Raw genomic sequence first — 221,465 nt, 5'->3', positions numbered from 1 at the left:
TGCGGCTTGTTGGAGAGCACCGCCAGGGGAATGTCGTCGCCCATGCAGTAGGTGGGCTCCTTGCCGGCACCAGCCATGTCTTCGATCACCAGATCGAAGTCTTCGGCGGTGAAGCCAAAGGCGGTCTGCTGCTGCAACAGATCCAGATCGCCAAGCTGGCGCTCCTGGGCCCAGGGCTGAACCCCCAGGTTGCGGCGGTGATCGGCCAGCCACTGGCCGTAGGGATGGCGCAAAGCAATCTCCTGCTTCACCTCCCAGTTGTGCAGCAGGCGACCGTTCTCCAGATCGACCGCCAGCATCTGGCCGGGGCCGAGGCGACCCTTCTCGATGATGCGGCTCTCTTCAAGCTCCACCACACCGGTTTCCGAGCCCATCACCACGAAGCCGTCGTTGGTGATGCAGTAGCGAGCCGGGCGCAGGCCGTTGCGATCGAGGGTGGCGCCGACGCTGCGCCCATCGGCGAACACCAACAGGGCGGGGCCGTCCCAGGGCTCCTGGGTGCAGGCGGAATATTCGTAGAAGGCCTGAATTTCTGGCTTATCGGCCAGCTCGGGCTGGTCGCGGAAAGCCTCGGGCACCAGCGTGAGCAGGCTCTCGGTGATCGGCCGGCCGCTGCGCACCAGCAGCTCCAGGGTGGCGTCGAGGTTGGCGGAATCACTGAAGGCCGGGTTCACCACCGGCTTGAGGTCTGCAGCGGCCTCACCCCACACCGCATCGAGATCGGCCTCGGAGGCGCGGGCCCAGTTGAGGTTGCCCAGCAGGGTGTTGATCTCGCCGTTGTGGCCGAGCAGCCGCATCGGCTGGGCCAGGGGCCAGCGGGGCAGGGTGTTGGTGCTGAAGCGGCGGTGATACACCGCAAAGCTCACGGCAAAACGCTCATCGCGCAGGTCGCCATAGAAGGCCGAGAGCACTTCGGAGCGCACCATGCCCTTGTACACAACGGTGCGGCTGCTGAGCGACGCGAAATAGAGATCGCTGGGGCCGGCGCCCCAAGCCGCCCGAGCCCGATCACCGCAGCGGCGGCGCAGGCGGAACAGCAGCGATTCGAGGGCATCGCCGACCTCAGAAGCGCCGAGCAGCCACTGCTCGATCACCGGCGCAGTCCCGCGAGCCAGGGGACCGAGCACCGAGGCATCCACCGGCACCGCGCGCCAGCCGAGGCTGGTGAGGCCGAGCTTGGCGGCTTCTTCATCACAGAAGGCCTTGGCCTGATCGCGGCGAGCCGCATCGGCCGGCAGGAACACCATGCCCAGGCCGCGGTTGCTGCCGCTACTGGCAGCGGCCTCCGGCCACACCGCATTGAGATAGCTCCACGGAATGCCGCAGAGCACGCCGGCACCATCGCCGGAATCGCCATCGCCGCCGCAGCCGCCGCGGTGCTCCATGCAATCAAGGCCGCGCAAGGCCTGACGCAGCACCCAATGGCTGGCTTCACCTTTCAGGCTGGCCAGAAAACCCACACCGCAGGCATCCTTCTCGCCGGCTACCGCCGCCGGGGCGGGGCTGTCGCGATGGGGCCATTCGGGGCGAGAAAACAGCGACATAACCCGGCGACAACCTGTTGCGAATTGAGCCAGCGCGAGAGCGAACCAGCCACCGCGCAAGCGCTGCCTTGGCCTTGGCTCGCCCGGCCTGGGGCCGCGCTGCGAACTGCCGATCCTAGGAGCTGGTATCCCCTAGGCGCAGCTAAACGAGCTCGCTAGCGTGGCCAGGCCTGCTGCCGCTGTTGGATGCCCCCCCTGCCGGCGCTGGCGGCTCTGCTCCCCGGCATCCCGCTCACACCGCCGCCGCCCTTGCCGGCCCCAGCTCCGCAGGCACCCTTGCAGCGCCAGGCTAATCCCGCTGGCGGGAAGCGGGTTCAGGGAACAAGCATCAGCATCAACGGCCTGCGCCAACAAGCCCTCTGGCTGCAGGACGCCGGTGAGCTCTGGCTGCCGCTCGAGGTCCTGGAGGGCCAGCTGGGGGTGAGCCGCAGCGCCGGCACCGGCGGCAGTTTGGTGCTCGAGTGGTTCGGCCAGAAACTGGAGCTGGGGGCCGACCGCCAACGCAGCCTCGATGACGAGGTGGCCGTCCCCGTGGGCAACCTACTGGAGGCCGTGGGGATCAAGATCAGCACGCAAGGGCGTGAACTGCAGCTCGAGCTGCCGAGCCGGCCTTTGCAAGCGATTCGCGCGAGCAAGCCGAGCATCAGCGGTCAGCGGGTGGTGCTGGATCTCAGCGCGCCCGCACTGGTGCGCAGCGGCGACGGCCAACTGTTGATCGGCACGGAAGCGACGGCGCCGCAACTGGAGCAGTTGAAGCAGCTGGGGCTCAAGCCGAGCCAGAGCCAAGGATGGTTGCGCGTGCAGGTGCCCCGCGAGGGTGAACGCCTCAGCCTGGGCGCCCCCTGGCGGCTGGTGTTCGATCTCCCCCAAGCGGCCGACCAGGGCATGGCCACCACCCCGAGGCCAGCGCCCGAGCGGGATCCACGCCTGGTGGCACTGCAGAGCCAGGGGCTTCAGCTGGAGCGCCGCATCGGCCGCATCGGCTCACGCCAGGTGCTGATCAACGCTGTGCGTCTTGATCCCCGCCAGGTGCCCTTGGAGCTGCGGCCGCTCAACCGCAGCGATGGCATGCAGGGCCTGAGCAGCCTCAGCCAGCTGGCCCGCCAGGAGCAGGCCCTGATCGCCATCAACGGTGGCTATTTCAATCGCGTGAACCGCCTGCCGCTCGGAGCGATGCGGGAACAGGGGCGCTGGCTGTCGGGCCCGATCCTCAACCGCGGGGCCGCTGGCTGGAAGGCAGGCGAGCTACCCCGCTTCGATCGGCTGATGCTGGTGGAAACGATCGAAGACAGCAACCGCCAACGCTGGACCGTGACCAGCGTGAACAGCGGTTACGTGCAGAAGGGCCTGGCCCGCTACACCGCGGACTGGGGCAGCCGCTACCAACCGATCACCGGCACCGAGATGGGCGTGCTGGTGCGCCAAGGGGTGGTGCAGCAGCGCTTTGAACTGGGCGAACTGAGCCCCGCAGTGCCGCTGCGCGATGGCGATCTCTTGCTGGTGGCGCGCGGCGGCGTGAGCGTGCCATGGCAGAAAGGAGAGCAACTCACGCTGAAAAGCCGCGCCAGCAATGCGGTGGGCGATCAGCCGAATGTGCTGGGAGGCGGGCCACTGCTGCTGCAAAACGGCCGGGTGGTGCTCAACGGCAGCGCGGAGGGCTTCAGCTCCGGTTTCATGAGCCAGGCCGCCCCGCGCACCGTGGTGGGCAGCGATGGTCGCCAGCTCTGGCTGATCACCCTGCAAGGGGTGAACAATCCCGGCCCAACGCTGATGGAAACAGCACTGCTGATGCGGCAGGAGGGATTGAAAGATGCCCTCAACCTCGATGGCGGAAGCTCCACGGGGCTGGTGCTGGCGGATGTGCACACCGTGAAAGGCCGCGGTGTGGCAGCAGCTGTGCACAACGGGCTGGGCTTGGTGCCCAAGCTGGAGCAGGCGCGCACGCCGGAGCGCCCTTGACCCAGGAGCCCTGACACACTGGGACGACTGCCCCAACCTCCACCCATGCCCAAGGGCCACAGCCTGCGCCTCACTCCTGCCGCAGCCGCTGAACTGGGGCGTCAGGCGGCGGTGGCTGGCACCCCCGGGATGATGCATCTCAATCTGGTGGATGGCAGCTGTGAGCGCTGGGTGATTCGGATCCGCCCCGGCCATCTGGCGGGGGTCGCCGTCGCCCGGGCCGATGGCATCACCCTCTTTGCTCCGGGCGATCAGTGCGAGCGCCTGGGCAGCCTCGAACTCGACTATCGCGGCGATCTCAGCGGCGGCGGATTCCTGGTGCGGGCTGGGCGAGAGCTGCGGATCTGCGCCTGTGGCGCGGCCTTCAGCCCCGCTGATGAGCCTGCGGGGGTGGGGGTGCAGGCGACAAAGTAAGGTGGCGGATTGTCGCCACGGTCGGTCTTTCCGACCTCCTGTAACCGGCCCTCGATGCCCACGATTCAGCAGCTGATCCGCAGTGAGCGGCAGCGCCTTACCCGCAAGACCAAGTCGCCTGCCCTGCGCGCCTGCCCTGAGCGCCGTGGTGTGTGCACCCGCGTGTACACCTCCACCCCGAAGAAGCCCAACTCGGCGCTGCGCAAAGTTGCCCGTGTGCGTCTGACCTCCGGTTTCGAGGTCACGGCCTACATCCCCGGTATCGGCCACAACCTTCAGGAGCACTCCGTGGTGATGATCCGCGGCGGTCGTGTGAAGGATCTGCCCGGTGTCCGCTACCACATCATTCGCGGCACGCTCGATACCGCTGGCGTGAAGGATCGTCGTCAGTCGCGCTCCAAGTACGGCGCCAAGACTCCGAAGGACTGATCTCCATCCAGCCGTAGCCGTTTCCTGATTCCCCTTTTCCAGGTCTATGTCACGCCGCAACGCCGCCGAGAAGCGTCCGATCCTGCCGGATCCGCAGTTCAACAGCCGTCTCGCCACCATGATCGTGGCCCGTCTGATGAAGCACGGCAAGAAGTCCACCGCCCAGCGGATTCTTTCCGATGCCTTCACGCTGATCGGCGAGCGCACCGGCGCTGACCCCCTGGAAGTGTTCGAGACCGCCGTCAAGAACGCCACTCCCCTTGTGGAAGTGCGTGCCCGCCGCGTGGGTGGCGCCACCTACCAGGTGCCGATGGAAGTGCGTCAGGAGCGCGGCACCGCCATGGCTCTGCGTTGGCTGGTGAACTTCTCCCGTGCCCGCAACGGCCGCAGCATGGCTCAAAAACTGGCTGGCGAACTGATGGATGCCGCCAACGAGGCCGGCAGCGCTGTTCGCAAGCGCGAAGAGACCCACAAGATGGCCGAAGCCAACAAGGCCTTCGCCCACTACCGCTACTGATCGCCGCCCGCACAGGTCGGCCGGAGGCCGACTTGTAGAGTGGCGCCCGCTTTTTTGTCGATTCCCCTTCCGGAGACCTAAACCGTGGCTCGCGCCTATCCCCTAGAACGCGTACGAAATATTGGTATTGCGGCACACATTGATGCCGGTAAGACCACCACAACCGAACGGATCCTGTTCTATTCGGGTGTGGTCCACAAGATCGGTGAGGTGCACGACGGCGCCGCCGTGACCGACTGGATGGCGCAAGAGCGCGAGCGCGGGATCACGATCACCGCGGCCGCCATCTCCACCAGCTGGCGTGATCACCGGATCAACATCATTGATACGCCCGGCCACGTGGACTTCACCATTGAGGTGGAGCGCTCCATGCGTGTGCTCGACGGTGTGATCGCCGTGTTCTGCGCCGTAGGTGGCGTGCAGCCCCAGTCGGAAACCGTCTGGCGCCAAGCGGATCGCTACAGCGTTCCCCGCATGGTGTTCGTCAACAAGATGGACCGCACCGGCGCCGACTTCCTGAAGGTGCACGGTCAGATCAAAGATCGCCTCAAGGCCAAGGCTGCTCCCATCCAGCTGCCGATCGGTGCCGAAGGCGAACTGAGCGGCATCGTCGACCTGGTGAAGAACCGCGCCTTCATCTACAAGGATGAGCTCGGCAAAGACATCGAAGAGACCGAAATCCCGGCCTCGATGGCGGATGAGGCCGCTGAATGGCGCGCCTACCTGATGGAAGCCGTCGCCGAAACCGATGAGGCACTCATCGAGAAGTTCCTCGAAGAAGGCGAACTCAGCGAAGAGGAACTGCGCAAAGGCATCCGCGAGGGCGTGCTGAAGCATGGCCTGGTGCCGATGCTGTGCGGTTCTGCCTTCAAGAACAAGGGCGTCCAGCTGCTGCTCGACGCTGTGGTCGACTACCTGCCCGCACCTGTCGACGTGCCCCCGATTCAGGGTGTGCTTCCCAACGGCGAAGAGGCCGTGCGTCCTGCTGAAGACAGCGCCCCCTTCAGCGCCCTGGCCTTCAAGGTGATGGCCGATCCCTTCGGCAAGCTCACCTTTGTGCGCATCTATTCGGGTGTGCTCCAGAAGGGCAGCTACGTGCTCAACTCCACCAAGGACAAGAAAGAGCGCATCTCCCGCCTGATCGTGCTCAAGGCCGACGACCGCGAGGAAGTGGATGAGCTGCGCGCCGGCGACCTCGGCGCCGTTCTCGGCCTGAAGGACACCACCACCGGCGACACCCTGTGCGTGGATTCCGATCCGATCGTTCTGGAATCCCTCTACATCCCCGAGCCCGTGATCTCGGTGGCCGTGGAGCCCAAGACCAAGGGCGACATGGAGAAACTCTCCAAGGCCCTGCAATCCCTCTCCGAGGAAGACCCCACCTTCCGGGTTCGCACGGATCCGGAAACCAACCAAACCGTGATCGCCGGCATGGGCGAACTCCACCTGGAAATCCTCGTGGACCGCATGCTGCGCGAATTCAAGGTGGAGGCCAACATCGGTGCGCCTCAGGTGTCCTATCGCGAAACCATTCGCGCCAGCGCCAAGGGTGAGGGCAAGTTCGCCCGTCAGACCGGTGGTAAGGGCCAGTACGGCCACGTGGTGATCGAAATGGAGCCCGGCGAGCCGGGTTCAGGCTTCGAATTCGTCAACAAGATTGTTGGCGGTGTCGTGCCCAAGGAGTACATCGGACCGGCAGAAGCCGGCATGAAGGAGACCTGTCAGTCCGGCGTGATTGCAGGCTTCCCGATGATCGATGTGAAGGTCACCATGATCGACGGGTCTTACCATGATGTGGACTCGTCGGAGATGGCGTTCAAGATCGCCGGCTCCATGGCCTTCAAGGACGGCGTCAAGAAGTGCAGCCCTGTACTGCTTGAGCCGATGATGAAGGTTGAGGTGGAGGTGCCTGAGGATTTCCTCGGGTCCGTCATCGGCGATCTCTCCTCCCGTCGCGGCCAGGTTGAAGGGCAGTCCATCGATGATGGTCAGTCCAAGGTCCAGGCCAAGGTGCCTCTGGCCGAGATGTTCGGCTACGCCACCCAGCTCCGATCCATGACCCAGGGTCGGGGTATCTTCTCGATGGAATTCAGCCACTACGAGGAAGTTCCTCGCAATGTGGCAGAAGCCATCATCTCCAAGAATCAGGGCAATTCCTGATCTTTCCCATACCCATTTACCCCCCGATTCTTTTTCATCATGGCTCGCGAGAAGTTCGAAAGGAATAAGCCCCACGTCAACATCGGCACCATCGGCCACGTTGACCACGGCAAGACCACCCTCACCGCCGCCATCACCAACGTGCTGGCCAAGAAGGGTCAGGCCAAGGCTCAGGCTTACGACCAGATCGACGGTGCTCCGGAAGAGCGTGAGCGCGGTATCACCATCAACACCGCTCACGTTGAGTACGAGACCGACGGTCGTCACTACGCCCACGTGGACTGCCCCGGCCACGCGGACTACGTGAAGAACATGATCACCGGTGCCGCTCAGATGGACGGCGCCATCCTCGTGGTGGCCGCCACCGACGGCCCCATGGCCCAGACCAAGGAGCACATCCTGCTGGCTAAGCAGGTGGGCGTGCCCGCTCTGGTGGTAGCACTGAACAAGTGCGACATGGTGGACGACGAGGAGATCCTCGAGCTGGTGGAACTGGAAGTGCGCGAGCTGCTGAGCAGCTACGACTTCCCCGGCGATGACATCCCCGTGGTGAAGGTGTCCGGCCTGAAGGCCCTCGAGGGTGACGCCGAGTGGGAAGGCAAGATCACCGAACTGATGGAAGCCGTTGACAGCGGCATCCCCGAGCCTGAGCGCGAAGTCGACAAGCCCTTCCTGATGGCTGTTGAAGACGTGTTCTCCATCACCGGTCGCGGCACCGTGGCCACCGGCCGTATCGAGCGCGGTGTGGTGAAGGTTGGTGAAACCGTGCAGATCGTGGGTATCAAGGACACCCGCGAGACCACCGTCACCGGCGTGGAAATGTTCCGCAAGCTGCTCGACGAGGGCATGGCCGGCGACAACGTGGGTCTGCTGCTCCGCGGCATCCAGAAGGAAGACATCGAGCGCGGCATGGTGCTCGTGAAGCCCAACTCCATCAAGCCCCACACCAAGTTCGAGGGTGAGGTGTACGTGCTGAAGAAGGAAGAAGGCGGCCGCCACACCCCCTTCTTTGCTGGCTATCGCCCGCAGTTCTACATCCGTACGACCGACGTGACCGGTCAGATCACCGCTTTCACCGCCGACGACGGCTCCAACGTGGAAATGGTGATGCCCGGTGACCGCATCAAGATGACCGGCGAGCTGATCTGCCCCGTGGCCATCGAGCAGGGCATGCGCTTCGCTATCCGCGAAGGCGGCCGCACCATCGGTGCCGGCGTGGTGTCCAAGATCATCGAGTGATCCTGATCTGGCTTCGGCCGTGATCTAGGTTTCGGGATGGAGAGCCGGCCCATCGGGCTTCCGCTCTCCATCCCCTTCCGCACCTCGACAATCCAGCTTCAACTTCCCAGTTGCCTCGTGCCCATCGAGCGCTGGTCCTTGCTGACCTCTCCCGCCTGATCCATGTCCACCGCTATCGCCCAGCAGAAGATCCGCATCCGCCTGAAGGCGTTTGATCGCCGCATGCTGGATCTCTCCTGCGAAAAAATCATCGAAACGGCCGATCACACCGCTGCAACTGCGATCGGTCCGATCCCCCTGCCCACCAAGCGCAAGATCTACTGCGTGCTGCGCTCGCCCCACGTGGACAAGGACTCCCGCGAGCACTTCGAGACCCGCACCCACCGCCGCATCATCGACATCTACAGCCCTTCGGCCAAGACCATCGATGCCCTGATGAAGCTCGACCTGCCCAGCGGCGTGGACATCGAGGTGAAGCTCTGACCTGCTGACTCCGAGAGGATCAGACCCCGGCCCGCCGCAAGGCGGGCTTTTTTGTTGGCCTCCCCAACAGCACCAGAGCGGTGGATCGAACACAAAGGCGCCGCGCGCCGCTCAGCAACGCTCTCTAGGATTCGATCCACCCTGATCTCCCTGCCACGTGACGCAACTGGCCGTGCGCGAGCTGCCACTGTTCCCGTTGCCCGATGTGGTGCTGTTCCCTCAGGAAGTGCTGCCGCTGCACATCTTTGAGCCGCGCTACCGGATGATGCTGCGCACGGTGCTCGACACCGACCGGCGCTTCGGAGTGGTGCGCTGGGATCCCCAGGAAGGTCGGATGGCGGATGTGGGCTGCTGCGCCGAGATCCTGCAGTGCCAGACCCAATCCGACGACCGCAGCAACATCGTGACCCTCGGCCAGCAGCGCTTTCGTGTGCTCGAGGTGGTGCGCGAGGCCCCGTTCAAGGTGGGGCTGGTGAGCTGGATTGAAGATGACCACCCGGAGAACCACGACCGCCTGAGTGATCTCTCCAGCAACGTGGAGCAAGCCCTCAAAGATGTGGTGGAACTCACCGGCAAGCTGATGGGCAAACCCACCAGCTTGCCCACGGATCTGCCGGATCTACCGCGGGAGCTCTCCTTCTGGATCGGATCCCATCTCGGCGGACCCGTCGCCGATCAACAGCAAACCCTGCTGGAAATCACCGACACCGAAGAGCGACTGCGGCAGGAATTTGAACTCCTGGATGAAACCCGCCGCCAACTGGCAGCCCGCACCGTGCTGCAAGACACTTTCCGGGATTTGAAGGAGCCCGGCGACGACACGGATCGCTGAACCACTGATGCAGGTCCTTGCTGTGCTCACCCCCCTGGCGGGGGGGCTGATGCTGATGGTCGCCGTTCTGGCGGGTCTGCTGCTGATCGGGCTGTTGGTGTGGAGCTGGCGTGATCGCGCTTTCACCAGCACCGCCAGCGTGGCTGACGCCTACGACCGCTGGACCGACGATCAATTGCTCGAGCGGCTCTGGGGCGAGCATGTGCACCTCGGCCACTACGGCAGCCCCCCGCGGCGCCGTGATTTCCGCCGGGCCAAGGAAGAGTTCGTCCATGAGCTGGTGCGCTGGAGCGGCCTGGATCAGCTCCCCACCGGCAGCACGGTGCTGGATGTGGGCTGCGGCATCGGTGGCAGCGCCCGCATCCTGGCCCGCGATTACGGCCTCAACGTGTTGGGCATCAGCATCAGCCCAGGACAGATCAAGCGGGCCGAAGCCCTCACCCCCGACGGCCTGAGCTGCCGTTTTGCGGTGATGGATGCCCTGGCCCTGGATCTCCCTGATCAAAGCTTTGATGCGGTGTGGAGCGTGGAAGCAGGCCCCCACATGCCGGATAAACAGCGCTACGCCGATGAATTACTGCGGGTGCTCAAGCCCGGGGGGCTCCTGGCGGTGGCCGACTGGAACCGCCGCGACCCCTCGGTGAAACCCCTCAACCGCCTCGAGCGCTGGGTGATGCACCAATTGCTCGTGCAATGGGCTCATCCGGAATTCGCCAGCATCCCCGGCTTCCGCCAAAACCTCGAGCAGAGCCGCTGGTCCTCAGGCTCAACGCACGAACGTCTTCAGGTGGAGACAGGCGATTGGAGCCGCGAAACCCTGCCCTCCTGGATTGATTCCATCCTCGAAGGCGCACGGCGCCCAGCCGCGGTGCTGGGCCTTGGGCCTCGGGCTGTGCTGATGGGGCTGCGCGAAACCCCCACGCTGCTGCTGATGCACTGGGGCTTCGACACCGGAATGATGCAGTTCGGGGTATTCCGGGGCCGCAAGCCGGCTTAGGCCGATGCGCCCGCTTCGAGCTGCGTCATGGGGTATCCCCCGAAAAGCGCCAGGTGTTCGCAAAGGGGTTTCAGCTCAGCGAGTGCCTGATGCAACGGCTCCTCGCCCTTAGGCAGCTCCAGATCCACAAAGAAGATGTATTCGCCCATCTCGCGTTTGGAGGGGCGTGATTCGATCCGCGTCATGTTGAGGTCGCGGCGGGCAAAACAGGCCAAGGCCTCGAGCAGGGCCCCTGGGCGATTGGCATGCAGGGAGAAGGCGAGGCTGGCCATCGGGCCCGCCAGGGTGCGTTCGCCTTGACGCAGCAGCAAAAAGCGCGTGCAGTTGCCGGCCACGTCGTTGATCGGGTAGGCCAACACCTCAAGCCCGTGTTCCTGGGCGGCCTGGAGGGATGCAATCGCGGCTCTAAAGCGGCTGCCCGCCACCATCCGGGCAGCATCAGCGGTGGAACTGGTGGGGAGTTGCAACGCGGCAGGCAACTGATCACCCAACCACTGGCTGCACTGGGCCAGGGCCTGGGGGTGGGAGAGCACCTCGCTCACCCCGTCCAGGGGGCCGCTGCCCAAGAGCGCATGGCGGATCGGCAACACCAGCGCCCTGGCCACCCGCAGCTCGGGATGCTCCCAAAGGGCGTCCATGCAGGCGGTGACCCCACCCTCCACGGAGTTCTCCACCGGCACCACAGCGGCATCGCAGCGCCCCTCCGCCACCGCCTTCACCACGGCGCGGATTCCCACCTGTGGCATGAACTCGGGAGCCTCGATCCCCTCCAGCTCACACAGCCGGATTGCAGCCTGCTCGCCATAGGTGCCGACAGGACCAAGAAATGCAATGCGCATGCGGGTTGTGCCGGCCGTGCTGGATAGGATCATGACGCGCCGGCCAACGAGCCATGCCTTTGGCCTTCAGCGCCAGCCAAGCCTTGCAGCTGTCGGTTCCTCACCAGGCCCACCTGCTGCCCGACTACCTCAACGACGAGGAACGGGTGATCGGTGCCCTGCTGGATCCCGAGCAGCTGGAGAACCTCGGCAACAGCCACTACCGCTACACCGTGACCCGGTTGCAGGTGTTCCAGCTGCAGATCCAACCAGTGGTGGAGCTGGTGGCCCGCCGCAGCGCCGAGCGCATCGAACTCGAAGCCATCGATTGCCAACTGGAAGGGCTTGGCATCGTCGACGACTTTCAGCTGACGCTGGAATCGTGGCTGGAGGCGAGTGCAGAAGGCCTCCACGGCGAGGCTTGCCTGGCCGTGAGCGTGAGCCAGCCGAGCCTGTTGCGCCTGATTCCGGTGAAAGTGCTCGAGGCCACCGGCCGCTCGCTGCTGGCGGGCATTCTGCTCGGGATGAAAACCCGCGTGCAGCAGCAGCTGCTGGATGACTTCAACGCCTGGTGCCTGGCCCCCGCAGCGCGCTAAGCCGCCAGCACCTTGCCCAAAAACGAGCGCCGGTGCAGTGGGGTCGGCCCGGCCTCCAGCACGGCAGCGCGATGCAGCGCAGTGCCGTAGCCCGCATGGCGCTCCAGGCCATAGGCGGGATAGCGCGCAGCCAGGCGGGTGATCAGGGCATCGCGGGCTTGCTTGGCGAGAACACTGGCGGCGGCAATTTCCAGGTGTTCACTGTCGCCGCGCACGACGGTCTGCTGGGGCCCCTCCCAGAGCCGCAAGGGCAACACCCCATCCACCAGCACCAGCCCTGGCGGCGGTGCGCTCAGGCGCTGAAGTGCGCGCAGCATCGCCCGTTCAGTGGCCGCACGAATGCCCACTTGATCGATCTCGCGGGCCGAGGCCTGCCCCAGGGCCCAGCTCTCGGCATGCTGCTGGATCAGCGGCACGAGCTGAGCGCGCCGGCGGGCGGTGAGCTTCTTGCTGTCGGTGAGTCCGGCGGCTGCCAGAGCGGATCGCGCCGAAGCCGGGAGAATCACGGCCCCGGCAAACACGGGGCCGAACCAGCAGCCGCGGCCTACTTCATCAACGCCCGCGATCCGCTGGAGCAGGGGATCGCTGCGCCCCCTCATTCGGCCGCTGAGGAGCGGCGGCGACGGCGACGAGGTTCGGAGGCGTCGTCGGGTTCCGGTGGCGCTGCATCGCTGGCGGCGCCGGTTTCCACCACCGGCAGAACGGCAACGGCCGCCGCCGCATGTGCGGGTGACCCGGCAGAGGCATCGCTGCGGCGCCGACTCCGCACCCGCCGTCCGTTGGCTGCCTCCGGCTCTGCCGCAGCAGCCACAAGCTCCAGGCCGCTGTCGGGCAACACCGCAACGCTGGGATAGCTGGGGAAGGTTTCGACGGGCAGCGGTGTGATCTCCACCGTGACCGGCAGGGTCTGCGTGGAGGCTGAGGCCTCAGGGGATGCCTCATGCACAGACGGTGCTGCGGATCCAGCCCCCTGACCATTGGCACCACCGCGGCCGCGTCGGCGGCGACGGGGACCCGCAGCAGCCAACTGCTGACGAGCCTCCTCAAGCACCGCTTCAGCGTCCTCTCCAGGACGCACCACCCGCACCACCAGGTTGTCGGCCGCCGGAACGGGATCCAGCAGCAGGGCTGGATTCAGTCCCAGCCAGCCGTACACCAGTTCCTGCTCGGGATCCATCGGCACGGCCACCAGCTCAGGCTCCGGGCGCCGCGACGAAGGCTCTGCCGCGGCAGCGGTGGCGGCGTCGTTGGAGACGCCCGCCGGCGTGGTGTCGTCGTAGCTGCTGAGCTCGGCGGCATCGCTACCGCCACGGCCACCGCGGCCACCACGGCGGCGGCGGCCACTGCCGGATTCAGCGCCGGCGGGGCTGAACACTTCAGCGCGAGCCGATGCGGCAGAGCGCACCAAGCCCGGTGCGGCTGCCAGGGGCTGGAGGCTGTCTTTTCCAGGCAGCACGGCCACATGGCCCAGACCACCGCAGCTGGGACAGGCCCGGCCAAACAGCTCATAAATGTTCTGACCCTGGCGCTTGCGGGTCAGCTCCACCAGCCCCAGTTCGCTGATCTGGGCGATCTGGGGGCGGGCCGAATCCGGGCGCATGGCGGCCGTGAAGTGCTCGAGCACCTGCAGCTGGTCGCGCCGCGACTCCATGTCGATGAAGTCGATGATCACCACACCACCGATGTTGCGCAGCTTCAGCTGACGCGCAATCTCCGTGGCGGCCTCGTAGTTGGTCCAGAGCACGGTTTCCCGTGCATTGGCCGAGCGAGTGAAGGAGCCCGAGTTCACATCGATCACCGTGAGGGCCTCGGTGGGCTCGATGATCACGTAGCCGCCTGAGGGAAGATCCACCCGGGGCTTGAGGGCATCGCGGATGGCGGCGTTCACCTTGAACGCCTCGAGGATCTCGCTGGAATCGAGATGCTGCTCCACCTGCACCTGGCTCTGATCAGGCCCCAGGAAGGCATTCACCCGGCTCACGCCATCGGCGCTATCGAGCACGATCCGCGCCACATCGGGGCTGTAGTGATCGCGCAGGATGCGGTGGATGAAATCTTCGTCGCGGTTGAGCAACACCGGCGGCGTGGCGCTTTCCGCAGCGGTCTGAATCGCCTCCCACTGACGCAACAGCGCTTCGAGGTCGTCGATGAGCAGCTCTTCGCTCACCCCTTCGGCCTCGGTGCGGATCAGCAGGCCAGCGCCGGGTGGCTTGATCAGCACACCCAAGGCGCGCAGGCGGTTGCGCTCACTTTCCGCATTGATCCGCCGGGAGATGTTCACTCCCTGGCCATGGGGCTGCAGGATCAGAAAACGGCCCGGCAGGGTGAGGTTGCCCGTGAGGCGAGGGCCCTTGGTGCCGGTGGGCTCCTTCATCACCTGCACCAGCACCTTCTGGCGCGGCTCCAGCAGTTCGGTGATGCCGAGGGTGCCTTTCTTGAGCCGCAGTGGCCCCAGATCGGTCACATGAATGAAACCGTTCTTTTCGCCTTCGCCGATGTTCACGAACGCGGCGTCGATCCCCGGCAGCACGTTTTCAACGGTGCCGAGATAGACGTCGCCAATTTGATAGCGGCCCTGGGCCACCACCAGTTCATCCACCCGGTCATCGGTGAGCACTGCGGCGATCCGCAGCTGCTCGGCGATGACGATCTGCTGAGGCATGGAAGGTCAGGAGAGGACCTGCATGACGCAGGCCGGAATCAGAGGCAGAGAGTGGCGCTCAGCGCCAGAGCAACCATCCACGGGCTCCGACTTGCATCGCCGATGCAAGGGAAGAAACGAGGAGTGGTGCTTGAAAAATTCAGTGAGAACGCCGGTCAATCAACGGCGGCAGGCCTTTGGCCTTCGTGGAGGTGGGCCGAAGCCCGTTGCTTGCGAGATCCAGATCTGAATGGAACCCGTCTGCCGGCGCCGCATCGGGCAGCTTTCAGGAAGAGAGGTTCGTGAAAACTGATGCGGAACCCGAAGCGATAGCAGAGCTGATTGGCTAAGCCTGCTTCTGGTTGAACCGGTGAACGCACGCTAGCACGGGTGTTTTCAGGGGTTTCAGCTCTGCCGAAGCTGCAGGGATTCACGGCGCAGGCTCACCATCTCCAGCTCGGTATCAAGCTGTTGGGCAAACCAGTGCTGCAGCTGCTCCGGCCGCAAACTGCGGCCGGCCGGATCCACCACAGCGCCGTAGCGAACCTGCACGGTGTCGGCCGCCGCGGTCACATCCAGGCTTTTCAAGAAGGGGCGGCAGTCGCGCTGCCGCGGCCGACCTTTTTTGTCGGTGTCGTGCCAGATCCAGCTCTCGCTGGCGAGCAGCGCTGCAGCCGCCGCCTGCCAGAGCGCCGCTTCGCAGCGATCCACTGCAGGGCGCAACTCCAGCTGCCAATGGGCACCCACCAGCTCCTGCGACAAGCTCTCGCCAGAGACCGCCACAGGCTCCACCTGCAACAGCGCAAAGCCCTCGGGCAACTGGGGCTGAAGCTGCTGCAGGGCCTCCGCCGGATCCAACCCTCGGGTGAATTCGATGTCCATCCATTCGCCGTCGGCCTCCGCCCCCAGCGGCAAGGCCAAGGCGAACTGCACCCTCGGCAGCGGATGGAAGCCACCGGTGAAGCTCACCGGCAGACCGCTACGGCGCAGGGCCCGCTCCATCAGCCGCACCAGATCGAGGTGGCTGAGCAGGGCCATGGAGCCGGTTTTGCTGAAGCGGAAGCGCAGCCGCGCCACCCGATCACTGGCCGGCGCCCGCTGGGGCCGCTGCTCCGGAATCGGCGGCGGCGGCACCACCACGTTGTGGCCCAACTCGGGGCCGCACACCCCGCAGCTGCTGCAGCCCTCAAACGAGCAATCCGGCACCACGGCCGCGGCCAGGGCCTGGCGCAGATCCTCTGCCAGCCAGGTTTTCTCCACACCGGAATCGATGTGATCCCAAGGCAGAGGCTGGCTGCAGAAGGCGGCCAGATCGTCGGGATCCATCCCTTCGGCGGCACTCCACTCGCCCATCTCCAGGTCGCGGTAGCGCCCCCCGAGGCCCGCAGCCTCAATGGCGGAGGTCCAGGCCTCATAGGTGCGATCGGCCGCCTCAAACCAGGCATCGAGGCCGGCGCCGGCGCGCCAGGCGGCTTCGATCACCGGCGCCAAGCGGCGATCACCGCGGCCGACGAAGTCCTCCATCGCGGAGAGGCGGATGTCGGTGTAGTTGGTTTTGATGCCACGCATCCGCCGCAGCTCATCGCGCAGCAGCTGCTGACGGCGCTGGAATTCCGCCGTGCTCACGCTGTGCCACTGGAAGGGCGTGTGGGGCTTGGGGGTGAAATTGCTGATGGTGAGGTTCAGCTCCAGGCGCCCCAGATCACGGCACTGCTGCTGGAGCGAGCGGCAGGTGTCGGCGATGCCAATCACATCGGCATCGGTTTCCCCTGGCAGACCGATCATGAAATAGAGCTTCACCTTGCGGTAGCCGTTCTCCATGGCGGTGCGGATCCCGCGCAGCAGCTCCTCGTCGGTGAGGCCCTTGTTCACGATGTCGCGCAGGCGCTGAGTGCCGGCTTCCGGTGCAAACGTGAGGCCCGCCTTGCGGGTGCCCCCGAGGATGTGGGCGATGTTCTCGTCGAAGCGGTCCACCCGCTGACTGGGCAGCGTGAGGCTCACATTTTTATCGGCGAGGCGGTTGCGCAGCTCCACCCCCACGGCCGGTAGGGCGAGGTAATCGGAGCAGCTCAGCGACAGCAGCGAGAAATCGGAATAGCCGGTGCGCTCCATGCCGGTTTCGATCGCCTCGATCACCGCTTCGGGTTCCACATCGCGGGCGGGGCGCGTGAGCATGCCGGGCTGGCAGAAGCGGCAGCCGCGGGTGCAGCCGCGGCGAATCTCCACCGTGAGCCGGTCGTGCACCGTTTCGATGTGGGGCACCAACCCCATGGCGTAGTGGGGCATCGGCGTGGCGGTGCGCCGCAGCACCCGCTCTGGCACTCCTGCCAGCAGCGGCACTTGGGTCACGCCATCGGCAGCTGGGCCGTAGAGGGCCGGCACATACACACCCGGCACCTGCGCCAGATCGATCAACAGCTCGCGCCGGCTCAGGCCAGCGGCCTTGGCTTCGGCCACCACCAGCCCGATCTCCGGCAGCACCTCTTCGCCATCCCCCAGCACCACGAAGTCGAAGAAGGCCGCGAATGGCTCGGGGTTACTGGTGGCCGTGGGGCCGCCGGCAAAGATCAGCGGCGGAGCCGCCGGATCCGATAGGGGGAGATCACCGCGATCAGCGGCCCGGAGCGGCACCTGGGCCAGCTCCAGCATCGAGAGGATGTTGGTGGCGCCCAGCTCGTAGCTGAGCGAGAACCCGAGAATGTCGAACGCGGGGAGGGGCCTGCGGCTTTCCACCGCAAAGAGGGCCTCACCGCGGGCACGCAACCGCTCCGCCAGATCCGGGCCAGGCAGATAGCTGCGATCACACAGCTGACCCGGAACGCTGTTCAGAATCGAATAGAGAATGATGTGACCGGTGTTGCTCGACCCCACCTCGTAGATCTCGGGGTAGGTGAGCGCCCAGCGCACGCCAGCGGCCGGCCAGGCCTGATCCCAGTCGCGCGGCTGCACGCCGAGCTCATTGCCGAGGTAGCGGCCCGGCTTGGCGATGGTGCGATCCACCAAGGCCTCGAAATCCACCGGCTGAGCGGGAGCAACAGTCACGGTGGCGGCGGCAGCGCTGCATCGATCGTATGCAGCGGTGCACCCCGGAAGGCCACCACCGCATAGGACAATCGCGCCCAGTACCCAAGGGGCCCGCGTGGCCCAGTCGCGACATGGCCCAGGTCAACGGCAATTACCTCAAGCTCAAGGCTGGTTATCTCTTCCCCGAGATCGCTCGGCGGGTGAAGGCCTTCAGCGAAGCCAACCCCAACGCCCCGATCATCCGCCTGGGCATCGGCGATGTGACCGAACCGCTGCCCGAGGCCTGCCGCAACGCCATGAAGGCCGCGGTGGATGAAATGGGAACCCGCGAAGGCTTCCACGGCTATGGCCCCGAGCAGGGCTACCTCTGGCTGCGTGAGGCCATCGCCCAGCACGATTTCCAGGCCCGCGGCTGCCAGATCAGCGCCGAGGAGATCTTCGTCTCCGACGGCTCCAAGTGCGACAGCGCCAACATCCTCGACATCCTGGGCGAAGGCAACCGCATCGCCGTCACCGACCCGGTGTATCCGGTGTATGTGGACAGCAACGTGATGGCGGGCCGCACCGGCGATGCCGATGACGCCGGCCAGTACGGCGGGCTCACCTACCTGCCGATCAACGCCGCCAACAACTTCACCGCCCAGATCCCGAGCGAGAAGGTGGATCTGATCTACCTCTGCTTCCCCAACAACCCCACGGGTGCGGTGGCCACCAAGGAACAGCTCAAGGCCTGGGTGGACTACGCCCGTGCCAACGGCGCCCTGATCCTGTTCGATGCGGCCTATGAGGCGTTCATTCAGGACCCCGCGCTGCCCCACTCGATCTATGAGATCGAAGGCGCCCGCGAGTGCGCGATCGAATTCCGCTCCTTCTCCAAAAACGCTGGCTTCACCGGCACCCGCTGCGCCCTCACCGTGGTGCCCCGCGGCCTGATGGGCACCGCCGCCAATGGGGAAGCGGTGGAGCTGTGGGCCCTGTGGAACCGCCGCCAGTGCACCAAGTTCAACGGCGTGAGCTACATCGTGCAGCGCGGCGCCGAAGCGGTGTATTCCCCTGAAGGCCAGGCCCAGGTGAAGGCCCTGATCAGCTTCTACATGGAGAACGCTGCGATTATTCGCCGCGAGCTGAGCGCCGCCGGCCTGCAGGTGTACGGCGGAGAGCAAGCCCCCTATGTGTGGATCAAAACCCCTGAGGGCGTGGATTCCTGGGGCTTCTTCGATCTGCTGCTCAACCAGGCCAACGTGGTGGGCACCCCCGGCAGCGGCTTCGGCGCCGCCGGCGAGGGTTACTTCCGCCTCTCGGCCTTCAACAGCCGCGAGAACGTGCTGGAAGCGATGCGTCGCATCCAGGCCGCCCTGGCTCCAGCAGCCGCTGCGGCCTGAGTTGCTGCCTAAAGTCCGCTGTCGTGATGCCGGAGTTGGACTGGATGCCTCGATCCACCCCCTGCACAGCCGCTTTCACCGCCACCCAAACGCCCGGCCGTGAAAGCGGCGGCGGCGCCGTGATGGAGAAAGCCCCGGAGCGGGTGCGCAAGCCCTCGCCCCGCTACAAGGTGCTGCTGCACAACGACCCGGTGAACACCATGGAATACGTGGTGGGCACCCTGAGGCAGGTGGTGCCCTCGCTCAGCGAGCAAGACGCCATCGCCGTGATGCTGGAGGCCCACAACACTGGCGTGGGCCTGGTGATCGTGTGCGATATCGAGCCGGCGGAGTTTTACAGCGAAACGCTCAAAGCCAAAGGGCTCACCAGCACGATCGAACCGGAAAGCTGATGCACCACGCCACCGGTCCGCAGCTGCACTGGTGGAGCACCGTGCTCTACCCAGCTGCACTGGTGGCTGTGTTTCTGGGATTTCAGCTGCTGCTGCAAGCGCTGGGTGTGCCCAGTGCGCTGCAGGCCAGCTTGGCGGCGCTGGCGGCCGTAGGAGCCCTGCTGGTCACGCTGCCCAGGCGCGTGCGTCGCTGCTGGGATGACCCCGAACCCTGGCGACGCCTGGGGGTGAGGGGCAACCCCGCTGCGGTGCTCAAGGCACTGCTGCGAGGTGTGTTCAAGGCCGCCGCCCTGTTGGCCCTGGTACTGGTGGCATTGGCATTAACGGGGCAGCTGAGCTGGATGCCCCGCCTCAATGCGGGTCTGTTGCTGAACGCCGCCGCCCTCGGGCTGGGGGTGGCCTTCGCGGAAGAACTGCTGTTTCGCGGTTGGCTTCTCGGAGAACTCAGCCTGTTGCTTGGGCGCCAGCGTGCACTTTGGCTGCAAGCAGGCCTGTTCAGCCTGGTGCACACGCGCTTCAACCTGCCTCCTGTGCTGCTGATCGGCCTGCTGATCGGCCTGTTGCTGCTCGGCTTGGCCCTGGGCTTGCAACGCCGGGCCGATGGAGGGCTGATCTGGGGGGCCATTGGCCTGCATGGCGGCCTGGTGGGCGGCTGGTTTGTGCTGCATCAAGGACTGGTGCTGATCCCACCTGGAACCCCGGCCTGGCTGATGGGTCCCGATAACCCGATCGGGGGTTGGATCGGCATGCTCGGCCTCAGCCTGTTGCTCTTGGCCCGCCGGCCTTGGTGGAATACAACCAGCAGCTCCAGCGCACCATGACGGCAACCACCGCCCAACGGCTTGCGACCTCGAACCACCCCGATGCCCGGGTGTGGGTGGTGGACGACGATCGCGACCTCCTCTCTCTGCTGGAGGAGCGCTTCAACAGCTGCGGCTGGCAGACCCGCAGCTTTGAAGACGGCGATGGCCTTGATCAGGCGCTGCACGACGAGATGCCCCACGTGCTGGTGCTGGATCGACTGCTGCCCGGCCAGAGCGGCACCCACCTGCTGGAGCGTTTGCGCGAGCAGGGCCATCGCTTCCCGGTGCTGATGCTCTCGGCACTGGGGGCCGCTGATGAACGCATCGAAGGCCTGGAAACCGGTGCCGACGACTACATGGCCAAACCGTTCCTGTGGCGTGAGCTGCAGCTGCGGCTGGAGCGCCTGCTCGACTACCGCCGCGAACTCACGCCCCAACGGCCACCCGAGCAGATCTTCCGGATCAATACCTTGGTGTTTGATCCAGCTCGGCTGGAACTGCAGGGCCCTACGGGCGTGGTGAACAGCCTCAGCCGAGGTGATGCCTCGCTGCTCAGCTTCTTCTGCCTCTCACCCGGCATTGCCTTTGAGCGCGAACAGCTTTGCCAGGCCACCGGCAGCCTGGTGGATGCCACCAACAGCCGCAGCATCGATGTGCGCATCTCCAAGCTGCGGAAATTGCTGAACAGCTGCAAGCGCGGCAGCGGCCGCATGATCGAAGCGGTGCGCGGCCGGGGTTATCGCCTGAACGCCGACGTGCAGATCGACCCCCAGGCCTGAACGGATGGGGGCGGGGGCCAACCGATTTCGAGGCTTCACGGGAAGCGACAGCCTGCGCTTGCTCCTCTGCGTGGCCAGTGCCTGGGCGGGCAGCTTCGCTCTGCTCAGCCTGGGGATGCCCAAGCTGCTGCAAACCACCACCACCCAGGCGATCAGCCTGAGCCTGACGCGCCAGGCCAAGCAATTACAAGGACAGCCCGCCAGCCGCGGGCAACAACGCCCCCTGCGCATCTGGGCCGCCGTACAACCGCCGCCGGAGAGCCTTCCTGCCGCAGGGCAAGAAGCCGACGCCCTACGCAGCAGCCTCAAGGATGAGGGGCTAGCCGGGCCCCTGCGCCGCGATCCTCCAAGCCAACGCAGCTGGCTCGGGGGCTATTGGTTGGCGGTGCAGCGCTCCACCGCAGCAGAGCCACTGCTATGGGTCTATGCCAGCCCCGGCACCGCCCTGCCCTGGCTCTGGCCAGCGATCCGGATCGGGAGCCTGCTGCTGGGGGGCAGCAGCGGAATGGCGCTATTTCTGCAGTGGCAGCTGCAACGTCCGATCCAACAACTGCTCAGACAACTGCCGGCCATGCCCTCCGGCGAGCTGGAGCTGGTACCGGAAGGGGGCATGGGCGCGATGCGCGAACTGAGCATTCGCATCAACCGCGTGCTCGAGCAGCTCAATCAACAGTACGAATCACGGCGCCGTTTTCTGCAGGGCCTGGCCCATGACCTGGGCAGCCCGCTCACCCGTTTGTCGATGCGGGTGGAGCGCTTGGAGGACCAACCGAGCGAAGCCACCGCCTGGAGCGAGGCCCTACCGCAGCTGCGGGTGGAGATCGATCGACTGATCAGCCTCACCCACCTGCTGCAGGAGGCCGCCGGCGAGCAAACCGAACCCTTCCGGCCGCGGCTGAGCGCCCTCGATGAACTGTGTGAACGGGTGGCAGCCAGCTATCCCCAGCAGCCGATTGATCTGGCCGTGCCACGGCTGCTGGTGCGTCTGGATCAAGCCCTGATCGAGCGAGCCCTGCAAAACCTGATCGACAACGCGATTCGCTACGGCGCCCCTCCGATCCGGCTGGCCGCCGAGCAGCAGCGCCACTACGTGGTGCTGCTGGTGGAAGACAGCGGTCGCGGTCTAAGCAGCGCCAATCTGCTCGGTATGCCCCGCATCGCCCCCGCCGACGACCGGCAGCAACGCAACCGCTCGGGCGTGGGGCTCACCATCGTGGAACGCTGCTGCCAGTTGCACGGTGGGCGGCTTGCCCTGAATAGCTCCGAGCTTGGGGGATTGCAGGCCGAACTGCACCTGCCGCAGAGCTAATCAGCGGGTGGCGGTCGCCAAGGCGCGCCGGCCCTCCACCGGAGCATGCAACGCCTCCTCCAGGGGGGCGATGCCGTAATCGCGCTCGAGCAGATCCATCACCGTGCGCCCGAAATCGGCGGGGTTGCGCTCAAACGCCTCCAGGCAGATGCGACCGAAGGTGCTGCCCATGGGCTCGGGATTCCAGAGCAGCTGGCGGGCGGTCCAGGGGAGCATGCTCATCGGGTTGTAGCCCGGCTTGATCAGACCCTGATCGAAGCCGTACTGCTCCAGGTGGGTATGGGGCTGGAGGCCAATGAAAAAGATCGCCGGCTCCACCTTGTCGGCTCCGAAAATGCGCTCCAGCTCGCGGTGGTACGCCACCGTCTGGCGAATCGTCTCCGGACGCTCGTCGATCACGTTGAACGAGTAGTTGACCGACACGTGCTCTCGGAAACCAGCCCGGGCCAACAGGCGGCAGTTCTCCAGCACGGTGCGCAGGTTGTAGCCCATGCGCATCTTGCGCACGAGCTCCTGGGAGCCGGAGGTGATGCCGATCTCGAAGTAATCCATCCCCGTGGCCACCATCAGCTCCGCCAACTCGGCGTCGAGGTTGTCGGCACGGATGTAGGCAGCCCAGCGGATGTCGCTCCAGCCCTGGGCCTGGATCGCCCGCAGCAGCTCCTTGGCGTCTTCGATGTAGCGGCGAGCCGGGATGAACTGCGCGTCGGTGAACCAGAAGCCCCGCACCCCCTTGGCGTAGAGCTGACGCATCTCGGCGATCACCTCCTCCACGGGGTTCACGCGCACCGCCTTGCCTTCCACCACGGTGTACACGCAGTAACAACAGTTATGAGGACAGCCGCGCTTGGTCTGCACGCCCACGTAGAAGTCGCCGCCGTCGAGATACCAGTCGAGCTGGGGCCAAATTGAGGCGATATAGCTGTAATCGCAGGCAGTTTTCTCCATGCCGGCCGGCTGCTCGTGGATCAGCCCGGGCCTGGGCTCCGCGCCAGCGATGAAGCAGCGCTCACCCTCCAAGGATTCGCCGCGAATCAGCTTCTCCAGCAGCGGCTCCCCTTCCCCCACCGACACCACGGTGCCGCGGGGTAATTGGCGACCCAGCTGCTCGTAAAACACACTCACGGCGCCACCGCCGAGCACGGCACGGGCCTCAGGCTGGAAGCGGCGTGCGGCCCGCAGGCCTCGGCGCACCAAGCGCAGATTGCGCCACAGTTCGCCGTAGAAGGAGCCCATCAGGCGCAGTCCACCGATGGCACCGCGCAAACGCTTCAGCGGATTGCGGGCATAGAACACCTCAAAGGAGTTCTGGAGCGGATTGCCGCCGCGCCCATCCACCGGGGCATAAATCTGGATATCGCGCCAGGAGAACACCAGCAGCGAAGGCTCAAACCGTTCGATCTGCTCGCGCAGCACAGCGTCCACATCCAGAAGCGGAACCGCCGCCAGATCGAGCAGGCGCTGCTCAACCTGGGGAAATTGTTTGTGGATGTGATCGGCCAGGTAAACGGGGCCGATCGGAAAGATGGGGTTACAAGGCAGGCGCACCAGCAGCACCCGCTGTTCCTCCAGGGAGGCGTGTCGCACTGGCAGTCAGGTGTGGGGCGCGTGGGCCTGGGCCGGATCGGACGCTAACAAGCGCGCACACTGCTCCACGTGCCGTTTCAGGGCGGAAGGCAGCAGGGGCCACCAATGGTGATGCACGCAGGTGCGGGGCTCGAGCCGCCAACCCAAGGGAGCGAGCAGCTGCCGCAACACCTCGGGGGTGGGCTGCGGATAGGCCGGATTGATCACATCCACGCAGTCGATCCCGCCGAGATCGTTGATGCCTGCTTCGAGTGCCGCAGGCAACTGGGCGAGGGGCCAGAGATTGGGAGGGGTCTGCAGATGAACCTCGGGCGGCAAGAGCTCCCGCGCCATGGCAATCACCTCCAGGAGATCGCGCTGCTCCAGGGCACTGAGGGGTCTGGCAGCCTCGCCATCCGGCCGCCAGGGCTGAAGGATCACCTCTTGGAGATGCCCCCAGCGCCGCTGCAAAACCGCCAGCAACTCCAACGCGCGGGAACGGTCCGCCATCGTTTCGCCGACACCAAGCAACAAGCCAGTGGTGAAGGGCACCCCCAACCGGCCGGCCTGCTCCAACTGCCCCAGCCGCATCGCCAGGGTTTTGCTGGGAGCGCGGCGGTGCAAGGCGTCGTAGGCGGGGCCTACCCCTTCGAGCATCAACCCCATCGAAGGATTGAGACGGGCCAGGGCTGCCATTTCGTGGCGCGAGAGGGGCCCGGCGTTGGTGTGCGGCAAGCGCCCACGGGCGAGGGCCAAACGGCTGAGCTGGCGCAAGCGCGCGAACCAGGCCTTCCGCGTGGGGGAATCGGGAGGGACCTCACCGCTGAGGAGCAACACCTCAGCTGCCGACGGGCGCGCCATCAACTGTTCCTTGGCCTCCGGCAGCCCCAGGGGCACGGCCTGATCGAGGGGAACCCGGAAGCTGCAGTAGTCGCAGGCGTTGAAGCAGCCATGGGTGGGCACCAGGGTGACGCTGGGACTCCAAGTCACCAAATCGCCTGCCGTCACTGGGGTCACAAGCACAGCTGATCCTTGAGATAAGCACCACTGCTGGCCGAACCCGCCAGCTCGAGCCTTAAGCGGGCGTCACACGGCGCAAACATCCGTTACATTCATCTGTGGCAGGGCGGGTTTCCGGCCTGTCCTTCCTTCCCGCTCAACAACGAGTCCATTCGGGCTTGGCTGCTGAGCACTACGTATCCCGTACTCATGACCACCACCATCCAGCAGCGCCAAGGCGCTTCTGCGTGGAACCAGTTCTGCGAGTGGGTCACCAGCACCGACAACCGCCTCTACGTGGGTTGGTTCGGCGTTCTGATGATTCCCTGCCTGCTGGCCGCCACCATCTGCTTCATCGTTGCCTTTATCGCCGCTCCCCCGGTTGATATCGACGGCATCCGTGAGCCCGTTGCCGGCTCCCTGCTGTACGGCAACAACATCATCTCTGGCGCTGTGATCCCCAGCAGCAACGCCATTGGTCTGCACTTCTATCCCATCTGGGAAGCCGCCAGCCTCGACGAGTGGCTGTACAACGGCGGTCCTTTCCAGCTGGTGGTTTTCCACTTCCTCATCGGCATCTACGCCTACATGGGACGTGAGTGGGAACTCTCCTACCGCCTGGGCATGCGCCCCTGGATCTGCGTTGCTTACAGCGCACCCGTGGCCGCAGCCTCTGCTGTGTTCCTTGTGTATCCCTTCGGTCAGGGCTCCTTCTCGGACGCCATGCCCCTGGGTATCAGCGGCACCTTCAACTACATGCTGGTGTTCCAGGCTGAGCACAACATCCTGATGCACCCCTTCCACATGCTTGGTGTGGCTGGTGTGTTCGGCGGCAGCCTGTTCTCCGCCATGCACGGCTCCCTGGTGACCTCCTCCCTGGTGCGTGAAACCACCGAGAGCGAGTCCCAGAACTACGGCTACAAGTTCGGCCAAGAGGAAGAGACCTACAACATCGTGGCTGCCCACGGTTACTTCGGTCGCCTGATCTTCCAATACGCCAGCTTCAACAACAGCCGCAGCTTGCACTTCTTCCTGGCTGCCTGGCCTGTGGTCGGCATCTGGTTCACCGCCCTGGGCGTGAGCACCATGGCGTTCAACCTGAACGGCTTCAACTTCAACCAGTCGATCCTGGATTCCCAGGGTCGTGTGCTGAACACCTGGGCCGACGTGCTGAACCGCGCCAACCTGGGTATGGAAGTGATGCACGAGCGCAACGCTCACAACTTCCCCCTCGACCTGGCTGCTGCAGAAGCCACCCCCGTGGCTCTGACTGCCCCCGCCATCGGCTGAGGTTGATCCTCAAAACGGTTCAATCACGGTTGAACCAGAAGCCCCCGCGCAAGCGGGGGCTTTTTGTTGTCTTGGTGCCGGGCTCGGGAGGAGGCGCAGCTCAACGAGTCAGGCTTTGATCCAAGCCACCGGCTTGCGGCGCTTGGGATACAACTCACGGCATAGCGGACACACCGTTCCATCACAGCCGCGTGCGGTGCAGAACTCGCGGCCATAAAAAATGATCTGCAGATGCAACTTGTTCCAGGCGTGCTTGGGAAACAAGCGCTTGAGATCGGTTTCTGTGCGGGTCACACTCACACCACTGCTGAGCCCCCAACGCTGCGCCAGGCGATGGATATGGGTGTCGACCGGAAAGGCAGGAACGCCGAAGGCCTGCGCCATCACCACCGATGCCGTTTTATGGCCGACACCCGGCAACGCTTCCAAGGCTTGAAAGCTGGCCGGCACGTCGCCGCCGTGGCGCTCCAACAACAACTCAGCCAACCGCTTCACATTGCGGGCCTTGGTCTTGGCCAGACCCAGTTGGCGGATATGGCCGAGGATCGTGGCTTCCGGCAAAGCCGCCATGGCCTGGGGCGTAGGGCCTGCCGCAAACAAGGCAGGCGTGACCTCATTCACCTTCTTGTCGGTGCATTGGGCGCTGAGCAGCACCGCAATCAACAAGGTGAAGGCATCGCTGTGATCCAGCGGCACCGGTGTGGTGGGGTAATGCTCCTCCAGGCGCTGCAAGATCAGGGCTGCCCGCTCCTCTTTCCTCACCGGCGCGTCAGGCTTCAATCAGAGCCCAGTTTGTAGGCTCGCTGCAGCGCATTCAGCCCATGGGCAGCAGCTTCGGCGATCTCTTCCGCATCAGCACCTTCGGTGAATCCCACGGCGGCGGGGTGGGTGTGATCGTGGATGGCTGCCCTCCAAGGCTTGAGCTCGATCTCGAGGCGATTCAGGCGGAACTGGACCGGCGCAAACCCGGACAGAGCAAGATCACCACCCCTCGCAAAGAAGACGACCGCGTTGAGATCCTCAGCGGGCTGCTCGACGGCGTGACCCTCGGCACCCCAATCGCCATGGTGGTGCGCAACAAGGATCAACGGCCCCAGGACTACAAGGAGATGGAGGTGGCCTTCCGCCCCTCCCACGCTGACGCGACCTATCAGGCCAAATACGGCATCCAGGCGCGCAGTGGCGGTGGCCGCGCCTCCGCCCGGGAAACGATCGGCCGTGTTGCCGCCGGTGCGATTGCCAAACAGCTACTGGCAAAGGCCAATGGCACCGAGGTGATCGCCTGGGTGAAGCGCATTCACACCCTGGAAGCCACGATCGATCCAAGCTCGGTGCAACTCGACGATGTGGAGGCCAACATCGTGCGCTGCCCGGATGCCGCGATGGCGGAGCAAATGATCGAGCGGATCGAGGCGATCGGCCGCGATGGCGATTCCTGCGGCGGCGTGATCGAGTGCGTGGTGCGTCAGGCCCCCGTGGGGCTCGGCATGCCCGTATTCGACAAGCTGGAAGCCGATCTGGCCAAGGCGGTGATGTCGCTGCCGGCCACCAAGGGCTTTGAGATCGGCTCCGGCTTTGAGGGCACGCTGCAGAAAGGCAGCGAGCACAACGACGCCTTCCTGCCCACCGGCGATGGCTCCCTGCACACCGCCACCAACAATTCAGGCGGCATTCAGGGCGGCATCAGCAACGGCGAGCCGATCGTGATCCGGGTGGCGTTCAAGCCAACCGCCACGATCCGCAAGGCTCAGCAAACGATCAACGACCGCGGCGAAGCCACCACCCTGGAAGCCAAAGGCCGCCACGACCCCTGCGTGCTGCCGCGGGCCGTGCCGATGGTGGAGGCGATGGTGGCGTTGGTGCTGGCGGATCACCTGCTGCGCCAACAGGGTCAGTGCAGCCTGTGGTGATCCACCACTGAGCTTGTTGGAGCTCAGCTCACCGGTGTGAGCTGAGCGACTCCATTGCTGCTGGGCGCTGCAGGCGATGCAGCACTCAAACGACTCACCGCCTTCGCCATGCGGCGTGCCACCGAGGAGCCGCCGGCCACGGCCTTGGCTTTGGGCACCGCTTTGACAGCGGCCTTCTTCACCGGGTTACGGGCAGCCTTGGCGGGCTTGGGCTTGGCCTTCGCCGCTGGTTTGGCAGCGGGCTTCGCGGCTGCTTTGCGGGCAGGCGCAGCCTTGGCGGTCGCTGGCGTAGCCGCGGCGGTGCGGCGGCTGGCTTTGGCAGCTGGTTTTGCGGCCGCCTTGGGGCTACCGGAGCGGGCGCGGTGGCTGAGCACCATGGCCCATTCCGCATCGCTGAGATTGGCGGGCTTGCTGCCGTGGGCATTGGCGAGCTTGGCCGCCTTTTCGATGTCGCTGATCAGGTTCTTCCAGGAGGTGGCGAAGCGCTTATCGGATTGCGATTTGGCGCCGCTCTCCACCAAGGTCTCCACCACGCCGGAGGCCGACACCTTCTTACGGCGGCGATTGAAGATCTCCTTCTGAAGCTGAGCGATCAGGGCATCGGCCTTGTCGCTGAGCTTGATCGTGAGCTGAGACATACAGACAACATCGTCTATCTCAGGAGTAGCACTTTGATCTCAGGTTGACAACAAGCTGGCTCAGGGCTGGATCGAGCTGGGCGCCATCAAACAGGCAGCTCCCCAGCGCCAGGGCATCCACACCGGCGGCATACCAAGCGCTGGCATCACCAGGCGCGAGGCCTCCGGCTGCAATACAAAAGGGCAATGGCCGCAACGGCCCCGCCAGGGAGCGCCAATAGCCAGGTCCAAGGCTCACAGCCGGATAGAGCTTCACCGCCGGTGCGCCCCAACGCACTGCCGCGGCGATTTCGGTGGGACTGAAAACACCGGGCACCAGGGTGATCGCCGCCGCCGCCGCTTGGTCCAGCAGGGCACGATCGAGGATCGGCGACACCACGTAGCCAAGGCCGGCCTGCAGAGCCGCCTCCAGGCCAGCCGAGCAGCGCACGGATGCTGCTCCCAAGCGCAGCTCGGGGAAGTTGCTCACCAACTCGCGCGCCATCGCCACCCACGCCGGCGTGGGATCCACCGCCAACTCCGCATGGCAAAGGCCCGCCTGGTGCAGCTGCTGGAGCTGCAGGCGAGCCTGTTGGAGGGATTGAGGCCTAAGCACCGCCAGCAACGGCTGGCGGCGGAGGCCACTGATCAAGCCGGAGGGATCAGACGTACTCAGCCACCCGCACGTCGCTGCGAATCAGCAGCTCCTGCAGGTCCTCCGCGTCCACGGTTTCCCGCTCCACGAGCATCTCGGCGAGCTCATCCAGCACCACACGGTTGCCGTTGAGCACCGCCGTGGCGCGCTTGTAGGCCTCAGCCACCAGTTGGCTCACCTCTTCGTCGATCGCTGCGGCGGTGTCTTCAGAGAAGTCACGCTCAGCGGCAATGTCGCGGCCGAGGAACATGCCGCCCTGGCTGCGGCCGAGGGCCACAGGACCGAGGCGATCGCTCATGCCGAAGCGGGTCACCATCTGGCGAGCCACACGGGCCACCTGCTGCAGGTCGTTGGAGGCACCGGTGGTCACCTCGTCTTCGCCGTAGACGATCTCCTCAGCAACGCGGCCGCCGAGGGCAACCGCCATCTGGTTCTGGAGATAGGCGCGTGAGTAAAGGCCCGATTCCATCCGCTCTTCACTGGGGGTGAAGAAGGTGAGGCCGCCGGCGTTGCCGCGGGGAATGATCGAGATCTTCTGCACCGGGTCGTAGTCGGGCATCAGCGCGCCCACCAGGGCGTGGCCTGCCTCGTGGTAGGCCACCAAGCGCTTGCGCTTCTCGCTCATCACGCGGTCCTTCTTCTCAGGACCAGCCATCACGCGCTCAATCGCGTCGTTCACCTCATCCATGGAGATTTCGGTGAGCTCGCGGCGCGCGGCGAGAATCGCGGCCTCGTTGAGCAGGTTGGCGAGGTCAGCGCCGGTGTAACCGGGGGTACGGCGAGCGATCTTGTCGAGGTCGACGTCCTTGGCGAGGGTTTTGCCGCGGGCGTGCACGCCGAGGATTTGGAGGCGACCGGCGTAGTCGGGGCGATCCACCACCACCTGGCGATCGAAACGACCGGGACGCATCAGCGCCGCATCGAGCACGTCGGGGCGGTTGGTGGCCGCCACGATGATGATGCCGGTGTTGCCCTCAAAGCCGTCCATCTCCGTGAGGAGCTGGTTAAGGGTCTGCTCGCGCTCGTCGTTGCCGCCGCCGAGGCCGGCTCCGCGCTGACGACCCACCGCATCGATCTCGTCGATGAAGACGATGCAGGGCGCATTCTTTTTGGCCTGCTCGAACAGGTCGCGCACGCGGCTGGCACCCACGCCCACGAACATCTCTACGAACTCCGAGCCAGAGATCGAGAAGAAGGGAACGCCAGCCTCACCAGCCACGGCCTTGGCGAGCAGGGTTTTACCGGTACCCGGAGGGCCCACGAGCAGCACACCCTTGGGGATCTTGGCGCCGACGGCGGTGAAGCGATCGGGGTTCTTGAGGAAGTCGACGACTTCCGTGAGCTCGAGCTTGGCGCCCTCGATGCCGGCTACATCACCAAAGGTGACCTGGGTTTGGGGCTCCATTTGCACCCGCGCCTTGCTCTTGCCGAAGTTCATGGCGGGGTTGCCGCCGCCGCCCTGGGCGCGGCGCAGCAGGAAGAACAGGCCGCCCAGCAGCAGCAAGGGGAAGATCAGCGAACCGATCGCCTGCTGCCAAGGCTGCGCCTGACGGGAGGGCTCAACGGCAATGTCGACCTTGTGGTCTTCCAGCAGCTTGAGCAGGTCTTTGTCGGGGGCGAGATTCACCACGGCGCGCTGGCCGTTGTTCTCCACCACCTGGGCGGTGCCGCGATCGGGTGCGATCAGCACCCGCGACACCTCATTGCCCTCAACGGCCTCCACGAAGTCGCTGTAGCGGAGGGTGCGCGGCGCGTTCGCCGGATCAGGACGGTCGAGGAAGGCCGTACCCACGGCGATCACCACCACGGCCAGGAGCACGTAGAGGCCTGCATTACGCCAGCGCTTCTTCACTTGGATCTCCGCTGTGATTAAGGAATGTTAACCGCCCTCAGGCAGCCGACCGCAGAACCTCGACCACGCTACGGAAGGCGAACCACTCAGGGATCTCCTCGCCGCTGCGCAGCATCTTGCGGAACTGGGTGCCGCTCAGCTTCTTCACATGCAAGCCGCGGGCATCGGCGTGCTCGGCGGTCACGTAGCCCTCCTCCTCGGTGTACACGAGATTGAGCGAGGGCACGGTCTCCATGCCGAGCTCGGGGGCGTTGTCACGGGCGAAGTCTTGGGCCTGGTAGGGGCCGTAGAAGTCGTCGCCACTGATCGACGACTTACAGCCCGCCATGTCGCGGCCAATGATGAAGTGGGTACAGCCGTAGTTCTTGCGGATGATCATGTGCTGCAGGGCCTCACGGGGGCCAGCCATGTGCATCGAGTAGGGCAGGTAGGCCCAGCGGATGCGGGGATTGTTCACCTCAGCGGCCAGGCGCTCATAGGTCTGGAAGCGCACTTCGCCGGAGATGTCGTCGTCCTGGGTGGGGCCGCAGGTGGGATGCACCAGCACCACGCCCTGATCGCTCACGTTGCTGGCATCGAGCGCACGGGTGAACAGCTCGTAGTGGGCGCGGTGGATGGGGTTGCGGCACTGGAACGCCACCACGTCCTGGCCCTCGGGCAGGTTGGCGCGCACTTCAGCCGGCGTTTTGCAGGGGAAGACGCGCTTCGGAAGCTCCAGGCCCTGGATGGCACCGCCGAGGTAATAACGACCGCGCTCGGTGGCGATCATCTTCACGGCGGGATGCTCGAGTGAGGAGGTGCCGTAGCAACCCACGGCCTCGCGCGCTTTATCGGGCTCCCACTTGCTCTCCACGGTCATCACCGCCAGCTCCTGGCCGCGGTAGGTGAGCAGCAGCTTGTGGCCCACCGAGATGTCGTCGCGTTGGGTGTCCATCACGATCGGCAGGCCGAACAGCAGCCCGCTGGTGGTGCGGTTGGTCTCCACCACCGACTGGTAATCCTCCTGGTGCATGAAGCCGCGCAGGGGCGAGAAGCCGCCCACCATCAGCAGCTCCACGTCGCAGGCGTTGCGGTCGGAGCACTCCACCACGTGATCCACACCAGCCTTGGCCGCGTCGCGCTGCTCGGCCGGAACCCGCAGATCCACCAGGCTGCCGCCGTGGGGTGCAATTAGGCCCTTGGAGGAGGCGACGGTGCTCGTCATGACGGCAGGGGGTTCATCGTTGCGGACGATTCTCCCAGAGCAAGGCCTCGCCGCTCACATCCCCCACGCTCCAGGCCGTCAAGGCATGAAAAAAGGGGCCCCGGAAGGCCCCTCGTGATGTCAGAGAGCGATGCGAGATCACGCTGAGCGTGGGGATCAGGCCTTCTCCAGACGGCCGTAGAGCTGACCGGTGATCTTCACATCGAGGGGATCGTGGCTACCCATGTCGGTATCGGAGGGCTGCACGGCGGTGAACACGCCGGCGAATTCACCGGTGGAAGCATCCACCTTGGTGATGGAGAGATTCATCTCGCCAGTGCCGTCGATGTAGCGCTTGCTGTTCTCGCGGGCGAGCTCGTCGTCTTGACCATTGAGAGCCACCAGACCTTGGGCGTACTGCACGCCGGTGGTAAGGGCACGGCCCTTGGGATCCAGGAAGTTGGAGGTGCGGTAGCTGGGAACGCGGTAGCTGCCGTTCAGATCGGTGCTGGTGGTGATCGCCGCGCCGTCAGCGGTGGCGTCGAGCTCCTTGCTGGAGAAGGTGAAGGGCACCTCCTCACCGCCGGGCAGCAGCACGGTCACGATCTGGAAGTCGATACCGCCCTGCTCTTTGAAGTTGATGCCATTGCCGACCACTGCCAGGTCGCCATACACCTGGTCGAGGCTGGTGGTGAAGCGAGTCAGGATCTTGGTGGGCTGGAACTCAGCTTCCACGCGCTTGTTGGCGGGTTCACCCTTCACATAAACCTCAGAGGGGTGCATGCAGATCTCACGCAGCTGATACTTCGCACCCGCATCCAGGCTGATCGAACCGCGAGCCGAATCCGGCAGGGTCGGGCAGTCGTTGGCCAGACCGGTGTTGTGGATGTCGTCGTAGGTGAGGTTGGCCCGATCAACAGCCTTGGCGCCGCCACTGCAGGCGGTCACAAGGGTGAGGCAGAGCGCCAGCACAAGGGCCAGCAGAGGACGGAAACGCATGGGGAGAAGCCGGTCTGACAGGGGAAAACCTCTGGATGGGGTGCGCCCGCTGCGGATACTACCGGTGCAAAAAGCCCATTCCGCGTACCATGTCGCGGCTCTCAACAACCTGTATGCGAGAGCCGCAGATCCCGACCGAATGAACGAAGGCAGTACCACCGATTCCACCCGCAGCCTGGCGGCCGGCGACTGGGAGGCCCGCCTCAGCGCCGAGCTTCTGAGCCTGCAGGCCCTGGCGGATGAAGTGGATGGCGAGCCCGAAGCCCTGCTGTTGCTGCTGCGCCGCCTGGAGGAGTTGCACCGCTCGATTCAAGACGGCCCCTTCCGGGCCAGCCTTCCGGCTGATCGCGGTGCCCTGTTCAACCTTTTGCAGGGCATGGAGAAGAGCGGTGGCTGGCCCTACATCCCCAGGCTGCAGCTGCGCACCTTCATGGACCTCCTGCAGAACGGCGACTCCGGCCCCGCCCTGGCGGCTTAAAGCGCAGCCCCCAAAGCGGTGATCAACCGGTGGGCCAGGGCCAATTTGCCCATCGGCTCCAGCCGCTCCACGGCATCACCAGGCCCCAATAGCCAGCCCTGGTTGGTGGAGCTGCCAAACCCGGCATCGGGCTGATCGATCGGATTGGCAAACAACAGATCGCAACCTTTGCGGGCGAACTTCGCCTGGGCCTGCGGCAGCACATCCCCGCTGTGGGCGGCGAAGCCCAGAATCCGCTGGCCCGTTGGCCGCCGGCTCACCAGCTCCACCAGAAGGTCCGGAACAGGCTCCCAAGGCCCACACATCGCCGCGTCCAGCTCGGCTTTTGTGGGCTTGTAGCTGAGCGTGCGCGCCGGCCGATGGTCGGCCACCGCCGCCGCCATGGCAATGGCATCGGCCTGGGGCTGGAGCTGTTCAAGCGCCCGCTGCAACTGAGCACCGGTATCGATCGGATGGAGGTTGAGGCCCTCCAACCAGGAGGGGTCCAGCTGGAGCGCGCCATGCACCAGATCCACCTCAGCACCACGAAGCCGCGCCGCCTGGGCCAGCAGCACTCCCATCCGGCCTGTACTGGGATTGCTGATGCAGCGGGCTGGGTCAAACCATTCCCGCGTGGGGCCGGCGCTCACCAGCAAGCGGCGCCCCTGCCAATCGCGCTGCCAGCCCCAGCTGGCCAGGCTTTCCAGGGCCAACACCAAGAGCTCAGGGTCTGCCATCCGCCCCGAGCCCTGGCGATCACAGGCCAGCAGCCCCTCTGCAGGCCCCAGGGGCAGCACACGCTCATAGCGCTGCAGCTGTTGCCAGTTGGCGGCCACGGCGGGTGCCCCCCACATGGCGGTGTTCATCGCCGCGGCGGCCAGCACCGGCGCCTCCGTGGCCAACAAGGTGGAGGCGAGCAAGGTGTCGCCGAGCCCATGCACCCAGCGCCCCAACGTGGTGGCACTGAGCGGCGCCAACAGCACCAGCTCAGCCCATTCCGCCAGCTCCACGTGCAGCGGGCGCGGCGCCGTGTGACACCATTGATCGGCATCGAGGTAACAGCGCTCGCGGCTGAGACTGGCCAGGGCCACAGGGCTCACCAACTGGGCCGCACTGGGAGTGACGACGCAGCGCACCTGAGCACCCCGTTTGGCCAGGGCACTCACCACCAACGGCAGCTTCACCGCAGCGATGCTGCCGCTGATGCCGACCAGAATGCGCCGGCCCGCCAGCGGATCCAGAGCGGCGCCCTCCGGCTGCTCAATCCTCATCGAAGGGTTCCTGGTCCACCAGGTGCACGTAGGGCCGCGCCAGCTCAGGCCGATGGATGGCGACGGCGCGCAGCAGGTGCCAATCCTGCAAACCACCAAACGGATTGGGGTAGTCGTCGTCTTCCAGACGGCGAGCCAGCGCCGCCACCGACTCCTCATCCAGCGAGGCGATCAACTCAGGCGTGATGGCGGCGGACTGGGGCATGGGAGGAGAGACACCGGGCGACAACGCCACCAGCAAAGACTGATAAGTTCTCGCCGGTGCCCAACCAGGGGCCCATCCGGGGAATTAGCTCAGCTGGTAGAGCGCTGCGATCGCACCGCAGAGGTCAGGGGTTCGAGTCCCCTATTCTCCATCCACCTGATTGGGCCCTGCTGCGGCAGCCATGAACTGGAACCCTGAAGCCGAAGCCAAGCTCAAGGAGATTCCGTTTTTTGTCCGCCCGGCCGTGCGCAAGCGCATCGAATCCCTGGCGAGAGAGGCCGGCCGCGACGCGATCGACTTAGCCTTTTATGAAGAGGCGAAAGCCCAATTCGGCCAAAAGTGAGCCCTGGCGGCCCCTTGCCTGAGGGCTGTGGGATTCGTGAGGCTGACCATGGCCCAGTCTCTGCTAGAGGGCGATGCGGTAAAAGGGACAGATCAGTCCGTCCCCGGTCGAACGCATGTCGCAGTCGAAGCGCGAGCAGGTGGTGAGCCACCTGCGTTACATCCGCCAGGAGCTGCGTGAGATGCACCAGGGCGTGATGGACGACGGCCTGCTGCCCGAGGCCGGCGAAGTGCGCGGTGTGATGGCCCAGATGGAAGCGCTGCTGGAGTTGCTGGAAGGCAAGGGATCCCGTAAGAAAGACGCCGACAGCTGAGCGCTGATTGAGCAGCTCCCGCCCACTGCAGCGCACCCGGCTTCAACAGAGCCTCGGTGGTGCCTGGCCACGGCTGGAGCAGTGGGCCCGTAATCCCTGGCGGCGGCTTTCCGTGCTGTTGATCGTGCTGCTTAGCACGTTTTTCCTCGGCAATGCCGTGAGCACCATCATTGGTGCACGCGCTTTCCTGGATCCCCCAGCCGCGCTGATCTGCGTGGTGCTGCTGGAACTGGCCATCCGAGCCCGCAAGCCCCTGCTCCGCCGCGGCGGCGACCGCCTGGGGCTGGAACTGCTCGACATGAGCCGAATCGGCTTTTGCTACGGGCTACTGCTGGAGGGATTCAAGCTGCTCTAAGCGCGATCAGCTCGCCGCCATCAGATAGAGCAGCGCCATCCGCACAGCGATGCCATTGGTGACCTGTTGGTCCACGAGTGAGCGTTGGAGATCGTCGAGCAGGGCACCGCTCATCTCCACCCCCCGGTTCACAGGGCCGGGATGCAGCACCGGAGTGGTAGCGCCGCAGGCCTCCAGGCGTGCGTGCGTGAGGCCATAGGCGCGGTGATAGCTCTCGAGGCTGGTGAGCAGGTTCTGGTTCATGCGCTCCTGCTGGAGACGCAAGGTCATGACCGCGTCGGCACCTTGCAGCGCTCGATCGAAATCCCGCTCCACCCGAATGGCTGATCGCCGGGCCACTGGATCGCTGGCCTGCCCCGGTGGCGGCGCTGCCACGAACTGACCAAAGGCATCGGGCAGCAGTGTGGGCGGGCCGCACAGCACCACCTCCGCACCGCAAGCCGTGAGCGCCCAGAGGTTGGAGCGCGCCACGCGGGAATGGAGGATGTCGCCCACGATCACGATGCGGCGGCCGCGCAGGGCTTCCGGGGTTGGGGCCTCCGGGTTGAACTGACGCGCCAGGGTGAACAAATCGAGCAGACCCTGGCTGGGATGGCTGTGCAGGCCATCGCCGCCATTGAGTACCGCCACCCGCTCACCGCTGGCATCCAGATCGCGGGCCAGGCAGGCCGGCACAGCGGTGCAGCGGTGCCGCACCACCAGCAGATCGGCACCCATAGCCACATAGGTGCGCACCGTATCGAGCAGGCTTTCGCCCTTGCTCAACGAGCTCGACGAGGGCGAGAAGCTCTGCACATCAGCAGAGAGCCGCTTGGCCGCCAGCTCAAAGCTGCTGCGGGTGCGGGTGCTGGGCTCAAAAAACAGGGTGGTGACCAGCCGGCCCTGCAACGCCGGCAGCTTGCGCGCACCGGAGCTCGGCATCACGCGAAAGCGCTGCGCCAACTCCAACACCGTGGCGTAATCATCGAGCGAGAAGGCCGCCAGATCCAACACATGGCGGTGAGTCCAGTCGCTCAAGGTGGGCCGCAGGAGTCTTCTTCAGGCTAGAAGCCCATCGGCAGCGCGGCCACGCGCAGAGCGTCAGCCGGCGCCGGTGAGCGATCGCCCCGGGCCCGTTTGCTCACGCTGCGGCTTGACCGCAGATACCAACGCCACGGCAGGTCTTGCCCCTGCGTGATGCCGATGCGGGTGGTCTGCACCAGGCTGTCAGGCCCCCAGGCGGCGAGAGCTGCAGGTTTCGGCGCCAGCCACAGCCCTTCGGCCGGATCCACAGGGCGCCTGTCGTGGCTGCGATCGATGGCAAATCGCCGCGCCAACAAAGCCGGTCCGGCAGCCACCCGCTCGGGCTCATCCGGCAGCGCCACGGCACGCAGCAACACACCATTGGCCCACTCGGCCCGGTGCGTCACCACATTCACGCAGTGGTGAATGCCGTAGCTCACATACACATAGAAACGCCCAGGCTCACCAAAGAGCGTTTCGTTGCTTGGTGAGCGGCGGCGGTAGCCGTGGCAAGCAGGCTCCTCCTGCGAATACGCCTCTGTTTCCACAATCACGCCCCACAGCAACGCGCCATCGGGTTGGCGTTTCACCAGAAGGCAGCCAATGAGGTCAGGGGCAACCTGCTCGGCGGGGCGGCAGAAGAAGCTGCGGGGGAGAGCTGGGAAGACTTCTATGGCTATGGGAGTGGCTTGGGCGAGGTTGGGCGGAGGCTATTGAGAAAGAGCGGTTTTATGCGGTATTGGCATAGGGAAACGGACCAGGGCAGCAATCCAACAAGAAATCGTTAGGCAGGCCGCAACCGCTGGAGAGACCATGGCCCGAGACACGATTGAGAGCTACAAAGCATGAAGACGAGCAATCGCACTTGGACCTCCAATCGGCAATTAAAGCCATAGACACCCACATCAAAGAGGCAAATCACCAGGAAGCGCTCTCCGCGATAACGAGGACAGCAAACGAGTGCCACAGCAAGGCCATCGAGGGCGCAACATTCAAAGAATGCAGATACAGCAATAAGAAGTATCTGCTAATAGACAACCGAGGCGAAACGAGCAGGCCTATCAATATTGAGATTTGGGACCCAAGGCACCAATCACCAGCCGCATGGCCACAAAATAAATCTGGGCTGGAGAGCGCTGAGTCAGCAAACGCGTCAATCTACTCGCTCGCAACCTCCGCCGCAATCTTTATTGATATATACTCGCCATCAAGCAGGAAGACACCTGGCACATTCTTCGAGAGAGTCATAAGAGTATTCATCGGCGAAAAGCTGGGCCCAGAATTTGCATACGGGTCATTCGTCCCAACGAGCGCTGGCATCAAAGTCTCGACCGATATCTCAATCACCAACCAGGCGAGGACAACTGGACTAGTGCTAGCAGCAAAAATAACGACAAGAGAAAGAATATCGCAAGTATTTACCCAACAAAGAATTCTCGATGTGCTCGAGCCGCAAAAATACACAAGCTGCCTAGTAGCACTAAGCGAAATGCAGCGCTCTGGCCAAGACAATGCCCGCGAAGTATGCACACCAGACCAGTGGATTCTCTATCAAATGTGCCTATCTCAAAATGTTACACATGCATTTTACGGAGACATACCATCTGGGCTAGGAAGGGTCACAAAAGGGGGGATATCATTATTGAGTCTCGACGGGCTAGAGGAGCACCTACAACGGTTTAAGCAGCAAGCGGAAGCTGCTCAAAATCAGGCATAACAGGTTGCGATTTGCCGTTTAGACAATCTGCGATTTGCTTCCCGACAGCCTCGGCGAGAGGCGGGGGGACAACATTGCCAATTTGATGCCTTACCTGATGACGATTCCCAGTAAGAATGAAGTTGTCTGGAAATCCCTGCAGTCGAGCGGCCTCCCTTGGGGTAAGCGCACGATTCTGCTCAGGATGACCATAACGCCCTCTAGTAAAACTATCAAATCCACCAGTAATGGTTGGGCACTGTCCGTCCCAAGATAAGCGGCCATAAACATCTGGCCAACCTCCACTTTTAATGTCAGCCGTCTTGTGACAATCCAGCCTTAAATCCCAAGGTATGTCTTGCCATCCTCCGCCCTGGGGGACATACGAAAATCTTTCGATATTGCGTTTAGTTATCTTAGTTTGGGCATGATTGAAGAAGTCAGGATGCTCGGAGCAGTCCGAAGGCGGGGGCGGCATGTCGCCAATAACATCCCTGACCGTTGCCCATTTCTGGACGGTGGGAGGCGGGGACAAAAATCGAAAGCCTATATCTCGCCTAATGCCAACAAGCATAAATCTGTGCCTTGTTTGCGCTAAACCAAAGTCTGCAGAGTTAAAGAAGTTTGGATACAGTCTGTATGCAGAAAGAGCCTCCTTCATTGCAGCCAGAAAGGCCAGACCCCTCTTTTGGCCAAATATAGCAACATTCTCAAAAAGAAAGGACTTTGGTTTTAACTCTTGGACCAGGCGCAGATATTCGAGCACAAGAAGATTTCGGTCATCTCCTAGATGAGCTCCTCGCCTCTGCTTTGAAAAACCCTGGCAAGGTGGCCCCCCGCTGAATAAATCTAAATCACCAACAGATAAGCCACATTGAGCCAGCAATTCAACAGAATCAACCTGGCGAGCATCTAGCTGAAAGCATTTACCATTGAGATTCAGATTATGAGTGACAACAGAAGGTGCATCATTATCAAAAGCATAAAGAAGCTGAAATCCTGCCCTCTCAAGGCCAAGTGACATGCCGCCAGGCCCTGAGAAGGATTCGATGCAAGTTAAATGTGCCATTTGCCCATCTTACTCACCAAGGCAAACTGCCGAAACCTCATGGAAGAGAATTAGCCCAATGAAACACCGCCAGGAGATTGAGTTGTAATTCAGCATATGCAGTATTCATGGCTACACTCACTAATCCAAAGGATTCAAGGTCTGCGGCTCTTTGACCTGCCCCCAGGACCTGCACATGCGGCAAGGCCTCCAAGGGGCACCAGATGGCCTCTCCCGACCTACTGAAGGACCCACGACGAATCTCCACATGCACCTCTGGACAGAAAAGAGTCATCTAGCTACCCAACAACGAGGTCATCGGGGAGAAGAATCAGGAAGAGAAAACGAAACGGAAAATCAGAAAGCCTGACTCATGGCCTTATCTTCGCGACAAGAAATAGAGTAGTCAGACAAAAAAGAGCTTGCCTCCTTGCCATTGATATTTCTTATGCGCTTACTACTAGAATACTCTGCGATTTTCAAAGCAGCCGAAGCATCGCTATATGCAGCTATCTGGACCAAAGGCTGGCACAAATAATCCTCGACATGACTCAAATAGAGCTCATAGCCGCCACAATTGCCATCACATCGCTCAAGACTAATGAAAATCGCCACTTTCAAGTCGCCCGACTTCTTATCAAGAAATCCCAGTCCTTTTTGCAACTCATCTCCATCATCCCATTGGAAACCAACGACACCCGAGCATTCAGATGATTGCGAAGGCGCGACAAAACGAAGTGGATACCCAATGCTACCCTCATAATATTCGCCTCCATACTCACACTCGTCGTCATTAAAAGGCCTGGCCAGAGAATGAAGAAGCCTAGAGAGTCTTTGGCCAACAAGGAGGCTTGACTCTTCTACAAGAGATAAAAATCTGTCGGGGGCGGAATCGCCCAAGCTCTCCCGAATATTCTCCAATTCAGGGTCGCCAGAATTCAAAAGCGTCGCAACAACAAGAAGCAGGATGCAATCACCTTCATTTGCTCCATAAGAATGCTCATCCAAATAAGAGTCATCAATTACATATTGGTCCATATCGCAAGATTCAAGAGTCAATATCTTACCAGATTATCAATGGTTTGACAAGCTATCAAGAAGCTGTAAGAAATAGATGATGTGACGAGGCTTATTACTGCCTTTAGCCCAACTTCAACCACTGCTCATGCAACGCCTCCAAGAAAAATGACTGCACATCACGCTGCCTGAGGCGCTTGAGGACCTGCTCCAGTTTCTTCTGCTCTTCTGCAGTCAGTTGAATGCGGTAGGTCTTCATGGGGCGACTGAGGGCGAGAAGAGTTGAGAGTGCTTTTCTCTGAGAAGATGCTTATAGAGTCCGCTCATATCCATTCCGTAGTATTCCATCAACTTTTTCTGCTGTGACATCAATACTGGATACTCTCTCCACTTAAAACTAATTTGCTGGACCTTGCTTCTGCAATACATATTTCCTGGTGATTTCTTGATTTGATTTTTAACTATTTATCATGAGTTTTCTGGGTGAATTCTGGCCTCTGATTCAATGCGGTCTTAAATGAATCGCGGATTGATATTTCTTTGGGTATTCTTTTGAAATTTGATGGATAAAGACCAGAAGTTTTTAGGGATAAATACTTGAGGACTCAAGCCAGCATCTATCGAGTTTCTTTTTGAATCTCTATTGAATATCAGCAGGGCATCAACCAGAAGAATCAACAGATACTTGATTGAAGCACCAACAAGGTTATTATATATGTTTTTAGGGTTTCTGTCAAGTCCCAACAGAAACCAGTGGCCACTACTTTCGTCAACCTTATACAAGGTTATTTATGCATTTGAGGATTTACACATTGGAGAATTCATGCTATAATCCTCAAAGAAAGAAAGCAGATATCGCCATGACATCAAGCCTGAGCATTTCAAGCATAGAAGAAAAGTATTTAAATCAAGTCAGTGGGTTGCTGCCGCACTTCAGCAGGCAACTCAATGCCTACCGTTTCCAGTGCCCTTATTGCCAGTTGAGCAGCAAAAACCATAGAGGTCGCACGGTGACTCCAAGTGGATGCAAGGGATTCTTCTACAGCAACGGTAATGCCCTAAACTTCAAGTGTCACCGCTGCGGGACTGGCAAGCAGTTTCACAACTTTTTAGAAGACCATTTCCCATCAGTCTTCCTGGAGTATGTGGCAGAGCGTGATGGGTTAGGACTGACAGGGAAGGGCACCAATGCACCCACCCTCTCCAATGCCGCTCAGAGGGTCTCTGGAAGGGTCACAGCAGCATTTGCTGGCGAGTTGGTGGAGTCGGGTAGTGGAATTGAGAAAACTGATTGCAAGGCTGCTGGAGATAGTGCTGCAACCAGCCAGAATCAAGTGATTTCAGGACCAATTCAACCAGCCATCACAAAACTCCCTCGCCTGACCCCACAGCAGCAGGCAGGGTGCTCTGCTCGACTGGCGCACAAGGTCAAGCAGCATCAGAAACTCAGACAGAGGGACCCTGCTGCTCCATATCTGCAGGACTGAGACCCTGGCCAGTGATGTGATGATGAGGCATTGAGATAGGATGCACCCACTTTTATAGATTAGAAGTAAGCATTCTTTTTCACGTTTCCATTTCAGGCCAAGTCGGCAACTTCACGCGGCCTGTTGGTTTGGCATAGGTCTTCAGCAGCATCTCAGTGGAGTGACCAGCAATCTGCGCCAGGTCTGCTGGTGAATTCCCCATCGCCAAAGCGTGACTGAGGAAGGAGTGACGTTGGGCATACAGCCGCCGTGGTTTCAGGCCGCACCGCTTCAAGGACCGATGCCACACACGACCCAGCAGGTGGTCGTAGACGTTGGTGTAGGTGTCAGGTGACAAGAAGACCAGACCCTCTCGCTGATACAAGCCCTGCTCCTGCATCTGGCATTGGTGGTCCAGCAGCGTCTCCATCACGGCATCACTCAGGGGCACGACACGCTCCTTGCCTGTCTTGGTCGTTGCCCAGACCACCTTGCCGCTGGAATACCCATCCCGTCTCAGGGACTTACAGACCAGCAGCTCCTTGTCGCTCCAGCGGATGCAATCCCACGTCAGGCCGCGAATCTCGGCATTCCGTAGCCCCGTGCTCATCCACAGCAGGAAGAGTGGGTAAAACCAGCTCTCGTGCTCCTTCATGTCCCTGAGCACCAGGCCAATCTCTTCAATGCTCAGCACGTCGCTTTGCACGGACCTCTGCTTGAGGGGCAGGCGGTAGGTGAATAGTTGGCGGTTGCTGGGGTTGGCGTTGCGGCACACCTGCAGAATCCCAGCAATGGTGCGGTTGGCCAGCGGCTTGGCCTGCATCCACCGCACAAAGTCCTCAACATCACTGCCGTTTCTGAGCGGCTTGCCGTATCCCTTGACCACCCTCAGGGCATGGATGCAGCGGGCGTTATGGGTGCTGTCGGCCAGTGCCTGCATCGCCTCCAGCAGTCCCACCTGCTGACCCTTCACCAGCGGGGTGTATCGCAGCAGGGAGCGGTCCAGCGTCCCCTCCTGGTAGTCGCTCCATATCTGGGCGCTAATCGCCTGTGCTCTCGCCACTGCCACAGGGTCATCCCAGCGCCCCAGACGGTTGATAAAGACATCACGGCCATCAAGGCGCACACGGACCTGCAGCGCCCCGTTGTTGCTCCTTAGCGATGGTGCTTTCCTCATGGGTCTGGTGCTCCGCTCAGACCTCTGGCTTATGGCCGACCCATTGCCGCGGCCAAGCCCCTTAACCCGTTTCGTAGCCCTATGTAGCCCTGGGCGTCACCTGGGAGAAAAAATCTGGGAAATTCTTGGGAAGCGGCTTGAGCATTGGCTTTTGACCCCGCCGAGTCGCTCAGAAATCAGGCCGCGGCAGATGTCCCTTGGAGTCAGGCCGCCTTCACGCAGTGGTGAATGCCATAGCTCACATAGACATAAAAACGCCCTGGCTCACCAAAGAGCGTTTCGTTGCTGGGGGTGCGGCGGCGATAGCCGTGGCAGGCGGGCTCCTCCTGCGAATACGCCTCCGTTTCCACAATCACGCCCCAGAGCAGCTCGCCTGAGGGCTGGCGCTTGACCAACAGGCAGCCGATGAGGTCAGGGGCAACCTGCTCGGCGGGGCGGCAGAAGAAGCTGCGGGGGAGAGCTGGGAAGTCTTGGGTGGTCGTGGTGGCTATGGGAGTGGCTTGGGCGGGGGTGGGTGGAGATTATTGGGAGGGAGCGGGATTATGCAGAAATAACATAATCAGACAGGGTGCTAGGCTCTAGATTTACAAAAAGGATAAGGATATGAGCAAAAAGAAAAGAGGTGGCGCCAAGAGACCTACCAAGAACAATGGCAGCAAGGTAGCCAGTGGGGCACTCTATTCACAGGAAGGGAATATTCTCTTCCATGATGCGGATGGATACGACTTCCCAAAGGCATTTCAATGGATCAATAAGACTGATACGGTCTATGGAATAACTGGATCTGACCCATACAATCCTGGGAATCGAACCATTGCCGACATATACGGCGCTGAGACGGGGAATCTTCCACAGAATCTGTCAATGCCATACTCCTTGCAGTGGGAGTATGAATTCTCGCCTTCAACAATAGTTCTCACACTTGGCGGAAATGATTCTGACAACATATCTGAGCAACCCCTTATCAGGGATGTGATCACTGGGTCTTTTACCTACAAAAACGGCACTGTCGCTGGTCAGATCAGCAAAGTTGCTTCAGCACAATACGAGAATCAATACAATACTGTGATCAGCGGCGGATCGAGCCAAACATCTCTAGTTCCAGTTGAAGAAATTTCGATTTGGAGCGCCAGTTCGCCTGTGTCATTCTCAGGATTACGCTCTCTTGGTCAAGTTCTGGGAAGGAGATTCCAGAGCTCCCTCAACCCCGTCTCCGCACTTGCGAAAGTTGCAGACTATTCCAGTTCAGATGGCGGCGATCGTTCCGTTGTGGATCAGAATGGGTTTGGTGCATTAATAGCGAGTGGATGGAATAACAATCCATTTGCAACCAACCTCACATAGAGTGAGGTGCAAAACAATGGTCATCTTTGAGTTCCCACAATATTGATTACAGGATATCGATGACCATCAATATTGAATGGCAAGACCAGTTCGGTCGTTGGCATCACTACCAGACCAAGCAGAACCAAGCGGATGCCTATCGGGTTGCTCAGCGTCGCGCGGAATCCACTGGGAAGCGCCATCGCCTGGTGGATAGCGATGGGCGCTTAATGGATCTGATCGGTTAAGCAGTTGAACTGCTGAGGATTTCTGTGTAGATAAAACGCTTTAACGCCGTCTTGGCACGATACTTCCACCGATAGTCGCTGGGAGTGGTTCCCATAGCGAATGAGAGTTCACTAGACGGATACTTGCCTTTGATCTTGAGGTGACCGCGATTGTTAATCGTGATCACCTCTTCATCAATGGTGCAAGGGAGAAGAGTATTTACTACTTCCGAGAGAAATTCTTTGACTTCTTTGTTAATGTCTAGGCGTCGACTTTGCTAAAATCGGTAAAATCGATGATGTCTACCTGGTTATCATAACCAGACTTGCCGAGAAACTCGCAGGGATTCTCAATGCTGGCAGGAAGAGTAATCACGCAGTGGTCGCTCTGCTCAGCCCACTCGATGTTTCCATTATCATCAAGGGAGATTGGAACGTGATAGGTAAGTTGGTATTCCCACTTAATAAGATTGTCAGATGTAGTCATAGTGCCTCCAGGGCGTAAGTGTGTATGCGCTCTAAACCTGAGCCGGTAAAGGGTTATTTCGACGGTTTTTCGTCTAACAAGACAACGGATTCTCCCTGTGCTTGGTTGCCGGAGTCGTTGTCGCTTGTGAGGTAAGTATACGATGGTCGCCCTCCTCTGTCAACCCCCTGCGGGTAAATCTGTTGAGACACAAGGCGCTGCGGTGGATCTGAATAATGCCACTCGATCACTACAGGGATCTGCCCGTCTCGTTCTGGTCTCGCGCAAGACCTCAGTAGCAACAGTGCCTCTGTCGACTTGTTCTTTATAGCAAACTTATGCCAAGATTCTGATGCCCCCATCAGTGCGAATATATCTACTCCTTCGGGCGCTCACGATGAGTGAGCGACCACACTCGCCTCAGTCAATATCGTGATAGTTGCCCTGAGAGTCTGTATATCCCCTGAATCTTCGCCCTTTTGATGGGTTGTAGCGTCTGGCGTAATCAATCCTGTTTGTCTCCCCGCGAGCATTGGTGAAGGTCTTGCCATCACGACTGACCCCGAACTGCTTCTTGGGTGCTGTTGCCGTTGATCCACCAGATGAACCAGCGGCACCCGACTGCTTCCCACGCTCTGCTTTGAACTTCACCTCATCCCACTTCAACCCGTGGGATTTCCTCAGTTCGTTTGCTCTGATCTTCGCCGCCTCAAACCCCTGAATGCCCCTGGCGAGCACAGCATTGGTGTCAGTGCGGAAGATGTAGAAGGAGTGTTCTTCCTCGATCGCCAGAGGGGCATCAGCGATCTGGAGGGCACTGGGCAGGGTCTCGCGCTTCCGCGCCTTCTTGATTGCCACCAGCACCCGCTTTGCCGCTGCCTGCTTCTTGAGGAACTCCTCCACCATCAGTTCACGGTGAGTCATGACGCCCCCTTGTTGCGACCAGCAGGCGTTTTGGCGTATTCCTCACGAATCAGACCCAGCAGGAGGGTCTCCAGATCACGGAAGCGCCTGTTGCCCTTCTGAACCTCCTTGAGCATCTCTGCCTCGACAGGATGCAGATGAATCCTGATGGTGGTCATCTGATGCACCTGCTGGATGGAGACCCGAAGACCTCTTGATGCTTTTCTCGCAGCAGGGTCTTGTAGAGACCACTGATATCCATTTTGTATAGATCCATCAGATCCTCCATTTGCTGGAGGAGAAATGGATGCTCTTTTTCTTTGAAACTGATTTGCTTTACTCTTGGAATAGACTTCATCTATACATTTAGAATAGAACCTGAATCTATTTATTCATGATTCATCCTTGGCGAGGATCATCTATTTTCTTGTGGTCATCATTTAAGATGAACTTCTGGATGTTATTTAATAATAGATTTAAATCTTGACTCATGACTCCACCAGGATTTCTCTTGAATGAATCAAGGATAAATACTTGAGGATTAAATCAAGAGATCTTATTGATTGCTGATGAATCTTGAATCAAGTTTCAGTTGAGTTTCTTTTGCGTGTGTCTTGAATCAAGTTGCGAATAGAATCTGTTTGATTTTGTCTTGAGTCTTTTGGGGTTCTTTCGAGTGGTCATTGGGAATCATCAATGAATCAACTCAAGATCATTTGATGAAACCACTACAAAGTTCATTATACAGGCTTCTTTATAGTTTGTCAAGCATCCTGTGTTTATCTGGATTTTATCGAGTCACCATCTTGATCAAACCTCTACAAGGTTATTTATGCTTTTCAAGATTTACACATGAGAAAATCTGTGATATAATATCGACATCTAGACAAGCAATATGACAAATGACCAAAGCCATCGAAGAGACCTTTATTGACTACATCTCAACTGCATTACCTCTTTTTGAACGCAAAGCGAATGCTCTTCGCTTCCAGTGCCCTTATTGTCAATACAGCGGCAAGAACAGCAAAGGGAAGACTCTCGCGCCATCTGACGCCAAGGGTTACCTGTATCCCGTTGGCAACGCTTGGAACTTCAAGTGCCACAAGTGTGGTGAGCATCAATCGTTTGAGAAGTTTCTGGAAGCACAGTTCCCGCTGGTGCACTTTGAATACGTGCGCCTGCGAGAGAAGCATGGAACCACTGGTTTCCAGACCAACTGCCCATCACTGGAGACCCTGCTGAAGAAGCGAGGGGTTCTGGGCAATCCACCTGAGTTTCGACCTGAGCGATTTCACCAACAAGTTCAGCGCCCTGTAATGCCTTCAGCACCGCCCTCAACGCCTCATGCCCCCAGGGTCACCAAGTTGCCGCCGATGCGCTCACCGCAGCAGCAGGCAGGTCACCAGTCGCGCCTGAACCATCTGATGAAGCAGCGTGAGCAGCAACGTCGTTACCGCACTGGTGAGTTGTGGTGATTACCAAGTCGGCATCTTCAATCTGCCTGTTGGTTTGGCATAGGTATCCAGGAGCATCTTGGTGGAGTGACCTGCCGCCGCTGCCAAATCAGCTGGCGAATTGCCCATCGCAAGAGCATGAGACAGAAAACTATGACGCTGGGCATACAGCCTCCTCGGCTTCAATCCACACCGCTGCAGGCTGCGATGCCAAACACGACCCAACAAGTGGTCATAGACGTTGCTGTGGCTGGTGGGCGTGACGAATACCAGCCCATACGGGTCGTAGATGCTCAGCTGATCCATCTGCTGCTGGTGCTCTTTCAAGGTCTCCAGCACCTGGGGCATCAGCGGCACCACTCGCTCCTTGCCCGTCTTGGTGGGTGCCCACTCAACCCTCCCACTGGAATACCCATCACGCCGCAGGCTCTTCATCACCAGCACCTCTCCCTGCTCCAAGCGGATGCAATCCCAGGTCAGCCCCCTGATTTCGGCATTTCGCAGCCCAGTGCCCCCTCTGCCAGCAAAGTTGACGCCTCTCCATCCCGACCATTTTTCAAGCAGGGGGCTTGATGGAGCAGATCTATGCGTCGCTACAGCGAGGCCGTCAAAGCTGACGCGAGAAAGCGGATGAGTCCGCCCATGCGGCAGAGCGTGGCCCAGATCTCAGCAGAGCTGGGCATTCACGTGGTCACCCTCTACAACTGGAGGAAGGCCTGGCGGTTGCAGGGAGAGGTGGTGCCGGCATCCGAGAAGGATCCTGAGGGCTGGAGTGCCACAGACAAATTCACGGTGGTGCTCGAGACTGCTGGGCTCAACGCCACCGAGCTCAGTGCCTACTGCCGAGAGCGGGGTCTCTATCCGGAGCAGGTGGAGCGGTGGCGTCAGGCATCCCAGGATGCCAACGAGAAACCAGTGCTCACCTTGAAAGAGCAGAAGGAGCTGGAACGGCTCCGCGCGCAGGATCAAAAGGAGATCAAGCGGCTCAAACAGGAGCTGCGCCGCAAGGAGAAAGCTCTGGCGGAGGCGGCTGCGCTGCTGATCGCCTCAAAAAAGATTCAGGCCTTCTGGGGAGAGGACGGGGACGATTGACGTCGCCTGACGATCGCCGGAAGGCCCTGGAGATCCTCGACGAGGGCATCATCAACGGTGCCCGAGCTCGTGAGCTGGCTCTGCTTCTGGGCGTGGGCCTGTCGACGTTGCAGCGCTGGCGCCGTCAGTTTGCTGGAGACGGTGATGGTGTCGATCGTCGCAAGGGCAGCTTCCGGCATGTGACTCACCGCCTCAGTGAGGAGGAACGCCAACGGATCCTGCTCACGTGCAATGAGCCGGAATTTGCGGCGCTGCCGCCTGGGCAGATCGTGCCGGTGCTGGCGGATCGCGGGTTGTATATCGGCTCAGAGCGCAGCTTTTACCGAGTTCTCCATGCTCACGGTCAGGTTCACCGGCGGGGCCGAGCTCGGCCACCACAGGAACCGCGCCCAGTGCCACGGCTCAGGGCTGCTGGTCCAAACGAGGTTTGGAGCTGGGACATCACCTACCTGCCCACCACCGTGCGAGGTGTGTGGCTGTACCTCTATCTGGTGATCGACGTCTGGAGCCGCAAGGTCGTGGCGTGGGATGTCGCTGAGCGAGAAGACCCAGTCATTGCAGCCGATCTGGTGATCAGGGCGTGCCTGCGCGAGCGAATCAGTCGGGGACGCAAGCAGCCGTTGATCCTCCACGCCGACAACGGCAATGCCATGCGTGCAGCCACGCTGGAAAGCAGGCTGGAGGAGCTGGGCGTGCTCAGGTCGTTCTCGCGTCCGCGCGTCAGCAACGACAACCCCTACTCCGAATCGCTGTTCCGCACTGCGAAGTACCGGCCTGATTACCCGAGACGGCCATTTGCCAGCAAGGACGAGGCCTGCCAGTGGGTGGCGTCGTTTGTGGACTGGTACAACCATCGGCACCGCCACAGCGGCATCAAGTTCGTGACGCCTCAGCAACGTCACGGCGGACAGGCCGTGGAGATCTGTCGGCATCGCGCTGTCGTGTACGAAAAAGCCCGCCAGCTCAATCCACGGCGCTGGTCACGAGCAATCCGATGTTGGCGTCAGCCAGAAGTGGTTTGGATCAACCCACCATCTACAGAAATTGAATCCACACCGGCTACGTTGACGATGACTGCTTGAACAGCAGCAGAGGCGTCATCTTTCCTGGCAGTCACCGGTGCTGAGCCAGAGCAAAAACAGGGGGTAATACCAAGGCTCGTTGGTCTCCAGGTCACTCAGCACCACCTGGATTTCTTCCACGCTCAGCACATCGCTCTGCACTGACCGCCGCTGCCACTTCAGCTTGTGGGAAAACAGGTGGCGGTTGCCGCCTGAGCACTGGCGATAGTGGGTCATCAAACCAGCGATGGTGCAGTCGCTCAGCCCCTCTTCCCGTAACCACGCCAGAAACGCCTCTGCGTCACTCCTGTTGCGGATGGGCTTCCCATAGCGCTTCAGCACCCTGTAGGCGTGGATAGCGGCAGCCTGGCGCTTCTCCTCTGCCCGTGCCTTCACGGCTTCCAGCAGCCCCACCTCCTTGCCGTTGATGAGGGGCTGATACGCCATCAGGGAGCGGTCAAAGGTGCCCTGCTGGTAGTCGCTCCATATCTGGGCACTGATGGCTTGTGCTCGTGCCACCGCTACAGGGTCACTCCAGCGACCCAGGCGATTGATGAAGGCATCCTTTCCATCAATCCGCACCCGCACCTGCAGGCTGCCGTTGTTGTTGCGAAGCGAGGGCGGCTTGAGCAAGGTGCTGTGCAGGTGCTGACACCAGGGCTACGGCTGCACCACTGACCAAGCCAAGCCAGTCAACTCGGCTTGTAGCCCTTCGTAGCCGTGGGGGTCTCTGAGAGAAAAAATCTGGGAGTTTTTTGGGGCGGTGGCTTGGGAGTTGGCTGGGAGACCTGGGGCAGCCGCTGAAATCTCAAGCCCAGCCTGGGGTCTTTGAGAGACGGGCTCGCTTCACGCAGTGGTGGATGCCATAGCTCACATAGACGTAAAAGCGCCCTGGCTCACCAAAGAGCGTTTCGTTGCTGGGGGTGCGGCGGCGATAACCGTGGCAAGCAGGCTCCTCCTGGGAATACGCCTCCGTTTCCACAATCACGCCCCACAGCAAGTCGCCATGTGCTTTGCGCTTCACCAGCAGGCAGCCAATCAGTTCAGGCGCCACCAGCTCAGCGAGGCGGCAGAAGAAGCTGCGGGGGAGAGCTCGCGGATGTGGTTGAGTCGCCGCGGGGGTGGATGGAGGCACATCACAGTTAGCTCACTGACTCCTGTCACAGCCCTCCGGCTCAGACAGACTCAGCGCAAGATCATCTGAGTGCAATGGATTCCAGCGGCTTCACCCTTGCCACCGTGCTGATTGGCGGTAGCGGCCTGTTTGTACTGGCCACCCTCTTCTTTGGCACCAAAGGCGGCTACTACGACACCGACCAGTACGACGGCAACGGAACGGCCCACTAAAACCCTTCGGGAATGCCTTAACCCTGACTGGGCAGCTGCTCCGATTCAGGGCAGTCGCCCGTCACCTCAATGTCGTCGGGCTGAGCTGAACGGCTGAAGTAGGCCAGGCGGGTGCTCACCGCGCCGATGGAATCGAGGCGCACGCACTCCTCCCAGCTGTGGAGCTCATCGTCGTCTTCGGCGTCGTAGCGGAGGGTGACCAGATCACCTTCCAGCTCCACCACCAGGGCTTCTTCGATCCAGCGTTGCTGGTCGCGCAGAAACACCCAGATCGGCCGTTGCTCACATTGGAAGCGGTAAAGCTTGCGCTGCAGCATGGGGTGCCCTCAGGAACCACCTGAACTCGATCCTAGGGATACTGAGCCGATCTGAGTTGCTCCGCCGTCGTGGTTGCCACCCCAACTGAAGAGATCCGGCTGCAGCTACGCAGCTGGCCGGAGGTGGAGACCTATTTGCAGCGCTGCAAGGGCGTGATCGTGCCGCTCGGCTCCACCGAACAGCACGGTCCCACCGGCGCCATTGGCACCGACGCCCTCACCGCCGAAGCCGTGGCCCTGGAAGTGGGCCGCCGCAGCGGTGTGCTCGTCACACCCGCCCAGGCCTTCGGCATGGCCGAACACCACCTGGGATTCGCAGGCACCATGAGCCTGCAGCCATCCACGCTGCTGGCGGTGATGCACGACCTGGTGCTCTCCCTGGCCCGCCACGGCTTCGAGCGCATCTACGTGATCAATGGGCATGGCGGCAACATCGCCACCACCAAAGCGGCCTTTGCCCAGGCCTACGGCACCGCCGTGAGCCGGGGGCTGCCCAACGCCGCTGCCTTGCGCTGCAAGCTGGCCAACTGGTTCATGGCACCCGAGGCGATGGGGCTGGCCCGCGAGCTCTATGGCGACAAGGAAGGCCACCACGCCACGCCCAGTGAGATCGCCATCACCCTCGCCCTGGAGCCGAGCCTGCAAAGCAAGCAACGCCCGCTGCCAGAGGCCGCACCCGCGGGCCCAATCCACGGGCCGGACGACTTCCGCCGCCGGCACCCCGATGGGCGCATGGGCTCCGATCCATCGCTGGCCACGGCCGAACACGGATCGCGCTTCCTGGATGTGGCGGCTACGGCCCTCACCGCCGATCTGCAACGCTTCCTGGAGGAGCCCTCCAGCTAGGTTCTGACCATGAGCAACATCAGCGCCGACGACGTCCGCAAGGTGGCCAAGCTGGCCCGCCTCGACCTGCCCGAGGAGAAGGTCGCCACTTACACCACCCAGCTGGAGCGGATCCTCGACTACGTCGATCACCTGCAGGCGGTGGACACCGAGGGGGTTCCTCCCACCACCCGCGCCGTGGAAGTGGTGAACGTGACCCGCGACGACGTGGTGGTGCCCACCGAAGTGCGCGAGCAACTGCTCGAAGAAGCCCCCCAACGGGAGGGCGACTTCTTCCGCGTGCCGAAGATCCTGGCGGACTGATCAGCGCTTCGGCGAGACAGCCGTGCGATGCAGAAGCGCCACCACATGGCGGCGCGCCTTGAAGCTCGGCAGCAAGCCGGCGATCGGCCGCAACTTGCTGCGCCGGCGCTTGTGGCTGCGCACGCCCAGCAGGATGTCGTAGATGAAATTGGTGAAATCACCCTTACTTTCAAACAAACCAAGGCGTTGGGGCGAGCCCTTGGCATCGAGAATCGGCTTGGTGGCTTCGTAGGCCGGTTTGTATTCAAACCAGGGAATCGAAGGCCAGAGGTGATGCACCAAGTGATAGTTCTGGCCCATGATCAGCCAGTTCATCAGCCTGCCGGGATAGATGCGGGCGTTGTGCCAGCGGTTCCGCGATAGGAATGGGCGGTGGGGCAGGTAATCAAAGAACAGACCAAGGGTCACACCCACCATCAAGGCCGGCGCGAACCAACAATTGAAGATGAAATCAATGAAGCCATACTTGATGCCGGCAAGCACGATGGCGAAAAACACACCGCGGCCCAGACCCCACTCCAGCAGCTCATAACGGCGCCAGAGGCGGCGCTGAAAGAAGAAATATTCGTGATAGAAGAAGCGCGGTGCAATCAACCACAACGGGCCGAAGGTGCTCACGATGTGATCTGGATCGTTCTTCGGATCGTTCACATGCGCATGGTGCTGCAGATGCACACGCGTGAACACCGGGAAGCTGAAGCCCAGCAACAGTGCGGCCCCATGCCCCATGAAGGCATTCCAGAAGCGATTCGGATGGGCCGCGTTATGGCACGCGTCGTGAATCACTGTGCCCTCGAGGTGCAGGGCCAGAAAACCGGTCGCCAGCAGCGGCAGCAGCGGCCACTCCCACACAAACCAGCCGGCGATCGTGATGGCGGCCAGCACGTAACCGCCCAGGAACAGCCCCACCGTGGGATTCCAGGCCGCCGGTGGATCGAGGTACTCCCGCGGCACGGCACTCACCGATGCCCGCAGCTCCCGCGAGGCGCCGTCCATCTCCGGTGACTGAACCAGAGCTTGCGTCATTCCCTGGCTGCACCGGCCAACGTTCAGGCCACCTTAGGAAGTTGGGGCCTTGCCCCCGATGCCCACCGGGGGACTTGAACCCCCACAGCCGAAGCCACTGGAACCTAAACCCAGCGCGTCTACCAATTCCGCCAGGTGGGCATGGCGCGACTGTACGGATGCACCGAGAATGCGGTCAATCTCGTCGCAGTCATGGTTGCCAGCCTTAGCGGAACGCTTGCCCTGGTGGTGGGCCTGGCCGTGCTGTTGCTGCCGCTGCTGGCCACTGAAATGTCACGACCCCGTGACGCCATGTGGGGTGCGGTGGTGCTGCTGCTGGGGCTGACGTTGGTCACCAGCGCCGATCGCCTCACCGGCTCCCCGATGCTCGCGGTGCTTTGCGGTGGGCTGTTGATCGGCCGGTTGGGCGTTGAGGTGCTGCAGCTGCGCTGGCGTGCGCTCACCCCCGAAGAACAGCAACGTCTGCTCTCTGTTGAACGCTGGCAAACCAGCCTGAGCGAACTCGTGGTGAGCGTGGCCAAGGGCATCGCCGCCGTGAGCGCCGCGTCGGGCACCGTGCTCGCCGCGCTCAAGCGCGGCGGCGGCAGCAAGGGCAGCAGTGGCAAGCGCTGGGTGCGCGCTGAAGACGCCTCAACCTCCGCTGCTGCTGCACAGCCCGCCCAGCCCGAACCCGCGCCCGTGGTGAGCTCCTTCGCCGAAATCGATCAGCTGCTCCAAGCCGCCGTCAGCCAAGCGGGATAATCGGCCCTTGCTGCTCCAGGCGCCGTGACCGCCAGCTCTGCGCCCGCGACTTCCTACAAAGACACCCTCAACCTGCTGCAGACGCCCTTCTCGATGCGGGCGAACGCGAAGGTGCGGGAACCGGAGATCCAGGCGTTCTGGGCGGAACTGCAGCTTTATGAGCGCCTGAGCCAGCAGAACCCCGGCGAGAGCTTCACCCTGCACGACGGCCCCCCCTATGCCAACGGGGCCCTGCATGTGGGGCACGCCCTCAACAAGATCCTCAAGGACATCATCAATAAAACGGCCCTGCTGCAGGGCAAGCGGGCCCGCTTCATCCCTGGCTGGGACTGCCACGGCCTGCCGATCGAGCTGAAGGTGCTCCAAGGCCTCAAGAGCAGCGAGCGGGCCGAGCTCACCCCGGTGAGCCTGCGCCAGAAGGCCCACGCCTATGCCCTGGAGCAGGTGGAAGGGCAGAAGGCCGGCTTCCGCCGCTGGGGCATCTGGGCCGACTGGGATCAGCCCTACCTCACCCTCCAGAAGAGCTACGAAGCCGCCCAGATCGGCGTGTTCGGGGCGATGGTGCTGGCCGGGCACATCTACCGGGGCCTCAAGCCCGTGCATTGGAGCCCCAGCTCCCGCACCGCCCTGGCCGAAGCCGAACTCGAATACCCCGACGGCCACACCTCCCCGAGCGTGTATGCCGCCTTCCCGGCTGTGGAGCTGCCGGCGGCCCTGGCCGAGCAACTGAACGCCGCTGGCCTCAGCGCCGATGCCGCCACCGCCACCGGCGGCCTGGCCGTGGCCATTTGGACCACCACCCCCTGGACCCTGCCCGCCAACCTGGCGGTGTCGGTGAATGAACGCCTCGACTACGCCATCTGCGCCGTGGCACCCCAGGGCGACAACGCCGCTCCTGCCGTGAGCCATCTGGTGGTGGCCGCTGAGCTGCGCGAAAGCCTGGAAACCAGCCTGGGCCTCGCGCTCACGCCGCTGCTGAGCGTGAAGGGCGCGGCGCTCGAGGGGATCGTCTACCGCCATCCACTGCTGGAGCGCACGAGCCAGGTGGTGATCGGCGGGGACTACATCACCACCGAAGCCGGCACCGGCCTGGTGCACACCGCCCCCGGCCACGGCGTGGACGACTTCAACACCGGCAAGAAATACGGCCTGCCCGTGCTCTGCCCGGTGGATGAGGCCGGCAACCTCACCGCCGAAGCCGGCCCCTTCGCCGGCACCAACGTGCTGAAGGACGCCAACCCCACCATCCTCGAAGCCCTAGAGGGCACGGGCCTACTGCTCAAGCAGGAGCGCTACGAGCACCGCTACCCCTACGACTGGCGCACCAAGAAACCCACCATCTTCCGCGCCACTGAACAGTGGTTTGCCTCCGTGGAGGGCTTCCGCGCCGCGGCCCTGGAGGCCATCGCCCAGGTGGACTGGCTCCCCGCCAGCGGCCGCAACCGCATCGAGGCGATGGTGAGCGAGCGGGGCGACTGGTGCATCAGCCGCCAGCGCACCTGGGGTGTGCCGATCCCGGTCTTCTATCACCGTGAAACCGGTGAGGTGCTGCTCAACCAGGCCACCCTCGATCACATCCAAGCCCTGATCGCCGAGCACGGCGCCGACGTGTGGTGGGAGCGCGATGAAGCCGGCCTGCTGCCCGAGCCCTATGCCGCCGACGCGGCGCAATGGCGCAAGGGCACCGACACCATGGACGTGTGGTTTGACTCCGGCTCCTCCTGGGCCGGCGTGTTGGGCGGCATCGCGGGCGGTGAGAGCCGTGCGCCCGAGCTCCACTACCCAGCCGATCTGTATCTCGAGGGCAGCGATCAGCACCGCGGCTGGTTCCAGAGCAGCCTGCTCACCTCCGTGGCCGTGAACGGCCATGCCCCCTACAAGCGGGTGCTCACCCACGGCTTCACCCTCGATGAGAAGGGCCGCAAGATGAGCAAATCCCTCGGCAACGTGGTGGATCCCGCGGTGTTGGTAGAGGGCGGCAAGAACGAAAAACAGGAGCCGGCCTACGGCGCCGATGTGCTGCGCCTGTGGGTGAGCTCCGTCGACTACTCCGCCGATGTGCCCCTGGGCCCCGGCATCGTGAAGCAGCTGGCGGACGTCTACCGCAAGGTGCGCAACACGGCGCGCTACCTGCTGGGCAACCTGCACGATTTCAACCCGGCCACCGATGCCGTGCCCTACGCGGAGCTGCCACTGCTGGATCAATGGATGCTGCAGCGCACCGCCGCCCTGATCGACAGCGTGTCGGGAGACTTCGAGCGCTTCGAGTTCTACCGCTTCTTCCAGGCACTGCAGAACTTCTGCGTGGTGGATCTCTCGAACGTCTACCTCGACATCGCCAAGGATCGTTTGTATGTGAGCGGTGCGGCTGACTTCCGCCGCCGCAGCTGCCAGACGGTGCTGGCCCTTGTGGTGGAACGCCTCGCCGGCCTGATCGCCCCGGTGCTCTGCCACATGGCGGAAGACATCTGGCAGAACCTGCCCTACTCCGTAGCCGAGCGCTCGGTGTTTGAGCGGGGCTGGCCCACGGCACCTGCTGAGTGGCGACGCTCTGAGCTGGAAGCACCGATGGGGCGAATCCTGGAGCTGCGCGCCCTGGTGAATCGCCAGCTGGAAAGCTGCCGCAGCGGCGGCCAGCTCGGCGCCTCCCTGGAAGCCCAGGTGCAACTGGAACTGGGCGAAGGTGCCGAGGCCACAGCCCAGGCCCTGCAATGGTTGAAGAGCTCCGCCCACCCCACGGTCGACAACCTGGCCGACTGGCTGCTGGTGTCGGCACTGCAGCAAGGCGGATCAGCCCCAGCAGAGGTGCTGGCCGAAGCCAGCGAAGGCGGCCTGCAGGTGCGCATCGCCAAGGCCGCCGGTGAGAAGTGCGAGCGCTGCTGGCACTACGAAACCGATATCGGCCAACACAGCGCCCACCCCAGCCTCTGCGGCCGATGCGTGACCGTGCTGAGCTGATCGATCAGCTGGGGCTCGCACCCCAACCCCATCCCGAGGGGGGCCACTACCGCGAGACCTACCGGGCCAGCCTGCTCGTGGACACCCCATGGGGGCCCAGGCCTGCCAGCACAGCGATCCTGTTTCTGCTCAGGGCCGGGGAATGCTCCCACTGGCATCGGATCCGCTCCGATGAGCTCTGGCATACCCATGGCGGCGGCGCGCTGCTGGTGCACGACATCAGCCCCAGTGGCCGAGCCCGCACCACACGCCTCGGGCTCGATCTGTCCCGCGGCGAGATCCCGCAACATGTGTTGCCCGCCGGCCACTGGTTTGCGGCTGAACCGGCCAATGGCAGCGACTGGAGCCTGGTGAGCTGCACCGTCGCCCCCGGCTTCGACTTTGCCGATTTCGAGCTGGCGGCAGCGGAGCAACTGAGCCCCTACGGCGCCGCTCTCACAGCACTCCTGGGCAACTGGCGGCGCTTGTGCGTGCAGCGCTGAGGATCAGCCCCAGCGCGCGGGATCCAGCAACAACTGAGGCTCCATCGGGCCCGCCAGTCGCTGCTCTGCAGCGGGATTGAGCGGCCCCTGCAACAGCTCGGCGGCCTCGAGCCGTGCCGATTCGGGCAAAGCCGGTTGATCGGGATCGAAGCCGGTGGGATGGCTGACGCTGCTCGAGAAGCCCCGGAAGATCAGCAGCTCAAAGGGCTCCATCCCGCTGTCGCCCGGGAGGTCACCGGTGAGGCGCAGCACCCGATCAGGCCGGCTGCGGCTGATCTCCTCCAGGCGGTCGAGCAGCTCAGAAACCACCGGCCACCCGCCCCTGCTTCGGCAGCCGCACCAGCAACCACTGCAACGCACCCACCGCGTAGGCCACCAAAGCCACGTAGCCCACAAAGGCCGCGATGGTGCCGGTCCAGCTGCCGCCGAACACGAAATTGAAGAAGCTGGCAGCGCCGCCGTGCAGATCATCAGGCGCCTCCAGCCACACCCGACACACCGGGCGGGTGACGCCGCCGCGCACGCAGTCCAGGGCGCGTGCACTGAGCAGAGCCCCCAGCACCCCAAACACGCTTAGGCCCCAGCGCCAGGCACGCACCGCAAAGGGCAACGGCCGCCAGGGGGGCAGATCCGCCAGCTCTTCATTGAGATCCACCCAGAACCACACGCTCAGCACCACCAGGCCCTGGGCCAGGAACGCCAGGAGATAACCAAGGGGCTTGTTGTCGGTGAGCAGCAGCACCGTGATCAACAGCAGGCTGGCCACCTTCCAATAGATGCCCATCAAACGCACCAGGGCCTGCTCCCGCTTCCAGGCAGCCCACAGGAGCAGCACCAGCGGCAGCCCCACGGCAAACACCGCAGCCAGGCGATAGTCCAGCCAGACAAGAGTGCGATAGAGCAGCAGGTCTGGCACGCAGAGGGGGGCGGCAAGCCGTCATTATCCCGGGCCTGACGCTGCAGCCAGCAGCAGTAGGGTCCAGCCATGGCTCGGACGTTTCGCCTCCCCCATTCGCTGCAGTCCAGGATCGGCCCGCTGTTGCGGCGCCGCACACGCCGGCAGGCCCGCTGCTGCACCGCCCTCAGCAATCAGCCTGCCTTGGAAGCGGCGGTGGCCGACCTGAGCCAACAACTCCGGGCCGCAGGTCAACGCGGCGAGGCGGATCTGGCGCTGGTGTTCTGCTCCACCGCCTACGCCACCGATTTGCAGCGGCTGTTGCCACTGCTGCGCACCGCCATCCCCAGCCGCCATTGGATCGGCTGCGCCGGCGGTGGCGTGGTGGGCACTGATGCCCAGGGCCAGCCCCACGAGCTGGAGCATCAACCCGGCATCAGCGTGAGCCTGTTTGAACTACCGGGGGCGGAGCTGCAGCTGTTCCACCTGGAAGCCGGTGGCCTGCCGGATCTTGATGGTCCCAGCCAGCAATGGGTTGATTGGGTGGGCGCCCAGCCCGATGCCGCCCATTCGATGCTGCTCTTCATCGACCCCGGCTGCCCGGCGATCAACGATCTGATCAGTGGCCTGGACTACGCCTATCCCCAGGCGGCCAAGGTGGGCGGCATCGCCGGCCAGCACAGCGCCAGCCACGGCTCTCTGCTGCTGAACGACCAGGTGGTGGAGGGCGCCGTGGGCTGTCTGATCGGTGGTGCCTGGCGGCTCGAACCCGTGGTGGCCCAGGGCTGCCGGCCGATTGGTCCGGTGTTTGAGGTGGAGAAAGCCGAGCGCAATGTGGTGCAACGGCTCAGTGATGGCGACCACCGGGGCACTCCCGTGGCCTGCCTGCAGGCGATCCTCGAAGACCTCAATCCAGAGGAACGCGAACTGGTGCGCCACTCGCTGTTTCTGGGGGTGGCGAAGAGCAGCTTTCAGCTCAGCAGCAGCGATACCCCAGACGATGCGGCCTTTCTGGTGCGCAACCTGATCGGCGTGGATCCCCGCACCGGCTCGGTGGCCGTGGGCGAACGCTTGCGCGTGGGGCAGCGGGTGCAATTCCAGCTGCGCGATGCCAACGCCTCCCGCCAGGAACAACGGCAACTGCTCAGCAGCCAGCGCCGGCGGCAGCCCGAACCACTGGCGGCCTTGCTGTTTGCCTGCCTGGGGCGGGGCGAGGGGCTGTATGGCCAGCCCGATGGCGATGTGAGCGCCTGCCGCGAACAATTTGAACGAGTTCCGGTGGCCGGCGCCTTCTGCAATGGCGAAATCGGGCCGGTGGCGGGCGCTACCCACCTGCACGGCTACACCGCGAGCTGGGGCTTCCTCGTGCCCAACCAACAACCCGCCGATCGCCCTGCCTCCTGAGCCGCATGGTGCGCCAGCACGTCAATCCCCTCAGCCGTTTCTTCCAGCTGCCGCTGGAACTGCCCGCGCCGGCAGCGCTGTTCAGCGATCCCAGCCAGCCGATCCACCTGGATATCGGCTGTGCCCGCGGCCGCTTCCTGCTCGCCCTGGCCCAACAGCAACCCGCGCTGAATCACCTCGGCGTGGAGATCCGCCGGCCGCTGGTGCAGGCCGCCGAAGCCGACCGCCAGGCCCTGGCTCTGGGCAACCTGCACTACTTGTTCTGCAACGCCAATGTGAGCCTGCAGGCGTGGCTGGCGGTGCTGCCAGCCGGCCAGCTTGATCTGGTGTCGATCCAGTTTCCGGATCCTTGGTTCAAGAAAAAGCACCACAAACGGCGGGTGCTGCAGCCAGCGCTGCTGCTGGCGATCGCCGCGGCCCTGGCCCCGGGCAAACGCTTCTTCATCCAGAGCGATGTGCCCGCCGTGATCGATCCGATGGTGGCGCTCACCGAAGCCTGCGGGTGCTTCAGCCGCCCCGCGATCGACGCCAAACCCTGGCGCGCGAGCAACCCCCTGCCGGTGCCCACTGAGCGGGAAACCTATGTGCTCAACCAAGGGCTGCCGGTGTATCGCGTGCTCTATGAACGCAACGAAGCACCGCTGCCGGAGCTGGCAGTGCTGGAGCAATGGCTAGAAGCCACCGATAATCCGCTCGACTCCGCAGTCCCCACGGCATGAGCCTGGCCCCGGTGCCGTCCACCCCCTGGCTGCTGCGCTGGCAAGGCCTGCTGGCCAGTTCGGCCTCAGGTCCGATCAGCTCACGCTTCAGCCTGCTGGCCGGGCTCGTGCTCTGTGCACTGATGGCCGGGCTGCCGCTCGTCACCCGTGGCGGGCTGAGCCTGTTGATCCTTTCGGCCGGACTGCTCTGGCTGCTCTGGGCGCTGTGTACTCCAGCCGGACGAATCGGCGGCATCAGCGGCTGGCTGCTGGTGATGCTGGGGGTGGCGGTGCTGGCCACCGGCTTCTCACCGGTGCCAATGGCGGCCTTCAAAGGGCTGCTGAAGCTCACCAGCTATCTGGGGGTGTATGCCCTGATGCGTGAGCTGCTGGCCTGTGCTCCGCAGTGGTGGAACCGCATCGTGGCCGCCCTGCTGGCGGGGGAATTGGTGAGCGCGGTGCTGGCGATCCGCCAGCTCTATGGCGACACCACTGAACTAGCCCGCTGGGCCGATCCGAATTCAGTGGCCGACGGCACGATCCGCGTGTACGGACCACTCGAAAATCCCAACCTGCTGGCGGGCTATCTGATCCCGATCCTGCCCATCGCCCTGGTGGCGCTGCTGCGCTGGCGCACGTGGCCGCAGCGGCTATTTGCCGCAGCTTCACTGCTGGTTGGCGCGGCTGCACTGTTCCTGAGCTACAGCCGCGGCGGCTGGCTGGGCATGCTCGGCGCCTTGGGTGCAGTGATGCTGCTGCTGGTGTTGCGGCAGACCCGCCACTGGCCCACCCTCTGGCGCCGCCTGTTTCCGCTGCTGCTCGTGGCAGCGGCCGCTGCCGCACTGGTGGTGGCCGTCACCCAGATCGAACCGTTGCGGATCCGCGTGATGAGCCTGGTGGCAGGCCGCCAGGACAGCTCCAACAACTTCCGCATCAACGTGTGGCTGGCCGCCATCGAGATGATTCAGGAGCGGCCCTGGCTCGGTATCGGGCCGGGCAACAGCGCCTTCAACCTGATCTATCCGCTCTACCAACAGCCCAAGTTCAACGCCCTCAGCGCCTACTCCGTGCCGCTGGAGCTGCTGGTGGAGGGCGGCATCCCCAACCTGCTGGCGGGGCTGGGCCTCCTAGCCGCCAGCATTCGCGCTGGCTGGGCCCAGCTCAAGGGCGAATCCAGCTGGGCCCTACCGGCCCTGGCCGCCTTGGCCGCGATTGCAGGCCTGTGCGTGCAAGGCATCACCGACACGATCTTTTTCCGCCCTGAGGTGCAGCTCACCGGCTGGTTCTGCCTGGCCACCCTGAGCGTGAGCCGCAGCGCCGCAGCCCGCGCTGATGCCTGAGGCTCCGCCCCGGCTGATCGCCGGCTTCGATGCCGGCCAAACGCACACCACCTGCCGGCTGGCGCGGCTGGAGACCAGCGGGGCCTGGCGTGTGCTCAGCGAAGGCCAGGGGGGTGGGGTTTCCCACCTGGCCGCAACAGGCGGCGATAGCCGGTTTGCAGCGGCGCTGCAGGGCAGTCTCACGGCCGCCCTGGCCGCAGCGCAACTGGAAGCGAACACACCCCTGGCAGCTGCGGGGATCGGCGCCAGCGGCATCGAAGCGGGCAGCGCCGTGCAACACCAAGGCACCGCGCTGGCGGCCCAGTGCTTGCAGCTCTCTCCTGAACTGGCCGTGGTGGTGGGCGACGAGCGCACAGCCCTGGCCGGCGCCTTCAGCGGAGGGGCCGGCATCCTGGTGATCAGCGGCACGGGCTGCATTGCCGCGGGCAGCGATGGCCAGGGGCAGATCAGGCGCTGCGGGGGCTGGGGCTGGCTGCTGGATGGGGCCGGCTCCGCCATGGATATCGGCCGCGATGGCCTGGCCTTGAGTGTGCAGATGGCGGATGGACGTGTCTCAGACACACCACTGCGGGCGGCGCTGTGGGAAGCCCTTGGCGCTGACTCAGCCCAGGCGGTGAAAGCGGCTGTGGTCGCCCCAGACTTTGGTGCGGCAGGCTTCGCCCGCCTGGCGCCGGTGCTGAATGAGCTGGCCCTGGCCGGCGAGCGCCATGCCCAGGCGGTGATCACACGCTCTGCCGAGGCCCTGGCGGCGATGGTGCAGAGCGTGGCCGAGCAGCTGGATCTGCCCGCACCTGCTGTCTGCGGTGTGGGCGGAGCCTTGCTGCATCTGCAGCAGCTCCAGCTCGCCTTTCAGACAGCCCTGCGGCAGCGGCTGCCTGAGGCCACACTGCAGGCTCCGGCCGGCGATGCCTGCAGTGGTGCCCTCAGCCTCGCGGCGGCGGCGATCAAGCAGCGTTGAGGTACTGATCGGCCAGAGCCGCCAGATGCTGGCTCCAATGATCCACATCGGCCTGCTCGGCCGCTTCCACCATCACCCGCAACAGCGGTTCGGTGCCGCTCGCCCGCACCAGCACGCGGCCTGAACCATGCATCGCGGCCTCGGCCTGCTGCACCGCTTCGCTGAGTGGCGCGCAGCTCTGCCAACCGGTGCGGCGAGCCTTATCAGGCACGGTCACATTCACCAGCTTCTGGGGATAGGGCTGGAAGCTGCTGTCCATCCAGTCGGCGAGGGAACCGCCCCGCGCCTGAATCAAGCTGGCCACCTGCAGCGCGGTGAGCAGGCCATCGCCGCTCATGCCATGGCGCGCCGAGAGGATATGGCCCGATTGCTCCCCGCCGAGGGCCGCCCCCAGCTCCTCCATGGCGGCGTGCACGTATTGATCGCCCACGGCCGTGCGCTCCAGCAACCCGCCTGAGGCCTGCCACGCCCGTTCAAAGCCCAGGTTGCTCATCACCGTGGCCACGATCCGGTTCGCGGGCAAAACGCCATCAGCCATCAGGGCCTGGCCCCAGAGATAGAGGATCTGATCGCCGTCCACCACCCTGCCGCGGCCATCCACGGCGAGCATGCGATCGGCATCACCATCGAATGCGAACCCCATCGCCGCACCCTTCTCCAGCACCACCGTGCGCAGGGGCTCGAGATGGGTGCTGCCGCAGCCCTGATTGATGCGGCTGCCATCGGGCTGGCCATGAATCACGGTGAGATCAGCGCCGAGGGCGCGGAACAGTGCTTCACCGCAGCTGGTGGCCGAACCCCAGCAGAGATCCAGCACGATGCGGCAGCCCTCCAGGCGCGCACCCTCCACGCTCGCCAGCAACCGCTGCTGGTAGGCCTCGAGGAGGTCGGGGCGCTGGTGCAGTCGACCGGTGGCGCGAAAGCCACTGCTCACCTCGCTGCCGCCGTGCAGGCCCGCTTCGATCGCCGCCTGTTGCTCCTTGCCCAGCTTGGCGCCGCAGGCGCCGAACACCTTGATGCCGTTGTCGTGCGGGGGGTTATGGCTGGCACTCACCATCAACCCGCCGCTGCCGCCCAGCTGACGGATCGCCCCGGGCACCGCCGGAGTGGGGCAGAGACCCAGATCGAGCACATCGCGGCCTGCAGCGGTGAGTCCGGCCGCGAGCGCTGCCACCAGCATGGGGCCACTGCTGCGCGAATCACTGCCCAGAAGGATCGGCCCTCCCGGCGGCAGCACCTGCCCGCACCAATAGCCGAGCTGCAAGGCCAGGGCAGGGGTGATCTGCGTGCCCACCCGGCCGCGGATGCCATCGGTGCCGAAGGCGGCTGTGCCCTGGGGTAGAGGCGTTCCCAGAGGGAACGCAGCCAGGGAGAACGCAGCCGATTCGGCCATCACACCACCACACCTGAAGCGGCCTGCAGGCTAGGCGGAGGCCTCAGCGCCAACGCCGCGGCCACCAGGCCCAGAGCAGCAACTCCACCACCGCCCAAAGCAGCACGCCGCCCACAAACCAGCCGGGCAACAGCTGCAGCGGCCAGAGGGGGCGCAGCAGCATCAGCAGACCCGCCAGGGCCCACACCTGCAGCACCCGCCGCCGTTGCCGCCACCCCGGCAGCACCGTGAGGCTCGGCGGAAGCGATGGCAGACGCAGCCGGCCCATGGCCTGGGGATGAGATCTCCCCAAGAATGCCAACACTTGTTGCTCCGCGTTGCCCCAGCTGCGCCCCTCCGCCGCCCTGCTGATCGGCGCCACCTGCCTCGGCAGTGGCATCGCCCTGGCCGCAGCTCGGCAGGCCCTGGTGCGGCTGGCTCCTCCCCTCAACCCCAACAGCAGCACGGCTTCGCTGCAGGCCGCACGTTTCCGCAGCGTTGATCCCCTGCGCCGCCGTGATGCCGCCTTGCTGCTCAGTGCCCAGCCCAAACGCACACCCGCCGAGCGCCAGCAGCTGCTGCAGGGGCAAGGCTGGGGGAACGGCCCGCTGGCGGCGGTCGCGCTGAAACAAGGCGCGCAGAACGCAGAAGCCCAGGGCAAACCGCAGCAGGCCCAGGCGCTCTGGCACAGCCTGCTGCGCCGCTTTCCCCAGGAACCCGCCAGCGCTGATGCGCTGTATGCCCTGGGCCAACGCACCGTGCTGCTTCGCCGCTTTCCCGCCCACCCCGCGGCCCTGGCAGCAGCACTGGAAGATGGCGACAGCCTGCATCTGGCCCGCTGGGGTGCCCGCTGGCCGGGGGCTGAAGACCTACTTCTGCGGGCCTGCGAGAACCCAAAGCAAGGCCTCAACAGCGAGCAGCGCCAGCTGCTGAGCAGCGGCTTGCTGCAGGTGGGCCAACTGGAGGCCGCCGAGCGCTGCCTGGGGCAACAGCAACCCTCACCCGAGCTATCCCTGAGCCTGGGCCGCAGCCTGCTGCGGGGGAGCGGCGCCGAGCAGGAGCGGGGTCAGGCTCTGCTGCTGCAACTCGCCCAGCAGCAACCCAACAGCCCCCTGGCTCGAGACGCGGCAGCGCTGCTGGCCGAAGAACCCGGCGCTGCTGCGCTCGCGCGCCTAGAGCATCTGCCCAGCAGCCTGAGGCAGGGGCCGGCCGTGCAGGCGCGGCTAGCCCTGGAGCAACGCATCCCCTGGCAGCCGGTGCTGCAGCGCTGGCCCCAGGAACCGACCAGCTGGGAGCTGCAGTGGCAGCTGGCCCGTAAGGCCCTGCTGCAGCGGCAGTGGACGGAGGCCACCCAGATCCTGGAGGCGATCCCCAGCCGGAAGCTGCCGGCGGTGCTGGCCGCGCGGCAGCTGTTCTGGCAGGGCTATCTCGCCCAGCGAGCGGGCCAGAGCGAACAGGCCAAACAGCTCTGGCAGACGCTGCTGCGCACCCAACCGGTTGGGTACTACAGCTGGCGGGCCAGGGTGCGGCTCCAGCAACCGCTGCCCGGCGCCGCACCCATGCCACCCGGCCCCAGCGCCGAGCTGAGCTGGCACCCCCTCGCCAGCGGCAACCATCGGCTCGATGAGCTGTGGCGCACCGGCCAAGCCCTCGAGGCCTGGGAGAGCTGGCGCCATCAACAAGGGGGCCGCCGGCCCCAGGGCCCAATGCAACTGCTGCTGGAAGGGCGCCTGCGCACCGCCATCGGCGACGACTGGACCGGCCTGGGCCAACTGGACTTCGCCAACCTGCGGCTGCCGCAGCCGGGCTGCCGCGCGCAATGGCAACGGGCGTTGCAACAGCACCCGCGGCGGTTCCAGGCGGAGCTGGGCCAGGCCGCCCAGCAAGAAGGAGTGGACCTGGAGCTGCTCTGGGGCGTGGCGCGGCAGGAATCCAGGTTCAGCCCAGGGGTGAGCTCACCGGTGGGGGCGGTCGGGCTGCTGCAACTGATGCCCGAAACGGCCGCCGAACTGGCGGGCCGGCCGGTGAGTGCCGCCGAATTGCCGACGCCAGGGCTGAACGCCCAGCTCGGAGCCCGCTACCTGCGTCGTTTGCTGGAGCAATGGGAGCAACAGCCGTTCCTCGCGGTGGCCAGCTACAACGCCGGGCCCGGTGCTGTGGCCAGCTGGCTCAACCCTGCCCTGCCAGACCCCGAGCAGGAACCGGAGCTCTGGAGCGAAGCGATCCCCTATCCCGAAACCCGCCTCTACGTGAAAAAAGTGCTGGGCAACCGCTGGAGCTATCAGGTGCTGCAGAGCGATCCCACCGCGATCTGCATGGAGCCCTAAACGAGCGCAGGCACAAGCCGCTCATGCACCAGCGCCCCGAGGCTGATGCCCAGCAGCACCCACACGCTCAAGCCGATGGCCCCCATCCAGGGGGCCGGCGCAACGCGCAGCCGGCTCAGATCCAGGCGCGCCAGCAACACCGATGAGGCCAACACCAGCACCTCCGCCAACACGGCCAGGTGCAGCAGGTACAGGCCACCGGTGATCACGATCAGCAACGTCACCACCAAGGTGAGGGCCTTGCTGGCGGCCATCAGCTGCGACAACTCCCGCAGCAGCAGATCAGGCATCGCGCAGAACAGCACCACCACCAGGGCCTGCAGACATTGCAGGGGCCAGAACAGCGGCCCCGCCAATTCCAGCTGGAGGGGGGTCTCGGCGCGGTTGAGCATCAGCGGCGCCACCTCCGCCCAATGCAACCCCATGTAGCCACTCACCAACAGCAGCACCAACAACATCGGTGCCCGCACAGGCAGCAACAGCAGACCAAACACAGCTTTCACGGGGATGGCTCCAGCACCAGGGCAATCGCCTCAAACGGGCAGGTGGGAATGCATTGTTCGCACACCAGGCAGCGTTGCGCGTCGAACTGGAGCTGCCAAGTGGGGGCGTGGCTACTCAGGGCACCGCTGGGGCAAACGCTGGTGCAAATGCCGCAATCCACGCAGCGCGCAGGATCCACCTGGATCTGACCGGAGGCGCGGTTAAGGCCAAGCCCCTGGCTTTCCAGCCAGTGCTCAGCCGCAGCGAGATCATCGATATCGCCGGAGAGCTCCACCACCATGGTGCCGCTCTGATTCGGGGCGATCTGAGCCCGCAGGATCTTCGCGGCAATGTCGAACTCGACCGCCAACCGATAGGCAATCGGCTGGTGCACCGCTTCGCGGGGGAAATGCAGGGTGATGCGGCGCTTCACTCAGGCTCACCCGCTGGCGCTCAGGCTAACCAGCTTCAGAAAGCTGGCAGATTGTGGCAACCCGATCAGGCTCCCCCCGTGAGCGCACCGACGCCCGACTCCACAGCCCAACCGTTGCTCGGACGCCGAGCCCGCATGCTGCTGGCCGCCCTGGGCGCCGTTTTGGCTCTGGCCCTGTTCGCCCTGCGGGGCGGCCTCCAACCCGCCGCACCGTTGGAGAAGCTGGCGCGCCAATCCCTCGATCTTTCGGTAGCGCTGGGGGACGGACGCCCCACCCTGGTGGAGTTCTATGCCGACTGGTGTGAGGCCTGCCAAGCCATGGCACCCGCGATGGAGACGATCGAGCAGCAACACCATGGCGAACTCGACGTGGTGCTCCTCAATGTCGACAACCCGCGCTGGCAGCCGGAGGTAGATCGTTATGAGGTGAACGGCATCCCCCAGCTGGAACTGTTCAATGCCTCCGGCGAACCGATCGGCCGAGCCCTCGGGGCCCGCAGCAAACCGGAGCTCGAAGCACTCACCACAGCCCTGATCGCGGCGACACCGCTGCCGCAGCTGGCGGGCCTTGCCAGCCAGAGCAGCCTGCAACCCACCCTGGCGGCAACCCCGATGGCTGGTCCGCGCAGCCACGGCTGATCCAGCCAACCCCGCCTACCCTGCAGCCACCGCAGTCCGGCGGGCGCCGGCACCTTCCCCATGAACCGCTTCCGGGTTGAGCTGATCGCCGCCACCCCCAACCCGCAGCAGTGCATCTACGCCGCGATGCACCAGGACTACAGCGAGGGCTTCGTGGCCGCCGATCGCGCCGAATGGCCCGATGAAAGCAAAGCCGGCGAGATCTGCGTGAAGCGCCTGCTGTCCGGTGAACGGGGCCATTACGGACCGCTCGAGCACGCTCAGATCGTGCTCAATGTGGGCTGGTTCCCCCATTCGGTGATGCAACAGGCCCGAACCCACCGGGTCGGGGTGAGCTTCGATGTGCAATCGATGCGTTACACGGGAGATCGCATCTGCAGAGCCGCCAACGGCGAGCTCGAGCTGGAGGAGGTGTTCTATCTGCGCCCCGAGGGCCACTACAGCGATCGCCAGGGCAAGAAATACGCCTACACCGCTGAAGAGCGCAGCAAGGATCTCGAGCTCTGCCGGCTGGCTGCCGAGCGCTACCGCGACATGCTTGCGGCCGGCTTCGCCGAGGAGCACGCCCGCGGCATCCTCCCCTTCGACTACCGCCAACACTTCGTGGTGAGCTTCTCGCTGCGGGCGTTCCTGCACTTCATGGATCTGCGGGCAAAGCTCGATGCCCAGGAGGAGATCCGGGTGCTCTGCGATCTGATGTGGCCGCACATGCAGGCGTGGGCGCCGGAGATCGCCGCCTGGTACGAGAAGAGCCGTTTGCATAAGGCTCGGCTCGCACCGTGAGCCTTAAACCTTGGCGAGGGTGACCCGCTCGGGCTGGTGCTGGTATTTACCGGCGCGGTCCTGGTAGGTGGTTTCGCAGGGATCGCCTTCGAAGAAGAGCAGCTGGCAGATGCCTTCGTTGGCATAGATGCGGCAATCAGCTCCCGAAGAGTTGCTGAACTCGAGGGTGAGGTGCCCTTCCCAGCTGGCTTCCGCTGGCGTGGTGTTCACGATGATTCCCAGCCGGGCATAGGTGCTCTTGCCGAGACAGATCACTGTGATGTTGGCTGGCACCTTCATCTTCTCCAGCGCCACGCCGAGCCCATAGGAATGGGCCGGGAGGATGAAGTAGTCGCCGTCGTTGTCGCGGTGCAAAGGCGCCGGCTCGAGGTTGGCCGGATTGAACCGCTTGGGGTTCATCACCGTGCCCGGCACATGCTTGAAGATCAGAAATTCCTGGGGCGAGAGGCGCAGGTCGTAGCCATAGGAGGAGCAGCCAAAACTCAGCACCGGCTGGGCGCCGTTATCCGGATCCAGGTGGCGCACCAGCTTGGGCTGGAAGGGCTCGAGCATGCCGGCCGCAGCCTGCTCGTTGATCCAGCGGTCGTTCTTGAGCATCAGAAACCTCGGCGCAGCTGCGTGACCTGATCCGCCATCGCCAGTAGAGCGCTGGGCATGGAAGGCCCCGTCAGGATCACATCCAGGTGGGAGGGGCGCTGCTCGAGGGCGGCCAGCACCTCAGCGTCCTCCAGAAAGCCGAGCTCGACAGCCAGGCCCAGCTCATCGAGCACCAGCTGATCCAGCTGTCCCGCCAGCATCTGCTCGCGGGTGAAGGTCCATACGTCGCGCACAGCCTCGCGATCCGCAGCACCGGCCTGATCGGCTGCGGCCGGCTCCGCCAGGCAGCTGACCACGGCCGGTCTCAGCCACTGCAGCCGTCCGCACAGCCAGACGCTGCGCTCCAGCCCTTGATCAACACCCCCTTTGAGGAACTGGCTGATCAACACGCGGCTGCCGAGGCCGGCACTGCGCAGGGCCTGACTGAACACTCCGCTGAAACTGCCGCGGAAGGGAGCGGTGTGCACCTGCAGCAAGCCTTCCTGCTGTGCCACCAGCCGCAGGCTGCGTCCAGCTACAGACGATGCCGAGCTGACGGCACGCCCACCGCCGGCAGCCCGGTGGCCAGGCCGAAAGGGGCCGCTGGAGCCACTGCCGGGAAGGGCTGCAATGCTCGCCGTCATCTCCGCTGTGCCGCCGCGCTGAATCCTGAATGTAGCGGTGGCGAACCGATGGGCAAGCATCAGCCACTACCTGTAGTGCAAACACCCGTACCATCGAGCCAACGCAGATCCAGGCCCAACCCATGCCCGCAGCCCCGTCCCGCAGCGATGGCCGCAGCCCGAGCGACCTGCGGCCGACCCGCTTCGACTGGGATCCGATGGGCTTTGCCCTGAGCTCCGTCACCGTGCACACCGGTCGCACCGCGGTGATCTGCAGCGTTTGCCTCGAGGAGGACGTGCCGAAATGGCGCCAAGGATCCGGCAAGGGCTGGCTCAGCGCCGACTACCGCCTGCTCCCCGCCAGCACCCCCAGCCGGCAGCCGCGGGAGTTGATGAAGCTCTCAGGCCGCACCCAGGAAATTCAGCGGTTGATCGCCCGCAGCCTGCGGGCCTGCCTTGATCTCGAAGCCCTGGGCGAGCGCAGCCTCCACATCGACTGCGATGTACTGCAGGCCGATGCCGGCACCCGCAGCGCATCGATCACCGGGGCCTGGGCGGCCCTAGCCCTGGGGCTGCGGCGCCTTGAGGCCCGCGGCGTTCTCAACGGCACCCCCATGCTGGAGCAAGTGGCCGCGGTGTCGGTGGGGCTGGTGGGAAGCCAGGCCTTGCTCGACCTCGACTACAGCGAGGACAGCCGCGCCGAGGTGGACCTCAACGTGGTGATGAACAGCCAGGGGCAACTGCTGGAGGTGCAGGGCACCGCCGAAGGAGCTCCCTTCTCACGGCAGCAACTCAACCAGCTGCTCGATTTGGCCGACGAAGGCCTGCAGCTACTTCGGCATAGTCAGCTGCAGGCGCTGGAGCAAGCCCCGAAATAGTGTCAATCACTACAAGAGCCCGCAGGGGTGATCCGTAGGGTCCGCCTCAAATTGCCCCGCCGTTATGGTCGGCGCCCAACCAGGCTTCAGCCGCTACTCCCAAAGCCCGACCACCGGCGCCGCAGGGCTCACCCCGGTGGCGGGATCTCCCGTTGCCTCCAACGCCACGCTGTTGGATGTGATCCGCGGCCTGAATGGCAGCACCACCGAAACGGTGGAGCGCGGCAAAACCATCTTCTTCCCGGGCGATCCCGCCGAGAAGGTGTACCTGCTGCGGCGCGGCGCCGTTCGCCTCTCGCGCGTTTACGAGTCGGGCGAGGAGATCACCGTGGCCCTGCTGCGGGAAAACAGCCTGTTCGGGGTGCTCTCGCTGCTCACCGGCCAGCGCTCGGATCGCTTCTATCACGCTGTGGCGTTCACCCGCGTGGAGATGGTCACGGCCCCGGCCGCCTCGGTGCGCAAGGCAATCGAGCTTGACGCCAGCGTGGGGCTGCTGATGCTGCAGGGCCTCTCCTCACGCATCCTGCAGACCGAAACCATGATCGAAACCCTCACCCACCGCGACATGTCGTCGCGACTGGTGAGCTTTCTGCTGGTGCTTTGCCGTGATTTCGGGGTGCCCACCAGCGAAGGGATCACGATTGATCTGCGCCTCTCCCACCAGGCGATCGCCGAAGCGATCGGATCCACCCGGGTGACGATCACCCGCCTGCTTGGGGATCTACGCAACGCGGGCCTCGTGCAGATCGACCGCAAAAAGATCACGGTGTTTGATCCGCTTGCCCTGGCTAAGCGATTCAGCTGAGCGCTGTCCACCGATACTGAGCGTCGTCGCGCAAGGTTGTGTCGGGCTGGCTGTTGATCCTGGCGCTGCTGTTGCTGGGTGGAGTGCTCTCCACCCTCGGCGATCGGCTTGGTTCCAAGGTGGGCAAGGCGCGCCTCAGCCTGCTCGGGATGCGGCCGCGTCGTACGGCCGTGGTGATCACGGTGCTCACCGGCAGCCTGATCAGCGCCATCTCGCTTGGCCTGATGCTGCTGGTGAGCGATCGGCTGCGCACCGGACTGTTTGAGCTCGACCAATTGGAGCGGCGCCTCCGCGAAGGCCGTGAGGCCCTTGAGCGCAGCCAGAGCGAGCTGAATGCCGCCGAGCAGGGCCGCCAGGAAGCCCGCAGCCAGCTCGGCATGGTCGAAGCCCAGGCCGCTTCCCTGCGCAAGGAGCTGGCCCCCCTGCTGCAACAACGCCGGCAACTGGAGCAGGAACGCGATCAGCTCAGCCGCGAAATCGGCACCAAAGATGCCGATATCCGCCGCAACCGCGAGGAGCTGGCACGGCTGAACACGCGGATCAGCGCCTCGGCCAAAGAGCTACAGCAGCTGGAAACCAACCTGATCGCCCTGCGGCGCGGTGATGTGGTGATCAGCAGCGGCCAACCGCTGGAGATCGCCAAGGTGCGGATCCAAAGCCCTGATCAGGCCAAGGTGGTGATCGAAGCGCTGCTACGCCAAACCAACATCAACGTGTTCCAGCGGGTGCTGCCCGGGCAGCCCCCCAACCGGCAGATGCTGTTGGTCCCCCGCAGTGACATCACCAAGCTCGAGGGCATCCTCAGCAAACGAGGCGATTGGGTCGTGAGCCTGATCTCCGCCGCCAATGTGCTCAAGGGCGAACGCCAGGTGGTGGCCTTCCCCGATGTGCGCCGCAACAAGCAGGTGGTGAAAGCGGGGGAACAGTTGGCCACCACCGTGCTGGAAGGCGATGAACGCAGCCCAGAGCAGGTGCGTAGCCGCCTCAATCTGCTGCTCGCCGCGGCCTACAACACCGTGCAGCGGGCCGGCAGCTTGGCCAGCGGCCTTCAGTTCGATGCAGCCAGCGTGAATCAACTCACGGCTTCGCTCACCAACCGACCCGCCGGCCAGGTGGTGCAACTGCAGGCGATCTCGCTGCGCAACAGCGATCTGGTGGATCCGGTGGCCGTTGAACTGCGGGCGGTCGCGCGGTGAACCATCTCGCCGCCATCGATCCAGGCCTGAGCAAATGCGGCCTGGTGCTGGCCGACACGGAAACGCTGCAGGTGAAAGCCGCCGGCGTTCTACCGCCCGAGCGCTGCCAAGCACTGCTGTTGGAGTGGGCGCAAAGCCCTGGCTGCACAACCGTGCTGCTGGGAGATGGCACCGGCAGCCGGCCCTGGCAGCAGTGGCTCCGCACCCATCAGCTGCGGGTGCAGTTGATCCCTGAGGCGGGCACCACCCTCGCTGCTCGGGAGCGCTACTGGCAGCTGGAGCCAGCCCGCGGCTGGCGGCGATGGCTCCCCCCCGGCCTGCGCCTGCCCCCCCGGGATGTGGACGATGTGGTGGCCCAACTGCTGATTGAGCGCCAGCTTGGCCGGGCGCTGAGCCGCAGCCGAGACCTTGAGCTGCTCAACCGTTGAATCGCGCTCTAAAACTTGGCCCGCACGGTGAAGGCGTAGTCCCCACCCGGCTCAAGCTGGTAGTCGGCCTTGAGCAGAAAGCGCAACAGCGCATCGTGGATCAGGGCGCGGCCCAGAGATGGCTCCACCAGCAACTCGCCGCGATCAAAAAACCAACTGAACGTCCACTGGAAGCCGCCCGCACTCACCTCTCCTTCCAGCAGACGCTGGCTGAAGCTCTGCTGCAGGACCCGCAGCTGAGCCGTGGTGGTGGGTAAGCGACTCACAACGGCGCTCCTCAGCCCAGCGGTGCTTCCGCCAGCTTGGCGGCAGCCGGCGCCACAAACCCGTTCAATCGGTTACCGGCCCGCTCAAATCCCAACCGCTGAATCAGATCGACACCGGCCAGCACCTCCGCGAGCACCTGATCGAGCACCGGCTGCTCAGCGGCGTCAAAACGGCCCAGCACATGCCCCACCGTGCGCTGCTTGCGCTCGACGGGATTGAGGGCCGGCGCACCGATGCCGATGCGCAGCCGAGGGAACTCCTGCCCGCCGAGATGGGCAATGGTGCTGCGCAGGCCGTTATGACCGCCGGCGCCGCCGCTGGTGCGCAAGCGCAGGCGGCCCAACGGCAGATCCATGTCGTCGACCAACACCAAAATCTGCACCGGATCCAGGCCAAACCAATCGAGAGCGGCACGGATCGAGCGACCGCTGTCGTTCATGAAGGTCTGGGGCATCAACAGGCGCAGGCGCTGTGCGCCAACGCCGACCTCGGCCAGCAAGCCATGCAGCTTGTTCTGCTGCTTAAAACTGCCGCCCGCCTCGGCGGCGAGGCGCTCGAGCGCCATGAACCCCACGTTGTGGCGAGTGCCGGCGTATTTGTCGCCGGGATTGCCGAGCCCTACCAGCAACTGCAGTGGGGCGGTGCTGCTCGAACCAGCCATGAACGCTCAGAGGCTCAGCTCACGCCTCTGAAGAGGGCTCAGGAGCAGCTTCAGCAGCCTCTGGCTTCTTAGCGGGCAAGGAACTGGTGACGCTGACTTCGGCATCCACCGTATCGACCGCTTTGCGGAATTCCTTCTCAAATTCGCTGGACGCACTCTGAAAGCCCTTCAGGGTGCGTCCAAGGGTTTTGCCCAACTCGGGCAAGCGCTTCGGGCCGAACACCAGTAAACCGATGGCCGCGATGACCGCCAACTCCGGCAGTCCGACTCCGAAGACGTTCATCCGATCAGCCGACGCCGTTCCAGTTGACGGTGATGCCGTCGAGCAGCAGTGACTTGTTGTACAGCTGAAGGATCACCAGCAGAAACACCAGGAACAGGGCCATGAACACACCCATCACCGGGGTGGTGCCCCAACCGGGAACAACCTTGCCGTACTCGGAGTTGAGGGGACGCAGCAGATCTCCCAGGCGGGTGCGTTGAGCCATGACGGGCTTTGCTCTCTGGCAAGGGTCAGTCTCGTTACTGTAAGGGCCGCGGCAGCCGCCGCGGCTGTGCCTGTCGAGAGTTGTGATGGAAACGTCGTCCCCAGCCATGTCCGTGGCACTGGCCGTGTTGGCCGTGCTGCTGGGCCTGACCGGCTTCGGGATTTACCAAGCCTTTGGCCCGCCGTCCAAAGGTCTCACCGATCCCTTCGACGATCACGACGACTGAGGGTCGCCTCCCGCACACCAGATCTGCCAGTGGCCGAGCTGCCAGGGCAACAGTTGATCCCCCGCTTGGAGATCAACGGACGCCTCCCCTGATTCGCGGCGAGCGATCCACCCTTGAGGCCAGCGCAGCTGTTGGCGCTGCGGGCTGAGGTTTTGCACGGTGAGCCGGGCTGTGCCGGGCTGAGCGTGCGGCTGCAGCTGTACCAGCTGCAGCGCCGTTGAACCCAGATCCAGGGCCGGCCAACCCTCGGGAGCACCAGCACCAGCTGCGGGGCGAATCCAGAGCGGCTCGCGGAACCGTTGCGCCGCCAGGGGCACCGCTTGCTGGCGCCAGCCCTGGGCACAGGGCATCAGGGCCAAACGCAACCGTTGCCGCCCCTGATCGGCGGAGGGATCCGGCCACGTGGGCGCCCGCAGCAACGACACCCCAAGGCGATCCGTATCCGCCGACACCCCCTGGGGCCCATCCAGCAGCACCGCCAAACCGCCACCTGCCGCGCGCTGGGAGGCCAGCCAACTGATGGCAGGCACCTCCCAGCGCGCCTGCTCACGGCCATTCACCGGCGCAGCCGGGCGCTCGATCACGCCGCCCGAGGTATCGGCGGCGTAGCGGCAGGCGGCTTGCGCCAGGGGCAACTCCAGCCGCAGCAGCTCATGGCGCTGGCACCAATCCACCTGCAGCGTGAGCTCCAACCATGGCGATGCCGCCCGCAGTTGCACGTCCAGCCGCAGGCGGCTGCTGCCGCAGCGGCCACGCCACACCAGCCGTGTACAGAGCGGCCCCTGCTCCGCCACATCAGGGCCGCTCTGCCACTGCAGCGGCAAGGGGTGCTGGCGGTAGTCGACCGCAAGATCCCAGGCATCCCAGAACTCTCCGTGATCACGCCAGCGGCACCAAGCCGCTGGCTCCGCCAACTGGGCCACGCCGTCCGCCCCCCACAGCTGCTCGAGCCCGGTCGGGCCGAACGCCGCCCGCACAAGGCCATTGCTGAGCTGCAGGGTTTGATCCACGGCCTGCAACACAACCGGATGCTGGAGCGCAACCACCTCGGAGTGCGCCTCCAGCGCAGCGCGTTGCAGCGGCACCGCCGCCACACCGGCGGGCAGGTTGATCTGCACCCAAGTGCCACCACCGGGTGCTGACTGCTGGGGGAGCGCTGCCTGGCTAGGGAGCTGTCGCCAGGAGCCCGCCGGCAGCCGCAGGGTGCATGGCCCCGCGCTTTGCAACTGCCCTTGCACCAACCACCAGCCGTTGCGGTGCGGCGGCAACAGGGCCTGCCAGGCCGCATCACGACAGCGGCGGGCCTGGCGGCGCGCAGCACGCCACTGGGGTTCGGCCTGCTCAAACACCTCCGGGATCGAGGTGCCCGGGAGGATGTCGTGAAACTGCTGGAACAGCAACGGCTTCCAGTCAGCCGGGGCTGGCGGGGGTGCGCCCGGAGCCAATACGTGTTGAAGGGCCTGGGCCAGATCCGCCTCCCGCAACAGCCGCTCCAGGCTGCGGTTATGGCGCTTCTGATCGGGCCGGCTCGTGGCACAACCGCGGTGCAACTCGAGATAGAGCTCATCGCGCCACACCGGCAGCTGCGCCGCCAACGGCTCGAGCCCAGCCAGGTACTGGCGCAGGCTGCCATGGGTCTGCGGGCAGGCCAACGGTTGGTTCTGCCACAGCTGCAACTGCTCGAGCATCTCTGCAGTGGGACCGCCGCCGTGATCGCCCACACCCGGGAGCCAGAGGGCCTGATCCACGCCCGTGGCGCCTTGCCAAGCGCGGCTGTAGGCCTCAATCGCTAGGGGGTCACCGTCGGTGCCGATCGGAGCCGTAGCCAGGGCCAGCAGTTCACTGCCGCAGCGGCTGCGCCAGCGGAACAGGCGGTGGGGGAACGGTTGGCCGCTGTTCCAGGCGAGCTTGTGGGTGCAGAACCACTCCACTCCGGTACTGCGGGCCACGGCGGGCAGTCCTGCACTGAAGCCAAAGCTGTCGGGCAGCCAACAGAGGTTGTGTGTCAACTCGGGGAAACGGGAGCGGCTGTAGGCCTGGCCAAGGGCAAACTGCTGCTGCAGGGAAGCGGTGCCGATCAGCACGCAATCGCTCTCCACCCAGGGGCCATTGATCGGCTCGAAGCGCCCGGCTTGCATCGCCGCCCGCAGCCGCGCAAACAGAGCCGGGCGGTGCTGCTCAATCCAGGCGTAGAGCGCCGGGGTGGAGTGGGCGAAGTGGAGCTCCGGGAAGCACTCCATCAAGGAGAGCGCTGATTCAAAGGTGCGCACAGCGGCCTGCCAGGTGTCGGCCACCGGCCACAGCCAGGCCAGATCCAGATGGGCGTGGCCCAACACCTGCACAGGGCCAGGCGGCTGCAACTGCTCCTGCTGCCTCAGCCAAGGCTCCAGCACCGCTGCGCTGGTGGGATCAGCTGGATCAAGCGCATCCAGCTGTTTCAGCAAAGCCGGCTGGGCCTCAGCCGGCAGACGCTGCGCCGCCAGGGCCAGCCGCGGCCCTGCCAGCACCCCACTGGGATCGGCTGAATCCAAGGGCTCCTGCTCCACGGCACTGGTGATCAGCGCACCGTCGTCGTGGAGGGGGGAGCGCAGGCGCAGCTGTAGCTGCAGGGGCTCGCCGTTCCACCAGGCAGCGGGGAGGGGCCAGCGGCAGGCGGTATCGAAGAGATCCCCCTGATGCACCCTCTCCCCGTTCACCCGCAGGTCCACCGCATCGGCCCACCAACGCAGCACCAGACGCGCCAGGCGATCCCCCTGCTGCCGTTGCTGCCAGGCCACGGGACACACCAGCTCCAGCTGCAGCTCCAGCCACCGGCCACCGCGGGGCCAGATCAGCAGGCCGCGGGCATGCCAATCGGGGCGATGACGCGCTCCCCAGGGATCCAGCAAGGCCAGATCGCCAGCGCCAGCAGGGGTGCAGCGGCGCCAGAGGGGCCTGAGATCCAGCCGCGATTGCCCCTGAAACGTTTCAATCCAGGAGCGAACAGCGCGCTCTGGCCCCTCCGGCATCGGTCTACGCGATCACGACCCATAGGATGATGCCGCTGCCGCAGGGTCATTCAGGGCCCACCTGGCGCCCGTCACTCCCTGTCACCGCCGGACAGAACCAATGCTCGCCCTCAAGATCTCGGTTTACTCCGTCGTCTTCTTTTTCATCGGGATCTTCGTGTTCGGCTTCCTGGCCAGCGATCCCAGCCGCACCCCCAGCCGCAAAGACCTGGAGGAGTGATCCTCTGCCCGAAGCCTGATCGGCGTTCCCGCCCCAGGCGTGTCAGGATCACGCCCTCTTAATTCCCTTCGGTGCCTGTCCCGCAACGCGTCCGCCGTTTGATTGCGGTGCTGGGATCGGCATCGATCGCGATGGGCGGTCACGCTGTTGCAGCGGAACAGCCCACGACTGCACCCAGCCCTGCTGCTCCGGCCTCGGAGGGGGGCCCATCTGGACTGATTGAGGCCACACCGGCTCAGCGGCCACCGATCGAGATCGAGCTGAGCGCCGACGATCAGGGGTTTGACCTGCTGGCCAACCGATTTGTGGCCACGGGCAATGTGAAAGTGATCCTGGCGGGAGGCCGCCTGCTGGCGGATCGCCTGGAATACGAAAGCGCCACCCGCACCATTTTCGCCAGCGGCCGGGTTCGCTTTCAACGCGGCAACCAATATCTCCAGGCCAGCAAGCTCCGCTACAGCCTGATCGAGAACAGCGGCGAGATCGATGAGGTGTACGGCGTCCTCGATCTCGATAGCGCCGCCCTCGACCTCAACCCCAGCCAGCCGCCTAGCGCCCCGCTCCTGCCGCTCAGCTATTGGGCGACACCCGTGGCGCCCTTCAACGGTGATGTGAGCTTCGGGGTCGCCGAGCTCCCGGACGCCGACGCCACGGTGGGTGAGGCCCTGGAGACCTCACCTCTGAGCGGCGGTAGCGAAGCGATCGGCGTCCCCGCCGGAACCCCGGAGCGCCTACCGGCCGACGACTGGGAGATGCCACCGGTGGCCCTCTCGCCTCAGGCGCAGACGATGGCCTGCCCGCCGCCGCTGCCGCCCGTGCCCAACTGGCGCCCTTACCCCTGGGCGGCGACCGTGTGGGGCGGCCAGATGATCGACGCCAACTTCGGCGACACCTTTCTGTTCAATGGCCGGATGCGGCCGGAATACCTCTGGGGGGTGGGCCTGAACAAGCGGCTGCTGCGCGCCGGCCCCCTGGCCTTGGAATTCGATTCCAACGCTCTGCTGCACCACGCCTATGAGCAGCAGGGCGGTGAATTCAACCAAGACGTTCCCTACGCCAACACCCCCGCCCAAACCTTCGGCGAATTCACCTGGAGCTTCGGTGTGCGCGCCTGGCTGCAGCCGTGGCTGAGCCTGGCCTTCTTTGAAGGCGTCAGCCTCAACACCAACGTCAGCAACTACGAGAAGACGTTCCGCGAGAACTACACCACCTTCCTCAACTACCTCGGCTTCGAGGTGGAAGCGCTGATCAAGCCGGAATGGTCGATTGTGGGCCGCATCCACCACCGCTCCGGCGCCTACGGCACCTACAGCGGCGTGAGTGAAGGCAGCAATGCCTACCTGGTGGGCATGCGCTACCGCTTCGGCAGCAGCCCACCGCCGCGGTTCAGCGTGGCGATGGAGCCACCGGATGGCTGCCCGGGCGGCGGGCAACCGCAACCCAAACCACTCAGCGAGCAGCTCAATCAGGTGGCACTCGGTTCAGCCGAACAAGCCACAGGAACACCTGCTGAGGTACCCGATGCTGCGAGCAACTCCAACGCGCTCAGCCCTGGTCAGCAGGAGGCACTGCGTCGCAAAGCCATTGCAGCCGCGGTGGATCAACGGGTGAGCAACCTGCAGTTCCAGCAGAGCCTCACGGTGCGGCGGCAAGCGGGCAACGCTGGCGACGACGTCAACATCAGCGGCCGCGAGGTGACGTACGGAAGCGTGCGGCCCTGGCAGCTCAATCCCCTCACCACCAAGGAAAACCGCAAATTCGTGAGCGGCATGATCAGCCGCTGGCGCATCCAGGCCAACCGGCTCACCGTGACGCCGAACGGCTGGCAAGCCGATCGAGCCGCCTTCACCAACGACCCCTACACACCGGCCCAGTCGTGGGTGGATGCCAGCGGTGTGGTGGCACGCCAGGAGCCCAATGGCGATTTAGTGCTTCAGGCCAAGAGCAATCAACTGATCCTGGAAGATCGCCTACCCATTCCGCTGCAACGCAACCAGCGCTTCGAGAAAGACCGCGAGGTGGAAAACCGCTGGGTGATGGCGGTGGATTCAGAAGACCGCGATGGCTTCTACCTCGGCTACAACCTCAAGCCGCTGGAGGTAGGCAAGCGCGGCACCCTCAACCTGCAACCGCAGTTCATGGTGCGCCGCGCCCTCGATGGCACCACCAGCAGCTATGTGTTGCCGGGCAAGCCGATCGGCAGCTCACCGAAGAGTCAGCCCACTCGCATTGGGGATCTCTTCGGCCTGCTAGCGCGTTTCGACACGCGCGTGCTCGGGCTCAACATCGACGTGGTGGGTGATTTCTCCACGTTTGATCCGAGCAACTTCGCCAATGGCACCCGCAGCTGGGGGGATATCAGCCGCTCCTTCCGATTGCCATGGATCGGACGCACCACCGCCCGTGGCTTTGCCGCCTATCGCTATCGGGTCTGGAACGGCTCCCTTGGCGAGCAAGACGTTTACTCGGCCCTAGGGGCTTCACTGGAGCAAACGCGCGATCTGCCCAACCTGGGCAAGATCACCAACAAGCTGTTCTGGCGCGCTGGCTTCGGCAACTTCCAGGGCACTGAGTTCAAGACCGTGAATCTGGCGGAGCTGTGGCGGGCCAACGTTTACGGCTCCATCAACAGCCGCCTGCCCCTCTGGAGCGGCAAACCACGCAATCCCGGTACGGAGCTGGCCACCCGCTTCAGCCCCACGCCGATCGTGCCTGGCCTGGCCATCAACACCAACCTGAACATGAACCTCGCCTACTACGGCGATGGCACCAGTCAGCAGGCCTTCAGCATCAGCGGCGGACCCACCCTCACCCTGGGCCACCTGCAAAAGAACTTCTTCGACTACACCCAGGTCACCGTGACCGGCGGCGGCACCCTGCGTCAGGGCGTCAGCCCCTTCAGCTTCGACCGCATCGTGGACCTGAGCACCATCGGCCTCGGGCTGACCCAGCAATTAGTCGGGCCCCTGATCCTGAGTGGTGGCATCGGGGTGAACAGCGATCCCAATTCCGAATTCTTCGGTGATGTGGTGGATTCCTATGTGGAGCTGCGCTGGCAGCGGCGTGCCTACGAATTGGCCGTGTACTACAGCCCCTATCAAGGCATCGGCGGGGTGCGGGTGAAGCTCAACGACTTCAACTTCCGCGGCACCGGTGTGCCCTTTGTGCCCTACACCCCACCGGGCCTAGCCCAAGACCAGGCGATTCAACGCCGAGGTTTCTAGGCCTAACGCCCCGGCAACGGCGGCAAGGAATCTGGCCCCGCCTCATCGCCGCCAATCATCAGATCACTGCCGGTGAAGTCGGCCCCGATCAACACCGCACCCTCCAGTTGCAGCCCCGGGGTGAGGGCCTGAATCAACACGGCATCGCGCAGATTCGCCTGGCGCAGATCCACGTCACTGAGATCGGCGTTGCTCAGCCAACTGTCCTGAAGCATTGCGCCACGCAGATCGGCGCCACTGAGATCGGCTCCCTCCAGATTGCTGCCGCGCAGATCCGCACCACGCAGATCGGCATCGCGCAGGTCGATCCCGTTGAGCAGCAGCCCACTCAGATCGGCTCCGCGCAGATCACAACCGCGGCACTGCGGCCAAGGCGGCGAGACCTTTGCCGCTGGAGCCCGATAGGGCTCAACCACGAGTGGCTGGGCCGCAGCTACGGCAGCTGGCGCCAGCAACAAGGCCGCAATCACCGGCTGGAGTGAAGCAAGGAGTCGCATCGGCCACAGACTGCTCTCTCCTTGATAGACACTTACGCGACTGGCCGCCACGCGGGCGGCCAGGGCCAAGCTCAGGCGGCGCTGAATCCGCTCAGGTAAGGCAGGCGCGCAACCGTCGCATCGAGCGCTTCGGCGTTGGCCAGCAGCTGACCGGTGGCATCCCACTGGCCGGTTGCCAACATCTGGCGCGGGCCGGCGGCCAACTCCAGTTGCCAGCTTTGGCTGCCGCGGCTCAGCCGCGCATCGGCCACATCCACCTCGAAAGCGGCAGCGGGATCGGCTTCAGCAGCGGCCTGAATCGCCAGCATTGTGTCGTGATCGGCTGCCAGGCAAGGAATACCCAAGGCCAGGCAGTTGCCGTAGAAGATCTCGGCGAAGCTCTCGCCCACCACGGCGCGAATGCCCCAACGCATCAGCGCCTGGGGGGCGTGCTCCCGGCTCGAGCCGCAGCCGAAGTTGCGGTTCACCAGCAGGATCGAAGCGCCCTGAAGCTCCGGGCGATCGAAGGGGTGCGGGCCCGCGGCGCCACCAGCCAACTCAGCACGATCGTCGGCGAAGGCGGCGGGGCCAAGGGCGTCAAAGGTGACGCACTTGAGGAAGCGCGCCGGAATGATCCGATCGGTGTCGATGTCATCGCCGCGCACCACCACGGTGGTGCCGCTGACGCTGCTGATCGGGCCGGCGGGGAATGGCGTGGAGCTGGTCATCGGATCAGGCGTTGAGGAGGGTGCGAACGTCGCTCACGCGGCCGTTGATGGCGGCGGCGGCCACCATGGCCGGGCTCATCAGCAGGGTGCGGCCGCTGGCGGAGCCCTGACGGCCCTTGAAGTTGCGGTTGCTGGAGCTGGCGCTGATCTGCCGGCCCTCGAGCCGATCGGGGTTCATCGCCAGGCACATCGAGCAGCCGGGCTCGCGCCACTCAAAGCCGGCCTCAAGGAACACCTTGTCGAGCCCCTCGGCTTCCGCCGCGGCAGCCACCTGCTCACTGCCAGGCACCACAAAGGCCTTGATTCCGGGTGCCACCTTGCGGCCCTTGGCCACCGCCGCCGCCGCCTGCAAATCGCTGAGGCGGCCGTTGGTGCAGCTGCCGATGAAGCACACATCAACCGGTGTACCGGCGATGGGGGTACCGGGCTGCAGATCCATGTAGCGGTAAGCCTCCTCAGCGAGAGGACGCTCGTCAGGCTCGGTTTGCTCGAGGGTGGGCACAGCTTCATCCACGCCGATGCCCTGCCCGGGGGTGATGCCCCAGGTGATGGTGGGGGCAATCGAGGCGGCGTCAAAGCGCACCTCATCGTCGAAGACGGCATCGGGGCCGCTGGCGAGGCTGCTCCACCAGGCCACGGCCTGATCCCAGGCCGCACCGCTTGGGGCAAAGGGCCGGCCCTTCAGGTAATCGAAAGTCACCTGGTCGGGGTTCACGTAACCGCAGCGGGCGCCGCCCTCGATCGCCATGTTGCAGAGGGTCATGCGCTCCTCCATCGAGAGCGCATCGATCGCCGGGCCAGCGAATTCGTAGGCATAGCCCACACCGCCCTTCACGCCGAGGCTGCGGATCACATGCAGCACCAGATCCTTGGCATAGACACCCTGCTGCAGCTGCCCATCCACCCAGATGCGGCGCACCTTGAGCTTGCCCATGGCCAGGCTCTGGCTGGCGAGCACGTCGCGCACCTGGCTGGTGCCGATGCCGAATGCGATCGCACCAAAGGCACCGTGGGTGGAGGTGTGGGAGTCGCCGCAGGCGACGGTCATGCCCGGCTGGGTGAGGCCCAACTCAGGGGCGATCACGTGCACGATGCCCTGACGGCCACTGCCGAGGCCATGCAGGGTGATGCCGTGCTCAGCGCAGTTGGCCTCAAGCGTGGCGAGCATCTCCTCGGCCAGCGGGTCGGCGAAGGGCCGTGCCTGGGAGGTGGTGGGCACGATGTGATCCACCGTGGCCACCGTGCGCTCGGGGTGACGCACGCTCAGGCCCAGGTCCTTCAAGCCAGCAAAGGCCTGCGGGCTTGTCACCTCATGGATCAGGTGCAGGCCGATGAACAGCTGAGTGGAACCACCGGGCAGCTGGGCCACCTGATGCAGATCCCAGACCTTGTCGTAAAGGGTGCCGGAGCTCACGGCGCATCCACCAACGCAGCCCGCGAGCCTAGGGCGGAGAGCGATACCGCTCCGCTCAGCCCTCGAGCATCCGCAGCCGCAGCCGGTTGAGGGCTTCCCCAGCCGCCAGCGTTTGGATCCACGCCCTCCCCCGGCTCGCGCCAAAGCGCAAACCCTCACTGCTACAACCATCCGGGCCAGCCACGGCCAGGTGCACCAAGCCGACGGGTTTTGCATCGCTGCCGCCACCGGGCCCGGCCACGCCCGTGATCGCCAACGCCCAATCGGCCCCGGTGGCGCGACGCGCTCCTTCCGCCATGGCCTGGGCCACCGGATCGCTCACGGCACCGTGAGCTTGCAGCAGCTCAGCCGGCACCCCCAAGAGCCCTTGCTTCACGCTGTTGGCGTAGGCGATCACACCACCGACCCACACATCGGAAGCGCCCGGCACCGCAGCCAGGGCAGCCCCCAGGCCACCTCCTGTACAACTCTCGGCCACCGCCAGGGTCTGGCCGCGCTGGCGCAGCAGCTCCAACACCACCGAAGCAAGGCTGTCGTGATCGGCCCCGAAGCAGGCGTTGCCAGCGCGGGCGCGGATCTCCGCCGCCACCGGCGCCAGCAAGGCCTCAGCCTCAGCCGTGGAATGAGCCCGCGCCGTGATCCGCAGCTTCACCTCACCGGCACCGGCGTAAGGGGCAACGGTGGGATTGGAGCCCTCCAAAAGGTCTGCCATCTGTTCGGCCAGGTTCGACTCGCCCACACCCCAGAAGCGCAGCATGCGGCTGGCAAACACCCCCTCCGCCAGGCCCGCCGCCTGGAGCCAGGGAGCGGCCGTGGCCTGCCACATCGCCCGCATCTCGCTGGGCACCCCGGGGAAGGTGAGGATCGTGAAGCCGGGCCGCGGGCTCCAGATCATCCCTGGCGCAGTGCCGGTGGGGTTGGGGAGCAGTTCAGCCCCCTCGGGCAGATAGGCCTGACGGCGATTGCTGGCGGCGCAAGGGCGGCCGCGGGCCGCGAGGCGGGCCTGGATCTCGGCCCACACCTGGGGATGCTCCACCAAGGGCGCCCCGAAGGCAGCAGCGATCGCCTCGGTGGTGAGGTCGTCGGGCGTGGGGCCCAGGCCACCGGTGGTGATCAGCACGCGGCAACGCCCAGCCGCGGCCTGCAACTCGCTGATCAGGCGCTCGCGGTTATCGCCCACCACCAGCTGGCGGTGGTGGGGAATGCCCAGCGCGGCGAGCTGCTCAGCGATCCAGCGGGCGTTGCCGTTGGTGATGTTGCCCAGCAGCAGCTCGGTGCCGATACAGAGAATCTCAGCCGTCATCGCCGGCGAGTTGTTCGCGGTTGAGGCTGCGGCGAGCCGCGGTCACCACCACGATCAGCACCGCCGTGGCCAGGCCCAGCCAAAGAAAGCGCAGCTCCGCGTTGGCCAGCACCAAGGCCAACGCCGCCAGCCACTGGGTGAAGGCATAGATCAGCACCACGGTGCGGCGATGGCTGAAGCCGGCCCGCAGCAACCGGTGGTGCAGGTGGCGACGATCGGGATAGAAGGGGGAATGGCCCTGGCTGAGGCGCCCCATGATCACGGCCGACATATCCGCCAGCGGCAGCGACAAGATCAACAGCGGCAGCAGCAAGCTCACCGTGGTGAGCCCCTTAGCCGGGCCCACGATGCTGATCGCCGCCAGGGCAAAGCCCAGGAAGTAGGAGCCGCCATCGCCCATGAAGATGCGGGCGGGGTTGAAGTTGTGGCGCAGAAAACCGAGGCAGCTACCGGCCAGGGCTGCCGCCAGAAGCCCCGGGGCAGGCTGATTCAGGCTGTAGCTCACCGAGAGCAAACCCACTGCGGCGATGCCGCTCACGCCAGCGGCCAGGCCATCGAGGCCATCCAGCCAGTTGATCGCATTGGTGATGCCCACCAGCCAGATCACCGTCGCCAGCAGGCTCAAGCCATCAGGCAGGGGGATGGCACCGGGCGGCCCGCCGAACAGGTGAAGCGGCAGATCGATGGCACCGATCTGCACTCCTTGGCTCCACACCACCATTGCCACCACCACCTGCCCGCCGAGCCGGGGCAATGGCGGCAACGCAAAGAGGTCATCGGCCAGGCCGATCACAAAAAAGCAGAGGGCCCCGGCGAGGGTGGTCCATATCTGGCTGTCGCGCTGAGCCGGCAGCTCCACAAAGCCACCCATCCACCAGATCAGGGCCAGGGCGATCACAAAGCCGCCGACGATGCCCACGCCCCCCAGGCGCACCATTGGCGTGGTGTGCTGCTTGCGGGAATCGGGCTGATCAATCAGGCCCCAGCGCAATCCGGCGCGGCGCACGATGGGCACCAGCAGGGCGGTGCACACCGCCGCCATGCCGAACGCCAGAACAGCGGCGAGATCCGGCCGGCTGGAGATCATCGAGGGCGGTGCGCGGTCGGATGTGGGGCCTGAACAGGGCCTTCCGAGCGGAGCTTAAGCGCCGTTCAGGCGGGCTGCAGCTCGCGTGCTTCGGCATAGAGCGGGAAACGCTCACACAGGGCCGCCACGCGCTCGCGGCAACGCTGCTCAATGGCGGCGTCTTCGGGATTCAGCAGGCGATCGGCGATCACATCGGCCACCTCGCGGAAGGCCGCTTCATCGAAGCCGCGGGTGGTGCAGGCGGCGGTGCCCAAACGCAGACCGCTGGTGACGAAGGGTGACTGGGGATCGAAGGGAACCGTGTTCTTGTTAGCGGTGATGTGCACATCGCTCACCAGCAGATCGGCCACCTTGCCGGTCATGCCGATGCCGCGCAGATCGAGCAGCACGATGTGGTTGTCGGTGCCGCCACTCACCACAGCGATGCCACGTTCCTGGATGCGGGCGGCCAGGGCCTGGGCATTGGCCACCAACTGTTGGGCGTAGGCCTTGAAGCTGGGCTGCAGGGCTTCGCCGAAAGCCACGGCCTTGGCGGCGATCACATGCTCCAGGGGGCCGCCCTGGCTGCCAGGGAACACCGCCTTGTCGAACTGCTTGGCGAATTCAGCATCGCGGCAGAGGATCAGACCACCGCGGGGGCCGCGCAGGGTTTTGTGAGTGGTGGTGGTCACCACATCGCAGACGGGCACCGGGTTGGGGTGCACGCCAGCAGCCACCAGACCGGCGATGTGGGCCATATCGGCCAGCAGGTAGGCACCCACCTGATCGGCGATGGCGCGGAAGGCCTCGAAGTTGATGGTGCGGGGATAGGCGGAGTAGCCGCACACGATCAGCTTCGGCTTGTGCTCCAGCGCCAGCTGGCGGATGGTGTCGAAGTTGAGCTGCTGCGTCTCGGGGTCGACGCCGTACTGCACAACCTTGAACCACTTGCCACTCACGTTCACGGGCGAACCGTGGGTGAGGTGACCGCCATGGCTGAGGTCCATGCCCATGATCGTGTCGCCGGGCTGCAGCAGCGCCAGGAACACGGCGAAGTTGGCCTGGGCACCGCTGTGGGGCTGCACGTTGGCCCAGGCGGCACCGAACAGCTCCTTGGCGCGCTCGATCGCCAGCTCCTCGATGGCATCCACGTGCTCGCAGCCGCCGTAGTAGCGCTTGGAGGGCAGGCCTTCGGCGTACTTGTTGGTGAGCACCGAGCCCTGAGCCTCCATCACGGCCCGGGAGGCGAAGTTCTCGGAGGCAATCAGCTCGAGGTGGGTCTGCTGTCGGTTCAGCTCCTGACCGATCAGCGCTGCGATCGCGGGATCACCGGCCGTCAGCGACTGGTTGACGGCTGCTCCGGTGGACTCCGCCATGGCAGATCAGGGGGTTTGAGTGGCTTCGATCGTAAGAAACCGCAGCACTCAGCGCCCAAAGCCGCCCGCGCAAGGCGCGTCGCTGAATCGGCAATAAAAAACCGCCCCCAAAGGAGCGGTGTGGTGATGAAAGGCGCGCCTGGAGAGATTCGAACTCCCGACCCTCTGATCCGTAGTCAGATGCTCTAATCCGCTGAGCTACAAGCGCCTTCGCCTGCCCTGACATTGTGCCCATACCGAGGGCCCACCCGTCAACAGACCCCCTCCCCGAACCCTGATGCCGATCCGCTGGTACGGACCCGCCAACCCCGAAGACCCCACCTACCGGCACTTCAACCGGATCGTGAATCTGGTGCTGCACGCGATGGTGTTTGCGGCGCTCAACAGCGGCCTCTGGTTCGTGCAGAACATGCGCCACCCGTTCAACCATCTGGCCTGGCTCACGGAAGCCTGGGCGCTGCTGCTGGTGGTGCAGTTGATCAGCGTGGTCGCCAGGCGGCCGCAGACGCCATCCTGAGGGCACCCCGCACCAGGCCGCGATGACCCTTTCCGCCAGCGAGATCCGCGATCTGCAATTGGAAATCGCCGATCGGCTCTACATCCAGATCGGCGGATGGCACCTCTACCTGGGTGATGCCGGCGTGGCTGAAGCCCTGGCCATCGAATGTGCGGCACGCCTGGATCAAGGCGCCGGCGTGTGTGCACGGCAGGCCCTCGAGGCGGTGCAGGTGCCCATCGGTGGCGGCAGCAGCAAGCTGCCGCTGGCGCGGCTTGTCCCGGCCGGCCAGCTGCAGGATCTCGAGGATCTACTCGCGAATCACGGTTAGGGTTGCGCATCCCGCTGCGGCCCTGTGCTGGTCATCGAGGTCACCAACGCCCGAGAGGTTGTTCGCCAGCGCATCGGCCCGCTGGGCAGCCGCCTGATCGGCAAGGTGGTGGACGCCGAGGCGCAGGTGGAGAAGGCGCTGATGCAGGAGATGGAAACCGCCTTCCGAGACTTCGGCATCGAAGCCCGCATCTACTCCGTGCATGGCCCGGCGATGGTGGGCCGCAGCCACCTGGAAGTGCCGATCCACGTGCGCGAAGAGCGCGTGGTGGAGCTCTGAAGCGCTGCGACCGCTGATCCAGCGCTCCACTCAATCCTTCAACGCTTCAATGGCAGTCGGCGCGTGAGTTGACCTGCCAGCTGACGGCTGATCTGCGTCGCCTCCGGCACACCGGCCCAGCTGGCAATCAGCCCGTAGAGCAACAACCCGGCCGCCGCGCAGAGACCGCACTGCAAGACCAAGCCGATCAGGTCGGTGGGCCAGGCGATCACCACCGACAAGCCAAAGCTCAGACCGCCAGCCAGCAACGCCGCCAGCAGCAGCAGCAGGCTGTCGCGCGCCCAGGCCGCAAGGGGCAAGCCACCCAAGCGGCGTTGCAACGCCAGCAACAACCCCAGGCAGGTGATCAGATTCACGCCCACGGTGGCCAATACCAGCCCGGGAGCGCCGAAATTCAGCGCCGGCAGTTGCAACCCCCAGGGGGTGGGGCCACCCACCAGCACCCAGTCGAAGAGGGCATTGAGACCGATGCCCGCCATCGAAAAGCGGAAGGGGGTGGTGCCATCGCCAAGGGCATAGAAGACCCGCACCAGCACATCGCGGCCCAGGTAGGCCGGCATCCCCACGCCGTAGGCCATCAGCAACCCACCCACCAGCGCGGCGGCGCTGGCGTTGAAGGCACCGCGCTCATAGACCAGCGCCACGATCGGGCCCGCCAGGGCCACCATCAACGCCCCCAGCGGCAGCATCGAGGCATTGGAGAGCATCAAGCCCTGGCGGATGCGGCTGATCAGCTCAGGGCGATCCCCTGGCGCCGTGAGCCGCGCAAACACCGGCAACAGCGGCACGAGCAGGGCATTGGAGAGCAGGCCCAGGGGCGTCTGCACCAGCAGGTTGGCGTAGCCCAGGCCCGCAGCCGCCCCCACGATGCCGGAGGCGAAAAACAGATCAGTGAACACATTGATCTGCAACATGCCCGAGGAGAGGGTGGCGGGCCCCATCACCCGCAGCACCTCCTGCACGCCGGGGTGCTTCCAATCCCACACCAGCTGGAATTTGTGCAGCCCCTGGCGGGCCAGGGCCGGCAGCTGAATCAGCCACTGGAACACCGCCCCCAGCAGCGTGGTGCCCGCCAGCACGGCGCCCCCCAAGAAGGCGTATTCCGGCAAGGCGATGGAAGAGCCCAGGTGCAACCAGAGGATCCCCAGGCCGGCGATCACCGCCACACTCGAGAGCAGCGGGCTCACCGAGGGCAGCCAGAACTCATCCGCCGCATTGAGGGCGCCGAAACCCAGGCCGATCAGGCCGGCGAAGAGCGCCATCGGCGCCATCCAGCGCAGCTCCAGCACCGCGATGGCATGGCGCTCGGCATCGAGGCCCGGGCCCACCAGATCGATCAGCGGGTCGGCGGCCACGAACAACAGCAGCGTCACCCCGATCAGAGCAGCCCCCACCAGCGTGTTGATCGCGGCGAGCACATGGGCCCCTTCCTCCCGCGGCCGGCGCGAGAGGGCGCTCACCATGGCGCTGTGGAAGGGGCCGTTGATCCCGCCCAGCAGGATCAGCAGAAAGCCCGGCAGCACATAGGCGTAGTTGTAGGCGTCGTAGGCGGCACCCACCCCGAAGGCCGCCGCAATCGCCTGTTGCCGCACCAGACCCGCCAGCTTGCTTAGGGCGGTGGCCACCGCCACGATCAGGGCAATCCGCCGCAGGGAGCGGGCTGCTGGTGGGGCTGGGCTGGGCGATGGGCTCGGCGATTCGCTCATCCGGTGCGGCTTTGGGCCCAACTCGGGCGATTCTTGCCTGCAGAAGAAGCCTTGTCGTGATGGCGATTGCAGCAGCCCCTGAAGCCCAGCCCGTGTTGACGCTGGAACCTCTGCAGGAGGGCGTGCTGCTGAAGCGCTACAAGCGCTTCCTCGCCGATGTGGAGCTTGATAACGGCGAGGTGGTGACCGCCCACTGCGCCAACACAGGGCCGATGACCGGGGTGCTGCACGTGGGCGGGCGCGTGCGGCTGCGCCATGCCCCCTCACCCACCCGCAAGCTGGCCTGGACCTGGGAGCAAGCCCAGGTGCCGGGCGCCGATGGCGAAGCGGTATGGGTGGGCATCAACACGGCGCTGCCCAACCGCTTGGTGCGCGCCACGATCGAAGCCGGCTGCCTGGAGCCCTGGCTGGGGCCGATCGCAGGCATCCGCGCCGAAGTGGCCTATGGCGCCAACCGCCGCAGCCGCATTGATTTGCTGCTCACCCCGGCGGAGGGTGCGGCCGATCCACGCCCGATCTATGTGGAGGTGAAAAACACCACCTGGACCGATGGCGATCTGGCCCTCTTCCCTGACACCGTGACCGAACGGGGCCAGAAGCACCTCGAAGAACTGATGGGCGCGCTGCCTGAGGCCCGCGCCGTGCTGGTGCCCTGCCTGAGCCGCGCCGATGTTAGCCGCTTCGCCCCGGGCGACAGCGCTGACCCGCGCTACGGCGAGCTCTTCCGCCAGGCCCTCGATGCCGGCGTGGAGGTGCTGCCCTGCCGCTACGGCTTCGATCGCGAAGCCGTGCGCTGGCTGGGGGTGGTGCCGGTGCAGCGCCAGAGCTGAGGCCAGGCCCCATAGAGTTGGTTACCCCCGTGCCCGCTGCCGTGGATACCCGCGCGTTCAAGCGATCCCTGCACCATTCGGATCGCTACAACCGCCGCGGCTTCGGCCTGGGCGAGGAAGTGGCGGGCAGCCTGGAGCAGGCCTACCAGAGCAATCTGATCGCGAGCCTGCGGGAGAACGGCTACCAGCTGCAGCACGGCCGCCTCAGCGTGAAGCTGGCCGAAGCCTTTGGCTTTTGCTGGGGTGTGGAGCGCGCGGTGGCGATGGCCTACGAAACCCGCCGCCACTACCCCACCGAGCGGATCTGGATCACCAACGAGATCATCCACAACCCCTCAGTGAACGATCACCTGCGGGAGATGAATGTGCTGTTCATCCCCGTGGATGGCGGCGTGAAGGACTTCTCCAACGTGGCCAGCGGCGATGTGGTGATCCTGCCGGCCTTCGGCGCCACGGTGCAGGAGATGCAGCTGCTCAACGAGCGCGGCTGCCACATCGTGGACACCACCTGTCCGTGGGTCTCCAAGGTGTGGAACACCGTGGAGAAGCACAAGAAACACGCGATCACCTCGATCATTCACGGCAAGGTGAAGCACGAGGAAACGCTGGCCACCAGCTCCTTTGCGGGCACCTATCTGGTGGTGCTGGATCTGGCGGAAGCACAGCTGGTGTGCGACTACATCCTCGGCAAGGGCGACCGCGACAGCTTCATGGCTCGCTTCGCCAAGGCCTGCTCCCCTGGCTTTGATCCCGACCGCGACCTCAGCCGCGTGGGCGTGGCCAACCAGACCACGATGCTCAAAAGCGAAACCGAGGAAATCGGCCGGATGTTCGAGCGCACGATGCTGCAGCGCTTCGGCCCGGTGGAGCTCAACGACCATTTCGTGGCGTTCAACACGATCTGCGATGCCACCCAGGAGCGTCAGGACGCGATGTTCGCCCTGGTGGACGAGCCCCTCGATCTGATGGTGGTGATCGGTGGATACAACTCTTCCAACACCACCCACCTGCAGGAAATTGCCGTGAGCCGCGGCATCCGCTCCTTCCACATCGATACGCCCGAGCGGATCGGCCCGGGCAATCGGATTGAGCACAAGCCCCTGGGGGGCGATCTGGAGGTGGTGGAGCCCTTCCTGCCTGAGGGCACCCTGCGGGTGGGCATCACCTCCGGCGCCTCCACACCGGATCGGGTGGTGGAAGACGTGATCAGCCGCCTGATCGATCTGGCCGACGCCTGATCGGGCTGTCACAGCGACTGCAAACCGGGCCGCAGCCGGGCTTTACATTGATTCAACATTCACAGGTTCAGGCCCGGGGAGAACCGACCGCGTTGATCTCATCGGTGACCAACCCCCTGCCTGAAACCAGCGAGGTGCTGCAGTCATCGCTGCGTCACAGCGACGACAGCCGGGTGCGCTGTTACAGCAGCCAGTTCGCCGACCTCATGGAGATGCGGGCTCCGGCCCAGCTGGTGGGGGCTTATCTCGATCGCCACGAGGGCTGGTTCCGCCGCTGCGCCGCGCCGATGCAGGTGAACGCCCTGGGGAGTAACGGCTACGTGCTCACCCTCGGCCGCTTCGGCAACTTCGGCTTCGAGGTGGAGCCCACCATTGGTTTGGAGCTCCTGCCCCAAAGCGCCGGGGTGTATCGGATCTGCACCGTGCCAGCCGAGCAGTTCCAACCGGGCCTGCGCGACCTCTACGACGTGGAATTCAACGCGGCTCTGCGGCTGGAAGAGCAATCAGCCGACGCACCGCTCACCGAAGTGCGCTGGGAGCTGGACCTGAGCGTGTGGATCAAGCTGCCGTCGGTGATCGGCCTGCTGCCGGAGTCTCTTGTGCAGAGCAGCGGCGATCATCTGCTGCGTCAGATCGTGCGCCAGATCTCCCGCAAACTCACCTGGAAAGTGCAGGAAGACTTCCACGCCACCCACAACCTGGAGTGCCCGCCGCGGCGGCGGGCCCAGTTCTGAACCTCCGCCACTTCAGGCGGGGCGGTTCTCCCAGATCTTGGTCACGATCTGCATGCCGGTCACGGCCTGCCAGAGGAACAGGGTGAACACGCCCATGTTCAGACCCACATGAATCTTGCGGGCGATCAGGTTGCCCTGCTGCATCAGCGGCGAAAGGGCTGCAGCCAGCGCAAGCCCGGTGGTCATGGCGATGCCCACCAGCAGGTGGGGCCCCACGAACAGCTTGCCGTTGTTGAGGTAGGTGACGGCCATGCCACCGAAGGTGCCGAGCACCATCACCGCCAGCACGGCACTGCCATAGAGGTAATGGCGCTTGGCGAATTGCCCTTTGATCAGGGTCTTGCGGGTTTCGGCGTCAGCGGTGCGGGTTTTCTTGGCCTTGATGCCCAGAAACATCGCGTAGCCGCTCAGGGCCAACAGCGCCCACATCGCCAGGGGATGCAGAAAGTTGAGATTGAACGCGAGGCTCTCGGGCATGGACGGGGGCCGGATCAGCGAGTTGGGGCGAAACTAATTCAGTGCAGGAAATGGCGGCGGCCCGTGGTCACCATCGCCAGGCCCAGCTCATCGCAGGCGGCGATCGAATCGGCGTCGCGCACGCTGCCGCCGGGCTGAATCACGGCGGTGATGCCGTGCTCGGCCGCCAGACGCACGGTGTCATCGAAGGGGAAGAACCCATCGCTGGCGAGCACCGCACCTTTGGCCTTCGCGGCAGCCGTGTCCAGCGCGATGCGGGCTGAGCCCACGCGGTTCATCTGGCCGGCACCGATCCCGAGGCTCTGGCCATCTTTGGCCACAGTGATCGCGTTGGAGCGCACATGGCGCACCAAACGCCAGGCAAAGCGCAGATCCTCCAGCTCCTGAGCAGTGGGCTGGCGCTGGCTCACCACCTGCCACACGCTTTCATCCACCGGCTGGTCATCGAGCTCCTGCACGAGCACGCCACCCAGCACGCTGCGCAACTGCTGACGGCTAGCGCGCGCGATCGCCGCGGGATCGAGCTCCAGCAAGCGCAGGTTGGCCTTGGCCGCCAGCAGCTCGCGGGCGGCTGGCTCAAACACCGGTGCCACCACGCACTCGAGGAACAGACTGGTGAGATGGCCGGCGGTCGCCGCATCCACCGGGCCGTTGATGGCCACGATGCCGCCGAAGGCCGACACGCGATCGGCGTCGAGGGCCCGCTCCAGAGCGTTGGCGCTGCCGCTGCCGGTGGCCACACCGCAGGGATTGGTGTGCTTCACCACCACCGCTGCCGGCTGGAAGGGGTTGCCGCCCGCGGGCTGGCCGCCGTAGCCAAACTCCCGCACCGTGGCGAGCGCGGCTTCGAGATCGAGGATGTTGTTGTAGCTGAGCTCCTTGCCCTGCAGCTGCTCGCCGGCGCCGAGGCCAGCGCCGGGCTGGGCGTACCAGGTGGCGTTCTGGTGGGGGTTTTCCCCGTAGCGCAGGCTCTGGCGAGCGGGCAGATTGAGCGTGAGCTGCTCAGCCGTGGCTTCCTCCTGGCTGAGCTGGCTGGCAAGCCAGGCGCTGATGGCGGTGTCGTAGTCGGCGGTGTGGCTGTAGGCCTCGAGGGCGAGCCGGCGGCGCAGGGCCTCGCTGAGCGCTCCGGCGGCCAGGGCCTCCAGGAAAGCGGGGTATTGGCTGGGGCTGGTGAGCACCGCCACATCGGCGTGGTTTTTGGCGGCGGCACGCACCATGGCCGGGCCACCGATGTCGATGTTTTCGATCGCCAGATCCCAGCTCACATCCGGGCGGGCGATGGTTTCGCGGAAGGGATAAAGGTTCACCACCACCACATCAATCGTGGCGATGCCCTGGGCCTCCAGATCGGCCTGGTGTGAGGGTTCGGAGCGCTTGGCCAGGATGCCGCCGTGGATGCGGGGGTGCAGCGTTTTCACCCGGCCGCCGAGGATTTCAGGAGCGCCGGTGTGCTCGGCCACTTTGGTGACGGGCAGACCTGCCGCCGCCAGCGCCGCGGCCGTGCCGCCACTGGAAATCAGCTGGTAGCCGGCGGCCAGCAGTCCTTCAGCCAGGGGCACCAGGCCGTCCTTATTCGACACGCTGAGCAGGGCCGTGGGCGCCATGGCTGTTGAGTGGAGGCAGAAGGTCCAACCTACGCAGCAGCTGCGCACCCCTCCCATGACTGGCTCCAGCTCCGATGCCCTGCAGCTCGGCCCCAGCGATGCCCAACAGCGCCTGGTGCTGTTGCACGGCTGGGGTGCCGATGCCGACGACCTGCTCGATCTGGGTTCGCTGCTGGTGGGACCCGAGGTGAGCGTGGTGGCGCTGCGGGCCCCGGAACCGCATCCCTACGGCAGCGGCCGCCAGTGGTACGGCCTGCAGCCGATCGATTGGAGCCAGCTGCCGGCCGCCCGGGAGGCGCTGCGGCTTCGGCTAGAAGACCTGGCGAACAGTGTGCCTCTGACGCGCACGGTGCTGCTCGGGTTTTCCCAGGGCGGCGCCATGGCCTTGGATGTGGGCAGCAGCCTGCCGCTGGCGGGGATCGTGGCCTGCAGCGGCTATCCCCATGAGGGATGGGCGCCCGGAGCCGGCGTGGCGCCGGCACTGCTGAGCCATGGCCGCGAAGACCCCGTGGTGCCATTTGCCGCCAGCGAAGCGGTGCTGGAACGTCTGCAGGCAGCCGGGAACAGCGCAGAGCTCCTGGCGTTTGCAGGCGGCCACACCATCGATGCAGCGGTCTTACCGCCGATCGGCGCCTTCGTTCGCCAGCAGCTGAGCGTTCAACCGTGATCCGCGGCAGGGATCAACCGCAGCCATGAAAAAAGCCGGTCCCTCAGGACCGGCTGAAGCGCAAACGCACGATCGCTAAAGCGGTGAACAACACCGATCAAACGAAGGCGTATTCGTACTCCTCCATCTCTTCCCAGTCGTCGGCAGCCATGGCTTCCAGACCGGCGAACAGGGTGTCTTCGCCGATGCGGTCGACGATCTCGCGCAGGGAGGGGAAGAGGAAGTGGTTCTCTTCGGCGTACTGAGCGCTGAACAGGCCCTTCTCGCCCCAGAAAAAACGATCGGTGGTGTGCTCGTTACGACGCACGTTCAGGATCGCGGGAGGCACGATGCTGCTCTCAGCGATGTAGCGACGTGCGGCGGTCACAGGCTTGTACTCGCCGGTTTCCAGGTTGTGGGTGGCCACGTGAGCCAGAACCCGCTGACCGGCCAGGCGACGACGACTGATGCGCTTGCGCTTCTTGGACATGGAGCTAAGCCCGTGAGGGCAGGGTGAATGGAGACGGACGATGAGGGCCGGCAGCGATGAGCCGGAGGCCTCGGCAACGCCCATACACCTGCAAGCCGGGTGGGCGGCACGACGGCACCGCTCCCATCAGCAGAGGACGCAACATCCACTGCTGTAGCCTTGTTTGCACAGAGATGCAACAAGACCGGGAAGGCCGATCGCCGCGCCGCCCGCGCCCGGGCTGCGAGGTATTGGTCGATACCGAGAATCTTAAGACTTTTTCCCAGATTTCGAACACGGTCGGCAAAATTTCTGCTGGGCCCGTCCCCTGAGCGGCCCCGATCCCATCCCAGTTCCCGCTCAGATGCAGGTCTCCAAGCGGTTTCTGGCGCTGCTCGAGCAGCAGCTGGCCCAATTCACGGATCGGCCCGATCTGCTGGCCCTGGTGGTGTATGTGGCCGTGCCCGAGCCGGGTGGCCAACCCTCCTTGGTGGCGATCGGCCATTGGCCCCAGTCCCTGGCCCTGAGCGAGCGCACTGGCCAAGACCGCACTGTGCCGGCGGAGACCGGCCGCCGCTGGCTAGCGCTGCGCGACGACACGATGCTGCTGGGTGCCCTACGCGTGGATGCCGATCGCTGGCCCTGGCCCAACAGCCTGAGTGAGCGATTGGAGGCCACAGCCCGCTGTCTCACCGAAGCACTGCGTCTGGATCTGGAGCAGCAGCGGCTCGGGCGTGAACTGAGCGATCGGGATGACCAACTGCGGCTGCTCTTGCATCAGCTGCGCAACCCATTGGCCGCGCTCCGAACCTTTGGCCAATTGCTGCGCCGCCGGCTCGATGGAGATGCCCGCAACCTCCCACTGGTGGACAGCCTGCTGGGGGAGCAACGCCAAATCAGTCGCTATGTGGAAGCCATCGACCACCTCACCGAGGCACCGGCCCTGATCAGCAGCGAGCGCAGCAACCCGCCGCTGCTGCTGCCAGCTGGCCTCAGCCAAGGGGAATCAGAAAGTCTTGAGCAGATCCTGCGGCCGTTGCTGGAACGCGCCGCCGCCACCGCCAACCTGCAGGGGCGCAGTTGGAATGCTCCTAACGATCTGCCTAGCTGGCACGGCGATGCCAGTGCCTTGGGCGAAATCGTGGCCAACCTGCTCGAGAACGCCTTCCGCTACAGCCGCAGCGGGGGCGCGATCGGCTTGCACTGCCAGGCAGGTGAGCAGCTGGAACTGAGCATTTGGGACAGCGGCCCGCTGATTCCCAGCGAGGAGCGTGAACAGATCTTTGCCAAAGGGGTACGAGGCAGCAACGGAGCCGCGTTACCCGGCAGCGGCCTGGGCCTGGCCCTGGCTCGCGACTTGGCTCGCGAGCTTGGGGGCAACTTGGAGCTGGTGGTGCCAGCCAGCCGGCTCGACCCCGAACTGCCCGAGGCGGGCAACGCATTCGTGCTCAGGCTGCCGCTGCCAAACGCCAGCTGATCAGGCCCATCAGCAACAGGCTCCAGCTCACGGTCCACTCCACACAAGCGCCATAGCTATCGCCGCTGTGGCCGCCGAGGCGCCGCCCCAGCTCCAGCGGCACCAACAGCGCGGGGATCAACCCCAGCCAACCCAACCAGCCAAACGGTGGATGAGCCAGGGCCGTGAGCGCCCCGAGCACCAACGCCGACGGCAACAGCTCCAGCCACCAGCCGCGCCAATGGGCGCGATGGAAGGCAGCGGTTCCCTTGGAGGGCTCACGCAGATAGGGGAACGCCTGCATCGCCACGAGCGGCGCGATCCGCCCCCACACTTCCGCCCACAGCAAGGCCCAGGGGGCCGCTGCCGCCAGCAGGGCCAACCCAGCAATGCGCACCAACAACAGCTGCAGCAGGGCTTGCACGCCACTGGCCCCCACCCGGCTGTCGTCCATCGCCTCGAGCCGGCGCTGCGGACCAGCCGCCAGGCCATCCGCGGTGTCCATCACCCCATCGAGATGCAGCCCGCCGCTCAGCCAACTGCCCAGGGCCAGCACCAACGCCACTTGCGCGATCAAGCCGGCGGGGCTGAGCAGCTGCCAGAGCCCCGCCGCCAACCCGCCGATCGCCAGGGCGATCCAGGGGGCGAAGCGGGCGATGCGCTCAAAGCGCGGCGTGATCCCCGGCGGCAGCGGCAGCACGCTGTAGAAGATCCAAGCCCCGGCCAGATCCCCCAGCCAGGCGGCGCGAAACGGGGCCTTGGCCACGGCCAGCAACGATGGGATCAGCCAATCCTGCTGCCTCGCTGGTGTTCGCGTTCGAGATCACGGCCCACTGCCCGAACACCCGCGCCCGCTGCGGCTGCTTTCACACCCCCCATGGGGTGGTGAACACACCACGGTTCATGCCGGTGGGAACCCTGGCCACGGTGAAGGGCGTGACACCCGCCCAGCTCAAGGCCACCGGCGCCGAGATGGTGCTCTCCAACACCTTCCACCTGCACCTGCAGCCCGGCGAGCAGATCGTGGCCGACGGCGGCGGCCTGCACCGCTTCATGGCCTGGGGCGGCCCGATGCTCACCGACTCAGGCGGCTTCCAGGTGTTCAGCCTGGGCGACATCAACACGATCAACGATCGGGGCGTGGTGTTCCGCTCACCCCGCGACGGCGCCCGCATCGACCTCACCCCCGAGCGCTCGATGGCGATCCAGATGACCCTGGGCGCCGATGTGGCGATGGCCTTCGATCAGTGCCCGCCCTATCCCGCCACCGAAAGCGAGGTGGCCTCCGCCTGCCGCCGCACCCATGCCTGGCTGGAGCGCTGCATCAGCAGCCACACCAAAAGCGATCAGGCCCTGTTCGGCATCGTGCAGGGAGGCTGCTTCCCGCATCTGCGCGAAGAGTCAGCGCGGGTGGTGAGCTCGATGGGGCTGCCGGGCATCGCCGTGGGCGGCGTGAGCGTGGGTGAGCCAGCCGAGGAGATGCACCGGATCGTGCGCCAGGTTGGGCCGCTCCTCCCAGACGACAAACCCCACTACCTCATGGGGGTGGGCACCTTGCCGGAGATGGCGATCGCCGTGGCCAATGGCTTCGATGTGTTCGATTGCGTGCTGCCCACCCGATTGGGCCGCCATGGCGCCGCGCTGGTAGGCGGCGAACGCTGGAACCTCAAAAACGCCCGCTTCCGCCACGACCACACCCCCCTCGATCCGAGCTGCTCGTGCCCGGCCTGCACAACGCACAGCCGCGCCTACCTGCACCACCTGATCAAGACCGATGAACTGCTGGGCAAGATCCTGCTGAGCCTGCACAACATCACCCAGCTGGTGCGCTTCAGCAGCGCCATGGCCCAAGCGATTCGCGACGGTTGTTTTTCAGAGGATTTCGCTCCCTGGGAACCCGACTCCCCAGCCGCACACACGTGGTAGCGTCCGCCTCTAGCCAACGAACATTCCGGGATGGCCGCCTACGCCCTGCAGACCCTGGCCCAGCTGCCCGAGGCCTATCAGGCCTTCGCGCCACTGGTGGACATCCTGCCGATCATTCCCCTGTTCTTCCTGCTGCTGGCCTTCGTGTGGCAGGCCTCGGTGGGCTTCCGCTGAAGCCAGCAACTTGATTCTGAACCGCTGAGAACAGATCTCGGCAATTCAAGAGGCGGCGGTGGGGGCCAGGCTCCCACCGCTTTTTGCTGACTAGGTCTGAGCAACGGCCCTGAATCAGCCGCGCCGCAGCACCGCCCAAGCAAACGCAGGCAGGGCCAACATGCGCCGCCAGCGGCTGGGCTCCTGAATGAGGCGATAGAGCCACTCGATCTGCAGCCGGCCCATCCACTTCGGCGCACGCTCCTTGGCGCCAGACCACACATCAAAGCTTCCGCCCACGCCCATCCACAGCCCTGGCTGGCCCGCGTGAAGCCGCTGGATCCAGGTTTCCTGGCGGGGCACCCCCAGGGCTGCCAACACCAGATCCGGCCGGGCTTGCTGCAGCTGCTGCTCAATGCCCGGCCACTGCTCCGGGTCTTGATAGCCATGGATGGCGAAGGCCAGATCGAGCTGCGGGATCTCGGCCTGCAACCGCTCCACCAACCGCTCCATCACCTCGGGGCTGGCCCCCACCAGCGCCACCCGCCAATGGTGGGCTGCGGCGTACACCAACAGCTGGCGAGCCAGCTCAATGCCGGGGCTACGGCGCACGCGGTAGCCCTGGCGCCCGAGAGCCCACACCACACCCGCCCCATCGGGGATCACCAGATCGGCCTGGGCGATGGCAGCGCCGAGCTCCGGATTGGCCCGGGCGGCCATGGTCATTTCGGCGTTGAGCGTCACGATCTGGCCGCCGCCGCGCTGCTTGAGCTCCAGTGCCGCCGCAAACACATTGCTGCTCACCGCCACCTGCACGCCCAGCACTGATGTGACCGTCCAGGACGGCGGATCAGCAGGGCCCGTAAAGCCAGTGCGGGACGCATCCGTCGCCATTGATGCCATCGAGCGCAGAGGCCACACGAGAGAATCTATGGCTGCAGCCCGGTTTCGCCGCGCCCACGATGCTCAGCAGCGCACCCACGGCCAGCCCCGCAGCCCCACTGCAGCTCAGTGCGGCTGAAGCCTGGCAGCGCCTGCAGGAGCTCGATACCCAGATCAACCGCGTGGTGCTCCAGCGCCAGCACCCGATCACCGGCCTGTTGCCCGCCAGCACCGCCCACACCGTGCATGGCAATTACGGCGATGCCTGGGTGCGCGATTGCGTATATTCGATCCAGTGCGTGTGGGGCCTGGCGCTGGCTCACCGCCGCCTGAGCGGCGCAAGCACCCGGGTGTTCGAGCTGGAGCAGCGCGTGCTGCAGCTGATGCGCGGCCTGCTCAACGCGATGCTGCGCCAGGCCCCGAAGGTGGAGCGCTTCAAGCACAGCCTGCAGCCGCTCGATGCGCTGCACGCCAAATACGACACCGGCAGCGGCGAACCGGTGGTGCCGGATGACGGCTGGGGCCATCTGCAGCTCGATGCCACGGCCCTCTTTCTGCTGCAACTCGCCCAGCTGACCCGCTCGGGACTGGTGGTGGTGCAGACCAGCCACGAGCGCGATTTCATCCAAAACCTGGTGTATTACGTGGCCCGCGCCTACCGCGTGCGCGACTACGGCATCTGGGAGCGGGGCGACAAGGGCAATCACGGCCTGCCCGAACGCAACGCCAGCTCGATCGGCTTGGTGAAGGCGGCGCTGGAAGCCCTCGAAGGGCTCGATCTCTATGGGCCCCATGGCAACGGTCAGTGCAGCCTGCACATCCCCCACGACGCGATCGTGCGATTGCGCCGCGCCCTCACCGGCCTGCTGCCGCGGGAATCCGCCAGCAAAGAGGTGGATGCGGCCTGCCTCTCGGTGATCGGCTACCCCGCCTGGGCCGTGGAGGATCCCGAGCTGGTGGAGCGCACCCGCCGCAAGATCCGCAACGAGCTGGGCGGGCCCTACGGCTACAAGCGCTTCCGCCGCGACGGTCACCAGACCGTGGTGGAAGACCACAACCGGCTCCACTACGAGCGCGAGGAGCTGGCCCAGTTCGAGCACATCGAATGCGAGTGGCCGCTGTTCCTGGCCTATGAGCTGATCACCGCCTGCTGCGAGGAGCGCTGGACGGAGGCCTGGCAGTGGCGTGAGCGGCTGCACCAAGTGGCTGTGGATGTGGATGGGGTGGAGCTCCTGCCGGAGCTCTATGTGGTGCCCAAAGCAGCGGTGGAAGCCGAGCGACTTCAGCCCGGCAGCCAGGCGCGCGTGCCCAACGAAAACGTGCCGCTGCTCTGGACCCAGAGCCTCACCTGGTTGGGCGATCTGATGTTGCTGGGGCTGCTGCAGCCCGAGGATCTCGACCCGAGCGGCCGGCGCCTGGGCTGCAGCCTGGGGGCTGATCAGGTGCTGGTGAGCTTCGTGCCGGCACGCGAGCACATTGCTGCTGCCCTCGAGCAGGCTGGTCTGGCGGTGACCCGCCCGGGTGAGGTGGCGATCGCCAGTTCCGCCGAACTGGGTGAGCGGATGGCGGCCGTGGGCGCCAACGCGCGGCTGGGCCTGAGCGGCCACCCACCACTGCGGATGGAAACGATGGTGACGGCCCGGCTGTATCGCCAGGGCGGCCAAGCGCTGGCCTTTCTGCCGGCGGTGTTGGAAGAGAGCACCTATTACCTCTCCGACGATCCCGAGCTGCTGGTGGATGCGGTGGAGAGCGAGATCAGCCAGCTGCAGCGCCATTGGCGTGGCGTGGGTGCACCGCTGCTGCTCATCCCCGTGGAGGAAGGCCCCTTCCAGCGGAACCCCGATTCCTTCCTGCGCCTCGGCGAGCAGCTGCGCAGTGGCCTGATGCACGGCGTGGCGGTGCAGCTGGCACCGCTCCGGGAGCTGATGGAGCAGGCCAGCTGGGCCGAGCTGCCGGAGCACGCCACACCGCAGGGCTCGCGTCCAGCGCCAAGCGCGCCCGCTCTGCTGCAAGCCAGCACGGAGCAGCAACCGCTCACCGCTGCGGAGGAACAGGAACTGGAGGAGTCGGCGGTAGAGGCGCTCACCGAGCGGCTCTGGCAGAGCCACTCGCTCACGGAGCAGGCGGAATTGCTCGAGCAGCTGGTGCATCGCCTCGGCTTGGAGGCCGAGCTCAGCGGCCCCGGCGGCAGTGCCACACCGCAGACGCTGCTGGAGGAGATCTACCGGCGAGCCCTGGCCGATGCCAATTGGAACGTGGTGCGCCGCTGCGCCGGCTCCCTGGGTCTGGTGCACCCGCAACTGGAAGATGCCCTCACCGACCTGCTGGTGCGCCAGAAGCAGGTGGTGGTAGGCCGCAACTACACCAGCGAGTCCTTGCTCAGCCAGCCCACGGGCAGCCTGGCGATCGCGGCGATGATTCAGCGCTACAGCGGCGAAGACGGCCGCGAGTGGATGTTGCAGCAGGAGCTGCTGCTCGCCCTCGATGGCGTGGCCCGGCGGAAACCGGCCCTGCTCAGCGGCAGCCTCACCCTGCAGCTTGGCCAACTGCTGCTGTTGCTCACCAGTGAACTGGCGGGCGAGCGCGACCTCACACCGATCGAAGCCTTCGAGGCCCTCTGTGATGAGCCACCCCACGCGATCCGCCGCCGCCTGCAACAGGTGTTGCGCGATGTGGAACACGCCAAGGCAGCCCTGCAGCGCAAGGAGCAGCTGCATGTGAGCGGCCGGGTGCGCTGGGAAGCGCCCGATCCACTGGAGGAGCTCCCCAAGAGCGGCTGCTGGCTCCAACACCGCGAACGCATGGGCGCGCTGCAGATCGTGCCGCGCAACTTCCACCCCGGCATCTGGGAACTGCTGCACCACTGCCGCGGCCTCGTGATTGGCGACAAGCTGGAGCGCCGCAACCGGCTCGAAAGCGCCTTGCTCAAGGAGAAGACGCCGGGCGAGCGCAACTTCGCCACCCACGTGGAACACCTGCTCAGCAAGATCGAAGCACCGGAATACCGCCGCCTCTGCATCGAAACGTTGGTCACCCTGATTGCCTTCGTGGATGCCAACCCCCAGGTGCGCTTCGACGACGATCTGGCTCTGGATGTGGTGGTCGGCCACGCCGTGCGGGTGGGCTGGCAGCAACAGCACCCTGAGCAAGCTCCTGAGGACTACCCGACCCACAAGGCAGAAGCCTGGGACAGCTTCTACCGCTCATCACCCGCCCAGTGCCGCCGCTGGCAACTGCTGGCCCTGAAGGAACTGGCGGAACTGCAGCCGGCCTAGATCGGATCCGCCAGGGTCATGCAGAGCGTGGGCTGCTCCACGCACTGCTCGATCAGGTCGGCCAGCAGCAGGGCGCGGGAGGCCTGGGGGCCATCCACCGCAGGCTGCTCCAGGCCGCGCACGCACTGAAGGAAGTGCTCCAGCTCCGCCACCAGCGGATCCACCGGAGAGGTGCTCACCTCTTCGATAAAGCCGTCGTTGCGATAGAGCAGCTCACCGTGATCAGCCGTGAACGACAGCTGAGTGCGGCGGTGGATCTGAAGGGTGCGGTTGAGGAAGTCGGTCTCCACCAGGGCGCTACGGCAGTGGGCCGACAGGCTGCGGATCTTGCGGTGGGCCATCTTGCTGGCCGTGAGGCTCGCCACCACGCCATTGGCAAAGCCCAGGGTGGCGTTCACGTAATCGATCGGGCCTTCGGCGCTGCGGCCACCGGCGGCGGCGAGGCGCACCACCTTGGAACCGGCCACTTCGAGCACTAGGTCGATGTCGTGGATCATCAGATCCAGCACCACTGACACATCGTTGGCGCGGTCCGGGTTGGGGCTGTGGCGTCGGGCCTCCAGCACCACCACGTCCTCATTCGCCACCACCTTCACGAGCTCGCGGAAGGCGGGGTTGAAGCGCTCGATGTGGCCCACCTGCAGCAGCCGGCCGGCCCGATCAGCCGCAGCGCTCAGTTCAGTGGCCTCCTCCTGGGTGGCGGCGATCGGCTTCTCGATCAGCACGTGCACGCCCGCGTTGAAACAGGCCATGCCCACGCGGTGGTGGAGCAGGGTGGGCACGGCGATGCACACCGCCTCCACCTCGCTCAGCATCTCCTCGTAGCTGGCGAACCAGCGGCAGCCGAACTGCTCAACGGCCAGCCGGCCGCGATCCGGATCAGGGTCGGCCACACCCACCAGCTCGGCATCGCGGAGCAGGCTGAGCACCCGGGCGTGGTGCCAGCCCATGTTTCCGATTCCGATCACTCCAACGCGAACCGGCTTCATGGCGCTGGCGATCTGACGCAGCGATTATCGACGATCAACGGGCTCCGCCACGGGCCGCCGCCGATCAGCTTTCCTCAAGTTCCAGCTCCACAGCCCGGCGGGTGATCTCCACCCGCTCGATACGCGGGCCATCCATCGCCATGATTAAAAACTGATGGCCCTTCCAGCGCAGGCTCTCGCCCGGAGCGGGGATGTGCTGCAGACGCTCCAGCAGGAACCCGGCCAAGGTGTGGTGCTCATCGGATTCGGGCAGCTGCAGGCCCAGTTCGCGGTTGAGCTCATAGATCTCCAGATCACCGGCCACCAGCCAGCTGTGCTCCTGGAGCTGCTGGAGATCGTCTTCCGGATTTTCGGGATCTTCCTCATCGCCCACGATCTCGCTGGTGAGATCGGAGATGGTCACCAGGCCTTCGGTGCCGCCGTGCTCATCCACCACCACCAGCAGCGGTTCGCCGCTGCGGATCACGGGCAGCAATTCGGCCAGCGGGGTGGTCTCCTGCACCTTCGTTACGGGAGTGACATAGGGCGCTAAGGGTGAATCGCTGCGCAGCAGTCCTTTGGCGATCGGTTCGGCCAGGCGACGCAGGTCGAGCAGACCGCGCACATCGTCGAGGGAGCTGCCGATCACGGGGAAGCGGGCGTGGTGGGTGCTGTGCACCGCCTCCATCAGTTCCGCAAAGCGCACCTCGAGCGGCAGGGTGACCATGCCGGAGCGGGGCACCATCACCTCCCGCACCTGGGTATCGCGCAGGGAAAACAGGCCTTCGAGCATGTCGCGCTCATCAGGCATCAGGCCGATCACGCTGTTGGATTCGATCAGCGTTTCCAGCTCACCGGCCGAGAGGGCCGGCACCAGCTCATCCCAATTGCGTGGCAAGCCCAGGAGCCGCAGCAGACCATTGCCCAAGCGCTCGAGCACCACCAGCAGTGGACCCAAGCTGCGCATCACCGCCTCGAGCACCGGCGCCAGGCGCAGGGCGCTGGCTTCGGGGCGATGCAGCACCCATGCCTTGGGCACCAGGCCACCCAGCAGGGTGGCCAGCACCACCAGAGCCAGGAACAGCACCCCATCGAGCCAGGCCTGCCCCAGCCAGGCACCGGCGGGTCCGGTGGCCCAACGCTCCGCCAGGCCCCGACCCGTCCAACCCAGGGCCACCAGGGCCAGGGTCATCCCCAGTTGCGTGGTGACCAACGCTCGCCGCAACCGCCGCTGGAGCCGAGCAACAGCCGTCGCCCCACGTTCGCCATCGGCCTCGAGCAATTGCACCCGGGTGGGCCGCAGCCGGATCAGGGCAAATTCCGAGGCAGCGAAGAAGGCCAGCAGGAGCAGCAGGGCCGCCGGTGCCAGAAATCGCATCGGGTTCAGATGGGTGTGGCGTGCAGGAAGCCAGCGTGATTCAAGCCAAGCACTGCTCAGAACAACAAGCTGCTGGCGCTGAATCGGTTGACCCCTGGCAACAGAATCTCCAGATCAGCGCGACCATTGCCATCAGCGTCCAGCTGGAGGGATCCAGCAGCAAAGCGAACCTCACCGGCCTCACGACTGAAGGGCTTCTTACCGATATAGACAACGGCATCACTCAAAGCCGAGAGATCAACTTTGTCGCTCGAGCGCTGAAAACCAAGGATCTGATCCTGTTTGCCGCGCTTCGGAAGGGAATCAGTGAACGCCGAATACACATATCGATTGGCACCTGGCCCACCAATCAGCACATCAGCCTGGGCTCCGCCTTCGAGCACATCATTCCCGCTCAAGCCAATCAGCAGATCTTTCGTCTCACCACCGGCGAGGGAGTCATCGGTACCGGCACCGATCTTGCGGGCATCCATCTTCATCGCGAGCTTCTCAGCCTGAGCAGCGATTTTTTTGCTAACCCCAAGCTCTTGGTAGCTCGGGTAGATCGCCTTGGACGCACCATCTGGAATCGCACCCACTAGCTCCACCCGAAAGCGAAGCGGGGCATCAGGTGGTATCGAAGGCGGTGCGCCTGCATTTCCATAGGCCAGGTCGGCTGGGATCGTGAGGTCGAGCACCTCGCCTAATCGACGGCCGGCGAGAGCCTGATCCCAGCCCTGGATCACCTGACCGCTGCCCAAGATGAAGGTGAACAGCGACCTCGACGGCACCGGTGCGAAATCGGCGAAGTCGTAATTCGCATCAAACGGGGTGCCCTCACCATTCACCAACGTCCCGGAATAGAGCACTCCCAACAAATCACCGGCTCGCACCACAGGCCCCTTGGACGCACGGAGCACATTGATCGCGAGATCTGTTGCCATCACCCATCCAGGCCGAATGCCTGAAGCACAATTCCCGGTAACACTAAGGGGCTTTTCCGTGCCTCAAGAAATGGGGGTCGCGAGGATCGAACTCGCCTAAGGCGGATTATGAGTCCGCTGCATTCACCAGATTGCTAGACCCCCACGCGGCGAACCGCTGGGCTGGTTTACCACAGGCCCCGGATCACCCGCGAGCCGGGTTGCGGCCAGCTGGGCGGAGGAGCAGCCTGGGCATTGCAGCTGCCTTGGGGCAGGCCCTGGCAGAAGCCGTTGTTCACATCCGCGGTGCGCCAGGGCATCGGGTTGCTCTGCTGCTCCAGCAGCACCTGATACGTGTTCTCCAAAGCAGAGCCGTCCCACACGATCGTTTGATCGGGGAAGCCGAAGCCCATCACCTTGGTGCCGTCTCCGCCGCCCATGGCGATCCCGAGGATGTCGGTGATCTGGTGGGTGATGTCGATCCCGCGGGCATAGGGGGAGGTGTAGCTGTAGAAGCGGCGCTCCACCAGTTGCGGGGTAGTGACCACTGGGCCGCAGCGGGTCACCTCCACCGGCCCGGAGGCATTCATGCCGGCAGAGCCGGATCCCGCCAGAGGCGCTTCAAGGGTGGTGGTGCACACCACTGGCCCGGCCGCCGCAGGCTGCAGCCATGCACCCGCCAACAGCGCCGGCACCACCGCCAGCGCGACACCGCCACCCCGACCCATTGATCTCCCGCGACACAGGCTGGGCGCAAACTAGACAGCTCAACCGCCTGACGCCAGAGGCATGACCCAGCTGCCACCCCTTCCCCAGGCCAGCACTGAGCAACGCCAGCTGCTGTTGCGGCTCCTGGCGGAGCGGGCTTACCGGCACGGCACCTTCACCCTGGCCTCGGGCCGCACCAGCAATCACTACGTGAACTGCAAGCCCGTGAGCCTGAGCGGCGAAGGGCTAGCGCTGCTCTCAGCCCAGATGTTGGAGCTGGTGGAGCCGGATGCCGTGGCCGTGGCCGGCCTCACCCTCGGCGCCGATCCCCTGGTGAGCGGCGTGGCGGTGGCAGCAGCCCTGAGCGGCCGCGCCCTCGATGCGCTGATCGTGCGCAAGGAGGCCAAAGGCCATGGCACCGGCGCCTGGCTGGAAGGCCCCCTGCCCGAACCCGGCAGCTGCATCACCGTGTTGGAAGACGTGGTGACCACCGGCGGCTCATCACTCAAAGCCGTGAACCAGCTGCGGGAAGCGGGTTACACAGTGAAGCGGGTGGTCACGATCGTGGACCGCCAGGAAGGCGGCCTCGAGGCGATGACCGCTGCAGGCCTGGAGCTGCAAAGCCTGTTCCTCCTTGAAGAGGTGGCCGCCGTATCGGCAGCCAGCCGCTCATGAGCACCGCCAGCCCAGCCCGCTGGAGCACCCCGATCAGCTGCATCCGCTTGGAGGGGGCCGATGCCCGGCGCTTCCTGCATGGCCAGAGCAGCCAGGCGATCGAGCTAGCCCCCAGCGGCGCCTGCCTGCCCACCTGCCTCATCAGCCCCACCGGCCGCATGCGCGCCCTGGCGCTGGTGCGCCTCGACGACACGGGCGCCGATCTGCTGGTGCTGGACGGCGATGGCGCGGCGGTGCATCAGGCCCTGGATCGGGTGTTGTTCCCCGCAGACCGGGTGAAGCTGGGTGCATTCGAGCCCGCCACGCTGGTGCGCTGGATCGGCGATGCAGCCAGTGAGCCTGGCCCGCAGCTGCTGAACCCTGGCGTGGATCTAGGCGCGGGCGCCGAGCAACCGGCCTGGCTGCAGCAACCCGGTGAGGCTTTGCCAGCCTGGCTAGAAGCCCTGCCGGAGCTCAGCGCCGAGGCCACGGAACAGCAACGGCTGCGCCAGGGATTCCCCGCCGCCCCGAGCGAACTCAACGACACCACCAACCCCTTCGAGCTGGGGCTCGCCCCCTGGGTGAGCCTCAACAAGGGCTGCTATGTAGGCCAAGAAACCCTGGCCAAGCTCGCCACCTACGACGGCGTGAAACAGCAGCTGCGCCATTGGCGCTGCAGCGATGCCGGCTCTGCGGCAGTCTCCGCCTGTGCCCCTGGCACCAGCCTCACCACAGAGGCTGGCGAGCGGGCTGGCGTGATCACATCGGCCTTGGCCGGGCCCGATGGCCTGGAGGGACTGGCCCTGGTGCGGCGCGGCGCCCTGGAGGAGCCGCAGCTTCTTGCTGGCGAGATGCCGCTGGAGATCAGCGTTCCAGCGGGGTTCATGGCGCCGCCGGTGGGTGCGGGCGGCCTGGGCTGAAGCTGCTCAGGGCTGCGCCGCCTCGTCCTGCTCCAGCAGCCACTGGGCCACCGCCCAAGTGGCCAAAGCATCGTCGTGGTTGTAGCGGAAGATCCGGCGCAGGTTTTGGCGGGAGCCGCGGCCATCGGGGCCATCACCACCAAGCCGCCAGCGCCGCCACCACAGCAAGGCCCGCGCCCCATCCACCCCCTGCTGCCGCCAGCGGAAGCCCAGCCAGCTGGCGGTGGCCTTGAGGCCATAACTGTTGGTGGGCATCCACCAGTGGCGGCGCAGCCGCAGGTGCACATCGATCAGTCGGCTGCGCAGCTCTGCGATCTGGCGCTCCTTGACCCCCTGGCGCTGGGCCAGACGCACCAAAGCGAGCAGCTCGGTTTCGCCGTAATGGAGCACGGGCCAGTCGGGATAGGCAGCCATCAAGCGCTGCAACCGCTGCCAGAGCCGCGCTTCACCGTGCTCCTGGAGTGCCAGCAGCGGGTGATACGGCGCCGCCGTGGCCGCTTCAGCCGTGGGCCAGCCGCCGCCCGGATCCCGAGGCAGCGGCACAAAGCCATGCAGGAAATCGTCGCGGGCGTCGGGGTCGGATTCGATGTCGTAGATCAGCACCCCCGGCGCCTCGGCCAACTCCGGTAGGGCTGCACCCGGATCCCGCCGCAGCGGCACCCCATCGCGTTGCACCCGCGCCTGGGTGACCAGCTGCTCAGCCATCTCGGCGTGCTGCTCGCCGTGCACCAGCAGTGCCTCGGCCAGCTGCTGTGGCTCAGCCGCCGCCAGGCGCTCCAGCCGGTCCACCCCGAGGTCGATCAACATCTCGCGCCGCTTGGCGCCGATACCGCTCACCTCGCTGAGATGCCCCTCGGCGGCCGCCACCTGATCACAGGCACCACGCCAACTGCAGAGCACGCATTTCTTGCGATCTGCCACCAGCGGCGGTGGCTCGGTGCGGGCTAGATCGCCGGCCAAACGGTCCAGGGCTTCCTCGAGCTGGCGGGGCAGGCTGCCGCTGAGGGCAAGCGTTTCCTTCTCCAAGCCCCGACCCGCTCCACTGAGCACCAACCCGTTGGCAACAGGCGCCTGCTGCTCCCCTTCCAACAGCCGGCCCCAGAGCGCCAACACCACACGGTGCTCGCGCGTGGTGCGGCGCCCTTGGCGAAAGATCACGGGCCGGTAGGCGTGCTCACCCCAACGGCTCCGGCCCTTCACCCGCTGCAGCAGGGGAGGGTGCGCCTCGACTGCCAATCCCCCCGCCTGGCCACGCAACCGCAGCCCCACCACAGCCGGTGCTCCCGCGGCTGCCGCCGCTTCCCCGCGCTGAGGCTTCTGCGGGAAAAGCGTTGAAAAACTGCGGCGCTGCTCATCAAGCTGCAGCTCGCGATGGGCCGTCCAGAGGCGTTGATCCGGGTCGCCGAACTGATCCAGCCAGGCGCGGCGCTTGCAGCGCAGCCAGCTGCGCAGCAGCCGGTCGTTGAGCGGGATCTCAGTGACCACGGGGCTCACGCTAGGTGGCCGTCTGGCCTGCCGGCACCTGGATGCCCGCAGGGGGGCAGGCCGGCTGCTAGCACCACCGGTAACGCCCTGTGCTCCTGCCCCGATGTCTGCTTCTGAGCCCCTGCCCCTGCAGGCCAGCCCGATCGCCTTCGGCACCGATGGCTGGCGCGGCATCCTCGGGGTGGACATCACCGTGGAGCGACTCCTGCCGGTGGCAGCAGCCGCCGCGCGCGAGCTGGAGTTTTCAGCGCCGGAGGGCCTGAACAGCCGCGAGATCGTGATCGGCTATGACCGCCGGTTCCTCGCACCGGAACTGGCTGAAGCCATCTGCAGCGCAGTGCGCGGGGCTGAGTTGGTGCCCGTGCTGGCGGAGGCTCCGATCCCCACCCCCGCCGCCAGCTGGGCGGTGGTGGAGCGTCAGGCCCTGGGGGCTCTGGTGATCACCGCCAGCCACAACCCGCCCGAATGGCTGGGGCTGAAGATCAAAGGCCCCTTCGGCGGCTCCGTGGAGGGGGACTTCACGCAGCGGGTGGAGCGTCGCCTCGAAGCCGGTGGCATCACCGTGCCGATCCCCGGCGACACGCTGCGCTTCGACGCCATGGGCACCTACCTAGCGGGCCTGAAGGCGAAGGTGAACACCGCTGCCCTCAGCGAAGGGCTCGAGCGGCTAGGCCTGCAGGTGATCGTCGACCCCATGCACGGCTCCGCCGCCGGTGGCCTCAGCCGCCTGCTGGAGGGTGCCGCCACCAGCGACCACCTGCGTGAGATCCGCTCCAACCGCGATCCCCTGTTCGGCGGCAATCCCCCCGAACCCTTGGCTCCTTACCTGCAGGAGCTGATCGCTGAGGTGCGTGCCTCCACCCTGGCCGGGCGGCCAGCGGTGGGGATTGTGTTCGATGGCGATGGCGATCGCATCGCCGCGGTGGATGAGCACGGCCGCTTCTGCAGCACCCAGCTGCTGATGCCCCTGTTCATCGACCACCTGGCCCGCGCCAAGGGTCTGCCGGGCAGCGTGATCAAAACGGTGAGCGGCTCCGATCTGATGCAGCTGGTGGCCGAGGACCTCGGCCGTCCGGTGATCGAAAAGGCGGTGGGCTTCAAATACATCGCCGCCGAGATGCTGGCCAGCGAGGTGCTGGTGGGCGGCGAGGAATCAGGCGGTGTGGGCTTCGGCGGCCACCTGCCCGAACGCGATGCGCTCTACGCGGCGCTGTTGCTGATCGAGGCTCTGGTGGAAGGCGGCAAACCCCTGGGCGAGCGGGTGAGCGAGCTGCAGCAGCGCTGCGGCGGTGCCGCGGCCTACGACCGCCTCGATCTACGCCTGCGCGACATGGCCACCCGCCAACGGCTGGAGCAGTTCCTCGTCGCTACACCACCTACCGAGGTGGCCGGTGCGGCCGTGCAGGAGGTGATCACCACCGATGGCGTGAAGCTGCGCTTAGGCCCCAGCCATTGGCTGATGCTGCGCTTCTCCGGCACCGAGCCCTTACTGCGCCTCTACTGCGAAGCCCCCAGCGATGCCCGCGTGGCCGAAGTACTCAGCTGGGCCCGCGAACTGGCGGAGGGGATCTGATGACCACCCTGGTGATCGCCAGCGGCAACGCCGGCAAAGTGCGCGAATTCGGGCGACTCCTGGCTGATCTCGGCCTCGAAGCCCAGCCGCAGCCTGAGGGCCTGGAGGTGGAGGAAACCGGCAGCACCTTTGCCGAGAACGCCCGGCTCAAAGCGGAAGCCGTGGCTCGCGCCACTGGCTGCTGGGCCCTGGCTGACGACTCCGGCCTCAGCGTGGATGCCCTCGGCGGCGCCCCCGGGGTGCATTCAGCGCGCTACGCCGACACCGACACAGCTCGGATCCAACGGCTGCTGCAGGAGTTAGCCGACGCAGGAGCGACAACACCTTCAGCTCGCAGCGCTCAATTCACGGCTGCCCTTGCCCTGGCCAGTCCAGAGGGAGAGGTGGTGTTGGAAGTGGAAGGGATCTGCCCCGGCACGATCCTCGAGGCCCCTCGCGGTGAGGGCGGCTTCGGCTACGACCCTGTGTTCTTCGTGCCCGAAGCCAAGTTCACCTTTGCGGAGATGCCCCATAGCCAGAAGGCTGAACTAGGACATCGGGGCCGAGCGTTTGCCGCCTTGAAACCGCAGCTGCGCGCAGCACTCGCTCAAGACAGGCAGTAGTCCAACCCCAGGCTCACGCTGCTCTGATGAGCCTGAGCTTCATCGGGATTGAAGCTGCTGCGCGCTGCCATCGCGTAAGGCATCGGACGGATCGAACCGCCGCCGCGTTGGTCGATGCGCAGGAGCTGCACCCGCCGCAGACCCAGCGCATCAGCCGTGGCCTGCGCCTGCCGCTGGCCGTCAGCCAGCGCCTCCCGCAGCAGCCGCGTGCGCAGCTGCGCCTCACTGCCACTGGCCGCTTCCGCAGTGAAGCCGCGCAGGTTCACGCCGGGCAACCGGCCAGCCGCCTGGATCAGGGCGTTGTAATTCGCCTTGCTCACCGTGCCCGACACCGTGGTGTTGGCCCGCTCCCGCAGCGGCCCCGCGCTACCGCCGCCGCTGCGATAGGTGGACGGCGCCGGAATCGTGAGCTTGCCACTGGCCAGGGGCGTGACCGCCTTGCGCACCGCTGCCAGGCGGGCATTCAGCTGATCGAGCGCCGCGGCCTTAGTGGGGGCTTCGGCCTCGAGGCCCAGGTTGAAGCTGAAGCGATCGAAGGCGGCACTGCCCTGCTCCTGCACCTGCAGTTGGAGCAGGGTGCCGTTGCAGCTGAGTGGCTGCGCCTGAACCGGCACCGCCAGCGGCAGGGCACTCAGAGCAACAGCAGCGAACCGGAGCGAAACCACGGGTGTCTGGGCATCTCCCTTGTGTCTAAGGGCAGCCCTGCGGAGCCGTGCAACTGCTCTTGCAGCGATCTGCAACCAGGTGCAACTGAACAAACCCCAACAAGCCTTCAGCCCACGCCCAGATCACCGACTGACGGCCGCCATTCCTGCAGCCGCCAGTCCACGCCGCCACTGCGCACCATCGGGTCTTGCAGCACCAAGGCTTCCGCCTCGGCGTAGTCGGCAGCCTGCAGCAGCAGCAGGCCGCCCCCACCAGGCTGCCCAACCCCATCCACCAAATAGCCGCTGCTGAGCACGGTCCCCGCCTCACGCAACTGCTCCACCCAGGCGCGATGCGCCTGCAGGTGGGGCTTCATCTCGGCATAGGAACGCAGGAAGGTTTCCTGCTTCACGAACCAGGGCATCAAGCCGCTGCAGGCGCCCAGCTGCCATGCAGGCCGTGGGGCACCGCCAGGGGCAGTTCCAGCAAGGCCACCTCCGCCATCGACGCTGCATCGAGAATCACCAGATCACTGGCGCAGCGGGCGCCGTTCCACACCAGGCAGAGCACCCAGCCGTCGTCTTCCGCCGTGGCACCAGGGCGGGACACCATCACCGGCTCACTCACAAACCCGCGCGGTGCGGCGCTCCACACCCGGCCTTCGCCAGTGCGGAGATCGAGCTTCTTGATCGCCTGCAGCGGATCGTTACCCCGCTCACGCTCGGCCACAGCCATCCAGCTCACGTGAGCATCCAAGCCCTGGCGAGCGGGGTTCACCATCGCAAATTCGCAGGTGCGGCCCTCAAGCAGCTCGCTCGTGACGCTTCCTTCGGTGAGGTTGATGCGGCAGCGCACCAGCTGGCCTTCGGGGATGCTCTCGAAATCCACCTGGCGGAAATCCACGTCGGGCCCGATCGAGGGGAAATCGGCGTAGTAGATCGAATCCACCACCAGTTCATCGCCCTCTTCAAACGCATTGAGGTGGTGGAACACAAAACCTTCCGGCGCAGCGATCTGGAGCGGCTCACGGCCAGCGGCGCTGCCTGAACTGCGGGGGATCAACCAGAACTGACCCTGCTCTCCAGGCTTGGAGCTAAGACACTGCGCTGCACCCTTCTGGCCCAGCACGAAGCCGGTGGGGTTGAAGGCCACAGCGTTCTGGAGGAACACCGCCCAATTCGGGGTGATGGCGAAGTCGTGCAGGAAGGCGAAGCCCTTGAAGCTGTGCTTGCTATCGGCCAGCAGCGTGCCCGCGCTGGAAAACTCCATCAACCGGATCGTGCTGCGCGGGCCCGCCTTCACGCCGAAGGTCACCATGCGGGGCTCGCCGTGATGGCCAGGATCGAAGCGGGGGTGGGCGCTGAAGGCCTCGCCCTTTTTCAGCAAGCCATCCAGGCGGCTGAGGCCCCGGGTTTCCAGGCTGTCGGGATCGAGGGCATGAGGCTCAGCCGCCTCCCACAGCGCTAGGAGCTGATCACCGAGGCGCACCACATGGGTGTTGGCGATGTTCTTGAGCCGCAGGTCGAAGGCATTGGCGGCGATGCCACCGGGTTTCTGGGTGCCGAACACACCGCGGTAGAGGAATTTGTCGGCCGCTTCCTCAGCCTGCCAACCCTCCGTGCGCACAAAACGGTTGCGCAGCTCCGCCTGGCCGCCCGCGAAGCGCAGGGCGGTGATCATGCCGTCGCCATCAAAGGGGTGATGCACCCAATGGCCGCCGCGCTCCAGCCGGCCCGGCCCATTGCGATAGAGCGTGCCCTCGAGCTCCGGCGGGATCGTGCCGCGCGCCGCGGTGAGCGTGACGCCATCGAGCTCCACGCCCACATTGCGGAAGGCGCTGGCCCAATCAGCGCGGTCGTAGGCGGGAGCGGCAGCAGGAGCAGCAGTCATCGAGGCAGCGGCGAGGGCGGACGCAGACCTTGATCATCGCGTAACGGAGTGTTAAGGCGCCGCGCCTATTCCCAAAACGCGCAACCATCCACGTGTGAACCCACAACTCACGGGATCTGAGCCCACTCGCAGACCGATCCCCAGATCCGTCTGCATGCACCGCCCCCTTCCTGGCGCCCTGCGCCGGTTGGATCAGGCCCCAGCCCGCTCCAGCACCCCTTTGCTGCTGGGCACCGCTCCGGCGCGGCGCGGATCCACTTCGGTGGCCTGGCGCAGCGCCCGCGCGAAGGCCTTAAAGCAGGCCTCCACGATGTGGTGCGAATTCACCCCATCGAGCTGGCGGATGTGCAGGGTGAGGCCGGAGTTGTTCACCACTGCCACGAAGAACTCCTTCACCAGTTCGGTGTCGTAAGTGCCGATCTTCTGAGCGGGGATCTGCAGGCCGAAGCTCAGGTGCGGGCGGCCGCTGCAATCGAGGGCAACCTGCACCAACGCTTCATCGAGGGGCGCCAGAAAGTGCCCGAAGCGATGGATCCCGCGCCGGTCTCCCAACGCCTGCGCCAAGGCCTGACCCACGGCGATGCCCACATCTTCATTGGTGTGGTGATCGTCGATGTGGGTGTCACCCACGGCGTTGATCTCCAGATCGATCAGCCCGTGGCTGCTGATCTGATGGAGCATGTGATCCAGGAACGGCACACCGGTGCTCACCGTGCAGCTGCCGCTGCCATCGAGGTTGACCTTGACGCGCACATCGGTTTCGCCGGTGACGCGGTGGATGTCGCCTGTGCGCATAACGATGCCCTCCTGAATCAGTGTGCCGCTCACATGCCGGTGATGCAGTAGCCCGCGTCCACATAGATCACCTGGCCGGTGATGCCGCTGGAAAGGGGGCTGGCCAGGAAGGCCGCGGTACCGCCCACTTCGTCTTGGGTCACGGTGCGGTGCAGCGGAGCCTTTTCCTCCACGTTGTGGATCATGTCGAGGATGCCGCCGATGGCCGAGCTGGCCAGGGTGCGGATCGGGCCAGCGCTAATGGCGTTCACGCGCACCTGCTTCTCGGCACCTAGTTCAGCGGCCAGATAACGCACGGAGGCCTCCAGGGCCGCCTTCGCCACGCCCATCACGTTGTAGTTGGGGATCGCGCGCTCAGCCCCGAGGTAGCTGAGGGTGATCACGCTGGCGCCCTCGTTGAACAGGGGCTTGGCGTAGCGGCAGAGAGGCGCCAACGAGTAGGCGCTCACCTCGAGCGCGCGGCCAAAGCCTTCCGGGGAGATGTTGGAGTAATCGCCCACCAGCTCGTCTTTGCCGGCATAGGCCAGGCAATGCACGAGCACATCGATGGAGCCCCAGTGCTCCTTAACCCGGTTGAACACGGCCTCGATCTGAGCCGGGTCCTGCACGTTGAGGGGCTCGAACAGGGTGGGGGCCAGGGGAGCGGTGAGGTCGCGCACCTTGCCTTCAAAGCGGCCCTTCTCATCGGGGAGATAGGTCACCCCCAGCTCAGCGCCGGCGGCATGCAGCTGCTGGGCGATGCCCCAGGCAATCGACTTGTTGTTAGCGATGCCGGTGACGAGGGCCTTCTTGCCGCGCAGGTCGAGGAGCATGGATCGGGCGCTTGCGATCGGGGGATTCTCCCCCAGCCACGGCCACCGGCCCCAAGCGGCAGGATCGGCGCCTGGATTGCTCCACCCCGTGGCCACCGATTCCCTTAGCGGCGCACCGCTCAGCTGGCCCGAGCAGCCAGGGGAGCTGCCGCGCCAGTTCGAGAGCCGCCAGGCGCTTGCAGCCGAGCTGCAACGCCTCTTCCCAGGAGCCGAGGGCAGCCTCAGCCCCTTTCGGGGCGGCCGCCACCAGGCCGAGCAACTGCTGAGCCGCATCCAGCCGGCCCGCTACGCCAAGGGGCGCAACTTCCTCGATGGCCCGGTGACCCGCCTTTCGCCCTACATCCGCCAAGGGGCACTGAGCCTGGCGGAGGTGCGCGATGCCGTGTTCGCGAAGCTGCGCTCCCGCACGGACGGCGAAAAGCTGATCAATGAGCTCGGCTGGCGCGACTACTGGCAGCGCCTCTGGCATCAGCTGGGCCATGGGATCTGGCGCGATCAAGAAGAGCTCAAAACCGGCCACCATCCCGGCGCTTACAGCCCTGAGCTCCCCGGCGACATCGCCGAAGGCCGCACCGGGCTGGCCTGCATGGATGGCTTCATCACCGAGCTCCACAGCACGGGCTGGCTGCACAACCACGCCCGCATGTGGCTGGCGGCCTATCTGGTGCACTGGCGCCGCATCCGCTGGCAGGCCGGCGCCCAATGGTTTCTGCGCCACCTGCTCGATGGCGACCCCGCCAGCAACAACCTCAGCTGGCAGTGGGTGGCCAGCAGCTTCAGCCACAAGCCCTACTTCTTCAATCGCTCCAACCTCGAGCGCTACAGCCATGGCAGCTACTGCCGCCGCTGTCCCCTGAGCGAGCAGGGCTGCCCCTTCGATGCCAGCTACGAGCAGCTGGAGGCCGAGCTGTTCAAAGCAATGCCGAGCGTGCGCGCGGTGGAGAGCAACAACCACCAACGCAGCAACCCGCGGCCCTCCGGTGGCAACGCCGCCCTGAGCCGCCCCAGCCGTCGCCGATAAACCCCGATGCAGAACCCCATCCTCTGGATTCACGGCGAAGCCCTGGGCCCCTCCAATCCCGCCCTGCAGGCCCACCCCGACCGGCCAGCGGTATTCGTGTTCGACACAGAACTCCTGGCGGGCCGCAGCCCCACCACCGGCGACCCCGCCGCGCCGGCAGCTCAACCGGTGAGCCTCAAGCGCATCGGCTTCCTCTACGAGTGCCTGCTGGAGCTGCCGGTGAGCCTGCGCAAGGGCGATGTGGCCACCGAGGTGCTCGCCTTCGCACGGGCCCACGGCGCCGACGGCATCGTCACCAGCGCTGGCACCGACCCTCGGGTGGCGGCGATCTGCGCAGCCCTGGAGCAGGAGCTCCCGGTGCAGGTGCTGGAGCCCCGGCCCTTTGTGGCGCTAGAAGACCGGGTGGATCTGGGGCGCTTCAGCCGCTATTGGCGCCGCGCCGAACGGGAGGTCTGGGCCGACTGGAGCCCGCAGCAGTAGGGACACGGCGGCTCAGGAAGCCGGTGGAGCCCCGTTCATCAGCTCCTCTTCCTGCTGGCGCACCTCATAGGGGGAGGGCAGCAGGTCCTGCTCTTCCACCAAGGGGAAAGTCTGCACCTTCACATCAGCGGGCTTGCGGGGCGGTTCGGTCCACTGCCACTGAGCCCGCGGCGCCCGCTGCTTGCACAGGGCCTCCAGTTCGCTCTTCAGCGCCCGTTGCACATCCTTGCGAGCCACCGCCTCAAAAAATTCCGCGCGGGTGGCCAGGCCTGAACTGAAAGGAGCGCTGCCATTGCCGTTGAACAACCGGGCCGGATCCACCAGCCAGCGGGGCTTACACACGCCCTGCTGACTCGTGTCGGTTTCCAGCCAGATATGCAGGCCGTATCCGTCGGGCTGGCTCACCACCGCCAGGCCGTCGTGGGGCTGGTTGCGCTGCAGGGGATAGAGCGCCCAGCTGGCGCTGCGATGGGCCGGCACACAGCCCACCAGGGCGGCGGCAAGCAGAAGGCCACTCCAGCAGCGAGGGCGATGCAGCGCGGATCGAAGCAAGGCCAGCCGAGACACAATCGGCGCATCCTGCCCCAACTCCGCCAGAGCCGCTGCCATGGTGCTGACCCCCTCCACGATGCTGCCGCTCGGCACAGCGCTGCCAGCCTTCACCCTCGAGCAGATCTGGGGCGCCCAGGGCACCGTGGGCAGCGGCGACAGCGGTGAACCCTGGAACAGCAACGTCCTAACGGCCCAGCCGGTGCTGGTGCTGTTTCTCTGCGCCCACTGCCCCTTCGTGAAGCACATCGAGCCGGAACTGAGCCGGCTGGAGCGCGATTACGGCAACCAAGTCCAGATCTTGGCCATCTCGAGCAACAGCACGATCACTCATCCCCAGGACGGACCCGAGGGGCTGCGGGAGCAGGCCCAACGCAACGGCTGGCGCTTCCCTTATCTGTTTGATGCCAGCCAGGCCGTGGCGAAGGCGTTCCATGCCGCCTGCACCCCAGACCTCTTCTTGTTTGATGGCGCGCATCAGTTGGCCTACCGCGGCCAACTGGATGACAGCCGCCCCGGCAACGCCGAACCGCTGGATGGGCGCACGCTGCGCGCTGCCCTCGATGCCCTCCTGGCCGGCCAGCCCGTCAGCGCCGAACAGCAACCCTCGATCGGTTGCAACATCAAGTGGCATCCCGAGGGGGCTTGAGGATCGGGGATCCGAACAGGCGTCTTAAGGTTGCCTTCATGCAGGTGCCCCCTTTCAGCCTCACCGAGCAGCTCGATGCGCTGGGCGAGCAGCTTGATGCCGCCGTTCTGCAGGTGTTGCGCAGCGGCCAATACATCGGTGGAGGCGTGATCGCCGCCTTCGAACAAGCCTTTGCCAAAGCGGTGGGCACCTCCCACGCCGTGGGCTGCAACAGCGGCACCGACGCGCTGATCCTGGCCCTGCGCGGCCTGGGCGTGGGACCCGGCGATGAAGTGATTACCTGCTCGTTCAGCTTCTTCGCCACCGCCGAAGCGATCAGCGCCGTGGGCGCCACGCCGGTGTTCGTGGATGTGGAGGAGAGCTCCTACCTAATCAACCTCGAGCAGCTCGAGGCCGCGATCACCCCCGCCACCAAGGTGCTGCTGCCGGTGCACTTATTCGGCCGCCCGGTGGATATGGAGCGCGTCTGCGCCATCGCCGCGCGCCATGGCTTACAGGTGGTGGAAGACTGCGCCCAGGCCAGCGGCGCCAGCTGGGCCGGCAAGCCCGTGGGCAGCTGGGGCGATGTGGGCTGCTTCAGCTTCTTCCCCACCAAGAATCTGGGGGGCGCCGGCGATGGCGGCGCCGTCACCTGCCACGACGACGCCCTGGCCCAGCGCATGCGCGAGTTGGCCGTACACGGCATGCCTCGCCGCTACCTACACACCGAGCTCGGCTACAACAGCCGCCTTGATGCCATCCAGGCCGCGGTGCTCAACGTGAAGCTGCCGCATCTGGAGCGCTGGATCGATCTGCGCCGCAGCATCGCCGCCCGCTACCGCAGCCAACTCACCGAGGCCGGCACGATCCAGCTGCCGGAAGCCGGACCAGACGGCCACAGCTGGAACCAGTTCGTGGTGCGCGTGCCCGCCTGTAACCCCACCCCCGCCTGCAACCAGAGCTGCACACCGTCTTCAGACAGCGCCAGCTTCGGCCTGCCAGAAGCCTGCTGCCGCGACTGGCTCAAGCACCAGCTCCAGGAAGCCGGGGTGACCACGATCATTTACTACCCGATTCCCATCCACCGCCAACCGGCCTATGCCCACCTGGGCTACGAGCCCGGCTCCCTGCCGGTCACCGAGCGGCTCTGTTCAGAAGTGCTCAGCCTGCCGATCTTCCCAGAGCTCAGCAGCGTGCAGCAGCAACAGGTGATCGAGGAGCTGCGAGGGCTTTGCGCCGCAGCAAAGGCCGGCGGCACTCCCGCAACAGCCGTAGCCGCCTAAGCGGCGCCCGGTTTCGGCAAGGAGGCGTAGAGCGCCTTAAAGCGCGCCTGCTGCTTCTTGTGGCTCACCACCTGGGCTGGATAGCCGCGGCGCTCCATCGGTGCGATCTCGCCGCTGAGCAGGTCTTTGGTGTTCACATGGCGCAGCTCTGGCAGCCAATGGCGGATGTAGGCGCCCGTGGGATCAAACTTGCTGGCCTGGGTGGCGGGGTTGAAGATGCGCAGCGGCTTCGGGTCCATGCCACTGCTGGCGCTCCACTGCCAGCCGCCGTTGTTGGCAGCTAGATCCCCATCCACCAGACGCTGCATGAAGGCGGTCTCGCCCCAGCGCCAGTCGCAGATCAGATCCTTCACCAGATAGGAGGCCACGATCATGCGGCAACGATTGTGCATCCAACCGCTCTCGTTGAGCTGGCGCATGGCTGCATCGATGATCGGCATGCCCGTGAGGCCCTCGCACCAGGCTTCGTAATGGCCCTGGTGGTTGTCCCAGGGGAACTGCCGCCACTGGGGCCGGTAGGGCCCCTCCGCCAACTCAGGGAAATGGAACAGCGCCTGTTGATAAAACTCGCGCCAGGCCAGTTCCTGCTCCCACACTCCGATCGAGGCGATGGCTTCTTCAGCGCCGCCCAAGGCTTCCGCCACCTGGCGGGCTTGCTGCGCCGCGGCCCAGGCCTGGCGCGGGCTCAGGGTGCCGAACTTGAGCGCCGCACTCAACCCTGAGGTGCCGGCCTCACCCGGCATGTTGCGGCCGGGCTCGTAGGCGAACAACGGAATGCGGCTGCTGGATGCACCACCGCCATCACAGAAGGCCTGCAGTTGCACCAAAGCGGCGGCCTCTCCAGGCCGGCATGGGCACAAGTCACCCCCGTCAAACGCTTGGCTTAGCTCCTCCAGCGTGGGGAGGCTGTCGCGCAGCGGCAGCTGCGCCCACAGCGCTGAGCGCGGTTCCGGCAAGGCCTCTGGATCCAGATCCACCAGGCCAGCCGGCGCTGCCACGGGCTCCACGCCACCGCTGAGAGCGGAACCCGCCGCTGCCTTGCGCTCCACCTGGCCGCGCCAGTTGCGCAGGAAGGGGCCATAGACGCGATAGGGATCGCCGCCGCCGGTTTTCAGCGCCTCCGGCGCCACCAGCAGCTGATCCCAATCCACGAGCACCTTGCGGCCGGCGGCCTGCAACGCCGCCGCCACGCGCCGATCACGGGCACGGCCGTAGGGCTCCACATCCCGGTTCCAGGCCACAACCGGCGCCGCTAAGGCTTCCGCCAACTGGGGCAGCACCTGCTCCGGATCCCCTTCGAGCACGAACAGTCGGCTGCCGGCCTCGCGCCAGCTCTGCTGCAGCTCCCTCAGGCTCTCGAGCAGGAACCACACCCGCGCCGGCGCCATATCCGGAGCGCCGAGGATGGCTGGATCGAGCACAAACACGCCGGTCACCGCGGGAGTGGCGGCAGCGGCGGTGGCCAAGCCCAGGTTGTCGGCGAGGCGCAGGTCGCGCCGATGCCAGAACAGCCAGCGTTCCGCGCTCATGCCAGCTCGAGCAGCTGCTTGGCCCGGAACCAGGCGGTAACGCTCTTGCCATCGAGATATTCATCGCCGCTGGCGATGGCGGCATCGAGCTCAGCCGGCGTCATCAACACCACCTCGAGGTCTTCGTCGTCGTCGCCGGCAGGGCGATCGCTCAGCTCCGTGAGATCGCGGGCCAGGAAGAGGTGAATCACCTCATCGGAATAGCCGGGGCAGGGCAGCATCGCCCCGAGCGCATCCCAGCGGGTGGCGCTGTAGCCGGCTTCTTCCTGCAGTTCCCGCTGCATCGTGGAGAGGGGTGTTTCGCCCGGATCCAGGGTGCCGGCGGGGAACTCCAGCAAGCGCGTGGCCACCGCAAAGCGGTATTGGCGCAGCACCACCACCCGGCCATCGGCGAGCACCGGCACGGCCAGGGAGGCGCCGGGGTGCTTGATCACGCCAAAGCTGCCCTCCACGCCCATGGGCAGCTGCACGCGGTTGATCTCAAAACGCAGCTTGCGAGCATCGAGGCTGGCGGTGGTCTCCAGATGGCGCGCGGGTTCCGGAGCGGGCAGGGGCGCCATGGCAGCAGCGGCGATGCGGTGTTGCCCGCCAGCTTCGCAGGGGCGGCTGGGCAGCGGCGTGGCAGTGCTGGGAACACTGCCGTTAACGGCGAGTGGCAGAAGCCATGGCGTCAGCCATCGCTCTCCATGGGTGGGACCACATCTCCCAGACGGTGGGCCCACCCATGGACACCCGCCAACACCAACACCAAACACCATGAACACCCCAGCCCAGCGCATCAACGCCCATGCCGCGCGGCAAGGCCTGGCGGAGCTGATGGATCGCGCTCACGCCGGTGAACGATTCGTCCTCACGAAATATGGGGAGCCCTGGGCTCAGCTGCTTCCGCTGCCCCGGCCAGCGCAGCCGCCTCAACGACAACCAGGTCGCTTACGGCCGCTCGGCCCGCTGCGGGATCCACGCGTGCTGTTGCGCCGATGAAGCTTCTACTCGATAGCCACGTTCTGCTGTGGTGGTGGTGCTGCCCTGCACTGCTCTCCTCCAAGGTGCAGGCGTTGCTGCAAGCACTGGATCAGCCGGTGGTCGTGAGTGCAGCCACCCTTTGGGAGCTCAGCCGCGCGGTGGAGAACGGGGAGTTGCCAGAGCTAGCTCCCGTGGTTTGGGAGCTCCCCCAACTGGTACTGGATGAGGGCTTTGCAATCCTGGCCATCCACGCGCAACACAGCCTGCTGGCGGGTCAGTGGCACACGCGCGGCAAACACCCCCAACCGGATGCTGCGGACCGATGTCTGCTGGCCCAGGCGCAAAGCGAAGGACTGAGTCTGGTGAGCAGCGATCTAGCCCTGCGCGGCCACGGCGTGCCCGTGATCTGGTGACCGACTAATCGGCTGAGTGAGACTGGGTGGCCTCCAGCAAAGCGGCTAGGGGCGGGTAGCCCGTTGGCAGCGGGAACGGCGTTTTGCGCTCGATCGCCAGCAGTGGCGCCAGCACGAAGGCGCGCTGGTGCCAGCGGGGATGAGGGAGCTGAAGTTCAAGCTCCTCCACCCTGAGATCACCCCACCACAGCAGATCGAGATCCAGGCTGCGCGGGCCCCAATGCTCCAGCCGTTGCCGGCCAAAGGCGAGCTCGAGTTGCTGCAACCCCTGCAGGAGCTCGAGGGCAGCGGAGTGGCTCGGCAGCCGCACCAGACGAACCACCAACGCAGCATTCACGTAATCCGGCTGACCGGGAGGACCGCCCACCGGAGCGGTGCGCACCAGCGGCGACCAGTGCAGCAGGCATGCATCACCCGCCCAGGTCGACAGCAAGCTCTCGAGCTGAGGGCGAACAGCCCTCAGCGTCTCGCTGGGTTCGCCAGCCGGGCTGGGCAGATTGGCGCCCAGACCAATCACCAGGGCGGCACCCCTGCTGTCAAGAGGCTCGATCACGTTGGTGATCCCGGCAGCCAAAGCCACCACGGCGAAGCCTGCACAGCCCGCTGCCACCCCGGGGGCCCCGCCTGACCCTCGCGGGTCACCACAGCCACCACGCCATAGCCGCGCGCCAGGGCGGCCAGCTGCTCGGGCTGGAGCTGGCTGTAGGCCTCCACCAACCGCCGCTCAGCCGCCGCCCCGCCCGGTCCTGCTCGCAACACCGCCTCGCCGCCCGACAACTCCGCCAGCCGGTTCGACCACTCACCCAGCAAACGCATCGAGCCGGGAACCTGGCGGAATTGCACCACCTGAGCGCGGCGGGTTCGCAGGGCCAGATCCGAGAACCCACCAGGCGGTGTCAACACCCGCCCGCCTTGAGGGGTGCGGGCTATCAACGCCGCATAAACCTCTGCTTTATCGGCGGGCAGGGCATAGGCCTGCCAAGGGCGAAGCACCGAGCCATGGGTGGAGAGCACCGCAGCCACCCCCAGCAGCACCGGAAGGCCAACGGCAACCAGCCGACCCGGCAACGGCACCAGCGTCTGCAGAGCACGGGCCAACACCAACACCAAGGCCAGCGGCACCAGCGTGTCGGCGAAGCGGAAGGGATAGAGCTGAATCAACAAGCCATCGGGATCCACCAGGCTCACCAGCAAACCCAGGCCAAAGGGCACCAGCGCCAGGGCCGACCACAGCCACAACTCACGGCAGGCCTCCAGATCAGCGGCGGGAAGCCTCAGATCAGCGCCACGATCCAGCCAGCGGCCCAACCAGCCCCAACCCAGCAACACCACAACCACCCCAAACCAACCGGCCCGCCAGCTGGCGGGCATCAGATGGTGCGGATGGCGGAACGCCACGTACAGCCAATCAGCACTGAAACTCTGGGCCTGATCCGGCATGGAGGCCGCCAGTTCCGTCAGCCGACCCAGCACAGGTTGGTAGAGCGCAAAGGCACCCAGCAGTGCACCAGCCAACGCCAGCCACCAACGCCAGCGGTGCTGAGGAGATCGGATCCAGGCCAGGGCACCCAACGTGATCGCTCCATAACCACCCACGAGCACATGGGCCGAGCAGGCCAGGCCCGCCTGCAATCCACCCCAACCCGATCGGCCCCGCCGCCAGCTCACAAACGCCAGCAGCAGCAAGCCATAGGCAAAGGTTTTGGGTTCCGCCGATCCCAATACCCACTCACCAGCCACCATCGCCTGACGCGGCAGCCACAGGGCCAGGGCCGCCAGCAACCAGGGCAATGCCAGCCCTAGCTCGATGGCCAGCTCCACAACGCCCCAGCACCAGAGGGCGTAGCCGGCCAGGCGGATCACCAGGGACCCGGCTACGAACCCGAGGCCATCGAGCAGGCGCCCCGCCAGGTCGAGGAACAGCCACTGGTGTGGTTGGGGCTGATTGAGATACCAATCAGCCGGCAAAAAATCAGGCCGGACCCGCTGCAGTGCCAGCGGCAACTTGTCGGCCTCATTCGTATCGAAGCAATCCGCCAGCAGCACCACCAAAGCCACGGCGGCAAAACAAATCAGTCCCTGCCCAATTCGGGTCCGCCAACGCCAGGCGCCGACCTGATCAGAGAGACTTGTCGCCACCTTTGGTGCGTCGCGCCCGTCCATGCTTGCAAGCGCCCGTCCCGAGCCAGCGAATGATGCCGCTCAGCGGGCCTTCCCCCTGGCCGCCATCACCGGCCACGGCACCCTGAAGCTGGCGCTGCTGCTCGCAGCGGTGGATCCGGGCCTGGGCGGTGTGGTGATCGCCGGTGGCCGAGGCACAGGCAAATCGGTGCTTGCCCGCGGCCTACACGCGCTGCTCCCGCCCATCGACGTGCTCGATCTGGGCAGCCCAACCCCCGGCCAACCAGCACCGGCGGCCCTCAACATCGACCCCCAGCGCCCCGACGACTGGGACGAACCCACCCGCCGCCGCCTCACTGAACTCGGTGCGGATCCGAGCGGCGACGACACAGCCGCGCTGCTGCCCACCAAGGTGATCCCGGCCCCCTTCGTGCAGGTGCCGCTCGGCATCACCGAAGACCGCCTCGTGGGCTCGGTGGACGTGACCGCCTCCCTGGCCAGCGGCCAGGCGGTGTTTCAGCCGGGCCTGCTCGCGGAAGCGCACCGGGGTGTGCTCTACGTCGACGAGCTCAACCTGCTCGACGACAACATCACCAACCTGCTGCTGGCGGCGGTGAGCAGCGGCGAAAACCGAATTGAGCGTGAGGGGCTGAGCCTCTCCCACCCCTGCCGCTGCCTTTTGATTGCCACCTACAACCCCGAAGAAGGGGCCGTACGCGATCACCTGCTCGATCGCTTTGCCATTGCCCTCTCCGCCAATCAGGTGCTGGAGCTGGAGCAGCGGGTGGAGATCGCCCGCAGCGCCATGGGCCACGCGGAATCCAGCCAAGCCTTCAGCCAGCGCTTCCAGGAGGACACCGACGCCCTCGCCACCCAACTGCTGCTGGCGCGCCAATGGTTGCCAGATGTGCAGATCAGCCGTGAGCAGATCGCTTACCTGGTGAATGAGGCCCTGCGGGGCGGCGTGGAAGGCCACCGCAGCGAGCTCTACGCCGTGCGCGTTGCCCGCGCCCATGCCGCCCTCAGCGGCCGCGACCGCGTGGAAGCCGACGATCTGCAGGTGGCCGTGCGCCTGGTGATCGCCCCGCGGGCCCTGCAGTTGCCACCACAGGATCCCGATCAGCCCATGGAGCCCCCGCCGCCACCCCCGCCGCAGGGCGAACAGCCGCCGGAGGAACCCGAGCAGCCCGAGAACGAACAAGAGCCCGACGAACCCGACGACGACAACCAAGACGAAGAGGAGACCCCCGAGGATCAGGCGCCACCTTCAATCCCCGAAGAGTTTCTGCTCGATCCCGAGGCCACCGCGATCGATCCGGATCTGCTGCTGTTCAACGCCGGCAAAGCCAAGAGCGGTGGCAGCGGCAGCCGCGCCGTTGTGTTCAGCGATTCGCGCGGCCGCTACGTGAAACCGATGCTGCCCCGCGGCCCGGTGAAGAGGATCGCTGTGGATGCCACGCTGCGGGCAGCAGCCCCATATCAGAAAACCCGTCGTGAACGCGAACCGCACCGCAAGGTGGTGGTGGAAGACGGCGACCTGCGTGCCAAGCAGCTGCAGCGCAAGGCCGGTGCCCTGGTGATCTTCCTGGTGGATGCCAGCGGCTCGATGGCCCTCAACCGCATGCAGAGCGCCAAGGGCGCCGTGATCCGATTGCTCACCGAGGCTTACGAAAACCGCGATGAAGTGGCGCTCATCCCCTTCCGCGGCGAAGCAGCCGAAGTGCTGCTGCCCCCCACCCGCTCGATCACCGCCGCCCGTCGCCGGCTCGAATCAATGCCCTGCGGCGGTGGTTCACCGCTAGCCCATGGCCTCTCCCAGGCGGCTCGCGTGGGCGCCAATGCCCTGGCCACCGGCGATCTCGGCCAGGTGGTGGTGGTGGCGATCACCGATGGCCGCGGCAACGTACCCCTCAGCCGCTCCCTCGGCCAGCCCGAGCTCGAGGGGGAAGAGCCGGTAGACCTCAAAGAAGAGGTGAAACAGGTAGCCAGCCGCTACCGCGCCTTAGGCATCAAGCTGCTGGTGATCGACACCGAGCGCAAGTTCATTGGCAGCGGCATGGGCAAAGACCTGGCCGATGCCGCCGGTGGCAAATACGTGCAACTGCCCAAGGCCAGCGATCAGGCGATTGCCGCGATCGCGATGGAGGCGATCAGCGGGGTCTAGATCCCGCTGGTGTGTCTCTGCCGGTCTGGGCTGGGTAGAGCTCGTCGAAGAACTTGCCGAGGCCAATGCCCACGCTGCGGAGGCCATCCATGAAGCGCTTATCGGCGGTGAGTTTTTCCACATCACCGCCCACCTCGTTCCAGCGCTCGGTGAGTTTCTCAGCGTTGGTCACCGTGTTCTTCAGCTCCGACACCGTCTTCGGGTTGTCGAGCGCACGCGTGAAGTTGCGGATGTTGGCCGTAGAGGCGTTGAGGTTGTCGATGGTGGGCTGAGCGCTCTTCACAGCCGCCTCGAGATCCTTGATCAGCTGCTGGCCGTCCTCCATGAACTTGGTGGCTTCCTTGGCCGTGGTGTCGAAACTGCGGGTGGTTTTCGCCAGTTCCGGCACCAGATTTTCGCGATCCACTTGCTCCAGCAGCTTCTGCATCGTCACGGTGAGGCTGGAGATGCTGGCGGCATTCACGCCGTTGAGGGTGGCACCAGAGCACACGGTGAGCTTGCGGTTGCAATCAGCCGCGGTCGGCCCCGGAGTGCCCGCCGGCAATTGGCGACTGGGAGCAATCAGGGCCACCACGGCGTCACCACCCAACAGCGACGCTTCCTGCACCTGGGCGACCAGCGGCAATGGCAGCTGCAGGGAGGTGTCATTGATTTCGAGATCAGCCACCACGGCCGCCGAAGTGGTGGTGAGCTTGTCCACGCTGCCCACCAACACGCCGCGGTAGGTCACGGCGGAACGCTCCGCAAGACCGGAGGCATCGGCGAAATTCACCCGAAAATGCCAAGTGCGGCTGGCCACCGACACTCCCCGCAACCACAACCAGAACAACCCGGTTCCGGCGATCGCGCCGATCAAGGTGAAGCCGACAATCGCTTCTCGCACACTGCGGCGCATGGATCTCAGAGCTCCGCCGGCTGCATCGGTCCGCTGAGACTAGCGGTGCGGAACTGAAGCACATAGGGATTCGTGGTGGTCTGAAAGTCGGCCACGGATCCCTCCCAGCGGAATAAGCCGTCGTAGAGCAACACCACGCGATCCGCCGCCCGCAAGATCGTGCTCATCACATGGCTCACCACCACCGAGGTGCCGCGCGCCAGGTTGGTGGTCTGCACGATCAGATCCTCAATGCGGGTACAGGCCACCGGATCTAGTCCTGCGGTGGGTTCGTCAAACAGCAGGATCGGCACGGTGCCATCGGGCTGGCTCGGGTCGTCGATCACCGCCCGCGCAAAGCTCACCCGCTTCTGCATACCGCCGCTGAGTTCGCCGGGATAGAGGTCTTCGGTGCCGGCCAGGCCTACCGCATCCAGGGCCCTGCCAACCCGCTCGCGTATCTCCGGCTCCTGCAGGCGACTGAAGCGATCCAACAGGAACCCCACGTTTTCGCGCACCGTGAGGGAAGCCAGCAGTGCTGGGTTCTGAAACACCAAGCGCACATCCGGCGGATGGCGCTGATCCAGGCGCAGGTAGGTCTGCGGGATGCCGTGAATCGTCAGCTCACCGCTACTCGGCAACAGCAAACCGGCCAGCAAGCGCAGGATCGTGGACTTGCCCGCACCAGAGGGGCCCACCACGGCGAGCCGCTCTCCCGGCTGCAGCTGCAGATCCACGTCACTGAGCACACTCTTGTTGCCCCAGCGCACGCTCACGTCGCGCATCTCCACCACGGGTGCAGGCACGGAACACTCACACAGGCAACCGGGCCATCTTGGCGGTTTCTCCGTACAGTTCCAGCACTCTCCTGGGGTGATGCGCGCTCGAATCCCACGCAGCAGCCATCGCAACAGACCCAGGCCCAGCTGGGTGGGACGTGGTGACTTGCGCCAGCAGGATCTGGTGAGTCGCTCCCGCCGGGCAGCTCGCTGGCTGCAGCCGGGGCTGGTGGTGAAGCGCTGGATGCTCACGTCGGGAATCGGCCTGCTGCTGGCGCTCCTTGGCGCGGCTGTGTGGGCCGATCTGCAACCGATTTATTGGTTGTTGCAGGCGATCCGCTGGTCGCTGCAAAACGTCACCCAGATCCTGCCGCGGGAGATCACCGGCCCGCTGGTGTTGCTCGTGGGCGGCGGCCTGATCTGGCTGGGCCAAAGCCGCAGCTTCGGCACGATTCAAAAGGCGCTTGCTCCGGAGAAAGACACCCTTCTGGTGGATGCCCTGGCGGCCAAGCGGCGGCTCAACCGCGGCCCTTCGATCGTGGCCATCGGTGGCGGCACTGGCCTTTCCACCCTGCTCAGCGGCCTGAAGCGCTACAGCAGCAACCTCACGGCGATCGTCACCGTGGCCGACGACGGCGGCAGCTCGGGCGTGCTGCGCCGCGAGCTCGGGGTGCTGCCCCCCGGCGATATCCGCAACTGCCTGGCGGCCCTTGCCACGGAGGAGCCGCTGCTCACGCGGCTATTCCAGTACCGCTTCCGCGCCGGCACCGGCCTGGAGGGTCACAGCTTCGGCAACCTCTTCCTCTCCGCCCTCACGGCGATCACCGGCAGCCTGGAATCGGCGATCACCGCCAGCAGCCGCGTGCTCGCCGTGCAGGGCACGGTGGTGCCGGCCACCAATGCCGATGTGCGTCTCTGGGCTGAATTGGAAGACGGCCGCCGCATCGAGGGGGAATCCCAAATCGGCCATGCCACCAGCCCGATCGTGCGCCTGGGGTGCACACCAGAGCGGCCGCCAGCTCTGCCCCGCGCCCTCGAAGCGATCGCCAGTGCCGATCTGATCGTGCTCGGTCCAGGCAGCCTCTACACCTCCTTGCTGCCCAACCTGCTGGTGCCCGAGCTGGTGAATGCCATCAGCCGCAGCAAGGCACCCCGCCTCTACATCTGCAACCTGATGACCCAGCCGGGTGAAACCGATGGTCTCGATGTGGAAGGCCACCTACGGGCGATTGAGGCGCAGCTCGCCAGCCTGGGGATCCAGCAGCGCCTGTTCAATGCGGTACTGGCCCAGGAAGATCTGGGCGATTCCCCACTGGTGCACCACTACCGCCAGCGCGGCGCAGAACCGGTGACCTGCAACACCCGCCGTCTGCGCAGCCAGGGCTATGACGTGATGTTGGCGCCGATGCAGGGAGCCAGGCCGTCGTCAACGCTCCGCCACGACCCTCGCAGTGTCGGGGTGGCGGTGATGCGCTTCTTCAAACGCCAGAAGCAAGACGGCCGTAACGCCCTGACTCAGTAGGCGTCCTGCATTTCGTAGAAATCAGGCTGGACGTAGTCCTTACGCAGCGGGAAACCCTTCCAGTCTTCGGGCATCAGCAGCCGCTTCGGATGGGGGTGACCTTCGAAGCTGATGCCGAACATGTCGAAGGTTTCACGCTCCTGCCAATCAGCACCGCGGAACAGGCCATAGAGGCTGGGGATCGACAGCGCGCCGTCGCGGGGCAGAAACACCTTGAGGCGCACCTCTTCGGGCTTCAGCTCGGCGGCCAGGTGCTGGCTGGCATGGCACTGATCCGCCAAGGAGCCCAGCTTCACCAGGTGATAGAAGCTCACCAGTCGTCCACCGGGGCCTTCGTCGTAGCCGCCCTGGCATTGGAGGTAATCAAAGCCTGAGGCCTTCAAGGCTGCGGCAATGACCGGCAGGAATGGGGCTTCCACACCCAGCACTTCCACGCCGAGGTGATCCGGCTCGAGCAGCTCATGCTCAAAACCCTGGCTGCTCAGCCAGCGGCTCACCGGGCCGGGTTCGGGGGCCGTGAGGGTGGGTTGAGCGGTGTCCTCAGGCATGGCTCAGGCGGGGTTGGAGGCAGGAACGGCGGCAGGGCTGCTGGCCGCCACAGGCAGACCCGCGGCAGCAGCAAGAGCAGCCTTCTGGGTTTCGGCACGCAGGTAGCGGCCATCCACGATGGGCTCAACAGCCTTCATCTGATGGGGCACCGTGCAGTAGCGGTGGGTGGGCATCAGGTTGCCCCGCTCGGAAAGGGCTTCATTGCCCACCTTCTTACGCAGCTTGATCACCGCGTCAAAAATCGCCTCAGGCCGCGGAGGGCATCCGGGCAGATAAAGGTCGACGGGGATCAGCTTGTCCACGCCCCGCACGGCGGTGGTGGAGTCGGCGGAAAACATGCCGCCGGTGATGGTGCAAGCGCCCATGGCGATCACATATTTGGGCTCCGGCATCTGCTCGTAGAGCCGCACCAGCGCGGGCGCCATCTTCATGGTCACCGTACCGGCCACGATCAGCAGATCCGCCTGGCGAGGGCTGGAACGGGGCACCAGGCCGAAACGATCGAAATCGAAGCGGGAGCCAATCAGGGCAGCGAACTCGATGAAGCAGCAGGCGGTGCCATAGAGCAGCGGCCAGAGGCTGCTGAGGCGCGCCCAGTTGTGCAGGTCATCGAGGGTGGTGAGGATCACGTTCTCGGAGAGATCCGAGGTGACGCTCGGGGCAGCTACGGGGTTGCAGCTGGCGCTGCGCTGATCGCGCAGGGCACCGATGGAGAGGGCCTCGGCCATGCCGGAGGTGGCGGAAGGAGGGGTCATCTCAGATCAGCTCCACTCAAGGGCGCCTTTGCGCCAGGCATAGGCCAGGGCCACCACCAGGATGGCGATGAACACCAGCGCTTCGATGAAAGCCAGCAGGCCGAGGCGATGGAATGCCACCGCCCAGGGATAGAGGAAGACGGTCTCCACGTCGAAGATCACGAAGACCAACGCGAACATGTAGTAGCGGATGTTGAACTGGATCCAGGCACCGCCAATGGGCTCCATGCCCGATTCGTAGGTGAGATCCCGTTCACCCGTGCGCGACTTGGGCGACACGATCTTGTTGGTGACGAGCGCCAACACGGGCACAGCTGCTGCGATCAGCAGGAAGCCCAGAAAGGCGTCGTAGCCGGAGAGAACGAACACGGGCGCCAACTGCCCAACCGTGGCGGCAGTCTGGCATCCATGCCCCGGGCCTGGGTCGCCGGCCCAGCTTCCTAAAGTCAGGTCCACCAGCACTGCCACGCCGTGAGCGAGGACCCCATCCAGGATCAGGCCCCCGCCAACGAGCCCGAAGCGCCTGAGGCCGCATCGCCAGTTGCTGCCGATGCAGCCCCGGAAGCCCCCGTCGACGATCCCGATACACACCGGTTCGAATGCCGCAGCTGTGGCTTCGTGTACGACCCGGCGGAGGGGATCAAGAAACTGGCGATCGAGCCCGGCACACCCTTCAGTGCCCTCGATCCGGCCAGCTTCCGCTGCCCGGTGTGCCGCAGCCAGACCAAAGCCTTCAAAGACATTGGCCCCCGCAACAAGCCCAGTGGCTTTGAAGAGAACCTCGGCTATGGCCTTGGCGTGAATCAGCTCACCCCAGGCCAGAAGAATGTGTTGATCTTCGGCGGCTTCGCGCTGGCCATTGCCTTCTTCCTCTCCCTCTACTCCCTGCGCTGAGCACGGCATGTCGCGTTTCCTCTCCTCACTCGGCGCCCTGGCGCTCTCGCTGGTGCTGAGCCTCGGCCTGAGCGGCTGCGTCAGCAGCGGCCTTCCCGCCGCCAGCGCCAGCCCCTGGCAGCCGGTCGACATCCACACCAAATCCAACCCCCTGGATCTGGCCTTCACCGACAGCCGCCACGGCTTTCTGGTGGGTAGCAATCGACTGATCCTCGAAACCAACGACGGCGGCAGCTCCTGGCAGGAGCGCGCCCTCGATCTGCCGGAAGAGGAAAACTTCCGCCTGATCAGCGTGGATTTCGCAGGCGATGAGGGCTGGATCGTGGGCCAACCCGGCCTGCTGCTGCACAGCACCGATGGCGGCCAGAACTGGAGCCGCCTGTTCCTCGACACCAAGCTCCCGGGTGAGCCCTACCTGGTGACCGCCCAGGGCGGCAACCGCGCTGAACTGGCGACCAACGTGGGCGCGGTGTACCGCACCAACGACGGCGGCAACTCCTGGCAAGCCGAGGTGGAAGACGCCGCCGGCGCCGTGCGCGACCTGCGCCGCAGCCCTGACGGCCGTTACGTGAGTGTGAGCAGCCTGGGCAACTTCTTTGCCACCTGGAACCCGGGCGAACCCCGTTGGACCCCGCACCAACGGGTGAGCAGCCAACGCCTGCAGGCCATGGGCTTCCAGCCCGACGGCGCCCTGTGGATGCTGGCCCGCGGCGCCCAGCTGCGCTTCAGCCCTGAAGCCGACACCCCCGATGAGTGGAGCAAGCCGGTGGTGCCGATCGTGAACGGCTATGGCTACCTCGACATGGCCTGGGATCCCCAGGGCGACATCTGGACCGGTGGCGGTAGCGGCACCCTCCTGGTGAGCAGCGACGGCGGCAAGAGCTGGCAGAAGGATCCGGTTGGCGCCCAGCAACCCACCAACTTCATTCGCATTGCCTTCTTCGACGACGGCAAGGGCTTTGTGCTCGGCGAGCGCGGCTCCCTGCTGCGCTGGGTGGGCTAACAACGCTCTGTAACCAAGGCGGCAGCCCTATCCCGGCAGCCGCCTCCTCAGCCCTAGGATCACCCAGCTGAATGCTCGCTGCTCATGGCCGCCGGCTCAACGGGTGAACGCCCGTTCTTCGAAATCATCACGAGCATCCGTTACTGGGTGATCCATGCCGTGACCCTGCCGGCGATTTTCCTGGCGGGTTTCTTGTTCGTGTCCACCGGCCTGGCCTACGACGCCTTCGGCACGCCCCGCCCGGATGCCTACTTCCAGGCCCAGGACTTCAAGGCTCCCGTGGTGAGCCAGCGCTATGACGCCAAGGCTTCCCTCGACCAGCGCCTGAAATAAGCCATGACTCAGTCGACCGCCTCCACCACCCCCCGCAACTACCCGATCTTCACGGTCCGGTGGCTTGCCGTGCACGCCCTCGGCATTCCCACGGTGTTCTTCCTGGGTGCCCTGGCTGCCATGCAGTTCATCCGTCGCTGAGGTCTGACGTCATGCAACGCAATCCCAACCCGAACAACCTGCCGGTTGAACTGAACCGCACCAGCCTTTACCTGGGCCTGCTGTTCGTGTTCACCTGCGGGATCCTGTTCTCCAGCTACTTCTTCAACTGATCAGGAGGATCTGAGATGAGCGGCAAGAAATCCGGTCTGCCCGACGGCAGAATTCCCGATCGCCTCCCTGATGGCCGCCCGGCTGTGGCCTGGCGCTCCCGCTGGACCGAAGGCACCCTGCCCCTGTGGCTCGTAGCCACCGCCGGCGGCATGGCTGTGATCTTCGTGGTGGGCCTGTTCTTCTACGGCTCCTACACCGGCGTCGGTTCCGCCTGATCAGCACTGGTTTCGCGCACCAGACCGCGCGCCAAACCTCACAAGATCCAGGGGCCTCACGGCCCCTATTTTTTTGAGCTTCAGCGCGTGGAGCTGGCTCGAACTGCGGCCGCCTGCAATCGCTCAGGCCACAAGCTCCCGATCCACCTCCCGATACCAGCGGGCAAACGCATCAACGCCCTGCTCAATCGAGGTGGACGGACGGAAACCCACCCAGGCCTCCAGCGCCGAGGTATCGGCAGCCGTGGCCACCACATCGCCCGGCTGCATCGGCTGCAGATCCTGAATCGCCCGGCGACCGAGGGCCTGCTCGAGCACCTCGATGAAACGCAACAGCTCCGTGGGCTGGGCATTGCCGATGTTGAACACCCGATGGGGCACAGCGGCTGTGGCGGGATTGGGCTGCAGTGGATCGAAGAGGGGATCAGGGGTGGAGGGTTTGTCGAGGCAGCGGATCACGCCTTCTGCGATGTCATCGATGTAGGTGAAGTCGCGCTGCATCCGGCCATGGTTAAACACCCGGATCGGCTCACCAGCCAGGATGGCGCGCGCAAACAACATCGGTGCCATATCGGGCCGGCCCCAGGCGCCATACACCGTGAAAAAGCGCAGGCCTGTGGCGGGCAAGCCATAGAGATGGCTGTAGGTGTGGGCCATCAATTCATTCGCCTTCTTGGTGGCCGCATAAAGGCTCACCGGATGATTCACCGCGTGCTGCTCGGAAAACGGCATCGCTCGATTGCCGCCATACACCGAACTGCTGGAGGCATACACCAGATGCTCCACGCCGTGATGCCGGCACCCCTCCAGGATGTGGCCGAAACCCACCAGATTGCTCTGGATATAGGCAGAAGGATTCTCCAGCGAATAGCGAACCCCCGCCTGCGCCGCCAGATGCACCACCGCCCGTGGGCGATGGGAGGCGAACAACGACGCCATCGCGGCCGCGTCGTCGACGTCGATGGGCAGGAACTGGAAGCCCTGCGCAGCTTCAGGCCTCTGCTGGAGGCGCTCCAACCGGGCCTGCTTCAAAGCAGGGGTGTAGTAGCTGTTGAGGTTGTCGATCCCCAACACCGCCTCGCCGCGCTGAAGCAACGTCTCAGCAACCGCTGCACCGATGAAGCCGGCAACGCCGGTAATCAGAATGGGACGCTGCATGCTCAGGCTTCAGCCAATCGCTCGCGGAAGTAGGCGATGGTGGGCTCCAGACCCTGCTGCAAAGGAATGGTGGGCTGCCAGCCCAGTTGTTGCTGCGCCAAGGCGATCACCGGCTTGCGCTGTAGAGGATCGTCCTGGGGCAGGGGTTCACACACCAACTCCAAACCAGGATTGATGCGATCCCGCACCAATTCAGCGAGCTGGCGAATCGTGAACTCTCCCGGATTGCCGAGATTGATCGGCCCGGTGTGCTCACCATTCATCAGGCGAATCAATCCCTCCACCAGATCATCCACAAAGCAGAAGGAGCGGGTCTGCGAGCCATCGCCGTAGAGCGTGAGGGGCTGGGCACGCAGCGCCTGCACGATGAAATTACTCACCACACGGCCGTCATCCGGCAACATCCGCGGCCCATAGGTGTTGAAGATGCGGGCGATCCGGATCTGCGTGCCGTGCATGCGCTGGTAATCGAAGCAAAGCGTTTCAGCCACTCGCTTGCCTTCGTCGTAGCAGGCGCGAATGCCATGCGTGTTCACATTGCCCCGGTAGCTCTCCGGCTGGGGATGCACCTCGGGATCGCCGTACACCTCACTGGTGGAAGCCAGGAGGAGGCGAGCACCCACGCGGCGAGCCAGGCCGAGCATGTTGTAGGTGCCGAGGAAACTGGTTTTCGCCGTTTTGATCGGATTGTGCTGATAGTGCACCGGCGAAGCGGGGCAGGCCAAATGCCAGATCCGGTCCACCTCCAGCAGGATCGGGTCGGTCACGTCGTGGCGGATCAACTCGAAGCGCGGATGCCCCATCCAACGGGCCACGTTGACCTTGCGCCCGGTGAAGTAGTTATCGAGGCAAATCACCTCCTCGCCGGCTTCCATTAGCCGGTCCACGAGGTGGGAGCCCACAAAGCCGGCACCACCGGTCACCAGATTGCGGGTCAGCGAGGCGGGCATGAAGGAGGGTCTCCGATCAACCGATCTTGCCGTCGCCCACGCGCCAGAGCCGTAAACCGGCTGCACGCACCTGCTCCGGATCCACCACAGCGCGAGCGTCAAACACCCAGGCGGGCTGGCGCATCTGAGGGGCCAGCTCCGGCCAGGACAGCTGACGGAAGGCCTGCCACTCCGTGAGGATCAGAGCTGCATCAGCGCCGCCCACGGCATCCTCCACCGATCCCGCCAACTGCCAACGGCCTTCTCCCGAGAGACCGGAGCTGGCCGCACTCGGTGCGAGACCCAGATCCCGGGCAATCTGCTCAGGGGCAACCTTCGGGTCGTAGATCGCCAGATCGGCACCCTCTTCCAGCAGATCGCGGCAGATCCGGATCGCGGGCGCCTCACGGGTGTCGTTGGTATCGGCCTTGAAGGCAAAGCCGAGAACCGCCAGGCGCTTACCCGTCACGGTGCCGAACAGGTTGTTCACCACCAAGCGCGCAATGCGGTGCTGCTGCCAGGTGTTGAGATCGACCACGCTCTGCCAATAGGCCGCCACCTCATGCAGGCCGTAATGACCGCAGAGATACACCAAATTGAGAATGTCTTTCTGAAAACAACTGCCGCCAAACCCAGGTCCAGCTTTCAAAAACTTGGGCCCAATGCGTGAGTCGGTGCCGATCGCTCGGGCCACTTCACCCACATCCGCGCCCGTGGATTCACAGAAGGCAGCGATGCTGTTGATCGAGCTGATCCGCTGCGCCAGAAAGGCATTGGCGGTGAGCTTGGAGAGCTCGCTACTCCACAGATTGGTGCGCAGGATTCGCTCCTTAGGCACCCAATGGCCATACACCGAGGCCAAAGCCTCGATCGCCTGTGGGTCATCGCCGCCGATCAACACGCGATCGGGCTGCTCGAGATCAGCCACGGCGGTGCCTTCCGCCAAAAACTCGGGATTGGACAGCACCGAAAAGGTTTTGTGTTCCGGCACCGCCTCGGCCTCGCCCTGCGCCGCCTGGAGGATGGCCTGCACGGTGGCGGCGGTGCGCACCGGCAACGTGCTCTTCTCCACCACAATCGTGTGCCCCTGGGCGTGGGCCGCCACCGAACGGGCCGAGGCCTCCACCCAGCGCAGATCACTGGCTTGGCCCGCGCCAAGACCTTTCGTTTTGGTGGGGGTGTTCACCGACAGGAACACCATGTCGGCGGCAGCGATAGCAGCCTCCACCTCGGTGCTGAAGAAGAGGTTGCGACCCCGGCAACGCCCCACCACCGCGTCGAGACCGGGTTCATACACCGGCAACCGGCTGAGGTCGGCGTCATTCCAGGCGGCAATGCGCTCGGCGTTGAGATCCACCACCGTCACCTGAATGCCAGGGCAGCGGTCGGCAATCACGGCCATGGTGGGCCCGCCCACATAGCCAGCACCGATACAACAGATCGTGCGAATGGCGGGAACAGTGCCGGTCACGCGATCAGTCAAAACGGTGAGGGCAAACTAAGCGAAGCGCTGCAACAACTCCTCGGGGCTGAGCCGTTGTTCAGGCTCGGAAGCCTCACCGGCGGCTCCGCGCAAATCCTTCAACAGCACCACACCGGCCTCGGCTTCGCTGTCGCCGATCACCACGGCCCAGCGGGCACCGGTGCGATCCGCCCGCTTGAACTGCTTGCCAAAGGCTGCACCCGTGAGATCGAGATCGACCGCATGGCCGGCTTGGCGCAGCTGCCGGGCCAGCTGCAAAGCAAGGGGTTCAGCCTGCTCGCCGCGGCTCACCACGTACACCTCAGGAGCCGCAGCGGGGGCGGCACCAGCCTGTGCAAGCAAGATCGCCAAGCGCTCCATCCCCAGAGCCCAGCCGATGGCCGCGGTGGGGGGACCACCCAGCTGCTCCACCAACCCGTCGTAACGACCACCGCCACACACGGTGGCCTGGGCTCCCAACTGCGTGGAGGTGATTTCAAACGCGGTGTGGCTGTAGTAATCCAGGCCGCGGACCAGGCGTGGATTGAGCTGGAAGGGGATGCCCAGCAGCGTGAGGCCATGGGTCACGCGGGCAAAGCGATCGCGGCTCTCCGGGCTCAACGCCTCGGCCAGGGTGGGCGCATCGGTCAACAGCGCCTGGGTATCGGGGTTCTTCGAATCCAAGATGCGCAGGGGATTGCGCTGCAGACGATCCTGGGAATCCGGGTCCAATTGATCGGCGCGCTCGCTCAACCAAGCCACCAGCTGCTCGCGGTAGCGGGCTCGATCGTCGCTGCTGCCCAAGGAGTTGAGCTCAAGGGCCAACCCCTGCACGCCTAGGTCCGCCAACAGATCCCAGGCCACGGCGATGGCTTCCACATCGCTGCGGGGATCAGCAAAGCCCAGCATCTCGAGGCCGATCTGGTGAAACTGCCGCTGCCGGCCGGCCTGAGGCCGCTCGTAGCGGAACATCGGCCCGCCATACCAAAGGCGCTGCGGCCCCTGGCTCAGCAGGCCGTGCTGAATCGCAGCGCGCACCACCGAAGCCGTGCCCTCGGGCCGCAACGTGCAGCTGCGCTCGCCGCGATCGGTGAAGGTGTACATCTCCTTCCCCACCACGTCGGTGGCTTCACCGATGCCACGGGCGAACAGCTCGGTGGCCTCCAGCACAGGTGTGCGGATCTCTTCAATCGCCGCGCGGGCGAAGTGAGAGCGGGCCGTGGCTTCAATCCGCTGCCAGAGCGGGGCGGACTGGGGGAGTAGATCCACCATCCCCCGCAGGCTCTGCAGTTTGTCCACACCGGCTCTAGCGCTGCAGCCATCTTGCGAGATCGCGGGCAGCTGCCCTTAACCTCACAGTCTTCAAAGGGTCGGCGAGCAGGTTTGGCGCGTCTACTGATTACAGGCGGCGCAGGCTTCATCGGCAGTCACACCTGCCTGGTGCTGCTGGAGGCAGGCCATTCGCTGGTGGTGCTCGACAACTACGCCAACAGCTCCCCGGAAGCGCTGCGACGCGTGATGCAGCTGGCGGGACCAGGGGCCGAGGGCCGCCTGCAGGTGATCGAAGGCGACATCCGCCGCAGCGCCGATCTGGAACGGGCCTTTGCAGCGGGTGCTTCTACAGGAGCCGGACTAGACGCGGTGATTCACTTCGCTGGCCTCAAAGCCGTGGGGGAATCGGTGGCGCAGCCGCTTCGCTACTGGGATGTGAATGTGAGTGGCAGCCAACACCTGCTGGCGGCCATGGCCGCCCACGGCTGCCGCACGCTGGTGTTCAGCAGCAGCGCCACCCTTTACGGCTACCCCGAGACGGTGCCCATCCCTGAAAGCGCACCGATCCAACCGATTAATCCCTACGGCTACACCAAAGCAGCGGTAGAGCAGATGCTCCGTGATGTCGCCGCCAGCGAGCCGGGTTGGCGCATCGCCTCCCTGCGTTACTTCAACCCGGTAGGAGCCCATCCCAGTGGCCGCATCGGCGAAGACCCCAACGGCATTCCCAACAACCTGTTTCCCTTCATCAGCCAGGTGGCCGTGGGCCGGCGCGAGCAGGTGCAGGTGTTCGGTGGCGACTGGCCCACCCCTGATGGCAGCGGGGTGCGGGACTACATCCATGTGATGGATCTGGCGGAAGGCCACCTAGCCGCCCTGAAGGCCTTGCTGAGCGGCGGCGATCAGCTGCTGCAGCTCAATCTCGGCAGCGGGCAGGGTCACTCGGTGCTGGAGGTGATTGAAGCCTTTGGCCGTGCCTGCGGCCATGCCATCCCCTACGTGATCACACAACGGCGCAGCGGTGATGCCGCGATCACCGTGGCCGACCCCACTGAAGCCAAACAACAGCTGGGCTGGCAAACCAGGCGCAACCTCGACGACATGTGCAAAGACGGTTGGCACTGGCAGCACAGCAACCCCGAGGGTTATTCCGCATGACCAAGATCCAGCCGCTGCTGCAACGGGGGCTCACGGCACTGGACCCATGGCTCGATGCGGCGTTCCCCGCGGCCACGGCACTGATCTGCGCCAGACAACGGCTTGCCGGCTACAGCCTGTTGGTGATCTACCTGGCGCTGCGCTTGCTCCAACGCAGCGACAAAGAACCATGGCGCTGGATCTTGATCAGCCTGCTGATGGTGAATGCAGGACTGATCATTGAAGACCGCGACCTGAGGCCAGGAAGCGTCTCTGACTATTTGATTGTGGCCCTCAGTTTCGCCGCCGGCATGCATCGCACCCGGGAGCAATGGAATCGAGCTCTGGCCTGGATGGCGAGCTGCATTGTTCCTCTGCTGGCCCTCTCGCTGCATGCGGGGCCAGACATGATCCAGGGGGCCTCGTCCTTCACAGGCTTCAACATCAACAAACTCGGATTTCTCGCCGGCCTGCTCACGGTGATCGCCTACGGATGGCTGCGGCAAATGCAGTCACCCTGGTCAAGGGCTGTTGCCATTGGCGCGATCGCAATGGGCATCAGCGAGGTCATCCTCACCCAATCACGCGCAGCTCTGGCCGTTCCAATCCTCGCCATCGCGATCGACATTCTGGTCAGTCGCCGCTGGACCCTACGCCAACTTCTGATTACAGGGGTGCTGTGCACGGCCCTGGCATCGGGAGCCATCTACAGCTGGTATTTCAAGGCCGACACCACTTACAACCTTGCTACCGACTACCGGCTGGGCGAACTGAATCGGGTCCAGACCATCCAGTGCTGGTTCCAATCGACAAGCCAATCAGATCGTGGACTCTGGCTAGGGATGGGCTTTGGAAAACCTGCGCAGGAGCACTGCGGACCTGATGAGATTCCAAGCCTTCGCAAGATGGAGAAGGGCAAGGGTCTCCAGCATGCCCACAACTTTTATGCGCAGATCTTCGCGGAAACAGGACTGAGTGGCCTGCTCGTTGCGGTGGGCATGACCATTGCAGGCTTCCGCGCTGCCTGGAGACAACACCTCGCCAAGACCATGGTTGTTTCACTCCCACTGCTGATCTACATCACACTCACGGCGCTGGGCCTCACGTTCTGGCAGGTGATGATGATCAACCAAGTGCTGGCGGGCTTCAGCCTCGCTGCCCTCACCGCAAAGGAGCATGGCCCTGCTGCTGCAAACGCAGCCACTCCACAAGCACGGCCAACCTGAGCCTCCACACCAAACTGAGCAGCAACCCGCGCCGAAGCCAGCCAAGGGGCTGATAGCGGCAAACGCGCACGCTCTCAGAAACCAAGGGCCGCAGCGACTGAACCAGCACCTTCAGCCGCGCGAAGGAGTGATCGCCAGCCAACGACAAACGCCCACCCACAATGCGGCGCTGCTTGCGCACCAATTCATTCCAATCCCTAGCCGGGTGGCGCACAACGGCGGCACCCTCAAACAGGAGTTGGGCACCAGCCGCCACAGCGCGATGACAGAACTCACGATCACCGCCGGAGTGGGTGCGGCGATGGAAGCCTCCGAAATCCTGAAAGCAGGCCTGACTCACCAGCAAATTGGCCGTGACGCCAAAACCGGCACGACGCACCGTGCGCGCCTGATCAAAACCAAGGATTTGATCCAGTTGCTCACCAGCTGAGGGATGACCTGGCGCTTGCGGCTCCAGCACAATCCGCCCGGCCACGAGCCGTGGCGGCCGAGCGCGCCACTGCAGGGCCTGCACGCCAGCGGAGATCCAGTCGGGGTCGGGCTGGCAATCGGCGTCGGTGAAGGCCAGCACATCCACATCCCAACCCAACGCAGCTTGATTGCGCGCTCCATAGGAGCCGGGGTGACGGTGCGCGATCACCTCCAGAGGCAACGGGAAGCTCGGTTGGGAGGGCCAGTCGGTGGAGCCGTTGTCCACAACACGAACCCGCAACCGCTCTGGTGGGTAGCTCTGACGCGCCAGGGCTTGCAGACAGAGCTGCAGGCGGTGCCAGTCGTTGTACACCGGCACCACAATGCCAACCAGGGGTAGCGGCTCTGACGCAGCCATCAGCGACACTCCAACTCCTGCAAGCGCTCAGCGCGCAACTGGCGCAAACGCTCTCCGATGGCCGGGCCTGGACGCAGACCCGACGCCAACAAATCCTGAGCCGTTGTAGCGGGTTGCACATGCCGCCAGAGCAACCACCAGCGCAAGAGCGGCCGGCGGAACACCCCACCACAGGCAAGAGCCATGGGCACCACATGCTCAGCATCCGGCTGATGTTCGATCCACTCAGTCCACTGGGCCGCCATCCACAAGCGGATCTGGTCGGGAGACAGCGCAGCGGCATGGCGGCGCAGCTGCACCAAACCCTTCAGCCAGCGCTGGTGGCGATGAGGCACCTGCAGACGCTGGGCCAATGCGACAGGGTCATCCGCACAGGCGATCAACACGGGCAACAGCGGCAAACCCCAGCGGGTGGCCCGCCCCAACGCGAGGGGCCAGCGGCGATTGCGCTGGAGCCCGGGATCCAGCAACACCAGTCCACCCCAGGCCTGGAGGCGATCTAAAGCCTCATGCCAAGGCTCCCGATCAAGCATCAGCTCCAACTCCATCCGCAAGCGGGTGCCCAAGGCGGGAGGCACTGGCTGCGGGGGGGATCCAGGTCGCCATCCCCAGGGCCACGCCTGCAGCACGCGGCGCGCCTGCTCCAATGCACTGGGATCCAATTCAAAGCCGAGCCTGGCTGCGTAACGGGCTGCCCGAAAGAGCCGGGTGGGATCATCAACCAGGCTATTGGCATGCAACAAGCGCAAGCGGCGTGCGGCCAGATCCTGTTGACCGTGGTGGGGATCCAGCAGCACAACCCCATCGGACGCCGTTCCCAGAAGGAGGGCGATGGCGTTCACGCTGAAATCGCGCCGCGCCAAATCGTCATCAAGGCTGCCGAGGGAAACCTGCGGGTTCTCGCCCGGACTCGCGTAGCTCTCCTGGCGAGCTGAGGCCACATCCAGCAACCAGGTGTCGCCGTTGGCCAGCCGAAGCTCCACCTCCACGGTGCCAAAACTGCCATGTTCCCGAAAGGCACAGCTGCTGCCGTTCGGCAGCAGCGCCGGCAACCGCTCCACCAACGCCAACGCCCGGCCTTCGACCACCAAATCCAGGTCAGGCAAACCACGCCAAGGGTCACGGTGCTGATGATGCAGCAGCAGATCCCGCACGGCTCCGCCCACGAGCGCCAGCCGACGGCCCTCTGCCGCCTGCACGAGGGCTGTCAGCAATTCAGCTGGCACGTCGGGAATCTGCATCAACCGTCAGTCAGCCGGCAGAGAGCAGCGCGACAACTCACTGCGCAGGTCAGCCAGCCAGGGCTCCTGCACATGGAGATCCAGCAGCTCCGCGAGGGACACAGTCTCGGGCCAACGTTCGTCTGGAGGCGCAACAGCAGCACACATCGAAGCCGCATCCGGTCCGGTCAGACGCACACCGAAGGTGTCAGCCAACCATTCGAGATCCGCCTGGTGGCGCGACTGAATCAACGACTCCGCAGCCGGAGCCACCGCAACCGTTGTTCCAACAGCAGGGTCGCGCACACGCAGGCGAGCAAGCCGTCTCCAATTGGCCCACAGGACCCGGCTTCGGCTGAAACTTCCGTCAGGAGATTGAGCCGGGTAGCGCTGCATCAACTCCTGCATAGCGATGAGCTCCTCAGCGCTCACGGATTCATTCACACCGCTCGAGGCCTGTGCAACCGGTAAACGGTCAAAGCCTGCGAGCTGTGTACCGATGGTGTGACGAAGATCCTCCACAACACAACCGCGAAACAGCTGAGCCCGATCGAACGGGCGGACAATCAAGGCCTCGCCGAACACACTGCGCCATGCCTGCAGGCGCTGGCGAAAGCGATAGGTCCAACGCTGGGGCCGAAACCGGCGAAAATTGGTCGACAGCTTGGCGTGTTGCTGCAGTGCAGAGCGATAAAACGCCACAGGAGAGCGCACATAAGCAACCACAAGACAACGGGTCACGCCAAGATCAGAAACGTCGCGGCGCAGCTGGTCGATCAAGTCAGCACTGAAGGTCCAGAGGTATTCGCTGGACAGAAACACCGCCTGCGGCTGAGGGCGCCAACGAGGCTGAAGACGACGAGCCAGCAACTGGCGATAACGAGCTACATCGCGGTCAAACCGAGCAGGATTCGACTGCCGTCGTTGCGCCCAGACACGGGGCAAATCATCGGGCCCCTGGTAGAGCGCAGCAATGCAGCCTGCAGGCTCTGGCTTCCCGTAGGGGTTAGCGGGCAGCACGCACCACGGATCCGATGGGATGCGCCAACGCTGCGGCCGAATCGCTGACTGAATGGCTGAGGAACCGGTTTTTGGTGAACCGATATGCAGCACCAAGGTGGTCATAGGGGCTGAATCGGTGCCAAGCGCGGATCCAGGATTTTGGGTCCCATGCCCTCAAATTTCACCGCGATTGAGATCTTTTCACCACTACCGAACAGGTGGGTCACATGCCCCTCACCGAAGGAGCTATGCATCAATCGATCACCCACGGCCCAAACCTTGCTGGAGCCACCGGATCCACGACGCCGAACGGCATTGGCTGGCTGCGCCGCATCTCCGACAGATCGAACCTGCTCACTCTCAGCCCGATCCACGCGGGTGAGACGCTCCAAGCGGTTCTCACGCCTCAGAGCTGCCCCGCCACTGCGGGGAAGATCCCCCTGCACGAGTTCATCTGGAAGTTCCGAGAGGAAAACAGATGGCACAGCCGGCTCACGCATCCCGCCCCACAGCCGCCGTTCACTGGCGTGAGACAAAAACAAGCGTTCCTTGGCGCGGGTAATACCGACATAACAAAGGCGCCGCTCTTCTTCCATCGCCGCTGGATCATCCAACGAGCGGTAGCTGGGAAACAGGCCCTGCTCCAATCCCACCAGAAACACCACCGGGAACTCAAGCCCCTTACTGGCATGCAAGGTCATCAACGTGACGCGGTCCTGCTCCGTGTCTTTGCTATCGGCATCACTGGCAAGGGCGGCAGAGGCGAGGAAATCATCAAGCGACCCCTCCTCGTTTTCCTCCTGATACTGAAGAGCAGCATTCACCAATTCATTGAGATTGCGGCGTCGATCTTCAGCCTCGTCCGTACCAGCTGCAATCAACTCAGCCACATAACCGCTCTGCTCCATCACCACTTGCACCAACTCCGAAGGCGGCGCCGTTTCTGCACGGGCTTGCAACGAACGAATCAGCTCACTGAATTGCAGTAGGCCCTTCGCCGAACGCCCCCCCAAGGAGCGCACAGCCTCTGGATCACTCACCACATCCCAGAGGGGGATCCCAAGCTGATTGGAAGCATCACTCAGACGTTCAATCGTGGTCTTGCCAATCCCACGCTTGGGCGTATTGAGAACTCGCAACAGGCTCACCGTATCGGCCGGATTCACCAGCAACTTCAAATAGCCAAGGATGTCCTTGATTTCACGCCGGTCATAAAAGCGCAGTCCGCCCACCACCACATAAGGGATGCCCCAGCGCACCAGCGACTCCTCCATCGCACGGCTTTGGGCATTGGTGCGATACAGCACAGCCATGTCGCGCCAACCGAGATCTGGATTAGCAGCCTCCAACATGCGCATGCGATGCACAACAGCCTCAGCCTCGGCAATCTCGTCGTCACAACGGGTGAGGGTGATCAGCTCACCATCGCCACGGGTGGGCCGCAAAACCTTATCAATCCTCTCGGTATTATTCGAGATGAGCGCATTGGCAGCTTCAAGAATCGTGGCAGTGGAACGATAGTTTTCTTCAAGTTTCACCATGGTGCGCGTAGCATCATCCGGCGCACCGTCACCAAAGTCCTCCTGAAAACCCATCAGGATGGTGAAATCAGCCGCTCGGAAGCTATAAATACTTTGATCAGCATCGCCAACAACAAACACAGACCGTCCCTGCCACTCGCCAAAATCCGCTGGATCGCGACCATCGGCAACAAGGAGCTTGATTAGCTCATATTGAGTGCGGTTGGTATCTTGGTACTCATCCACCAACACATGCTTGAAGCGCCGGTGCCAGTAATGGCGCACCTCATCATTCTGACGCAGCAACTGAACAGGCAGCAGCAATAGGTCGTCGAAGTCAAGGGCATTGTTGGCAGCGAGAGCCCGGCGATAACGGCGATAGGTTTCAGCCATAAGTTTGCCGCGCTGTCCACCCGCGTCAGCTTCAAGCTGTTCAGGGATCCAACCTTGATTTTTTGCATTACTGATCGCCCAACGAACCTTTTTTGGTTCAAATCGCTTAGGGTCTAATCCAAGCTCCTGGGTCACAATCTCCTTAACCAGACTCTGCGTATCACCCTCATCGTAGATCGAGAATTGACGCGTCCAAGTCAGCCCTTCTGGATCACGGAATTTATCGATATCAAAACGAAGAAGACGAGCAAACAATGCATGAAACGTGCCAATCCAAAGGTCCTTGATGACGTCTCGATAAATCCTCGAGCGCAGCTGACGCTGCTCAACCGCAGGCAATGTGCTCCAGGGCTGACCAAACTGGCTCTGAGCTAACTTTTGGGCCAGGAGTAACTCCAGCCGCTCTTTCATCTCTCGGGCAGCCTTATTGGTGAAGGTGACTGCCAACAATTCAGCCGGATCCACACCATGCTGCCCAATGAGGTGAGCAATGCGATGGGTGAGAGCACGCGTTTTACCACTGCCGGCGCCCGCAACCACGAGCAGCGGGCCAACGTGGTGATCAACGGCACGGCGTTGAGCGTCGTTCAGTCCAGCCAGGAACCCCTGCGCCATCAAAGACCTTCTCCACCCAATTCGGACCCTACTCCCCTCATCGGGTTACCAGCGCCACGACGTGGCCGAAGCGACAGCAGGATCAGAGTGGAGACCATCGTAGATCGGTGCCAAACGATCTCTCAGCCTGGAGAGCTGCTCAGAGCTCAAGGCATCACCAACCCCAGGATTGAGTCGTTTATCGAAGACGGCCTCATACCGGGGAAGCCCAAGCCAATCACAGAGGCTATCCATGCAATCTTGATTGAACAAATCTTCGTAGATCAGAAAGCGGCAGCGCTCGGCTAGGCCCAAATCCCGCAATGTATTCAGCGTGTATCGATAGTCGGAACGAATGAAAATCGGATTGGATGCATCAACACGCTCCAGAAGATCATCAAGATCAACATGCTTATCGACACGTCGGCGCGCGTGGCGCAGATGGGAAGCCGCACGGTCGGTCGGATCACGCATGAGGAAAATGAATCGCACATCTTGCGTGAGCGATGCCATCTGCGTGTAAGCCTCGGGTGGCAGGTGCGCATACGAGGGCGAGATTTCACCGAAATGCAGCTCGGAACCAATCCGTTCGGCAAAGAAACTTAGATAGTCTTCAACAGCTGCAATACGACCCAACTGTGCGAGGGCACGCAGGCGGTCGAAACGCTCTTGCTCCGCATCAGTTTGATCGAGCCGAGGGGGCTTCACTCCAAAGGAAAGGACAATTCTCTCCATCCGCCAGATGCGGTAAGAGTTTCCGGGTTTATAGATATAGCTGGGATAAACAGGGTTATCGGGATAGAGAGAAGCAAAAGCATTCATCTCCTTAATCGGAGAATGAAAGAATTGGGGGTGACCACCCAAATAGTCTGAGAGCCAGGTCGTGCCAGACTTCATCGCCCCAAGCCCGAGCACGAGTTGGCGCTGTGGCAAAGGAAGCGGTGGGGGAGCCGGCTTGCCGCGGACCATCCGCTTGATCACGCTGCGCAGAGAATCGGGGACCATCGCCATCGAAAAATGTCGTCTTTAAAGAGTGCTTGTAGCACCTGTAATACCGGCAAGGAGGCCGGCATCGACAGCCTCACACTGCTGGTCAACAGCTTTCAGTGTGGCAAAAATCGCTGTAATACGAGAGCGATAGCGTTTCATTTGGGCACCAACCTGCTCCAAGGAACCATTCGCGACACCTGAGGTGAGGCGAACCACAGAAGCAGAGCCGAATTTGTACAAATGCCGGTCCGTCGAACGGGTCAACGCCTCGGGATGCCAGTCCAGCGGTGCCCATGCGCACCAAGGGCCAGGCACGCCGAGCCGGTTAAGAAGACTAGTCTTGTCGCGAACCCCATAGGGATAAGCCTCATCAAATTGCTCAGTCGCATCTGAGCGAAAACCGATCTGCGGCTCCTCCCGATGCGTGGGCGAGACATCGAGATCTTCCAGATCACACGCCTCCGCCTGACGACGCATGGGCACGATCAGATAAGGAACGTTGGGAGAAGCTGAGAGGTCTGACTGCAGTGCTTCAAAAACGGTATGAGTCAGGAAGCAACTCCCATCCAGAACAAGCGTCCAATCCGAACAGATTCTGCCCAGCGCTAATGCATGATTACGCGCACCATTAATATTCATCAGATAACGAATCTTCTCGCCACAAGCCCAAATTCGTTCGCGATCCTGGCAAAATGGATCTTTGACCTTAAATTCGGAAGACTGAAAATAGTCTAATCCGCCAAAGATCTCCGGGCGATAGCGAAGAGATCGATAAACATCAGGCTCAAACCCAATCACTTCACAAGAATGACCGGCCTCGCGAATGAGCTCAACGGCTTCATATTGAAGATCGAGATCAATAAATCGATTGAGGATAAAGAGCTTCCTCCATTCATGAGGATTAGATTCCCTTTGCAGAATGGTTTTGAGATTGGCGACAGCCTGGCCTGTCTGCTGCCTGGGGAACAAATCATTGCCGATGATCCGACAAAGAGTCACAGCAGGATGAGCATGCTGCTCAACCTGCTGTGAGTGATCACCTCTAGCGATGGTCCAACGGCGCTTGAATTCGCGCTCGGAACGGAACAGAGGTGAGCTGTACCAAACCTTGCGCACACGGGCCCGTGTGGGTAAAAGCTGGGTTAGACGGTAAGGAAGCCACATGATCAGCGGACAAACACACTGACAGCCCGCTTCAAGGAGGCTTTGATTCGACGTAATTGATTATAGGTGCGCAGAGAGATCGTTTCCACCGCGGGCACCGTAGTATTAGCGATATCCCGATAGACCTTGAGGCGATCACTCAGAAGAGACGACAATTCCGAATAGTCAACAGCATCCGGGTAGTCGGATGCATCGCCAAACAAGACTTGCCCAGCAACAAGCTGATAGCGTTGAACAACACGCGTATTGATCTGTTGATACCGCGCCTGAAATGCCTCCGCCTCTTTCTTTGCAACCGTACGAGTACGACCTGTGATCTCTGACTCGATGCGGCGCTGCAACCGACGATAGGCATCATTACGCATGCCTGAGGAAAACTGAACAGGGTAAATCTGATTCAGCGACGCAAGTATGTACTGAGCCTCAGCACTCAATGCTGAATTATGCCGGCCTGCCGAAGAAACTGGCAGCTGCACTTCAAGGCCCAGCAGTCGAAGCAAAACATCAACTGGACGATCTGCACCATAGAGGAAAACACTCAGGTCCGCGCCTGGCACACGCTCAAACCGGGCAAGAATGGACTCGAAGTCATAGAAGAACAGATCATCACTCAATGCTCTTTGGTCTGGAACGCTCAAAAAGTTAAACGGCGAGTAATTGACGAATACATTGAAGAACTCAGAATGGCCCGACCTCAAAATTGAACTAAAGCGACTGAGCGCCAATTGATCCTGCCGCCGCAAGAAAATCACAAATCGAATCGAATCAACATATTGATAAAGCAGTTCGACAAGCCTATCGACCTCGGAATCGGTTGATAGGCGACTGGAAATCAGCTCCGATGTAATCAGAAGTGTATGCCAATACGATGGAGCCCGTTGTATATCCGCGTCAAGATCAGCGAAGACACGCTGTCTAAACCGTTGTTCCGAAAGACCAGAGGCGAATAGATGGTGGCTCTTGATGTTATCAACTACACCTTCATCCAAGCAGGCAGAAACCAACTTGGTGTGATTGGGATAGCCAATCGAGGTTGGCATGATGATGCCAGAACTCTGAATGAGCTCACGATTGGAAGCAAGCCACCGCTGGATCGCCGTCGACCCGGTTTTTTCAAGACCGATATGAACAAGGGCGGTGCGCTTCATCATGCATCAATTATATGCCAGTCTGATCACGATCCAACACCTGCATCATGAGCTGCGTGCGCCCTCGATAACTGCAGTGCGTAGGCATCTGTTGCAGAGGAACAACAGCTTCATGTCGCCGGTCATCAGAGCTCAGCAAGCAATTTATCGCATCAATAAAATCGTGATCTGTACGACACAGACAGGCAAGTTCGGCATAGTCCTGCAGAGCCGGAAGCGCGGTTGAAACAATGGGAACCCCAGCCGCCATGTACTCAAAAAACTTCATCGGAAACATCGATCGGGTGTAGTCATTAATTGGGCATGGCAACAAAGCCAGATCAAAACCCCTCAAATAAAATGGCAGTTCTGCATAAGCCCTTGGGCCCAAACAGTGGACATTGGGATAGCTCTCCACCCGCTGCAGATCGGTTGACGGATCACCTTCTCCAAGCCTTCCGATCAAGATGATCTGACAATCAGGACGGGCTTCTGCCAACTGAGCCAACAGGTTGAAGTCGAGCTTATAAGCACTCACGGCACCGATGAAGCCAAGGCGTGGCCCCTCAGGCAAGGCAAGCAGTTCTGGCGCTATGGGCATGCTTGAATCACGGGCGCGAGCAAAGAAATCAACATCTGCAACATTCGAGTCGTATCGAATTCTGGAATTAAAAACTGAACGCGTGCGCAACAACTCAGGCGAGGTCACAAACACCTGATCACTGCAACGGCACAAGCGCTCTTCCTCTCGGGCGATCAACGCAGCTGGCATACAGGGCTGAGCCACAAGATCATCAACACAGTGATAAACCAGTTGTTGATAGTGGCACTGCGGCAATGTGATCAGCAACCCCGACAGCGGGTTATACGTCCAAAGCAAGTCTGCCTGAAGATGTAGGCAGCGGCGCCAAACATCAAGCCAGAATGCAAATAGCCAGCGGTTGCAAGCTCGTTTCCAGCCCGCATGAGCTGCGGGGATCAACAGGGGCGACCAAACCCAGAGGTTCTCAGCCACCCGACGAGGAGGCCTAAGACCCCGTCGCAACCGTCGCCAGATTCTTAGGAGATCCTGGCCCTCCAAGCGTGGTGGCCTCAGACCCACGGATTCCACATACAGCACACGGTGCCCCAGCTGGGACATGGCCATGGCTACATGCTGCTTATTCGTCCAGAAAGGATGATCCCAGTCAGCCGTTGCCAGCAAGACGACATCACGAGACCTGCTGGGGCGTAAGGGACCCTGGCTCATTCCTGCTGGATCGCGAAACGACCCTCGAGTTGGGTCAGATCCTTGAAACTATCGGAACGTTCCCTTAATTGGTCAAACGTGCCCGATGCCTTGAGGCGCCCAGCTTCAAATTCAAAGATCCGATCGCAACGCTCAATCGTTGATAAGCGATGGGCAATCACCACGGTGGTGCAGCGACGAGCCACAATTTCAAGCGCCGCAATCACTTCAGATTCCGTGCGGTTATCGAGAGCACTAGTGGCTTCATCCAACAGCAAGAACTCGGCTTTGCGGTAAAAAGCGCGTGCCAGAGCCAGGCGTTGACGCTGGCCGCCCGAGAGGTGCAAACCATCACGACCTACGGGTGTGTACAGGCCATAGGGGAGGCTCGCCACCACATCTTGCAGCTGAGCCGCTTCGAGAGCTTCCCAGACGCGATCCTGATCCACTTGCATCGGATCCTCTGCAAAAGCAATGTTCTCCAGAACACTGCCCCGCAAAAACGACACGATCTGCGGCACGTAGGCGCAACACGACTGCCAAGCCCGCAGATCGTCGGGCTCCACCACAAGACCATCAATCTCGAGGGCGCCTTGTTGCGGGGTGAGCAAGCCCAACAACAGATGGGCTGTGGTGCTTTTGCCACTGCCGGTGGAACCCACCAGAGCCACACGAGAACCGACTGGAATCGTGAGGTTGAGCCCTGAGATCACCGGTTCATCTCGACCTGGGTAGCAGTAGCTCACATCGTGCAACCGAATGGATCGTCGCGGCCTGATGCCCTCCGGACTGATCCCCGCTGACGCCAATCCAAGCGACATCCCTGTTGGCTCAGGCAGAGCCAGAAAACCGAGGACGCTGGTGAGATTCGGCAAGGATGCACGCAAGCGGGTGAGGGCCTTGAACAGGTCGTTCATGGCTGGGGTGATCCGCTGCGATGCCAGCGCGAGGGTGGCGAGGAAAGGGATGATCTGCTTGAGGTCACCAACGCTCCCCTTTCCCAAGAGAGCCGGCAAGGCGCCGAACGAGAAGATCAGAGTGATCCCGACAGGTTCGATGATTTGCTTGGGTAGATTAGGAAGAAAGTTATTGAGCGCTTCGACACGCTTTGCCTTTCGAGAATCCACGCCGAAGGCACGCTTGAAAAAAGGCTCTGCGGATGAGAGATGGATCTCACGAATCACGTTCATTGACTCGAAAAATCCCTGCTTCATGGCTGATGCCAAGCGCAGCTTCTGAGATGAGGCACGCCTGAGATAAGGCGTCAGCAACACAGAAAAACCGCCGTACGCAATGACCAGACAGAAAAACAGGGCCATCGCATACCAGCGACCAACATAGATAAGGCCAGCAAATAAGAAGAAAACCGTGATCAAGGACGACTGCAACTGCAGCAATGGCGAAAAGACACCCTTGACCACATGGGTCACGTTGGACAGCAGTTGTGTCGCCAACTTCTTGTCATTCTTGCCAATATGAAATTCGTAGGGCTGCGACAAAATGCGGGCATAGATCGTTTCCGTGAGCCACAGCCAAAGCTGGCCCGTCATCCGCTCCTGCAAGCCCAGTACAAGCAGTTTGGATAGTGATCGCAACCAGGAAAACAGGATGAACAGGGCGATCAGCCACAGGGCCTGATCCAACCGATCACCCTGGAGAAACGGCAACGACGGAATGCCTTGGCGCAGACGAGTGCCCAACAAGGTGGACATCATCCAGGCCACCACCGCAATCGATGCGGCATCGAGGATGCCTGGAACCACCGAGATCGGTAACAGAACAAGAATGCGGCGCCGCAAATGAGGCGGCAATTGCCCGGCCAACTGGACCACCTGCTGCAGCGTCTTGCTTTGAAGCTGCGCCATCCAGCCAGGCATCCTCTTCCTGATGACAAGCTATGCGGCCATGGCGAGAGGCGTCGCCATGAAAAGGCCAGCCAGCCAACCGATCGACCCAGGCATTCAGTGACCTGCCAAACCGATCGCGTGATCGTCGAGACGCAGCAGCTCATCAAACGTGGCGGATGAGCTCTGGAGCTCATCAACGGTGCTGTAGGCCCTGATGCCCCCATCCACCAACTCCACAATGCGATCGCAGCGACTCACCGTGCTCAGCCGATGAGCGACCACCAACGTGGTGCAGCGACGGCCCACCAGCTCCAACGCGTCGATCACTTCCGATTCGGTGCGGTTGTCGAGGGCACTGGTGGCCTCGTCTAGCACCAGGAAGCTGGAGCGGCGATAGAAGGCCCGAGCCAGGGCAAGGCGCTGCCGTTGCCCACCCGACAAACGCAGACCATCGTCGCCAACAGGGCTCTGAAGTCCAAAGGGCAACTGCGCCACAAAGTCGTCGAGACGCGCCGCCTCGAGAGCCTCCCAGACGCGGTGCTCATCCACCTGCTCCATGGCCTCGCCGAAGGCCACGTTCTCCAGGATCGTGCCGTGCAGCAAATGGATCGACTGGGGAACGTGAGCGCAGTTGGCCTGCCAGGCCGGCACTTCCAGATCGTCCACGGCAATGCCATCGAGCTCAAGCGCACCCTTCTGTGGGCTGAGCAATCCGAGCAATACATGGGCAGTTGTGCTCTTCCCACTGCCCGTGGTGCCGACCAGGGCCACGCGCGCACCAACCGGAATGGTGAGGTCCACCCCCTTGAGCACCCAGTCGTGGGACTGGGGGTAGCGGAACCACACATCGCGCAAGCGCACGAAATGACGTGGAGCCACTCCTGCAGGAGAAGGCACGCCAGGGGTGAGCAGGGTGGGGCGCTGCTCGGGCAACGACAGCAGCTCCACAACGTCCCCCAGCAAGGGCAGCGAGCCGCGGATCCGGGTCAGGGCGCGAAACGCGTCTTGCAGCGGTGGCGTCAACCGCAGGGCCGCCACTGAAATCATCGCCAGGAAGGGCAGGATCTGCTGCACCCGCTGGGGGTTACCACTGAGCAGCGCCGGAAGGGCCCCGATCGCAAAGATCACCGTGATGCCCAGCGGCTCAATCAAGCCCCGCGGCAACTCAGGCAACCACTCAGCCAACCAGATGCTCTGCCTGGAGAGCTCCGTGGAGCGCCCAAAAATCGATTGGAAGTGAGGCTCGCTGCTGGTGAGCTGGATATCGCGAACGGCATGGATGGATTCGAGCAACACCTGGGAGGAGCGGCTCTCCATCGCTACCCGCACGGAGCTGGCTGCCCGCAGCCGCGGGGTCACGCTCAGCGAAACAAGCACGTAGGCCAGCACCAACCCCAACACCAGGGCAACCGAGAGCCAGCGCCCCACCCACAGAATCCCGATGGACAGCAAGGTGATGGACGCCACCCCGCTGATCAACTGCAGGATCGGTGTGATCACATTCACCGCCAAGTGATTGAGATTGGCCAGCACCCGAGCGCTGAGCTCAGCCGAGCCCGACTCCAGATGGAACAGCAGCGGCTGCCTCAGCAGACGCGCATAGATCTGATCTGAGAGATCACGCCAAATCCTTGCGGCCAGGCGTTGCTGCCGCAGCCTCAAGGCGAGCTTCGCCGCCGACGCCAACCAGCAGGCCAACACGAATCCACCGATCAGCCAAAGGCTCTGATCCACTGCCTCGGAACCCGCCAACGGCTGAAGCCGGGTCTGCCCCACCAGCGATCCTGTGAGCTGGGCAATCAACCAGACACAGGCCAGATCCAAGGCACCAGGCAGCACCGATACGGGCACCAAGGCCTGCAAAGCCCTCAGACGCTGCTGCGGCAACAAGCGGAACAGCTGCCGCAGCTGGTCAAGAGTCCGGCTTTGCATAGGAGCAAATTATCGGTTCACCCATCAGCGACGACTCTTCAAAGCCCAGGCGAGACCAGAGATCTGATTGGCCAAGCCCTGACGGATCCGGCCCCAGGGCAGCAGGCCCTGCTTCGGGGCAGGGAGCGCTGAGGATCCAGCCGCCAATCGATCCCAGTGTTGGTTGATCTGCTGGAGCGCTTCCTGCCAACGCATCAACTGCGCCTGCTCCGAGCAGCCCTCGAGGAGCCGAGCCAGCGCAGATGGCTCTGCACGCCAGGCATCAGGCGCCTGCACAGCCGCTGTGATGCGCTCGAGATCGGCCTGGAGCGTGCCGGCGCCGAGCTGATGACCCATCCGACCGGGATCGAGGTTGTCGGCCAAAGCGTGGTTCACGCTGCTGAACACCACGCACCCGCAAGCCAGGGCCTCGATTGGCGGCAGCCCAAATCCCTCCGTCACACCGCGGCTGCGCCAATAGGGAGCCGAGTCGTAGAGGTAAACCGTCGCGCTGTTGAAGAGATCCACCAGATCCTCCACCCAGCCGCTCTGCACCTCCACCTTGAGTCCGCGTTCACGCAGCGCAGGCACCAACTGATCCAGCACATAGGCACTGGTTTTGCGCCGCTGCACCAGCACATCGATTGGCCTCACGGCTGAGTCCGTGCGAGCGCCGCGTTCGAGCCACATCGGCTCGAGGGCATTCGGCACCAGCGTGAGCGGATTGCGGGGCGCGCGATCGCCCCAGTAGCCGAGGGTGTTGCGGCTCACGGCGACCACCGGCACCCCCGCCGGCAAATCAAATCCATACCCACTGCTGTGGGCGTGATAAGCGGCGGCTCGGCCCTTGAGCCGGCGCAGCAGCCAAGGCACGTCAAACCCCCAACTCACCAACCACAAGGGAGAGTCGCTGGAGCAGTCAGCCGGCTCTTGCCGCAGCAGGTCGGCCAAAAACGGATGATCAGGCTCCCTCTGCCGGTAGGTGACCACCTCCACACGGGCGATCTGCTCCAAGAGCCTGGCGGTCTGCAGCTCCACCAGCAGACCACCACAACGAAACCGGCCCGTGGTGCCGGGAACAAGAATGCGGATCGAGCGCAAGGGAAGCCGGCCTGAAGGCCAACTCTGGCTCAAGCAGCCACAGCCTCGGTGCTACCGGAGCGCTGGCGGCGGGTGAGGAAGCCAAACAGCACCTTGCCGATGGCGGCCACCAGATTGCCCTCGAGCTCCTTGAACATGTTCATGTTCAGGTGGAAGGCCTCGTTGGCCTCCTCCACGATCCGATCGGCCGTGGCCTGATCGATCGGCAGGGTGTCCATGGCGGAGCGATAGGTGCCCTTGAAGGCCTTCTCGTCGTCGATGGCGGCGAATTCGTAGAAGTGCAGGCCGTCGTTGTCGCTCAGGTTCATCGCCTTCTGGGCAATGTTCTTGAGGATCTGACCGCCAGAGAGATCACCCAGGTAGCGGGTGTAGTGGTGACCCACCAGCAGCTCGGGCGACTCCTGGGCCACCTGATGGATGCGGGCCACGTAGACGGCCGCCGACGGGGAGGGCTGAATCTGGTTTTTCCAGTCAGCGCCGAAGTAGTAGGCGAGGTCCTGCTCCAGCGCTTCACGCCGGTTCAGCTGGGGGAAGGCGATCGGCGACACCACCGGGTTGTCCTTCAGTCGGGCGATTTCCTCTTCCATCGCGCCGTACACGAAGTAGAGGTCGGCCACGAGCTTGCGATAGCTGGCCTTATCCACCACACCCTTGAGGAAGCAGCTCACAAAGCCGGTGTTCTCGGCCATGGTGTGGGACTTTTTGGTCCCTTCACGCAGTTGGGCAGCAAGGGCAACAGACATGGCGACGGTCCGCAGTCAGCTCACGGGCAGATCGCCAACCGTAGTGGGGGTTTCTGCCGCTCCGCCGCCAAGGTTGCGAAGGGTTACGCAGCCTGTTGACCCGGATGCAGCGCGTCGCCCCCATCCGCCGCGAACAGCTCAAACAACCCTCGGATGAATGTGTGGAGGGCATCCACCACCACCGCCTGGGGCAGGTGGCTGCCCGTGGGCTGCCAATCCCCCACGCTGGCCAATCGCCAACGCTCCGATTCATAGGTGAGGCCGCGGATCGTCACCCCGAGCAAGCGCGGCTGCTCAGGCCCGCCTGCCGGGGCCTGTTCCAGCCGCAGCTGCACCAGAAACGAGCGGCACTGGCTGCGGGGACTCCAGCCCGGCAGATGAAAGGAGAGGTCCAGGCTTTCCGCCTCGGCGAAGGCCCGGGTCTGGGGGTCATCGCGCCAGGGGGTGAGATTGGCGCGGGCATCAGGAAACCGCTGGCGAAACAGCGCCGCGACAGACGCGATGCGTTGAGCCAGTTCCACAGATCGGACCTGGTCGGACGCATTCATGCCGTTGCCCCTGCAGCAGAACCGCACATCTCCGAAACCTAGGCTCGCCGGACTGTTCACGCCGCCCTCGGTTAGCAAGCACCCATGGCCACCTACGAGAAGCTCACCGCCCCGGCCCAGGGCACGGCCATCCGCTTCGAGAACGGCCAGCCCGTGGTGCCCAACGACCCGATCGTGCCGTTCATCCGCGGTGATGGCACCGGCGTGGACATTTGGCCCGCCACCCAGAAGGTGCTGGATGCGGCCGTCGCCAAGGCCTACGGCGGCGAGCGCCGCATCGAGTGGTTCAAGGTGTATGCCGGCGATGAGGCCTGCGACCTCTACGGCACCTATCAGTACCTGCCGGAAGACACCCTCGAGGCGATCCGCACCTACGGCGTGGCGATCAAGGGCCCCCTCACCACACCGATCGGCGGCGGCATCCGTTCGCTGAACGTGGCCCTGCGCCAGATTTTTGATCTGTATTGCTGCGTGCGCCCCTGCCGCTACTACGAGGGCACACCGAGCCCCCACAAGCGTCCCCAGGACCTCGACGTGATCGTGTATCGCGAGAACACCGAAGACATCTATATGGGGATCGAATGGGAAGCAAGCGACCCCGTGTGCCTAGAGCTGATCAAGCACCTCAACGAGGTGGTGATCCCGGCCAACGGCAAGCTCGGCAAGCGCCAGATCCCCGCCGGCTCAGGCATCGGCATCAAGCCGGTGAGCAAGGAGGGCAGCCAGCGCCACATCCGCAAGGCCATCCAGCATGCCCTGCGCCTCGAGGGCAAGAAGCGGCACGTGACCCTGGTGCACAAGGGCAACATCATGAAGTTCACGGAAGGTTCCTTCCGCGACTGGGGTTACGAGCTGGCCACCACCGAATTCCGCGCTGACTGCGTGACCGAGCGGGAGAGCTGGATCCTCGATAACGCCGACAGCAACCCGGGCCTGAGCATCGAAGCCAATGCCCGCATGGTGGACCCTGGCTACGACGCCCTCACCCCTGAGAAGAAAGAGGCGATCTGCGCCGAGGTGAAGGGCGTGCTCGATGCCATCGGCGCCAGCCACGGCAACGGCCAGTGGAAGCAGATGGTGATGGTCGACGACCGCATCGCCGACAGCATCTTCCAGCAGATCCAGACCCGCCCGGCCGACTATTCGATCCTGGCCACCCTCAACCTCAACGGCGATTACATCTCCGATGCCGCCGCCGCTGTGGTGGGCGGTTTGGGCATGGCCCCCGGCGCCAACATCGGCGACAACGCCGCCATCTTTGAGGCCACCCACGGCACCGCACCGAAGCACGCGGGCCTCGATCGGATCAACCCCGGCTCGGTGATCCTCAGCGGAGTGATGATGCTCGAATACATGGGCTGGCAGGAAGCCGCTGACCTGATCACCGCCGGTCTGAGTGCGGCCATCGCCAACAAAGAGGTCACCTATGACCTGGCCCGCCTGATGGAGCCGCGGGTGGAACCGGTGAGCTGCAGCGGTTTCGCCGATGCCGTGATCAAGCACTTCGAGGGCTGATCAGGCGACACTGACTCCCATGAGCACCGCCGCAGCTGCCGCAGCCTCCACCGATCCCTGCGTGCACTGCGGCTTCTGCCTGCCCACGTGCGCCAGCTATCGGGTGCTGGGCACCGAGATGGATTCGCCCCGAGGACGGATCCACGCCCTCAAGGCGATCGCAGCCGGTGAGCTGGAGCTGGATGCCACCACGGCGAGTCATTTCGATAGCTGCCTGGGCTGTTTTGCCTGCGTAAGCGCTTGCCCCTCGGGGGTGCGCTACGACGAACTGATCGAGGCCACCCGGCCAAAGCTGAATGCCCCAGAGCTGCGCAGCCCAGCCCAGCGCGCGTTTCGCCAACTGCTGTTAGCGCTGCTGCCCTACCCAAAGCGACTCCGGGCAGCCCTGACGCCGCTGCGCGCCTACGCCGGCACCCCCTTGCAAGGCCTGCTGCGCCGCTCCGGGCTACTGCGGAGCCTGCCCGCCCCGCTCGTGGCCATGGAGCAGCTGTTGCCACCCCTGGCCGCGGAGGCCTTCCGGGATGGTCATCCCGTGGTGGTGCCAGCCCAGGGGGAACGCAGAGCCCGGGTGGGCTTGGTGCTGGGTTGCGTGCAACGGGTGTTCGATCCCGGCGTGAACCGCGCCACGCTTGAGGTGTTGAGCGCCAATGGCGTCGAGGTGGTGATCCCACCGGCTCAGAGCTGTTGCGGTGCTGTCGCTCACCATCAAGGGGAACTGGCGCAGACGTGCGAACTGGCCGAGGCGCTGATCGAGAGCTTCAAGGCCGTCGTGGGGCCTGGCCGGCCAGCGGGCCCCGAGCCTCTCGACGCCGTGTTGGTGGCAGCGTCGGGCTGCGGCCACACGCTCAAGCATTACGGCGACTTGCTCGACGGCGCCTCCGGAGCCACCTTTGCGTCCCAAGTGCGGGACGTTCACGAATTTCTGGCGGAGCTGGGGCTGAGCGAGAGCTTCCGGGCACGCCTGCGCCCGTTGCAGCACGCAGACGGCCAAACCGCCACGGCCGACAACCCTGTGCTGGTGGCTTATCACGATGCCTGCCACATGCTCCACGGCCAGGGCATCAGTGCCGAGCCCCGCACCCTCTTGCGTGCAATCCCCCATCTGCAGCTGCGGGAAGCCACAGAAGCCGGCGTGTGCTGCGGCAGCGCGGGGATTTACAACCTGGTGCAACCCGAGGAAGCCGCGGCACTGGGGCAGATCAAGGCGGCAGACCTGCAGGGCACTGGGGCCGAGCTGATCGCCAGCGCCAACATCGGCTGCACCCTGCAGCTGCGCCGGCATCTCCCGCAGGTGGGTGAAACCAGCCTGCCGACACCCACCGTGGCCCATCCGATCGAACTGCTGCATCGCAGCGCCCGCGGCAGCCAGGCTTGAGCGACCCGGCGCCGACAACCACCCAGCCGGGCAAGCTGCTCTCGGTGCTGGGGGTGGCCTTCGGCCTGGCGGGTTCCGTGGGCGGCACGATCGGCGCAGGCATCTTGCGTACACCAGGTCTGGTGGCCGCACAGCTGCACACACCATCGCTGGTGCTGTTGGCCTGGCTGGTGGGAGGCCTGTATGCCCTGCTTGGCGCGATCTGCATCGCGGAGCTGGCCGCCAGCCTCCCCCGGGCTGGCGGTTGGTACGTCTACGCGGAGCAGGCCTTCGGCCGGCGCGCCGGCTGGCTGGTGGGCTGGACCGACTGGCTGGCCCACTGCATTGGCCTGGCCTGGGTGGCCACCACGGTGGGCGAGCTGCTGGCGGAGTGGATACCGGCGAACACCGCGGCCACTTGGCAATGCCGGGCGTTGGCGCTGCTCGTGCTCGCCCTGTTCAGCGCCGTTCAGCTGCTGGGTGTACGCGCCGGAGGCGCCAGCCAGGAGCTGCTCAGCCTGGTGAAAGCGGTGGCCTTTCTCGGCCTCGCCGCGGCCAGTTTTGCGCTGCCCCCAGTCGTTCCTGCGGTGTCGACTGCCGCGGATCCGGCTGAACTGCTCCAACAGGGACCTGCTGTTGCGATCGGAGCGGTGTTGGCCTTGCAGGCCGTGATCACCACCTTCGATGGCTGGGCCTCACCGGTGTATTTCGCCGAGGAATTCAGCGACCCCAGCCGCGACCTGCCCCGATCCCTGATTGGTGGGGTTCTGGCCGTGCTGGCGCTCTATCTGTTAATCAACGCAGCCCTGCTGCATGTGCTGCCCATCGAGGTGCTCAGCGAAGCAAACTTACCAGCCGCGGATGCCGCCCGCAGCGTGTTGGGCCAACGCGGGGGCCAAGTGATCAGCGCCGTGGCCCTGATCTCATTACTCGGCCTGATCAACACCGTGGTGATGGCAGCACCACGCATCCTGTTTGGCCTGAGCCGCGATCAGCTGATGCCAGCAGCACTCAGTGGTGTGAACCCCGGGGGCACGCCCACCGCCGCACTGGTGCTCACGAGCGGCTGCGCTGCCGTACTGGTGCTCGCGGGCTCGTTCGATCACCTGCTGGGCATGGGTGCGTTCCTCTACGTGGTCCTGCCTTTAACCGGAATAGCAGCTCAGGTCCAGCTACGCATCAAGGAGCCAAACCGACCCAGACCTTTCCTGAGCTGGGGCTATCCACTCACCCCTTGGATCGTGGGAGCGTGTTCTCTGGGCTTCCTAATCGGAGCCTTGGTACGCGACACAGGAGATTCTCTACTGGCCCTTGCATTAGTGGGCTTGGGAGGCATCATCGGCGAGCTCTTGCGCAGAAGACAACCCCAGGAGACGAGCAACCCGTAAGCCGTATCCTGATCCCACTCAGACAGAACAGGTGTTATGACCCGTCTTCTCCTGCATATTGGGCACCCGAAGACGGGCACAACAGCCCTGCAGTCCGTACTATCGAGCAACGCAGCAACATTACTAAAAGAGGCTTCAGTTCTCTACCCAACACGAACCGAGCCCTCGGAATACAAGCACGCTTTAGCCATCCCATGGCTTTTTCAAGCTGACAACGAATCAATCCGGCGGCGCGCTCACTCAAGCGGCGACTCCCTTAAGGCAATCTCCCGAAAATACTGGGAGTCATTGATTCACGAAATGCAATCAACAAGCCACAAACATGTGATCATCAGCGCCGAAGGCTTTTGGAGCATCTTGAGGCGAGCATCAGACCAACAAAGGACAATTTTTCGCAACACCCTGCATGAGCACGTCGATCACATACAAACCATCGCGTACATTAAGAGCCCCACCTCCTACTTCGCGTCCAAACTAAACCAGAAGCTGCGCAATTTTCGCCCCATCAACCTACCAAGGCATGATTACATCAGCTCAGCCATATCCGGCTGGGAGCAACTTGGATTTGAGAGCTACTCATGGCAGATATTCGACCGAACTCTCCTGAAGAATCAGGATATTGTAGACGACTTTTGCGACAAACACCTTCCCATAGGCGTTGATTGCAACATACTCAGCCGAGCAGGTTGCGAACAGGCCAACTCCAGCATCTCGAACGAAGCTCTAGCAATCCTAGAGGAGCTTACCGAGAAATTTCCAGTGTTAAGGGATGATGTTTATGACCACCGGCGTCCAAAGATCGTCTCAATTCTAAGAAAAGCTGACTCAATGGTAGGCGGGCAAACTCGGCCAACACTTAAAGAATCAGCCAAAGCCGGCATCATTCAACGCAGCAGCGACATTGAGTGGCTAAGAAACAGAGGCATCATTTTCCCAGATATTGATACCACCGAAGCCAAGTGTTTACCAAGTACAGACTTGCCCGAAACATTCACCTGCGTAAAAGACTTTTGTCCTATAAATACTGAGCGGTTGGCGGCTCTTCGATCAACAGTCTGGAAACCAATCCATCAGCTGTTTCAGCCAAGTTGGAAACGCCTGTTTTGGCCACAGCACTCAAAACCATAAGAAGAGCAAACCCCAAAAGAAAGATTAGACTTCACAAAAACCTGCTCCGAATTCAAAGCCATCTTGGCTACTTGCAGAAAATTCTAATGATTTCCGCACACTCCCCAGCTACTGACTCTTGCTAGCAGCAAGCAAGTAACCATCACGGAATGCAGAACAACTCAGATTGAATCCCAAAAGGTCTTAAGCAAACCAAACCATGCCAATCAATAAAACCAAGCAGCGTGCAAGGCCATCAAAGCCTTTGACAATTACCATTGCCTCTATACTGACAATATTCGCGCTTGGTGTCGGATATTTTTTTAATGGAAAGTCACGGACTGAAGTAGCAAATCTAAGGGCAAATCAAGATATATGCTTCGACTGGGGCAGCCTTTGCTTTAAAGATATGACCGATGCAATTAAGCTTCCCGACAATCAAGGCGACCTCACGGACTATCTAGGGCAGACTTGGGGGATTGCTTGGGGGACAGCAAACAACAATGAATGGCCGGATCTTTATCTCAATCATCACCGAGAGCTGAACACCGATGGTAGGTTTCCAACGTCGCATCTAATTCTTGATATAGGCAAAAATCTAACTTCGAAAGACTTCCGAACTCTAGGGAGAGGTGATCAGCATTCTGCAATATTTATCGACATCAATCGTGACGGGATTGATGAGATTCTTGAAACCATTGGTGGTCGCCAAGGCAATGCAGAAAAAACCAACATAGGCACGCACAATCAGCTTCATCTCATTAATCAGACAGCCATTTCCCAAAAACACCAGAGCATTTCAGCAACTGACTGGGCAACCTCTCTAGGTATTGAGCAAGCAGGTGCACGTGGCCGCCAGGTAGTTCCATTCGTGTTAGACAACAAACTATTTCTAGCCTTTTTGAACCAAGGCAGAAAAGACGGCATGCATGCTCCTAATTTCAGGAAAAAGAATGAAGCCGGCATCTTTCAGCATCATCAAATACTTGGCAGCAAGTGCACACAAGAAACCTGCTCGACTCAATCATTTGAGATTGAAAGATATAAATCCCTTTCTTACGGACTACTGAGTGACGACAAACTCCCTGACCTCGTGCTATGCCAATACAACCGAGACTCGGGCATAAAGGCTCTCGTAAGAAAAAGCGAAGGCACAAAGCCTCTCATTTCACAATCAGACAAGAATCAGTCATCCCGATTTTGCCTGGTTTCGTTCTTTCCTTCTGTAGGGAAAAACCTTGTCATTACCGAAGGAAAGAACCGCATTCAATTCATGGCCTATTCCCCCACAGACAATAGGCTCACAACATATGAAGACCTGCCTTTAATCAACAATGCTCGCTCCAGAGATCTAGGAAATCTGGAAAACCAGCCCGTCTGCTGCGAAAATGAACTCTGTAATCGCAGACAGGACTGGTTGATGGGTGGCAAGCAGCTCGGTTCACGGACTATGAGCTGACCACGGCCAAGAAGCGCACCAAGCGCGAGAAATTCTCTCCGAGATGGAGGCTGTGGTGCCTTGGCAGGCACTCACTCGATCTGATCCGAGCCGCACTACCCCAAGTGCGAGCAAGAAAGGCGGCAGGCTCCGCTATCCGCTGGCAACGATGCTGCGCATTCATCGCTGCAGCAGTGTACTCCCTCAGCGATCCGGCCATGGAAGAGGCCTTGATCGAGGTGCCCACCTGCGCCCGCTTTGCCGGCATCGAGCTGATGTCAGCGATCGGATCCGGACGAGACCACGATCACGTTCCGCCATCTGCTTGAGAAGCATGGGCTGGGTGAGCAGATTTTTGACACCGTCAAAGCGCTCCTGGCCGCTCGGGCGTAACCATGGCGTCAGGGCACGATCGTCGATGCCACCTTGATCGGCAGCGCCCAGCTCCACCAAGAACAAAGATGGGAAGCGGGATCGCGGAGATGCACCAGACCAAAAGGGCAACCAGTGGTACTTCGGCATGAAGGTCCACGCCGGCGTTGACAAGGACTCCAGGCCTGATCCATTCGGTTGTCGTCACCTGCCGCCAACGTGCACGACCTCACCCCGGCAGCTGAGCTACATGCATGGAGATGAGGAGGTGGTGTACCGGCGATGCTGGCTACTCAGGGCATCGCCAAGAGACCAGAAATGGCTGGCAAGACAGCGGGTTTCAGAGTGGCGATGCGGCCCGGCAGCGCAGGGCTCTTCCTGAACGCACCGGATGGGAGGGTGCAGATCTGATCGAGACGGCCAAAGCTCACATCCGCTCCAAGGTTGAGCATGCCCTCCGTGTGATCAAGCAGCAGTTCGGCTTTCAAAAGACCCGGCTGCGAGCTTGGCCAGAACGCCGCTGCAAAAATCAACGTGCTTGCGGCACTGTCGAATCTGTACCAGGCCGACGACACATTACTCGCGACAGTGTGAACAGGGACTTGGTGTCCTGCACACCTCATTTAGCCTCAAAACGCAGCCGAAAGTGGCTGGATATGTGAGCCAAGGTCTATCAAAAAATGGCCTCAGAGGCAATTTTCGGCCAAAACCTCTTTCTGCTGCGTTGCCGCTCAAACACCGCTTGTCCAGAGTTTCCCTTAGCAGTCGCGGACATCAATAATGATGGGATTCCAGACATTATATCGCTGCAAAAAAGTATTTCTTCAAAAGGCGGTGCTACGAACCTAGCCATACTGCTAAGCAACAGAAATAGCTGCGACAGCTCTATCAGGTCATGCTATAGAAAGAAAATTATCGAGCTTGGCAATGCACCTGCTCCCCGCAACTTATCACTAGCAGACTTCAACAACGATGGGAGCATAGACATCCTCATAGGTGCCGGCAAAACAAAGCCTGGCCCGTACAAAGGGGGAAAGTATGTTCTCTTGGCCGGAAAGAGCAAAGGCGACTGGATCTCCATTGATCTGAAATGCAAGAGCGATACTAATGCCATTGGATCACTGGTATCAGTCAATGAAGGCCCATCGGGAGTCAAAACATTCCTTAAAACGGGCGGCACACGCCACGAAACTCAAGATCATTCTCGTATTCATATAGGCCTTGGGAAATCAACCCGTGATCATTTAAAGGCTAAAGTAGCCTGGCCAAATGGAAAATCATCAAATACATATCAGCTGCCAGTCAATAGCGTCACCACCATCAACGGGGGCAAGCTTTGTGATCTGTAGTTTCTGCAGGGCCTGTGACCATATTCCTCATCGAAGGATGAGCCCTAAAGCCTCTCTAAGACTGTACTCATCCCCCAGATTTCCCGGAAAGGTGATCACCGGCAAATCCCCCGCCATCACCACAGATAGCCCCGGCACCAGCTGACCCTGCAGCTCAACCGAGGCCTGATCCAGCCCGTCGGCCAACAGTGTTTGGGTGGTGATCCCGCCCTTGCTGATGATCAGGCCGAGCTCTGGAGCGAGGGCCGCCGCCAAGCGCGCCATCAATGCGGCCAGCTCCAAGCCGAAGCGCCGCCGCTCCTGGGCTGAAGCAAAGCTCAATTCTCCGCGGCTGGTGAACAACACCGGCGTCAGGCGCTCCGCAAAACACTGGCGCAGTTCCGACAGCCAGCTCTGCTCCAGAGACGAGAGCAACTCACCCGGCAGCGGCCCCTCCAGCACCCGCGCCAAGGTTGTCACCGGTAGCTCCAGTCCGCGGCAACCTGGCTCCTCCAACAACTGCTCCAGCTGCTGATCCGCTAGGGGCACGTGGGAGCCCACCATCACCAAAACCGGCAGCGGTGCACCGCTGGGATCCCGGCGACGCAAAGCCGCCAAGCCGGCGGCATCCAGGGGCTGCGGCGGCAGGGGCACAAGACCATTGATCAGGCTGGCTGCGCTCTGTAGCAACAGACGCCGCGGCCGCGCTGACGCTGGATCGCTCACCGCCCAGATGGCAGCACCGAGGGCGTCCAGCTGCGCCGGTTGCTCCGCATCCACCGCCACCACCTGTTGATCGTGCAGATCTGCCAAGCGGGCGCGCACCGTCTCGGGAGGCCCCTCCAGATCCGCCAGATCAATCCGCTTCACCGCCGCCGCCGGGATGCGACCGGCGGTTTTCTCCTCCACCCACTCAGCCAAATCACTTCTGCGGAAGCCAAACAGGCGATCGCGGGCAAAGGCCGTGGTGTGCACCGGCTCCCCATGCAGGTAGTGCACGCCGCCGCGAGTGGTTCGCCCCCCCGGCAGGAAAGCAGGTGCCAGCAAGGTGGCATCAAACGGCCCCAGTTCAGCCGCGATGGCCTCCACCTCCACGGGGAAATGCCCCCGCAGGGTGGAATCTCCCCGACTCACAATCAACCAGCGATCAAGCTCACCGGCCGCTTGGGCTTCGTCCAGCAAGGGCCGCAGCGTGCGGCAGATCTCGCGAATGCGCGACCGCGCCTGGTCCGGCTCAAGGGCACGGGTGTTGGCGAGCACAAACAGCAGAGGAGACGGGTGCTGCAGCCCCCTCCGCAAGGTGTCTGCATCCCACCGCAACAGCAGCGGCGCGCTATGCACCGTCTGCGACCCGGTGGGGTCGTCATCCAACACGATGACTTTGCGCCGCTCTGCCATGGCACCATCGTGCCGTGATCTGTCCTGAGCCCAGCGCGCTGCAGGAGCTGGTGCGCGAGCTGCATCAGCAGGCCCGGCCCTGGCTGCCCGCCGGCAGCGGCAGCCGGCTGAATTGGGGGGCAGCGGTTCTGCCCGCACCGGGAGAGAGCGAGCCCCTGGTGGTGAGCACGGGCGGGCTGAACCGCCTGGTGGAGCACTGCGCCGGCGATTTCACCGTCACCGTGCAGGCAGGCCTGCCCCTTCAAACCCTGCAGGCAGAACTGGCGAACACCGGCCAGTGGCTGGCCCTCGATTGGCCCTGGGGCAGTGGCCCCAACGGGGAATCAAGCGGCACGGTGGGCGGCCTGGTGGCCCGGGGCCTGGCCGGGGGCTTGCGCCAGCGTTACCTCGGCGTGCGCGACCAACTGATCGGCCTGGAGCTTCTGCGGGCCGATGGCACCACCGCCAAGGCAGGCGGGAAGGTGGTGAAAAACGTGGCCGGCTACGACCTGATGCGCCTGTTCTGCGGCAGCTGGGGCAGCCTCGGCCTGATCACCGAACTCACGCTGCGCACCTACCCGCTGCCCCGCCATCGCAGCGGCCTGCTGATCCGAGGAGAGCTGACGGCCCTGGAGCAACTCCGCCGCCGCTGCCTGGCGGCTCCGCTGATGCCGCAGCGACTGGATTGGTGGAGCGCCGGTGTGATGGGCTGCGAGCAACCGGCCTTGCTGCTGGCACTGGCCAGCGTGAGCCAGGCCGCCATCACCGACCAACTCACCCAGCACCGCCAAGCCGCAGCCGAGCTGGGGCTCCACACCGATCAGCTCACTTCTGAGCGCCTCCAGGAGTTGGAACAGCAGGGCCGGCAAGGCAAGAGCGACTGGCTGTTGCAGCTCGGTGTGCCACCAGCCCAGGCCGCAGTTCTCCTGGCTGATGCGGCCTGCGCGGGAATGGCCTGCAACCTTGCCGCCGGCGTCGGCACGGGGCTGGCCTGCGCGGCAGCAGACGCCCTGCCCAACTACCGCGTGCAAGAGCTGCGGCAGCGCTGCCGAGAGCTGGGGGGCCAGCTGAGCGTGCTTCAGCAACCCGCCAGCGCCACCCCCCTGCCCTGCTGGGACGCCAGCCCCGCTTCTGCGGTGATCGAAGCAGTGAAGCGGCAGTTCGATCCGCTGCAGCAACTGGCCCGCGGTCGCCTACCCGGTGTGGTTCAGGCCGGGCTGAGCACGTAGCGGCAGCGGAGCTCAGCGCGCTGCCCTGGCTCCAGCTCCAATCCCAGTTCACCGCGCCGGGCGCTCCAGGGCTCCAGGCAGAGCATCGGCCGCGGGGGATCGCTCCACACCACAGCATGGGCAAAGGGTGGCTCCATCTCCAGCTCCACCACCACGCCGGAGCCCGTGGTGAGCCGCGGAGCGGGATCCTGCGGTGGCTGCAGATCCAGCCGCAGATCCACACCCTGCTCCAGCCGCGCCAGCTGATCGGCCGTTGCGGCTTCAGCGGCACTGAGGTGGTCAAAACAACGCAGCGGCAGGCCATCCACCCGGGCCTCAGCCAGGCTCTCTACCTGGAAATAGGGATGCAAACCGAAGGCAAACGGCATGGCCGAATCGGATGGGCCAAGGTGCTCCACCACAGCCCGAATCGCCAGTGCCTGGGGCTCGAGCTGAACCTCAAGGCTCAAGGCGAACCCAAACGGATAGGCCGCCCGTGTCTCCGGGCTGTCGCTGAGCTGGAGGCAAACCCCATCACCGCTGTCCAACTCCGTCAGCTGCCAGGGCAGATCACGGGCAAAGCCGTGCTGCGCCATCGGGAAGGAACCCTGGGGCAACACCAATTGATTGCCGGGCACGTTCCCGCACACGGGAAAGAGCACCGGAATCCCACCGCGCACGCTCTTGCTGGGATCTGCAAAGCGCTCAGCGTCGAAATACAGGCGCTCCTGGCCGCCAGAACGCCAACCGGTGATCAGACCACCCCGCTCCGGCACCACTTGGAACTGATCCCCGTTCGGGGCCCTGAACAGCCAGTGGGGGTAAGGGGTTTGAACGCGGGAGAGGGTCATCGCAGCGTGGCCAGCCACTCCAACATGGCCCGGTTCACCTGATCCGGCACCTCATCGTGGGGGCAATGGCCCGCCTGCAGCACCACTTCGGTGGTGTTGGCCGGAGCATGGCGCTGGAAGGCGCCGCGGCGACCCGCGGCATTGATCCAGGGATCGCGGATCCCCCAGAGCAGCAGCAACGGGGCCTGAAGCTCGGCGAACAGCTCATCGAGGGGCTGGCCGCGGGGGATGTCGAACACCGTGCGGAACACGCCGAAGGCACCGGGATCGCGGCTGGGCCGCAGGATCGACTCCACCAGCTCATCGTCCACATTGGTGGGGTCGATGTACACCTGTTTGAGCGTGCGGCGCACATTGCCGGGGCGGCGCATGTTCTCGAACAGCAGCCGCTGCAGGATCGGGCTCTTGAGCAGGGCGCTGCCGATGGTGCGGCGGGCGATGGCACCCCAGCCCTTCGGCTCACCCTGCTCATCGGAGAAGGGTCCGGCTGCATTCAGCAACACCACGCCAGCGCACTGATCGCCCAAGGCCGCCCCGGCTGCCAAAGCCGCATAGCCACCGAGGGAGTTGCCCACCAGCACCGTGGGCCGGCCGATGCGCTCGCGCACATAGGCCACCAGCTGATCCCGCCAGAGGGCGCCGCCATAGCGAGGACCTGCGGGCTTGGCACTGCGGCCGAACCCGAGCAGATCGAGGGCGTGAACCTCGTAGTGCTTGGCAAGCACAGGGATGTTGAAGCGCCAGTGGTCGGTCGAAGCACCGAAGCCATGCACCAGCAGGATCGCTGGGCCCTGGGCCGCGCTCTCCGGCTCACGGCTGAGGCTGTGGATCGGATGGCCCTCAAAGGTCCACGCCGCTGCAACGGTCACCGGCAATACCAGGCTGGGTGGTGGATGCTAGGGAGACCTTCCCCACCGGCTGCTTGGTGCCCGACTGGATTCCCGAAACCTGGGCCCTGCTGCTGCCCGGCACCGCACTGTGGGCCCTCGCGGTGTACCTGCCGCTGAGCGCGCCCCTGAGCCGCCTCGAAGAAGCCCTGGCGGCAGGGCCGTTGGATGAAAGCAGCCAGTTGCTGGCCCTGGTGGTGAGCAGCCTGCTGCTGGCGCTCGGCGCCGGCGCCCTGATCAACCTCGCCCTGGGGTGGGCCCTTGGCCCCGGCTGGGGCACCAGCCTTGGCTTAGTGGCCGCGCTGTATGGCCTGTTCTGGGGATTGGCCGCCAGCCGCAACAACAACGACGACTAGCGCTCAGTCCCGCCAATCCAGCCAGGGCAGGCCAGGGATGATCGCCGGCGTCGCGGCCCGATAGGTCGTGTAGTCCGGGTGCACAGCCACGAGCATCCGCTCCTCACGCCGCGCCTTGCCACCCAACACGGCGCAGAGCCCGAGCAGGAGCGCCAGGTGCAACAGGCTGCCGAGTGCTAGCACCACCCCCAACGAACAGAGCAAAACCGCCTGATAGAGCGGATGGCGACAGCGTCCGTAGGCGCCGCTGGTGATGAGGGCGGCGCCGGGTTTGGGATCCGGCAGAGGCGTGAGGCTGGGCCCCAGCCGCCAGAAGGCCTGGGCCGCCAACAGCAGTCCTACCGCAAAGAGCACAGCACCGCTGATGGCGATCGGCAGGGGCCAGGCGTAACCCCAGCTGCCCGGTGCCGGCCAGGGAGGCAACAGATGAGCCGCGATCAGCGCCAGCTGGGCCAGGAGCCACCATTCGCCGTGACGGTTGTCGAACCAACCGCCCCAGCTGAGGCCCCAGCCCTCAAGTGGGGATTTCGGCGAGGGGGTCGAGGTCGGGTCCATCGCTCTTGCCAGCCAGCACCAGTCTGAGTAGCACTGGCGCCAGGAAGGTGGTGCCGATCACCATCAACAGGATGGCGGCCTCCAGCGCAGGGCTCAGCAGCTTGGCCTGGGTGCCAAGGCCCAGGAAGATCAAGCCCACTTCGCCGCGGGGCATCATCCCCAATCCCACCACCAGCCGCTGGGTGGGTTCTTTGGAGACAAAACACCAGCCCGCCACCACCTTGCCGGCGATGGCCACCACCAGCAGGAAGGCGGCCACCACCAGGCCAGGGCGGTTGGCGGGATCGAGGGGGTTGAGCACCGAGAGATCCATGCCGGTGCCGATCAGCACGAAGAAGATCGTGGCGAACAGAGCCACCACCGGTTTCACAGCTGCTTCGATCGCGTGGGTGTGGTTCGACTTACTCAGGATCAGGCCAGCAGCGAATGCGCCCAGCGCCGCCTCCAGCCCGATGGCGGTGGCAGCAAAGCAGCAGAGGGTGAGCACCACAAACGAGGCCACCACGACATCCCCGGGTGCCTTGAGCCGATCAATCACCCAATCGAAGCCCGGTGCGGCGGTTCGGCTGAGACCGATCGCCGCCACCACAAACACAATCGCCGCGGCCACCAGCTTGAGAATCGGGCCCACTTCAAGGCTGCCGCCGCCGGCGAGGCTCACCACCACCGCCAGGATCACGATCCCGAGGATGTCGTCGAGAACAGCGGCGCCGATCACGATCTGGCCCTCACGCGAGCGCAGCATCTTCAGCTCACCGAACACGCTGGCGGTGATGCCAATGCTCGTGGCCGTCATCGAGGCGCCAGCAAACACCGCCGGGATCACCTCCACATGAAACAGGCCCATCAGACCGGCAGTGCCGAGGGCGAAGGGCAGCAGCACACCCGCCACCGCCACGGTGGTGGCCTGGCCGCCCACGGCCACCAACTCATCGAGATCGCTTTCGAGGCCCGTGAGAAACAGCAAGGCAAACAGGCCGAGGGTGGCCACGGCCTGCAGCGAGGGAAAACTCTCCGCATAGAGATGGCTCACCGCATCCGGCGGCACATCCGCCAGAGAGCCCACGAGCTGGAGCACGCCTTGGCTCACGGCGACCTGGGTTTCCGGCGGCACGATCAGATGCAGGCCAGAAGCACCGATGATCACGCCGGCCACCAGCTCTCCCAGGATCGTGGGTAGCTGCCAGCGCACGAGCAGCTCTGCCAGGAGCCTGGCGGCCACAAAAATCACCAGAAAGCGGCCGACCCCGATCAGGGTTTCGGCCACCTCGAGCTGGTGCGCTCCGATCTCCGGCATCAACGACGTGGGCAATTCAGCACGAGAGTCTCGCCCTGCCGGGCTACGCCCTGTGACAACGGCTACGTTCCGCGAAGAGCCTGAGGGTGCCTCCCCATGACCCTGAGCCCAGCCAACGCGGCTGATGCGATCGCCAACGAGCAGCTCGCGCGGATCGATGCCTGGTGGCGCGCCGCCAACTACCTGGCCGTGGGGATGATCTACCTCCAGGACAACCCGCTGCTCAGCGAGCCGCTGCGGCCCGAGCACATCAAAAACCGCCTGCTGGGCCACTGGGGCTCAAGCCCTGGCCAGGCCTTCATCTGGGCCCACGCCAACCGGCTGATCCGCGAGCGTGACCTCGACATGATCTATCTGTCGGGGCCGGGGCACGGAGCACCGGGGGTGCTCGGCCCCACCTATCTCGATGGCTCCTACTCGGAGGTCTATCCCGATAAGTCGCAAGACGCGGCTGGCCTCCAGCGCTTCTTTAAGCAGTTCTCGTTCCCGGGCCACATCGGCAGCCACTGCACCCCGGAAACCCCCGGCTCGATCCATGAGGGCGGCGAGCTGGGCTACGTGCTCTCGCACGCCTGCGGTGCGGTGTTCGACAACCCCGATCTGATTGCCCTGGCCTGCGTGGGCGATGGGGAGGCGGAGACCGGCCCGCTGGCCACCAGCTGGCACATCAACAAATTCCTCAATCCGATCAGCGATGGCGCCGTGCTGCCGGTGCTGCACCTGAACGGCTACAAGATCGCCAACCCCACCCTGCTGGCCCGGATCCCGCGGGAGGAACTCGCGAGTTTGCTGCGGGGCTACGGCTGGGAGCCGCTGTTCGTGGAGGGCAGTGAGCCGATGGCGATGCACGCCGCCATGGCCGCTGCCATGGACGACGCCGTGGGCCGCATCAAGGCCATTCAGGCGGAGGCGCGCCGCAGCGGCGAGGCCCAGCGGCCCGCTTGGCCAATGCTCGTGCTGCGTTCCCCCAAGGGCTGGACCGGCCCTGCCGCCCTGGGCGACAAAAAACTGGAGGGCTTCTGGCGGGCCCACCAGGTGCCTCTGCCCGATCCGCGCCACGACACGGCCCAGCTGCAGCAACTGGAGAGCTGGCTGAAGAGCTACCGGCCCTGGGAACTGTTCGATGAGCAGGGCACACTCAAGCCCGAGCTGCAGGCCCTTTCACCGGCGGGTAGCCGCCGGATGGGCTCCAACCCCCACGCCAATGGCGGGCTGCTGCGCCGCAAACTGCAGCTGCCTCCCATCGCTCACTACGCCGTTGCGGTGCCCAAGCCGGGCAGCGTGCAGCACGAAAACACGGCGGTGCTCGGCGAACTCCTCCGCGATGCGATCGGTCTGAATCCCGATTCGCTGCGGGTGTTTGGCCCGGATGAAACCGCCTCCAACCGGCTGCAGGCGATCTACGAGCGCAGCAAAAAAGTGTGGATGGAAGATCTGCTGCCGGAAGACCTCAATGGCAGCGAGCTCTCCCGCAGCGGCCGCGTGGTGGAGATGCTCAGCGAGCACACGCTGGTGGGAATGATGGAGGGCTATCTGCTCACCGGCCGCTACGGCCTGTTCCACACCTACGAGGCCTTCGCCCATGTGATCGCCTCGATGTTCAACCAGCACGCCAAATGGCTGGAGAGCTGCCTGCATCACGCCCCCTGGCGCGCACCGATCGGCCCCTGGACCTGCCTGATCTCCTCCACGGTTTGGCGCCAAGACCACAACGGCTTCACCCATCAAGATCCTGGCTTCATTGATCTGGCGGGCAACAAAAGCGGTGAGGTGGTGCGGGTTTACCTCCCGGCCGATGCCAATTCGCTGCTGGCTGTGGCTGAGCAGGCGCTGGTGGAAACCAACGTCTGCAACATCATCGTGAGCGACAAGCAAAAGCACCTGCAATACCTCACGCTGGATCAAGCCCGTGCCCATGTGGCCAAAGGCATCGGCCTGTGGAGCTGGGCCAGCAACGACCACAGCGGCCATGAACCCGATGAGCCGGATGTGGTGATGGCCTGCGCCGGCGATATCCCCAGCAAAGAAACGCTGGCGGCGGTGCAAATCCTGCGGCGCGAGATCCCCAGCCTCAAAGTGCGGGTGCTGAATGTGGTGAAGCTGTTCGCGCTCACCCAGCCAAGCGAACACCCCCATGGCCTGAGCGATCGCGACTTCGACAGTTTGTTCACCACGGACCGTCCGGTGATCTTCAATTTCCACGGTTATCCGTGGCTGATTCACCGCCTCACCTACCGCCGCACCAACCATGCCAACTTCCACGTGCGCGGCTACAAGGAGAAGGGCAACATCAACACCCCGCTCGAGCTGGCGATGAACAACCAGATCGATCGTTTCAATCTGGTGATTGATGTGATCGACCGTGTTCCGGGGTTAGGGTCACGCGCCGCTCATGTGAAAGAGCAGATGAAGGAGGCCATCCTCGCCAATCGGGCCTATGCCCATGAACACGGCATGGATGCCCCCGCCATCACCGATTGGCAATGGACAGCCCCCGATAGCAACGAGGCCAACTGATGCACGAGCCGAAGCCCCGCCACCTGCAGCTGCCCACGCCCGGTTGCTACGCCGACCCCGACCGCAGCGGCCTCAGTGCCGATGACGTGTTCGACGGCATGGCCGAACACCTCTTCTACACACTGGGCAAGCTCGCCCCAACCGCCAGCCGCCACGACCTCTACCTGGCCCTGAGCCACGCCGTGCGCGACCGGCTGATGACCCGCTACCTGGCGGGCATCGAAGCCATCAATGCCACCCCCACCCGAGTGGTGGCCTACCTCTCGGCCGAATTCTTGATCGGCCCGCAGCTGGGCAACAACCTGCTGATGCTGGGCATTCAAGATGCCGCCGAGGAAGCCCTGCGCCGTTTCGGCATCGAGCGGCTCGATGAAATTCTCGAGGTGGAGGAGGAGCCCGGTCTGGGCAACGGCGGCCTCGGCCGACTGGCGGCCTGCTTCATGGAATCACTGGCCAGCCTGGAAATTCCAGCCACCGGCTATGGCATCCGCTACGAATTCGGGATCTTCGATCAGCTGATCCGCGACGGTTGGCAGGTGGAGATCACCGATAAGTGGCTCAAGGGCGGTTGGCCCTGGGAAATTCCCCACCCGGATCAGGCCTGTTTCGTGGGATTCGGCGGCCGCACCGAGAGCTACCGCGATGAACGTGGCAACTACCGCGTGCGCTGGATCCCGGAGGAGCACGCCATCGGCGTGCCCCACGACGTACCGGTGCTCGGCTACCGCGTGAACACCTGCGATCGGCTGCGGCTCTGGCGGGCTGATGCGAGCGAGAGCTTTGATTTCTACGCCTTCAACATCGGCGACTACTACGGCGCTGTGGAAGAGAAGGTGGGGAGCGAAACCCTCTCCAAGGTGCTCTATCCCAACGACGGCACCGATGAGGGCCGCCGCCTGCGCCTGAAGCAGCAGCACTTCTTCGTGAGCTGCTCCCTGCAGGACATGCTGCGCAACCTCGACCAGCGCGGCATCCCGGTGCACGAGTTCCCCGATCACTGGGCGGTGCAACTCAACGACACCCACCCGGCGATCGCCGTGGCCGAGCTGATGCGGCTGCTGATCGACGACAAACACCTGGAGTGGGATCAGGCCTGGGATATCACCAGCCGCTCGCTGGCCTACACCAACCACACCCTGCTACCTGAAGCACTGGAGAAGTGGGGCCTGCCGCTGTTCGGCTCGCTGCTGCCCCGCCACTTGGAGCTGATCTACGAGATCAACCGCCGCTTCCTGCAAACCGTGCGGCTCAAGTACCCAGGCAACGAAGCGCTGCTGCGCAAGGTGTCGATCATCGACGAGGAGGGCAGCAAGGCCGTACGCATGGCCAACCTGGCCACGGTGGCCTCGCACCATGTGAACGGTGTGGCAGCGCTGCACAGCGAACTGGTGCGCACCAAGCTGCTGCCGGAATTCGCGGCGCTCTGGCCGGAGAAATTCACCAACGTGACCAACGGCGTCACACCGCGCCGCTGGGTGGCCCTGGCCAACCCGGCCCTGCGTCAGTTGCTGGCCGAAACCATCGGCGAAGGCTGGGTGGCGGATCTGGATCAGCTGCGTCAGCTGGAGCAGTTCCAGCACGACAGCGGCTTCCTGGAGCGCTGGGAGCAAACCAAACTCGCCAGCAAGCGCCACCTCGCCAGCTACATCCATCGCCAGAGCGGACTGCTGGTGGATCCGGCGTCGCTCTTCGATGTGCAGGTGAAGCGCATCCACGAATACAAGCGCCAACACCTCAATGCCCTGCAGGTGATCGCGCATTACCTGCGCATCAAGAACGGCCAGGCCGAGGGGATGGCACCGCGCACGGTGATCTTCGGAGGCAAGGCAGCGCCGGGCTACTACATGGCCAAGCTGATCATCCGCTTCCTCAACGGCATCGCCGAAACGGTGAACGCCGATCCGGATATGGATGGCCGCCTGCGGGTGGTATTCCTGCCGGATTACAACGTGAAGCTGGGCGAGCGGGTGTATCCGGCCTCCGATCTTTCCGAGCAGATCTCCACAGCTGGCCTGGAGGCCTCGGGCACGGGCAACATGAAATTCGCCATGAATGGTGCCCTCACGATCGGCACCCTCGATGGCGCCAATGTGGAGATCCGCGAGCAGGTGGGCGCTGACAACTTCTTCCTCTTCGGCATGACCGAAACGGAAGTGGCCGATCTGCACACCGAGGGCTACCGACCCTGGGAGCTGATCGCCCAACAACCGGAACTGGCCGAAGTGCTCAAGCTGGTGGAGCAAGGGCACTTCAGCAATGGCGATGGCGATCTGTTCCGGCCCCTGCTGGAAAACCTCACCGGCCGCGATCCCTTCTTCGTGTTGGCCGATTTCGCCGATTACCTGCGCGTGCAGCAGCAGGTGAGTGAGGCCTGGGCCGATCGCAACGCCTGGAACCGGATGTCGCTGTTGAATAGCGCCCGCACCGGCTTCTTCTCGTCGGATCGCTCGATCCGCGACTACGCCCAGCGGATCTGGAAAGCGGAAAGCTTCCCGGTGACGATCACCTGCAACCTCGACGACTAAAGCCGCGATGCTGCTGGTGCTCAATGTGGGCAGCTCCAGCCTCAAGGCCGCCGTGCTCACAGCCACGGCGGCCGGCGCCTGCGAACACTGGCGCGCCGAGGCGAATCGTGAAGGCTCTCTCGCCGATCAACTCAACCAGTGGCTGGCGCCCCTGCTGAAACCCTGGCAGCCCAGGCTCCAGGCCGCAGGCCATCGGGTGGTGCATGGCGGCGAGCAGTTCACCTCCGCCACCCGGCTCACTGCCTCGGTGCTGGAGCAGCTGGATGCGGTGTCGGCCCTCGCTCCGCTACACAACCCACCGGCCCTGGCGGCGATCCGCTGGCTGCAGGCTTGGCAGCCGCACCTTCCCCAGTGGGCCTGTTTCGACACGGCCTTTCACGCCAGCTTGCCCCCAGAAGCCAGCACCTATGCCATCCCCGCCAGCTGGCGGCAATTGGGGTGCCGCCGCTACGGCTTCCATGGCCTCAACCACCAGCACGTAGCCGAGGCCGTTCCCTGCCAGCGCCTGATCAGCGCGCACCTAGGGGCGGGCTGCTCCCTGGCAGCCATCCGCGACGGCCGCAGCATCGACACCACCATGGGGTTCACCCCCCTGGAGGGGCTGGTGATGGCCAGCCGGAGTGGCAGCGTGGATCCCGGCCTGCTGCTGCATTTACAACGCCAGGGCCTGAGCCTCGATGAACTCGATCAAGGGCTGAACCGCCAGAGCGGCCTGCTGGGGCTCTCAGAACTGAGTGGCGATTGGCGCCAGCTGCGTGCGGCCGCAAGGGCGGGTCACAGGGGAGCCCAGCTGGCGGTGGCGGTCTTCCTGCACCGGCTGCGGCGTGAGATCGGAGCGATGGCCGCCAGCCTGGGAGGCGTGGATCAGATCGCCCTGAGCGGCGGCATCGGCAGCCACGACGATCAGCTGCTCGAAGAGCTGCAAACGAGCATGGGCTGGCTTGGGTCGGTGGGCTGGAAGCGCATCCCCGCCGATGAGGAAGGAATGATCGCCCGCTTGATCAGCCGGGCAGATCCGGCGTCTGATGCAGCAGGCGGTTGAGCCGCAGCCGATCCGCGTTCAGGGGATCGGGCGCCAACTCACCCGCAAGCTCCCGGAAGGTTTGCTCAACTGCCTCCGGCACGCGCACATCAAAAATGCGCTCCATCAAAGCCTCAATCGAGAACAGATGGGCGTTGATGTTTTCCAGATCCGCGATGGCCTGCTGCATGGCGTCCTGCTCACCGGCCTCGGCGGGGCCACCTGCAGCGGCGGGGGCCATGGCGTTCTCGGCGTCGCCATGGGTTTTCTGCAGTTCTTCCAGGGCGCGGCCCGCCAGGGTGCGGAACGACTGCAACGCCGCCCAGCTCAGCTCCTGTTGCTGACGCAGGGTGGGGTTCTCCCGGATCAGACGGTCGTGCTCCCGGTAGAAGCGCTGGCAGTCAGGGCATTGGCAGGGCTCTTCCGGCACCGCAGTCCCCTTGGCGTTTCAGAGTCCATCATGGCATCAAGCAGCGCGGTAATCGTCGCTGGCGCTATCAGGATCTTCACTGGCACCGGGGATGGGGATTTCGATCGAACTCACCACCTGAATCACATCCCGCAGGCGCATGGAATCGGCAAACCAGGCCATGGCCTGATCGGTGTCGCCATCCGCCACCGCTTCATTGGCACTGTCTTCATGGGCCTCAGCCAGCAGGGCCAGCCAACACAGGCAGCGGGCCTGAATTACCGAGAGATCCAACCCATCAGGCAGATTCTCAACGATCTGCTCGCTTTCCTGTTGCACCAACAGCCTCAGCCGGAGATCATGCAGCTGTGCCATGGGCTCGTGGCGACTGCGGCCACGCTAGCGGCAGCGGCCTGATGTGCCATCCCACTACCCGTAGTGCTGGATACCGAGTGGAGGATCCAATCGACGGGGCTGGCGGGACTCGAACCCACGACCTACGGTTTAGGAAACCGTCGCTCTATCCGGCTGAGCTACAGCCCCTTGCGGCGACAGCCGCATCGGCATTATGGAGCTTGAAAGCAGGCGAGGTGATCGCGACCGGCGCCCGCGTCGGTTGAGGAAAGTCCGGGCTCCCCAATGGCCAGGCTTGCTGGGTAACGCCCAGTGCGGGTGACCGTGAGGAGAGTGCCACAGAAACACACCGCCGATGGCCCTCTGGGCACAGGCAAGGGTGCAAAGGTGCGGTAAGAGCGCACCAGCAGCATCGAGAGGTGCTGGCTCGGTAAACCCCGGCTAGGAGCAAGGCCCAGGGACAACGGTTGGCCATGACACCCGTCCCGCTCAAAGCGCGCCGCTCGAGGCCACCGGTAACGGTGGTCCCAGACAGATGATCACCCCCGGTCCGGCAACCCCGGTCCGGTGAACAGAACCCGGCTTACGTCCTGCTTTCACCCCTTCAGCAGAACCCCCATCGCGAACAGAAAACCGATGCCCTCCTTGGTGCACCCATCCAGGCGGCCGTTTGTCATCCTTTCGGTTCTCTACACCGCGGTGCTGTTCAGCTCGACCGCCTTCCAGCATTTTCTGCTCGGGTCACAGGTTTGGGACCTCGGCATCTTTGAACAGTTCAACTGGCTGATCGCCAATGGCGGCATCAACCAGGCCAGCAGCCTGCGCAACATCACACCTCTGCAGGATCACTTCTCCCTGCTGCTGTTGCCCATTGCACTGGTCTACAAGCTGTCGCCCAACGCTTACACCTTGCTGGGGCTTCAGTCGTTAGCGCTGGGCTGCATGCCCGCTCTGGCGAGTGATCTGTGCCTTCGCAAGGGAGTGAGCCGACCGCTCACCTGGGCCCTGGCTCTGGCGATCGTGCTGTCGCCCTACAGCTTTCTGGTCAACCGAGGAGATTTCCACCCCGACGTCCTCACCCTGCCACTGATGCTGCTGGCCATCCGTGAAACGGATCAACCCAGACGCTGGCTGTATTACCCCTGCCTACTGCTCACGCTTTTTGCCAAGAATGCCCAGGCTCTATTCGGGGTCGGCCTGAGCCTGTATGCCCTGGCCAAGGGCCAACGGGGCCGAGCGGGGATCACCTTGGCGATCTCGCTGGCTTGGTGGTTCATCGCCACGGAAATGTCCTCCGCCGGAGGCGACCACGTGGGCATCCGACTGGGCTACCTGGGCAACAACAAGCTGGAGATCATCACCACCTTGATCACCAGACCCTGGACGGTGTTCCGCGAAGCGCCGCCAGATTCAATCCTGCTCTACACCCTCGGGCTCTCCCTACCTTTTCTGGCACTACTGGGCCGTCGATCATGGCCAGCCCTGTTGGGATGCACTCCGATCTATCTCACCAACATCATTTCCGCCTCCAGCATTCAGCGGGAGCTCAATCATCATTATTCGATCGGGATCCTGGCCTTTCTGATCGGTGGCTGTATCGATGCCTTGAGCCAGTCTCAGCCCCCATCCATGCAGCGCGCTAGAAACATTCTCACCGCCACCTTGATGCTGGCCACAGCGAGTTTCATCGGCTATGGGAGGGTGTCGTATTTCACATCGCGCTACCTACCACGCCTCCAGGAAGCGCGGGATTTCCAGCAAGCCAAGCAGGTGATTCAACCCACTGATTCGGTACTCACCATCGCCAACTACGCCGCCCATCTAGCTGGACGCCAACAGATCGAACAATTGGAAAAGCCTGGCTATGGCCCCGTGGATCAATACGACTGGATTGTGCTGCCCGCCCCTGACATTCCCATCAACATCGGCGGCAAGCTGAAGCGGGTCGATCGATCGAAGATCGCCGGCACGGTGGCACGCATCCGCCGGCAGGCGGAGCACTCTGGCATGACCTGCCAATCCGCCAACCGTTCGATCGTGCTCTGCGCCAAGTCGTAAGCGTTTGCGCAAACCAGCTCATGCCCAAGGCCCTTCCTCAACAGCGGCTGCAGCAACTGCAGCAACTGCTCCGGCGTATCGACATCGAGACGAGCGGCCTTGCTTCGACTGGTTGGGCCGCCGTGGATGAAGCACTGACCCACACATCGGCAGGGCTCGCCATCAACCATGAACAGTTGGAGTTCCTCGGCGATGCGGTGCTTCGGCTAGCGGCCAGTGAGTATCTGGAGCAGCACCACCCGGAGCTCTCTGTGGGAGAGCGCTCAGCCTTGCGAGCTCAGTTGGTGAGCGATCGCTGGCTGGCCGAGGTGGGCGAGGCCATCGGCATCAGCGACGCCCTCCGGATCGGGCCCACGGCCGGGGGCGATGCCACAGCGTTGAGCACCCTGCGCGCCGAAGCCACCGAAGCGCTGATCGGGGCGCTCTATCGGGCGTTTGGTTCCCTCGCGCCAGTCCACCAGTGGCTCACCCCGAGTTGGGAGCGCACCAGCAGAGCGGTGCTCAGCGACCCCCATCGCGGCAACTGCAAATCAGCCCTGCAGGAATGGAGCCAAGCCAAGGCACTGGGGTTGCCCACCTACCGCACCAAAGAACGCAGCAAGCGCCATGGCGATCCCCAACGCTTCCACTGTCACGTGGGCCTGGAGGGTTGGATCTCAGCTGAAGGCTGGGGTGGATCGCGGCGGGAAGCAGAGCAACAGGCAGCGCGTGCCGCCCTCGAAGCCATCAAGCCTGCTCAAGGATCTTGATGGGCATCGTCACCAGCTTGTCCCAGTTGCCGCCTTCAAACAGCACGGCGGCATTGCGGCCACTGATGCGCTGAACGAAGCCCTGGTAACCGTTGTAGATGGAGGTGACGTCCCGCACCACCACGGTGGAGCCCGGCAGGATCGGCAGGGTGTCAGCCATGGGTGCGGCACGGGTGCGGAGCCATTATCAAGGCTGACGGCGCGGTGTGGGCCCATGGCGGAGGAGCAAGAGCTGCTGGTGGTGGGTCGGGTGGTGGCCGCCCAGGGGCTGCGGGGCGAACTGCGCGTAAATCCGCTCAGCGATTTCCCCGAGCGCTTCACCCGCCCAGGGCGCCGCTGGCTGCGCCCAGCCCAGGGCCGCCGCGGAGAAGCTGCCGAGGCCACCGCAGTGGAACTGCTCAGTGGGCGTCAGCTGCCTGGCAAAGAGCTGTTTGTGATTCGCCTTGAGGGAGTCAACGACCGCAGCAGCGCCGAGGCACTGGTGGGGCAGGAGCTGCTGGTGCCGGCAGCAGATCGGCCCAAACTGGCCCGCGGCGAATTCCACCTCCTGGATCTGGTGGGCCTTGAGGTGCGGCTCCTGGAAGGCTCGGATGTCGAGACCATGGCCCAAACCGGGCGCTGCATCGGCACCGTGAAAGATCTGATCCATGCCGGTAACGATCTGCTCGAAGTGGAACTCACCTCAGGCGGAGCACCGCTGTGGATTCCGTTTGTGAAAGCGATTGTTCCCGAGGTGCAGCTGGAAGCCGGCTGGATTGGCATCACACCACCGCCGGGCCTGCTGGAACTGGGACAGGTCAGCGACGACCAACCAGAGGACGCCGAGGCGTAGACCCGCAAAGCACACCAACTCCGTACATTCCGTACAGAATCGGCGCAAGCCCAGGCGGCTGTGCAGATCGACCGCCCTGAGCTGGAATGGCTGCATGCTCTGACGCCGCTGCGCCCAGCTCGCCCATGACCGCTCTCGTTCCGGTGATCCTCTGCGGCGGCACCGGCACTCGGCTCTGGCCCCTCTCGCGGGCCACCTACCCCAAGCAGTACTGGGCCCTGGCCGGCAGCGGCGAGGACACCCTGTTGCAGCAAACCCACCAGCGGCTGGAGGGCATCGCCGGCCTGCAGGCCCCACTGCTGATCTGCAACGAAGACCACCGCTTCATCGTGGCCGAGCAGATGCGCCAGATCGGCGTCGAGCCGGGGGCGATCCTGCTGGAGCCCATGGGCCGCAACACCGCTCCGGCGGTGGCCGTGGCCGCCTTGCAAGCCACCGCCCATGGCGACGACCCCCTGCTCCTGGTGCTCGCCGCCGACCACGTGATCCAGAACGCCGCCGGCTTCCGCAGCGCCGTGGAAACCGGGATGGCCGCCGCGGAAGCAGGCCAGATGGTGACCTTCGGGATCGTTCCGACCGCGCCTGAAACCGGCTACGGCTACATCGAGGCTGCCGAACCACTGGGGAGCGCCGCCGCACCGGTGCCGATCGCACGATTTGTGGAGAAGCCCGATCGCGCCACCGCGGAACAATTCTTAGCCAGCGGCCGCTTCACCTGGAACAGCGGCATGTTCCTGTTCAAGGCCAGTGCGATCTTGGCGGAGCTGGAACGCCTGGCCCCGGATGTGGTGAGTGCCTGCCGGGCCGCCCTGGAGCACGACAGCGAAGACCTGGATTTCCTGCGGCTCGAACGCGAAGCCTTCGCCAGCTGTCCGAATGTGGCGATCGATGTGGCCGTGATGGAGCGCACCGACCGCGGCGCCGTGCTGCCCCTGCAGGCTGGCTGGAGCGATGTGGGCAGCTGGAGCGCCCTCTGGGAAACCGCCGAGCAAGATGCCGAAGGGAATGTGCTGCGCGGCCGTGTGATTAGCGAAGCCAGCAGCAACTGCTATCTGCGCAGTGAACACCGCCTGGTGGTGGGGCTGGGGGTGGAGAACTTGGTGGTGGTGGAAACCGACGACGTGGTGCTGGTGGCTCACCGCGACCGCGCCCAGGACGTGAAAACGATCGTGGGTCTCCTGGAGCGTGAAGGCGCTCGGGAGAGCAAGGCCCACCGCCGGATCTACCGCCCCTGGGGCAGCTACGACGGCATCACCGAAGGCGAACGCTGGCAGGTGAAGAAGATCGTGGTGAACCCCGGCGCCAGCCTGTCGCTGCAGATGCACCACCACCGCGCCGAGCACTGGATTGTGGTGAGCGGCACAGCGCTAGTGGAGAAGGACGGCGTGGAGGAACTGATCGGTGAAAACCAGAGCACCTACATCCCCCTGGGCTGCAAACACCGCCTCTCCAACCCCGGCAAGATCCCCGTGGAACTGATCGAGGTGCAGAGCGGCCCCTACCTGGGCGAAGACGACATCCGCCGCTTCGACGATCGCTATGGCCGCAGCGATGCCACCCTCGACGGTTGACGCTCTTCGCCAGGTTGCGCGCTGATCCACATCCAGCCCCGGTGGGCAGCGATGTGATAGCTCAGGCAGCTGCATCGGGATCACCGTTAGCAGTGGGCTGAGCAGCTCATCCACCCGTCGCACCGGCAGCAGCGTGTCGAACAGCTCGCATCGGCGCAATCAGGCGCCACCCCAATCAATTGCGCGTCGCGGGCCTTGGCCTCCTGGGCGTTGCTGAGCACCTTGTCGAACACGTGCCGGTATCGCGATCGACACCACCGGAACCCGCCATCCAGCAGCGCAATCGGCCGTGCTTCATCTCACCAGCCGGGTAGCCCTCGGCGTGGATGTAGCTGATCTCCTTGAGCTTCAGGCACCCTCAAGCGCGATCGGGTAGTTGATGCCGCGCCCCAGGAAGATCACATCCCTGCCGTGTCGGCGAACAGCATGCGCCATCTGCTCGCAGCGGCGGTCGTGTCATCCACCAGTGCCTCGCAGTTTGCGCCGGTAAGGCCCGCAGGCCAGCCGCCAGCTGGCGGAGCTGCTTCGGGCCCGTGGCCCGTGGCACCGCCGCCGCGGCGTTCAGCAAAGGCCAGCGCCAATCCGTAAAACGCCAGCAGCTGCCCCAGGAACGTTTTGGTGGCGCCACACCCACCTCGATCCCGGCGCCGATGTCGAGGATCTGATCCACCAGTCGGCCCAGGGAGCTCCTCCGGGCGGTTCGTGATCCCCAGCAGCCGCGGCGCATAGGCCGGATCAGCCACCGCACGGCGCCGCTCCTGCTCCATCGCCAGCGCCGCCAGCGCGTGTCGGCCGTTTCGCCGATTGGGTCCACACCGATCGTGAGGGTGTTCGGCCGAGCGGGTGGCGGCGCATAGCGGAATTCACTGGCGTAAAAACGCTCGTTGGGATCCCCGCCAGCTGCTCCAGCAAATAGGCCCCCACCTGAGCCGCGTGGCGGCTGGTGCGCAGGCCAGGATCTGGATCCGCTCCACACCCTCGTAAACCCGCTCGTCGAGGGCAGCGCCACCAGGCCACCGCTCTCAGGCAAATGCCGCGCCACCCACAGCGCAGCCGTTTTCCGGTTGCTCGTGGATCCCTTCAGCATTGAAGTGGCGGAAGCTGCGCTTGTCCGCCACGTGCTCAGTGCCGCTCAGCAGGCTCGTGTGCGCTGCACCCGATCACCAGCTGCGTCGTAGAGCTCGATCCCCAGGGGGTGAGCAGTGCCACTTCGCCGTCTTCCAGCGCAGGATCGTGCGCGTGAATCCCGCCAGGGCTGGGGTGTCGCTGGCGCAGAGGAATTCGCCTTCTCCCAGGCCGATCAACAACGGCGCCGCCTTCCGGGCCACCACCAACGCTCCGGGCAGCTCCGCCCACACCACTGCCAGGGCATAGGCCCCATGCAACCGCGGCAACACGGCCTGCACCGCCTCCAGCAATAGTGCTCCGCTCGGCTTGCCACCGGCCGCCACCAGCCGGCCCAACTCACGGCTCAGCAGGTGGGGGATCACCTCCGTATCCGTCTCGGAGCAGAACACAACCCCTTCTGCCTGCAGCTCTTCCCGGAGCGTGCGGTAGTTCTCGATGATTCCGTTCTGCACCACCGCCACACGGCCGGGGCCATCAAGGTGGGGGTGGGCGTTGCGCTCTTCTGGTTTGCCGTGCGTCGCCCAGCGGGTGTGACCGATGCCGCATTGACCCACCGCACCCTGGGCCTCAAACCGCTGGGTGAGGTTCACCAACTTCCCCTCGGCCCGCAGGCAGCTCAGCTGCCGCTCTCCATTCACCGTGGCGATACCGGCCGAGTCGTAGCCGCGGTACTCCAGCTGCCGCAAACCCTCCAGCAGCAGGGGGGCCGCTTCTCGCGATCCGATCACCGCAACGATGCCGCACATACCGCCTGATGCCTACAAAAAAAGCCCGGCTTGAGCCGGGCTTGAGCTTATGGGAATCGAAACTCAGTAAGCCAGACCCATCGAACGGGTGGTTTCGTCGCCGAGATACACGCGGATCGAAAGGAAGTCGGTGGGGCAGGCGGTTTCACAGCGCTTGCAGCCCACGCAATCTTCGGTGCGAGGAGACGAAGCGATCTGGCCGGCTTTGCAGCCATCCCAGGGCACCATCTCAAGAACATCGAGGGGGCAAGCCCGCACGCACTGAGTGCAACCGATGCAGGTGTCGTAGATCTTGACGGCGTGGGACATGTCGCCTCGGGACGCGACGCCCAAGATACCCACGCTGAGCAGCAGCTCTTGATGCTCCGTCACCCTTGTTCATACGCCCAAGGGCTGTTTCAGGTGGCCCCGTAGGATGCGGCGTCCGCCACACCGGCCATGTCCCAGGAAGCGATCTTCGAGAAAGTCCGCTCGATCGTTGTCGAGCAGCTGAGCGTCGACGCCGGCGAAGTGAAGCCAGAATCCAACTTCCAGAACGATCTGGGTGCTGACTCGCTCGATACCGTCGAGCTGGTGATGGCTCTGGAAGAAGCCTTCGACATCGAGATCCCCGACGAAGCCGCTGAGGGCATCGCCACGGTCGGCGACGCCGTCAAGTACATCCAGGACAAGCAGGCCTGAGGAACTGATGGTGGAGGGTCTCCGCCGCGTCGTCGTCACCGGTCTCGGCGCGGTCACACCGATCGGCAACGATGTTGCTTCCTATTGGGAAGGCTTGAGCACAGGACGGAACGGGGTGGCAGGGATCACCCTGTTCGATCCGTCAGCTCATGCCTGCCGTTTTGCCGCTGAGGTGAAGGATTTCGATCCCTCCGCCTACATTGAGCCCAAGGAGGCCAAGCGCTGGGACCGGTTCTGCCAGTTCGGCGTTGTGGCGGCCAAGCAGGCCGTGGCCCATGCCGGCCTCATGATCGATGACAGCAACGCCCATCGCGTTGGTACCGCCATCGGCTCCGGCGTGGGCGGCCTTCTGATGATGGAAACCCAGGCCCATGTGTTGGCCGATAAGGGTCCGTCGCGGGTGAGCCCGTTCACCGTGCCGATGATGATCCCGAACATGGCCACGGGCCTGACGGCGATCGCGATCGGCGCCAAGGGCCCCAGCACCGCCGTGGCCACCGCCTGTGCCGCCGGATCCAACGCCATCGGTGATGCCTTCCGGCTGATCCAGCTGGGCCAAGCCGACGCCATGGTTTGCGGTGGTGCTGAATCAGCGATCACACCCCTGGGCGTGGCCGGTTTCGCGAGCGCCAAGGCGCTGTCGTTCCGCAACGACGATCCCGCCACCGCCAGCCGCCCCTTTGATGCGGAGCGCGATGGCTTTGTGATCGGCGAGGGTGCCGGCGTGCTGGTGCTCGAAAGCCTGGAGCACGCTCAGGCCCGTGGCGCTGAGATCCTCGCTGAAATCGTGGGTTATGGCATGACCTGCGATGCCCACCACATCACCTCCCCTTCACCGGGCGGCGTGGGTGGTGCTGAGGCGATGCGCCTGGCCCTGCGCGATGCGCGGCTTGAGGCCAGCGCCGTGGACTACGTCAACGCCCACGGCACCAGCACCCCCGCCAACGACCTCAACGAAACCTCAGCGATCAAAGCCTCCCTCGGTGAGCGCGCGCTGCAGATCCCGGTGAGTTCCACCAAGTCGATGACAGGTCACCTGTTGGGTGGTAGCGGCGGCATTGAAGCCGTGGCCGCTGTCCTGGCCATTGGTCACAACCTGGTGCCGCCTACCATCAACTACCAAAATCCGGATCCCGCGTGTGATCTGGATGTCGTTCCCAATCAAGCCCGGGAACACAAACTCAATGTGGTGCTGTCCAACTCCTTCGGATTCGGCGGCCACAACGTTTGTCTGGCGTTCCGCCGGCTGAACTAGCTCGCGGTCACTCCGCTCCTCACACCGTTTTTTACCCGTAGCCCCATGGTCGCCGCTCCCGTCGCTGGAAATCAGTCCGTCGACTCCCTCTGCGTCAACAGCATCCGCTTCCTGGCGGTGGACGCGATCAACAAGAGCAACTCCGGCCACCCCGGTCTGCCCATGGGTTGCGCTCCCATGGCCTACACGCTCTGGGACAAGTTCCTGAAGCACAACCCCAAGAACCCCAAGTGGTTCAACCGCGACCGCTTCGTGCTGTCGGCCGGCCACGGCTGCATGCTGCTCTACGCGCTGCTGCACCTCACCGGTTACGACTCGGTGACCATCGAGGACATCAAGCAGTTCCGCCAATGGGGCTCCAAGACCCCCGGTCACCCCGAAACCTTCGAGACCGCCGGCGTGGAAGTGACCACCGGCCCTCTGGGTCAGGGCATTGCCAACGCCGTGGGTCTGGCCATGGCCGAAGCCCATCTGGCCGCCAAGTTCAACAAGCCCGACTGCACGCTCGTTGATCACACCACCTACGTGATCATGGGCGACGGTTGCCACCAGGAAGGTGTGAGCGGCGAAGCCGCCTCCCTGGCCGGCCACCTGGGCCTGGGCAAGCTGATCGCCCTCTACGACGACAACCACATCACCATCGACGGAAACACCAACGTTTCCTTCACCGAGGATGTGCTGAAGCGCTACGAGGCCTACGGCTGGCACACCATCCACGTGCAGGACGGCAACACCGACCTAGCTGGAATCGCCAAGGCCATCGAAGAAGCCAAGGCTGTCACCGATCGCCCGTCGATGATCAAGGTGACCACCACCATCGGCTACGGCTCCCCCAACAAAGCCAATACTGCTGGTGTGCACGGTGCCGCCCTCGGTGCTGATGAAGCCGCCCTCACCCGCAAGAACCTGGGCTGGGAGTACGGCGAATTCGAGGTGCCCCAGGAGTCATACAACCAGTGGCGCCAAGCGATTGAGCGCGGTGCTGCCGCTGAAGCCGCCTGGAACGCCACCCTGGCCGACTATCGCGCCAAGTACCCCACCGAAGCCGCTCAGTTCGAGCGTCAGCTGCGTGGTGAGCTGCCCCAAGGCTGGGACGCCAACCTCCCCAGCTACAGCGCTGACGACAAGGGCCTGGCCACCCGCCAGCACTCCTACAACTGCCTCAACGCCATCGGCCCCAACCTGCCCGAGCTGATCGGCGGTTCCGCCGACCTCACCCACTCCAACCTCACCGACATCAAGGGCGAGGGTGGTTTCCAGAAGGGCGCTGAAGCCAACCGCTACCTGCACTTCGGTGTGCGCGAGCACGCCATGGGCGCCATCCTCAATGGCCTCGCGTATCACGGCAGCGGCCTGGTGCCCTACGGCGGCACCTTCTGCGTGTTCGCTGGCTACATGCTCGGCGCCATGCGCCTCTCGGCCCTGAGCGAGCTGGGTGTGATCTACGTGCTCACCCACGATTCCATCGGTCTGGGCGAAGACGGCCCCACCCACCAGCCGATCGAGACCTTGGCCAGCCTGCGCTCGATCCCCAACATGCTGGTGATCCGTCCTGGCGACGGCAACGAAACCAGCGGTGCCTACAAGGTGGCCGTGGCCAACCGCCACCGCCCCACCGTGCTGTTCCTCAGCCGTCAGGCGATGGCCAACCAGGCCAACTCCAACGCTGACCACGTGGCGAAGGGTGGTTACATCCTGGAAGACAGCAACGGCACCCCTGATCTGATCCTGATCGGCACCGGTACCGAGCTCGACCTCTGCGTGAAGGCTGCTGCACAACTGCGCGCCGAAGGCAAGAACGTACGCGTGGTTTCCATGCCCTGCGTCGACCTGTTCGAAGAGCAGGACGCCGCCTACCGCGAGAGCGTGCTGCCCGCCGCCTGCCGCAAGCGCCTGGTGGTGGAAGCCTCCAGCAGCTTCGGCTGGCACAAGTACACCGGTTTCGAGGGCGACACCGTTTCCATCGACCGCTTCGGTGCTTCTGCCCCTGGCCCCGTGCTGATGGAGAAGTTCGGCTTCACCGTCGACAACGTGGTGGCTAAGGCCAAGGCCCTGGGCTGATCCGCAAGGAGTTCAAACTGCAACGGCCCCGACGATGTCGGGGCTTTTTTAATGCCGATGCGTTGGCTTGTAATCCCGTGATTCAGCTCACAGCCGCCACTCTGACCAGCGAAGCCTTCGGACCATACGGGCAGGTGATTTGGCCCGAAGATGATGGTTGCGACTGGCGACTGGGTGATGCCGAACTGGATTTAAACCAAGGACTGCCTCGGTTTTACCTGATGCAGTTGGCGGCAAAAGAGCTGCGGGTGAGGGAACTCGCCGCCCACCGCCAGGTGACGCAATGCCTGGGTGTGATGGACCCTTACCCATGGCAAATCGCCGTGGCACCGGCGAGTCATTCAGCCGAGCACCCGATCGATGCCACCACAGAGATCCAGGCTTTTACGGTGCCGCCGCGCTGCATCTTGAAGCTGCACCGTGGCACTTGGCATGCAGGACCGCTGTTTCAGAGCCCCTCGGAGCTGGTGTTCTGCAATTTGGAATTGCGCAACACCAACTCCACAGACCGATCAACCCTGCCGCTGCTCCCCGGGCAGGAGGCTGAGATCAGCCTGTAACCACTGTGGCTTTTTGCTCCTCTAGCACTTTCTCCAGACCCGCCAGATCTTCTTCGGTGATCTTGGTCTGCATCGGGCAGTGCTTCGGTCCACACATCGAGCAGAACTCAGCTTGCTTGTAGATGTCAGCCGGCAGGGTTTCGTCGTGATACTCGCGGGCCCGCTCTGGGTCCAGGCTCAGCTCGAACTGCTTGTTCCAGTCGAAGGCGTAGCGGGCACGGCTGAGTTCATCGTCGCGATCGCGGGCACCGGGGCGGTGACGGGCGATGTCGGCCGCGTGGGCAGCAATCTTGTAAGCGATCAGGCCCTCGCGCACGTCCTCTGCATTCGGGAGGCCCAAGTGCTCCTTCGGGGTGACGTAGCAGAGCATCGCTGTGCCATGCCAACCGGCCATCGCAGCGCCGATGGCGGACGTGATGTGGTCGTAACCGGGGGCGATGTCGGTCACCAAGGGCCCAAGCACGTAGAAGGGCGCCTCATTGCACTCCTCCATTTGCTTTTTCACGTTGAACTCGATCTGGTCCATCGGCACGTGGCCAGGGCCTTCCACCATCACCTGCACGTCGTGTTTCCAGGCCCGGCGGGTGAGTTCTCCGAGGGTCTTCAGTTCAGCCAGCTGAGCAGCATCAGAGGCATCGTGCTGACAACCAGGACGCAGCGAGTCACCGAGGGAGAAGGTGCAGTCGTAGCGCTTGAAGATTTCGCAGATGTCGTCGAAGCGGGTGAACAGGGGGTTCTGCTTGTGGTGATAGAGCATCCACTGAGCAAGGATGCCGCCGCCACGGCTCACGATGCCTGTGAGGCGCCCCTTCACCTTGGGCAGGTGCTCGATCAACAAACCAGCGTGGATGGTTTGGTAATCAACGCCCTGTTGACAGTGCTTCTCGATGATGTGCAGGAAGTCGTCTTCGGAGAGGCGCTCAATCGAGCCATGCACGCTCTCGAGGGCCTGATACACAGGCACCGTGCCGATCGGCACCGGCGAAGCATTGATAATCGCCGTGCGCACCTCATCCAGGTTCACACCACCGGTGGAGAGATCCATCACGGTGTCGGCGCCATACTTCACCGCCAGCTGCAGCTTCTTCACCTCTTCAGAGGCATCCGATGCATTAGGGGAAGCGCCGATGTTGGCGTTCACCTTGCACTTGGAGGCAATGCCGATCGCCATCGGCTCCAAGTTGGGGTGGTTGATGTTGGCGGGGATGATCATGCGGCCCCGTGCCACCTCCTCCATCACCAGCGATTCGGGCAGGTTCTCCCGCTTGGCCACGTAGGCCATTTCTTCGGTCACCACACCCTGACGGGCGTAGTGCATCTGCGACACATTGGCTTGGCCTTTGCGCTTCTCGATCCAGGCGCTGCGCATAACGGGCTACGGCGAAAGTGAAGGAACCGGCAAAACCGGCAACAACGGGGCGCAGCCTGAGGTTCTCTTCTCACTTCCCTGCGCCGGCATGACCCGGATCAGGTTCGGAGGGTGTGATCTCAGCCCCAGTGCAGGGGCACCCCTAGTGACCCCATCAACCTAGCAAGGCTGAAAAAGCTCAGTGCTGCAGGCCATTCAGCGCCGCGGCCACCACGCGATGGTCCCCGTCCTGCTGGAGGCGCCGCAGCTCGGCACGGGCCTGCTCAGCCGCGGAAGACGCCGGATCGGCTTCGCGCACCAGACGCCCGAGGATCTCGGTGCCACCAACCCGCACCGTGCCGTCGGTATCGGCGATCGCCAACCGGGCCAGGCACAGCAGCTGCTCAGGCTGCACCTCCGGGTGCTCCGCCACCGCCGAAAGCACGCTGCAACGCAGCAGCCACTCCCGTTCCCGTTCGAAAGCCTCCAGCACCAGCGGCCATGCCCGCTCAAAGCCATGACTCACCAAGGCATTGGCCGCCTCAGCCCGCACCGCCACCTCTGGATCGTGCTGGAGAGCGTGCACCAGAGGCTCCCAGCCCGCCGGTGTGGGCTTGTGGCCCAACCCGGAGCAACTCAGCTGGCGCAGCAGCATGTCGTTCTGCTGCAGGCCCAAGAGCAACAGGGGTTCCGCCTGTTCGGGGGTGGCCTCCACCAGGCTGGCAAGGGCGGGGCGGGCCCGGCCCGGGTTATCGGAAGCAATCGCCTCCCTCAGAGCATCGAAATCCATCGGGACGATCTGGGGGAACGCGGCCTTGCGCTTCAGTTTGGGTCAGCACTGACCGCGCTGATCCTGCAGAGCGTTGAGCAACGCCCGGCGGCGACGGCGGCGACTCCAGGCGCTCTGCACCAGCAACGCCACGCCGATCACCAGGGCCGGCACGGCTTGGAGTCGATCGGAACCCTGGCGTAGCACCAGGCCCACCAGACCCAACACGATCAACAGCGGCGTGGCCAGGGCCAGGAGATCACGGCTGAGGGGCGAACGGGAAGCCATCAGCGGCAGGCCTCCATCCAGCGCAGCAGGCTGGCACTGAGCACCTCCACCCCCACGGCCAGACAAGCCTCATCGGGCCGGAAGGTACTGCTGTGCAGGGGCGTGCAGCCCTCGGGCCCCGCCACCCCCAACCGGAACATCGTGGCGCGGGTGCCCTGCTGCAGTTCCGCGAAATCCTCGGCGCCCAGTGAGGGCTGCTCCAACCACAGCACCTGCTGGCGCCCTAACAGCTCCGTGGCCGCGTCTGCCACCAGTTGGGTGAGCTCGGGATCGTTGTGCACCGGCGGCGAGATGCAGCGGTAGCGCACGCGGGCCTCGCCGCCATAGCCAGTGCAGATCGCCTTCACGGTGTCTTCAATCCAGCCCGGCAGCTGGGCATGCAGCTCCAGATCCAGACAGCGCACCGTGCCCAGGAGGCGCACGTGATCGGCAATCACGTTGAAGGCCTTGCCACCTTCAATCCGCCCAAAGCTCACCACCACCGGGTGCAGGGCATCCAGGCGGCGGCTGATCGCCTCCTGCAAACCGCTCACCACCCGCGCCGCGATCCAGATCGCATCGGTGCTCTGGTGAGGGCGCGCCCCATGGCCGCCTTCCCCGAGCACCTCCACCTCCAGCTCACCCGCCGCGGCCGTGAGGCTGCCGCTGCGCACGCCGATGCTGCCCGCCTCCAGGCTGGGGAACACATGCACGCCGAACAGCGCCTCCACCCCCTCCATGGCGCCATCAGCGCGCATCCAGGCGGCACCCTGGGCCGTTTCCTCAGCGGGCTGAAACAGCAAACGCACCCGAGCGGTGAGCTGATCCGCCAGGGGCGCCAGGATCCGCGCCACCCCCAACCCCACCGTGGTGTGGATGTCGTGGCCGCAGGCGTGCATCAAACCCTGATGCACGGAGGCATAGGGCACACCACTGCGCTCCTCCACCGGCAGAGCATCCAAATCCACCCGCAGCGCCACGATCGGGGCGCGCTCAGGCCCCAACTCCGCCAGCACCCCCGTGCGCCCGACACCCTCCTGAACCCGCCAGCCAAGGCTGCGCAGCTCACCGGCCACCAGAGCAGCCGTTTGATGCTCATTACCGCTCAACTCAGGGTGGGCATGCAGATGGCGGCGGATCGCCACCAGTTCCGGCAGCTGCGCGGCCACGGCCGCCTTGAGCTGCGCTGCATTCATCCGTTATCGAGGGCGAGGAAATCGCTGAGAGCCTGCACCGGCTCAGGGGGCCAGCGCCGTATCTCGAGCAGCCATTCTGGCTGCCGGTAGCGCGGATCGAGCCCCGACGCCGAAGCCCAGTGGCTTTCCGCCTCGCCCCGCGCTCCCCGCCGCCAGAGCAACGCCGTGAGGCCAGCGCGGGCGTCAGCAAACAGGGGATAACGCCTGATCAGCCGGCGCAACTCCGCCTCCGCCTGATCGAGTTCTCCCAGTTGAAACGCAGCCAAGGCGGCACTGGAGCGGGCCATCGCGAAGCCTGGTCGCGTATCCGCCGCTTCCACAAAACTGTCGCGGGCGTCTGTCCACTGGCCGCGGGAACCCTGCACGTTGCCGAGGTTGTAGAGCGCCGAGGCATCCGGCGGCTCCCCCGCCGCTGCATTGGCCTCCAGGATCCAGCGGTAATCCGCCTCTGCCGCATCCCAGCGCTGCAGGGCTTCCTCCGCCGTGCCGCGGTTGAGATGGGGATCAGCACTGATGGGATCGAGCTCCATCGCTCGGGTTTGATCGGCGATGGCCGCCTGGGGATCCCCCAGGGCCAGCTGCACATTGCCGCGGTTGCTCCAGGCAGCGGCGTCGTCCGGCGCCAGCTCCAGCACCTGATCCCAGAGGGGCAGGGCCCGGCGGAAATCGCCATCGCGGCTGGCGCTGAGGGCCTGATCAAACAGCTGCGGCAAAGCTGTAGCCGCCAGCAGCTGCAGGCTCAAGAGCACGGAGAGAAGGGCCGTCATTGGGTCACGCGGCGCTGGGCTCCGGATGGGCCTGCAGATGGGCCAAGCCTGCTTCGGTGATCACACGACCTCGCGGCGTGCGCTGCAGCAAACCCTGCTGCAGTAGAAACGGTTCCACGACGGCTTCAAGCGTGGCGGGATCTTCGCCGAGGCCGGCCGCCAGGGTGTCGAGCCCCACGGGCCCCCCGCCATAGCCGTGCTGGAGCAAGTGCAGCAGGCGGCGGTCACTGGCATCCAGGCCGCGCCCGTCCACCCGGTGCAGGCTGAGGGCCTCATGCACCAAGTCGGGGCTCACGCGGCCGTGGCCACCCACAGCTGCCACGTCGCGCACACGCCGCAGCAGGCGATTGGCAATGCGGGGAGTGCCGCGGCAGCGGCGGGCCACCTCGAGGGCGGCGCTGGAGTCGAGCTCGATCTGCAACAGGCCGGCGGCGCGCAGCACGATCGCCTGGAGGTCGTCGAGCCCGTAGAACTCCAACCGCTGGATCAGGCCAAAGCGATCCCGCAGCGGTGAACTGAGCGAACCGGCGCGGGTGGTGGCTCCCACCAGGGTGAAAGGCGCAATGGGCAGGCTGCGGGTGCGGGCGGTGGTGCCTTTGCCCACGGTGAGATCGAGGCGGAAGTCTTCCATCGCCGGATAGAGGATCTCCTCAGCCACGCGGTTGAGCCGGTGGATCTCATCAATGAACAGGAGCTCCCGCGGCTCGAGGTTCACCAGCAGACCAACGATGTCGCGGGGGCGCTCCAGGGCCGGCGCACTGGTGATGCGGCAGCGCACCCCAAGCTCTTCGGCCAACACCAGCGCCATGGTGGTTTTGCCCAGGCCCGGCGGGCCATAGAGCAGCACGTGATCGAGGGCTTCTTCCCGGGCGCGAGTGGCTTCCACCGCAATGCCGAGCACCTGCTTGAGCTCCCGCTGGCCGATGTAGTCGGCCAGGCGGCGGGGGCGCAGCGAGTCTTCCCGCTGGATCGGCGCCTCTGGGGAAGTTGTTGTGCTCTCCTCGCTGGCGTGGACCACAGGATCAACCAGGCGCCGTGGCTCCCGCGGCCCGCGAGCGGCGGCGGAGCCTGATCCGGAAGACACGATCGCCATCGCTCGAGGGTACCGGCGCTGGCGGCGGGACGGGAGATCTCTAGGGTCGGTGCAGCAACGGCGAGGGTGATGGCCAAGGGCGGGGGCAAGAAGAGCGCCAAAGCCCTGCGGGATGCCGCCAACAAGCTGCTGGCGGACAACCGCTTTGCGCGCCATCAATACGAGATTCTCGAAACCCTCGAATGCGGGGTGGAGTTGCTGGGCACCGAGGTGAAATCGATCCGGGCTGGCCAGGTGAACCTGCGCGATGGCTTCTGCCTGATCCGCAACGGCCAGCTGCAGCTCCACAACGTGCACATCTCCCCCCACAGCCACGCTGGCGCCTATTTCAACCACGACCCCCTACGCGTACGCCCGCTCCTGGCCCACCGCCGCGAGATCGACAAACTGCGCGTGGCCCTCGATCAGAAAGGCCTCACCCTGATCCCGCTCAACCTGCACCTGAAAGGCTCCTGGATCAAGGCCACGATCGGCCTGGGCAAAGGCCGAAAGCTGCACGACAAACGCCAGGAAGAGCGCCGCAAGCAAGACATCAAGGACGCCAAAGCCGCCATCGCGCGGTTCTGACGATCAGGCGCCAACCAAACGCCGTCCGAGCGAGCACCGACTTAGTTGGTGTCCTCAGGCTGTTGCTGAGCAGCTTCCGGCCTGGCCGGCGCGAGAGGGGCGTTCAGAGGCGCTGACGGAGGCTCGGGCGGGGCCACGGGACGCAGCGCCGCCGGATCGGCGCGCAGCGACAGGGTGATCAGCGCCGCGGCCAAGCCTTCGTTGGTCACCAGTAATTGAACCGGCGAGCGCCGCACCTCACCGAGATTCACCACCCGCAGGGGGCCACGGGCCTCCAGCACGGCGCCATCAGCGCCAAACACGCTCATCTGCATCAGGGGCGAACCGTTCACCCCCAGCACCAGGCCACTACCCACCGGCAAGCGAATCGGAAACAGGCGCGCGCCACCCGCTGGTACCGACGCTGAGATCACCGTGGTTTCCCCCAGCCGGGCCTGAATCGCTTCGATGCGCACCTGGGCCAGGCCTTGCTCCGCAGCGGCATACCAAAGCTGGCGGAAAGGCTCCGGCGGGATCTCACTGCCGGCGCGCCCAGGTAACAGGTTCTGAGCGCTGCCCGACACCAGCTGCTCCACCACTGCACCACTCAAGCCCTGGCTCACTAGCGCCGATTGGCGGCGGCGCCAATCACCGGCGGTGAAGCGTCCGAGCCGGGTGCGCAGCTCTAGAGGCAGCTGTTCCACACGGCTCAGCCAGTCTTCCGCCAGCTGGTTCCACACCTTGCGCAGCGGTGCGTCATCCAGGCTGTCGCTGGGCAGCCGCCCGCCCCGCTCGGGGTATTGGGCCAGCAGGCTGGCATCCACGAGTTTGAGAAACCAGCCCCGATCAATCTGCAAGGCCCGCAGGCGATTAAGCAGCTGCTGACGCTGATTCACCTCCGCCGGCGGCAGGCTGCTGGGCAACTGCAAGCTCGGCGCCGCCGTAGGGCCCGAGACCCGGCCACGGCTCAGCACCAACCAGCCCAGCCCGGTTCCCAACACCGCCGACACCACCAAGGCGATTACCACCGGCCACAAACGGCCCTCGGCGGCCTCCTCCTTCAGCTCCTGACGCGTGCGCGGTAAGAGAGCTGCGGCTGGAGAAGTGGCCCCAGCCGCTACCACCGGCAGGGCGGGTTCAGCAGCAGCTGGCGATGGCACGAGCACCACGGTGCGATCGGCCCGGGCCACGGGCCCGGTGCTGTCAGGCATCGGGATCTGTTGCAGGGCCTGCAGGGTCGCCGATGCCGAGGGGAAGCGCTCCTCAGGGGCGGTGCTGAGCAGGCGCGCCAACACCTCCTGCAAGGCCGGCAACGCATCCAGGCTCACGGGCCAGCGCCAGGCGAGCGTGGTCGGATCGAGCAGCTGAGCCGGTTCCTCGCCGCTGAGCAGCACCAGCGCCACCACCGCCAGGCTGTAGAGGTCCATCCAGGGCGCTGGCGCCTCGCCGCGGCTCCGCTCGGGCGGGGCGTAACCCGGTGTCACCCCACCCGGGCCGAAATCGAGGAGTACGGGCAGGCCGTCGCGGTCGCGGCGCAGCAGGTTGGCGGGGCTGAGATCGCCGTGGCAGAGCTCCTGGCTATGGAGCACCGCCAGAGCCGGCAACAGCTGCCGGAGCAGCAACAACACCTCGCCGGCGCCAAACACCAGTTGCCGCTCCCGCCGGCCCTGCAGCAACTCGGCGAAGGTGCTGCCCTCCTGCCATTCACGCGGCAGCCACAGGGCGCCGTCTTGCTCGATCAGCTCCCCGAAGCGAGGCACCTGCGGATGCAGCACCCCCTGCAGCCGCGGCCAGAGGCTGCGGACTTCGGCTTGCAGCGTGGGCTGCTCCGCCGGAATGCAGCGCAGGGCCACGGGCGCCTCGCCGGCCAGCTGATCGCATGCCCGCCAGAGCTCACTCCGTTCGGTGGCGGACAGCCGGCGCTCGAGCCGATAGCGGCCGGCAATCACCTGATCGGTTGAGGCAGGCACGTCCAACGCCGGAGGTCCTCAGGCTGCGCGCACAGGTTGCTCCAACCCCTTGCTGGTCAGCCACTGGCCGTCATAAAGCCGTGACCGGTAGCGATCGCCGCTGTCGCACAGCACGGTGACGATCGTGTGGCCAGGGCCCAGGCGGCGCGCCGTTTCCACCGCTGCGGCCACGTTGATGCCCACCGAGCCCCCCAGGAACAGGCCCTCCTGCCAGAGCAGGTTGTAAATGGTGGCGAGGGCGTCCTGGTCGTGGATGCGAACGGCATCGTCGATGGGCGCACCCTCGAGATTGGCAGTCACGCGGCTGTTGCCAATGCCCTCGGTGATCGAGTTGCCCTCGCTGGCCAGCTCACCGCCGCTGGCCCAGCTGTAGAGCGCGCTGCCATAGGGATCGGCCAGCACGCAGCGCACGTTGGGGTTCTGCTCCTTGAGGTAGAGGGCCACACCGGCATAGGTGCCGCCGGTGCCGGTGGCCGCCACCCAGGCATCCACGCTGCCACCGGTTTGCTGCCAGATCTCCGGGCCCGTGCTGTTGAAGTGGGCGCGGCGGTTGGCCAGGTTGTCGAACTGATTAGCCCACACCGCACCGGGGGTTTCCTCGGCGATGCGACCGGAGAGGCGCACGTAGTTGTTGGGATCGCGGTAGGGAACGGCCGGCACCGTGCGCACCTCCGCGCCGAGGCTGCGCAGCAGGCCGATCTTCTCGGCCGACTGGGTTTCCGGAATCACAATCAGCGCCTTGTAGCCCCGGGCATTGCACAGGTGCGTGAGGCCAATGCCGGTGTTACCCGCCGTGCCCTCCACCACCGTGCCGCCGGGCTTGAGCAGGCCCTGTTCTTCCGCCTCCTGAAGAATCCCGAGGGCGGCGCGGTCTTTCACCGAGCCGCCGGGATTCATGAATTCGGCCTTGCCGAGGATCTCGCAGCCAGTGGCCTCACTGAGGGCATTCAGCCGGATCAACGGCGTGTTGCCGACGGCCCCCACGAAGCCGGAGGTGATTCCACCCATCGTCTGGCTGCAGGCTCGGCAGGTCTGGGCAACAATAACGAGCTGGAAAGCGGGTTCAGGCGTGCCGGAACAAAGCGGACAACCCAACCCCCTTCACCTGCTCAATCACTACCGGCTGGAACTGTTCCACGCCCACTGTTCCCTGATCGACCAGCTGTTTCTCAGGCACTGGGAAGCACATCTTCAGGCCAGATCTCAAGACCCAGAGCGAACGACCTGGAACTGCGTCTTAGTCGACGATCGCGCAACACGCCAGACAAGAACGTGCGTGCTCAACACGTTGCTGATGACGCGCCTGCAGGCAACGGTCACGATCTACACACCCAACTCTAAAAAAGAGGCTTTTTTCCAACTTTTAGAGCCATTCAGCCGCTTCATTACCATTAAAACACTCGATGATTTTGGAATCACCGACTCGCTGGGCTGGAACAAATACAACACCCTTTTCAAATCCGCTGACTTCTGGAAAACCTTGACCGGCGAACACGTGCTGATCTTTCAGCCTGATGCCTTGGTTATCCAACCCCTGGAGCTGGAGGAGTTGCACTACGACTTCGCTGGCCCTCCTTGGAACAAAGGCCGGATCACGTCCTGCGAATTCCCCACCTACGATCCAACCCTCACTCGCACAGGCAGCCAGTGGGCCAATCAAGCCCTGTGCCAGACCGTGCCAGACCACACCAACAACGGCAATGGCGGGCTCTCAATCCGCAACCCACGCGTGATGCAGGCCATTTGTGAACAGCACAGCCACGCTTCACCCGACACCGAAGCCGAAGATATTTTCTTTGCCCGACACCTCAACGATCCGAACCTGAACGCCAAGCTGCCCTCACAAGCTGTGCTGAATCGCCTCTTCAATGAATCCAGTTACAGCGATTCAAGCGGTTTTCACGGATCCTGGTACTACCTGGATGCGAGCGAACAGGCCAGGCTTTACGAGAAACATGCCAAACACGTGATCGGAATGCTGTTAGGCCTCGGATGATGAACAGCGCAACGACCTTTCCAGCTAACGCAATCCCAAGCGCCACGCCTTCCGCGTTGCTCCCGCGGCTGCGCCAGATCCGCCAGGCCAGCGAAGCGCTGATTGAGGGGCTCGAACCGGAAGATCTCTGCCTGCAAGGCATGGCCGATGCCAGTCCTGCGAAATGGCATCTGGGCCACACCACCTGGTTTTTTGAGGAGTTTCTGCTGCGGCAGCGGCCCGGCTATGAGCCGGCGGAGAGCCGCTGGGGCTATCTGTTCAACAGCTATTACGAGGCCGTGGGGGAGCGGCACCCGCGACCCCAGCGCGGCCTGCTCACCCGGCCACCAATCGCGGAGGTGCTCGCCTGGCGCCAGCGGGTGACCGCAGCCCTCGAGCAGGAACTGGAGCACCTGGATCCCGCGCTGGTGGAGCTGGGCCTGCAGCACGAGCAGCAGCACCAGGAGTTGCTGCTGATGGATCTGCTCGATGGCTTCAGCCGCAATCCGCTCGAGCCGGTGGCCTACCCGGCCGGCGCCGGGTGCGTGGATCCTGAAGCCGCCTACGAGCGCGGCGCCGCAGCGGCCCCGGCCGACCCGAACTGGATCGAGGTTGCGGGAGGGCTGGTGGAGATCGGCCATCCGGGGGAAGCAGCGGCCCCGGCCCCTCGCCTGGCGGCTTCCATTTCGACAACGAGGCGCCCCGCCACCGCGTCTGGCTCGAGCCCTTCGCCATCGCCAACCGCTTGGTGAGCAACAGCGAGTTCGCGGCCTTCATCGCTGATGGCGGCTACCGCCGGCCGGAGCTGTGGATGAGCGAAGGCTGGGCCGTGGTGCAGCAGCGGAGCTGGCAAGCGCCCCGCTACTGGCGAGGGGAGTGGGAGTTCACCCTGGCGGGCCGCCGGCCCCGGCAGCCTGAGGCCCCGGTGCGGCATCTGAGCTGGTTTGAAGCGGATGCCTACGCCCGCTGGGCCGGGGCGCGCTTGCCGAGTGAAGCAGAGTGGGAGCTGGCCGCCGCCGCTGGCGATCTGCCCCAGGCCTACGGCTGCCTCTGGCAGTGGACCGGCAGCCCCTATCGCCCCTATCCCGGCTTTGCACCGGCAGCCGGGGCCGTGGGCGAATACAACGGCAAGTTCATGACCTCGCAATTCGTGCTGCGCGGCAGCGGCTTCCTTACCCCAGCCGGCCACGAGCGGCTCACCTACCGCAATTTCTACCCACCGGCGAGCCGCTGGATGGCCAGCGGTGTGCGGCTGGTGCGCGAGGTGCAGCGATGAGTGGGAGCGCGGTAACCGGGGTAGAGCGGGCGGTGGAGCTGCTCGATCTGCATCCCGCCCCGGCAGACATGCGCCAGCTGGTGATCGACGGCCTGAGCCGCAGCCGCAAACAACTGCCGGCCTGGTTCCTCTACGACGCAGAAGGTTCCCGCCTCTTCGATCTGATCTGTCAGCAGCCGGAATACACCCTCACGGCCACCGAAACCGCCCTGCTCGAACGGGAAGCCGCGGCGATCGCCGCGGCCCTGGGCAGCGGCACCCTCGTGGAATTCGGCGCCGGCAGCGCCCGCAAGGTGGCGCCGCTGCTGCAGGCCCTGGCCCAACCGGCCTACGTGGCGCTCGACATCAGCGCCGAACATTTGCAAGCCGCCTGCACCCGGCTGGAGCAGCAGTTTCCGGCGGTGCCGATCCTGGGGATCTGCTGCGACTACAGCCAGCTGGAGGAACTGCCGGAGCACCCACTGCTCAATGGCACGGCCCACCTGGGCTTCTTCCCGGGCAGCTCCCTGGGCAACTTTGAGCCGGCGGCGGCACGGGATCTACTGGCGCAGTTCCGGCGGCTACTGGGGCCGGGCGGCCAGCTGCTGATCGGAATCGACCAACCCAAGGCTGTGGAGCGGCTGGAGGCGGCTTACGACGATGCAGCTGGGGTGTCGGCCGCCTTCGCCCTCAACCTCTTGCGGCGGCTCAATCGCGATCTGGCCGGAAGCTTCGATCTAGAGGCCTTCCACTACCGGGCCCGCTGGGTGGAGGAGCACAGCCACATCGAGATGGCACTGGTGAGCCAGCGCGCCCAGGAGGTGAAGCTGGCCGGCCGCAGCTGGAGCTTCGCGGCGGGGGAAGCGCTCATCACCGAAACCAGTGCGAAATACAGCCCGGAGGCGTTTCTGGAGCTGGCCGCCTCGGCCGGCTGGCGGGGGTCGGAACGTTGGAGTGATCCAGCTGGCGATCTATCTCTGCACCTACTGGTGCAGGCAGACTGAAGCCAGCGAGGAGCCGCAGCATGTCGAGGGAAGAGCAGCGCCGGGCCGTGCGCGAGCTGCGCGAAAACCTGATCACCCAGCTTGAGGAGCTCTACGGCAACGCCTTCGAATCCCTGGCCTCCCAAAACCTGGGCGAGGGCGGCATCGCCCGGCTCACCCAACTGCTGTTGCGCTCCCGCGAAGCCGCGATCACGCCGCTGCAGGAAGAAATCGAAGCGCCGCTGATCACCCGCGCCCCCGACGCCCCTTGAGCGCAGCCGCCGACTGGCTCGAGCAACTCGAGGCCCGGCTGGAGCAACAGCTGCAGGCCTTCCTGCGGGCCAATCCCACCCAGGAGGCGCTGCTGCAAGAGCAGGAGCGGCAGGAACAACGCCAGCGGCAGCGCCGGTTGCTGGCCCAGGCCGAAGCCTTGCGCAGCGAACTACTCCAGCTCGCAGCCCAGATCCGCGAGTGGCGCGATCGCGCTCAACGGGCCCGCGCTGCCGGTGCACTGGATCTGGCGGCACGGGCCGAGCAGCAGGTGGTCCAACTGATGGAGCGCGGCCGCCAGCGCTGGCACACCCTCGAGCAACTGGGCCAGGCGGTGCAGCTGAATCAAGCTGAACCGGCAGCTACGGCAGCGGGACAAAAGCCAACCGGAACGGATCCCCTGGATCAGGCCTGGGCCCGCTTCGAAGTGGAACAAGAGCTCGAGGCGCTGCGACGCCGGCAGGGCCAGCGCAGCTGACAACGCCGCCGAGATCACGCCAGCGATGGGTTTCCTGCTCTCCAAACTCCTCCCTTTGTTCGTTTACCCCCTGGGGCTGGGCCTGCTGCTGCAGTTGGCGGGCCTGGGAGCAGCGGCGCGGAGCCGGCCGCGCTGGGGCATGGGCCTGAGCGGAGCGGGCATCGGCCTGATCTGGTTGTTTGCGATGCCCCTCACCAGCCGGCAGTTGATCTGGGGACTGGAGGAGCAGGCCGCTGCGCTCACACCTCGCCAGATTCCCCGAGCTGATGCGGTGGTGGTGCTGGGGGGCGGGTTGCGACCGGCGCTGGCGCCCCGCCAAGCCGTGGAAGTGGCGGAGGGGGGTGATCGCTTGCTCACGGGCCTGCGGCTGCTGCGGCAGAACAAGGCTCCGGTGCTGCTCACCAGCGGCGGCCAGGTGACCTTCACCGCAGGTGATCCAGCTCCTCCGGAAGCTCTATCGGCTCAAGCGCTGGCCATTGAACTGGGAATGCCGCCGGAGCGAATCCTCACCAACCCCAGGTCACGCACCACCGCCGAGGAAGCCCGCGACATCGGCCAACTGGCCCGGAAACGGGGCTGGCGCACGGTGCTGCTGGTGACCAGCGCGTTTCACATGCCGCGCTCCCTGGCCACCTTCCAGCAACGCAGCGGCTTGCGTGTGATTCCAGTGGCCTGCGACTACCAACTGCCAACCCGAGCTCGCTACGGAAAGCCCACGGCCGGATCGGTGCTGAAAGGGCTGGTTCCTGAGGCCGAGGCGCTGCACTTGAGCAGCGTGGCCCTGAAGGAACATCTCGGCCTCGCGCTCTACCGGCTACGAGGCTGGTCGTAGGGCCTTACTGCTTGGGAGCAGGGGGAACAAGGCTCACGCCCTCGGGCGGCGGGGTGGGGTCGGGATCGGCAATCAGCATGTGCTGCAGCACGATCTCGGGGCGTTCACTGTCGCGCCAGCGGATGCGATAGGCGGGCATCTTGGTGCCGCGGCTGGTGGTTTGCTCCACCGGCTCCATCACCCAACCCCGGCGGGAGCGGCCCTGGGGATTGCGCTTCACCACCGCATCAGCGTGCTTGAAGCGGAAACCGACGCGCTCACCACTCATGGGGACCCTGGCCTACTAGGGTTGATTATCCCATTGCGGGTATCGCCCTTCAGTCGGCGCCAGCAGTGCGGGTTTCCGGGCGCAGCAGCGGGAAGGCGATCACATCGCGGATCGAGGCGCTGTCGGTGAGCAGCATCACCAGCCGATCGATGCCGATACCCAAGCCGCCGGTGGGGGGCATGCCCACCTCGAGGGCCTGGATGAAATCCTCATCCACCTCCTGGGCTTCGTCGTCGCCGGCGGCCTTGCGGGCCATCTGGGCTTCCAAGCGCTGGCGCTGATCCACCGGATCAATCAGTTCACTGAAGGCATTGGCGGTTTCACGGCCGACGATGAACAGTTCAAAGCGCTCCACCAAGCCGGGTTTGCTGCGATGGGCTCTGGCCAGGGGTGAGTTTTCCACCGGGTAATCGATCACAAACGTGGGTTGGATCAAATCCGTTTCCACCGTTTGCTCGAAGGCCTCCACCAACAGGCGACCCACGGAATCCGCCAGCGCCGGCGCCGCCAAACCCTTGGCCTCCATGGCTGCGGCAGCCTCAGCCCGGGAACCGAAGGCGCCGAAATCAAGGCCCGTGGCCTCCTGCACTAGCTCGTGCATCGTCACGCGGCGCCAGGGGGGCGTGAGATCAATCTCGTTGCCCTGATAACGAATCGTGGTGCTGCCGCACACCTGTTGGCACACGTGAGCAATCAGCTGCTCCGTGAGATCCATCATGTCGTTGTAGTCGGCATAGGCCTGGTACACCTCAATCGAGGTGAACTCCGGGTTGTGGCGCGTGCTGATGCCCTCGTTGCGGAAGATGCGGCCCAGCTCATAAACCCGCTCAAAGCCGCCCACCACCAGCCGCTTCAGGTGCAGCTCGGTGGCGATGCGCAGGGTGAGGGGCAGATCGAGGGCGTTGTGGTGGGTTTCAAACGGCCGCGCATCGGCGCCGCCGGGCACGCTCTGCAGCACCGGCGTTTCGATCTCCAGGAAGCCGCGCTCATCGAGCCAGCGGCGGATCGCACTCACCGCCAGGGCCCGGCGCCGGAAGGTTTCACGGGTGTCGGGCGAGACAATCAGATCGAGATAGCGCTGCCGGTAGCGCTTCTCCACATCAGAGAGGCCATGCCACTTATCGGGCAAGGGCTGCAGGCTCTTGCTGAGCATCTGCCAGCTCTTCACCTTCACCGAAAGCTCGCCGCGGTCGGTGCGGCGCAGGGTGCCCTGCACGCCGATCAGGTCGCCGGCATCCACCAGGGAGGTGATGTGAGCGAAGGCCTCGGGGTCATCGGGCATCGAGGCCGCCAGCGTGGCCTTCTCGATGAACAGTTGAATCGGGCCGGTTTCATCGGCCAGGGTGAAGAAGGCGAGCTTGCCCATCACGCGACGGGTCATCACCCGGCCGGCCACCGCCACGGCCAAATCGCGCTCTTCGCCGTTGGCCAGATCAGCGTGGGCGGCCTGCAACTCGGCCGTGCGATGGCTGGGGTCGAACCGCAGCGCATAGGGCCCCTGGCCCAGGGCCGCCAGGGCCTTGCCTTTCTCAAGGCGGGTCTCGCGCAGCTCAGACAAGGGCCCGATTCAACTCAGCGTGCCGCCATCCTGCAGGAACGCGGTGCTGCCGTGATGCCAAACAGCCTCAGCCTGCGGCGGCCATCCCGGGCAGGTCACCCACGCGCTGGGAGGCGTAGCCGGTGCCGCGCACGGTGAGGATCAGCTCCGGGTTGCGCGGATCAGGCTCGAGCTTGCCCCGCAGGCGGGCGACGTATACATCCACCACGCGCAGGTCCGCAGCGCGGCGCGGCGGGTAGCCCCAAAGCTGCTCGAGGATCTCGGCCCGCGGCACCACACGGCCGGGTTCGCGGAAGAGCAGCTCCAGCAGGCTGAACTCGGTGTAGGTGAGGCCGATGCGTTCGCCGTCGCGGGTCACCTGGCGGCGGTTGGTGTCCACCACCAGATCACCCACCCGCAGCACACCCTGGCCAGGTGTGGCCTCACGGGGCTCGGCAGCGGCGGAGCCGCGGCCCACACGCCGCAGGATCGTGGCGATGCGCGCCTCGAGCTCTTTGGGGCTGAAGGGCTTGGGCAGATAGTCGTCGGCGCCGAGATCGAGGCCAGCAACCCGCTCGGCGATGGCATCGAGAGCCGAGAGGAAAATGATCGGCACGCAGGATTCCGCCCGAAGCCGCCGGCACACGGCGAAGCCATCGAGCTTGGGCAGCATCACGTCGAGCACGACGAGATCGGGCTGTTCCTGGTGAAACAGGGTGAGCGCTTCTTCGCCGTCTTCGGCGCACACCACCCGGTAACCGGCCAGCTGCAGGCGCATCACGAGCACACGGCGCACCGCCGGCTCGTCGTCCACCACGAGCAAGGTGGCGCGGTGGCCCTCCGCTCCAGATGCGGCTCCCGACGCCTCACCGAGCTGGTGCTGGTCGCCGAGGGCCATACGCACAACAGGTGATGAAGAAGCGCAACGATACATCTCAGGATGAACAGACCGAGGCCCAAAACCCCTGAAACCAGGACTATGCAGCGAACTCTTAAGGATTTCTTCCGGCCAGAGTTTTTGAAGCGGGGAAGCGGCCGGCGGCATAGGCATTCCACTGGCGCTCCGCTTCCACCAGGGCCGCATCGCTGCTGATCTGACCGAGCATCGCCCGCTGCAGCTGGGTGTACACAATCGCCTGCAGCCGCTTCACCCCCGGGCTGGCTGGCACCAGCACCCGCGCCTGGCCGAGGGTGTCGGCCGAGAGCAGGCGCGCCTGCTGCACCAACGCCTCGGGCTGGTTAGCCGGACGCTCCTCCTCGAGATTGCGGCGCAGCTGTTGCAGCGCCACGGGCGACGACGGCAGCACCCGCGCCTGCTCCGCGAAGCGCTGCTGGTTAGCGGCATCGGTGAGGAACAAGGCGAAATCCGCCGCCTTGGTGGCCACCCGGCTCTGGCGCGGGATGGCGAGGGTCATCACCGCCACATTGGCGTCGCCCTGAGCACCGGTGAGTGGTGGAAAGGGGCGGGTGGCGGCAGCGATCTGCGGTGCATTGGTTTGGATGCTGCGCAGGAATTCGGCGCCGCTGCCCACCTGGGCCAATTCACCGCTTTGGTAGAGCTCAATGGCGCGGCGGTATCCCTGGCTGACCACTTCGCGGGGCAGCAGACCGCGGCGGTAGAGATCAGTCCAAAAGGCGAAGGCGCGGCGGCCGGCAGGGCTGTTGAAGGCGGCGCGCTGATCAGGCCCCAGCAGGGTCACCCCCATCTGCACGAGGCTTTCCAGCAGCTCAGCGGAGTCGTCGGGCACCACGGTGACGAACAAGGCGTAGCGGCCGGTGCGGCGGCGCACAGCCTCGGCATAGGCAGGCACCTCAGCCCAGGTGCGCGGTGGGGCGCTGTAGCCGGCCTGCTGCAACAGGCCAGTGTTGGCCAGGGTGATCCGGGCCGTGAGATACCAGGGAATCGCGAACTGTTGGGGCTGGCCATCGGGCCCGGCGCTGCGGCCCGCCTGCCAGATCCGGGGCAGGTAACCCTGGGGCGCCCCCGGCGGCAGCACGCCCTCCAGTGGCAGCAACCCGCCCTTGCTGGCCAAGTTGGCCGCAAACAGGGGATTGAGATTCACCACATCCGGCGCCGTGCGCGCAAACACCGCCGCCAGGAGCTTGCGCTCCACCGAACCCCAGGGGATGTCGGTCCACACCACTCGGTAGCCCGGGTTCTGGGCTTCCCAGGCCGCAATCACACCCTGGAGATAGGTGTTGAACTTGGGCGCCAGATCGAGGGTCCAGAACTGGATCGTGCGCTGCGCTCCAGCCGGAGGCGCCGCACCGCGGCAGGCGCTGAGGCCCACCGCCAAAGCAGCGCCCGCCACACCGGTCGCGATGCGGCGCAGCAGCGAGCGGCGGCGGAATCCGCGCAACGCTCCAGTGGCGGTTTGGCCCTTCATCCCCATCAACCCCTCAAATCAGCAATGCGGCGCCAACGCAGCAACACCAGCGAGCAGAGCACAGGCGCCAGCAAGCCGGTGAGCAAGCTCTGGGCCACGAGGGTGTGCAAGCCAGCCTCCACCAGCGGCAGCTGACCAGCCCAATAGAGCTGCAAAAGCAGGCTGGCGCCGAGCAGCAAGCTGCCGAGCACGGCCAACAGGCCCAGGTTGTAGCTGCGCTCAATCGGGACACCACGCCGGCCGATCCGCCCCCACCACCAGCCCAGCAGCATCAACACCGGCACCTCGCTGGCCAGGCCCAGGTGCAAGCCATCAAGCACCAACCCCAAACAGAGCCCGGCGATCGCACCGGAGGCGGGCCCATCCACCAACGCCCAGGGCAGCAACCAGAGCACCGCCCAACTGGGGGCCACACCGGCGATCTTCAAAAAGCCAGGCGACGCCAGGGTGAGCAGGGGCACCATCAGGCCTGTAGCCCCGCACCAGCGCTGACGGTGCAACACCCCCATGGCTAGCGGGTCACCACCTGCACCCAATCCACCGCATCCACCGGGGCACTGAGCTGCACCGCTGCATCCGGCGCCGGCGCCAAGTTTTCATTCACGCTCTGCACCACGCCCACCAACAGGTTGGGGGGCACCAGCGTGCTGGCGGGGGAGGTGGTGATCACATCACCGGGGCGAACGCCCGTGTCTTTCTCGAGGAATTGCAGCCGCGGCCGCGCCGTGCCCTGGCCCACCAACAAGCCATGGCGCTGCACCCGCGCCACCCACACCCCCAGGCGACTGCCGCTATCGGTGAGGAGCTGCACCCGGGCCGTGCTGGGGGTGACACTGCTCACCCGGCCGATCAAGCCACCGGGGGCGAGCACCGGATCACCGGCTTTGATGCCATCCACACTGCCCTTGCCCAGCTCCAGCTGCTGCCACCAGCCGCCGGCTTCCCGCGAAATCACGGGTGCCGGCACGCGGCCGCCGCCGCTGCGGTTGAGCTCGAGCATGCCGCGCAAGCGCTGGTTGTCGCGCTGCAACTGCTGCAGGCTGGCCTGCTCCTGCAGCTGCTGGGCCGACCTCAACCACTCCGACTGGGCTGAACCCGGCCAAAAGGGCCGGCTCAGCAGGGCATAAGCATCCATGAAGCCAGCCCCTTTGCTCAGGCGCACGCCAGCCAGAGCCAGCAACAGCAACCACCACGGCCAGGCCTCAGCGACCTTGCGCAGCAGCGGGACGCGCAGGATGCGTCCGGGCATGGGAATCAGGCGGCGACGCGGCTGAAGTCAGGCGTATCGAGCACGCGCTCCAGACGCTTGTAGTCCTCCAGCACCATGCCGCAACCGTTCACCACGCAGAGCAGCGGATCTTCGGCCACGTGCACGAGGATGCCGGTCTCGTGGCTGATCAGGTCGCTGATGCCGCGCACCAGCGCGCCGCCACCGGCAAGCATGATGCCGCGATCCACGATGTCGGCCGCCAGCTCGGGCGGAGTGCGCTCGAGGGTTCGCTTCACCGCCTCCACGATCACGTTGAGCGGTTCGGCCATGGCTTCGCGCACGTCGCCGGCGCGCACATTGATGGTGCGGGGCAGACCGGAGAGCAGGTGCAGGCCGCGCACGTCCATCGAGGTTTCGTCGTGCACCTCATCGGGGAAGGCGGAGCCAATGCGGATCTTGATCTCTTCAGCGGTGCGCTCACCCACCACCAAGTTGTGCACCTTCTTCAGATACACGCTGATCGCATCGCTGAGTTCATCGCCGGCGACGCGCACGGATTCGCTCAGCACCGTGCCGCCGAGCGACAGCACAGCCACCTCAGTGGTGCCGCCGCCGATGTCGACGATCATCGTGCCCACGGGCTCGGTCACGGGCAGACCGGCACCGATGGCCGCCGCCACGGGCTCATCAATGAGGTGCACGGTGCGGGCACCGGCCAGACCGGCCTCACGCACGGCACGGCGCTCCACGCCGGTGACGCCGCTGGGAATGCCAATCACCAGGCGTGGGGCCACGATGCCGCGGCCTTCATTGCCCTTCTGAATGAAGGTTTTGATCATCTGCTCGGCGGCGTCGAAGTCGGCGATCACGCCATCGCGCAGAGGACGCACCGCGCGGATGTTGCCGGGCGTACGGCCGAGCATCAATTTCGCTTCGTCACCCACGGCCAGACAACTGCCGCGTTCAAGGTCGATGGCCACCACCGAAGGCTCCTGCAGCACGATGCCCTTGCCGGACATGTACATCAGGGTGTTGGCCGTTCCCAGGTCGATGCCGATGTCGCGGGAGAGCTGGAAACGTTTGAAGAACACTGAGGGGCCACCTAGCGGCGCGAATCATAGGTGGGATGCCTCGATGGAACATCCGGGCCAAAGGGTGGAACTCTCCCTATGAGGCAGCCCGTCGGTGGACTGCATCATTGACCCAACGCATCAACAGGAGAACGCCATGGGCGTCAACTCGATCACCCTCGTCGGCCGGGCCGGCCGCGACCCCGAGGTTCGCTACTTCGAATCGGGAAGCATGGTGGCCAACCTCACCATGGCGGTGAATCGCCGCTCCAATAACGACGAACCCGACTGGTTCAACCTGGAGATCTGGGGCAAGCAGGCCCAGGTGGCCGCCGACTATGTGCGCAAAGGCTCACTGCTCGGCATCATCGGCAGCTTCAAGCTCGACCGCTGGACCGACCGCGGCACCGGCGAGGAGCGCAGCAAGCCAGTGATCCGTGTGGATCGACTCGAACTGCTGGGCTCCAAGCGCGATGCTGAAGGCGGTGGTGGTTACGGCGGCGGTGGTTTCGGTGGGGAGCCGACCGAAGAGGAAGTTCCCTTCTGAGGCTCCGCGCGGTCATCAGTGGCTGGAGTTGCGCTTCTTCCAGGTGCGCAGCCCCAGCCAGAGGCCGGCAGCAACCACAGCGATCACCAGAAGCACCTTGATCGCTTTGGCAACGGGCTCGATCCAGAGCTCAACATTGGTGTAGCCCTCCCCGAGAGCCATGCCGGCCACGGTGAGCAGCAGGGTCCAGATCAGGCTGCCGGCCGTGGTCCAGATCAGAAACGGCGTGAACGGCATCAGTTCGATGCCGGCCGGCACAGAGATCAGGGTGCGGATGCCGGGCACCAGGCGCCCCCAGAACACCAGGGCTGTGCCGTAGCGGTTGAACCAGGTGCGGGTGCGATGCAGATCCTGGGTGCTGATGCCAATCCAGCGGCCGTGGCGCTCGAGCCACTGCTCCAGGCGCTCTTCATTGATCAGGCGGCCGATTCCGTACCAAGGCAGGGCGCCAAGCACGGTGCCGATCAGGCCCGCCAACACCACCGGAATCAGCGCCAACTGACCCTGGTGCACGTAAAAGCCCCCCAGCGGCATGATCAGCTCCGAGGGGATCGGCGGAAAGAGGTTCTCGAGGAACATCGCCGCAAAGATGGCGCCGTACCCCATCCACGGGTTGGCCTCGACTGCCGCACCGATCAGCTGCGGCAGCTGTTGCACCAACTCTGTGAGTCCCATTCGGCCTGCGTGTGTGTGGGCTGATTGTGCGGCATCCGCCTACAAACATGCTCCACAGGCGGATATCCATCGATATCCAGCCGCGGAGCACGATCGTTGAACCTGCGCGCACGCCCGAAGGCGCGCGCGGGCCCCGGCTCAGTAGCGGTAGTGATCCAGCTTGTAGGGGCCTTCCACCGGCACGTTGATGTAGGCGGCCTGCTCGGCGGTGAGCTCGGTGAGCTTGGCGCCGATCTTCTCGAGGTGAAGGCGAGCCACCATCTCATCGAGGTGCTTGGGCAGCACATACACCTCTTTGGCGTACTGATCACCCTTGGTGAACAGCTCGATCTGGGCCAGCACCTGGTTGGTGAAGGAGTTGCTCATCACGAAGCTGGGGTGGCCGGTGGCGCAGCCCAGGTTCACCAGACGGCCTTCAGCCAACAGGATGATCCGGTTGCCGGAGGGCAGCACGATGTGATCCACCTGGGGCTTGATGTTCTCCCAGGTGTATTGCTTCAGCGACGCCACATCGATCTCGTTGTCGAAGTGGCCGATGTTGCACACGATCGCCTGATCCTTCATCTGGATCAGGTGCTCGTGGCGGATCACCTGGAAGTTGCCGGTGGCGGTCACGAAGATGTCCACATCGCGCACCACGTCGTCGAGACGCACCACGCGGTAGCCCTCCATCGCCGCCTGCAGGGCGCAGATCGGATCGATCTCAGCGATCATCACGGTGGCGCCGAGGCCACGCAGCGACTGTGCCGAACCCTTGCCCACGTCGCCGTAGCCGAGCACGAGGGCGACCTTGCCGGCCACCATCACATCGGTGGCACGCTTGATGCTGTCCACCAGCGATTCGCGGCAGCCGTAGAGGTTGTCGAACTTGCTCTTGGTGACCGAGTCGTTGACGTTGATCGCCGGGAAGGGCAGCTCGCCGCTCTTCTGAAGCTGATACAGACGAGCCACGCCGGTGGTGGTCTCCTCGGTCACGCCCTGGATCTGGGCCTTGATGCGGGAGTAGAAGCCGGGCTGGGCGGCCAGCTTCTGGCGGATGCTGTTGAAGAGGGCGGTCTCCTCTTCGTTGGAGGGGTTGTCAAGCACCGAGAGATCGCTCTCAGCCTTGGTGCCCAACATCACCAGACCGGTGGCATCGCCGCCGTCGTCGAGGATCATGTTGGGGGTGCCGCCATCGCCCCACTCGAGGATGCGGTGGGTGAAGGCCCAGTACTCATCCAGGGTTTCGCCCTTGTAGGCGAAGACAGGGATGCCAGCAGCTGCGATCGCGGCGGCGGCGTGGTCTTGGGTGGAGAAGATGTTGCAGCTGGCCCAGCGCACTTCGGCGCCCAGAGCCACCAGGGTTTCGATCAGAACCGCGGTCTGAATCGTCATGTGCAAGGAACCCGCGATGCGGGCGCCCTTGAGGGGCTGCTCAGCGCCGTACTTGCTGCGCAGAGCCACCAGGCCCGGCATTTCGGTTTCGGCGATCTCGATTTCCTTGCGGCCGAAATCAGCCAGACCGAGGTCGGCGATCACATAGGTGCTGGTGCTCTGCAGCGCAGGCGCCGTGGGGGTTGCCACCATGAACTTGAAGGTTTGGAAACTAGAAATATCTGCAGAGACGCCGAGGCTTCGGGCTCGCGTGAGGGCAATCTACCGGGATGGAATCGCGCAGCGTGTTGTTGGCGGATGCCGCCGCCACCCAGGCCCTGGGCCAGGAGCTCGCGGCCCTCTGGCTCCGCCAACGGGCTAACTGCAGCGCGGGGCAACAACCGCCGATCCTGTTGCTGCAGGGCACCCTCGGCGCCGGCAAAACCTGCCTGGTGCAGGGCATCGCCGCCGGCCTGGGCATCGAGGAACCAATCACCAGCCCCACGTTTGCCCTGGCGCAGCACTACTTAGGCCGTGTCGGTTCGAGCAACGGCACGGCGCTGGTGCACCTTGATCTCTACCGGCTGGAGCGAGCCCTCGCGGCCGATGAACTCTTCGCCCAGGAAGAAGAGGAAGCGCTGGAGCTCGGTGCCTTGATGGCGGTGGAGTGGAGCGAGAGGCTGAGCTTCCGGCCCGATGGGGCCTGGTGCGTGAGCCTCGCGCTGGTAGATCCCGATCGTCCGGAGGCAGGCCGGCGGGCGGAGCTGAGTCTCGATCAAGCCAGCCGCTAAGCCGGCGCGCACTACACCCGCTTAGCGAGAAACGCCTCCGCCTGTTCATGGGTGGGCTGGGGGTCGATCGCACCGGCACCGCTGCACACCAGGGCCCCGCAGGCGCTGGCAAAGCGAACCGCCTCGGCGCTGCCGCCATCGAGCAGTTGGGGCTGGAGACAGAGCTGGTGCAACAGCCCAGCCAGGAAGGCATCCCCTGCTCCAGTGCTATCCACCACTGCCACCGGATAGGCCGGCATCACACCGCTGCTGGAGCCGAAACACCAGGCCACCTGGGCGCCACCATCGGTGACCACCACCGCTGGATGTTGGGGCAGACCTGCGCGGATCACCACGGGATCACGGCTGCCAAACAGCCACTGGGCCTCTTCAGCCGCCAGCTTGATCAAGCCGGCCTGCTCCAGCAGCGGACGGATCGCCGCCACGGCCGCCGGTGTGGGCCCGGCATCCGCCGGGGCGCTGACATCCCAGAAGGTGGGCCGCCAGTTCACATCCAGCGCGATCGCCACACCGGCGTCAACGGCCAACTGCACCGCGGCCACCAACGCCTCCGCAGACAACGCTGACGCAAGAGGAATCGTGCCGATCTGCAGCCAGCGCGCACCCGCCAGCAGGGGCGGCAAAGACGCTTGCACCCCGCTGGCCTGAAGAGCCTGATCGGCAAAGCCATCGCCCTGATCACCGGAGAAGCCGCCAAAACTGCGATCGCCGCTGGCATCACGCCGCACCAACACAACCCGGCTGGGGTGGATCGGATCGCGCTGCAGACCGCTGAGATCCACTCCCCGTTCACGCATCAACTGCTGAAATGCCGCACCGATCGCGTCCGAGCCAAGACGGCCCACAAAGGCGGAAGGGGTGCCAAGCCGAGCCAACGCGCAAGCCACGTTGGCAGGAGCACCGCCCAGGCGGTCGTCGGACTGCTCAGGGCCTGCGGTAAAGGGATCACCACCGAGGGGACCAAGCCGATCCACTAGGGCTTCCCCCAGACAGATCACCTGCGGCGTCGGCCCAGCAGCCATGGCTCAGGCGGCCTTAGGCCGCAGCGGCACTGCCTTCAGCTTGCAAACGCTCCAGCAAAGCGGCAATGATCCGCGCATTCGCTGCAGGAAAGGGGTAATCCCCCAGCTCGGTGGGCTCCACCCAGCGCACCTGCTGGCTGGCCAGGGGCTGGGGTTCGCCGCTGATCCAGCGGCACAGATGCACCACAAACCGCAGCCGCTTGTGGCTGTAGGCGTGCTCCAGGGTGATCAGCTCCTCTCCCACCTCCGCTTCGATCGCGAGCTCCTCCTGGAGTTCGCGGGCGATGGTGGTTTCAATCGGCTCGCCGGGCTCCTGCTTGCCGCCTGGGAATTCCCAGAGGCCGCCAAGCAAGCCCTCGTTGAGGCGCTGATCAATCAGAACCTGGCCGGCGGCATTGCGCACCACCCCAACGCCGATCACCTGAAACGGGAGCTCGCGGGGGGCGTCGGTCACGGGGAAGGCGGCAGGGTCGCCGGCAGCGTAGGCAGCGCACTGAAACTGCCAAGGGCACTGCTCGCAGCGGGGATTGCGGGGGGTGCAGACCGTGGCCCCCAGATCCATCAGCGCTTGGTTGAAATCCCGCGGGCGAGCCGGATCGAGCAAAGCTTCACTCAGAGCCCAGAAGTGTTTCAGCTCTCGGGCGGGAGGCCGCTCGCAGGCGATCAGCCGCGCCAACACCCGTTTCACGTTGCCATCGAGGATGGCGAACGGGCGATTGAAGGCCGACGACAGGATGCTGCCGGCCGTACTGCGGCCGATGCCGGGCAAGGCGAGCCAGCTCTCCAGATCCTGGGGCCAGGCGGAGGGCGATAACGCCTGCATCTGCCGGGCTCCGGCCAGGAGCCGCCGGGCCCGGGAGTAGTACCCCAGGCCCTGCCAGAGCAGCAGCACGTCGTGCTCTTCAGCAGCCGCCAAGGCCGCCAAGGAGGGGAAGGCCTCCATCCAGCGCTGCCAATAAGGGAGCACCACCTGCAATTGGGTTTGCTGCAACATCACCTCCGCCACCCAGATGGCATAGGGATCGAGCTGCTCATCAGGGCAGAGCAGGGCTCCATCCCGTCTGAGCTTCCAAGGAATGGAGTGGCGGCCGTGTTCCTGCCACCAACCCAGCAGCGCGTCCCGCAAGACCTGCATTTGGAGCGGTTCCGCGCAAACCATGCCCTTGCCGACGCCCAAGTGAGCTGTTACCGATAACCCCAATGAAGCTTCATGCACCATGCCGTTGTCTGGTCCCGCACTCCCGATTGCCAACTACGCCATGGTGGGCGGCACCAAGGGGCGCGACCTGATCACCGGCCTGGGGGCGCAGGTGGTGCTGGGCGGAGCGGGCGACGACATCCTCGGAGCCCAGACCAGCCCCGGAGCCGACGGTGTGACGCCCCTGATTCCCTGGCTAGTGGGTGGAGCAGACCAAGACAAGTACTTCATCACGCCAGGCAGCATGGCTGTGGTGGCTGATCTGGGGGGCGGCAAGGATGAGCTGGTACTGGACAGCCTTGCGTTCAGGAAGGCGCAAATCCGCAACATCGATCGCCGCCATGCCCTGATCAGCCGGGGCAATACGCGGGTGTTGGTGGTGGACCCTGCCGGACGCTCCAACCCCGACAACACCATTGAGACCTTGGTGTTCAAGGACCAGCGCGTCAGCGGCAAACAGCTGTTCAAGCTGGCGAAGCAAGCCGACACGTACTGGGGCCGATCCACCCTGGCGGAGCAAGTGAGCCTTGGCTCATTCCCTCTCAATGCCGCTGGGGTGGATGTAGCCCTGTTCAACGGGTATCTCACCTCTGCCGCCTACAACGACAGCCTGGTGGTTTAGGGCTAACGCCCCCCTCAAACCGCCACGTAGGCCTGCACGTTTTCGCTGAGACGTCGCAGGCCCGCCAGGCCATCGCGCTCGAGGTTGCGCACGCGGTCGCGGCTCATCCCGAGGATGCGGCCGATGCCGGTAAGGCTCATCGGCTCATCAGGATCGGGCACATCGGCGCAGGGGATGCCGTAGCGCATCTTGAGCACGCGGCACTGCAAGTCGGGCAGTTGCTCAAGCAGATCACGCATGTCGCTGCGCAGGCACTCGCCATCCACCAGCTCTTCCGGCTGGGTCCCGTCGGCTGCCAGCAGGTCGAGTAGTTCGGTGTCGTCGCCGTCGCCCACCTTGGTTTCCAGGCTCACGGGCTGACGGGCGCGGCAGAGCAGATCCTTCACCTCCTCCTCCGGCAGCTCCACAAACTCCGCCAGCTCCGTCACCGTTGGGGTGCGGCCCAACTCCTGGCTCAGTTCCCGCTGGCCTTTCTTGAGCTTGTTCAGCGTTTCAGTGATGTGGATCGGCAGGCGAATCGTGCGGCTCTTCTCCGCGATCGCCCGCGTAATGCCCTGGCGGATCCACCAATAGGCATAAGTGGAGAACTTGTAGCCGCGGGTGGGGTCGAACTTCTCCACGCCCCGCACCAGGCCGATCGTGCCCTCCTGGATCAGGTCCAGGAGTTCCATGTTCCGCTTGGTGTATTTCTTCGCCACGCTCACCACGAGGCGCAGATTGGCCGCCACCATCCGCTCCTTCGCCCGTTGGCCGGAGCGCAGACGCTTTTTGAGCTGCTGAGGGGTGAGCTGAGCCGCCTTTGCCAGCTGCTCATGGTCGGGCTTGGAGCCACCAGCACGCATCTCCAGCTCTTGCTCGAGCTCCTCTAACGCCACCAGCTCCTGCACCTGGCGGCCCAAGGTGATCTCCTGCTCGTGGGAGAGCAGCGGTACGCGACCGATGTCGCGGAGGTAGGAGCGCACCAGATCGGTGCTCAGCCCCGAGGCATCAACAGCAGCGACCACGGCAAGGCCTGTGAACTGATGTAAAGCCTACCCTGAAGAAGTGTGAAGCGTCTCTCAGAAAGCTCGCGGATCTCTCAGAAAGGCAGCAGGCCGATGGCCTCAGCCCCCAGAGCGGCTCAGCAGCCAGCTGGCGGTTTGGAGGTAGATGAACACCCCGGCCACGTCCGTGGCGGTGGCGATGAACGGGGCCGACATCAGAGCTGGATCCAGGCCAAGGCGGTTGAACAGCAGCGGCAGCGCAGCACCAGCGGTGGCCGCCAGGGTGGTGATCGCTACCAGGCTGATCCCTGCCGCACTGGCCACCAACCAGTTACCTCCGCTCACGTAGGCCGACCAGGGCACCACCACGAGCATCATCAACAGCCCGAG

The 221,465-nt window shown here is 64.4% G+C and carries 225 protein-coding genes, 5 tRNA genes, 1 other RNA gene, 5 pseudogenes and 1 riboswitch (2 of these 237 running past the window's edge); of the genes and pseudogenes, 110 read left to right on the top strand and 126 right to left on the bottom strand.

Annotated features, from left to right (window positions below):
• A protein-coding gene (gltB, locus tag CB0101_RS10225; protein WP_010311867.1) for a glutamate synthase large subunit crosses the window boundary here: on the bottom strand, positions 1 to 1,544 show its 5' end (the start). Its footprint begins 3,040 nt before the window's first position; the window shows 1,544 of its 4,584 coding nt (coding positions 1–1,544); its start codon is at positions 1,542 to 1,544; its stop codon lies off the left edge, out of view.
• 186 nt (positions 1,545 to 1,730) lie between these two features.
• Here gltB and CB0101_RS10220 point away from each other — a divergent pair, with 186 nt between their 5' ends.
• From CB0101_RS10220 to CB0101_RS10180, 9 genes are all read left to right on the top strand, one after another.
• The gene (locus CB0101_RS10220; RefSeq protein WP_010311870.1) at positions 1,731 to 3,503 is read left to right on the top strand and encodes a phosphodiester glycosidase family protein; all 1,773 of its coding nucleotides are present in this window, start codon (positions 1,731 to 1,733) and stop codon (positions 3,501 to 3,503) included.
• A 45-nt stretch (positions 3,504 to 3,548) separates the two neighbouring features.
• Positions 3,549 to 3,917 carry an AIR synthase gene (locus CB0101_RS10215; protein ID WP_010311872.1) on the top strand — a complete coding sequence of 123 codons (369 nt, stop codon included), beginning with the start codon at positions 3,549 to 3,551 and terminating at the stop codon, positions 3,915 to 3,917.
• Between the two features lie 54 nt (positions 3,918 to 3,971).
• On the top strand, positions 3,972 to 4,346 hold the full coding sequence (gene rpsL, locus CB0101_RS10210) for a 30S ribosomal protein S12 (RefSeq protein ID WP_010311874.1): 375 nt from the start codon (positions 3,972 to 3,974) through the stop codon (positions 4,344 to 4,346).
• 46 nt (positions 4,347 to 4,392) lie between these two features.
• Entirely contained in the window at positions 4,393 to 4,863 is a 471-nt protein-coding gene (rpsG, locus tag CB0101_RS10205; RefSeq protein WP_010311876.1) for a 30S ribosomal protein S7, read from the top strand.
• An 84-nt stretch (positions 4,864 to 4,947) separates the two neighbouring features.
• The gene (fusA, locus tag CB0101_RS10200; protein WP_010311878.1) at positions 4,948 to 7,023 is read left to right on the top strand and encodes an elongation factor G; all 2,076 of its coding nucleotides are present in this window, start codon (positions 4,948 to 4,950) and stop codon (positions 7,021 to 7,023) included.
• Between the two features lie 39 nt (positions 7,024 to 7,062).
• Positions 7,063 to 8,262, top strand: coding sequence for an elongation factor Tu (tuf, locus tag CB0101_RS10195; RefSeq protein WP_010311881.1), 1,200 nt, complete (start codon positions 7,063 to 7,065; stop codon positions 8,260 to 8,262).
• 162 nt (positions 8,263 to 8,424) lie between these two features.
• Entirely contained in the window at positions 8,425 to 8,745 is a 321-nt protein-coding gene (gene rpsJ, locus CB0101_RS10190) for a 30S ribosomal protein S10 (RefSeq protein ID WP_006910513.1), read from the top strand.
• A gap of 157 nt (positions 8,746 to 8,902) precedes the next feature.
• The gene (locus CB0101_RS10185) at positions 8,903 to 9,577 is read left to right on the top strand and encodes an LON peptidase substrate-binding domain-containing protein (protein ID WP_010311896.1); all 675 of its coding nucleotides are present in this window, start codon (positions 8,903 to 8,905) and stop codon (positions 9,575 to 9,577) included.
• A 7-nt stretch (positions 9,578 to 9,584) separates the two neighbouring features.
• On the top strand, positions 9,585 to 10,574 hold the full coding sequence (locus tag CB0101_RS10180) for a methyltransferase domain-containing protein (RefSeq protein WP_010311899.1): 990 nt from the start codon (positions 9,585 to 9,587) through the stop codon (positions 10,572 to 10,574).
• Here the strand turns inward: CB0101_RS10180 and pheA are convergent.
• Positions 10,571 to 11,413, bottom strand: a complete 843-nt coding sequence (gene pheA / locus CB0101_RS10175) for a prephenate dehydratase (RefSeq protein WP_010311902.1) — start codon at positions 11,411 to 11,413, stop codon at positions 10,571 to 10,573. The two genes, CB0101_RS10180 and pheA, sit on opposite strands and share 4 nt — an antisense overlap.
• A 53-nt stretch (positions 11,414 to 11,466) precedes the next feature.
• Here pheA and CB0101_RS10170 point away from each other — a divergent pair, with 53 nt between their 5' ends.
• Positions 11,467 to 11,988: a DUF1997 domain-containing protein gene (locus CB0101_RS10170; protein WP_010311904.1), complete on the top strand. Its 522-nt coding sequence runs from the start codon at positions 11,467 to 11,469 to the stop codon at positions 11,986 to 11,988.
• Here CB0101_RS10170 and CB0101_RS10165 read toward each other — a convergent pair.
• From CB0101_RS10165 to CB0101_RS10155, 3 genes are all read right to left on the bottom strand, one after another.
• Complete coding sequence (locus tag CB0101_RS10165; protein ID WP_010311906.1) at positions 11,985 to 12,587, bottom strand: ribonuclease HII; 603 nt, start codon at positions 12,585 to 12,587, stop codon at positions 11,985 to 11,987. The genes CB0101_RS10170 and CB0101_RS10165 overlap by 4 nt on opposite strands.
• Entirely contained in the window at positions 12,584 to 14,650 is a 2,067-nt protein-coding gene (locus CB0101_RS10160) for an Rne/Rng family ribonuclease (protein ID WP_010311908.1), read from the bottom strand. Before CB0101_RS10160 ends, CB0101_RS10165 begins: the two co-directional genes overlap by 4 nt.
• A gap of 384 nt (positions 14,651 to 15,034) precedes the next feature.
• A complete protein-coding gene (locus CB0101_RS10155) occupies positions 15,035 to 17,671 on the bottom strand; it encodes a TIGR03960 family B12-binding radical SAM protein (RefSeq protein ID WP_010311910.1) in 2,637 nt (878 codons plus the stop codon).
• Between the two features lie 113 nt (positions 17,672 to 17,784).
• Between CB0101_RS10155 and CB0101_RS10150 the strand changes: the two genes are divergently transcribed.
• The 5 genes from CB0101_RS10150 to CB0101_RS10130 are packed head-to-tail and all read left to right on the top strand — an operon-like array spanning position 17,785 to position 22,318.
• Positions 17,785 to 19,035, top strand: a complete 1,251-nt coding sequence (locus tag CB0101_RS10150) for an LL-diaminopimelate aminotransferase (RefSeq protein WP_010311911.1) — start codon at positions 17,785 to 17,787, stop codon at positions 19,033 to 19,035.
• A 44-nt stretch (positions 19,036 to 19,079) separates the two neighbouring features.
• Positions 19,080 to 19,427: an ATP-dependent Clp protease adapter ClpS gene (gene clpS / locus CB0101_RS10145; protein WP_050778817.1), complete on the top strand. Its 348-nt coding sequence runs from the start codon at positions 19,080 to 19,082 to the stop codon at positions 19,425 to 19,427.
• Positions 19,427 to 20,248 (top strand): type II CAAX prenyl endopeptidase Rce1 family protein, encoded by an 822-nt coding sequence (locus CB0101_RS10140; protein WP_010311914.1) that lies wholly within the window; start codon positions 19,427 to 19,429, stop codon positions 20,246 to 20,248. Before clpS ends, CB0101_RS10140 begins: the two co-directional genes overlap by 1 nt.
• Entirely contained in the window at positions 20,245 to 21,009 is a 765-nt protein-coding gene (locus CB0101_RS10135; RefSeq protein WP_010311916.1) for a response regulator transcription factor, read from the top strand. The genes CB0101_RS10140 and CB0101_RS10135 overlap by 4 nt, the downstream gene beginning before the upstream one ends.
• 4 nt (positions 21,010 to 21,013) lie before the next feature.
• Positions 21,014 to 22,318 (top strand): sensor histidine kinase KdpD, encoded by a 1,305-nt coding sequence (locus CB0101_RS10130; protein ID WP_010311918.1) that lies wholly within the window; start codon positions 21,014 to 21,016, stop codon positions 22,316 to 22,318.
• Here CB0101_RS10130 and CB0101_RS10125 read toward each other — a convergent pair whose 3' ends face one another.
• A complete protein-coding gene (locus CB0101_RS10125; RefSeq protein WP_010311919.1) occupies positions 22,319 to 23,905 on the bottom strand; it encodes a photosystem II high light acclimation radical SAM protein in 1,587 nt (528 codons plus the stop codon).
• A 6-nt stretch (positions 23,906 to 23,911) separates the two neighbouring features.
• On the bottom strand, positions 23,912 to 24,877 hold the full coding sequence (gene cofG / locus CB0101_RS10120) for a 7,8-didemethyl-8-hydroxy-5-deazariboflavin synthase subunit CofG (protein ID WP_371413628.1): 966 nt from the start codon (positions 24,875 to 24,877) through the stop codon (positions 23,912 to 23,914).
• Positions 24,878 to 25,093: 216 nt separating this feature from the next.
• Here cofG and psbA point away from each other — a divergent pair, with 216 nt between their 5' ends.
• Positions 25,094 to 26,173 (top strand): photosystem II q(b) protein, encoded by a 1,080-nt coding sequence (gene psbA, locus CB0101_RS10115; protein WP_136644032.1) that lies wholly within the window; start codon positions 25,094 to 25,096, stop codon positions 26,171 to 26,173.
• 108 nt (positions 26,174 to 26,281) lie between these two features.
• Here psbA and nth read toward each other — a convergent pair whose 3' ends face one another.
• Complete coding sequence (gene nth, locus CB0101_RS10110) at positions 26,282 to 26,935, bottom strand: endonuclease III (RefSeq protein WP_010311931.1); 654 nt, start codon at positions 26,933 to 26,935, stop codon at positions 26,282 to 26,284.
• Positions 26,936 to 26,994: 59 nt separating this feature from the next.
• On the opposite strand from nth, the gene aroC reads away from it, so the two are divergent.
• Positions 26,995 to 28,083, top strand: coding sequence for a chorismate synthase (aroC, locus tag CB0101_RS10105; protein ID WP_010311934.1), 1,089 nt, complete (start codon positions 26,995 to 26,997; stop codon positions 28,081 to 28,083).
• A 23-nt stretch (positions 28,084 to 28,106) separates the two neighbouring features.
• Here the strand turns inward: aroC and CB0101_RS15415 are convergent, their stop codons facing one another.
• The 5 genes from CB0101_RS15415 to CB0101_RS10080 form a co-directional block, all read right to left on the bottom strand.
• A complete protein-coding gene (locus tag CB0101_RS15415; protein WP_010311935.1) occupies positions 28,107 to 28,721 on the bottom strand; it encodes a hypothetical protein in 615 nt (204 codons plus the stop codon).
• Positions 28,722 to 28,740: 19 nt separating this feature from the next.
• Positions 28,741 to 29,352, bottom strand: a complete 612-nt coding sequence (locus CB0101_RS10095) for a bifunctional 4-hydroxy-2-oxoglutarate aldolase/2-dehydro-3-deoxy-phosphogluconate aldolase (RefSeq protein WP_010311937.1) — start codon at positions 29,350 to 29,352, stop codon at positions 28,741 to 28,743.
• A 10-nt stretch (positions 29,353 to 29,362) separates the two neighbouring features.
• Positions 29,363 to 31,207, bottom strand: a complete 1,845-nt coding sequence (ftsH3, locus tag CB0101_RS10090; RefSeq protein ID WP_010311939.1) for an ATP-dependent zinc metalloprotease FtsH3 — start codon at positions 31,205 to 31,207, stop codon at positions 29,363 to 29,365.
• Positions 31,208 to 31,244: 37 nt separating this feature from the next.
• A complete protein-coding gene (gene sat, locus CB0101_RS10085) occupies positions 31,245 to 32,411 on the bottom strand; it encodes a sulfate adenylyltransferase (protein ID WP_010311942.1) in 1,167 nt (388 codons plus the stop codon).
• Positions 32,412 to 32,567: 156 nt separating this feature from the next.
• On the bottom strand, positions 32,568 to 33,389 hold the full coding sequence (locus tag CB0101_RS10080) for a photosystem II manganese-stabilizing polypeptide (RefSeq protein WP_010311944.1): 822 nt from the start codon (positions 33,387 to 33,389) through the stop codon (positions 32,568 to 32,570).
• 139 nt (positions 33,390 to 33,528) lie between these two features.
• Here CB0101_RS10080 and CB0101_RS10075 point away from each other — a divergent pair, with 139 nt between their 5' ends.
• Positions 33,529 to 33,867, top strand: a complete 339-nt coding sequence (locus CB0101_RS10075; protein WP_010311946.1) for a hypothetical protein — start codon at positions 33,529 to 33,531, stop codon at positions 33,865 to 33,867.
• On the opposite strand, the gene coaBC is transcribed toward CB0101_RS10075, so the two are convergent.
• Together coaBC and CB0101_RS10065 are read right to left on the bottom strand one after the other, a co-directional pair.
• Positions 33,864 to 35,117 carry a bifunctional phosphopantothenoylcysteine decarboxylase/phosphopantothenate--cysteine ligase CoaBC gene (gene coaBC, locus CB0101_RS10070; protein WP_010311948.1) on the bottom strand — a complete coding sequence of 418 codons (1,254 nt, stop codon included), beginning with the start codon at positions 35,115 to 35,117 and terminating at the stop codon, positions 33,864 to 33,866. The two genes, CB0101_RS10075 and coaBC, sit on opposite strands and share 4 nt — an antisense overlap.
• Positions 35,107 to 35,322, bottom strand: a complete 216-nt coding sequence (locus CB0101_RS10065) for a DUF2555 domain-containing protein (RefSeq protein ID WP_010311950.1) — start codon at positions 35,320 to 35,322, stop codon at positions 35,107 to 35,109. Before CB0101_RS10065 ends, coaBC begins: the two co-directional genes overlap by 11 nt.
• Before the next feature lie 78 nt (positions 35,323 to 35,400).
• Between CB0101_RS10065 and CB0101_RS10060 the strand changes: the two genes are divergently transcribed.
• The 4 genes from CB0101_RS10060 to CB0101_RS10045 all read left to right on the top strand — a co-directional run bounded on the left by CB0101_RS10060 (position 35,401) and on the right by CB0101_RS10045 (position 36,333).
• Positions 35,401 to 35,473: transfer RNA gene (locus CB0101_RS10060), tRNA-Ala, on the top strand.
• A gap of 30 nt (positions 35,474 to 35,503) precedes the next feature.
• Positions 35,504 to 35,665, top strand: a complete 162-nt coding sequence (locus CB0101_RS10055; RefSeq protein ID WP_010311953.1) for a PCP reductase family protein — start codon at positions 35,504 to 35,506, stop codon at positions 35,663 to 35,665.
• A 115-nt stretch (positions 35,666 to 35,780) separates the two neighbouring features.
• A complete protein-coding gene (locus CB0101_RS10050) occupies positions 35,781 to 35,978 on the top strand; it encodes a hypothetical protein (protein WP_010311955.1) in 198 nt (65 codons plus the stop codon).
• Between the two features lie 7 nt (positions 35,979 to 35,985).
• On the top strand, positions 35,986 to 36,333 hold the full coding sequence (locus CB0101_RS10045; RefSeq protein WP_010311958.1) for a DUF565 domain-containing protein: 348 nt from the start codon (positions 35,986 to 35,988) through the stop codon (positions 36,331 to 36,333).
• A gap of 6 nt (positions 36,334 to 36,339) precedes the next feature.
• Here the strand turns inward: CB0101_RS10045 and CB0101_RS10040 are convergent, their stop codons facing one another.
• Together CB0101_RS10040 and CB0101_RS10035 are read right to left on the bottom strand one after the other, a co-directional pair.
• Positions 36,340 to 37,350 (bottom strand): aspartate carbamoyltransferase catalytic subunit, encoded by a 1,011-nt coding sequence (locus CB0101_RS10040; protein ID WP_010311959.1) that lies wholly within the window; start codon positions 37,348 to 37,350, stop codon positions 36,340 to 36,342.
• A gap of 26 nt (positions 37,351 to 37,376) precedes the next feature.
• The gene (locus CB0101_RS10035; protein WP_029553155.1) at positions 37,377 to 38,015 is read right to left on the bottom strand and encodes a DNA-3-methyladenine glycosylase; all 639 of its coding nucleotides are present in this window, start codon (positions 38,013 to 38,015) and stop codon (positions 37,377 to 37,379) included.
• A gap of 185 nt (positions 38,016 to 38,200) precedes the next feature.
• Here CB0101_RS10035 and CB0101_RS10030 point away from each other — a divergent pair, with 185 nt between their 5' ends.
• Positions 38,201 to 39,052: a hypothetical protein gene (locus CB0101_RS10030; RefSeq protein WP_136644084.1), complete on the top strand. Its 852-nt coding sequence runs from the start codon at positions 38,201 to 38,203 to the stop codon at positions 39,050 to 39,052.
• Here the strand turns inward: CB0101_RS10030 and CB0101_RS10025 are convergent.
• From CB0101_RS10025 to CB0101_RS15760, 3 genes are all read right to left on the bottom strand, one after another.
• Positions 39,015 to 40,100 carry a DNA cytosine methyltransferase gene (locus CB0101_RS10025; RefSeq protein ID WP_010311965.1) on the bottom strand — a complete coding sequence of 362 codons (1,086 nt, stop codon included), beginning with the start codon at positions 40,098 to 40,100 and terminating at the stop codon, positions 39,015 to 39,017. The two genes, CB0101_RS10030 and CB0101_RS10025, sit on opposite strands and share 38 nt — an antisense overlap.
• Before the next feature lie 336 nt (positions 40,101 to 40,436).
• Positions 40,437 to 41,087 carry a hypothetical protein gene (locus tag CB0101_RS10020; protein WP_168187975.1) on the bottom strand — a complete coding sequence of 217 codons (651 nt, stop codon included), beginning with the start codon at positions 41,085 to 41,087 and terminating at the stop codon, positions 40,437 to 40,439.
• 133 nt (positions 41,088 to 41,220) lie between these two features.
• Positions 41,221 to 41,355, bottom strand: a complete 135-nt coding sequence (locus CB0101_RS15760) for a hypothetical protein (RefSeq protein WP_010311969.1) — start codon at positions 41,353 to 41,355, stop codon at positions 41,221 to 41,223.
• A gap of 601 nt (positions 41,356 to 41,956) precedes the next feature.
• Between CB0101_RS15760 and CB0101_RS10015 the strand changes: the two genes are divergently transcribed.
• Entirely contained in the window at positions 41,957 to 42,583 is a 627-nt protein-coding gene (locus CB0101_RS10015; RefSeq protein WP_136644082.1) for a hypothetical protein, read from the top strand.
• 79 nt (positions 42,584 to 42,662) lie between these two features.
• Here the strand turns inward: CB0101_RS10015 and CB0101_RS10010 are convergent, their stop codons facing one another.
• Complete coding sequence (locus CB0101_RS10010; RefSeq protein WP_246833743.1) at positions 42,663 to 43,502, bottom strand: site-specific integrase; 840 nt, start codon at positions 43,500 to 43,502, stop codon at positions 42,663 to 42,665.
• Positions 43,503 to 43,954: 452 nt separating this feature from the next.
• Positions 43,955 to 44,230, bottom strand: a pseudogene (locus CB0101_RS10005) (DNA-3-methyladenine glycosylase); the annotation flags it as partial.
• 112 nt (positions 44,231 to 44,342) lie between these two features.
• On the opposite strand from CB0101_RS10005, the gene CB0101_RS10000 reads away from it, so the two are divergent.
• Together CB0101_RS10000 and CB0101_RS15410 are read left to right on the top strand one after the other, a co-directional pair.
• Positions 44,343 to 45,083 carry a hypothetical protein gene (locus CB0101_RS10000; protein WP_136644081.1) on the top strand — a complete coding sequence of 247 codons (741 nt, stop codon included), beginning with the start codon at positions 44,343 to 44,345 and terminating at the stop codon, positions 45,081 to 45,083.
• A gap of 59 nt (positions 45,084 to 45,142) precedes the next feature.
• Positions 45,143 to 45,310, top strand: a complete 168-nt coding sequence (locus CB0101_RS15410; RefSeq protein WP_010311976.1) for a hypothetical protein — start codon at positions 45,143 to 45,145, stop codon at positions 45,308 to 45,310.
• An 865-nt stretch (positions 45,311 to 46,175) separates the two neighbouring features.
• Here CB0101_RS15410 and CB0101_RS09995 read toward each other — a convergent pair.
• The gene (locus CB0101_RS09995; RefSeq protein WP_136644080.1) at positions 46,176 to 46,661 is read right to left on the bottom strand and encodes a hypothetical protein; all 486 of its coding nucleotides are present in this window, start codon (positions 46,659 to 46,661) and stop codon (positions 46,176 to 46,178) included.
• Positions 46,662 to 47,560: 899 nt separating this feature from the next.
• On the opposite strand from CB0101_RS09995, the gene CB0101_RS09990 reads away from it, so the two are divergent.
• Positions 47,561 to 48,133 carry a hypothetical protein gene (locus CB0101_RS09990; protein ID WP_136644079.1) on the top strand — a complete coding sequence of 191 codons (573 nt, stop codon included), beginning with the start codon at positions 47,561 to 47,563 and terminating at the stop codon, positions 48,131 to 48,133.
• On the opposite strand, the gene CB0101_RS09985 is transcribed toward CB0101_RS09990, so the two are convergent.
• Positions 48,134 to 48,616 (bottom strand): site-specific integrase, encoded by a 483-nt coding sequence (locus tag CB0101_RS09985; RefSeq protein ID WP_256360115.1) that lies wholly within the window; start codon positions 48,614 to 48,616, stop codon positions 48,134 to 48,136.
• Between the two features lie 81 nt (positions 48,617 to 48,697).
• Between CB0101_RS09985 and CB0101_RS09975 the strand changes: the two are divergent.
• Positions 48,698 to 50,286, top strand: a pseudogene (locus CB0101_RS09975) (IS3 family transposase).
• A gap of 15 nt (positions 50,287 to 50,301) precedes the next feature.
• Here the strand turns inward: CB0101_RS09975 and CB0101_RS09970 are convergent.
• Both CB0101_RS09970 and CB0101_RS09965 read right to left on the bottom strand, forming a co-directional pair.
• A complete protein-coding gene (locus CB0101_RS09970; RefSeq protein ID WP_010311998.1) occupies positions 50,302 to 50,898 on the bottom strand; it encodes a hypothetical protein in 597 nt (198 codons plus the stop codon).
• 214 nt (positions 50,899 to 51,112) lie between these two features.
• Positions 51,113 to 51,400, bottom strand: a pseudogene (locus CB0101_RS09965) (DNA-3-methyladenine glycosylase); the annotation flags it as partial.
• A gap of 74 nt (positions 51,401 to 51,474) precedes the next feature.
• Here CB0101_RS09965 and CB0101_RS15405 point away from each other — a divergent pair.
• Complete coding sequence (locus CB0101_RS15405; RefSeq protein WP_010312003.1) at positions 51,475 to 51,612, top strand: hypothetical protein; 138 nt, start codon at positions 51,475 to 51,477, stop codon at positions 51,610 to 51,612.
• A gap of 17 nt (positions 51,613 to 51,629) precedes the next feature.
• Here CB0101_RS15405 and CB0101_RS09960 read toward each other — a convergent pair whose 3' ends face one another.
• Positions 51,630 to 51,929, bottom strand: a complete 300-nt coding sequence (locus tag CB0101_RS09960) for a DUF6679 family protein (protein WP_010312005.1) — start codon at positions 51,927 to 51,929, stop codon at positions 51,630 to 51,632.
• 69 nt (positions 51,930 to 51,998) lie between these two features.
• Between CB0101_RS09960 and CB0101_RS09955 the strand changes: the two genes are divergently transcribed.
• Both CB0101_RS09955 and gatC read left to right on the top strand, forming a co-directional pair.
• The gene (locus tag CB0101_RS09955) at positions 51,999 to 52,775 is read left to right on the top strand and encodes a creatininase family protein (protein ID WP_010312007.1); all 777 of its coding nucleotides are present in this window, start codon (positions 51,999 to 52,001) and stop codon (positions 52,773 to 52,775) included.
• Positions 52,776 to 52,784: 9 nt separating this feature from the next.
• A complete protein-coding gene (gene gatC / locus CB0101_RS09950) occupies positions 52,785 to 53,078 on the top strand; it encodes an Asp-tRNA(Asn)/Glu-tRNA(Gln) amidotransferase subunit GatC (protein WP_010312009.1) in 294 nt (97 codons plus the stop codon).
• On the opposite strand, the gene crtR is transcribed toward gatC, so the two are convergent.
• The gene (gene crtR / locus CB0101_RS09945; RefSeq protein WP_010312011.1) at positions 53,079 to 54,104 is read right to left on the bottom strand and encodes a beta-carotene hydroxylase; all 1,026 of its coding nucleotides are present in this window, start codon (positions 54,102 to 54,104) and stop codon (positions 53,079 to 53,081) included.
• Between the two features lie 59 nt (positions 54,105 to 54,163).
• Positions 54,164 to 54,245: transfer RNA gene (locus CB0101_RS09940), tRNA-Leu, on the bottom strand.
• Between the two features lie 51 nt (positions 54,246 to 54,296).
• Between CB0101_RS09940 and CB0101_RS09935 the strand changes: the two genes are divergently transcribed.
• Genes CB0101_RS09935 through CB0101_RS09925 form a run of 3 tightly spaced genes read left to right on the top strand, consistent with a single transcriptional unit; the run spans position 54,297 to position 58,285 of the window.
• On the top strand, positions 54,297 to 54,845 hold the full coding sequence (locus CB0101_RS09935; RefSeq protein ID WP_010312013.1) for a Ycf66 family protein: 549 nt from the start codon (positions 54,297 to 54,299) through the stop codon (positions 54,843 to 54,845).
• Between the two features lie 24 nt (positions 54,846 to 54,869).
• On the top strand, positions 54,870 to 57,803 hold the full coding sequence (gene ileS, locus CB0101_RS09930) for an isoleucine--tRNA ligase (RefSeq protein ID WP_010312014.1): 2,934 nt from the start codon (positions 54,870 to 54,872) through the stop codon (positions 57,801 to 57,803).
• Positions 57,782 to 58,285: a cupin domain-containing protein gene (locus CB0101_RS09925; RefSeq protein WP_043718232.1), complete on the top strand. Its 504-nt coding sequence runs from the start codon at positions 57,782 to 57,784 to the stop codon at positions 58,283 to 58,285. Before ileS ends, CB0101_RS09925 begins: the two co-directional genes overlap by 22 nt.
• A 3-nt stretch (positions 58,286 to 58,288) precedes the next feature.
• Here the strand turns inward: CB0101_RS09925 and CB0101_RS09920 are convergent, their stop codons facing one another.
• Positions 58,289 to 58,594 carry a hypothetical protein gene (locus CB0101_RS09920; protein WP_010312019.1) on the bottom strand — a complete coding sequence of 102 codons (306 nt, stop codon included), beginning with the start codon at positions 58,592 to 58,594 and terminating at the stop codon, positions 58,289 to 58,291.
• Complete coding sequence (locus tag CB0101_RS09915; RefSeq protein WP_010312021.1) at positions 58,584 to 59,201, bottom strand: DUF3177 family protein; 618 nt, start codon at positions 59,199 to 59,201, stop codon at positions 58,584 to 58,586. Before CB0101_RS09915 ends, CB0101_RS09920 begins: the two co-directional genes overlap by 11 nt.
• A 69-nt stretch (positions 59,202 to 59,270) precedes the next feature.
• On the opposite strand from CB0101_RS09915, the gene CB0101_RS09910 reads away from it, so the two are divergent.
• From CB0101_RS09910 to CB0101_RS09895, 4 genes are read left to right on the top strand one after another with little or no spacing between them, the layout of a single operon-like run.
• Entirely contained in the window at positions 59,271 to 60,584 is a 1,314-nt protein-coding gene (locus CB0101_RS09910; RefSeq protein ID WP_010312023.1) for an FIST N-terminal domain-containing protein, read from the top strand.
• A gap of 8 nt (positions 60,585 to 60,592) precedes the next feature.
• A complete protein-coding gene (trmB, locus tag CB0101_RS09905) occupies positions 60,593 to 61,303 on the top strand; it encodes a tRNA (guanosine(46)-N7)-methyltransferase TrmB (RefSeq protein WP_029553157.1) in 711 nt (236 codons plus the stop codon).
• Entirely contained in the window at positions 61,300 to 62,622 is a 1,323-nt protein-coding gene (locus tag CB0101_RS09900) for an IctB family putative bicarbonate transporter (protein WP_010312027.1), read from the top strand. The genes trmB and CB0101_RS09900 overlap by 4 nt, the downstream gene beginning before the upstream one ends.
• Positions 62,615 to 63,580 carry a BadF/BadG/BcrA/BcrD ATPase family protein gene (locus CB0101_RS09895; RefSeq protein WP_010312030.1) on the top strand — a complete coding sequence of 322 codons (966 nt, stop codon included), beginning with the start codon at positions 62,615 to 62,617 and terminating at the stop codon, positions 63,578 to 63,580. Before CB0101_RS09900 ends, CB0101_RS09895 begins: the two co-directional genes overlap by 8 nt.
• Here the strand turns inward: CB0101_RS09895 and glmM are convergent.
• Positions 63,567 to 64,973 (bottom strand): phosphoglucosamine mutase, encoded by a 1,407-nt coding sequence (gene glmM / locus CB0101_RS09890; RefSeq protein ID WP_029553158.1) that lies wholly within the window; start codon positions 64,971 to 64,973, stop codon positions 63,567 to 63,569. The genes CB0101_RS09895 and glmM overlap by 14 nt on opposite strands.
• 43 nt (positions 64,974 to 65,016) lie before the next feature.
• Entirely contained in the window at positions 65,017 to 65,241 is a 225-nt protein-coding gene (locus CB0101_RS09885) for a hypothetical protein (protein ID WP_010312035.1), read from the bottom strand.
• Positions 65,242 to 65,290: 49 nt separating this feature from the next.
• Here CB0101_RS09885 and CB0101_RS09880 point away from each other — a divergent pair, with 49 nt between their 5' ends.
• The gene (locus tag CB0101_RS09880; RefSeq protein WP_010312037.1) at positions 65,291 to 67,279 is read left to right on the top strand and encodes a lytic transglycosylase domain-containing protein; all 1,989 of its coding nucleotides are present in this window, start codon (positions 65,291 to 65,293) and stop codon (positions 67,277 to 67,279) included.
• Here CB0101_RS09880 and CB0101_RS09875 read toward each other — a convergent pair.
• Both CB0101_RS09875 and CB0101_RS09870 read right to left on the bottom strand, forming a co-directional pair.
• The gene (locus CB0101_RS09875; protein WP_010312039.1) at positions 67,276 to 67,782 is read right to left on the bottom strand and encodes a hypothetical protein; all 507 of its coding nucleotides are present in this window, start codon (positions 67,780 to 67,782) and stop codon (positions 67,276 to 67,278) included. The genes CB0101_RS09880 and CB0101_RS09875 overlap by 4 nt on opposite strands.
• Positions 67,779 to 68,195 carry an NIL domain-containing protein gene (locus CB0101_RS09870; protein ID WP_010312041.1) on the bottom strand — a complete coding sequence of 139 codons (417 nt, stop codon included), beginning with the start codon at positions 68,193 to 68,195 and terminating at the stop codon, positions 67,779 to 67,781. Before CB0101_RS09870 ends, CB0101_RS09875 begins: the two co-directional genes overlap by 4 nt.
• A gap of 135 nt (positions 68,196 to 68,330) precedes the next feature.
• On the opposite strand from CB0101_RS09870, the gene CB0101_RS09865 reads away from it, so the two are divergent.
• On the top strand, positions 68,331 to 68,834 hold the full coding sequence (locus tag CB0101_RS09865; protein WP_136644273.1) for a thioredoxin domain-containing protein: 504 nt from the start codon (positions 68,331 to 68,333) through the stop codon (positions 68,832 to 68,834).
• A 60-nt stretch (positions 68,835 to 68,894) separates the two neighbouring features.
• Positions 68,895 to 69,617, top strand: a complete 723-nt coding sequence (thyX, locus tag CB0101_RS09860) for an FAD-dependent thymidylate synthase (protein WP_010312046.1) — start codon at positions 68,895 to 68,897, stop codon at positions 69,615 to 69,617.
• 3 nt (positions 69,618 to 69,620) lie between these two features.
• Here thyX and dcd read toward each other — a convergent pair whose 3' ends face one another.
• The gene (gene dcd, locus CB0101_RS09855) at positions 69,621 to 70,214 is read right to left on the bottom strand and encodes a dCTP deaminase (RefSeq protein ID WP_010312049.1); all 594 of its coding nucleotides are present in this window, start codon (positions 70,212 to 70,214) and stop codon (positions 69,621 to 69,623) included.
• The gene (locus CB0101_RS09850) at positions 70,214 to 70,837 is read right to left on the bottom strand and encodes a cob(I)yrinic acid a,c-diamide adenosyltransferase (RefSeq protein ID WP_010312051.1); all 624 of its coding nucleotides are present in this window, start codon (positions 70,835 to 70,837) and stop codon (positions 70,214 to 70,216) included. Before CB0101_RS09850 ends, dcd begins: the two co-directional genes overlap by 1 nt.
• A 122-nt stretch (positions 70,838 to 70,959) precedes the next feature.
• Here CB0101_RS09850 and rph point away from each other — a divergent pair, with 122 nt between their 5' ends.
• The 4 genes from rph to CB0101_RS09830 all read left to right on the top strand — a co-directional run bounded on the left by rph (position 70,960) and on the right by CB0101_RS09830 (position 74,123).
• Positions 70,960 to 71,694, top strand: coding sequence for a ribonuclease PH (gene rph / locus CB0101_RS09845; RefSeq protein ID WP_010312054.1), 735 nt, complete (start codon positions 70,960 to 70,962; stop codon positions 71,692 to 71,694).
• A 64-nt stretch (positions 71,695 to 71,758) separates the two neighbouring features.
• On the top strand, positions 71,759 to 72,499 hold the full coding sequence (gene ntcA, locus CB0101_RS09840) for a global nitrogen regulator NtcA (RefSeq protein WP_010312056.1): 741 nt from the start codon (positions 71,759 to 71,761) through the stop codon (positions 72,497 to 72,499).
• Between the two features lie 38 nt (positions 72,500 to 72,537).
• Positions 72,538 to 73,695, top strand: a complete 1,158-nt coding sequence (locus CB0101_RS09835; protein ID WP_010312058.1) for a DUF3084 domain-containing protein — start codon at positions 72,538 to 72,540, stop codon at positions 73,693 to 73,695.
• Complete coding sequence (locus CB0101_RS09830) at positions 73,692 to 74,123, top strand: polyamine oxidase (protein WP_010312060.1); 432 nt, start codon at positions 73,692 to 73,694, stop codon at positions 74,121 to 74,123. The genes CB0101_RS09835 and CB0101_RS09830 overlap by 4 nt, the downstream gene beginning before the upstream one ends.
• Before the next feature lie 8 nt (positions 74,124 to 74,131).
• On the opposite strand, the gene CB0101_RS09825 is transcribed toward CB0101_RS09830, so the two are convergent.
• From CB0101_RS09825 to psbH, 4 genes are read right to left on the bottom strand one after another with little or no spacing between them, the layout of a single operon-like run.
• Complete coding sequence (locus tag CB0101_RS09825; RefSeq protein ID WP_010312062.1) at positions 74,132 to 74,389, bottom strand: DUF3146 family protein; 258 nt, start codon at positions 74,387 to 74,389, stop codon at positions 74,132 to 74,134.
• An 11-nt stretch (positions 74,390 to 74,400) separates the two neighbouring features.
• The gene (gene pth, locus CB0101_RS09820) at positions 74,401 to 75,051 is read right to left on the bottom strand and encodes an aminoacyl-tRNA hydrolase (protein WP_010312064.1); all 651 of its coding nucleotides are present in this window, start codon (positions 75,049 to 75,051) and stop codon (positions 74,401 to 74,403) included.
• Positions 75,052 to 75,070: 19 nt separating this feature from the next.
• Positions 75,071 to 75,334 carry a TatA/E family twin arginine-targeting protein translocase gene (locus CB0101_RS09815; protein ID WP_010312066.1) on the bottom strand — a complete coding sequence of 88 codons (264 nt, stop codon included), beginning with the start codon at positions 75,332 to 75,334 and terminating at the stop codon, positions 75,071 to 75,073.
• Positions 75,335 to 75,338: 4 nt separating this feature from the next.
• Positions 75,339 to 75,539 carry a photosystem II reaction center phosphoprotein PsbH gene (psbH, locus tag CB0101_RS09810; protein WP_010312068.1) on the bottom strand — a complete coding sequence of 67 codons (201 nt, stop codon included), beginning with the start codon at positions 75,537 to 75,539 and terminating at the stop codon, positions 75,339 to 75,341.
• Positions 75,540 to 75,624: 85 nt separating this feature from the next.
• Here psbH and psbN point away from each other — a divergent pair, with 85 nt between their 5' ends.
• Positions 75,625 to 75,765: a photosystem II reaction center protein PsbN gene (gene psbN, locus CB0101_RS09805; protein WP_029553161.1), complete on the top strand. Its 141-nt coding sequence runs from the start codon at positions 75,625 to 75,627 to the stop codon at positions 75,763 to 75,765.
• Here psbN and CB0101_RS09800 read toward each other — a convergent pair.
• The gene (locus CB0101_RS09800; RefSeq protein WP_010312073.1) at positions 75,753 to 78,773 is read right to left on the bottom strand and encodes an alpha-mannosidase; all 3,021 of its coding nucleotides are present in this window, start codon (positions 78,771 to 78,773) and stop codon (positions 75,753 to 75,755) included. The two genes, psbN and CB0101_RS09800, sit on opposite strands and share 13 nt — an antisense overlap.
• 100 nt (positions 78,774 to 78,873) lie before the next feature.
• Here CB0101_RS09800 and CB0101_RS09795 point away from each other — a divergent pair, with 100 nt between their 5' ends.
• Complete coding sequence (locus tag CB0101_RS09795) at positions 78,874 to 78,993, top strand: photosystem II reaction center protein I (RefSeq protein ID WP_010312075.1); 120 nt, start codon at positions 78,874 to 78,876, stop codon at positions 78,991 to 78,993.
• A 71-nt stretch (positions 78,994 to 79,064) separates the two neighbouring features.
• Entirely contained in the window at positions 79,065 to 82,217 is a 3,153-nt protein-coding gene (locus CB0101_RS09790) for a DUF3769 domain-containing protein (RefSeq protein WP_246833741.1), read from the top strand.
• 2 nt (positions 82,218 to 82,219) lie between these two features.
• Here the strand turns inward: CB0101_RS09790 and CB0101_RS09785 are convergent, their stop codons facing one another.
• From CB0101_RS09785 to CB0101_RS09755, 7 genes are all read right to left on the bottom strand, one after another.
• Positions 82,220 to 82,714 (bottom strand): pentapeptide repeat-containing protein, encoded by a 495-nt coding sequence (locus tag CB0101_RS09785; RefSeq protein WP_010312079.1) that lies wholly within the window; start codon positions 82,712 to 82,714, stop codon positions 82,220 to 82,222.
• Between the two features lie 71 nt (positions 82,715 to 82,785).
• Positions 82,786 to 83,421, bottom strand: coding sequence for a 3-isopropylmalate dehydratase small subunit (locus tag CB0101_RS09780; protein WP_010312082.1), 636 nt, complete (start codon positions 83,419 to 83,421; stop codon positions 82,786 to 82,788).
• 4 nt (positions 83,422 to 83,425) lie between these two features.
• Positions 83,426 to 84,835 carry a 3-isopropylmalate dehydratase large subunit gene (gene leuC / locus CB0101_RS09775; RefSeq protein ID WP_010312084.1) on the bottom strand — a complete coding sequence of 470 codons (1,410 nt, stop codon included), beginning with the start codon at positions 84,833 to 84,835 and terminating at the stop codon, positions 83,426 to 83,428.
• Between the two features lie 55 nt (positions 84,836 to 84,890).
• The gene (locus tag CB0101_RS09770) at positions 84,891 to 86,138 is read right to left on the bottom strand and encodes a competence/damage-inducible protein A (RefSeq protein ID WP_010312086.1); all 1,248 of its coding nucleotides are present in this window, start codon (positions 86,136 to 86,138) and stop codon (positions 84,891 to 84,893) included.
• Positions 86,128 to 87,225, bottom strand: coding sequence for a glycosyltransferase family 4 protein (locus CB0101_RS09765; protein WP_010312089.1), 1,098 nt, complete (start codon positions 87,223 to 87,225; stop codon positions 86,128 to 86,130). The genes CB0101_RS09770 and CB0101_RS09765 overlap by 11 nt, the downstream gene beginning before the upstream one ends.
• 65 nt (positions 87,226 to 87,290) lie before the next feature.
• Positions 87,291 to 88,580 carry a serine hydroxymethyltransferase gene (glyA, locus tag CB0101_RS09760; protein ID WP_010312091.1) on the bottom strand — a complete coding sequence of 430 codons (1,290 nt, stop codon included), beginning with the start codon at positions 88,578 to 88,580 and terminating at the stop codon, positions 87,291 to 87,293.
• Positions 88,581 to 88,714: 134 nt separating this feature from the next.
• Positions 88,715 to 88,788, bottom strand: a tRNA-Arg gene (locus CB0101_RS09755).
• Positions 88,789 to 88,857: 69 nt separating this feature from the next.
• Between CB0101_RS09755 and CB0101_RS09750 the strand changes: the two genes are divergently transcribed.
• From CB0101_RS09750 to CB0101_RS09740, 3 genes are read left to right on the top strand one after another with little or no spacing between them, the layout of a single operon-like run.
• Positions 88,858 to 89,097: a hypothetical protein gene (locus CB0101_RS09750; protein ID WP_010312094.1), complete on the top strand. Its 240-nt coding sequence runs from the start codon at positions 88,858 to 88,860 to the stop codon at positions 89,095 to 89,097.
• Positions 89,098 to 89,119: 22 nt separating this feature from the next.
• Positions 89,120 to 89,407: a DUF3181 family protein gene (locus tag CB0101_RS09745; RefSeq protein ID WP_010312096.1), complete on the top strand. Its 288-nt coding sequence runs from the start codon at positions 89,120 to 89,122 to the stop codon at positions 89,405 to 89,407.
• Positions 89,408 to 89,431: 24 nt separating this feature from the next.
• Complete coding sequence (locus CB0101_RS09740; RefSeq protein WP_010312098.1) at positions 89,432 to 89,686, top strand: hypothetical protein; 255 nt, start codon at positions 89,432 to 89,434, stop codon at positions 89,684 to 89,686.
• A 38-nt stretch (positions 89,687 to 89,724) separates the two neighbouring features.
• On the opposite strand, the gene murJ is transcribed toward CB0101_RS09740, so the two are convergent.
• Entirely contained in the window at positions 89,725 to 91,392 is a 1,668-nt protein-coding gene (gene murJ / locus CB0101_RS09735; protein WP_010312100.1) for a murein biosynthesis integral membrane protein MurJ, read from the bottom strand.
• Between the two features lie 59 nt (positions 91,393 to 91,451).
• Here murJ and sfsA point away from each other — a divergent pair, with 59 nt between their 5' ends.
• The 3 genes from sfsA to CB0101_RS09720 all read left to right on the top strand — a co-directional run bounded on the left by sfsA (position 91,452) and on the right by CB0101_RS09720 (position 94,194).
• Positions 91,452 to 92,222, top strand: a complete 771-nt coding sequence (gene sfsA, locus CB0101_RS09730) for a DNA/RNA nuclease SfsA (RefSeq protein WP_010312102.1) — start codon at positions 91,452 to 91,454, stop codon at positions 92,220 to 92,222.
• Between the two features lie 41 nt (positions 92,223 to 92,263).
• Complete coding sequence (locus tag CB0101_RS09725) at positions 92,264 to 93,460, top strand: 4-hydroxy-3-methylbut-2-enyl diphosphate reductase (protein ID WP_010312104.1); 1,197 nt, start codon at positions 92,264 to 92,266, stop codon at positions 93,458 to 93,460.
• Positions 93,461 to 93,552: 92 nt separating this feature from the next.
• Positions 93,553 to 94,194, top strand: coding sequence for a DUF1997 domain-containing protein (locus tag CB0101_RS09720; protein ID WP_010312106.1), 642 nt, complete (start codon positions 93,553 to 93,555; stop codon positions 94,192 to 94,194).
• Between the two features lie 12 nt (positions 94,195 to 94,206).
• Here the strand turns inward: CB0101_RS09720 and CB0101_RS09715 are convergent, their stop codons facing one another.
• Both CB0101_RS09715 and purH read right to left on the bottom strand, forming a co-directional pair.
• A complete protein-coding gene (locus CB0101_RS09715) occupies positions 94,207 to 94,671 on the bottom strand; it encodes a DUF4079 domain-containing protein (protein ID WP_010312108.1) in 465 nt (154 codons plus the stop codon).
• Between the two features lie 38 nt (positions 94,672 to 94,709).
• On the bottom strand, positions 94,710 to 96,275 hold the full coding sequence (purH, locus tag CB0101_RS09710) for a bifunctional phosphoribosylaminoimidazolecarboxamide formyltransferase/IMP cyclohydrolase (protein WP_010312110.1): 1,566 nt from the start codon (positions 96,273 to 96,275) through the stop codon (positions 94,710 to 94,712).
• A gap of 55 nt (positions 96,276 to 96,330) precedes the next feature.
• Here purH and CB0101_RS09705 point away from each other — a divergent pair, with 55 nt between their 5' ends.
• Complete coding sequence (locus CB0101_RS09705; RefSeq protein WP_010312112.1) at positions 96,331 to 96,942, top strand: alpha/beta hydrolase; 612 nt, start codon at positions 96,331 to 96,333, stop codon at positions 96,940 to 96,942.
• A gap of 97 nt (positions 96,943 to 97,039) precedes the next feature.
• Here CB0101_RS09705 and CB0101_RS09700 read toward each other — a convergent pair whose 3' ends face one another.
• Positions 97,040 to 97,411, bottom strand: a complete 372-nt coding sequence (locus CB0101_RS09700) for a DUF3155 domain-containing protein (RefSeq protein ID WP_010312114.1) — start codon at positions 97,409 to 97,411, stop codon at positions 97,040 to 97,042.
• 343 nt (positions 97,412 to 97,754) lie between these two features.
• Here CB0101_RS09700 and CB0101_RS09695 point away from each other — a divergent pair, with 343 nt between their 5' ends.
• A complete protein-coding gene (locus CB0101_RS09695; protein ID WP_010312117.1) occupies positions 97,755 to 98,867 on the top strand; it encodes a sensor histidine kinase KdpD in 1,113 nt (370 codons plus the stop codon).
• Here the strand turns inward: CB0101_RS09695 and CB0101_RS09690 are convergent.
• On the bottom strand, positions 98,839 to 99,621 hold the full coding sequence (locus CB0101_RS09690; RefSeq protein ID WP_010312119.1) for an adenosylcobinamide-GDP ribazoletransferase: 783 nt from the start codon (positions 99,619 to 99,621) through the stop codon (positions 98,839 to 98,841). The two genes, CB0101_RS09695 and CB0101_RS09690, sit on opposite strands and share 29 nt — an antisense overlap.
• A gap of 32 nt (positions 99,622 to 99,653) precedes the next feature.
• On the opposite strand from CB0101_RS09690, the gene tgt reads away from it, so the two are divergent.
• Complete coding sequence (tgt, locus tag CB0101_RS09685; RefSeq protein WP_010312121.1) at positions 99,654 to 100,772, top strand: tRNA guanosine(34) transglycosylase Tgt; 1,119 nt, start codon at positions 99,654 to 99,656, stop codon at positions 100,770 to 100,772.
• Between the two features lie 30 nt (positions 100,773 to 100,802).
• The gene (locus CB0101_RS09680) at positions 100,803 to 100,946 is read left to right on the top strand and encodes a photosystem II reaction center protein K (RefSeq protein ID WP_010312123.1); all 144 of its coding nucleotides are present in this window, start codon (positions 100,803 to 100,805) and stop codon (positions 100,944 to 100,946) included.
• Between the two features lie 114 nt (positions 100,947 to 101,060).
• On the opposite strand, the gene CB0101_RS09675 is transcribed toward CB0101_RS09680, so the two are convergent.
• Positions 101,061 to 101,750 carry a WecB/TagA/CpsF family glycosyltransferase gene (locus CB0101_RS09675; RefSeq protein WP_010312124.1) on the bottom strand — a complete coding sequence of 230 codons (690 nt, stop codon included), beginning with the start codon at positions 101,748 to 101,750 and terminating at the stop codon, positions 101,061 to 101,063.
• Between the two features lie 137 nt (positions 101,751 to 101,887).
• Here CB0101_RS09675 and CB0101_RS09670 point away from each other — a divergent pair, with 137 nt between their 5' ends.
• Positions 101,888 to 105,082 (top strand): glycoside hydrolase family 15 protein, encoded by a 3,195-nt coding sequence (locus CB0101_RS09670; RefSeq protein WP_136644078.1) that lies wholly within the window; start codon positions 101,888 to 101,890, stop codon positions 105,080 to 105,082.
• On the opposite strand, the gene CB0101_RS09665 is transcribed toward CB0101_RS09670, so the two are convergent.
• The 5 genes from CB0101_RS09665 to CB0101_RS09645 form a co-directional block, all read right to left on the bottom strand.
• Positions 105,079 to 106,071 (bottom strand): Gfo/Idh/MocA family protein, encoded by a 993-nt coding sequence (locus tag CB0101_RS09665; RefSeq protein ID WP_029553166.1) that lies wholly within the window; start codon positions 106,069 to 106,071, stop codon positions 105,079 to 105,081. The two genes, CB0101_RS09670 and CB0101_RS09665, sit on opposite strands and share 4 nt — an antisense overlap.
• A gap of 64 nt (positions 106,072 to 106,135) precedes the next feature.
• Positions 106,136 to 107,428: a hemolysin family protein gene (locus tag CB0101_RS09660; protein WP_010312144.1), complete on the bottom strand. Its 1,293-nt coding sequence runs from the start codon at positions 107,426 to 107,428 to the stop codon at positions 106,136 to 106,138.
• 56 nt (positions 107,429 to 107,484) lie between these two features.
• Positions 107,485 to 108,351, bottom strand: a complete 867-nt coding sequence (locus CB0101_RS09655) for an FKBP-type peptidyl-prolyl cis-trans isomerase (protein ID WP_010312146.1) — start codon at positions 108,349 to 108,351, stop codon at positions 107,485 to 107,487.
• A gap of 71 nt (positions 108,352 to 108,422) precedes the next feature.
• A tRNA-Ile gene (locus CB0101_RS09650) sits at positions 108,423 to 108,495 on the bottom strand.
• Positions 108,496 to 108,518: 23 nt separating this feature from the next.
• Positions 108,519 to 109,058, bottom strand: coding sequence for a hypothetical protein (locus CB0101_RS09645; RefSeq protein ID WP_010312148.1), 540 nt, complete (start codon positions 109,056 to 109,058; stop codon positions 108,519 to 108,521).
• A 61-nt stretch (positions 109,059 to 109,119) separates the two neighbouring features.
• Between CB0101_RS09645 and pyrE the strand changes: the two genes are divergently transcribed.
• Positions 109,120 to 109,713: an orotate phosphoribosyltransferase gene (gene pyrE / locus CB0101_RS09640; protein ID WP_010312150.1), complete on the top strand. Its 594-nt coding sequence runs from the start codon at positions 109,120 to 109,122 to the stop codon at positions 109,711 to 109,713.
• The gene (locus CB0101_RS09635) at positions 109,710 to 110,612 is read left to right on the top strand and encodes a folate-binding protein YgfZ (RefSeq protein WP_010312152.1); all 903 of its coding nucleotides are present in this window, start codon (positions 109,710 to 109,712) and stop codon (positions 110,610 to 110,612) included. The genes pyrE and CB0101_RS09635 overlap by 4 nt, the downstream gene beginning before the upstream one ends.
• A gap of 6 nt (positions 110,613 to 110,618) precedes the next feature.
• On the opposite strand, the gene CB0101_RS09630 is transcribed toward CB0101_RS09635, so the two are convergent.
• Positions 110,619 to 112,097, bottom strand: coding sequence for a TM0106 family RecB-like putative nuclease (locus CB0101_RS09630; protein WP_010312154.1), 1,479 nt, complete (start codon positions 112,095 to 112,097; stop codon positions 110,619 to 110,621).
• 103 nt (positions 112,098 to 112,200) lie between these two features.
• Between CB0101_RS09630 and CB0101_RS09625 the strand changes: the two genes are divergently transcribed.
• Together CB0101_RS09625 and rdgB are read left to right on the top strand one after the other, a co-directional pair.
• Positions 112,201 to 113,670 (top strand): phosphomannomutase, encoded by a 1,470-nt coding sequence (locus CB0101_RS09625; RefSeq protein WP_010312156.1) that lies wholly within the window; start codon positions 112,201 to 112,203, stop codon positions 113,668 to 113,670.
• Positions 113,670 to 114,272, top strand: a complete 603-nt coding sequence (gene rdgB / locus CB0101_RS09620; protein ID WP_010312158.1) for an RdgB/HAM1 family non-canonical purine NTP pyrophosphatase — start codon at positions 113,670 to 113,672, stop codon at positions 114,270 to 114,272. The genes CB0101_RS09625 and rdgB overlap by 1 nt, the downstream gene beginning before the upstream one ends.
• Here rdgB and CB0101_RS09615 read toward each other — a convergent pair.
• The 5 genes from CB0101_RS09615 to fabI form a co-directional block, all read right to left on the bottom strand.
• Positions 114,257 to 114,937: an SIMPL domain-containing protein gene (locus CB0101_RS09615; protein ID WP_010312160.1), complete on the bottom strand. Its 681-nt coding sequence runs from the start codon at positions 114,935 to 114,937 to the stop codon at positions 114,257 to 114,259. The two genes, rdgB and CB0101_RS09615, sit on opposite strands and share 16 nt — an antisense overlap.
• A gap of 107 nt (positions 114,938 to 115,044) precedes the next feature.
• Positions 115,045 to 115,341 (bottom strand): YciI family protein, encoded by a 297-nt coding sequence (locus CB0101_RS09610; protein WP_010312162.1) that lies wholly within the window; start codon positions 115,339 to 115,341, stop codon positions 115,045 to 115,047.
• Complete coding sequence (locus CB0101_RS09605) at positions 115,341 to 116,807, bottom strand: carotenoid oxygenase family protein (protein WP_010312164.1); 1,467 nt, start codon at positions 116,805 to 116,807, stop codon at positions 115,341 to 115,343. The genes CB0101_RS09610 and CB0101_RS09605 overlap by 1 nt, the downstream gene beginning before the upstream one ends.
• Before the next feature lie 192 nt (positions 116,808 to 116,999).
• The gene (hisB, locus tag CB0101_RS09600) at positions 117,000 to 117,602 is read right to left on the bottom strand and encodes an imidazoleglycerol-phosphate dehydratase HisB (protein WP_029553167.1); all 603 of its coding nucleotides are present in this window, start codon (positions 117,600 to 117,602) and stop codon (positions 117,000 to 117,002) included.
• Between the two features lie 29 nt (positions 117,603 to 117,631).
• Positions 117,632 to 118,414, bottom strand: a complete 783-nt coding sequence (gene fabI / locus CB0101_RS09595; protein ID WP_010312169.1) for an enoyl-ACP reductase FabI — start codon at positions 118,412 to 118,414, stop codon at positions 117,632 to 117,634.
• Here fabI and CB0101_RS09590 point away from each other — a divergent pair.
• Entirely contained in the window at positions 118,413 to 119,435 is a 1,023-nt protein-coding gene (locus CB0101_RS09590; RefSeq protein WP_010312171.1) for an FAD-binding domain-containing protein, read from the top strand. The two genes, fabI and CB0101_RS09590, sit on opposite strands and share 2 nt — an antisense overlap.
• 6 nt (positions 119,436 to 119,441) lie before the next feature.
• Positions 119,442 to 119,915 carry a hypothetical protein gene (locus tag CB0101_RS09585; RefSeq protein ID WP_010312173.1) on the top strand — a complete coding sequence of 158 codons (474 nt, stop codon included), beginning with the start codon at positions 119,442 to 119,444 and terminating at the stop codon, positions 119,913 to 119,915.
• Between the two features lie 12 nt (positions 119,916 to 119,927).
• On the opposite strand, the gene CB0101_RS09580 is transcribed toward CB0101_RS09585, so the two are convergent.
• Entirely contained in the window at positions 119,928 to 120,524 is a 597-nt protein-coding gene (locus tag CB0101_RS09580) for a hypothetical protein (RefSeq protein WP_010312176.1), read from the bottom strand.
• Here CB0101_RS09580 and CB0101_RS09575 point away from each other — a divergent pair.
• Both CB0101_RS09575 and CB0101_RS09570 read left to right on the top strand, forming a co-directional pair.
• Entirely contained in the window at positions 120,523 to 121,113 is a 591-nt protein-coding gene (locus CB0101_RS09575; RefSeq protein ID WP_010312179.1) for a thioredoxin family protein, read from the top strand. The genes CB0101_RS09580 and CB0101_RS09575 overlap by 2 nt on opposite strands.
• 38 nt (positions 121,114 to 121,151) lie before the next feature.
• Positions 121,152 to 122,375: a DegT/DnrJ/EryC1/StrS aminotransferase family protein gene (locus CB0101_RS09570; RefSeq protein WP_010312181.1), complete on the top strand. Its 1,224-nt coding sequence runs from the start codon at positions 121,152 to 121,154 to the stop codon at positions 122,373 to 122,375.
• Here the strand turns inward: CB0101_RS09570 and CB0101_RS09565 are convergent.
• Positions 122,372 to 123,904 carry an FAD-binding domain-containing protein gene (locus tag CB0101_RS09565; protein WP_010312183.1) on the bottom strand — a complete coding sequence of 511 codons (1,533 nt, stop codon included), beginning with the start codon at positions 123,902 to 123,904 and terminating at the stop codon, positions 122,372 to 122,374. The two genes, CB0101_RS09570 and CB0101_RS09565, sit on opposite strands and share 4 nt — an antisense overlap.
• Complete coding sequence (locus CB0101_RS09560; protein ID WP_010312186.1) at positions 123,901 to 124,464, bottom strand: NUDIX domain-containing protein; 564 nt, start codon at positions 124,462 to 124,464, stop codon at positions 123,901 to 123,903. The genes CB0101_RS09565 and CB0101_RS09560 overlap by 4 nt, the downstream gene beginning before the upstream one ends.
• A 196-nt stretch (positions 124,465 to 124,660) precedes the next feature.
• On the opposite strand from CB0101_RS09560, the gene CB0101_RS09555 reads away from it, so the two are divergent.
• On the top strand, positions 124,661 to 124,885 hold the full coding sequence (locus CB0101_RS09555) for a type II toxin-antitoxin system Phd/YefM family antitoxin (protein WP_010312189.1): 225 nt from the start codon (positions 124,661 to 124,663) through the stop codon (positions 124,883 to 124,885).
• Complete coding sequence (locus CB0101_RS09550; protein WP_010312191.1) at positions 124,882 to 125,280, top strand: type II toxin-antitoxin system VapC family toxin; 399 nt, start codon at positions 124,882 to 124,884, stop codon at positions 125,278 to 125,280. The genes CB0101_RS09555 and CB0101_RS09550 overlap by 4 nt, the downstream gene beginning before the upstream one ends.
• 4 nt (positions 125,281 to 125,284) lie before the next feature.
• Here CB0101_RS09550 and folK read toward each other — a convergent pair whose 3' ends face one another.
• Positions 125,285 to 125,833, bottom strand: a complete 549-nt coding sequence (folK, locus tag CB0101_RS09545) for a 2-amino-4-hydroxy-6-hydroxymethyldihydropteridine diphosphokinase (protein WP_029553169.1) — start codon at positions 125,831 to 125,833, stop codon at positions 125,285 to 125,287.
• Positions 125,830 to 127,338, bottom strand: coding sequence for a hypothetical protein (locus tag CB0101_RS09540; RefSeq protein ID WP_010312197.1), 1,509 nt, complete (start codon positions 127,336 to 127,338; stop codon positions 125,830 to 125,832). Before CB0101_RS09540 ends, folK begins: the two co-directional genes overlap by 4 nt.
• A gap of 103 nt (positions 127,339 to 127,441) precedes the next feature.
• Here CB0101_RS09540 and bchD point away from each other — a divergent pair, with 103 nt between their 5' ends.
• Positions 127,442 to 129,565, top strand: a complete 2,124-nt coding sequence (bchD, locus tag CB0101_RS09535) for a magnesium chelatase ATPase subunit D (protein ID WP_010312198.1) — start codon at positions 127,442 to 127,444, stop codon at positions 129,563 to 129,565.
• Here bchD and CB0101_RS09530 read toward each other — a convergent pair.
• Together CB0101_RS09530 and CB0101_RS09525 are read right to left on the bottom strand one after the other, a co-directional pair.
• The gene (locus CB0101_RS09530; RefSeq protein WP_010312202.1) at positions 129,552 to 130,460 is read right to left on the bottom strand and encodes an MlaD family protein; all 909 of its coding nucleotides are present in this window, start codon (positions 130,458 to 130,460) and stop codon (positions 129,552 to 129,554) included. The genes bchD and CB0101_RS09530 overlap by 14 nt on opposite strands.
• A gap of 5 nt (positions 130,461 to 130,465) precedes the next feature.
• Positions 130,466 to 131,224, bottom strand: a complete 759-nt coding sequence (locus tag CB0101_RS09525; RefSeq protein ID WP_083798718.1) for an ABC transporter ATP-binding protein — start codon at positions 131,222 to 131,224, stop codon at positions 130,466 to 130,468.
• A 91-nt stretch (positions 131,225 to 131,315) separates the two neighbouring features.
• On the opposite strand from CB0101_RS09525, the gene yvcK reads away from it, so the two are divergent.
• Positions 131,316 to 132,740: a gluconeogenesis factor YvcK family protein gene (gene yvcK / locus CB0101_RS09520; RefSeq protein WP_029553171.1), complete on the top strand. Its 1,425-nt coding sequence runs from the start codon at positions 131,316 to 131,318 to the stop codon at positions 132,738 to 132,740.
• Here the strand turns inward: yvcK and CB0101_RS09515 are convergent.
• Genes CB0101_RS09515 through CB0101_RS09505 form a run of 3 tightly spaced genes read right to left on the bottom strand, consistent with a single transcriptional unit; the run spans position 132,734 to position 134,413 of the window.
• A complete protein-coding gene (locus tag CB0101_RS09515) occupies positions 132,734 to 133,288 on the bottom strand; it encodes an NAD(P)H-quinone oxidoreductase subunit J (protein WP_010312208.1) in 555 nt (184 codons plus the stop codon). The genes yvcK and CB0101_RS09515 overlap by 7 nt on opposite strands.
• Positions 133,289 to 133,291: 3 nt before the next feature.
• Complete coding sequence (gene nuoB, locus CB0101_RS09510) at positions 133,292 to 134,017, bottom strand: NADH-quinone oxidoreductase subunit NuoB (RefSeq protein ID WP_010312210.1); 726 nt, start codon at positions 134,015 to 134,017, stop codon at positions 133,292 to 133,294.
• A gap of 33 nt (positions 134,018 to 134,050) precedes the next feature.
• A complete protein-coding gene (locus CB0101_RS09505; protein ID WP_010312212.1) occupies positions 134,051 to 134,413 on the bottom strand; it encodes an NAD(P)H-quinone oxidoreductase subunit 3 in 363 nt (120 codons plus the stop codon).
• Between the two features lie 102 nt (positions 134,414 to 134,515).
• Here CB0101_RS09505 and CB0101_RS09500 point away from each other — a divergent pair, with 102 nt between their 5' ends.
• From CB0101_RS09500 to CB0101_RS09475, 6 genes are all read left to right on the top strand, one after another.
• Positions 134,516 to 134,938, top strand: a complete 423-nt coding sequence (locus CB0101_RS09500; RefSeq protein WP_010312215.1) for a rubredoxin — start codon at positions 134,516 to 134,518, stop codon at positions 134,936 to 134,938.
• A 7-nt stretch (positions 134,939 to 134,945) separates the two neighbouring features.
• On the top strand, positions 134,946 to 135,941 hold the full coding sequence (locus tag CB0101_RS09495; protein WP_010312217.1) for a photosynthesis system II assembly factor Ycf48: 996 nt from the start codon (positions 134,946 to 134,948) through the stop codon (positions 135,939 to 135,941).
• An 84-nt stretch (positions 135,942 to 136,025) separates the two neighbouring features.
• Entirely contained in the window at positions 136,026 to 136,274 is a 249-nt protein-coding gene (gene psbE, locus CB0101_RS09490; RefSeq protein ID WP_010312219.1) for a cytochrome b559 subunit alpha, read from the top strand.
• 3 nt (positions 136,275 to 136,277) lie between these two features.
• A complete protein-coding gene (gene psbF, locus CB0101_RS09485; RefSeq protein ID WP_010312221.1) occupies positions 136,278 to 136,415 on the top strand; it encodes a cytochrome b559 subunit beta in 138 nt (45 codons plus the stop codon).
• 11 nt (positions 136,416 to 136,426) lie between these two features.
• On the top strand, positions 136,427 to 136,546 hold the full coding sequence (locus CB0101_RS09480; RefSeq protein ID WP_010312224.1) for a photosystem II reaction center protein L: 120 nt from the start codon (positions 136,427 to 136,429) through the stop codon (positions 136,544 to 136,546).
• A 15-nt stretch (positions 136,547 to 136,561) separates the two neighbouring features.
• A complete protein-coding gene (locus CB0101_RS09475; RefSeq protein ID WP_010312227.1) occupies positions 136,562 to 136,762 on the top strand; it encodes a photosystem II reaction center protein J in 201 nt (66 codons plus the stop codon).
• A 123-nt stretch (positions 136,763 to 136,885) separates the two neighbouring features.
• Here CB0101_RS09475 and CB0101_RS09470 read toward each other — a convergent pair whose 3' ends face one another.
• Genes CB0101_RS09470 through hisS form a run of 4 tightly spaced genes read right to left on the bottom strand, consistent with a single transcriptional unit; the run spans position 136,886 to position 141,610 of the window.
• Positions 136,886 to 137,920 (bottom strand): NAD-dependent epimerase, encoded by a 1,035-nt coding sequence (locus tag CB0101_RS09470; RefSeq protein WP_010312230.1) that lies wholly within the window; start codon positions 137,918 to 137,920, stop codon positions 136,886 to 136,888.
• Between the two features lie 2 nt (positions 137,921 to 137,922).
• Positions 137,923 to 138,870, bottom strand: a complete 948-nt coding sequence (locus tag CB0101_RS09465; RefSeq protein ID WP_010312231.1) for a UDP-glucuronic acid decarboxylase family protein — start codon at positions 138,868 to 138,870, stop codon at positions 137,923 to 137,925.
• A gap of 16 nt (positions 138,871 to 138,886) precedes the next feature.
• Entirely contained in the window at positions 138,887 to 140,320 is a 1,434-nt protein-coding gene (locus CB0101_RS09460; protein WP_071778165.1) for a nucleotide sugar dehydrogenase, read from the bottom strand.
• A gap of 27 nt (positions 140,321 to 140,347) precedes the next feature.
• Positions 140,348 to 141,610: a histidine--tRNA ligase gene (gene hisS, locus CB0101_RS09455; protein WP_010312234.1), complete on the bottom strand. Its 1,263-nt coding sequence runs from the start codon at positions 141,608 to 141,610 to the stop codon at positions 140,348 to 140,350.
• Positions 141,611 to 141,694: 84 nt separating this feature from the next.
• On the opposite strand from hisS, the gene galE reads away from it, so the two are divergent.
• On the top strand, positions 141,695 to 142,741 hold the full coding sequence (gene galE / locus CB0101_RS09450; protein WP_010312236.1) for a UDP-glucose 4-epimerase GalE: 1,047 nt from the start codon (positions 141,695 to 141,697) through the stop codon (positions 142,739 to 142,741).
• Positions 142,742 to 142,923: 182 nt separating this feature from the next.
• Positions 142,924 to 143,946, top strand: coding sequence for an O-antigen ligase (locus tag CB0101_RS09445; protein ID WP_168187974.1), 1,023 nt, complete (start codon positions 142,924 to 142,926; stop codon positions 143,944 to 143,946).
• Here CB0101_RS09445 and CB0101_RS09440 read toward each other — a convergent pair.
• The 13 genes from CB0101_RS09440 to CB0101_RS09380 all read right to left on the bottom strand — a co-directional run bounded on the left by CB0101_RS09440 (position 143,882) and on the right by CB0101_RS09380 (position 160,163).
• Positions 143,882 to 144,775, bottom strand: coding sequence for a glycosyltransferase (locus CB0101_RS09440; protein WP_029553173.1), 894 nt, complete (start codon positions 144,773 to 144,775; stop codon positions 143,882 to 143,884). The two genes, CB0101_RS09445 and CB0101_RS09440, sit on opposite strands and share 65 nt — an antisense overlap.
• Complete coding sequence (locus CB0101_RS09435) at positions 144,775 to 146,016, bottom strand: CCA tRNA nucleotidyltransferase (RefSeq protein WP_010312243.1); 1,242 nt, start codon at positions 146,014 to 146,016, stop codon at positions 144,775 to 144,777. The genes CB0101_RS09440 and CB0101_RS09435 overlap by 1 nt, the downstream gene beginning before the upstream one ends.
• Positions 146,017 to 146,022: 6 nt before the next feature.
• A complete protein-coding gene (locus CB0101_RS09430; RefSeq protein WP_010312245.1) occupies positions 146,023 to 147,120 on the bottom strand; it encodes a hypothetical protein in 1,098 nt (365 codons plus the stop codon).
• Positions 147,117 to 149,525 carry a UvrD-helicase domain-containing protein gene (locus CB0101_RS09425; protein WP_010312246.1) on the bottom strand — a complete coding sequence of 803 codons (2,409 nt, stop codon included), beginning with the start codon at positions 149,523 to 149,525 and terminating at the stop codon, positions 147,117 to 147,119. The genes CB0101_RS09430 and CB0101_RS09425 overlap by 4 nt, the downstream gene beginning before the upstream one ends.
• 45 nt (positions 149,526 to 149,570) lie before the next feature.
• Positions 149,571 to 150,485, bottom strand: a complete 915-nt coding sequence (locus tag CB0101_RS09420) for a sulfotransferase (RefSeq protein WP_168187973.1) — start codon at positions 150,483 to 150,485, stop codon at positions 149,571 to 149,573.
• 45 nt (positions 150,486 to 150,530) lie between these two features.
• Positions 150,531 to 151,658 carry a hypothetical protein gene (locus CB0101_RS09415; RefSeq protein ID WP_168187972.1) on the bottom strand — a complete coding sequence of 376 codons (1,128 nt, stop codon included), beginning with the start codon at positions 151,656 to 151,658 and terminating at the stop codon, positions 150,531 to 150,533.
• Positions 151,659 to 151,660: 2 nt separating this feature from the next.
• A complete protein-coding gene (locus CB0101_RS09410; protein ID WP_010312252.1) occupies positions 151,661 to 152,806 on the bottom strand; it encodes a hypothetical protein in 1,146 nt (381 codons plus the stop codon).
• A 10-nt stretch (positions 152,807 to 152,816) separates the two neighbouring features.
• Positions 152,817 to 153,800 (bottom strand): glycosyltransferase, encoded by a 984-nt coding sequence (locus tag CB0101_RS09405; protein WP_168187971.1) that lies wholly within the window; start codon positions 153,798 to 153,800, stop codon positions 152,817 to 152,819.
• Positions 153,801 to 154,030: 230 nt separating this feature from the next.
• Positions 154,031 to 155,878 carry an ABC transporter ATP-binding protein gene (locus CB0101_RS09400; protein ID WP_246833737.1) on the bottom strand — a complete coding sequence of 616 codons (1,848 nt, stop codon included), beginning with the start codon at positions 155,876 to 155,878 and terminating at the stop codon, positions 154,031 to 154,033.
• Between the two features lie 96 nt (positions 155,879 to 155,974).
• On the bottom strand, positions 155,975 to 157,792 hold the full coding sequence (locus CB0101_RS09395; protein ID WP_010312259.1) for an ABC transporter ATP-binding protein: 1,818 nt from the start codon (positions 157,790 to 157,792) through the stop codon (positions 155,975 to 155,977).
• A gap of 24 nt (positions 157,793 to 157,816) precedes the next feature.
• Positions 157,817 to 158,872, bottom strand: a complete 1,056-nt coding sequence (locus CB0101_RS09390; protein WP_043718254.1) for a glycosyltransferase — start codon at positions 158,870 to 158,872, stop codon at positions 157,817 to 157,819.
• A 29-nt stretch (positions 158,873 to 158,901) separates the two neighbouring features.
• Positions 158,902 to 159,615, bottom strand: coding sequence for a heme oxygenase (biliverdin-producing) (locus tag CB0101_RS09385; RefSeq protein ID WP_010312265.1), 714 nt, complete (start codon positions 159,613 to 159,615; stop codon positions 158,902 to 158,904).
• A gap of 83 nt (positions 159,616 to 159,698) precedes the next feature.
• Positions 159,699 to 160,163 (bottom strand): hypothetical protein, encoded by a 465-nt coding sequence (locus tag CB0101_RS09380; protein WP_029553176.1) that lies wholly within the window; start codon positions 160,161 to 160,163, stop codon positions 159,699 to 159,701.
• A gap of 84 nt (positions 160,164 to 160,247) precedes the next feature.
• On the opposite strand from CB0101_RS09380, the gene CB0101_RS09375 reads away from it, so the two are divergent.
• The 7 genes and pseudogenes from CB0101_RS09375 (at position 160,248) to CB0101_RS09345 (ending at position 168,686) form a co-directional block, all read left to right on the top strand.
• Positions 160,248 to 161,678 carry an NADP-dependent isocitrate dehydrogenase gene (locus tag CB0101_RS09375; RefSeq protein ID WP_010312269.1) on the top strand — a complete coding sequence of 477 codons (1,431 nt, stop codon included), beginning with the start codon at positions 160,248 to 160,250 and terminating at the stop codon, positions 161,676 to 161,678.
• A 19-nt stretch (positions 161,679 to 161,697) separates the two neighbouring features.
• Positions 161,698 to 163,053, top strand: a complete 1,356-nt coding sequence (locus CB0101_RS09370; protein WP_010312271.1) for a (Fe-S)-binding protein — start codon at positions 161,698 to 161,700, stop codon at positions 163,051 to 163,053.
• Positions 163,050 to 164,420, top strand: a complete 1,371-nt coding sequence (locus CB0101_RS09365; RefSeq protein WP_010312274.1) for an APC family permease — start codon at positions 163,050 to 163,052, stop codon at positions 164,418 to 164,420. The genes CB0101_RS09370 and CB0101_RS09365 overlap by 4 nt, the downstream gene beginning before the upstream one ends.
• A gap of 36 nt (positions 164,421 to 164,456) precedes the next feature.
• Complete coding sequence (locus tag CB0101_RS09360; protein ID WP_136644075.1) at positions 164,457 to 165,548, top strand: hypothetical protein; 1,092 nt, start codon at positions 164,457 to 164,459, stop codon at positions 165,546 to 165,548.
• 199 nt (positions 165,549 to 165,747) lie between these two features.
• On the top strand, positions 165,748 to 166,986 hold the full coding sequence (locus tag CB0101_RS09355) for a hypothetical protein (protein WP_136644074.1): 1,239 nt from the start codon (positions 165,748 to 165,750) through the stop codon (positions 166,984 to 166,986).
• Positions 166,941 to 167,931 (top strand): annotated as a pseudogene (locus tag CB0101_RS09350) (IS5 family transposase). Before CB0101_RS09355 ends, CB0101_RS09350 begins: the two are co-directional and overlap by 46 nt.
• Before the next feature lie 86 nt (positions 167,932 to 168,017).
• Complete coding sequence (locus tag CB0101_RS09345) at positions 168,018 to 168,686, top strand: FG-GAP-like repeat-containing protein (protein WP_136644073.1); 669 nt, start codon at positions 168,018 to 168,020, stop codon at positions 168,684 to 168,686.
• 27 nt (positions 168,687 to 168,713) lie between these two features.
• Here the strand turns inward: CB0101_RS09345 and CB0101_RS09340 are convergent, their stop codons facing one another.
• Positions 168,714 to 170,063, bottom strand: coding sequence for a four-carbon acid sugar kinase family protein (locus CB0101_RS09340; RefSeq protein ID WP_010312286.1), 1,350 nt, complete (start codon positions 170,061 to 170,063; stop codon positions 168,714 to 168,716).
• A 14-nt stretch (positions 170,064 to 170,077) separates the two neighbouring features.
• On the opposite strand from CB0101_RS09340, the gene CB0101_RS09335 reads away from it, so the two are divergent.
• Positions 170,078 to 171,271 (top strand): FAD-binding oxidoreductase, encoded by a 1,194-nt coding sequence (locus CB0101_RS09335; RefSeq protein WP_010312287.1) that lies wholly within the window; start codon positions 170,078 to 170,080, stop codon positions 171,269 to 171,271.
• On the opposite strand, the gene CB0101_RS09330 is transcribed toward CB0101_RS09335, so the two are convergent.
• Both CB0101_RS09330 and CB0101_RS09325 read right to left on the bottom strand, forming a co-directional pair.
• A complete protein-coding gene (locus CB0101_RS09330) occupies positions 171,250 to 172,101 on the bottom strand; it encodes a galactose mutarotase (RefSeq protein ID WP_029553178.1) in 852 nt (283 codons plus the stop codon). The two genes, CB0101_RS09335 and CB0101_RS09330, sit on opposite strands and share 22 nt — an antisense overlap.
• On the bottom strand, positions 172,098 to 172,970 hold the full coding sequence (locus CB0101_RS09325; protein ID WP_010312291.1) for an alpha/beta fold hydrolase: 873 nt from the start codon (positions 172,968 to 172,970) through the stop codon (positions 172,098 to 172,100). Before CB0101_RS09325 ends, CB0101_RS09330 begins: the two co-directional genes overlap by 4 nt.
• 56 nt (positions 172,971 to 173,026) lie before the next feature.
• Here CB0101_RS09325 and CB0101_RS09320 point away from each other — a divergent pair, with 56 nt between their 5' ends.
• A complete protein-coding gene (locus CB0101_RS09320; protein ID WP_246833736.1) occupies positions 173,027 to 173,344 on the top strand; it encodes a hypothetical protein in 318 nt (105 codons plus the stop codon).
• Between the two features lie 3 nt (positions 173,345 to 173,347).
• Here CB0101_RS09320 and CB0101_RS09315 read toward each other — a convergent pair whose 3' ends face one another.
• Positions 173,348 to 173,899 carry an isoprenylcysteine carboxylmethyltransferase family protein gene (locus CB0101_RS09315; RefSeq protein WP_010312296.1) on the bottom strand — a complete coding sequence of 184 codons (552 nt, stop codon included), beginning with the start codon at positions 173,897 to 173,899 and terminating at the stop codon, positions 173,348 to 173,350.
• Positions 173,859 to 175,196, bottom strand: coding sequence for a cation:proton antiporter (locus tag CB0101_RS09310; RefSeq protein ID WP_010312297.1), 1,338 nt, complete (start codon positions 175,194 to 175,196; stop codon positions 173,859 to 173,861). The genes CB0101_RS09315 and CB0101_RS09310 overlap by 41 nt, the downstream gene beginning before the upstream one ends.
• Before the next feature lie 96 nt (positions 175,197 to 175,292).
• Here CB0101_RS09310 and CB0101_RS09305 point away from each other — a divergent pair, with 96 nt between their 5' ends.
• From CB0101_RS09305 to CB0101_RS09295, 3 genes are read left to right on the top strand one after another with little or no spacing between them, the layout of a single operon-like run.
• On the top strand, positions 175,293 to 177,713 hold the full coding sequence (locus CB0101_RS09305) for a phosphoketolase (RefSeq protein WP_010312298.1): 2,421 nt from the start codon (positions 175,293 to 175,295) through the stop codon (positions 177,711 to 177,713).
• Complete coding sequence (locus tag CB0101_RS09300; RefSeq protein ID WP_010312300.1) at positions 177,713 to 180,238, top strand: glycogen/starch/alpha-glucan phosphorylase; 2,526 nt, start codon at positions 177,713 to 177,715, stop codon at positions 180,236 to 180,238. The genes CB0101_RS09305 and CB0101_RS09300 overlap by 1 nt, the downstream gene beginning before the upstream one ends.
• 7 nt (positions 180,239 to 180,245) lie before the next feature.
• Positions 180,246 to 181,280: an acetate/propionate family kinase gene (locus CB0101_RS09295; protein ID WP_010312302.1), complete on the top strand. Its 1,035-nt coding sequence runs from the start codon at positions 180,246 to 180,248 to the stop codon at positions 181,278 to 181,280.
• Here the strand turns inward: CB0101_RS09295 and CB0101_RS09290 are convergent.
• The 3 genes from CB0101_RS09290 to CB0101_RS09280 all read right to left on the bottom strand — a co-directional run bounded on the left by CB0101_RS09290 (position 181,240) and on the right by CB0101_RS09280 (position 182,211).
• A complete protein-coding gene (locus CB0101_RS09290) occupies positions 181,240 to 181,689 on the bottom strand; it encodes a hypothetical protein (RefSeq protein WP_010312304.1) in 450 nt (149 codons plus the stop codon). The two genes, CB0101_RS09295 and CB0101_RS09290, sit on opposite strands and share 41 nt — an antisense overlap.
• Positions 181,690 to 181,725: 36 nt before the next feature.
• On the bottom strand, positions 181,726 to 182,043 hold the full coding sequence (locus tag CB0101_RS09285) for a hypothetical protein (protein WP_010312307.1): 318 nt from the start codon (positions 182,041 to 182,043) through the stop codon (positions 181,726 to 181,728).
• A gap of 94 nt (positions 182,044 to 182,137) precedes the next feature.
• Positions 182,138 to 182,211 (bottom strand) — tRNA-Arg (locus CB0101_RS09280).
• A 34-nt stretch (positions 182,212 to 182,245) separates the two neighbouring features.
• Between CB0101_RS09280 and rnpB the strand changes: the two genes are divergently transcribed.
• The 3 genes from rnpB (at position 182,246) to rnc (ending at position 184,829) form a co-directional block, all read left to right on the top strand.
• Positions 182,246 to 182,624: RNase P RNA component class A (gene rnpB / locus CB0101_RS09275), an RNA gene on the top strand.
• Positions 182,625 to 182,658: 34 nt separating this feature from the next.
• Positions 182,659 to 184,080, top strand: a complete 1,422-nt coding sequence (locus CB0101_RS09270) for a DUF2079 domain-containing protein (RefSeq protein WP_071778168.1) — start codon at positions 182,659 to 182,661, stop codon at positions 184,078 to 184,080.
• A gap of 20 nt (positions 184,081 to 184,100) precedes the next feature.
• Complete coding sequence (gene rnc / locus CB0101_RS09265) at positions 184,101 to 184,829, top strand: ribonuclease III (RefSeq protein ID WP_010312310.1); 729 nt, start codon at positions 184,101 to 184,103, stop codon at positions 184,827 to 184,829.
• Here the strand turns inward: rnc and CB0101_RS09260 are convergent.
• The gene (locus CB0101_RS09260; RefSeq protein ID WP_010312312.1) at positions 184,807 to 184,989 is read right to left on the bottom strand and encodes an NAD(P)H dehydrogenase subunit NdhS; all 183 of its coding nucleotides are present in this window, start codon (positions 184,987 to 184,989) and stop codon (positions 184,807 to 184,809) included. The genes rnc and CB0101_RS09260 overlap by 23 nt on opposite strands.
• 54 nt (positions 184,990 to 185,043) lie before the next feature.
• Here CB0101_RS09260 and rimM point away from each other — a divergent pair, with 54 nt between their 5' ends.
• Together rimM and CB0101_RS09250 are read left to right on the top strand one after the other, a co-directional pair.
• On the top strand, positions 185,044 to 185,661 hold the full coding sequence (rimM, locus tag CB0101_RS09255) for a ribosome maturation factor RimM (RefSeq protein ID WP_010312314.1): 618 nt from the start codon (positions 185,044 to 185,046) through the stop codon (positions 185,659 to 185,661).
• A gap of 125 nt (positions 185,662 to 185,786) precedes the next feature.
• Positions 185,787 to 187,232, top strand: coding sequence for a mannose-1-phosphate guanylyltransferase/mannose-6-phosphate isomerase (locus CB0101_RS09250; RefSeq protein ID WP_136644071.1), 1,446 nt, complete (start codon positions 185,787 to 185,789; stop codon positions 187,230 to 187,232).
• A gap of 398 nt (positions 187,233 to 187,630) precedes the next feature.
• Here CB0101_RS09250 and CB0101_RS15665 read toward each other — a convergent pair whose 3' ends face one another.
• The 3 genes from CB0101_RS15665 to psaC all read right to left on the bottom strand — a co-directional run bounded on the left by CB0101_RS15665 (position 187,631) and on the right by psaC (position 189,415).
• The gene (locus CB0101_RS15665; protein WP_246833735.1) at positions 187,631 to 187,999 is read right to left on the bottom strand and encodes a hypothetical protein; all 369 of its coding nucleotides are present in this window, start codon (positions 187,997 to 187,999) and stop codon (positions 187,631 to 187,633) included.
• A 393-nt stretch (positions 188,000 to 188,392) separates the two neighbouring features.
• On the bottom strand, positions 188,393 to 189,106 hold the full coding sequence (locus CB0101_RS15660; protein ID WP_246833734.1) for a hypothetical protein: 714 nt from the start codon (positions 189,104 to 189,106) through the stop codon (positions 188,393 to 188,395).
• A 63-nt stretch (positions 189,107 to 189,169) separates the two neighbouring features.
• Positions 189,170 to 189,415 (bottom strand): photosystem I iron-sulfur center protein PsaC, encoded by a 246-nt coding sequence (gene psaC / locus CB0101_RS09240; protein WP_006850103.1) that lies wholly within the window; start codon positions 189,413 to 189,415, stop codon positions 189,170 to 189,172.
• Positions 189,416 to 189,544: 129 nt separating this feature from the next.
• Between psaC and acpP the strand changes: the two genes are divergently transcribed.
• The 4 genes from acpP to CB0101_RS09220 all read left to right on the top strand — a co-directional run bounded on the left by acpP (position 189,545) and on the right by CB0101_RS09220 (position 193,663).
• Complete coding sequence (gene acpP / locus CB0101_RS09235) at positions 189,545 to 189,787, top strand: acyl carrier protein (protein WP_010312348.1); 243 nt, start codon at positions 189,545 to 189,547, stop codon at positions 189,785 to 189,787.
• A 7-nt stretch (positions 189,788 to 189,794) separates the two neighbouring features.
• Positions 189,795 to 191,042, top strand: coding sequence for a beta-ketoacyl-ACP synthase II (gene fabF, locus CB0101_RS09230; RefSeq protein ID WP_010312350.1), 1,248 nt, complete (start codon positions 189,795 to 189,797; stop codon positions 191,040 to 191,042).
• 45 nt (positions 191,043 to 191,087) lie between these two features.
• Positions 191,088 to 193,103, top strand: a complete 2,016-nt coding sequence (tkt, locus tag CB0101_RS09225; RefSeq protein WP_029553180.1) for a transketolase — start codon at positions 191,088 to 191,090, stop codon at positions 193,101 to 193,103.
• 77 nt (positions 193,104 to 193,180) lie between these two features.
• The gene (locus tag CB0101_RS09220) at positions 193,181 to 193,663 is read left to right on the top strand and encodes an ureidoglycolate lyase (protein ID WP_010312354.1); all 483 of its coding nucleotides are present in this window, start codon (positions 193,181 to 193,183) and stop codon (positions 193,661 to 193,663) included.
• Here the strand turns inward: CB0101_RS09220 and thiC are convergent.
• From thiC to ruvB, 6 genes are all read right to left on the bottom strand, one after another.
• The gene (thiC, locus tag CB0101_RS09215; RefSeq protein WP_010312356.1) at positions 193,653 to 195,032 is read right to left on the bottom strand and encodes a phosphomethylpyrimidine synthase ThiC; all 1,380 of its coding nucleotides are present in this window, start codon (positions 195,030 to 195,032) and stop codon (positions 193,653 to 193,655) included. The two genes, CB0101_RS09220 and thiC, sit on opposite strands and share 11 nt — an antisense overlap.
• 58 nt (positions 195,033 to 195,090) lie before the next feature.
• A riboswitch (TPP riboswitch) is annotated at positions 195,091 to 195,186 on the bottom strand.
• Positions 195,187 to 195,210: 24 nt separating this feature from the next.
• Positions 195,211 to 195,801 (bottom strand): HEAT repeat domain-containing protein, encoded by a 591-nt coding sequence (locus tag CB0101_RS09210; protein ID WP_010312359.1) that lies wholly within the window; start codon positions 195,799 to 195,801, stop codon positions 195,211 to 195,213.
• A gap of 42 nt (positions 195,802 to 195,843) precedes the next feature.
• Positions 195,844 to 196,068, bottom strand: a complete 225-nt coding sequence (locus CB0101_RS09205; protein WP_010312361.1) for a DUF3188 domain-containing protein — start codon at positions 196,066 to 196,068, stop codon at positions 195,844 to 195,846.
• The gene (locus tag CB0101_RS09200; RefSeq protein WP_010312363.1) at positions 196,068 to 197,243 is read right to left on the bottom strand and encodes an amidohydrolase; all 1,176 of its coding nucleotides are present in this window, start codon (positions 197,241 to 197,243) and stop codon (positions 196,068 to 196,070) included. The genes CB0101_RS09205 and CB0101_RS09200 overlap by 1 nt, the downstream gene beginning before the upstream one ends.
• Positions 197,240 to 198,010, bottom strand: coding sequence for a tetratricopeptide repeat protein (locus CB0101_RS09195; RefSeq protein ID WP_010312364.1), 771 nt, complete (start codon positions 198,008 to 198,010; stop codon positions 197,240 to 197,242). Before CB0101_RS09195 ends, CB0101_RS09200 begins: the two co-directional genes overlap by 4 nt.
• A gap of 4 nt (positions 198,011 to 198,014) precedes the next feature.
• Entirely contained in the window at positions 198,015 to 199,103 is a 1,089-nt protein-coding gene (gene ruvB, locus CB0101_RS09190; RefSeq protein WP_010312366.1) for a Holliday junction branch migration DNA helicase RuvB, read from the bottom strand.
• A 69-nt stretch (positions 199,104 to 199,172) separates the two neighbouring features.
• Between ruvB and smpB the strand changes: the two genes are divergently transcribed.
• Positions 199,173 to 199,670 carry an SsrA-binding protein SmpB gene (gene smpB / locus CB0101_RS09185; protein WP_010312368.1) on the top strand — a complete coding sequence of 166 codons (498 nt, stop codon included), beginning with the start codon at positions 199,173 to 199,175 and terminating at the stop codon, positions 199,668 to 199,670.
• A 41-nt stretch (positions 199,671 to 199,711) separates the two neighbouring features.
• On the opposite strand, the gene CB0101_RS09180 is transcribed toward smpB, so the two are convergent.
• Complete coding sequence (locus tag CB0101_RS09180; RefSeq protein ID WP_136644070.1) at positions 199,712 to 201,619, bottom strand: phosphotransferase; 1,908 nt, start codon at positions 201,617 to 201,619, stop codon at positions 199,712 to 199,714.
• An 18-nt stretch (positions 201,620 to 201,637) separates the two neighbouring features.
• Positions 201,638 to 202,627, bottom strand: coding sequence for a cysteine synthase A (locus CB0101_RS09175; RefSeq protein WP_010312372.1), 990 nt, complete (start codon positions 202,625 to 202,627; stop codon positions 201,638 to 201,640).
• Here CB0101_RS09175 and CB0101_RS09170 point away from each other — a divergent pair.
• From CB0101_RS09170 to CB0101_RS09145, 6 genes and pseudogenes are all read left to right on the top strand, one after another.
• Entirely contained in the window at positions 202,614 to 203,615 is a 1,002-nt protein-coding gene (locus CB0101_RS09170) for a DUF5672 family protein (protein ID WP_136644069.1), read from the top strand. The genes CB0101_RS09175 and CB0101_RS09170 overlap by 14 nt on opposite strands.
• Positions 203,615 to 204,870, top strand: a pseudogene (gene egtB / locus CB0101_RS09165) (ergothioneine biosynthesis protein EgtB). The gene CB0101_RS09170 and the pseudogene egtB overlap by 1 nt, the downstream one beginning before the upstream one ends.
• Positions 204,867 to 205,853 carry an L-histidine N(alpha)-methyltransferase gene (gene egtD / locus CB0101_RS09160; RefSeq protein ID WP_010312377.1) on the top strand — a complete coding sequence of 329 codons (987 nt, stop codon included), beginning with the start codon at positions 204,867 to 204,869 and terminating at the stop codon, positions 205,851 to 205,853. Before egtB ends, egtD begins: the two are co-directional and overlap by 4 nt.
• A 20-nt stretch (positions 205,854 to 205,873) precedes the next feature.
• Complete coding sequence (locus CB0101_RS09155) at positions 205,874 to 206,104, top strand: hercynine metabolism small protein (protein WP_010312380.1); 231 nt, start codon at positions 205,874 to 205,876, stop codon at positions 206,102 to 206,104.
• A complete protein-coding gene (locus CB0101_RS09150; RefSeq protein WP_010312382.1) occupies positions 206,101 to 206,580 on the top strand; it encodes a hercynine metabolism protein in 480 nt (159 codons plus the stop codon). Before CB0101_RS09155 ends, CB0101_RS09150 begins: the two co-directional genes overlap by 4 nt.
• A 55-nt stretch (positions 206,581 to 206,635) precedes the next feature.
• Positions 206,636 to 207,412 (top strand): YdcF family protein, encoded by a 777-nt coding sequence (locus CB0101_RS09145; protein WP_246833733.1) that lies wholly within the window; start codon positions 206,636 to 206,638, stop codon positions 207,410 to 207,412.
• 4 nt (positions 207,413 to 207,416) lie between these two features.
• Here CB0101_RS09145 and CB0101_RS09140 read toward each other — a convergent pair whose 3' ends face one another.
• The 7 genes from CB0101_RS09140 to CB0101_RS09110 all read right to left on the bottom strand — a co-directional run bounded on the left by CB0101_RS09140 (position 207,417) and on the right by CB0101_RS09110 (position 213,905).
• Positions 207,417 to 207,680: a hypothetical protein gene (locus tag CB0101_RS09140; RefSeq protein ID WP_010312387.1), complete on the bottom strand. Its 264-nt coding sequence runs from the start codon at positions 207,678 to 207,680 to the stop codon at positions 207,417 to 207,419.
• A 49-nt stretch (positions 207,681 to 207,729) separates the two neighbouring features.
• Complete coding sequence (gene lysS, locus CB0101_RS09135) at positions 207,730 to 209,238, bottom strand: lysine--tRNA ligase (RefSeq protein WP_010312389.1); 1,509 nt, start codon at positions 209,236 to 209,238, stop codon at positions 207,730 to 207,732.
• Between the two features lie 67 nt (positions 209,239 to 209,305).
• Positions 209,306 to 210,115, bottom strand: coding sequence for a response regulator transcription factor RpaB (gene rpaB / locus CB0101_RS09130; protein WP_010312391.1), 810 nt, complete (start codon positions 210,113 to 210,115; stop codon positions 209,306 to 209,308).
• A 94-nt stretch (positions 210,116 to 210,209) separates the two neighbouring features.
• Positions 210,210 to 211,604, bottom strand: coding sequence for an ABC transporter substrate-binding protein (locus tag CB0101_RS09125; protein ID WP_010312394.1), 1,395 nt, complete (start codon positions 211,602 to 211,604; stop codon positions 210,210 to 210,212).
• 5 nt (positions 211,605 to 211,609) lie between these two features.
• Complete coding sequence (locus CB0101_RS09120) at positions 211,610 to 212,113, bottom strand: hypothetical protein (RefSeq protein WP_010312396.1); 504 nt, start codon at positions 212,111 to 212,113, stop codon at positions 211,610 to 211,612.
• Positions 212,114 to 212,115: 2 nt separating this feature from the next.
• The gene (gene mreC / locus CB0101_RS09115; protein WP_010312397.1) at positions 212,116 to 212,853 is read right to left on the bottom strand and encodes a rod shape-determining protein MreC; all 738 of its coding nucleotides are present in this window, start codon (positions 212,851 to 212,853) and stop codon (positions 212,116 to 212,118) included.
• Between the two features lie 5 nt (positions 212,854 to 212,858).
• Positions 212,859 to 213,905, bottom strand: a complete 1,047-nt coding sequence (locus tag CB0101_RS09110; RefSeq protein ID WP_010312398.1) for a rod shape-determining protein — start codon at positions 213,903 to 213,905, stop codon at positions 212,859 to 212,861.
• A gap of 136 nt (positions 213,906 to 214,041) precedes the next feature.
• On the opposite strand from CB0101_RS09110, the gene CB0101_RS09105 reads away from it, so the two are divergent.
• Positions 214,042 to 214,431, top strand: a complete 390-nt coding sequence (locus CB0101_RS09105; protein ID WP_010312401.1) for a single-stranded DNA-binding protein — start codon at positions 214,042 to 214,044, stop codon at positions 214,429 to 214,431.
• Between the two features lie 15 nt (positions 214,432 to 214,446).
• Here CB0101_RS09105 and CB0101_RS09100 read toward each other — a convergent pair whose 3' ends face one another.
• Entirely contained in the window at positions 214,447 to 215,106 is a 660-nt protein-coding gene (locus CB0101_RS09100; protein WP_010312404.1) for a DedA family protein, read from the bottom strand.
• A 138-nt stretch (positions 215,107 to 215,244) separates the two neighbouring features.
• Positions 215,245 to 216,672, bottom strand: a complete 1,428-nt coding sequence (gene ahcY, locus CB0101_RS09095) for an adenosylhomocysteinase (RefSeq protein ID WP_010312406.1) — start codon at positions 216,670 to 216,672, stop codon at positions 215,245 to 215,247.
• A 77-nt stretch (positions 216,673 to 216,749) separates the two neighbouring features.
• Here ahcY and tsaE point away from each other — a divergent pair, with 77 nt between their 5' ends.
• Entirely contained in the window at positions 216,750 to 217,250 is a 501-nt protein-coding gene (gene tsaE / locus CB0101_RS09090) for a tRNA (adenosine(37)-N6)-threonylcarbamoyltransferase complex ATPase subunit type 1 TsaE (protein WP_010312407.1), read from the top strand.
• Positions 217,251 to 217,261: 11 nt separating this feature from the next.
• Here tsaE and CB0101_RS09085 read toward each other — a convergent pair whose 3' ends face one another.
• Both CB0101_RS09085 and mutY read right to left on the bottom strand, forming a co-directional pair.
• Complete coding sequence (locus CB0101_RS09085) at positions 217,262 to 218,272, bottom strand: carbohydrate kinase (protein WP_010312409.1); 1,011 nt, start codon at positions 218,270 to 218,272, stop codon at positions 217,262 to 217,264.
• Between the two features lie 13 nt (positions 218,273 to 218,285).
• Positions 218,286 to 219,407, bottom strand: a complete 1,122-nt coding sequence (gene mutY / locus CB0101_RS09080; protein ID WP_010312411.1) for an A/G-specific adenine glycosylase — start codon at positions 219,405 to 219,407, stop codon at positions 218,286 to 218,288.
• An 82-nt stretch (positions 219,408 to 219,489) separates the two neighbouring features.
• On the opposite strand from mutY, the gene CB0101_RS09075 reads away from it, so the two are divergent.
• Positions 219,490 to 220,092, top strand: coding sequence for a hypothetical protein (locus CB0101_RS09075; RefSeq protein ID WP_010312414.1), 603 nt, complete (start codon positions 219,490 to 219,492; stop codon positions 220,090 to 220,092).
• 14 nt (positions 220,093 to 220,106) lie between these two features.
• Here CB0101_RS09075 and CB0101_RS09070 read toward each other — a convergent pair whose 3' ends face one another.
• Both CB0101_RS09070 and mgtE read right to left on the bottom strand, forming a co-directional pair.
• Positions 220,107 to 221,096, bottom strand: coding sequence for an RpoD/SigA family RNA polymerase sigma factor (locus CB0101_RS09070; protein ID WP_136644068.1), 990 nt, complete (start codon positions 221,094 to 221,096; stop codon positions 220,107 to 220,109).
• Between the two features lie 99 nt (positions 221,097 to 221,195).
• A protein-coding gene (mgtE, locus tag CB0101_RS09065; RefSeq protein ID WP_010312431.1) for a magnesium transporter crosses the window boundary here: on the bottom strand, positions 221,196 to 221,465 show its 3' portion. Its footprint extends 1,140 nt past the window's final position; the window shows 270 of its 1,410 coding nt (coding positions 1,141–1,410); the start codon falls outside the window, past its right edge; the stop codon is at positions 221,196 to 221,198.

It is taken from the genome of Synechococcus sp. CB0101 (genome assembly GCF_000179235.2).
GTDB lineage: Bacteria > Cyanobacteriota > Cyanobacteriia > PCC-6307 > Cyanobiaceae > Vulcanococcus.
The sequence above is the reverse complement of the archived record's forward strand: the minus strand, read 5'-3'. Positions and strand labels throughout refer to the sequence as shown.

What these genes read in the sequence shown, in the direction of transcription:
- CB0101_RS10220 (WP_010311870.1), top strand. Translation starts at nt 1,731, where the DNA reads ATGCCCCCCCTGCCGGCGCTGGCGGCTCTGCTCCCCGGCATCCCGCTC.
- CB0101_RS10215 (WP_010311872.1), top strand. Translation starts at nt 3,549, where the DNA reads ATGCCCAAGGGCCACAGCCTGCGCCTCACTCCTGCCGCAGCCGCTGAA.
- rpsL (WP_010311874.1), top strand. Translation starts at nt 3,972, where the DNA reads ATGCCCACGATTCAGCAGCTGATCCGCAGTGAGCGGCAGCGCCTTACC.
- rpsG (WP_010311876.1), top strand. Translation starts at nt 4,393, where the DNA reads ATGTCACGCCGCAACGCCGCCGAGAAGCGTCCGATCCTGCCGGATCCG.
- tuf (WP_010311881.1), top strand. Translation starts at nt 7,063, where the DNA reads ATGGCTCGCGAGAAGTTCGAAAGGAATAAGCCCCACGTCAACATCGGC.
- rpsJ (WP_006910513.1), top strand. Translation starts at nt 8,425, where the DNA reads ATGTCCACCGCTATCGCCCAGCAGAAGATCCGCATCCGCCTGAAGGCG.
- CB0101_RS10180 (WP_010311899.1), top strand. Translation starts at nt 9,585, where the DNA reads ATGCAGGTCCTTGCTGTGCTCACCCCCCTGGCGGGGGGGCTGATGCTG.
- pheA (WP_010311902.1), bottom strand. Translation starts at nt 11,413, where the DNA reads ATGCGCATTGCATTTCTTGGTCCTGTCGGCACCTATGGCGAGCAGGCT.
- CB0101_RS10170 (WP_010311904.1), top strand. Translation starts at nt 11,467, where the DNA reads ATGCCTTTGGCCTTCAGCGCCAGCCAAGCCTTGCAGCTGTCGGTTCCT.
- CB0101_RS10165 (WP_010311906.1), bottom strand. Translation starts at nt 12,587, where the DNA reads ATGAGGGGGCGCAGCGATCCCCTGCTCCAGCGGATCGCGGGCGTTGAT.
- CB0101_RS10160 (WP_010311908.1), bottom strand. Translation starts at nt 14,650, where the DNA reads ATGCCTCAGCAGATCGTCATCGCCGAGCAGCTGCGGATCGCCGCAGTG.
- CB0101_RS10150 (WP_010311911.1), top strand. Translation starts at nt 17,785, where the DNA reads ATGGCCCAGGTCAACGGCAATTACCTCAAGCTCAAGGCTGGTTATCTC.
- clpS (WP_050778817.1), top strand. Translation starts at nt 19,080, where the DNA reads ATGCCTCGATCCACCCCCTGCACAGCCGCTTTCACCGCCACCCAAACG.
- CB0101_RS10140 (WP_010311914.1), top strand. Translation starts at nt 19,427, where the DNA reads ATGCACCACGCCACCGGTCCGCAGCTGCACTGGTGGAGCACCGTGCTC.
- CB0101_RS10135 (WP_010311916.1), top strand. Translation starts at nt 20,245, where the DNA reads ATGACGGCAACCACCGCCCAACGGCTTGCGACCTCGAACCACCCCGAT.
- CB0101_RS10130 (WP_010311918.1), top strand. Translation starts at nt 21,014, where the DNA reads ATGGGGGCGGGGGCCAACCGATTTCGAGGCTTCACGGGAAGCGACAGC.
- psbA (WP_136644032.1), top strand. Translation starts at nt 25,094, where the DNA reads ATGACCACCACCATCCAGCAGCGCCAAGGCGCTTCTGCGTGGAACCAG.
- aroC (WP_010311934.1), top strand. Translation starts at nt 26,995, where the DNA reads ATGGGCAGCAGCTTCGGCGATCTCTTCCGCATCAGCACCTTCGGTGAA.
- CB0101_RS15415 (WP_010311935.1), bottom strand. Translation starts at nt 28,721, where the DNA reads ATGTCTCAGCTCACGATCAAGCTCAGCGACAAGGCCGATGCCCTGATC.
- sat (WP_010311942.1), bottom strand. Translation starts at nt 32,411, where the DNA reads ATGACGAGCACCGTCGCCTCCTCCAAGGGCCTAATTGCACCCCACGGC.
- CB0101_RS10080 (WP_010311944.1), bottom strand. Translation starts at nt 33,389, where the DNA reads ATGCGTTTCCGTCCTCTGCTGGCCCTTGTGCTGGCGCTCTGCCTCACC.
- CB0101_RS10075 (WP_010311946.1), top strand. Translation starts at nt 33,529, where the DNA reads ATGAACGAAGGCAGTACCACCGATTCCACCCGCAGCCTGGCGGCCGGC.
- coaBC (WP_010311948.1), bottom strand. Translation starts at nt 35,117, where the DNA reads ATGAGGATTGAGCAGCCGGAGGGCGCCGCTCTGGATCCGCTGGCGGGC.
- CB0101_RS10065 (WP_010311950.1), bottom strand. Translation starts at nt 35,322, where the DNA reads ATGCCCCAGTCCGCCGCCATCACGCCTGAGTTGATCGCCTCGCTGGAT.
- CB0101_RS10055 (WP_010311953.1), top strand. Translation starts at nt 35,504, where the DNA reads ATGAACTGGAACCCTGAAGCCGAAGCCAAGCTCAAGGAGATTCCGTTT.
- CB0101_RS10050 (WP_010311955.1), top strand. Translation starts at nt 35,781, where the DNA reads ATGTCGCAGTCGAAGCGCGAGCAGGTGGTGAGCCACCTGCGTTACATC.
- CB0101_RS10025 (WP_010311965.1), bottom strand. Translation starts at nt 40,100, where the DNA reads ATGGCACATTTAACTTGCATCGAATCCTTCTCAGGGCCTGGCGGCATG.
- CB0101_RS15760 (WP_010311969.1), bottom strand. Translation starts at nt 41,355, where the DNA reads ATGAAGACCTACCGCATTCAACTGACTGCAGAAGAGCAGAAGAAACTG.
- CB0101_RS10015 (WP_136644082.1), top strand. Translation starts at nt 41,957, where the DNA reads ATGACATCAAGCCTGAGCATTTCAAGCATAGAAGAAAAGTATTTAAAT.
- CB0101_RS10010 (WP_246833743.1), bottom strand. Translation starts at nt 43,502, where the DNA reads ATGCAGGCACTGGCCGACAGCACCCATAACGCCCGCTGCATCCATGCC.
- CB0101_RS10000 (WP_136644081.1), top strand. Translation starts at nt 44,343, where the DNA reads ATGAGCAAAAAGAAAAGAGGTGGCGCCAAGAGACCTACCAAGAACAAT.
- CB0101_RS15410 (WP_010311976.1), top strand. Translation starts at nt 45,143, where the DNA reads ATGACCATCAATATTGAATGGCAAGACCAGTTCGGTCGTTGGCATCAC.
- CB0101_RS09995 (WP_136644080.1), bottom strand. Translation starts at nt 46,661, where the DNA reads ATGGTGGAGGAGTTCCTCAAGAAGCAGGCAGCGGCAAAGCGGGTGCTG.
- CB0101_RS09990 (WP_136644079.1), top strand. Translation starts at nt 47,561, where the DNA reads ATGACCAAAGCCATCGAAGAGACCTTTATTGACTACATCTCAACTGCA.
- CB0101_RS15405 (WP_010312003.1), top strand. Translation starts at nt 51,475, where the DNA reads ATGGATTCCAGCGGCTTCACCCTTGCCACCGTGCTGATTGGCGGTAGC.
- CB0101_RS09960 (WP_010312005.1), bottom strand. Translation starts at nt 51,929, where the DNA reads ATGCTGCAGCGCAAGCTTTACCGCTTCCAATGTGAGCAACGGCCGATC.
- gatC (WP_010312009.1), top strand. Translation starts at nt 52,785, where the DNA reads ATGAGCAACATCAGCGCCGACGACGTCCGCAAGGTGGCCAAGCTGGCC.
- crtR (WP_010312011.1), bottom strand. Translation starts at nt 54,104, where the DNA reads ATGACGCAAGCTCTGGTTCAGTCACCGGAGATGGACGGCGCCTCGCGG.
- CB0101_RS09935 (WP_010312013.1), top strand. Translation starts at nt 54,297, where the DNA reads ATGGTTGCCAGCCTTAGCGGAACGCTTGCCCTGGTGGTGGGCCTGGCC.
- CB0101_RS09925 (WP_043718232.1), top strand. Translation starts at nt 57,782, where the DNA reads ATGCGTGACCGTGCTGAGCTGATCGATCAGCTGGGGCTCGCACCCCAA.
- CB0101_RS09910 (WP_010312023.1), top strand. Translation starts at nt 59,271, where the DNA reads ATGGCTCGGACGTTTCGCCTCCCCCATTCGCTGCAGTCCAGGATCGGC.
- CB0101_RS09900 (WP_010312027.1), top strand. Translation starts at nt 61,300, where the DNA reads ATGAGCCTGGCCCCGGTGCCGTCCACCCCCTGGCTGCTGCGCTGGCAA.
- CB0101_RS09895 (WP_010312030.1), top strand. Translation starts at nt 62,615, where the DNA reads ATGCCTGAGGCTCCGCCCCGGCTGATCGCCGGCTTCGATGCCGGCCAA.
- glmM (WP_029553158.1), bottom strand. Translation starts at nt 64,973, where the DNA reads ATGGCCGAATCGGCTGCGTTCTCCCTGGCTGCGTTCCCTCTGGGAACG.
- CB0101_RS09885 (WP_010312035.1), bottom strand. Translation starts at nt 65,241, where the DNA reads ATGGGCCGGCTGCGTCTGCCATCGCTTCCGCCGAGCCTCACGGTGCTG.
- CB0101_RS09865 (WP_136644273.1), top strand. Translation starts at nt 68,331, where the DNA reads ATGCTGCTGGCCGCCCTGGGCGCCGTTTTGGCTCTGGCCCTGTTCGCC.
- thyX (WP_010312046.1), top strand. Translation starts at nt 68,895, where the DNA reads ATGAACCGCTTCCGGGTTGAGCTGATCGCCGCCACCCCCAACCCGCAG.
- dcd (WP_010312049.1), bottom strand. Translation starts at nt 70,214, where the DNA reads ATGCTCAAGAACGACCGCTGGATCAACGAGCAGGCTGCGGCCGGCATG.
- CB0101_RS09850 (WP_010312051.1), bottom strand. Translation starts at nt 70,837, where the DNA reads ATGACGGCGAGCATTGCAGCCCTTCCCGGCAGTGGCTCCAGCGGCCCC.
- rph (WP_010312054.1), top strand. Translation starts at nt 70,960, where the DNA reads ATGCCCGCAGCCCCGTCCCGCAGCGATGGCCGCAGCCCGAGCGACCTG.
- ntcA (WP_010312056.1), top strand. Translation starts at nt 71,759, where the DNA reads ATGGTCGGCGCCCAACCAGGCTTCAGCCGCTACTCCCAAAGCCCGACC.
- pth (WP_010312064.1), bottom strand. Translation starts at nt 75,051, where the DNA reads ATGGCTGGTTCGAGCAGCACCGCCCCACTGCAGTTGCTGGTAGGGCTC.
- CB0101_RS09815 (WP_010312066.1), bottom strand. Translation starts at nt 75,334, where the DNA reads ATGAACGTCTTCGGAGTCGGACTGCCGGAGTTGGCGGTCATCGCGGCC.
- psbH (WP_010312068.1), bottom strand. Translation starts at nt 75,539, where the DNA reads ATGGCTCAACGCACCCGCCTGGGAGATCTGCTGCGTCCCCTCAACTCC.
- psbN (WP_029553161.1), top strand. Translation starts at nt 75,625, where the DNA reads ATGGAAACGTCGTCCCCAGCCATGTCCGTGGCACTGGCCGTGTTGGCC.
- CB0101_RS09800 (WP_010312073.1), bottom strand. Translation starts at nt 78,773, where the DNA reads ATGCCGGAGGGGCCAGAGCGCGCTGTTCGCTCCTGGATTGAAACGTTT.
- CB0101_RS09795 (WP_010312075.1), top strand. Translation starts at nt 78,874, where the DNA reads ATGCTCGCCCTCAAGATCTCGGTTTACTCCGTCGTCTTCTTTTTCATC.
- CB0101_RS09785 (WP_010312079.1), bottom strand. Translation starts at nt 82,714, where the DNA reads ATGCGACTCCTTGCTTCACTCCAGCCGGTGATTGCGGCCTTGTTGCTG.
- CB0101_RS09780 (WP_010312082.1), bottom strand. Translation starts at nt 83,421, where the DNA reads ATGACCAGCTCCACGCCATTCCCCGCCGGCCCGATCAGCAGCGTCAGC.
- CB0101_RS09770 (WP_010312086.1), bottom strand. Translation starts at nt 86,138, where the DNA reads ATGACGGCTGAGATTCTCTGTATCGGCACCGAGCTGCTGCTGGGCAAC.
- CB0101_RS09765 (WP_010312089.1), bottom strand. Translation starts at nt 87,225, where the DNA reads ATGATCTCCAGCCGGCCGGATCTCGCCGCTGTTCTGGCGTTCGGCATG.
- glyA (WP_010312091.1), bottom strand. Translation starts at nt 88,580, where the DNA reads ATGGCGGAGTCCACCGGAGCAGCCGTCAACCAGTCGCTGACGGCCGGT.
- CB0101_RS09750 (WP_010312094.1), top strand. Translation starts at nt 88,858, where the DNA reads ATGCCGATCCGCTGGTACGGACCCGCCAACCCCGAAGACCCCACCTAC.
- CB0101_RS09745 (WP_010312096.1), top strand. Translation starts at nt 89,120, where the DNA reads ATGACCCTTTCCGCCAGCGAGATCCGCGATCTGCAATTGGAAATCGCC.
- murJ (WP_010312100.1), bottom strand. Translation starts at nt 91,392, where the DNA reads ATGAGCGAATCGCCGAGCCCATCGCCCAGCCCAGCCCCACCAGCAGCC.
- sfsA (WP_010312102.1), top strand. Translation starts at nt 91,452, where the DNA reads ATGGCGATTGCAGCAGCCCCTGAAGCCCAGCCCGTGTTGACGCTGGAA.
- CB0101_RS09715 (WP_010312108.1), bottom strand. Translation starts at nt 94,671, where the DNA reads ATGCCCGAGAGCCTCGCGTTCAATCTCAACTTTCTGCATCCCCTGGCG.
- purH (WP_010312110.1), bottom strand. Translation starts at nt 96,275, where the DNA reads ATGGCGCCCACGGCCCTGCTCAGCGTGTCGAATAAGGACGGCCTGGTG.
- CB0101_RS09705 (WP_010312112.1), top strand. Translation starts at nt 96,331, where the DNA reads ATGACTGGCTCCAGCTCCGATGCCCTGCAGCTCGGCCCCAGCGATGCC.
- CB0101_RS09700 (WP_010312114.1), bottom strand. Translation starts at nt 97,411, where the DNA reads ATGTCCAAGAAGCGCAAGCGCATCAGTCGTCGTCGCCTGGCCGGTCAG.
- CB0101_RS09695 (WP_010312117.1), top strand. Translation starts at nt 97,755, where the DNA reads ATGCAGGTCTCCAAGCGGTTTCTGGCGCTGCTCGAGCAGCAGCTGGCC.
- CB0101_RS09680 (WP_010312123.1), top strand. Translation starts at nt 100,803, where the DNA reads ATGGCCGCCTACGCCCTGCAGACCCTGGCCCAGCTGCCCGAGGCCTAT.
- CB0101_RS09670 (WP_136644078.1), top strand. Translation starts at nt 101,888, where the DNA reads ATGCTCAGCAGCGCACCCACGGCCAGCCCCGCAGCCCCACTGCAGCTC.
- CB0101_RS09665 (WP_029553166.1), bottom strand. Translation starts at nt 106,071, where the DNA reads ATGAAGCCGGTTCGCGTTGGAGTGATCGGAATCGGAAACATGGGCTGG.
- CB0101_RS09660 (WP_010312144.1), bottom strand. Translation starts at nt 107,428, where the DNA reads ATGCGATTTCTGGCACCGGCGGCCCTGCTGCTCCTGCTGGCCTTCTTC.
- CB0101_RS09655 (WP_010312146.1), bottom strand. Translation starts at nt 108,351, where the DNA reads ATGGCAACAGATCTCGCGATCAATGTGCTCCGTGCGTCCAAGGGGCCT.
- CB0101_RS09645 (WP_010312148.1), bottom strand. Translation starts at nt 109,058, where the DNA reads ATGGGTCGGGGTGGCGGTGTCGCGCTGGCGGTGGTGCCGGCGCTGTTG.
- pyrE (WP_010312150.1), top strand. Translation starts at nt 109,120, where the DNA reads ATGACCCAGCTGCCACCCCTTCCCCAGGCCAGCACTGAGCAACGCCAG.
- CB0101_RS09635 (WP_010312152.1), top strand. Translation starts at nt 109,710, where the DNA reads ATGAGCACCGCCAGCCCAGCCCGCTGGAGCACCCCGATCAGCTGCATC.
- CB0101_RS09625 (WP_010312156.1), top strand. Translation starts at nt 112,201, where the DNA reads ATGTCTGCTTCTGAGCCCCTGCCCCTGCAGGCCAGCCCGATCGCCTTC.
- rdgB (WP_010312158.1), top strand. Translation starts at nt 113,670, where the DNA reads ATGACCACCCTGGTGATCGCCAGCGGCAACGCCGGCAAAGTGCGCGAA.
- CB0101_RS09610 (WP_010312162.1), bottom strand. Translation starts at nt 115,341, where the DNA reads ATGCCCTGGTTCGTGAAGCAGGAAACCTTCCTGCGTTCCTATGCCGAG.
- CB0101_RS09605 (WP_010312164.1), bottom strand. Translation starts at nt 116,807, where the DNA reads ATGACTGCTGCTCCTGCTGCCGCTCCCGCCTACGACCGCGCTGATTGG.
- hisB (WP_029553167.1), bottom strand. Translation starts at nt 117,602, where the DNA reads ATGCGCACAGGCGACATCCACCGCGTCACCGGCGAAACCGATGTGCGC.
- CB0101_RS09590 (WP_010312171.1), top strand. Translation starts at nt 118,413, where the DNA reads ATGGATCGGGCGCTTGCGATCGGGGGATTCTCCCCCAGCCACGGCCAC.
- fabI (WP_010312169.1), bottom strand. Translation starts at nt 118,414, where the DNA reads ATGCTCCTCGACCTGCGCGGCAAGAAGGCCCTCGTCACCGGCATCGCT.
- CB0101_RS09585 (WP_010312173.1), top strand. Translation starts at nt 119,442, where the DNA reads ATGCAGAACCCCATCCTCTGGATTCACGGCGAAGCCCTGGGCCCCTCC.
- CB0101_RS09575 (WP_010312179.1), top strand. Translation starts at nt 120,523, where the DNA reads ATGGTGCTGACCCCCTCCACGATGCTGCCGCTCGGCACAGCGCTGCCA.
- CB0101_RS09580 (WP_010312176.1), bottom strand. Translation starts at nt 120,524, where the DNA reads ATGGCAGCGGCTCTGGCGGAGTTGGGGCAGGATGCGCCGATTGTGTCT.
- CB0101_RS09570 (WP_010312181.1), top strand. Translation starts at nt 121,152, where the DNA reads ATGCAGGTGCCCCCTTTCAGCCTCACCGAGCAGCTCGATGCGCTGGGC.
- CB0101_RS09565 (WP_010312183.1), bottom strand. Translation starts at nt 123,904, where the DNA reads ATGAGCGCGGAACGCTGGCTGTTCTGGCATCGGCGCGACCTGCGCCTC.
- CB0101_RS09560 (WP_010312186.1), bottom strand. Translation starts at nt 124,464, where the DNA reads ATGGCGCCCCTGCCCGCTCCGGAACCCGCGCGCCATCTGGAGACCACC.
- CB0101_RS09555 (WP_010312189.1), top strand. Translation starts at nt 124,661, where the DNA reads ATGAACACCCCAGCCCAGCGCATCAACGCCCATGCCGCGCGGCAAGGC.
- CB0101_RS09550 (WP_010312191.1), top strand. Translation starts at nt 124,882, where the DNA reads ATGAAGCTTCTACTCGATAGCCACGTTCTGCTGTGGTGGTGGTGCTGC.
- bchD (WP_010312198.1), top strand. Translation starts at nt 127,442, where the DNA reads ATGCTTGCAAGCGCCCGTCCCGAGCCAGCGAATGATGCCGCTCAGCGG.
- CB0101_RS09530 (WP_010312202.1), bottom strand. Translation starts at nt 130,460, where the DNA reads ATGCGCCGCAGTGTGCGAGAAGCGATTGTCGGCTTCACCTTGATCGGC.
- CB0101_RS09525 (WP_083798718.1), bottom strand. Translation starts at nt 131,224, where the DNA reads ATGCGCGACGTGAGCGTGCGCTGGGGCAACAAGAGTGTGCTCAGTGAC.
- yvcK (WP_029553171.1), top strand. Translation starts at nt 131,316, where the DNA reads ATGCGCGCTCGAATCCCACGCAGCAGCCATCGCAACAGACCCAGGCCC.
- CB0101_RS09515 (WP_010312208.1), bottom strand. Translation starts at nt 133,288, where the DNA reads ATGCCTGAGGACACCGCTCAACCCACCCTCACGGCCCCCGAACCCGGC.
- nuoB (WP_010312210.1), bottom strand. Translation starts at nt 134,017, where the DNA reads ATGGCCGAGGCCCTCTCCATCGGTGCCCTGCGCGATCAGCGCAGCGCC.
- CB0101_RS09495 (WP_010312217.1), top strand. Translation starts at nt 134,946, where the DNA reads ATGTCGCGTTTCCTCTCCTCACTCGGCGCCCTGGCGCTCTCGCTGGTG.
- psbE (WP_010312219.1), top strand. Translation starts at nt 136,026, where the DNA reads ATGGCCGCCGGCTCAACGGGTGAACGCCCGTTCTTCGAAATCATCACG.
- psbF (WP_010312221.1), top strand. Translation starts at nt 136,278, where the DNA reads ATGACTCAGTCGACCGCCTCCACCACCCCCCGCAACTACCCGATCTTC.
- CB0101_RS09480 (WP_010312224.1), top strand. Translation starts at nt 136,427, where the DNA reads ATGCAACGCAATCCCAACCCGAACAACCTGCCGGTTGAACTGAACCGC.
- CB0101_RS09475 (WP_010312227.1), top strand. Translation starts at nt 136,562, where the DNA reads ATGAGCGGCAAGAAATCCGGTCTGCCCGACGGCAGAATTCCCGATCGC.
- CB0101_RS09470 (WP_010312230.1), bottom strand. Translation starts at nt 137,920, where the DNA reads ATGCAGCGTCCCATTCTGATTACCGGCGTTGCCGGCTTCATCGGTGCA.
- CB0101_RS09465 (WP_010312231.1), bottom strand. Translation starts at nt 138,870, where the DNA reads ATGCCCGCCTCGCTGACCCGCAATCTGGTGACCGGTGGTGCCGGCTTT.
- CB0101_RS09440 (WP_029553173.1), bottom strand. Translation starts at nt 144,775, where the DNA reads ATGGCTGCGTCAGAGCCGCTACCCCTGGTTGGCATTGTGGTGCCGGTG.
- CB0101_RS09435 (WP_010312243.1), bottom strand. Translation starts at nt 146,016, where the DNA reads ATGCAGATTCCCGACGTGCCAGCTGAATTGCTGACAGCCCTCGTGCAG.
- CB0101_RS09430 (WP_010312245.1), bottom strand. Translation starts at nt 147,120, where the DNA reads ATGACCACCTTGGTGCTGCATATCGGTTCACCAAAAACCGGTTCCTCA.
- CB0101_RS09425 (WP_010312246.1), bottom strand. Translation starts at nt 149,525, where the DNA reads ATGGCGCAGGGGTTCCTGGCTGGACTGAACGACGCTCAACGCCGTGCC.
- CB0101_RS09415 (WP_168187972.1), bottom strand. Translation starts at nt 151,658, where the DNA reads ATGTGGCTTCCTTACCGTCTAACCCAGCTTTTACCCACACGGGCCCGT.
- CB0101_RS09410 (WP_010312252.1), bottom strand. Translation starts at nt 152,806, where the DNA reads ATGAAGCGCACCGCCCTTGTTCATATCGGTCTTGAAAAAACCGGGTCG.
- CB0101_RS09400 (WP_246833737.1), bottom strand. Translation starts at nt 155,878, where the DNA reads ATGGCGCAGCTTCAAAGCAAGACGCTGCAGCAGGTGGTCCAGTTGGCC.
- CB0101_RS09395 (WP_010312259.1), bottom strand. Translation starts at nt 157,792, where the DNA reads ATGCAAAGCCGGACTCTTGACCAGCTGCGGCAGCTGTTCCGCTTGTTG.
- CB0101_RS09385 (WP_010312265.1), bottom strand. Translation starts at nt 159,615, where the DNA reads ATGTCTGTTGCCCTTGCTGCCCAACTGCGTGAAGGGACCAAAAAGTCC.
- CB0101_RS09380 (WP_029553176.1), bottom strand. Translation starts at nt 160,163, where the DNA reads ATGAATGCGTCCGACCAGGTCCGATCTGTGGAACTGGCTCAACGCATC.
- CB0101_RS09375 (WP_010312269.1), top strand. Translation starts at nt 160,248, where the DNA reads ATGGCCACCTACGAGAAGCTCACCGCCCCGGCCCAGGGCACGGCCATC.
- CB0101_RS09370 (WP_010312271.1), top strand. Translation starts at nt 161,698, where the DNA reads ATGAGCACCGCCGCAGCTGCCGCAGCCTCCACCGATCCCTGCGTGCAC.
- CB0101_RS09360 (WP_136644075.1), top strand. Translation starts at nt 164,457, where the DNA reads ATGACCCGTCTTCTCCTGCATATTGGGCACCCGAAGACGGGCACAACA.
- CB0101_RS09355 (WP_136644074.1), top strand. Translation starts at nt 165,748, where the DNA reads ATGCCAATCAATAAAACCAAGCAGCGTGCAAGGCCATCAAAGCCTTTG.
- CB0101_RS09345 (WP_136644073.1), top strand. Translation starts at nt 168,018, where the DNA reads ATGGCCTCAGAGGCAATTTTCGGCCAAAACCTCTTTCTGCTGCGTTGC.
- CB0101_RS09340 (WP_010312286.1), bottom strand. Translation starts at nt 170,063, where the DNA reads ATGGCAGAGCGGCGCAAAGTCATCGTGTTGGATGACGACCCCACCGGG.
- CB0101_RS09330 (WP_029553178.1), bottom strand. Translation starts at nt 172,101, where the DNA reads ATGACCCTCTCCCGCGTTCAAACCCCTTACCCCCACTGGCTGTTCAGG.
- CB0101_RS09315 (WP_010312296.1), bottom strand. Translation starts at nt 173,899, where the DNA reads ATGGACCCGACCTCGACCCCCTCGCCGAAATCCCCACTTGAGGGCTGG.
- CB0101_RS09310 (WP_010312297.1), bottom strand. Translation starts at nt 175,196, where the DNA reads ATGCCGGAGATCGGAGCGCACCAGCTCGAGGTGGCCGAAACCCTGATC.
- CB0101_RS09305 (WP_010312298.1), top strand. Translation starts at nt 175,293, where the DNA reads ATGACCCTGAGCCCAGCCAACGCGGCTGATGCGATCGCCAACGAGCAG.
- CB0101_RS09300 (WP_010312300.1), top strand. Translation starts at nt 177,713, where the DNA reads ATGCACGAGCCGAAGCCCCGCCACCTGCAGCTGCCCACGCCCGGTTGC.
- CB0101_RS09295 (WP_010312302.1), top strand. Translation starts at nt 180,246, where the DNA reads ATGCTGCTGGTGCTCAATGTGGGCAGCTCCAGCCTCAAGGCCGCCGTG.
- CB0101_RS09285 (WP_010312307.1), bottom strand. Translation starts at nt 182,043, where the DNA reads ATGGCACAGCTGCATGATCTCCGGCTGAGGCTGTTGGTGCAACAGGAA.
- CB0101_RS09270 (WP_071778168.1), top strand. Translation starts at nt 182,659, where the DNA reads ATGCCCTCCTTGGTGCACCCATCCAGGCGGCCGTTTGTCATCCTTTCG.
- rnc (WP_010312310.1), top strand. Translation starts at nt 184,101, where the DNA reads ATGCCCAAGGCCCTTCCTCAACAGCGGCTGCAGCAACTGCAGCAACTG.
- CB0101_RS09260 (WP_010312312.1), bottom strand. Translation starts at nt 184,989, where the DNA reads ATGGCTGACACCCTGCCGATCCTGCCGGGCTCCACCGTGGTGGTGCGG.
- rimM (WP_010312314.1), top strand. Translation starts at nt 185,044, where the DNA reads ATGGCGGAGGAGCAAGAGCTGCTGGTGGTGGGTCGGGTGGTGGCCGCC.
- CB0101_RS09250 (WP_136644071.1), top strand. Translation starts at nt 185,787, where the DNA reads ATGACCGCTCTCGTTCCGGTGATCCTCTGCGGCGGCACCGGCACTCGG.
- CB0101_RS15665 (WP_246833735.1), bottom strand. Translation starts at nt 187,999, where the DNA reads ATGGAGCAGGAGCGGCGCCGTGCGGTGGCTGATCCGGCCTATGCGCCG.
- CB0101_RS15660 (WP_246833734.1), bottom strand. Translation starts at nt 189,106, where the DNA reads ATGTGCGGCATCGTTGCGGTGATCGGATCGCGAGAAGCGGCCCCCCTG.
- psaC (WP_006850103.1), bottom strand. Translation starts at nt 189,415, where the DNA reads ATGTCCCACGCCGTCAAGATCTACGACACCTGCATCGGTTGCACTCAG.
- acpP (WP_010312348.1), top strand. Translation starts at nt 189,545, where the DNA reads ATGTCCCAGGAAGCGATCTTCGAGAAAGTCCGCTCGATCGTTGTCGAG.
- fabF (WP_010312350.1), top strand. Translation starts at nt 189,795, where the DNA reads ATGGTGGAGGGTCTCCGCCGCGTCGTCGTCACCGGTCTCGGCGCGGTC.
- tkt (WP_029553180.1), top strand. Translation starts at nt 191,088, where the DNA reads ATGGTCGCCGCTCCCGTCGCTGGAAATCAGTCCGTCGACTCCCTCTGC.
- thiC (WP_010312356.1), bottom strand. Translation starts at nt 195,032, where the DNA reads ATGCGCAGCGCCTGGATCGAGAAGCGCAAAGGCCAAGCCAATGTGTCG.
- CB0101_RS09210 (WP_010312359.1), bottom strand. Translation starts at nt 195,801, where the DNA reads ATGGATTTCGATGCTCTGAGGGAGGCGATTGCTTCCGATAACCCGGGC.
- CB0101_RS09205 (WP_010312361.1), bottom strand. Translation starts at nt 196,068, where the DNA reads ATGGCTTCCCGTTCGCCCCTCAGCCGTGATCTCCTGGCCCTGGCCACG.
- CB0101_RS09200 (WP_010312363.1), bottom strand. Translation starts at nt 197,243, where the DNA reads ATGAATGCAGCGCAGCTCAAGGCGGCCGTGGCCGCGCAGCTGCCGGAA.
- CB0101_RS09195 (WP_010312364.1), bottom strand. Translation starts at nt 198,010, where the DNA reads ATGACGGCCCTTCTCTCCGTGCTCTTGAGCCTGCAGCTGCTGGCGGCT.
- ruvB (WP_010312366.1), bottom strand. Translation starts at nt 199,103, where the DNA reads ATGGCGATCGTGTCTTCCGGATCAGGCTCCGCCGCCGCTCGCGGGCCG.
- smpB (WP_010312368.1), top strand. Translation starts at nt 199,173, where the DNA reads ATGGCCAAGGGCGGGGGCAAGAAGAGCGCCAAAGCCCTGCGGGATGCC.
- CB0101_RS09175 (WP_010312372.1), bottom strand. Translation starts at nt 202,627, where the DNA reads ATGGGTGGAATCACCTCCGGCTTCGTGGGGGCCGTCGGCAACACGCCG.
- egtD (WP_010312377.1), top strand. Translation starts at nt 204,867, where the DNA reads ATGAGTGGGAGCGCGGTAACCGGGGTAGAGCGGGCGGTGGAGCTGCTC.
- CB0101_RS09155 (WP_010312380.1), top strand. Translation starts at nt 205,874, where the DNA reads ATGTCGAGGGAAGAGCAGCGCCGGGCCGTGCGCGAGCTGCGCGAAAAC.
- CB0101_RS09140 (WP_010312387.1), bottom strand. Translation starts at nt 207,680, where the DNA reads ATGAGTGGTGAGCGCGTCGGTTTCCGCTTCAAGCACGCTGATGCGGTG.
- rpaB (WP_010312391.1), bottom strand. Translation starts at nt 210,115, where the DNA reads ATGGCCCTCGGCGACCAGCACCAGCTCGGTGAGGCGTCGGGAGCCGCA.
- CB0101_RS09125 (WP_010312394.1), bottom strand. Translation starts at nt 211,604, where the DNA reads ATGAAGGGCCAAACCGCCACTGGAGCGTTGCGCGGATTCCGCCGCCGC.
- CB0101_RS09120 (WP_010312396.1), bottom strand. Translation starts at nt 212,113, where the DNA reads ATGGGGGTGTTGCACCGTCAGCGCTGGTGCGGGGCTACAGGCCTGATG.
- mreC (WP_010312397.1), bottom strand. Translation starts at nt 212,853, where the DNA reads ATGCCCGGACGCATCCTGCGCGTCCCGCTGCTGCGCAAGGTCGCTGAG.
- CB0101_RS09105 (WP_010312401.1), top strand. Translation starts at nt 214,042, where the DNA reads ATGGGCGTCAACTCGATCACCCTCGTCGGCCGGGCCGGCCGCGACCCC.
- CB0101_RS09100 (WP_010312404.1), bottom strand. Translation starts at nt 215,106, where the DNA reads ATGGGACTCACAGAGTTGGTGCAACAGCTGCCGCAGCTGATCGGTGCG.
- ahcY (WP_010312406.1), bottom strand. Translation starts at nt 216,672, where the DNA reads ATGGTGGCAACCCCCACGGCGCCTGCGCTGCAGAGCACCAGCACCTAT.
- tsaE (WP_010312407.1), top strand. Translation starts at nt 216,750, where the DNA reads ATGGAATCGCGCAGCGTGTTGTTGGCGGATGCCGCCGCCACCCAGGCC.
- CB0101_RS09085 (WP_010312409.1), bottom strand. Translation starts at nt 218,272, where the DNA reads ATGGCTGCTGGGCCGACGCCGCAGGTGATCTGTCTGGGGGAAGCCCTA.
- mutY (WP_010312411.1), bottom strand. Translation starts at nt 219,407, where the DNA reads ATGCAGGTCTTGCGGGACGCGCTGCTGGGTTGGTGGCAGGAACACGGC.
- CB0101_RS09075 (WP_010312414.1), top strand. Translation starts at nt 219,490, where the DNA reads ATGCCGTTGTCTGGTCCCGCACTCCCGATTGCCAACTACGCCATGGTG.